221 protein-coding genes, 4 tRNA genes, 1 rRNA gene, 1 other RNA gene, 1 pseudogene and 1 riboswitch (1 of these 229 running past the window's edge) are annotated in these 224,105 nt (G+C 60.5%); of the genes and pseudogenes, 106 read left to right on the top strand and 122 right to left on the bottom strand.

Translation table 11 applies throughout. The annotated features are described in order from the left end of the window. Together rrf and HGP14_RS00010 are read left to right on the top strand one after the other, a co-directional pair. Positions 1 to 95: ribosomal RNA gene (rrf, locus tag HGP14_RS00005) — 5S ribosomal RNA — on the top strand; the annotation flags it as partial. 211 nt (positions 96 to 306) lie between these two features. Further along, positions 307 to 383, top strand: a tRNA-Met gene (locus tag HGP14_RS00010). 211 nt (positions 384 to 594) lie between these two features. Here the strand turns inward: HGP14_RS00010 and HGP14_RS00015 are convergent. Next, positions 595 to 1,884, bottom strand: coding sequence for an ABC transporter substrate-binding protein (locus tag HGP14_RS00015; RefSeq protein WP_168827807.1), 1,290 nt, complete (start codon positions 1,882 to 1,884; stop codon positions 595 to 597). A 140-nt stretch (positions 1,885 to 2,024) separates the two neighbouring features. On the opposite strand from HGP14_RS00015, the gene HGP14_RS00020 reads away from it, so the two are divergent. Genes HGP14_RS00020 through HGP14_RS00030 form a run of 3 tightly spaced genes read left to right on the top strand, consistent with a single transcriptional unit; the run spans position 2,025 to position 5,926 of the window. Further along, on the top strand, positions 2,025 to 3,053 hold the full coding sequence (locus HGP14_RS00020) for a LacI family DNA-binding transcriptional regulator (protein WP_168827808.1): 1,029 nt from the start codon (positions 2,025 to 2,027) through the stop codon (positions 3,051 to 3,053). A gap of 9 nt (positions 3,054 to 3,062) precedes the next feature. Continuing rightward, positions 3,063 to 4,919, top strand: a complete 1,857-nt coding sequence (locus HGP14_RS00025; RefSeq protein WP_168827809.1) for a DUF2264 domain-containing protein — start codon at positions 3,063 to 3,065, stop codon at positions 4,917 to 4,919. Then, positions 4,916 to 5,926: a hydroxyacid dehydrogenase gene (locus tag HGP14_RS00030; protein WP_168827810.1), complete on the top strand. Its 1,011-nt coding sequence runs from the start codon at positions 4,916 to 4,918 to the stop codon at positions 5,924 to 5,926. Before HGP14_RS00025 ends, HGP14_RS00030 begins: the two co-directional genes overlap by 4 nt. A 2-nt stretch (positions 5,927 to 5,928) precedes the next feature. Here HGP14_RS00030 and HGP14_RS00035 read toward each other — a convergent pair whose 3' ends face one another. The 5 genes from HGP14_RS00035 to HGP14_RS00055 form a co-directional block, all read right to left on the bottom strand. Further along, on the bottom strand, positions 5,929 to 7,203 hold the full coding sequence (locus HGP14_RS00035) for a Gfo/Idh/MocA family protein (RefSeq protein WP_168827811.1): 1,275 nt from the start codon (positions 7,201 to 7,203) through the stop codon (positions 5,929 to 5,931). 42 nt (positions 7,204 to 7,245) lie between these two features. Continuing rightward, positions 7,246 to 8,076 carry a sugar phosphate isomerase/epimerase gene (locus HGP14_RS00040; RefSeq protein WP_168827812.1) on the bottom strand — a complete coding sequence of 277 codons (831 nt, stop codon included), beginning with the start codon at positions 8,074 to 8,076 and terminating at the stop codon, positions 7,246 to 7,248. Positions 8,077 to 8,100: 24 nt separating this feature from the next. After that, complete coding sequence (locus HGP14_RS00045; RefSeq protein ID WP_168827813.1) at positions 8,101 to 9,264, bottom strand: dihydrodipicolinate synthase family protein; 1,164 nt, start codon at positions 9,262 to 9,264, stop codon at positions 8,101 to 8,103. Position 9,265: 1 nt separating this feature from the next. Next, positions 9,266 to 10,414: a Gfo/Idh/MocA family protein gene (locus HGP14_RS00050; protein ID WP_168827814.1), complete on the bottom strand. Its 1,149-nt coding sequence runs from the start codon at positions 10,412 to 10,414 to the stop codon at positions 9,266 to 9,268. A gap of 133 nt (positions 10,415 to 10,547) precedes the next feature. Continuing rightward, a complete protein-coding gene (locus HGP14_RS00055; protein WP_168827815.1) occupies positions 10,548 to 11,225 on the bottom strand; it encodes a TetR/AcrR family transcriptional regulator in 678 nt (225 codons plus the stop codon). A gap of 204 nt (positions 11,226 to 11,429) precedes the next feature. On the opposite strand from HGP14_RS00055, the gene HGP14_RS00060 reads away from it, so the two are divergent. The 7 genes from HGP14_RS00060 to HGP14_RS00090 all read left to right on the top strand — a co-directional run bounded on the left by HGP14_RS00060 (position 11,430) and on the right by HGP14_RS00090 (position 20,167). Continuing rightward, complete coding sequence (locus tag HGP14_RS00060) at positions 11,430 to 12,716, top strand: ABC transporter substrate-binding protein (RefSeq protein WP_168827816.1); 1,287 nt, start codon at positions 11,430 to 11,432, stop codon at positions 12,714 to 12,716. A gap of 5 nt (positions 12,717 to 12,721) precedes the next feature. Further along, entirely contained in the window at positions 12,722 to 13,684 is a 963-nt protein-coding gene (locus tag HGP14_RS00065) for a carbohydrate ABC transporter permease (protein ID WP_168827817.1), read from the top strand. After that, positions 13,677 to 14,564 (top strand): carbohydrate ABC transporter permease, encoded by an 888-nt coding sequence (locus HGP14_RS00070; protein ID WP_168827818.1) that lies wholly within the window; start codon positions 13,677 to 13,679, stop codon positions 14,562 to 14,564. Before HGP14_RS00065 ends, HGP14_RS00070 begins: the two co-directional genes overlap by 8 nt. 19 nt (positions 14,565 to 14,583) lie before the next feature. After that, positions 14,584 to 15,657: a Gfo/Idh/MocA family protein gene (locus HGP14_RS00075; protein WP_168827819.1), complete on the top strand. Its 1,074-nt coding sequence runs from the start codon at positions 14,584 to 14,586 to the stop codon at positions 15,655 to 15,657. Positions 15,658 to 15,681: 24 nt separating this feature from the next. Further along, complete coding sequence (locus HGP14_RS00080) at positions 15,682 to 16,758, top strand: ABC transporter ATP-binding protein (protein WP_168827820.1); 1,077 nt, start codon at positions 15,682 to 15,684, stop codon at positions 16,756 to 16,758. Between the two features lie 66 nt (positions 16,759 to 16,824). After that, positions 16,825 to 17,700 (top strand): phosphotransferase, encoded by an 876-nt coding sequence (locus tag HGP14_RS00085; RefSeq protein WP_168827821.1) that lies wholly within the window; start codon positions 16,825 to 16,827, stop codon positions 17,698 to 17,700. A gap of 1 nt (position 17,701) precedes the next feature. Continuing rightward, entirely contained in the window at positions 17,702 to 20,167 is a 2,466-nt protein-coding gene (locus HGP14_RS00090; protein WP_168827822.1) for an FAD-dependent oxidoreductase, read from the top strand. A gap of 209 nt (positions 20,168 to 20,376) precedes the next feature. On the opposite strand, the gene HGP14_RS00095 is transcribed toward HGP14_RS00090, so the two are convergent. After that, positions 20,377 to 21,831: a mannitol dehydrogenase family protein gene (locus tag HGP14_RS00095; RefSeq protein ID WP_168827823.1), complete on the bottom strand. Its 1,455-nt coding sequence runs from the start codon at positions 21,829 to 21,831 to the stop codon at positions 20,377 to 20,379. Beyond that, the gene (gene uxaC, locus HGP14_RS00100) at positions 21,828 to 23,243 is read right to left on the bottom strand and encodes a glucuronate isomerase (protein ID WP_168827824.1); all 1,416 of its coding nucleotides are present in this window, start codon (positions 23,241 to 23,243) and stop codon (positions 21,828 to 21,830) included. Before uxaC ends, HGP14_RS00095 begins: the two co-directional genes overlap by 4 nt. 169 nt (positions 23,244 to 23,412) lie before the next feature. Between uxaC and HGP14_RS00105 the strand changes: the two genes are divergently transcribed. Continuing rightward, the gene (locus tag HGP14_RS00105; protein WP_168827825.1) at positions 23,413 to 23,622 is read left to right on the top strand and encodes a SlyX family protein; all 210 of its coding nucleotides are present in this window, start codon (positions 23,413 to 23,415) and stop codon (positions 23,620 to 23,622) included. A 40-nt stretch (positions 23,623 to 23,662) separates the two neighbouring features. On the opposite strand, the gene HGP14_RS00110 is transcribed toward HGP14_RS00105, so the two are convergent. Both HGP14_RS00110 and HGP14_RS00115 read right to left on the bottom strand, forming a co-directional pair. After that, positions 23,663 to 25,144: an NAD-dependent succinate-semialdehyde dehydrogenase gene (locus HGP14_RS00110; protein WP_168827826.1), complete on the bottom strand. Its 1,482-nt coding sequence runs from the start codon at positions 25,142 to 25,144 to the stop codon at positions 23,663 to 23,665. A 21-nt stretch (positions 25,145 to 25,165) separates the two neighbouring features. After that, on the bottom strand, positions 25,166 to 26,446 hold the full coding sequence (locus HGP14_RS00115; RefSeq protein ID WP_168827827.1) for a 4-aminobutyrate--2-oxoglutarate transaminase: 1,281 nt from the start codon (positions 26,444 to 26,446) through the stop codon (positions 25,166 to 25,168). Positions 26,447 to 26,646: 200 nt separating this feature from the next. Between HGP14_RS00115 and HGP14_RS00120 the strand changes: the two genes are divergently transcribed. The 3 genes from HGP14_RS00120 (at position 26,647) to HGP14_RS00130 (ending at position 29,956) form a co-directional block, all read left to right on the top strand. Beyond that, positions 26,647 to 27,456 (top strand): MerR family transcriptional regulator, encoded by an 810-nt coding sequence (locus tag HGP14_RS00120; protein ID WP_168827828.1) that lies wholly within the window; start codon positions 26,647 to 26,649, stop codon positions 27,454 to 27,456. 84 nt (positions 27,457 to 27,540) lie between these two features. Continuing rightward, complete coding sequence (locus tag HGP14_RS00125; protein WP_168827829.1) at positions 27,541 to 28,167, top strand: ribonuclease D; 627 nt, start codon at positions 27,541 to 27,543, stop codon at positions 28,165 to 28,167. A 229-nt stretch (positions 28,168 to 28,396) separates the two neighbouring features. Then, positions 28,397 to 29,956, top strand: coding sequence for a hypothetical protein (locus HGP14_RS00130; protein WP_168827830.1), 1,560 nt, complete (start codon positions 28,397 to 28,399; stop codon positions 29,954 to 29,956). A gap of 75 nt (positions 29,957 to 30,031) precedes the next feature. Here HGP14_RS00130 and rpsA read toward each other — a convergent pair whose 3' ends face one another. From rpsA to aroA, 4 genes are all read right to left on the bottom strand, one after another. Further along, a complete protein-coding gene (rpsA, locus tag HGP14_RS00135) occupies positions 30,032 to 31,732 on the bottom strand; it encodes a 30S ribosomal protein S1 (protein ID WP_168827831.1) in 1,701 nt (566 codons plus the stop codon). Between the two features lie 169 nt (positions 31,733 to 31,901). Continuing rightward, entirely contained in the window at positions 31,902 to 32,546 is a 645-nt protein-coding gene (gene cmk, locus HGP14_RS00140; protein WP_168827832.1) for a (d)CMP kinase, read from the bottom strand. Beyond that, the gene (locus tag HGP14_RS00145) at positions 32,543 to 33,187 is read right to left on the bottom strand and encodes an FMN-binding negative transcriptional regulator (RefSeq protein ID WP_168827833.1); all 645 of its coding nucleotides are present in this window, start codon (positions 33,185 to 33,187) and stop codon (positions 32,543 to 32,545) included. Before HGP14_RS00145 ends, cmk begins: the two co-directional genes overlap by 4 nt. Before the next feature lie 4 nt (positions 33,188 to 33,191). Then, entirely contained in the window at positions 33,192 to 34,544 is a 1,353-nt protein-coding gene (gene aroA, locus HGP14_RS00150; protein ID WP_168827834.1) for a 3-phosphoshikimate 1-carboxyvinyltransferase, read from the bottom strand. Between the two features lie 275 nt (positions 34,545 to 34,819). On the opposite strand from aroA, the gene HGP14_RS00155 reads away from it, so the two are divergent. The 6 genes from HGP14_RS00155 to HGP14_RS00180 all read left to right on the top strand — a co-directional run bounded on the left by HGP14_RS00155 (position 34,820) and on the right by HGP14_RS00180 (position 38,355). Further along, the gene (locus HGP14_RS00155; RefSeq protein ID WP_168827835.1) at positions 34,820 to 35,203 is read left to right on the top strand and encodes a TIGR02300 family protein; all 384 of its coding nucleotides are present in this window, start codon (positions 34,820 to 34,822) and stop codon (positions 35,201 to 35,203) included. 147 nt (positions 35,204 to 35,350) lie between these two features. Further along, positions 35,351 to 35,426: transfer RNA gene (locus HGP14_RS00160), tRNA-Ala, on the top strand. Between the two features lie 176 nt (positions 35,427 to 35,602). Next, positions 35,603 to 35,842, top strand: a complete 240-nt coding sequence (locus tag HGP14_RS00165) for a GIY-YIG nuclease family protein (protein ID WP_168827836.1) — start codon at positions 35,603 to 35,605, stop codon at positions 35,840 to 35,842. Positions 35,843 to 35,937: 95 nt separating this feature from the next. After that, the gene (recF, locus tag HGP14_RS00170) at positions 35,938 to 37,062 is read left to right on the top strand and encodes a DNA replication/repair protein RecF (protein WP_168827837.1); all 1,125 of its coding nucleotides are present in this window, start codon (positions 35,938 to 35,940) and stop codon (positions 37,060 to 37,062) included. Continuing rightward, complete coding sequence (locus tag HGP14_RS00175; RefSeq protein WP_168827838.1) at positions 37,059 to 37,868, top strand: molybdopterin-synthase adenylyltransferase MoeB; 810 nt, start codon at positions 37,059 to 37,061, stop codon at positions 37,866 to 37,868. Before recF ends, HGP14_RS00175 begins: the two co-directional genes overlap by 4 nt. A gap of 10 nt (positions 37,869 to 37,878) precedes the next feature. After that, on the top strand, positions 37,879 to 38,355 hold the full coding sequence (locus HGP14_RS00180) for a GNAT family N-acetyltransferase (RefSeq protein WP_168827839.1): 477 nt from the start codon (positions 37,879 to 37,881) through the stop codon (positions 38,353 to 38,355). Here HGP14_RS00180 and HGP14_RS00185 read toward each other — a convergent pair. Then, the gene (locus tag HGP14_RS00185) at positions 38,341 to 39,342 is read right to left on the bottom strand and encodes a D-glycerate dehydrogenase (protein ID WP_168827840.1); all 1,002 of its coding nucleotides are present in this window, start codon (positions 39,340 to 39,342) and stop codon (positions 38,341 to 38,343) included. The genes HGP14_RS00180 and HGP14_RS00185 overlap by 15 nt on opposite strands. Before the next feature lie 184 nt (positions 39,343 to 39,526). On the opposite strand from HGP14_RS00185, the gene HGP14_RS00190 reads away from it, so the two are divergent. After that, complete coding sequence (locus HGP14_RS00190; protein WP_168827841.1) at positions 39,527 to 40,066, top strand: SH3 domain-containing protein; 540 nt, start codon at positions 39,527 to 39,529, stop codon at positions 40,064 to 40,066. Here HGP14_RS00190 and HGP14_RS00195 read toward each other — a convergent pair. Continuing rightward, entirely contained in the window at positions 40,059 to 41,051 is a 993-nt protein-coding gene (locus HGP14_RS00195) for an adenosine kinase (protein WP_168827842.1), read from the bottom strand. The genes HGP14_RS00190 and HGP14_RS00195 overlap by 8 nt on opposite strands. 422 nt (positions 41,052 to 41,473) lie before the next feature. Between HGP14_RS00195 and HGP14_RS00200 the strand changes: the two genes are divergently transcribed. Then, positions 41,474 to 42,421, top strand: a complete 948-nt coding sequence (locus HGP14_RS00200; protein ID WP_168828724.1) for an AEC family transporter — start codon at positions 41,474 to 41,476, stop codon at positions 42,419 to 42,421. A gap of 61 nt (positions 42,422 to 42,482) precedes the next feature. Here the strand turns inward: HGP14_RS00200 and HGP14_RS00205 are convergent, their stop codons facing one another. After that, on the bottom strand, positions 42,483 to 43,058 hold the full coding sequence (locus HGP14_RS00205; RefSeq protein WP_168827843.1) for a c-type cytochrome: 576 nt from the start codon (positions 43,056 to 43,058) through the stop codon (positions 42,483 to 42,485). A gap of 154 nt (positions 43,059 to 43,212) precedes the next feature. On the opposite strand from HGP14_RS00205, the gene HGP14_RS00210 reads away from it, so the two are divergent. Both HGP14_RS00210 and HGP14_RS00215 read left to right on the top strand, forming a co-directional pair. Beyond that, positions 43,213 to 43,968 (top strand): 3-deoxy-manno-octulosonate cytidylyltransferase, encoded by a 756-nt coding sequence (locus tag HGP14_RS00210; RefSeq protein ID WP_168827844.1) that lies wholly within the window; start codon positions 43,213 to 43,215, stop codon positions 43,966 to 43,968. Positions 43,969 to 43,978: 10 nt separating this feature from the next. Beyond that, entirely contained in the window at positions 43,979 to 44,839 is an 861-nt protein-coding gene (locus tag HGP14_RS00215) for a prephenate dehydratase (protein ID WP_168827845.1), read from the top strand. Between the two features lie 38 nt (positions 44,840 to 44,877). Here the strand turns inward: HGP14_RS00215 and HGP14_RS00220 are convergent, their stop codons facing one another. The 4 genes from HGP14_RS00220 to HGP14_RS00240 form a co-directional block, all read right to left on the bottom strand. Next, entirely contained in the window at positions 44,878 to 45,264 is a 387-nt protein-coding gene (locus HGP14_RS00220; RefSeq protein ID WP_168828725.1) for a VOC family protein, read from the bottom strand. Between the two features lie 405 nt (positions 45,265 to 45,669). After that, entirely contained in the window at positions 45,670 to 46,359 is a 690-nt protein-coding gene (locus tag HGP14_RS00230; RefSeq protein WP_168827846.1) for a YafY family protein, read from the bottom strand. A gap of 9 nt (positions 46,360 to 46,368) precedes the next feature. Next, positions 46,369 to 47,328 carry an NAD(+) diphosphatase gene (gene nudC, locus HGP14_RS00235; protein WP_168827847.1) on the bottom strand — a complete coding sequence of 320 codons (960 nt, stop codon included), beginning with the start codon at positions 47,326 to 47,328 and terminating at the stop codon, positions 46,369 to 46,371. Further along, a complete protein-coding gene (locus tag HGP14_RS00240; RefSeq protein ID WP_205926983.1) occupies positions 47,325 to 47,735 on the bottom strand; it encodes an HIT domain-containing protein in 411 nt (136 codons plus the stop codon). Before HGP14_RS00240 ends, nudC begins: the two co-directional genes overlap by 4 nt. 89 nt (positions 47,736 to 47,824) lie before the next feature. Here HGP14_RS00240 and ffs point away from each other — a divergent pair. The 4 genes from ffs (at position 47,825) to HGP14_RS00260 (ending at position 50,835) form a co-directional block, all read left to right on the top strand. Next, positions 47,825 to 47,921, top strand: an RNA gene (gene ffs, locus HGP14_RS00245) — signal recognition particle sRNA small type. A gap of 46 nt (positions 47,922 to 47,967) precedes the next feature. Next, positions 47,968 to 49,845, top strand: a complete 1,878-nt coding sequence (locus HGP14_RS00250) for a DNA polymerase III subunit gamma/tau (protein WP_168827849.1) — start codon at positions 47,968 to 47,970, stop codon at positions 49,843 to 49,845. 19 nt (positions 49,846 to 49,864) lie between these two features. After that, positions 49,865 to 50,188, top strand: coding sequence for a YbaB/EbfC family nucleoid-associated protein (locus tag HGP14_RS00255; protein ID WP_168827850.1), 324 nt, complete (start codon positions 49,865 to 49,867; stop codon positions 50,186 to 50,188). A gap of 35 nt (positions 50,189 to 50,223) precedes the next feature. After that, a complete protein-coding gene (locus HGP14_RS00260) occupies positions 50,224 to 50,835 on the top strand; it encodes a LysE family translocator (protein WP_168827851.1) in 612 nt (203 codons plus the stop codon). Positions 50,836 to 50,837: 2 nt separating this feature from the next. Here HGP14_RS00260 and HGP14_RS00265 read toward each other — a convergent pair whose 3' ends face one another. After that, on the bottom strand, positions 50,838 to 51,455 hold the full coding sequence (locus HGP14_RS00265; RefSeq protein ID WP_168827852.1) for an MOSC domain-containing protein: 618 nt from the start codon (positions 51,453 to 51,455) through the stop codon (positions 50,838 to 50,840). Positions 51,456 to 51,511: 56 nt separating this feature from the next. On the opposite strand from HGP14_RS00265, the gene recR reads away from it, so the two are divergent. Both recR and HGP14_RS00275 read left to right on the top strand, forming a co-directional pair. After that, positions 51,512 to 52,117 (top strand): recombination mediator RecR, encoded by a 606-nt coding sequence (gene recR, locus HGP14_RS00270; RefSeq protein ID WP_168827853.1) that lies wholly within the window; start codon positions 51,512 to 51,514, stop codon positions 52,115 to 52,117. Between the two features lie 12 nt (positions 52,118 to 52,129). After that, positions 52,130 to 53,380, top strand: a complete 1,251-nt coding sequence (locus HGP14_RS00275) for a lytic murein transglycosylase (RefSeq protein ID WP_205926984.1) — start codon at positions 52,130 to 52,132, stop codon at positions 53,378 to 53,380. 3 nt (positions 53,381 to 53,383) lie between these two features. Here the strand turns inward: HGP14_RS00275 and HGP14_RS00280 are convergent, their stop codons facing one another. Together HGP14_RS00280 and HGP14_RS00285 are read right to left on the bottom strand one after the other, a co-directional pair. Then, positions 53,384 to 53,839, bottom strand: coding sequence for a GNAT family N-acetyltransferase (locus HGP14_RS00280; RefSeq protein WP_168827854.1), 456 nt, complete (start codon positions 53,837 to 53,839; stop codon positions 53,384 to 53,386). 8 nt (positions 53,840 to 53,847) lie between these two features. Further along, complete coding sequence (locus HGP14_RS00285; protein WP_168827855.1) at positions 53,848 to 55,479, bottom strand: MFS transporter; 1,632 nt, start codon at positions 55,477 to 55,479, stop codon at positions 53,848 to 53,850. 236 nt (positions 55,480 to 55,715) lie between these two features. On the opposite strand from HGP14_RS00285, the gene rimP reads away from it, so the two are divergent. From rimP to HGP14_RS00330, 9 genes are all read left to right on the top strand, one after another. Further along, positions 55,716 to 56,321, top strand: coding sequence for a ribosome maturation factor RimP (gene rimP, locus HGP14_RS00290; protein ID WP_168827856.1), 606 nt, complete (start codon positions 55,716 to 55,718; stop codon positions 56,319 to 56,321). A gap of 59 nt (positions 56,322 to 56,380) precedes the next feature. Further along, positions 56,381 to 57,985, top strand: coding sequence for a transcription termination factor NusA (gene nusA, locus HGP14_RS00295; RefSeq protein WP_168827857.1), 1,605 nt, complete (start codon positions 56,381 to 56,383; stop codon positions 57,983 to 57,985). After that, positions 57,985 to 58,671 (top strand): RNA-binding protein, encoded by a 687-nt coding sequence (locus tag HGP14_RS00300; protein ID WP_168827858.1) that lies wholly within the window; start codon positions 57,985 to 57,987, stop codon positions 58,669 to 58,671. Before nusA ends, HGP14_RS00300 begins: the two co-directional genes overlap by 1 nt. Positions 58,672 to 58,769: 98 nt before the next feature. Beyond that, complete coding sequence (gene infB, locus HGP14_RS00305) at positions 58,770 to 61,466, top strand: translation initiation factor IF-2 (RefSeq protein WP_168827859.1); 2,697 nt, start codon at positions 58,770 to 58,772, stop codon at positions 61,464 to 61,466. 75 nt (positions 61,467 to 61,541) lie between these two features. After that, positions 61,542 to 61,949, top strand: a complete 408-nt coding sequence (gene rbfA, locus HGP14_RS00310) for a 30S ribosome-binding factor RbfA (protein ID WP_168827860.1) — start codon at positions 61,542 to 61,544, stop codon at positions 61,947 to 61,949. 12 nt (positions 61,950 to 61,961) lie between these two features. Further along, a complete protein-coding gene (truB, locus tag HGP14_RS00315) occupies positions 61,962 to 62,894 on the top strand; it encodes a tRNA pseudouridine(55) synthase TruB (protein ID WP_168827861.1) in 933 nt (310 codons plus the stop codon). A 170-nt stretch (positions 62,895 to 63,064) separates the two neighbouring features. Next, positions 63,065 to 63,334, top strand: coding sequence for a 30S ribosomal protein S15 (gene rpsO, locus HGP14_RS00320; RefSeq protein WP_168827862.1), 270 nt, complete (start codon positions 63,065 to 63,067; stop codon positions 63,332 to 63,334). Between the two features lie 332 nt (positions 63,335 to 63,666). Continuing rightward, positions 63,667 to 65,808 carry a polyribonucleotide nucleotidyltransferase gene (gene pnp, locus HGP14_RS00325; RefSeq protein WP_168827863.1) on the top strand — a complete coding sequence of 714 codons (2,142 nt, stop codon included), beginning with the start codon at positions 63,667 to 63,669 and terminating at the stop codon, positions 65,806 to 65,808. 74 nt (positions 65,809 to 65,882) lie between these two features. Continuing rightward, positions 65,883 to 66,899: a class I SAM-dependent methyltransferase gene (locus HGP14_RS00330; protein WP_168827864.1), complete on the top strand. Its 1,017-nt coding sequence runs from the start codon at positions 65,883 to 65,885 to the stop codon at positions 66,897 to 66,899. 4 nt (positions 66,900 to 66,903) lie between these two features. On the opposite strand, the gene HGP14_RS00335 is transcribed toward HGP14_RS00330, so the two are convergent. The 5 genes from HGP14_RS00335 to fabA form a co-directional block, all read right to left on the bottom strand. After that, positions 66,904 to 67,299 carry a type II toxin-antitoxin system HicB family antitoxin gene (locus HGP14_RS00335; RefSeq protein ID WP_168827865.1) on the bottom strand — a complete coding sequence of 132 codons (396 nt, stop codon included), beginning with the start codon at positions 67,297 to 67,299 and terminating at the stop codon, positions 66,904 to 66,906. 10 nt (positions 67,300 to 67,309) lie between these two features. Continuing rightward, entirely contained in the window at positions 67,310 to 67,492 is a 183-nt protein-coding gene (locus tag HGP14_RS00340) for a type II toxin-antitoxin system HicA family toxin (RefSeq protein ID WP_168827866.1), read from the bottom strand. A gap of 102 nt (positions 67,493 to 67,594) precedes the next feature. Further along, positions 67,595 to 68,401, bottom strand: coding sequence for an enoyl-ACP reductase FabI (fabI, locus tag HGP14_RS00345; protein ID WP_168827867.1), 807 nt, complete (start codon positions 68,399 to 68,401; stop codon positions 67,595 to 67,597). Positions 68,402 to 68,405: 4 nt separating this feature from the next. Further along, positions 68,406 to 69,629, bottom strand: coding sequence for a beta-ketoacyl-ACP synthase I (gene fabB, locus HGP14_RS00350; RefSeq protein WP_168827868.1), 1,224 nt, complete (start codon positions 69,627 to 69,629; stop codon positions 68,406 to 68,408). 59 nt (positions 69,630 to 69,688) lie between these two features. Beyond that, positions 69,689 to 70,204 carry a 3-hydroxyacyl-[acyl-carrier-protein] dehydratase FabA gene (fabA, locus tag HGP14_RS00355; protein WP_168827869.1) on the bottom strand — a complete coding sequence of 172 codons (516 nt, stop codon included), beginning with the start codon at positions 70,202 to 70,204 and terminating at the stop codon, positions 69,689 to 69,691. A gap of 302 nt (positions 70,205 to 70,506) precedes the next feature. On the opposite strand from fabA, the gene irrA reads away from it, so the two are divergent. Further along, positions 70,507 to 70,923, top strand: coding sequence for an iron response transcriptional regulator IrrA (gene irrA / locus HGP14_RS00360; RefSeq protein ID WP_168827870.1), 417 nt, complete (start codon positions 70,507 to 70,509; stop codon positions 70,921 to 70,923). A 4-nt stretch (positions 70,924 to 70,927) separates the two neighbouring features. Here irrA and HGP14_RS00365 read toward each other — a convergent pair whose 3' ends face one another. Next, entirely contained in the window at positions 70,928 to 71,563 is a 636-nt protein-coding gene (locus HGP14_RS00365) for a trimeric intracellular cation channel family protein (protein WP_168827871.1), read from the bottom strand. A 118-nt stretch (positions 71,564 to 71,681) separates the two neighbouring features. On the opposite strand from HGP14_RS00365, the gene HGP14_RS00370 reads away from it, so the two are divergent. After that, entirely contained in the window at positions 71,682 to 72,152 is a 471-nt protein-coding gene (locus HGP14_RS00370) for a hypothetical protein (RefSeq protein WP_168827872.1), read from the top strand. A gap of 4 nt (positions 72,153 to 72,156) precedes the next feature. On the opposite strand, the gene HGP14_RS00375 is transcribed toward HGP14_RS00370, so the two are convergent. Continuing rightward, on the bottom strand, positions 72,157 to 72,945 hold the full coding sequence (locus HGP14_RS00375; RefSeq protein WP_168827873.1) for a YdcF family protein: 789 nt from the start codon (positions 72,943 to 72,945) through the stop codon (positions 72,157 to 72,159). 265 nt (positions 72,946 to 73,210) lie between these two features. On the opposite strand from HGP14_RS00375, the gene HGP14_RS00380 reads away from it, so the two are divergent. Then, the gene (locus HGP14_RS00380; RefSeq protein ID WP_168827874.1) at positions 73,211 to 73,567 is read left to right on the top strand and encodes a helix-turn-helix domain-containing protein; all 357 of its coding nucleotides are present in this window, start codon (positions 73,211 to 73,213) and stop codon (positions 73,565 to 73,567) included. 44 nt (positions 73,568 to 73,611) lie between these two features. Here HGP14_RS00380 and HGP14_RS00385 read toward each other — a convergent pair whose 3' ends face one another. From HGP14_RS00385 to HGP14_RS00415, 7 genes are all read right to left on the bottom strand, one after another. Then, positions 73,612 to 73,818: a hypothetical protein gene (locus tag HGP14_RS00385; protein ID WP_168827875.1), complete on the bottom strand. Its 207-nt coding sequence runs from the start codon at positions 73,816 to 73,818 to the stop codon at positions 73,612 to 73,614. A gap of 329 nt (positions 73,819 to 74,147) precedes the next feature. Continuing rightward, a complete protein-coding gene (dnaJ, locus tag HGP14_RS00390; protein WP_168827876.1) occupies positions 74,148 to 75,290 on the bottom strand; it encodes a molecular chaperone DnaJ in 1,143 nt (380 codons plus the stop codon). Positions 75,291 to 75,368: 78 nt separating this feature from the next. After that, positions 75,369 to 77,285, bottom strand: coding sequence for a molecular chaperone DnaK (gene dnaK / locus HGP14_RS00395; RefSeq protein ID WP_168827877.1), 1,917 nt, complete (start codon positions 77,283 to 77,285; stop codon positions 75,369 to 75,371). 274 nt (positions 77,286 to 77,559) lie between these two features. Then, positions 77,560 to 79,890, bottom strand: coding sequence for a transglycosylase domain-containing protein (locus HGP14_RS00400; protein WP_168827878.1), 2,331 nt, complete (start codon positions 79,888 to 79,890; stop codon positions 77,560 to 77,562). Positions 79,891 to 80,490: 600 nt separating this feature from the next. Then, positions 80,491 to 81,297, bottom strand: a complete 807-nt coding sequence (locus tag HGP14_RS00405; RefSeq protein WP_168827879.1) for an SH3 domain-containing protein — start codon at positions 81,295 to 81,297, stop codon at positions 80,491 to 80,493. 443 nt (positions 81,298 to 81,740) lie between these two features. Then, positions 81,741 to 83,129: a M20/M25/M40 family metallo-hydrolase gene (locus HGP14_RS00410; RefSeq protein ID WP_168827880.1), complete on the bottom strand. Its 1,389-nt coding sequence runs from the start codon at positions 83,127 to 83,129 to the stop codon at positions 81,741 to 81,743. A 170-nt stretch (positions 83,130 to 83,299) separates the two neighbouring features. Continuing rightward, entirely contained in the window at positions 83,300 to 83,716 is a 417-nt protein-coding gene (locus HGP14_RS00415) for a MarR family winged helix-turn-helix transcriptional regulator (RefSeq protein ID WP_168828728.1), read from the bottom strand. Positions 83,717 to 84,123: 407 nt separating this feature from the next. On the opposite strand from HGP14_RS00415, the gene polA reads away from it, so the two are divergent. Together polA and HGP14_RS00425 are read left to right on the top strand one after the other, a co-directional pair. Next, on the top strand, positions 84,124 to 87,114 hold the full coding sequence (polA, locus tag HGP14_RS00420; protein WP_168827881.1) for a DNA polymerase I: 2,991 nt from the start codon (positions 84,124 to 84,126) through the stop codon (positions 87,112 to 87,114). A 167-nt stretch (positions 87,115 to 87,281) separates the two neighbouring features. Next, on the top strand, positions 87,282 to 89,606 hold the full coding sequence (locus HGP14_RS00425; protein WP_168827882.1) for a DNA translocase FtsK: 2,325 nt from the start codon (positions 87,282 to 87,284) through the stop codon (positions 89,604 to 89,606). A 150-nt stretch (positions 89,607 to 89,756) separates the two neighbouring features. Here HGP14_RS00425 and HGP14_RS00430 read toward each other — a convergent pair whose 3' ends face one another. The 15 genes from HGP14_RS00430 to phnG all read right to left on the bottom strand — a co-directional run bounded on the left by HGP14_RS00430 (position 89,757) and on the right by phnG (position 102,365). Next, on the bottom strand, positions 89,757 to 90,263 hold the full coding sequence (locus HGP14_RS00430; RefSeq protein ID WP_168827883.1) for a GrpB family protein: 507 nt from the start codon (positions 90,261 to 90,263) through the stop codon (positions 89,757 to 89,759). A 16-nt stretch (positions 90,264 to 90,279) separates the two neighbouring features. Next, the gene (gene phnN, locus HGP14_RS00435) at positions 90,280 to 90,879 is read right to left on the bottom strand and encodes a phosphonate metabolism protein/1,5-bisphosphokinase (PRPP-forming) PhnN (RefSeq protein WP_168827884.1); all 600 of its coding nucleotides are present in this window, start codon (positions 90,877 to 90,879) and stop codon (positions 90,280 to 90,282) included. Then, positions 90,876 to 92,015, bottom strand: a complete 1,140-nt coding sequence (locus tag HGP14_RS00440; protein ID WP_168827885.1) for an alpha-D-ribose 1-methylphosphonate 5-triphosphate diphosphatase — start codon at positions 92,013 to 92,015, stop codon at positions 90,876 to 90,878. The genes phnN and HGP14_RS00440 overlap by 4 nt, the downstream gene beginning before the upstream one ends. A gap of 11 nt (positions 92,016 to 92,026) precedes the next feature. Then, complete coding sequence (locus HGP14_RS00445) at positions 92,027 to 92,722, bottom strand: DUF1045 domain-containing protein (RefSeq protein ID WP_168827886.1); 696 nt, start codon at positions 92,720 to 92,722, stop codon at positions 92,027 to 92,029. A 131-nt stretch (positions 92,723 to 92,853) separates the two neighbouring features. After that, entirely contained in the window at positions 92,854 to 94,194 is a 1,341-nt protein-coding gene (phnE, locus tag HGP14_RS00450; RefSeq protein ID WP_168827887.1) for a phosphonate ABC transporter, permease protein PhnE, read from the bottom strand. A gap of 7 nt (positions 94,195 to 94,201) precedes the next feature. Further along, the gene (gene phnE, locus HGP14_RS00455; protein ID WP_168827888.1) at positions 94,202 to 95,173 is read right to left on the bottom strand and encodes a phosphonate ABC transporter, permease protein PhnE; all 972 of its coding nucleotides are present in this window, start codon (positions 95,171 to 95,173) and stop codon (positions 94,202 to 94,204) included. Positions 95,174 to 95,241: 68 nt separating this feature from the next. Beyond that, the gene (phnD, locus tag HGP14_RS00460) at positions 95,242 to 96,147 is read right to left on the bottom strand and encodes a phosphonate ABC transporter substrate-binding protein (RefSeq protein WP_168827889.1); all 906 of its coding nucleotides are present in this window, start codon (positions 96,145 to 96,147) and stop codon (positions 95,242 to 95,244) included. 90 nt (positions 96,148 to 96,237) lie between these two features. Beyond that, complete coding sequence (phnC, locus tag HGP14_RS00465; protein ID WP_205926986.1) at positions 96,238 to 97,083, bottom strand: phosphonate ABC transporter ATP-binding protein; 846 nt, start codon at positions 97,081 to 97,083, stop codon at positions 96,238 to 96,240. Between the two features lie 110 nt (positions 97,084 to 97,193). Then, positions 97,194 to 97,811, bottom strand: a complete 618-nt coding sequence (locus tag HGP14_RS00470; RefSeq protein ID WP_168827891.1) for a DapH/DapD/GlmU-related protein — start codon at positions 97,809 to 97,811, stop codon at positions 97,194 to 97,196. Then, the gene (gene phnL / locus HGP14_RS00475) at positions 97,808 to 98,518 is read right to left on the bottom strand and encodes a phosphonate C-P lyase system protein PhnL (protein ID WP_168827892.1); all 711 of its coding nucleotides are present in this window, start codon (positions 98,516 to 98,518) and stop codon (positions 97,808 to 97,810) included. Before phnL ends, HGP14_RS00470 begins: the two co-directional genes overlap by 4 nt. A gap of 12 nt (positions 98,519 to 98,530) precedes the next feature. Next, complete coding sequence (gene phnK / locus HGP14_RS00480; protein WP_168827893.1) at positions 98,531 to 99,307, bottom strand: phosphonate C-P lyase system protein PhnK; 777 nt, start codon at positions 99,305 to 99,307, stop codon at positions 98,531 to 98,533. Continuing rightward, the gene (locus HGP14_RS00485; RefSeq protein ID WP_168827894.1) at positions 99,304 to 100,182 is read right to left on the bottom strand and encodes an alpha-D-ribose 1-methylphosphonate 5-phosphate C-P-lyase PhnJ; all 879 of its coding nucleotides are present in this window, start codon (positions 100,180 to 100,182) and stop codon (positions 99,304 to 99,306) included. Before HGP14_RS00485 ends, phnK begins: the two co-directional genes overlap by 4 nt. Then, positions 100,179 to 101,285 carry a carbon-phosphorus lyase complex subunit PhnI gene (locus HGP14_RS00490; protein WP_168827895.1) on the bottom strand — a complete coding sequence of 369 codons (1,107 nt, stop codon included), beginning with the start codon at positions 101,283 to 101,285 and terminating at the stop codon, positions 100,179 to 100,181. The genes HGP14_RS00485 and HGP14_RS00490 overlap by 4 nt, the downstream gene beginning before the upstream one ends. A gap of 4 nt (positions 101,286 to 101,289) precedes the next feature. After that, positions 101,290 to 101,898, bottom strand: coding sequence for a phosphonate C-P lyase system protein PhnH (phnH, locus tag HGP14_RS00495; RefSeq protein ID WP_168827896.1), 609 nt, complete (start codon positions 101,896 to 101,898; stop codon positions 101,290 to 101,292). Next, on the bottom strand, positions 101,898 to 102,365 hold the full coding sequence (gene phnG / locus HGP14_RS00500; RefSeq protein WP_168827897.1) for a phosphonate C-P lyase system protein PhnG: 468 nt from the start codon (positions 102,363 to 102,365) through the stop codon (positions 101,898 to 101,900). Before phnG ends, phnH begins: the two co-directional genes overlap by 1 nt. Positions 102,366 to 102,463: 98 nt before the next feature. Here phnG and phnF point away from each other — a divergent pair, with 98 nt between their 5' ends. After that, positions 102,464 to 103,195, top strand: coding sequence for a phosphonate metabolism transcriptional regulator PhnF (phnF, locus tag HGP14_RS00505; RefSeq protein WP_168827898.1), 732 nt, complete (start codon positions 102,464 to 102,466; stop codon positions 103,193 to 103,195). Positions 103,196 to 103,240: 45 nt separating this feature from the next. On the opposite strand, the gene HGP14_RS00510 is transcribed toward phnF, so the two are convergent. The 8 genes from HGP14_RS00510 to HGP14_RS00545 all read right to left on the bottom strand — a co-directional run bounded on the left by HGP14_RS00510 (position 103,241) and on the right by HGP14_RS00545 (position 110,630). Continuing rightward, complete coding sequence (locus HGP14_RS00510) at positions 103,241 to 103,876, bottom strand: 2,3-bisphosphoglycerate-dependent phosphoglycerate mutase (RefSeq protein ID WP_168827899.1); 636 nt, start codon at positions 103,874 to 103,876, stop codon at positions 103,241 to 103,243. 21 nt (positions 103,877 to 103,897) lie between these two features. Then, complete coding sequence (gene dapB, locus HGP14_RS00515) at positions 103,898 to 104,722, bottom strand: 4-hydroxy-tetrahydrodipicolinate reductase (RefSeq protein WP_168827900.1); 825 nt, start codon at positions 104,720 to 104,722, stop codon at positions 103,898 to 103,900. Positions 104,723 to 104,740: 18 nt separating this feature from the next. After that, positions 104,741 to 106,525, bottom strand: a complete 1,785-nt coding sequence (locus tag HGP14_RS00520) for an ABC transporter ATP-binding protein (RefSeq protein WP_168827901.1) — start codon at positions 106,523 to 106,525, stop codon at positions 104,741 to 104,743. A 94-nt stretch (positions 106,526 to 106,619) separates the two neighbouring features. Further along, positions 106,620 to 107,645 carry a glucokinase gene (locus tag HGP14_RS00525; RefSeq protein ID WP_168827902.1) on the bottom strand — a complete coding sequence of 342 codons (1,026 nt, stop codon included), beginning with the start codon at positions 107,643 to 107,645 and terminating at the stop codon, positions 106,620 to 106,622. A 14-nt stretch (positions 107,646 to 107,659) separates the two neighbouring features. Continuing rightward, positions 107,660 to 108,040 (bottom strand): methylglyoxal synthase, encoded by a 381-nt coding sequence (locus HGP14_RS00530; protein WP_168827903.1) that lies wholly within the window; start codon positions 108,038 to 108,040, stop codon positions 107,660 to 107,662. A gap of 85 nt (positions 108,041 to 108,125) precedes the next feature. Further along, on the bottom strand, positions 108,126 to 109,187 hold the full coding sequence (gene mepA / locus HGP14_RS00535; RefSeq protein ID WP_168827904.1) for a penicillin-insensitive murein endopeptidase: 1,062 nt from the start codon (positions 109,185 to 109,187) through the stop codon (positions 108,126 to 108,128). 145 nt (positions 109,188 to 109,332) lie between these two features. Next, positions 109,333 to 109,914, bottom strand: coding sequence for a cytochrome b (locus tag HGP14_RS00540; protein ID WP_168827905.1), 582 nt, complete (start codon positions 109,912 to 109,914; stop codon positions 109,333 to 109,335). A gap of 143 nt (positions 109,915 to 110,057) precedes the next feature. Then, positions 110,058 to 110,630 (bottom strand): hydrolase, encoded by a 573-nt coding sequence (locus tag HGP14_RS00545; RefSeq protein WP_168827906.1) that lies wholly within the window; start codon positions 110,628 to 110,630, stop codon positions 110,058 to 110,060. A gap of 40 nt (positions 110,631 to 110,670) precedes the next feature. Between HGP14_RS00545 and HGP14_RS00550 the strand changes: the two genes are divergently transcribed. The 8 genes from HGP14_RS00550 to pncB all read left to right on the top strand — a co-directional run bounded on the left by HGP14_RS00550 (position 110,671) and on the right by pncB (position 120,164). Beyond that, positions 110,671 to 111,300: a TetR/AcrR family transcriptional regulator gene (locus tag HGP14_RS00550; protein WP_168827907.1), complete on the top strand. Its 630-nt coding sequence runs from the start codon at positions 110,671 to 110,673 to the stop codon at positions 111,298 to 111,300. Between the two features lie 113 nt (positions 111,301 to 111,413). Beyond that, positions 111,414 to 113,249, top strand: a complete 1,836-nt coding sequence (locus tag HGP14_RS00555) for an extracellular solute-binding protein (RefSeq protein ID WP_168827908.1) — start codon at positions 111,414 to 111,416, stop codon at positions 113,247 to 113,249. Between the two features lie 156 nt (positions 113,250 to 113,405). Further along, the gene (locus HGP14_RS00560; protein WP_168827909.1) at positions 113,406 to 114,491 is read left to right on the top strand and encodes a microcin C ABC transporter permease YejB; all 1,086 of its coding nucleotides are present in this window, start codon (positions 113,406 to 113,408) and stop codon (positions 114,489 to 114,491) included. Further along, positions 114,491 to 115,639 carry an ABC transporter permease gene (locus HGP14_RS00565; RefSeq protein ID WP_168827910.1) on the top strand — a complete coding sequence of 383 codons (1,149 nt, stop codon included), beginning with the start codon at positions 114,491 to 114,493 and terminating at the stop codon, positions 115,637 to 115,639. The genes HGP14_RS00560 and HGP14_RS00565 overlap by 1 nt, the downstream gene beginning before the upstream one ends. Then, a complete protein-coding gene (locus HGP14_RS00570) occupies positions 115,636 to 117,273 on the top strand; it encodes an ABC transporter ATP-binding protein (RefSeq protein WP_168827911.1) in 1,638 nt (545 codons plus the stop codon). Before HGP14_RS00565 ends, HGP14_RS00570 begins: the two co-directional genes overlap by 4 nt. 9 nt (positions 117,274 to 117,282) lie before the next feature. After that, entirely contained in the window at positions 117,283 to 118,242 is a 960-nt protein-coding gene (locus tag HGP14_RS00575) for a glyoxylate/hydroxypyruvate reductase A (protein WP_168827912.1), read from the top strand. A 91-nt stretch (positions 118,243 to 118,333) separates the two neighbouring features. Beyond that, on the top strand, positions 118,334 to 118,699 hold the full coding sequence (locus tag HGP14_RS00580; RefSeq protein WP_168827913.1) for a hypothetical protein: 366 nt from the start codon (positions 118,334 to 118,336) through the stop codon (positions 118,697 to 118,699). 160 nt (positions 118,700 to 118,859) lie between these two features. Next, the gene (gene pncB, locus HGP14_RS00585; protein WP_168827914.1) at positions 118,860 to 120,164 is read left to right on the top strand and encodes a nicotinate phosphoribosyltransferase; all 1,305 of its coding nucleotides are present in this window, start codon (positions 118,860 to 118,862) and stop codon (positions 120,162 to 120,164) included. 6 nt (positions 120,165 to 120,170) lie between these two features. On the opposite strand, the gene HGP14_RS00590 is transcribed toward pncB, so the two are convergent. Together HGP14_RS00590 and HGP14_RS00595 are read right to left on the bottom strand one after the other, a co-directional pair. Beyond that, the gene (locus HGP14_RS00590) at positions 120,171 to 121,136 is read right to left on the bottom strand and encodes a DUF72 domain-containing protein (RefSeq protein ID WP_168827915.1); all 966 of its coding nucleotides are present in this window, start codon (positions 121,134 to 121,136) and stop codon (positions 120,171 to 120,173) included. A 57-nt stretch (positions 121,137 to 121,193) separates the two neighbouring features. Beyond that, positions 121,194 to 121,385 (bottom strand): DUF2735 domain-containing protein, encoded by a 192-nt coding sequence (locus HGP14_RS00595; protein ID WP_168827916.1) that lies wholly within the window; start codon positions 121,383 to 121,385, stop codon positions 121,194 to 121,196. Between the two features lie 403 nt (positions 121,386 to 121,788). On the opposite strand from HGP14_RS00595, the gene HGP14_RS00600 reads away from it, so the two are divergent. The 3 genes from HGP14_RS00600 (at position 121,789) to HGP14_RS00610 (ending at position 125,077) form a co-directional block, all read left to right on the top strand. Next, positions 121,789 to 122,829 carry a glutamine synthetase beta-grasp domain-containing protein gene (locus HGP14_RS00600; RefSeq protein WP_168827917.1) on the top strand — a complete coding sequence of 347 codons (1,041 nt, stop codon included), beginning with the start codon at positions 121,789 to 121,791 and terminating at the stop codon, positions 122,827 to 122,829. A gap of 178 nt (positions 122,830 to 123,007) precedes the next feature. Beyond that, a complete protein-coding gene (xth, locus tag HGP14_RS00605; RefSeq protein ID WP_168827918.1) occupies positions 123,008 to 123,781 on the top strand; it encodes an exodeoxyribonuclease III in 774 nt (257 codons plus the stop codon). Positions 123,782 to 123,835: 54 nt separating this feature from the next. Then, positions 123,836 to 125,077, top strand: coding sequence for a DUF763 domain-containing protein (locus HGP14_RS00610; RefSeq protein WP_168827919.1), 1,242 nt, complete (start codon positions 123,836 to 123,838; stop codon positions 125,075 to 125,077). Between the two features lie 67 nt (positions 125,078 to 125,144). On the opposite strand, the gene HGP14_RS00615 is transcribed toward HGP14_RS00610, so the two are convergent. Together HGP14_RS00615 and HGP14_RS00620 are read right to left on the bottom strand one after the other, a co-directional pair. After that, positions 125,145 to 126,890, bottom strand: a complete 1,746-nt coding sequence (locus tag HGP14_RS00615) for an ABC transporter ATP-binding protein (RefSeq protein ID WP_168827920.1) — start codon at positions 126,888 to 126,890, stop codon at positions 125,145 to 125,147. 323 nt (positions 126,891 to 127,213) lie between these two features. Further along, positions 127,214 to 127,303, bottom strand: a tRNA-Ser gene (locus HGP14_RS00620). Between the two features lie 223 nt (positions 127,304 to 127,526). On the opposite strand from HGP14_RS00620, the gene HGP14_RS00625 reads away from it, so the two are divergent. From HGP14_RS00625 to deoA, 10 genes and pseudogenes are all read left to right on the top strand, one after another. Further along, on the top strand, positions 127,527 to 127,844 hold the full coding sequence (locus HGP14_RS00625; RefSeq protein ID WP_168827921.1) for a hypothetical protein: 318 nt from the start codon (positions 127,527 to 127,529) through the stop codon (positions 127,842 to 127,844). Between the two features lie 24 nt (positions 127,845 to 127,868). Next, a pseudogene (locus HGP14_RS00630) lies at positions 127,869 to 128,072 on the top strand (peptide-methionine (S)-S-oxide reductase); the annotation flags it as partial. Positions 128,073 to 128,295: 223 nt separating this feature from the next. After that, complete coding sequence (locus HGP14_RS00635) at positions 128,296 to 129,288, top strand: BMP family protein (protein WP_168827922.1); 993 nt, start codon at positions 128,296 to 128,298, stop codon at positions 129,286 to 129,288. Positions 129,289 to 129,357: 69 nt separating this feature from the next. Continuing rightward, positions 129,358 to 130,869, top strand: coding sequence for an ABC transporter ATP-binding protein (locus HGP14_RS00640; protein ID WP_168827923.1), 1,512 nt, complete (start codon positions 129,358 to 129,360; stop codon positions 130,867 to 130,869). Positions 130,870 to 130,876: 7 nt separating this feature from the next. Beyond that, positions 130,877 to 131,980, top strand: a complete 1,104-nt coding sequence (locus HGP14_RS00645; RefSeq protein WP_168827924.1) for an ABC transporter permease — start codon at positions 130,877 to 130,879, stop codon at positions 131,978 to 131,980. 10 nt (positions 131,981 to 131,990) lie between these two features. Next, positions 131,991 to 132,962 carry an ABC transporter permease gene (locus HGP14_RS00650; protein WP_168827925.1) on the top strand — a complete coding sequence of 324 codons (972 nt, stop codon included), beginning with the start codon at positions 131,991 to 131,993 and terminating at the stop codon, positions 132,960 to 132,962. 3 nt (positions 132,963 to 132,965) lie between these two features. Further along, positions 132,966 to 133,355, top strand: a complete 390-nt coding sequence (locus HGP14_RS00655; protein ID WP_007827313.1) for a cytidine deaminase — start codon at positions 132,966 to 132,968, stop codon at positions 133,353 to 133,355. Further along, entirely contained in the window at positions 133,352 to 134,155 is an 804-nt protein-coding gene (locus HGP14_RS00660) for a purine-nucleoside phosphorylase (protein ID WP_168827926.1), read from the top strand. The genes HGP14_RS00655 and HGP14_RS00660 overlap by 4 nt, the downstream gene beginning before the upstream one ends. Then, the gene (gene deoC, locus HGP14_RS00665) at positions 134,155 to 134,931 is read left to right on the top strand and encodes a deoxyribose-phosphate aldolase (protein WP_168827927.1); all 777 of its coding nucleotides are present in this window, start codon (positions 134,155 to 134,157) and stop codon (positions 134,929 to 134,931) included. Before HGP14_RS00660 ends, deoC begins: the two co-directional genes overlap by 1 nt. Before the next feature lie 2 nt (positions 134,932 to 134,933). Further along, positions 134,934 to 136,241, top strand: coding sequence for a thymidine phosphorylase (gene deoA, locus HGP14_RS00670; RefSeq protein ID WP_168827928.1), 1,308 nt, complete (start codon positions 134,934 to 134,936; stop codon positions 136,239 to 136,241). Here the strand turns inward: deoA and HGP14_RS00675 are convergent, their stop codons facing one another. From HGP14_RS00675 to HGP14_RS00705, 7 genes are all read right to left on the bottom strand, one after another. Beyond that, positions 136,242 to 136,778: a TIGR02281 family clan AA aspartic protease gene (locus HGP14_RS00675; RefSeq protein WP_168827929.1), complete on the bottom strand. Its 537-nt coding sequence runs from the start codon at positions 136,776 to 136,778 to the stop codon at positions 136,242 to 136,244. A gap of 160 nt (positions 136,779 to 136,938) precedes the next feature. Then, positions 136,939 to 137,568: a uracil phosphoribosyltransferase gene (upp, locus tag HGP14_RS00680; RefSeq protein WP_168827930.1), complete on the bottom strand. Its 630-nt coding sequence runs from the start codon at positions 137,566 to 137,568 to the stop codon at positions 136,939 to 136,941. Positions 137,569 to 137,676: 108 nt separating this feature from the next. Then, positions 137,677 to 138,645, bottom strand: coding sequence for an adenosine deaminase (locus HGP14_RS00685; RefSeq protein WP_168827931.1), 969 nt, complete (start codon positions 138,643 to 138,645; stop codon positions 137,677 to 137,679). Next, entirely contained in the window at positions 138,642 to 139,862 is a 1,221-nt protein-coding gene (locus HGP14_RS00690; protein WP_168827932.1) for a phosphopentomutase, read from the bottom strand. The genes HGP14_RS00685 and HGP14_RS00690 overlap by 4 nt, the downstream gene beginning before the upstream one ends. A gap of 98 nt (positions 139,863 to 139,960) precedes the next feature. Further along, a complete protein-coding gene (locus HGP14_RS00695) occupies positions 139,961 to 140,545 on the bottom strand; it encodes a TadE/TadG family type IV pilus assembly protein (protein ID WP_168827933.1) in 585 nt (194 codons plus the stop codon). Beyond that, the gene (locus HGP14_RS00700; protein ID WP_168828729.1) at positions 140,545 to 141,162 is read right to left on the bottom strand and encodes a TadE/TadG family type IV pilus assembly protein; all 618 of its coding nucleotides are present in this window, start codon (positions 141,160 to 141,162) and stop codon (positions 140,545 to 140,547) included. The genes HGP14_RS00695 and HGP14_RS00700 overlap by 1 nt, the downstream gene beginning before the upstream one ends. 113 nt (positions 141,163 to 141,275) lie before the next feature. Next, the gene (locus tag HGP14_RS00705) at positions 141,276 to 141,695 is read right to left on the bottom strand and encodes a pilus assembly protein N-terminal domain-containing protein (RefSeq protein ID WP_168827934.1); all 420 of its coding nucleotides are present in this window, start codon (positions 141,693 to 141,695) and stop codon (positions 141,276 to 141,278) included. Positions 141,696 to 142,096: 401 nt separating this feature from the next. Between HGP14_RS00705 and HGP14_RS00710 the strand changes: the two genes are divergently transcribed. The 10 genes from HGP14_RS00710 to HGP14_RS00755 all read left to right on the top strand — a co-directional run bounded on the left by HGP14_RS00710 (position 142,097) and on the right by HGP14_RS00755 (position 151,689). Then, complete coding sequence (locus tag HGP14_RS00710; protein ID WP_168827935.1) at positions 142,097 to 142,306, top strand: Flp family type IVb pilin; 210 nt, start codon at positions 142,097 to 142,099, stop codon at positions 142,304 to 142,306. Between the two features lie 105 nt (positions 142,307 to 142,411). After that, the gene (locus tag HGP14_RS00715; protein ID WP_168827936.1) at positions 142,412 to 142,924 is read left to right on the top strand and encodes a prepilin peptidase; all 513 of its coding nucleotides are present in this window, start codon (positions 142,412 to 142,414) and stop codon (positions 142,922 to 142,924) included. A 110-nt stretch (positions 142,925 to 143,034) separates the two neighbouring features. Further along, entirely contained in the window at positions 143,035 to 143,847 is an 813-nt protein-coding gene (cpaB, locus tag HGP14_RS00720; RefSeq protein WP_168827937.1) for a Flp pilus assembly protein CpaB, read from the top strand. 10 nt (positions 143,848 to 143,857) lie between these two features. After that, on the top strand, positions 143,858 to 145,363 hold the full coding sequence (locus HGP14_RS00725) for a type II and III secretion system protein family protein (RefSeq protein ID WP_168827938.1): 1,506 nt from the start codon (positions 143,858 to 143,860) through the stop codon (positions 145,361 to 145,363). An 80-nt stretch (positions 145,364 to 145,443) separates the two neighbouring features. Next, the gene (locus tag HGP14_RS00730) at positions 145,444 to 146,109 is read left to right on the top strand and encodes a CpaD family pilus assembly protein (protein ID WP_246704350.1); all 666 of its coding nucleotides are present in this window, start codon (positions 145,444 to 145,446) and stop codon (positions 146,107 to 146,109) included. A 14-nt stretch (positions 146,110 to 146,123) separates the two neighbouring features. Further along, positions 146,124 to 147,404, top strand: coding sequence for a CpaE family protein (locus tag HGP14_RS00735; RefSeq protein WP_168827940.1), 1,281 nt, complete (start codon positions 146,124 to 146,126; stop codon positions 147,402 to 147,404). Between the two features lie 32 nt (positions 147,405 to 147,436). Then, positions 147,437 to 148,912, top strand: coding sequence for a CpaF family protein (locus HGP14_RS00740; protein ID WP_168827941.1), 1,476 nt, complete (start codon positions 147,437 to 147,439; stop codon positions 148,910 to 148,912). Continuing rightward, the gene (locus HGP14_RS00745; protein ID WP_168827942.1) at positions 148,912 to 149,919 is read left to right on the top strand and encodes a type II secretion system F family protein; all 1,008 of its coding nucleotides are present in this window, start codon (positions 148,912 to 148,914) and stop codon (positions 149,917 to 149,919) included. The genes HGP14_RS00740 and HGP14_RS00745 overlap by 1 nt, the downstream gene beginning before the upstream one ends. 18 nt (positions 149,920 to 149,937) lie before the next feature. Continuing rightward, positions 149,938 to 150,924 carry a type II secretion system F family protein gene (locus tag HGP14_RS00750; RefSeq protein ID WP_168827943.1) on the top strand — a complete coding sequence of 329 codons (987 nt, stop codon included), beginning with the start codon at positions 149,938 to 149,940 and terminating at the stop codon, positions 150,922 to 150,924. A gap of 36 nt (positions 150,925 to 150,960) precedes the next feature. Then, a riboswitch (ZMP/ZTP riboswitch) is annotated at positions 150,961 to 151,039 on the top strand. A 17-nt stretch (positions 151,040 to 151,056) separates the two neighbouring features. Next, entirely contained in the window at positions 151,057 to 151,689 is a 633-nt protein-coding gene (locus HGP14_RS00755; protein ID WP_168827944.1) for a LysE family translocator, read from the top strand. An 8-nt stretch (positions 151,690 to 151,697) separates the two neighbouring features. Here HGP14_RS00755 and HGP14_RS00760 read toward each other — a convergent pair whose 3' ends face one another. Next, entirely contained in the window at positions 151,698 to 152,522 is an 825-nt protein-coding gene (locus tag HGP14_RS00760) for a tetratricopeptide repeat protein (RefSeq protein ID WP_168827945.1), read from the bottom strand. A gap of 142 nt (positions 152,523 to 152,664) precedes the next feature. Between HGP14_RS00760 and HGP14_RS00765 the strand changes: the two genes are divergently transcribed. The 3 genes from HGP14_RS00765 to HGP14_RS00775 all read left to right on the top strand — a co-directional run bounded on the left by HGP14_RS00765 (position 152,665) and on the right by HGP14_RS00775 (position 155,386). Beyond that, positions 152,665 to 154,053: a leucyl aminopeptidase family protein gene (locus HGP14_RS00765; protein WP_168827946.1), complete on the top strand. Its 1,389-nt coding sequence runs from the start codon at positions 152,665 to 152,667 to the stop codon at positions 154,051 to 154,053. 116 nt (positions 154,054 to 154,169) lie between these two features. Then, positions 154,170 to 154,520 carry a MarR family winged helix-turn-helix transcriptional regulator gene (locus tag HGP14_RS00770; RefSeq protein WP_168827947.1) on the top strand — a complete coding sequence of 117 codons (351 nt, stop codon included), beginning with the start codon at positions 154,170 to 154,172 and terminating at the stop codon, positions 154,518 to 154,520. Positions 154,521 to 154,531: 11 nt separating this feature from the next. Next, entirely contained in the window at positions 154,532 to 155,386 is an 855-nt protein-coding gene (locus HGP14_RS00775) for an NlpC/P60 family protein (RefSeq protein ID WP_168827948.1), read from the top strand. Position 155,387: 1 nt separating this feature from the next. On the opposite strand, the gene HGP14_RS00780 is transcribed toward HGP14_RS00775, so the two are convergent. The 10 genes from HGP14_RS00780 to HGP14_RS00825 all read right to left on the bottom strand — a co-directional run bounded on the left by HGP14_RS00780 (position 155,388) and on the right by HGP14_RS00825 (position 167,964). Further along, positions 155,388 to 156,242, bottom strand: coding sequence for an ABC transporter permease (locus HGP14_RS00780; protein WP_168827949.1), 855 nt, complete (start codon positions 156,240 to 156,242; stop codon positions 155,388 to 155,390). Between the two features lie 2 nt (positions 156,243 to 156,244). Beyond that, a complete protein-coding gene (locus tag HGP14_RS00785; protein ID WP_168828730.1) occupies positions 156,245 to 157,192 on the bottom strand; it encodes an ABC transporter permease in 948 nt (315 codons plus the stop codon). 38 nt (positions 157,193 to 157,230) lie between these two features. Continuing rightward, complete coding sequence (locus HGP14_RS00790; RefSeq protein ID WP_168827950.1) at positions 157,231 to 158,742, bottom strand: ABC transporter substrate-binding protein; 1,512 nt, start codon at positions 158,740 to 158,742, stop codon at positions 157,231 to 157,233. 88 nt (positions 158,743 to 158,830) lie between these two features. Next, positions 158,831 to 159,736: a LysR substrate-binding domain-containing protein gene (locus tag HGP14_RS00795; RefSeq protein ID WP_168827951.1), complete on the bottom strand. Its 906-nt coding sequence runs from the start codon at positions 159,734 to 159,736 to the stop codon at positions 158,831 to 158,833. Positions 159,737 to 159,779: 43 nt separating this feature from the next. Continuing rightward, positions 159,780 to 160,766, bottom strand: a complete 987-nt coding sequence (locus HGP14_RS00800) for a P1 family peptidase (protein WP_168827952.1) — start codon at positions 160,764 to 160,766, stop codon at positions 159,780 to 159,782. Positions 160,767 to 160,891: 125 nt separating this feature from the next. Beyond that, on the bottom strand, positions 160,892 to 161,086 hold the full coding sequence (locus HGP14_RS00805) for a hypothetical protein (protein WP_027510551.1): 195 nt from the start codon (positions 161,084 to 161,086) through the stop codon (positions 160,892 to 160,894). Positions 161,087 to 161,609: 523 nt separating this feature from the next. Then, positions 161,610 to 164,537: an aminotransferase gene (locus HGP14_RS00810; protein ID WP_168827953.1), complete on the bottom strand. Its 2,928-nt coding sequence runs from the start codon at positions 164,535 to 164,537 to the stop codon at positions 161,610 to 161,612. A 93-nt stretch (positions 164,538 to 164,630) separates the two neighbouring features. Further along, positions 164,631 to 165,515 carry a formyltetrahydrofolate deformylase gene (gene purU / locus HGP14_RS00815; protein ID WP_168827954.1) on the bottom strand — a complete coding sequence of 295 codons (885 nt, stop codon included), beginning with the start codon at positions 165,513 to 165,515 and terminating at the stop codon, positions 164,631 to 164,633. 137 nt (positions 165,516 to 165,652) lie between these two features. Then, positions 165,653 to 166,897, bottom strand: coding sequence for a hypothetical protein (locus HGP14_RS00820; RefSeq protein ID WP_168827955.1), 1,245 nt, complete (start codon positions 166,895 to 166,897; stop codon positions 165,653 to 165,655). Next, positions 166,897 to 167,964: a glycoside hydrolase family 5 protein gene (locus HGP14_RS00825; RefSeq protein ID WP_168828731.1), complete on the bottom strand. Its 1,068-nt coding sequence runs from the start codon at positions 167,962 to 167,964 to the stop codon at positions 166,897 to 166,899. The genes HGP14_RS00820 and HGP14_RS00825 overlap by 1 nt, the downstream gene beginning before the upstream one ends. A gap of 135 nt (positions 167,965 to 168,099) precedes the next feature. Between HGP14_RS00825 and HGP14_RS00830 the strand changes: the two genes are divergently transcribed. From HGP14_RS00830 to HGP14_RS00840, 3 genes are all read left to right on the top strand, one after another. Beyond that, positions 168,100 to 169,698 (top strand): GumC family protein, encoded by a 1,599-nt coding sequence (locus HGP14_RS00830; protein ID WP_168827956.1) that lies wholly within the window; start codon positions 168,100 to 168,102, stop codon positions 169,696 to 169,698. Positions 169,699 to 169,810: 112 nt separating this feature from the next. After that, positions 169,811 to 170,143, top strand: coding sequence for a hypothetical protein (locus HGP14_RS00835; RefSeq protein WP_168827957.1), 333 nt, complete (start codon positions 169,811 to 169,813; stop codon positions 170,141 to 170,143). A gap of 322 nt (positions 170,144 to 170,465) precedes the next feature. Next, on the top strand, positions 170,466 to 170,825 hold the full coding sequence (locus tag HGP14_RS00840; protein ID WP_168827958.1) for an SPW repeat protein: 360 nt from the start codon (positions 170,466 to 170,468) through the stop codon (positions 170,823 to 170,825). Between the two features lie 140 nt (positions 170,826 to 170,965). Here HGP14_RS00840 and HGP14_RS00845 read toward each other — a convergent pair. Further along, positions 170,966 to 171,050: transfer RNA gene (locus tag HGP14_RS00845), tRNA-Leu, on the bottom strand. Positions 171,051 to 171,255: 205 nt separating this feature from the next. On the opposite strand from HGP14_RS00845, the gene HGP14_RS00850 reads away from it, so the two are divergent. After that, a complete protein-coding gene (locus HGP14_RS00850) occupies positions 171,256 to 171,681 on the top strand; it encodes a BA14K family protein (protein WP_168827959.1) in 426 nt (141 codons plus the stop codon). Between the two features lie 3 nt (positions 171,682 to 171,684). Here the strand turns inward: HGP14_RS00850 and HGP14_RS00855 are convergent, their stop codons facing one another. Then, on the bottom strand, positions 171,685 to 171,978 hold the full coding sequence (locus tag HGP14_RS00855) for a SelT/SelW/SelH family protein (protein ID WP_168827960.1): 294 nt from the start codon (positions 171,976 to 171,978) through the stop codon (positions 171,685 to 171,687). 309 nt (positions 171,979 to 172,287) lie between these two features. On the opposite strand from HGP14_RS00855, the gene HGP14_RS00860 reads away from it, so the two are divergent. Both HGP14_RS00860 and HGP14_RS00865 read left to right on the top strand, forming a co-directional pair. Continuing rightward, positions 172,288 to 174,117 (top strand): methyl-accepting chemotaxis protein, encoded by a 1,830-nt coding sequence (locus HGP14_RS00860; RefSeq protein WP_168827961.1) that lies wholly within the window; start codon positions 172,288 to 172,290, stop codon positions 174,115 to 174,117. A gap of 155 nt (positions 174,118 to 174,272) precedes the next feature. Further along, positions 174,273 to 174,728, top strand: coding sequence for a GFA family protein (locus HGP14_RS00865; protein ID WP_168827962.1), 456 nt, complete (start codon positions 174,273 to 174,275; stop codon positions 174,726 to 174,728). A gap of 3 nt (positions 174,729 to 174,731) precedes the next feature. Here HGP14_RS00865 and HGP14_RS00870 read toward each other — a convergent pair whose 3' ends face one another. From HGP14_RS00870 to lepA, 3 genes are read right to left on the bottom strand one after another with little or no spacing between them, the layout of a single operon-like run. After that, positions 174,732 to 175,031, bottom strand: coding sequence for a CcdB family protein (locus HGP14_RS00870; protein ID WP_168827963.1), 300 nt, complete (start codon positions 175,029 to 175,031; stop codon positions 174,732 to 174,734). Next, positions 175,031 to 175,261, bottom strand: coding sequence for a type II toxin-antitoxin system CcdA family antitoxin (locus HGP14_RS00875; RefSeq protein WP_168827964.1), 231 nt, complete (start codon positions 175,259 to 175,261; stop codon positions 175,031 to 175,033). The genes HGP14_RS00870 and HGP14_RS00875 overlap by 1 nt, the downstream gene beginning before the upstream one ends. Before the next feature lie 56 nt (positions 175,262 to 175,317). Beyond that, on the bottom strand, positions 175,318 to 177,150 hold the full coding sequence (gene lepA, locus HGP14_RS00880; RefSeq protein WP_168827965.1) for a translation elongation factor 4: 1,833 nt from the start codon (positions 177,148 to 177,150) through the stop codon (positions 175,318 to 175,320). 138 nt (positions 177,151 to 177,288) lie between these two features. On the opposite strand from lepA, the gene HGP14_RS00885 reads away from it, so the two are divergent. From HGP14_RS00885 to HGP14_RS00905, 5 genes are all read left to right on the top strand, one after another. Then, complete coding sequence (locus HGP14_RS00885) at positions 177,289 to 177,858, top strand: XRE family transcriptional regulator (RefSeq protein WP_168828732.1); 570 nt, start codon at positions 177,289 to 177,291, stop codon at positions 177,856 to 177,858. A 20-nt stretch (positions 177,859 to 177,878) separates the two neighbouring features. Further along, positions 177,879 to 178,400, top strand: a complete 522-nt coding sequence (locus HGP14_RS00890; protein ID WP_205926988.1) for a GNAT family N-acetyltransferase — start codon at positions 177,879 to 177,881, stop codon at positions 178,398 to 178,400. 63 nt (positions 178,401 to 178,463) lie between these two features. Further along, on the top strand, positions 178,464 to 179,489 hold the full coding sequence (locus HGP14_RS00895; RefSeq protein WP_168827966.1) for a histone deacetylase family protein: 1,026 nt from the start codon (positions 178,464 to 178,466) through the stop codon (positions 179,487 to 179,489). Positions 179,490 to 179,504: 15 nt separating this feature from the next. After that, a complete protein-coding gene (recX, locus tag HGP14_RS00900) occupies positions 179,505 to 180,059 on the top strand; it encodes a recombination regulator RecX (RefSeq protein WP_168827967.1) in 555 nt (184 codons plus the stop codon). A 100-nt stretch (positions 180,060 to 180,159) separates the two neighbouring features. After that, entirely contained in the window at positions 180,160 to 181,071 is a 912-nt protein-coding gene (locus HGP14_RS00905) for a DMT family transporter (RefSeq protein WP_168827968.1), read from the top strand. A 1-nt stretch (position 181,072) separates the two neighbouring features. Here HGP14_RS00905 and HGP14_RS00910 read toward each other — a convergent pair whose 3' ends face one another. Continuing rightward, positions 181,073 to 181,540, bottom strand: coding sequence for a group III truncated hemoglobin (locus tag HGP14_RS00910; RefSeq protein WP_168827969.1), 468 nt, complete (start codon positions 181,538 to 181,540; stop codon positions 181,073 to 181,075). Positions 181,541 to 181,710: 170 nt separating this feature from the next. Between HGP14_RS00910 and mbfA the strand changes: the two genes are divergently transcribed. Then, positions 181,711 to 182,694 carry an iron exporter MbfA gene (gene mbfA, locus HGP14_RS00915; protein ID WP_168827970.1) on the top strand — a complete coding sequence of 328 codons (984 nt, stop codon included), beginning with the start codon at positions 181,711 to 181,713 and terminating at the stop codon, positions 182,692 to 182,694. A 120-nt stretch (positions 182,695 to 182,814) separates the two neighbouring features. Here mbfA and HGP14_RS00920 read toward each other — a convergent pair whose 3' ends face one another. Next, the gene (locus HGP14_RS00920) at positions 182,815 to 183,414 is read right to left on the bottom strand and encodes a transglutaminase-like cysteine peptidase (protein WP_168827971.1); all 600 of its coding nucleotides are present in this window, start codon (positions 183,412 to 183,414) and stop codon (positions 182,815 to 182,817) included. A gap of 178 nt (positions 183,415 to 183,592) precedes the next feature. Next, on the bottom strand, positions 183,593 to 184,393 hold the full coding sequence (locus tag HGP14_RS00925) for a carboxylesterase (protein ID WP_168827972.1): 801 nt from the start codon (positions 184,391 to 184,393) through the stop codon (positions 183,593 to 183,595). A 177-nt stretch (positions 184,394 to 184,570) separates the two neighbouring features. Here HGP14_RS00925 and infC point away from each other — a divergent pair, with 177 nt between their 5' ends. The 5 genes from infC (at position 184,571) to pheT (ending at position 189,727) form a co-directional block, all read left to right on the top strand. Beyond that, positions 184,571 to 185,107 (top strand): translation initiation factor IF-3, encoded by a 537-nt coding sequence (gene infC, locus HGP14_RS00930; RefSeq protein ID WP_168828734.1) that lies wholly within the window; start codon positions 184,571 to 184,573, stop codon positions 185,105 to 185,107. Positions 185,108 to 185,406: 299 nt separating this feature from the next. Continuing rightward, the gene (rpmI, locus tag HGP14_RS00935; protein WP_004108077.1) at positions 185,407 to 185,610 is read left to right on the top strand and encodes a 50S ribosomal protein L35; all 204 of its coding nucleotides are present in this window, start codon (positions 185,407 to 185,409) and stop codon (positions 185,608 to 185,610) included. A gap of 39 nt (positions 185,611 to 185,649) precedes the next feature. Continuing rightward, complete coding sequence (rplT, locus tag HGP14_RS00940; RefSeq protein ID WP_168827973.1) at positions 185,650 to 186,054, top strand: 50S ribosomal protein L20; 405 nt, start codon at positions 185,650 to 185,652, stop codon at positions 186,052 to 186,054. 151 nt (positions 186,055 to 186,205) lie between these two features. Then, positions 186,206 to 187,288, top strand: coding sequence for a phenylalanine--tRNA ligase subunit alpha (pheS, locus tag HGP14_RS00945; RefSeq protein WP_168827974.1), 1,083 nt, complete (start codon positions 186,206 to 186,208; stop codon positions 187,286 to 187,288). A gap of 15 nt (positions 187,289 to 187,303) precedes the next feature. After that, positions 187,304 to 189,727: a phenylalanine--tRNA ligase subunit beta gene (gene pheT / locus HGP14_RS00950; protein WP_168827975.1), complete on the top strand. Its 2,424-nt coding sequence runs from the start codon at positions 187,304 to 187,306 to the stop codon at positions 189,725 to 189,727. Between the two features lie 81 nt (positions 189,728 to 189,808). Here the strand turns inward: pheT and HGP14_RS00955 are convergent, their stop codons facing one another. After that, positions 189,809 to 190,309 carry a ferritin-like domain-containing protein gene (locus HGP14_RS00955; RefSeq protein WP_168827976.1) on the bottom strand — a complete coding sequence of 167 codons (501 nt, stop codon included), beginning with the start codon at positions 190,307 to 190,309 and terminating at the stop codon, positions 189,809 to 189,811. Positions 190,310 to 190,449: 140 nt separating this feature from the next. Between HGP14_RS00955 and HGP14_RS00960 the strand changes: the two genes are divergently transcribed. Beyond that, positions 190,450 to 191,067 (top strand): hypothetical protein, encoded by a 618-nt coding sequence (locus HGP14_RS00960; RefSeq protein ID WP_168827977.1) that lies wholly within the window; start codon positions 190,450 to 190,452, stop codon positions 191,065 to 191,067. Here the strand turns inward: HGP14_RS00960 and HGP14_RS00965 are convergent. Continuing rightward, positions 191,057 to 191,500 (bottom strand): GNAT family N-acetyltransferase, encoded by a 444-nt coding sequence (locus tag HGP14_RS00965; protein ID WP_168827978.1) that lies wholly within the window; start codon positions 191,498 to 191,500, stop codon positions 191,057 to 191,059. The genes HGP14_RS00960 and HGP14_RS00965 overlap by 11 nt on opposite strands. 11 nt (positions 191,501 to 191,511) lie before the next feature. Further along, positions 191,512 to 192,459, bottom strand: coding sequence for an aldo/keto reductase (locus tag HGP14_RS00970; RefSeq protein WP_168827979.1), 948 nt, complete (start codon positions 192,457 to 192,459; stop codon positions 191,512 to 191,514). Positions 192,460 to 192,640: 181 nt separating this feature from the next. Between HGP14_RS00970 and HGP14_RS00975 the strand changes: the two genes are divergently transcribed. Further along, a complete protein-coding gene (locus tag HGP14_RS00975) occupies positions 192,641 to 193,627 on the top strand; it encodes a Gfo/Idh/MocA family protein (RefSeq protein ID WP_168827980.1) in 987 nt (328 codons plus the stop codon). Here HGP14_RS00975 and HGP14_RS35375 read toward each other — a convergent pair whose 3' ends face one another. Genes HGP14_RS35375 through HGP14_RS00995 form a run of 4 tightly spaced genes read right to left on the bottom strand, consistent with a single transcriptional unit; the run spans position 193,628 to position 196,120 of the window. Further along, positions 193,628 to 194,062, bottom strand: a complete 435-nt coding sequence (locus tag HGP14_RS35375; protein ID WP_246704338.1) for a GtrA family protein — start codon at positions 194,060 to 194,062, stop codon at positions 193,628 to 193,630. After that, positions 194,016 to 194,378: a transporter gene (locus HGP14_RS00985; protein WP_168827981.1), complete on the bottom strand. Its 363-nt coding sequence runs from the start codon at positions 194,376 to 194,378 to the stop codon at positions 194,016 to 194,018. The genes HGP14_RS35375 and HGP14_RS00985 overlap by 47 nt, the downstream gene beginning before the upstream one ends. An 11-nt stretch (positions 194,379 to 194,389) precedes the next feature. Continuing rightward, a complete protein-coding gene (locus tag HGP14_RS00990) occupies positions 194,390 to 195,094 on the bottom strand; it encodes a bifunctional 2-polyprenyl-6-hydroxyphenol methylase/3-demethylubiquinol 3-O-methyltransferase UbiG (protein ID WP_168827982.1) in 705 nt (234 codons plus the stop codon). 30 nt (positions 195,095 to 195,124) lie between these two features. After that, the gene (locus tag HGP14_RS00995) at positions 195,125 to 196,120 is read right to left on the bottom strand and encodes a glycosyltransferase (RefSeq protein WP_168827983.1); all 996 of its coding nucleotides are present in this window, start codon (positions 196,118 to 196,120) and stop codon (positions 195,125 to 195,127) included. Positions 196,121 to 196,296: 176 nt separating this feature from the next. On the opposite strand from HGP14_RS00995, the gene HGP14_RS01000 reads away from it, so the two are divergent. Both HGP14_RS01000 and xseA read left to right on the top strand, forming a co-directional pair. Continuing rightward, on the top strand, positions 196,297 to 198,123 hold the full coding sequence (locus HGP14_RS01000; protein WP_168828735.1) for a hypothetical protein: 1,827 nt from the start codon (positions 196,297 to 196,299) through the stop codon (positions 198,121 to 198,123). 54 nt (positions 198,124 to 198,177) lie between these two features. Next, positions 198,178 to 199,764, top strand: a complete 1,587-nt coding sequence (gene xseA, locus HGP14_RS01005) for an exodeoxyribonuclease VII large subunit (RefSeq protein WP_168827984.1) — start codon at positions 198,178 to 198,180, stop codon at positions 199,762 to 199,764. A 40-nt stretch (positions 199,765 to 199,804) separates the two neighbouring features. Here the strand turns inward: xseA and HGP14_RS01010 are convergent, their stop codons facing one another. Further along, a complete protein-coding gene (locus HGP14_RS01010; protein WP_168827985.1) occupies positions 199,805 to 200,302 on the bottom strand; it encodes a MarR family winged helix-turn-helix transcriptional regulator in 498 nt (165 codons plus the stop codon). A gap of 81 nt (positions 200,303 to 200,383) precedes the next feature. Between HGP14_RS01010 and HGP14_RS01015 the strand changes: the two genes are divergently transcribed. Continuing rightward, a complete protein-coding gene (locus HGP14_RS01015) occupies positions 200,384 to 201,295 on the top strand; it encodes an EamA family transporter (protein WP_168827986.1) in 912 nt (303 codons plus the stop codon). Here the strand turns inward: HGP14_RS01015 and HGP14_RS01020 are convergent. The 5 genes from HGP14_RS01020 to HGP14_RS01040 form a co-directional block, all read right to left on the bottom strand. After that, positions 201,243 to 202,496: an aminopeptidase gene (locus HGP14_RS01020; RefSeq protein ID WP_168827987.1), complete on the bottom strand. Its 1,254-nt coding sequence runs from the start codon at positions 202,494 to 202,496 to the stop codon at positions 201,243 to 201,245. The two genes, HGP14_RS01015 and HGP14_RS01020, sit on opposite strands and share 53 nt — an antisense overlap. An 84-nt stretch (positions 202,497 to 202,580) precedes the next feature. Further along, the gene (ybaK, locus tag HGP14_RS01025; RefSeq protein ID WP_168827988.1) at positions 202,581 to 203,054 is read right to left on the bottom strand and encodes a Cys-tRNA(Pro) deacylase; all 474 of its coding nucleotides are present in this window, start codon (positions 203,052 to 203,054) and stop codon (positions 202,581 to 202,583) included. A gap of 2 nt (positions 203,055 to 203,056) precedes the next feature. Next, entirely contained in the window at positions 203,057 to 203,407 is a 351-nt protein-coding gene (locus HGP14_RS01030) for an ArsC family reductase (RefSeq protein WP_168827989.1), read from the bottom strand. A gap of 1 nt (position 203,408) precedes the next feature. Further along, positions 203,409 to 204,470, bottom strand: coding sequence for a succinylglutamate desuccinylase/aspartoacylase family protein (locus HGP14_RS01035; RefSeq protein WP_168827990.1), 1,062 nt, complete (start codon positions 204,468 to 204,470; stop codon positions 203,409 to 203,411). A 94-nt stretch (positions 204,471 to 204,564) separates the two neighbouring features. After that, positions 204,565 to 205,182: a 2'-5' RNA ligase family protein gene (locus HGP14_RS01040; RefSeq protein WP_168827991.1), complete on the bottom strand. Its 618-nt coding sequence runs from the start codon at positions 205,180 to 205,182 to the stop codon at positions 204,565 to 204,567. A 197-nt stretch (positions 205,183 to 205,379) separates the two neighbouring features. On the opposite strand from HGP14_RS01040, the gene HGP14_RS01045 reads away from it, so the two are divergent. Continuing rightward, positions 205,380 to 205,943: a methylated-DNA--[protein]-cysteine S-methyltransferase gene (locus tag HGP14_RS01045; RefSeq protein WP_168827992.1), complete on the top strand. Its 564-nt coding sequence runs from the start codon at positions 205,380 to 205,382 to the stop codon at positions 205,941 to 205,943. A 68-nt stretch (positions 205,944 to 206,011) separates the two neighbouring features. Here the strand turns inward: HGP14_RS01045 and HGP14_RS01050 are convergent, their stop codons facing one another. The 9 genes from HGP14_RS01050 to HGP14_RS01090 form a co-directional block, all read right to left on the bottom strand. Then, entirely contained in the window at positions 206,012 to 206,401 is a 390-nt protein-coding gene (locus tag HGP14_RS01050) for a type II toxin-antitoxin system VapC family toxin (protein ID WP_168827993.1), read from the bottom strand. Then, a complete protein-coding gene (locus tag HGP14_RS01055; protein ID WP_168827994.1) occupies positions 206,388 to 206,663 on the bottom strand; it encodes an AbrB/MazE/SpoVT family DNA-binding domain-containing protein in 276 nt (91 codons plus the stop codon). Before HGP14_RS01055 ends, HGP14_RS01050 begins: the two co-directional genes overlap by 14 nt. A gap of 91 nt (positions 206,664 to 206,754) precedes the next feature. Then, positions 206,755 to 208,317, bottom strand: a complete 1,563-nt coding sequence (guaA, locus tag HGP14_RS01060) for a glutamine-hydrolyzing GMP synthase (protein WP_168827995.1) — start codon at positions 208,315 to 208,317, stop codon at positions 206,755 to 206,757. A gap of 94 nt (positions 208,318 to 208,411) precedes the next feature. Continuing rightward, positions 208,412 to 209,050: a 5'-methylthioadenosine/S-adenosylhomocysteine nucleosidase gene (locus HGP14_RS01065; protein ID WP_168827996.1), complete on the bottom strand. Its 639-nt coding sequence runs from the start codon at positions 209,048 to 209,050 to the stop codon at positions 208,412 to 208,414. Then, entirely contained in the window at positions 209,047 to 209,496 is a 450-nt protein-coding gene (locus tag HGP14_RS01070) for a PaaI family thioesterase (protein WP_168827997.1), read from the bottom strand. The genes HGP14_RS01065 and HGP14_RS01070 overlap by 4 nt, the downstream gene beginning before the upstream one ends. A 68-nt stretch (positions 209,497 to 209,564) precedes the next feature. Continuing rightward, positions 209,565 to 210,656, bottom strand: coding sequence for a DUF1513 domain-containing protein (locus HGP14_RS01075; protein WP_168827998.1), 1,092 nt, complete (start codon positions 210,654 to 210,656; stop codon positions 209,565 to 209,567). A gap of 2 nt (positions 210,657 to 210,658) precedes the next feature. Further along, the gene (locus HGP14_RS01080) at positions 210,659 to 211,753 is read right to left on the bottom strand and encodes an imelysin family protein (RefSeq protein ID WP_168827999.1); all 1,095 of its coding nucleotides are present in this window, start codon (positions 211,751 to 211,753) and stop codon (positions 210,659 to 210,661) included. Further along, the gene (locus tag HGP14_RS01085) at positions 211,753 to 213,291 is read right to left on the bottom strand and encodes a di-heme oxidoredictase family protein (RefSeq protein WP_168828000.1); all 1,539 of its coding nucleotides are present in this window, start codon (positions 213,289 to 213,291) and stop codon (positions 211,753 to 211,755) included. The genes HGP14_RS01080 and HGP14_RS01085 overlap by 1 nt, the downstream gene beginning before the upstream one ends. A 43-nt stretch (positions 213,292 to 213,334) precedes the next feature. After that, complete coding sequence (locus HGP14_RS01090) at positions 213,335 to 214,606, bottom strand: imelysin family protein (protein ID WP_168828001.1); 1,272 nt, start codon at positions 214,604 to 214,606, stop codon at positions 213,335 to 213,337. Positions 214,607 to 214,812: 206 nt separating this feature from the next. On the opposite strand from HGP14_RS01090, the gene HGP14_RS01095 reads away from it, so the two are divergent. Beyond that, complete coding sequence (locus HGP14_RS01095; RefSeq protein ID WP_168828002.1) at positions 214,813 to 215,325, top strand: HPP family protein; 513 nt, start codon at positions 214,813 to 214,815, stop codon at positions 215,323 to 215,325. 9 nt (positions 215,326 to 215,334) lie between these two features. Here the strand turns inward: HGP14_RS01095 and HGP14_RS01100 are convergent, their stop codons facing one another. From HGP14_RS01100 to HGP14_RS01120, 5 genes are all read right to left on the bottom strand, one after another. Beyond that, positions 215,335 to 216,624, bottom strand: a complete 1,290-nt coding sequence (locus tag HGP14_RS01100) for an RsmB/NOP family class I SAM-dependent RNA methyltransferase (protein ID WP_168828003.1) — start codon at positions 216,622 to 216,624, stop codon at positions 215,335 to 215,337. 145 nt (positions 216,625 to 216,769) lie between these two features. Next, positions 216,770 to 217,141, bottom strand: coding sequence for a septal ring lytic transglycosylase RlpA family protein (locus HGP14_RS01105; RefSeq protein ID WP_168828004.1), 372 nt, complete (start codon positions 217,139 to 217,141; stop codon positions 216,770 to 216,772). A gap of 399 nt (positions 217,142 to 217,540) precedes the next feature. Then, entirely contained in the window at positions 217,541 to 218,413 is an 873-nt protein-coding gene (locus tag HGP14_RS01110; protein WP_168828005.1) for an SDR family oxidoreductase, read from the bottom strand. After that, the gene (gene queG / locus HGP14_RS01115) at positions 218,413 to 219,570 is read right to left on the bottom strand and encodes a tRNA epoxyqueuosine(34) reductase QueG (protein WP_168828006.1); all 1,158 of its coding nucleotides are present in this window, start codon (positions 219,568 to 219,570) and stop codon (positions 218,413 to 218,415) included. The genes HGP14_RS01110 and queG overlap by 1 nt, the downstream gene beginning before the upstream one ends. Before the next feature lie 12 nt (positions 219,571 to 219,582). Further along, positions 219,583 to 220,275: a glutathione S-transferase family protein gene (locus HGP14_RS01120; protein WP_168828007.1), complete on the bottom strand. Its 693-nt coding sequence runs from the start codon at positions 220,273 to 220,275 to the stop codon at positions 219,583 to 219,585. Between the two features lie 282 nt (positions 220,276 to 220,557). On the opposite strand from HGP14_RS01120, the gene HGP14_RS01125 reads away from it, so the two are divergent. Then, positions 220,558 to 221,355 (top strand): undecaprenyl-diphosphate phosphatase, encoded by a 798-nt coding sequence (locus HGP14_RS01125; protein ID WP_168828008.1) that lies wholly within the window; start codon positions 220,558 to 220,560, stop codon positions 221,353 to 221,355. 179 nt (positions 221,356 to 221,534) lie between these two features. Here the strand turns inward: HGP14_RS01125 and HGP14_RS01130 are convergent, their stop codons facing one another. From HGP14_RS01130 to pyrF, 4 genes are all read right to left on the bottom strand, one after another. Beyond that, positions 221,535 to 221,687, bottom strand: a complete 153-nt coding sequence (locus HGP14_RS01130) for a hypothetical protein (RefSeq protein WP_168828009.1) — start codon at positions 221,685 to 221,687, stop codon at positions 221,535 to 221,537. A gap of 282 nt (positions 221,688 to 221,969) precedes the next feature. Then, positions 221,970 to 222,950 (bottom strand): complex I NDUFA9 subunit family protein, encoded by a 981-nt coding sequence (locus HGP14_RS01135; protein ID WP_168828010.1) that lies wholly within the window; start codon positions 222,948 to 222,950, stop codon positions 221,970 to 221,972. A 110-nt stretch (positions 222,951 to 223,060) separates the two neighbouring features. Further along, positions 223,061 to 223,348, bottom strand: a complete 288-nt coding sequence (locus HGP14_RS01140) for a DUF1330 domain-containing protein (RefSeq protein ID WP_168828011.1) — start codon at positions 223,346 to 223,348, stop codon at positions 223,061 to 223,063. Between the two features lie 122 nt (positions 223,349 to 223,470). Then, a protein-coding gene (gene pyrF / locus HGP14_RS01145; RefSeq protein ID WP_168828012.1) for an orotidine-5'-phosphate decarboxylase crosses the window boundary here: on the bottom strand, positions 223,471 to 224,105 show its 3' portion. It continues 58 nt past the right edge of the window; only the last 635 of its 693 coding nucleotides appear in the window; its start codon lies beyond the right edge, outside the window; its stop codon occupies positions 223,471 to 223,473.

Here is a 224,105-nt window from a genome sequence, read left to right on the forward strand (position 1 = left end):
GGCTGCACCCGTTCCCTTTCCGAACACGGCCGTGAAACGCCCCAGCGCCCATGGTACTTCGTCTCAAGACGCGGGAGAGTAGGTCGCTGCCAGGTCTGCAAAACGCAACACAAAATCTTCTCATCACACTCTCGGCCCAAGCCGAAAACATCGGGCCGCGTAAGCGGCCTTTTGCTTTTAGCGGGCATGACGCAGAGCAAAATGAACATGAGACAACTTGCTGAAGCAAGTTGCTCAGGCAGTAAGCGTAAATCGCCAAAGGCGCTTTACGCAACCGCGACAAATCCCAAAGGGATTTGCGCTGGACGCGGGGTGGAGCAGCCCGGTAGCTCGTCAGGCTCATAACCTGAAGGCCGCAGGTTCAAATCCTGCCCCCGCAACCAACCACAACGATCATAGTCGCAAAAAGCCCGCCGGTTAGGCGGGCTTTTGCGTTCCAGGGCGCGGTCAACGGCGCGTCAGGCGTTTCGCCGGCCACTACGCTCCGAATGAAATCGAGCACCATCGGCAGGAAGCGGTCGACTTGACGCGTCCCGCCGATGGCGTGTCAGCTCCAGCTATTGCCAAGCGGAGCCTTCCTGGAGCGAATACGGTTCAGCTCCTGATCTTTGTCTTGCCTTCCTCAACAAGGCGGGCGGCAGCATCGGCCGGCGTCGTCCGTTCGAAAGCGAGTTCATCGGCGAGTGGCCGGAACAGGCGCTGGTCGAATTCCGTCGAGCCGAGGGGTGCGGGCGCCGGGTAGTCCCCGACCTGTTCCTTGAGCAGGTTGACATAATCGACAGTGGCCCGCTCGGTCGGATTGAGGTTCGGCAGGATCGCCTCGCGGACGGTGGGAGACATGGGCACGCCGCGTTCCACGCCGAGGATCTTGCCGGCGTCGACGTCGTTGACGAAGAAGTCGATGAATTTGGCGGCCGCTTCGCCGTTCTTCGTCGTCGCGCCGACGCTCCAGATGAGGGCAGGACGATAGTAGTGCCCGGAAGGTCCACCCTTCTTTTCCCGCGGCAGCAACGTAATTGCCAGCTTGTTCTTCGAGATCAGCTGATATCCGACGAGCTGGTTCGAGTAGGCCATGCCCATGGCGGATTTGCCAAGCGCCAGGCAGTTGGTGTCGATGGTGTTCTGGTCGAGGGTCTGCACGTCGGCCGCCACTGTGCCGCCCTTCTTGCGCAGGTCTTCCCAGAAGCTGTACCACTCCTTGGCATCCTCGACATCGAAGCCGAGGGTGCCGTTGGCATAAAGGCTCTTGCCGCGCTGGCGCAGCCAGGCATCGAAGACATAGGTATAGCGGGCGCCGTAGGGGCCGCCCGAATAGTTGTCCTTGCCGGCACCCTTTGTAAGCTCGACGGCGAGCTTGGCATATTCGTCCCAGGTGAGGTCAGGCGTCGGCAACGCAAGCCCCGCCTTCTCGAAGGCCGTCTGGTCGAAAAACAGCGCAAAAGAGTTGAGGCCCAGGCCGATGCCATAGATCTTGTCATCAACGGTCGTCAGCTTCAGCATGTCCTTGCCGAAGGCATCGACCTTGAGCGTCGCGGGTATGAACTCGTCAAGGGGCAGGCATGCGCCGCGTTTGGAATAGTCAGAGATCGTGCTCGGCTCGAGCTGGAACACATCGGCGATCGCGCGGCCGGCCATCTGTGTCGCAAGCTTCGTCCAGTAGCCATCTCCGCTGAGCGACTCGCCGACGATCGTCACGCCCGGCGTCTTTGACTGATAAAGCTTTGTGACATCGAGCGTACGCTTGGCGCGATCGTTCGAACCCCACCACATTGCGCGCAGCGCCACATCTTCGGCAAAGGCCGGGGCAGCGCCGCCGGCGCCGAAGGCGAGGCCAGCAGCTGCGCCGGCCGACCCCATCAGAAATGAACGTCGATTGATCTGCATGATGATCCTCCTTTGTCGCCTGCCCGTGCCGTCCTCCAACGATCCTCGGACATGTCATGCGATAGAGTACGCAAAAAAACGCGGTTTGCAATAAAATATCTTTTACTTGCAAATTTGCATAATTTGCATAGACTTGCCGCATGAACAGAATTCGACCCAGCCGGCCTCGCCAGGCCGATATTGCAGCCTCAGCCGGTGTCTCCATCTCGACGGTTTCGCGCGTGCTTGCCAACGAGCCGGGTATCAGCGAGAGCGTGCGTGAGCATATTCTGCGTGTGGCCGCCGAGCACGGTTACCAGGTGAAATCCGCTGCCGACCCAGTTCCGGGCGGCCTTGCTCTGATCGCCAGCGACGGCGTCACCGGCGGCCTCAGCGTTTTCTACGAGTCCATCGTCGAGGGTCTCAGGGCGGGTGCGGCCGAAAACGGAATGCCTTTCGAGGTTCGTCTCGTCCGGGAAGACCGGGCAGGCCCCGAGGTGGTTCACGATTATCTGACCTCGGCACGCGCTGAGGGACTTTTCCTGGTCGGCATCGACCCGAACGAAGCCCTGCGCGACTGGATCGACACCGAGATGGTTCCGGCCGTCCTCGTCAACGGCACGGATCCGATGCTTCGCCTCGACGGCGTTTCGCCGTCGAATTTTTTCGGCGCCTACCAGGCTGCCAAGCGGTTACTCAGGGCTGGCCACCGGCGCATCCTGCATCTCACCGGCTCGCACCGCAATACGATCCGGGAGCGTGTACGTGGTTTCGAGGCAGCGGTCGCTTCAGTTCAGGGCGCTGAAGGGCGGCTTGTGCCGATGACCTTTCATGGCAGCGCCAGCCGTGAGGCGCATGAACTGACGGCGGCGATCCTCGCGGAGGACGCCGGCTTTACGGCTGCCTTCTGCATGAATGACTTCATCGCCGTCGGCGTGCTGGAAGCGGCTACGGAAGCTGGCCTTCGCGTGCCGGAAGACTTCGCGATCGTTGGTTTCGACGATCTGCCCTGCGCTTTGATGACAAAGCCTCCGCTCTCCACCATGCGCGTCGATCGCGCGGCCCTGGGGCGCGAGGCGGTGGGCCTGATGATGTCCCGTTTCCGCGACCGGGCGGCACCTGCCCGTCACATATGCCATGCGGTGATCCCGGTTGCCGGGGGCACCGTGCCTGAAGCCGCAACCTCGTGAGTGATTCAGATGACCTATGATCCGGCCAGCGCCAATCCGCTTGCAGGCAATCCGCTTGAAACACGCGACGACATGAGCCGAGCGCTCCTCGATCTCTTCAATCCGCTGCTTCCTTTTTTCTCCAAGGGCAATGCCCGCGTGCGACTCGATGGCGCTGCTGCGCATTTCGATCGTGCCGCGGCCGATCTGGAAGGTTTCGCCCGCCCTTTGTGGGGGCTTGCTCCGCTGGGTGCGGGAAACGGCCGGTTCGAGCATTGGAGCCGCTTCGCCGAAGGCCTCGCCAATGGCACTGATCCGGAACACCCAGAATATTGGGGTACGGTCAATGGCCGTGACCAGCGCATGGTGGAACTTGCCGCACTCGGTTTTGCGCTCGCGCTCGTTCCGGAAAAAATCTGGGAGCCGCTCGATGCGCGTGCCCGGAACAATGTCGCCGCCTATCTCAAGCATGCGCGCCAGTTCGATTATGCCGATAACAATTGGAAATTCTTTCGCATCCTTGTCGACATCGCGCTTGAACGCTTGGGCGCGGACTTCGACCGTAGCCTTACCAGTCAGTATCTGGAGGAACTGGAAGGCTTCTACATCGGGGATGGCTGGTATCGCGACGGCAATGTACGCCGCGTCGATCACTACATTCCCTTCGCGATGCACTTTTACGGGCTGATCTATTCAAAGCTTGTCGAGGACGATTATGCAAAGCGCTATCGCGAACGTGCCGTGCTCTTCGCAAAGGACTTCAAGAACTGGTTTGCGGCCGATGGTGCAACAATTCCCTTCGGCCGGAGTTTGACATACCGCTTCGCCTGCGCGGGCTTCTGGTCGGCGCTCGCTTTCGCCGATCTGGAAGCTCTCCCTTGGGGCGAGGTCAAGCACCTCTGCCTTCAACACCTCCGTTGGTGGAGGGACAAGCCGATCGCGAACCGCGATGGCGTCCTGTCGATCGGTTTCGGCTATCCCAATCTGCTGATGTCGGAGAGCTATAATTCGGCCGGCTCACCCTATTGGGCTTTCAAGGCTTTCCTGCCGCTGGCGATCCCCGCCGACCACCCCTTCTGGACGGCGAAGGAGAAGGTGCCGGAACCAGGCCCCATCACCTCGCCGCAGCGCCACCCGGGCATGGTCATGATGCGGGCGGGCAGTGATGTCGTGGCGCTTTCCTCCGGCCAGGAAAATCTCCAGATGCGTTTTGGCACGGAAAAATACGCGAAATTCGCATATTCAGCGCACTACGGCTTCAGTGTCGAAGCCGACGAGCGCAATTTCGCCGGCGCGGCCTTCGATTCGGCTCTAGCCTTCAGCGACGACGGATTGCACTACCGTGTTCGCGAGACCAATACGGCAGCCAAAATTGCAGGCGATATGCTTTATGCGAAATGGTCGCCGTTCAAGGATGTCACGGTCGAGACCTGGCTTGTGCCCGCCGCACCCTGGCATATCCGCGTGCATAGGATTAACACGCCAAGGCCGCTGCAGATTGCCGAAGGCGGCTTTGCGATCGCCAAGCGGGATTTCGACCTCGATACGCTCTCGGCGGAGACAGGTGCCGCGCATGTCATCGGCGAGGCTGATTTTTCCGGCATCGCCGATCTCGGCTCGACCACAAAGCGGATGGGGCTCGCACAGAAAGCCCTGCCGAATACCAACCTGATCGTTGCCAAGACATTGGTTCCGCAGCTGCGCGGCGAAATCTCCGCCGGCGAAACCGTGCTGGTTACGGCGGTGCTCGCACTCAAGGATCCGCACGCTGTTTCAGGCATCTGGGCGGAACGGCCGGCCGCGCCGGAGATCGCAGCTCTGGAGGAGCACGTCAGAAAGCACGGCATCGCCGTCAGCGCCATCGAAGCTCCGGGGCAGATGCCATGAGCCGCCCCGGCATCGCATTCGCCATGCATCCGGCACGCACTGAACATGTCCTCGCGGATGACTCGCTTCAACGGTTGGAGCGCCTCGGCCGCGTGCTAGACCGCGATCCGCTGCAGAATTTTACAGACGAGCGCGCCCGCCGCGTGCTTTCCGAGACGGAAATCCTGATTACCGGCTGGGGCGCGCCGCAGGTGAGCAGTGACCTGCTTGCGGCGGCGAAGGGCCTGAAGATCGTCGCCCATGCGGCCGGAACCGTCAAAGGGATCATCGGCGAGGAGATTTTCAGGGCCGGGATCGCCGTCAGCCATGCGGCGGAAGCCAATGCCGTTCCCGTCGCGGAGTTCACCCTCGCCGCCATCCTCTTTGCCGGCAAACAGGTTTTCCGCTTTCGCGATCTCTATGTCGCGGACCGCAATCGCGACCGCACTTACCCCATGCAGCGCCTGCCGATCGGTAACTACCGGCGCACGGTCGGGATCATCGGCGCATCGCGCATCGGCCGCCGCGTCATCGAGTTGCTGAAGTCCTTCAACTACAGGCTTGTCCTTTCAGACCCGACGATCAGTGCGGCTGAGGCCATGGAGCTTGGAACCGAAAAGGTCGATCTCGACACTCTCATGAGGGTTTCGGACATCGTTTCGCTTCACGCGCCGTCCCTGCCGTCCACCCGGCATATGATCGACGCGAAGAAGCTTGCTTTGATGAAGGACGGTGCAACGCTCATCAATACAGCACGCGGCGCGATCATTGATGAGACCGCGCTCCTGGCAACGCTCTCGACGGGCCGAATCGACGCCATCATCGACGTAACGGATCCCGAAATCCCCGGACCCTCGTCCGCGTTTTACGATCTACCGAATGTCTTCCTCACGCCTCATATCGCCGGCGCGGTCGGTTTGGAGCGCGCGCGGCTCGGCGAGATGGCCGTCGATGAGATCGAACGTTTCCTGAAGCGCGAGCCGCTTCTTTACGGCATCACCCTAGCGGATCTCGCAAAGATCGCCTGAGCCTATTCGGCTTTCTGCGAGTTCGGCGAGCCGTCATTGGCAAGCTCAGGCATCATATCGGCAAGCTTGACGACCTTGCCGGTGCGCGAACTCTCCAATGCTGCAAGACCGCAAAGCACCGACATGGCACCCGCACGCGTTCCCGCGCGCTGTTGCAGGCGGTCTTCCATGCCCGGTTTGAAGATCATATTGCGCAGCCGGTCGTCGCCGCCGAAGTGGCCGCCGGAGGTATACGGCACACGAATTCGCTCGACCGCGTCCTTTCCTTTCGGGAAATTGCGGATGAGCAGGATCTCGTCCTCCTTGGGCACTTCCCACGGCTGTGACTCGTACTGACGGATTTCGATCCGCCCCTTGGTGCCGTTGAATGCCAGATGGTGCCCCTCAATCGGCTGGAAGGTGTTCAGCGAGTAGGAGACGTGGACGTTGTTGCGGTAGCGGATGCTGACGACCATCGTGTCCGGAATATCGATATCCTCGCGGAAAACGCAGCCGTCGCGGAAATAGCCATCGATCTTTGAAGGATCCTCGTAAAGCGGGTCGAGGAAGGGATCGGCACCGAGATCGAAATAGTAGTCGCATTCATGCGTGTGCGGACAGAGCTTGCAGCGCGGACCGCGGAAGGGACCCTTGCGGCCGTAATTCTGCAGGTCGGCAAACGATGTCACCGCTTCCGGATCGCTGTCGAGGTACCAGTTCAGCAGATCAAAATGGTGGGTGGCCTTGTGAACGAACAGGCTGCCGGACTTTTCAGTATAGGCGTGCCAGCGCCGGAAATAATCCGCGCCATGCTTGGTGTTCAGGTACCAGTGGAAGTCGACCGAGGTGACGCGGCCGATCTCTCCGGAATTGAGCAGTTCCTTGATTTTGGCTGCGGTCGGCGCGTAACGGTAGTTGAAGGATACGTCGACGCGCCTTCCGGTGCGTTTCTCGGCATCGATGATCCGGCGGATCTTGTCCACTGCGGTGGTCATCGGCTTTTCGGTGATGACATCGATTCCTGCCTCGAGCGCCCGCACGACGATCGCGTCATGGGTGTGGTCCGGCGTGCAGACGATGATAAGGTCAGGTTTCACCTCCTTCAGCATCGCGTCGATGTCGTCATAAATCGGCGCATTGCTGCCGATCATGGTGCGCGCCCGTTCTCCGCGCAGCGAGTTTTTCTCGACGATGGCGACGAGATCCACATGCTCGCGCCAGCCGGCGAGCAGTTCCTTCCCCCACATGGTGGTCCCGCGGTTGCCGGTTCCGATCAGTGCAAAGCGGCGTTTCTCCATCGAATGATCCTCCTTCATACGTGCTGAAACGAATATATCCAATTAAGCCTGGCAGCAGCTATGATACCGCTCGACGCAGATGGCGATGACCTCGTCTGCCGGGCGCTTCCACCAGTTGTCCGCCGAAAAGATTTCGACCTCTTGGGCGCCGAGGAAGCCTGCCTCCTCGATCATGCGCCGGATGCCTTTCAAATCGATCACGCCGTCGCCCATCATGCCGCGATCGGTCAGCATGTCCTTTGTCGGAACGAGCCAGTCGCAAATGTGGTGGGCGAAGATACGTTTCATGCGTCCAGCGCGGGCGATTTGCTCGGCAAGGTCCGGGTCCCACCAGACGTGATAGACGTCGATCGCAACGCCCACGTCTTCGCCGAGCTGCTCGCAGATATCGAGCGCCTGGCCGAGTGTGTTCACGCAGGCCCGATCTGCGGCATACATTGGATGCAGCGGCTCGATTGCCAGCGGCACGCCCGCCGCCTGTGCGTGCGGCAGGACGGCGGCAATGCCGTTGGACACCATCTGCCGTGCCGCGGCAATATCCTTGGAACTGCCCGGCAGCCCCCCGACGACGAGCACCAGGCAATCGGCGCCGAGTGCTGCGGCTTCGTCGATCGCACGCCTGTTGTCATCGAGGTTCTTTTCCCAGCCCACCCGATCGATGGCCGGAAAGAAGCCGCCGCGGCAAAGGCCGGTAAGCTTCAATCCGTTGGCTCGAACAATGCGGACGGCCTCTTCGAGCCCTACTTTCGCGACCTGATCGCGCCAGGGCGCAATGTGCGTGATGCCATGCTTCAAGCAGATATCCACTGCCTCCGCAAAGCCGCACTGTTCCCGGATTGTCGCAAGATTGATCGAAAGTCCCTCGACCTGCATTAGCTCCTCCCGCACGCTATGACGTCAGTGAACGCCGTGAACTTCGAGCACCCGCTTCATCCGGCTAATCGCCATATCGGGATCGGCAAGAACGCGTGCCTTGTCGGCCAGGCGGAAGAGTTCCGCCAGATGCGTCAGCGAGCGCGCGCTCTGCTGCCCGCCGATCATCGTGAAATGGTCCTGTAGGCCGTTGAGATAAGCGAGGAACACGACGCCGGTCTTGTAGAAGCGCGTCGGGGCCTTGAAGATGTGGCGCGAAAGCGGAACCGTGGGATCGAGCAGGTCGAAGAACTCCCGGTCGCTCTTGCGGCCGAGCGCTTCCATGGCCGCGGAAGCGGCAGGAGCGATCGCGTCGAAGATGCCGAGCAGCGCATCGGAATGACCCTGCTCATCACCGGCGATCAGTTCCGCGTAGTTGAAGTCGTCGCCGGTATACATGCGCACGCCCTTCGGCAGCTGGCGGCGCATCGTCACTTCCTTTTCCTTGGAAAGGAGCGACACCTTGATGCCGTCCACCTTCGCGGCATTGGCCTCGATCACCTGCAAGCAGGTAGACATCGCCTTGATGTGGTCGGGATTGCCCCAATAGCCTTCAAGGGCCGGGTCGAACATTTCGCCGAGCCAATGGATGACGACCGGCTCCTTGACCTGCCGCAGGATACGGTCGTACACGCGGACATAGTCGTCGGGCCCCTTGGCGGCGGCGGCAAGCGCACGGCTTGCCATCAGGATGATCCGCCCGCCCGCAGCCTCGACCGCTTCGATCTGCTCTTCGTATGCTTTGATGATCGCATCGATCGTGACATCCGGGCCGGGGGCCAGATGGTCCGTTCCCGCGCCGCAGGCGATCAGCGCATCCTTGCGGGTGCGGGCCTCGGCCAGCACACGGCGGATGAGATCGCGGGCTTCCGGCCAGCCGAGGCCCATGCCGCGCTGCGCGGTATCCATCGCTTCGGCAACGCCGAGGCCGAGATCCCAGAGGCGGTGCCGAAAGGCAAGCGTATGCTCCCAGTCGATCGCCGGCGTCAGCCATGGATCGTTGTCCGCCATCGGGTCCGCGACAACGTGGGCCGCGGCAAATACCACGCGCGGAAAGTCCTTGGCGTCGCGCTTCTTGAGCTCGATCGGCGTGCCGGTCAGCGCATAGGGCGCGATCTTGCCGTCGAGAGGAAGATTGAGCGTTTGCATATCAGAACTCCAATGCCGGGACGTCGAGCCAGCGGCGCTCGGCCCAGGATTTCAAGCCCAGCTCCGCAAGCTGCACGCCTTTGGCACCTGCTTCCAAGCCGTAAGGCCACGGTGCGTCCTCGGCGACATGGCGCAGGAACATTTCCCATTGCACCTTGAAGCCGTTGTCGAACACCTGCGTATCCGGCACCTCGTCCCAGGTCTTGTAGAAGTCGATCGTTTGCGGCTGGTCAGGATTCCATACCGGCTTCGGCGTGTTGACCCGGTGCTGAGTCCAGCAGCTCGTCAGGCCGGCGACGGCAGAACCATGGGTGCCGTCCACCTGGAACGTCACGAGATCGTCGCGGCGTACGCGCACCGCCCAGGACGAATTGATCTGAGCGATCACGCCGCCGTCAAGCTCGAAGGTTGCATAAGCCGCATCGTCCGTATCGCAGTCATAAGTCTTGCCCTGTTCGTCGACCCGGCGGGGGATATGTGTGGCGCCGAGGCAGGAGACGGCTTTGACCTCGCCGAAGAGATTGTCGAGCACATAGCGCCAGTGGCAGAGCATATCGAGGATGATACCGCCGCCATCGCCCTTGCGGTAATTCCAGGACGGGCGCTGCGCCGGAACCCCCCAATCGCCTTCGAACACCCAATAACCGAACTCGCCGCGCACCGAGAGGATCTTGCCGAAGAAGCCGGAATCGCGCAGCAGGGCCAATTTGCGAAGGCCGGGAAGGAAGAGCTTGTCCTGCACGACGCCGTGCTTGAGGCCGGAGGCGCGCGCTTTCCTCGCAAGCTTGATTGCGACCTCCAGATCGTCGGAGATCGGCTTTTCGCAATAGACATGCTTGCCGGCGTCGAGCGCCTTGGAAAGCAGCTCGGCGCGCATCAGCGTCGTGCCGGCGTCGAAGAATATCTGGTCGTCGGCATTGGCGAGCGCCGCGTCGAGATCGGTCGACCAGCGCTTGATGTTGTGCTTCTTCGCCAGCTCTTCCATCTTGTCGCGGTTGCGGCCGACAATGATCGGATCGACCTCCAGCCGTTCGCCGGATTTCAGGAATAGGCCGCCCTGGTCGCGGATCGCAAGGATCGATCGCACCAGATGCTGATTGTAGCCCATACGGCCCGTAACGCCGTGCAAAATGATCCCGAGACGCGCCATCTTGTTCCTCCCTGTCAGTTCATCGAGCGGCGGGAGCGGGCGTCGCCCGGCCCTCCCAAGCCGGTAACTAAACAGTTACTTGATGACAGATCGGGAGCGGGGCTGTCAATAGCCAAATCTCTTTTTGGCTTTTTCAGCGCTTGATGGAGGCGAGCGTCACGTGGACGATATGCTTTTCCCAGCTGTCGAGCTGGGCAGGATCGATCAGGTCGCGGCCAAAAATCGTCGAAAGCGTGTATTGGTTTGAAAGGTAGAAATAGCCGAGCGAGGCAATGGTCAGGTAGACGTGAAGGGGGTCGGCATTCTCGGCGAAGACGCCCTCCTTCTTGCCGCGGTCGAGAACGTCAGAAAGTTCGCCGATCAGATGGGAATGCAATTCCTTGAGGCGAACGGACTGGCGAAGCCAGCGGGCACGATGCAGGTTTTCGGTGCCGAGCAGGCTGAGGAATTCCGGATGCTCGAGAAAGTAGCGCCAAGTGAAGAGAGCGAGTTCGCCAATTCCTTCTTCCGGGCTGCGGTCACCGATATGCAGCGCACGTTCTGCCGTGCGAATGCTGACATAGGCCTCCTCCAGCACGTGCAGATAAAGCTGCTCCTTGTCGCCGAAATAGTGATAGAGCATGCGCTTGTTGGTCCCGGCTCGTTCAGCAATGGCATCGACGCGCGCCCCGCCCATGCCGTTTTCGGCAAATTCGCGCGTGGCCGCTTCCAGGATTGCGCTACGGGTGCGCTCCGGGTCGCGCTGCAGCACACGCTCGTTGGGAGCGCGCTTGATTTTTTTCTTTCCTCCACTCTCGCCGGTACTATCCATCGGCTTATCTCCCCAGACATTCTGTTGTGCTCATAAAGCTTCGGTGCAAGATTGTAAAAGCGGAAACCCGGGAGGAGAACCTCACCAAATTATCATCGCTTGACAGGCCCGATGCTTGTCCATAGCTTGTAACCAGTTAGTTATTTGTTGCAAGTGAAACCAGCAAGGAGCGTGTGGAGGCGCTCCCCTCGGGAGGAGGAACAGATGACCTTAAGCGTAAGTAGACGTAACTTCATGGCGGGCGGAGCGACGCTTCTCTCGCTTGCGGCACTGGGACCCAGTGCCTTTGCGCAGGATGCTCGCCTGCGTTTGATCTGGTGGGGATCCCAGCCGCGCGCTGACCGCACCAACAAGGTGTCGGATCTCTATAAAGCAAAGCATGCCGGCACATCGATTACCGGCGAATTCCTCGGCTGGAGCGACTACTGGCCACGTCTGGCGACGCAGGTCGCTGGCCGTAACGCTCCCGACGTGATCCAGATGGATTACCGTTATATCGTTGAATACGCCCGCCGCGGTGCACTGGCACCGCTCGATTCCTATATGCCCTCGAAACTCAATCTGGACGATTTCGATCCGGCCCAGATCGAGGGCGGCAAGGTCGACGGCAAGTTCTATGGCGTGAGCCTCGGCGCCAACTCCGCGGCCACGGTATTGAACACCACGGCTTTTGAGGAGGCCGGCGTCGATTTGCCGACGAAATCGACGACGTGGGAAGAGTTCGGCAAGATCGGTGCGGAAATTACCAAGGCCGGAAAGCGCAAAGGTTTCTTCGGCTTCGCCGATGGCAGCGGCAACGAGCCGCTCCTCGAAAACTATCTGCGCCAGCGCGGAAAAGCTCTCTATACCGCGGATTCGAAGATCGCCTTCGGCCCGGAGGAAGTGAGCGAATGGTTCGACATGTGGTCCAAGTTCCGCGAAGCCGGCGCCTGCGTCACGCCGGATATCCAGGCGCTCTACAAGGACACCATCGATACCAGCCCGGTCACGATCGGAAAGGCTGCCGCAGACTACGCGCACAGCAACCAGTTTGTCGGCTATCAGGCAACGAACAAGGACAAGCTGACGCTGAGCAACTACATGCTCATTACGAAGGAATCGAAGGGCGGGCATTACCGCAAGCCGTCGATGTTCTTCTCGGTCTCGGCACAATCGAAGGTGGTCGATCAGGCGGTCGACTACGTCAACTTCTTCGTGAAGGACCCGGATGCAGCATTGGTGCTCGACGTCGAGCGCGGCATTCCTGAATCCAAGGCGATGCGTGACATCGTTGCCACGAAGCTTGATGCGAGCGGTAAAATCCCGCTCGAATATGTTGGTGGTCTTGGCGATCTGGCCGGCCCGCTGCCGCCGCCGCCGCCCTCGGGTGCCGGCGAGGGGCAGGTCGTGCTACGGACGATCTCTGAGCAGGTGGCCTTTGGTCAGCTGACACCAGCCGACGCCGGTAAGCAGCTTGTCGACGAAATCACGCGCCTTCTCGCAAGGGGCTGATCCGTATGAGCAACGCGATGCGCACGACGCCCGCAGGGGCAGTCACGGTCGAACGGTATTCAGGCGCGGTTGCCGACAGTCGCTTCAAGCGGCTGTGGAACGCAAACGCTCCGGGATATCTCTTCCTGCTGCCTTGGCTTCTCGGCTTCTTCGGGCTGACGCTCGGACCTGCCCTGATTTCGCTCTACCTGTCCTTCACCGACTTCGACATGTTGAGGTCGCCAGGCTGGGTGGGCACTGCGAACTACGTGCGCATCGCCACCGCTGATCCGAAATTCGCTGCCGCGATGACGGTTACACTGACCTATGTCGTGCTTTCCGTCCCCTTCAAGCTCACTTTCGCGCTCATGGTCGCGCTGGCGCTGAACCGCGGTGTGCGCGGCTTGCCGATCTACCGCGCCATTTTCTATCTCCCGTCACTGCTTGGTGGCAGCGTCGCGATTGCCGTCCTTTGGCGTCAGCTTTTCGCCGGTGACGGGCTCGTCAACGCCGCCCTCGCGCAATTCGGCATTCAGGGGCCGAGCTGGATTTCGCACCCGAGCTATTCGATCTATACGCTGGTGGCGCTCAGCGTCTGGCAGTTCGGTTCGCCGATGATCATCTTCCTCGCCGGCCTGCGGCAGATCCCGCAGGATATGTATGAGGCTGCGAGCCTCGATGGCGCCTCGAAGTTCCGGCAATTCTACAAGATTACGCTGCCGCTTCTGACGCCCGTCATTTTCTTCAACGCCGTCGTTCAGACGATCGATGCCTTCAAGGCTTTCACGCCCGCCTTCATCATCTCCGGCGGCACCGGCGGCCCGATCAATTCGACGCTGTTCTACACGCTCTACCTCTATCAGGAAGCCTTCGGAAACTTCCGCATGGGCTATGCCTCGGCACTTGCGTGGATCCTGGTGATCATTATCGCGATCTTCACCGCCTTCTCGTTCCTGACTTCGCGTTACTGGGTGCACTACGATGACTGAGATGACCGCTACGATAACCGCGGCCAAGCCGCCATCCGACGTCAACAAGCGTAGTCTGCAGGGATCGATCGTCGTTCATGCATTGCTGATCGCCGCCTCGCTCCTCATGCTCTATCCGCTGCTGTGGATGGTGTCCGCTTCGGTGCGACCGGAAAACGAAATCTTTTCGTCGACGTCGATCATCCCCTCGTCCATCGATTTCGCCTCCTATGTTCGCGGCTGGGTCGGCCTCGATATCAGCTTCGGCAGGTTCTTCTGGAACTCGCTGGTGATTTCGGTCCTGACGGTCATCGGCAATGTCGTTGCCTGCTCGCTGGCAGCCTATGCCTTCGCGCGTCTGCGCTTTGCCGGCCGGAACTTCTGGTTCGCGATCATGCTCGGTACGTTGATGATCCCGTATCACGTGACGCTGATCCCGCAATACGTGCTCTTCCTCAACCTCGGCTGGGTCAACACCATCCTGCCGTTGGTCGTGCCGAAGTTTCTGGCAAGCGATGCCTTTTTCATCTTCCTCATGGTGCAGTTCTTCCGCGGTATCCCGCGCGAACTCGATGAGGCCGCGATGATGGACGGCTGCAGTGCCTGGCGTATCTATTGGAAGATCATGCTGCCGCTTTCGCTGCCGGTTCTGGCGACGGCCGCAATCTTCTCTTTCATCTGGACCTGGGACGACTTCTTCGGCCCGCTGATCTACCTGAACGACATGAACACCTACACCATCCAGCTGGGCCTTCGAACCTTCGTCGATTCGACCAGTGCATCGGATTGGGGCGGGCTGTTCGCCATGTCGACGCTTTCGCTCGTGCCCGTGTTCTTCTTCTTCCTCTTCTTCCAGCGCATGCTGATCGAAGGTATCGCCACGACCGGCATGAAGCGCTGATGCTGATAAGGAAAGTTGCATGAGTATCAAGACTGTCGCCATCATCGGCTGCGGTATCGGTCGCTCTCACATCGTCGAGGGCTACCTGCCGCACCCGGACAAGTTCAAAGTCGCGGCGATCTGCGACCTGAATGAGGAACGCCTGAAAGCCGTCGGCGATGAGTTCGGCATCGACCGCCGCACGACCTCCTTCGCTGAGCTTCTGGGCGACGACAGCATCGACATCATCGATATCTGTACGCCGCCCGGCATCCATCTTGAACAAGTGGTCGCAGCGCTCGGTGCCGGCAAGCACGTCGTCTGTGAAAAGCCGCTGACGGGATCGCTCGCAGGTGTCGACGAGATCATGAAGGCAGAAAAGGCTGCCAAGGGCACCCTCATGCCGATCTTCCAGTATCGTTACGGCGACGGCGTGGAGAAGGCGAAGCGCATCATCGAAGCAGGCATTGCCGGCAAGTTCTATATGGGTTCGGTCGAGACCTTCTGGCTGCGCAAGCCCGAGTATTATGCCGTTCCATGGCGCGGAAAATGGGCGACGGAGCTCGGCGGCGTGCTCGTCACGCATGCGCTCCACCTGCACGACATGCTCTTCCATCTCGCCGGTCCCGCCGCCCGGGTGTTCGGTCGCGTCGCGACCCGCGTCAATGATATCGAGGTGGAGGATTGCGCTTCCGTCAGCCTTCTGATGCAGAACGGCGCCTTCGTCTCGCTCTCGTGCACGCTAGGTTCGCAGCAGGAGATCAGCCGGCTGAGGCTGCATTTCGAGAACGTCACGTTTGAGAGCAACCACGAGCCCTATTCGCCCGGCAAAGACCCTTGGCAGATCATTGCCGCCAATGACGAAGTGCAGGCCAGGATCGATGCGGCGCTTGGCGACTGGCGGCCCGTCGCTCCTCGCTTCAACACCCAGATGGCGCGGTTTCATGACTATCTGAGCGGCAAGGGCCCGCTGCCGGTCACGAGTGCCGATGCGCGCCGGGCGCTGGAGCTGGTCACCGCGATCTATCAATCGTCCGATAGCGGGGCCGATGTCGCTCTGCCGATTGGTCCTGAAAGCCCGAAATACGCCGATTGGCGCGCGAGAACGCGATAAGGAACAGGGGAGGGTTTTTAGACGATGGCTACAAGTGTCGTTCTTCAGAAGGTCGAGAAGCGCTATGGAGCTGTGGACGTCATCCACGGCATCGATCTTGCAATTGACCCCGGCGAGTTCGCGGTGTTCGTTGGCCCTTCCGGCTGCGGCAAGTCCACGCTGCTGCGCATGATCGCTGGTCTCGAGGAGATCTCCGGCGGTGCGCTGCTGCTCGACAACGAGCGCATGAATGAAGTGGCGCCGGCCAAGCGTGGCATCGCCATGGTCTTCCAGTCCTATGCGCTTTATCCGCATATGTCGGTCTATAAGAACCTCGCCTTCGGTCTCGAGACCGCCGGCTACAAGAAGGCCGAAATAGAGCCGAAAGTGCGCCGCGCTGCCGAAATTCTGCAGATCCAGAAGCTTCTCGAACGGAAACCGAAGGCATTGTCCGGCGGCCAGCGCCAGCGCGTTGCGATCGGTCGCGCCATTGTGCGTGAACCCCGGATCTTCCTTTTCGACGAACCATTGTCGAACCTCGACGCGGAACTGCGCGTCCAGATGCGCGTCGAGATCTCGCGGCTCCACCGCAATCTCGGCAACACCATGATCTACGTCACCCACGACCAGGTCGAAGCGATGACCATGGCGGATAAGATCGTGGTTCTGAACTCGGGACGGATCGAACAGGTCGGGGCGCCGCTCGATCTCTACAACAATCCGGCAAATCGCTTCGTCGCAGGCTTCATCGGCAGCCCGAAGATGAACTTCCTGAAGGCGAAGATCGAGCAGGTGAATGATGGCGATACGACCGTCAATGTTTGCGGCAGCTCAATTCGTCTGCCGCGCCGCTTGAAGGGGGCGGCCGGTCAGGAGGTTACCTTCGGCATCCGGCCGGAACATCTATCCGTCACCGATGGTGGCATTGCGCTGGCGACCGTCAATGTCGATCTGGTCGAAAACCTCGGCGGTGCGACCATGCTCTATACGACGACACCTGATCACCAGCAGTTGACGGTGGCTCTGGATGGCCAGCAGAAGGTCGAACGCGGCGCCAATGTGACGGCGTCATTCGACCCCGCCCGTTGCCATGTCTTCGACGGCTCCGGCGCCACGATATGAGGCCTTCTTGACAGGCGATCCCGCTCTGGCCCATCATTTTGACGGTGCGGCCACGAGGGGGAAAGCGTGACGCCTGAGGATAGGATTCGTGCACTCGGCATATGGCAAGGGCCGATTGAAATCACGCCGATTGCCGGCGGCATTACCAACCGGAACTACCTGGTAACCGATCGGGCGGTACGGCGCGTCGTGCGGCTTGGCGCCGACATTCCGATTCATCACATCAGCCGTCAGAACGAACTCGCCGCCAGTCAGGCCGCGCACGCCGCCGGGCTTTCGCCTGCGGTCATCCACCATGCGCCCGGCGTGCTCGTTCTCGCTTTCATCGAAGCGCGGGCGCTGACGGCGAAAGATATCCAGGATGCGCGAATGCTCGCGCGTGTCGTGCCGCTGGTTCGTGCCTGCCATCATGACGTTGCGCGTCATTTCCGCGGGCCGGCGACGATCTTCTGGGTCTTCCATGTCATTCGCGATTACGTTACCAACCTGAAAGCCGCCAGAAGCATCCATGCGCCGATGCTGCGGGGTTTCGCAGAAAAGGCAGAGGTACTGGAACACGCCGCCGGCCCGTTCGACATCGCCTTCGGTCACAACGACCTTCTCGCCGCGAACTTCCTCGACGATGGCAAGCGTCTCTGGCTGATCGATTGGGATTACGCAGGCTTCAACACCCCGCTTTTCGACCTTGGTGGCCTGGCGTCGAACAACGAGCTTTCGGAAGACGCGGAGCGGGACATGCTGGAGGCCTATTTCGATCGGCCGCTGACGCCGGACCTTGAGCGTCGCTACAGCGCCATGAAATGCGCGTCGCTGCTCCGCGAGACACTATGGAGCATGATTTCGGAAATCCACTCCACCATCGATTTCGATTACGCCGCCTATACCGCCGAAAACCTCGCCCGCTTCGAGCGCGCTTACAAGGCATTTGAACAGGATCGATAGAATGACGAAGGAACTCCCCAAGACCGCGAAAGCCGTGGTGATCGGCGGCGGCATCATTGGCTGCTCCACGGCCTATCACCTTGGCAAGGTCGGCTGGACGGACACGGTGCTGCTTGAGCGCAAGAAGCTCACCTCCGGCACGACATTCCATGCCGCGGGCCTCGTCGGTCAGTTGCGCACCAGCGCCAACATAACCCAGCTGCTCGGCTACTCCGTCGATCTCTACAAGAAGCTGGAAGCCGAGACCGGTCTCGGCACCGGCTGGAAGATGAACGGCGGCCTGCGTCTTGCCTGCAACGCGGAGCGCTGGACGGAGGTGAAACGACAGGCGACGACCGCCCAATCCTTCGGTCTCGACATGCGGCTGCTCACCCCGCAGGAAGCCTTCGAACTCTGGCCGCTGATGACGATCGATGATCTGGTCGGCGCCGCCTATCTGCCGACCGACGGCCAGGCCAATCCTTCCGACATCACGCAGGCGCTCGCCAAGGGCGCCCGCATGTCCGGCGTATCGATCTTCGAGGACACCGAAGTCCTCGATCTCGAAATCGACAAAGGCAGGATCCGCGCGGTGATCACCGAGCATGGCCGCATCGAATGCGAGCGCGTCGTCGTCTGCGCCGGGCAGTGGACGCGGACCTTTGCTGCCCGTTTCGGCGTCAACGTGCCGCTTGTTTCCGTCGAGCATCAGTACATCATCACCGAGTCCTTCGGCGTGCCGTCTAATCTGCCGACGCTGCGCGACCCCGACCGCCTCACCTACTACAAGGAGGAAGTCGGCGGCCTTGTCATGGGCGGCTATGAGCCGAACCCGATCCCGTGGGCGGTGAACGGCATTCCTGATGGGTTCCACTACACGCTGCTCGACAGCAATTTCGATCATTTCGAACAGATCATGGAGCAGGCGCTGGAACGCGTTCCGGACCTGCAGAACGCCGGCGTCAAGCAGTTGCTGAACGGCCCTGAGAGCTTCACGCCGGACGGCAACTTCATCCTCGGGGAAGCGCCGGAACTGAAGAACTTCTTCGTCGGCGCCGGTTTCAACGCTTTCGGTATCGCCTCCGGCGGTGGCGCCGGAATGGCGCTTGCCGACTGGGTCGTCAAGGGCGAGCCTCCCTACGATCTCTGGCCGGTCGATATCCGCCGCTTCGGCCGCCCGCATTTCGACACCGACTGGGTGCGTACCCGCACGCTCGAGGCCTATGGCAAGCATTACACGATGGCGTGGCCCTTCGAGGAGCATTCGAGCGGCCGCCCGTGCCGCAAGTCGCCGCTCTACGAGCGGCTGAAGGCGCAGGGCGCCTGCTTTGGCGAGAAGCTCGGCTGGGAACGGCCGAACTGGTTCGCCGACCTCTTCGCCAACGAAGAACCGAAGGATATCTATACCTATGGCCGTCAGAACTGGTTCGATGCCGTCGGCCGCGAGCACAAGGCGGTGCGCGAGGCGGCTGTGATCTTCGATCAGACGTCGTTTGCGAAGTTCGTGCTGAAGGGCAAGGATGCGGAGGCGGCGCTTTCCTGGATTGCTTTCAACGACGTGGCAAGGCCCGCAGGAACTCTCACCTACACGCAGATGCTGAACGACAGGGGCGGCATCGAATGCGACCTGACGGTCGCCCGTATCGCCGAGAACGAATATTACATCGTCACAGGTACCGGCTTTGCGACCCACGACTTCGATTGGATTGCCCGCAATATTCCCGAGGGAATGCACGCCGAACTGGTCGATGTCACATCGGCCTATTCCGTACTTTCGCTGATGGGACCGAATTCCCGCGCCGTTCTGGAAAAGGTGACCTCGGCCGATGTGTCGAATGCGGCTTTCCCCTTCGGTCGCGTCCGAACGATCGGCATTGCCGGCTGCCCGGTGCGGGCACTGCGCATAACCTATGTCGGCGAACTCGGCTATGAGCTGCATGTTCCGGTCGAATATGCGACGACAGTCTACGATGCGCTAATGGCGGCGGGTGGCGGGCTCGGCCTCGTCAATGCCGGGTATCGCGCCATCGAAAGCTGCCGACTGGAGAAGGGCTATCGTGCCTGGGGTTCGGATATCGGCCCCGACCATACGCCGATCGAGGCGGGGCTCGCCTGGGCCGTCAAGACGAAAAAGAACGTTGCCTTTCGTGGCCGCGAGGCGATCGAGCGCCAGCTTTCCGGCGGCGTGAAGAAGATGCTCGCCTGTCTCGTGCCGGACGATCCGCAGATCGTCCTGCTCGGGCGCGAAACCATCTATCGCAATGGCAAACGTGTCGGCTGGCTCTCCAGCGGCGGCTTCGGCTATACCGTCGGCAAGCCGATCGGCTACGGCTATATCCGCAATCCCGATGGCGTGACGGAGGATTTCGTGCTGGCAGGAAGCTATGAGCTGGATGTCGCCAGGGAGCGGGTGCTGTGCAAGGTCACGCTAAGGCCGCTCTACGATCCGGAAATGGTACGGGTAAAGGCTGAAGCAGAGCAATCTTAGAGAGGAATGGCGGTGCCTGCGGCGCCTCCAGTACCGTCATTCCTGTGCTTGTCACAGGAATCCAGCCACCACGCGTCTGCGCGGTGAATGACTGAATACGAAAGAAGAGTCTCTCGCGCCCAAGGACTTGGGCGCACAGGATTCCTGTGACAAGCACAGGAATGAGGGAAGGCGGCTGTCGCCGCATGCTGCCACTGAAAGCCCAGGCTTCAAATCAGCGGCAGCTTGTTGTCCTGGATCAGGATTTCCAGCTTGTTGGCGACGTCTTCCGTCCAGGCCACATTCTTCGTGAGTGCCGCAGGGAAAAGTCCGGGCAAACCGAAAAGCGCCGCCGAAACGGCCGGGCCATTCCGCGGCACGTCGGCAAGGATAGCTGCAATCTCGGCCGATCGGGGATCACGCAAGTCATAGCGTTGGCCGTTCCGATCGACACCCAGCGCGTAGCGCATCCACGCGGCAACTGCGATTGCGTAGGTCTCCGCCTTGCTGCCATGGGCAAGCGCTTCCGTTGCCGGTTCGAGCAGGCGCTGTGGCAGCTTCTGCGTGCCGTCCATGGCGATCTGATAGGTGCGGTGGGCGATCGCCTTGTTTGCAAAGCGTGCTATGAGTTCATCTGCGTAGTGGTCCAGATCAATACCGGGAACAGGATCGAGCGTTGCCGCCGCCGAATTCATCTGCCGCCGCGCAAGCGCGGCCAGACCGGCGTCGTCCATGACGTCGCGAACGTATTCATAACCGCCTATGTATCCGAGGTAGGCGAGCAAGGAATGCGCTCCGTTCAGCATTCGGAGCTTCATCTTTTCATAGGCCGAAACCTCTTCCACCATCAGCACACCGGCCTTCTCCCAAGCGGGGCGGCCATTGGCGAAATGGTCCTCGATCACCCATTGGGTGAAGGGCTCGGTCTCGATCGCTGCCAGATCCACCCGCCCGGTCAGGCGTTCGGCATCGGCATAGGTGGCGTCGGTACTCGCCGGCGTGATGCGATCGACCATGGTCGACGGAAAAGGCACGTTCTCCTCTATCCAATCGTGCAGATCGGGATCGATGCGGCTTGCGAATTCGAGAACGAGACGCTTCAGGACCGCGCCGTTGCTCGGCAGATTGTCGCAGCTGAGCGGCGTAAAGGGCGCAATGCCTTTTTCCCGCCGCCGGGCCAGCCCCTCGACAAGGTAGCCGACGACGCCGCGCGGCGCATGCCGGTTTGCAAGATCGGCCGCGATGTCGGCATGGTTGAGATCGAGGCCGCCGCTGTGCGGATCAAAACCATAGGCCTTTTCCGTCACCGTCAGACTGACAATGCGGATCGCAGGGTCTTCGAGGCGTTGCAGCAGCCCCGCCGGATCACGCGTCGCGACATGCGCCTTCAGGATCGGGCCGACCACCTGCGCCGTCGTTCCCGACGTATCGCGGATCAGCATCGTATAGAGGCCGTTCTGCTCGTTCAGATGATCCGCGACATCGGCGGTGCGAAGGCTTGCGACCTCGATACCCCAATCGCCATGGCCTGCTGCGAGCGCCGCATCGGTAAAGGGTGCGAAATGCGCACGAAAGAATGCGCCAGGCCCGAGATGCAGAATGCCGGCCTTCAGCTGGCTTCGATCATAGGCCGGAAGCCTTGCCGTCGGCGCGAGACCAGTCAGGTTTTGCAGTCGCTCGGTCACAGCTTGTACGCCTTCTTCGCATTGTCATAGGAAAGGTCCCGGGCGACGATTTGGGCGTCCGCCTTTGAAATCCGGTGCTCGGCTGCAAGCTGCGCCAGGAAGCGGCAGACCTCGCGGCGCCAGACATCGTGGCGGGCGGGAATCGAGAGCAGCGCGCGCGTATCGTCGTTGAAGCCCGCGAGATTGACGAAGCCCGCGGTCTCGACCACCTGGTCGAGATAGCGGCGGATGCCGTTCGGGCTGTCATGGAACCACCAGGGTGGGCCGATCATCAGGCATTCCCAATGCCCAGCCATTGGTGCCAGTTCGCGGGCATAAGTGGTCTCGTCGAGGGTGAAAAGCAGGATTCTGAGACCGGGCGCGTGGCCATATTTCGAAAGCAGCGCGTTCAGCCCTCCGACCCAATCCGTGCGGGTGGGAATGTCCGCGCCCATGTTCGGGCCGCGTGTCTGGAAAAGCGTCCTGTCGGTGTTGCGGCGAGAGCCGGCGTGGATCTGCATCACCATGCCGTCTTCGGCCGAAAGCCCGGCCATCTCCGTCATCATCAGGCCGCGGAAGAGTTCTGCCTCGGTTGCTGTAAGCGGTCCCTTCAGAGCCTTGTCGAGCAGCGCCTGCTTGTCGGCAAGCGGAAGATCGGCTGTAAACGCCGTCGGCACGCCGTGGTCCGTCGCCGTCGCACCGAACTGGCGAAAGTAGGCGCGGCGCTTGCGGTGCGCGTCGATCATGCCGTCCCACCGTGTGACATCGGCGCCGGTGATTTCGCCGAACTTGATCAGGTTGTCGCGGAAGCCGACGGCGTCAGGATCGGTGACGCTATCGGGCCGGTAGGTCGTGCGTACCTTGCCGATCCAGCCGTCCTTCTGCATCTTCTGGTGATGAACGAGTGGGTCGAGCGCACCTTCCGTGGTCGCGATCGTTTCGATACCGAAACGGCTGTGCAGCGCACGCGGGCGGAATTCGGGTTTGGCCAGCTGCTCGTTGATGTAGTCGTAGAGCCTGTCGGCATTATCCGGCGTCAGCGGTTCCGTGCAGCCGAGCACGGCGGACATTGCATGATCGACCCACAGGCTCGACGGCGTACCCCGGAAAAGGTGATACTGCGCAGCGAAAGCGCGCCAGATCGCGCGGCCCTGCGCGACCGGCTTGCCATCGAGCCGCGGCACGCCGAGATCGTCGAGCTTGGAGCCCGTGCTGTGCAGCATGCGGAAGAGATAGTGATCTGGAATGACAAGCAGCGAAGCCGCGTCTTCGAATGGCTTATCGTCGGCGAACCAGGCCGGTTCAGTGTGTCCATGCGGGCTGACAATCGGAAGATTGCGGACCGTCTCGTAGAGGTCGCGCGCGATGGTTCGTGTTGCCGGATCGGCCGGAAAGAGCCGGTCCGGATGAAGAAAGCCGTTCCCTACATCCATCAGATATCCTCCCTGATAGAGTAGGGCCTACCTCACCAACGAGGGGACGACAAGCCCTATTAGTAACTAAACGGTTCACTTTCGGAATCGTTTTTCGCGAGCCTCGAAAGAATTGACCTGAAGGCCTGTTTCGGCTTTGAAAGGCCAGCTATTGCCGGGAGAGAAATCGATGGCCGAAGAGACAAGCCGCATCACCAAGCTCGAGGAGACGGTTGCGCATCAGGCAAAGACGATCGACGAGCTTTCGGATCAACTTGCGGAACAATGGAAGGTTGTCGAGCAGACGCGCGCGAAACTCGACCGCCTGACGGAGCGTTTTCTTTCACTGGAGGAGCAATCGCTGGAAGCGCCGACGATAACAAAGCCGCCGCATTATTGAGGCGGAAATGAAAAGGGCGCCCAGAGGCGCCCTTTCGCTTTCAGAGATTGCCGATGCAGAGATACTTCATTTCGAGGTAGTCGTCTGCGCCATGGCGCGAGCCCTCACGGCCAAGGCCGGATTGCTTGATGCCGCCGAACGGTGCCGTCTCGGTGGACATCAGCCCGGTATTGATGCCGACCATGCCGTATTCCAGCGCCTCGGCAACCTTCCAGACCTTCTTCAGATCGCCCGCGAAGAAATAAGCAGCAAGGCCGAATTCCGTGTCGTTCGCCTGCTGGATCACCTCTTCGACGGTGTCGAAGCGGAAAAGCGGCGCAACCGGACCGAAGGTTTCCTCCCTGGCGACCTTCATGCCCTTGGCGACACCGGTCAGAACTGTCGGCGTGAAGAAGGTGCCCGCACCTTCGATGCGCTTGCCGCCGGTCAGCACCTTGGCGCCCTTGGAAAGCGCGTCGCTGACGTGATCCTCGACCTTGGCAAGGCCTTGCTCGTCGATCAACGGGCCGATCGCAACGCCGGTCGTGAAGCCGTCGCCGACCGACATGGCTTCGACCTTCGCGGACAGCTTGGCCGCGAAGACGTCGTAGATGCCCGACTGGACATAGAGGCGGTTGGCGCAGACGCAGGTCTGACCCGCGTTGCGGTATTTCGAGGCGATCGCACCTTCGACAGCGGCATCGAGGTCGGCATCGTCGAAGACGATGAACGGCGCGTTGCCGCCAAGCTCGAGGCTCACCTTCTTGATCTGGTCGGCGCACTGGCGCATCAGGATGCGGCCGACTTCCGTCGAACCGGTGAAGCTGATCTTGCGGACCTTATCGTTGCCGCAGAGTTCCTTGCCGATCGCCGGGCCGTCTTCGCCGACGATGACATTGAAGACGCCGGCCGGAACGCCGGCCTGCTCGGCAAGAACCGCGAGCGCAATCGCCGAAAGCGGCGTCTGCTCGGCGGGCTTGGAGACGACGGTGCAGCCGACGGCGAGCGCAGGAGCGATCTTTCGGGTGATCATCGCGGCGGGGAAGTTCCAGGGCGTGATCGCACCGACGACGCCGACGGGCTGCTTGATGACAATCATGCGCTTGTCGTTCGACGGCGCCGGAATCGTTTCGCCATAGATGCGCTTGGCTTCCTCGGCATACCATTCGATGTAGGCAGCGGCGTAGAGGATTTCGCCGCGGGCTTCCGGAAATGGCTTGCCCATCTCGGCCGTCAGGATCGCGGCCAGCTCGTCGGCATTGGCAACCATAAGATCGAACCACTTGCGCAGGATTGCGCTGCGTTCCTTTGCCGGGCGTGCTGCCCAGGCGGGCTGGGCGGCGTAAGCGGCGTCGATCGCCGCTCTCGTTTCGGCTGCGCCCATATCCGGTAGCGAAGCGAGGACTTCGCCGGTCGCCGGGTTCAGAACATCGAAGGTTTTCGTGGCTCCGCCTTTCGTCCACTCGCCATTGATGTAGCCGGTGTCGCGCAGGAATGGCGAGGAAAACGGAACGTGCTTGGTCAGTGCAGTCGTGAATGCCATGTCATTTACTCCGAAGGGCGGTTACTTGCCCGCACTTGCTTCAAGAATGGAGGCTTCGAGGATATCGAGCGCTTCGCCGAAGATATCGTCCTGAATGGTGATCGGGGCAAGGAAGCGGATGACGTTTCCGTGCACGCCGCAGGTCAAAAGAATGAGACCTTTCTCCAGCGCGATCAGGCGAACCTTGTTGGCAAACTCGGCGCTCGGCAGCTTGGTGGTCTTGTCATTGAACTCGACAGCGTTCATGAAACCCGGACCGCGGATGTCGGTGATCTCGGGCGCCTTGTCGCGCAGCGATTCCAGCCGCTGCTTCAGTCGGCCGCCGAGCTGATTGGCGCGATTGCAGAGATCCTCGTCCTTGATCACATCGAGGACGGCATGGGCAGCGGCGATGCCGAGCGGGTTGCCGCCATAGGTGCCACCGAGGCCGCCCGGTCCCGGGGCATCCATGATTTCCGCCCGGCCGGTGACCGCAGCCAGCGGGAAACCGCCGGCGAGGCTCTTCGCCATGGTGATCAGGTCGGGTGCGACCTCATGATGATCCATCGCAAACATCTTGCCGGTGCGAGCAAAGCCCGTCTGCACCTCGTCAGCAATTAAGAGCATGCCGTGCCGGTCGCAAAGCTCGCGAAGCGCTTTCATGAAGGCCGTCGGAGCGGGGTAGAAGCCGCCTTCGCCCTGGACCGGCTCGATGATGATTGCGGCAACGCGCTGCGGATCGACGTCCGCTGCAAACAGCTTGTTCAGCGCCGCGAGCGATTGTTCGGCGGTAACGCCATGCAGTTCGACCGGGAAGGGCACATGGAAGACGTCGCCGGGCATTGCGCCGAAGCCGACCTTATAGGGCACAACCTTGCCTGTCAGTGCCATGCCCATGAATGTGCGGCCGTGGAAGCCGCCGCCAAAGGCGATGACGGCCGAGCGGCCGGTCGCAGCGCGCGCGATCTTCACGGCGTTTTCGACGGCCTCGGCTCCCGTCGTCACGAAGATCGTCTTCTTTGCGAAGTCGCCGGGCGCCAGCTGGTTGAGGCGTTCTGCGAGATGCACATAGCTTTCGTAGGGCACGACCTGATGGCAGGTGTGGGTGAAGCGATCCAGCTGCTCCTTGACCGCTGCGATCACGCGTGGATGGCGGTGACCCGTGTTGAGCACCGCGATGCCAGCGGCGAAATCGATATAGCGCCGCCCCTCCTTGTCCCAGATCTCGGCATTTTCCGCGCGGTCAGCGTAAATCTGCGTGGTCATGCCGACGCCGCGCGAAATCGCAGCGTTCTTCCGCTCTGTAAGGGTGATCGCGTTCATCGTTGCGCTCCTGCGCTCAAAGAGGTGAAATTACCTTGCATAAGTTCTGCAAGATATATACAAAATTCCTACATTTTTCCTGCAAGAAATCAAGCGGCGTTTACTGCTTCAAACATCAAGGTTTTTGATGGATGCTCGCATCGAAAGATTCTGATAGCGAGCATGTTTGAAACCATAGGCAATCAGGGGTTTGATGCTTGATGAACGACAACGGCCCGGTACGCTATAAGGTGGCCGAAGTGGCAAGGCTGGCAGGCGTTTCCGCCTCCACTGTCCGCCTCTGGGAAAGTCAGGGACTGCTCGTTCCGGAACGCTCCGGAACAGGCCACCGGCAATATAGCGCAGACGACGTCGCCCGGCTGAAACGGATATCGTGGTATCGCCTCGAACGCGGCCTCAATCCGGCTGCGATCCGTGAGGCGCTGGAAAATGAGGAGCCGTCGGCCGAAGGCGTGGAGAACGGCGCAGTTTCCGATCTCGGCCGCAGGCTGCGCAGGCTTCGCCATGCCGCGGGAAAGACGCTCGAACAGGTCGCCGGTGATACCGGCATCACGTCTTCCACGCTCTCGACCCTGGAGCGTACCTCTCAGGGCGTCAGTTTCAAGACCCTGCACGATCTGGCGGAATACTACGGCACAACGGTCTCGCGCCTTTCGGGCGAGGAGAGCGAACATGGTCCTGAGATTGTCCGTTCCGGCGAATGGCGCACCTGGCCGCAGACCACGCCGGGCGTGACGGTCCAGCTGCTGGCCGAAGGCCGAAGGATGATGGATTGCCACCGCTTTGTGCTGGCACCGGGTGCCGCCAGCGAAGGCGCCTACAGGCATGAAGGAGAGGAGTTCATGCATGTCCTTTCCGGCCGCCTCGAACTCGTTCTCGATTCCGACCAGTTCTTCGATCTCGGTCCCGGCGACTCGCTCTATTTCGAGAGCCGCCGCTATCACTCCTGGCGCAATCGCCACGATGGTGAAACAGTGCTTCTGTGGATCAACACTCCGCCGACATTCTGACGCCGGCAGGGCCGAAAACCGGTATCGCGCCGCCTGCCTTTGCGCTATAGCGCCACGAGAGACATTGAAACGATAGAGATACCCATGGCCGCCACCATCCGATACCACGAAGGCGATATTTCTGCGGAGGATGCCGCCCGCTACACCGGCGCAATCGCGATCGATACCGAGACGCTTGGCCTTGTGCCCCGCCGCGATCGGCTTTGCGTCGTGCAGCTTTCGACGGGCGACGGCACGGCCGATGTCATCCGTATCACCGCCGGCCAGAAGGAAGCGCCAAACCTCGTCGCCATGCTTGCCGATCCGGCCCGCCAGAAGATCTTCCACTACGGCCGTTTCGATATCGCCGTGCTCTTCCACACCTTCGGCGTGACGACGGCGCCGGTCTTCTGCACCAAGATCGCATCCCGCCTGTCACGCACCTATACGGACCGCCACGGTCTGAAGGACAATCTGAAGGAGATGCTCGACGTCGACGTCTCCAAAGCGCAGCAGTCCTCTGATTGGGCAGCGGCAACGCTTTCGCCGGCACAGCTCGAATATGCCGCCTCCGATGTGCTCTACCTGCACGCCCTGCGCGACAAGCTGACGGAGCGGCTGATCCGCGACGGCCGCATCGATCACGCAAACGCCTGCTTCGAATTCCTGCCGACCCGCGCGAAGCTCGACCTGCTCGGCTGGGAAGAAGCGGATATCTTCGCTCACAGCTGACGTCTTCAGAACCAAAGACTTTCCTGCAGCGGCCGGACGGGACACCCCTCCGGCCGTTAGCATTTCATTAATGGCCCTTCGATAGGATTTTCATCAATCTTTATGCATTCGGCGGCGCCATGATGCGTCATGCGGACCCGGAGGTCTGCAGACGAATGCGAGGGGCCGGATGAGCGCGGCCCTCTTGTGATCTGCTTCCATCGTCACTTTGCGAAAGAAGGAGCATGCCATGCTGACTCCGGTTCGTGCAGCGTCAAATGTAAGCTTTTCCTCCAACGGTCAGACAGCCGCGCTCGCGACAAGCGGTTTGGAGCGATCAGTCGTCGTACCGGTCCAGGCTGTCGAGGCCTCCGACCTGAATTCGGCAATTGCCGGCAAGCTCAATCTGCTGCTGATTGCCGCCAAGCAACAGATGTTCGAGGCCCTTCTCGAGGCGATTGAGGCTGCCTCGCGTGCCCTGCCATTGCCGCGCGAGAGTGACGAAACGGATCTGGTCTTTGCCTCGCGTCTCGCGGATGCGATCCAGAAGTTGCCGCCCGCAAAAATCAACGAGATCGAACGCCAGCTGGCTGCGCAGGGCCAGAACCTGCCGCTACGTCTCATTGCCGAGGCTTTGAAAAATCCGGCAGGACCGGAAGCTGGTCGCATCATCGCCTATCTGGAAACCCTCCCATACAAAGACCGCGATCTCGCCGCGCGTGCTGTCGTATACTCCTATCACCAGAACGATGCTTCGCCGCTTCCCGGCGAGCTGCGCCCGAAAATACGTCTGCAAGGGGAAAGCCCGCCTGCCGCTTCATCGAGGGGGCCGTCAGTGACGGCCGCGACCTCGTATCCGGCCGGGTTCAGTCCGGTGCGGCAGTCTGCCCAACTGGAGAAACAACCCGTCGAGAACATCGATGCCGTCTTCGATGAGCCCGATACTGCGGAGAGTACAGAGGTCAGACCACAGATCGAGGAAAAATCGCTGCCGGAAGAGCCGAAGGCAATTGTCGGAGAAAGGCTGGCGAGCGTCGGCGAAGAGCCTGTCATGGCGGAGAACTCAGTGGCGGACGAGTTGCCAATCGACGATCTCAAAGACCAGCGGGGGCCGGACGAGCCGAACACGACTGTTCGAGAAGCGCAGGCAGGACCGCTTGGGTCGAAGGAATTTGCGAAATCCGATTCCGTCATTCCGAAAGCGTGGAGCAGCATACTCGCATCCATGACGGAGAAGGTCTCGGAACTGGTCGTTGCTATCATCGGAGAGCACAACGCCAGCGTTCTCTCGGAAGATCTCGCGGCTGACCACGCACCTACCGCCCCTGTGCTCGAAGAGGCCGCTGCGAAGGAAATGCCCGCTTTGCCGGCTGAAGCCGCTCAAGCGAAAAATGCGCAGCAGGCGGAAGCGGTTGTACGCCCCGCCGGTGCCGACGCTGCCGCTCTGGCGCGCGAGCCGAAGGAGATTGCCGCGCAGCCTGCGCTTGCGCTAGCCGAGCTCACCGAAGCGGCCCAGAAGGCCGGTCTTGTGAAACCCGCCGAGGGCTTCGCCTACGCGCAGCACCCTTACCACTTCGCCAAGCATTCAAGCGAACGCAAGGACGGTGAAATGCACCGCCGCGATCATGAAGGAAGCGGTTCTCAGAACCAGCACGCGCCATCAGGCGAGCAGCAGCCGGATGCCGAAGCAGACGAAGCAGGCTCCGAGGGCATCTTGCCGAACCTGCCAGAGCCGGAGGTTGCGCCGGCAGCGGACACCATCGCCGATCCAATTTACGCGCTCTACCAGCGCATGGCCGGCTGGGAATAATCGAAAAGCATTCGATCAAATAAAGAACCCGCCGGATCGCTCCGGCGGGTTCTTTGTCTTAAAGACTTAGAGCGATTACTCGCCGCGGTTCTTCAGAGCCGCGCCAAGGATGTCGCCGAGCGAAGCGCCGCTGTCGGACGAACCGAACTGAGCGACGGCTTCCTTCTCTTCTGCGATTTCCAGCGCCTTGATGGACAGCATGATCTTGCGGTCCTTCTTGGAGAAGTTGGTGACGCGGGCGTCAACAACTTGGCCGACCGAGAAGCGTTCCGGACGCTGTTCGTCGCGATCGCGCGAGAGGTCTGCACGGCGGATGAACGAGGTGATGTCTTCGTGCTCGACGAGCTTCACTTCGATGCCACCGTCGTTGACTGCGATGACTTCGCAGGAAACGACTGCATTCTTGCGCAGGTCGCCGGAAGCCGCTGCTTCGCCGACTGCGTCCTTGCCGAGCTGCTTGATGCCGAGCGAGATACGCTCCTTTTCGACGTCAACATCGAGAACGACAGCCTTGACGACGTCACCCTTGTTGAACTCTTCGATGACCTGTTCGCCCGGACGGTTCCAGTCGAGGTCGGAGAGGTGCACCATGCCGTCAACGTCGCCGTCGAGACCGATGAACAGGCCGAATTCGGTCTTGTTCTTGACTTCGCCTTCGACTTCAGTGCCGGCCGGATGGTTGCGGGCGAATGCTGCCCACGGATTTTCCAGCGTCTGCTTGAGGCCGAGCGAAATACGGCGCTTGGACGGATCGACTTCGAGAACGACGACTTCGACTTCCTGGCTCGTGGACAGGATCTTGCCGGGATGTACGTTCTTCTTGGTCCAGGACATTTCCGAGATGTGGATCAGGCCTTCGATGCCCGGCTCCAGCTCGACGAACGCACCGTAGTCGGTGATGTTCGTGACGGTACCGGAAATCTTCTTGCCTTCCGGATACTTGGCCTGGATGCCATCCCACGGATCCGACTCGAGCTGCTTCATGCCGAGCGAGATGCGGTGGGTTTCCTGGTTGATGCGGATGATCTGAACCTTGACCTGCTGGCCGATGTTCAGGATCTCAGACGGATGGTTCACACGGCGCCATGCCATGTCGGTGACGTGCAGCAGGCCGTCGATGCCGCCGAGGTCAACGAACGCACCGTAATCGGTGATGTTCTTGACGACGCCGTCAACAACCTGGCCTTCTTCGAGGTTCTGAACGATTTCAGAACGCTGCTCGGCACGGGATTCTTCCAGAACCGTACGGCGCGAAACCACGATGTTGCCGCGGCGCTTGTCCATCTTGAGGATTTCGAAGGGCTGCGGGTTGTGCATCAGCGGGGATACGTCGCGGATCGGACGGATGTCGACCTGAGAACGCGGCAGGAAGGCGATCGCACCGTCGAGATCGACCGTGAAGCCGCCCTTGACCTGGTTGAAGATCACGCCTTCGACGCGCTCGCCAGCTTCGAACTTGGCTTCGAGCTTGATCCAGCTTTCTTCGCGGCGAGCCTTCTCGCGCGACAGAACAGCTTCGCCAAGCGCGTTTTCGATACGCTCGACATAAACTTCGACTTCGTCGCCGACCTTCAGCGAACCGTCCTTAGCACGTGCGCCGAATTCCTTGAGCGCGATGCGGCCTTCGACCTTCAGGCCGACGTCAACAACGGCGACATCCTTTTCGATGCCGGTGACGATGCCCTTGGTGACATAGCCTTCAGCCAGATCGTTCTTGGCAAAGGACTCTTCGAGAAGGGCCGCGAAATCCTCGCGAGAGGGAGTAGCTACTGACATAAAATCTCCTGCGTGGCCTTCGATAGCTTCAAGGCTCACGTATGCGCCGGTTGGTTCGTGTTGAACGGGCCTGAACCCAGTCCGCCTCCCTGTCAGGAAGCAATCCGGCGCTTGGACGGAATTTCAGGCTTTTCAGAAGCGCCCCGCAAAGGCGGGAAAGCACTCGAATTCAGTTGTTTCGGCTCAAGGCCGCATCGATGATCGATTTTGCGGCTTGAAACGCGGCCTCTATACTCATTTCCGACGTATCAAGCAAGTGCGCGTCTTCTGCTGGTTTCAAAGGGCTGTCGGCCCGTCCCATGTCGCGTTCGTCGCGCCGCTTCACATCCTCGAAAATCGCATCGAAATCAGCCGTTCCTCCTTTGCCGATGATCTCGTCATAGCGGCGCTTTGCACGCACCTCCGGAGAGGCCGTCACATAAAGCTTCACCGGCGCACCGGCGCAGACGACGGTGCCGATATCGCGCCCGTCGAGCACCGTGCCCGGCGCCCTTTCCGAAAATCGCCGCTGCGCCTCGACCAGCGCCCGGCGCACGGCCGGCATGACGGCAATCTTCGAGGCGGCTTCGCCAATCTCGTGGCTCGAAAGTATATCACGATTGAGCCCGCTGAGTTCAATCTTGTGGGCCATCTTTTCCGCGACCTGCTCGTCATCGAGCGCCAGCCCCGCATCGAGCAAGGCCTTTGCCGTCGCGCGATAGGTCAGCCCCGTATCCAGATGATGGAACCCGTATTCGTCGGCGATCCGGCGTGAAAGCGTGCCCTTGCCTGCTGCTGCCGGCCCGTCGATGGCGATCGTAAATGTCTTGCTCAATGATTACCTTCCAGCCCGCCGTAGCGCTTTACCAGGTCCACCATCTCGGCCTGGCCCTCCACCTCGTTCAAACCGGATGCCACGCCTTCGCGATCTGCGACTGGCCGGTTCTGGCTGACCTTCCATTTGCCCTCGATTGCTGTGATCTCGATCTCGACGCCAATAATGCCTTTCAGCTGCGCACGGACAAAATCCTCCGGCGCATCATGGACGGCCCATGGCTCTTCGCGATTGCCTTCCTGCTGGCCCGTGATGGCATTGATCTGCCGCAGCAGCCACTCGGCATCGTCGATAACCCGCGCTGGACCGCGCGCCTGCGCGATTGCGTAGTTCCACGTCGGCACGACTTTGCCGGTTTCCTGTTTGGTCCGGTACCAGGAAGGCGTCACGTAGGAGTTTGCGCCCTGGAAAACGGCAAGCAAGGGCGCACCATCCTGAATATCACGCCACTGGCCATTCGCTTTGGCAAGGTGCAGCCGGAGCGTACCCTTCTCGGATGCATTCGCATCAAGGTGGAAAGGCACCGGATTGGCCATCAACCCCGAACCTCCTGCCGTGATCAGCAAGCCGAGGGGATGAGCCCGGATCAACTCATGCTGGACGCCAAGATCGTCTTCGCGAAAATGCGGCGGCTGGTACATGACTTTACTCCTGCTCGATCTTCGCACCGAGACCTGTCATCAGGTCCATGAATTCCGGAAAACTGGTGGCGATCATCGTCGCGTCGTCAACGGTTACAGCATGCTCCGAAGCAAGCCCCATGACCAGGAAGCTCATGGCGATACGGTGATCGAGATGAGTCTTTACCCGGCCGCCGGATGCACTGCCGAGGGCCTTGCCACCGGGCTTGCCGCGCACGACAAGGAAGCCCCGGCCTTCGTCGCAGTCAGCTCCATTCAGTTTCAGTCCGTCGGCGACGGCCGAAAGACGGTCGGATTCCTTGACGCGCAGCTCTTCCAGCCCCTTCATCACGGTCGCACCTTCTGCAAAGCAGGCGGCAACGGCGAGGACCGGATATTCGTCGATCATGGACGGAGCACGCTCTTCCGGCACTGTAACGCCCTTGAGTTCGGAGGCGCGGACGCGCAGATCGGCGACGTCCTCGCCGCCTGCAAGGCGCGCATTCAGCACTTCGATATCGGCGCCCATTTCCCGCAAGGTCAGGATCAGGCCGGTGCGTGTCGGGTTCATCAGCACGTTGCGAATGGTAATGTCGGAGCCTGGGACAAGCAGTGCCGCCACCAGCGGGAAGGCCGTCGAGGACGGATCGCCCGGCACGTCGATGACCTGGCCCGTCAGTCTTCCGCGGCCTTCGAGCCGGATCGTTCGAACGCCGGCATTGTCGGTCTCGACGGAAAGCTCGGCGCCGAAGCCCTGCAGCATTTTCTCCGTGTGATCGCGCGTCATCACCGGTTCGATGACCGTCGTGATGCCTGGCGTATTGAGACCGGCGAGCAGCACGGCCGACTTCACCTGCGCGGATGCCATCGGAACGCGGTAAATTAATGGGCCTGGCGTTCCCGGCCCGTGCAGCGTCACCGGCAGCTTGTCGCCAGCGGTGGATTTCACCTGCACGCCCATTTCCCGCAGCGGATCGAGCACACGGCCCATCGGCCGCTTGGAAAGCGAAGCGTCGCCGATGAAGGTGCTTTCGAAATCATAGACGCCGACGAGGCCCATCGTCAGGCGGCAGCCGGTCCCGGCATTGCCGAAATCGAGCGGCGTCTCCGGGGCAAGGAGCGCCCCGTTGCCGGTGCCGCGGATGATCCATTCATCGCCATCCTTGCGGATCGTGGCGCCCATCGCGTGCATCGCCCTGCCGGTATTGATGACGTCTTCACCTTCCAGAAGGCCGGTGATGCGCGTCTCGCCGGACGCAAGGCCTCCGAGCATGAAGGCGCGGTGCGAAATCGACTTGTCGCCCGGAATGTGGACCGTGCCCGTCAGGGCGGCGGATTTTCTCGCGGTGGCAGGTTTCGGCGCAGATCCATGCGACACGGAAAAATCCCTTGCAGAAGCGGCACAAATTCCCGCAAAATGCCTGGCCCTGCATCAGTTCCCGGCTGGTTTTACGGCTTTGCCGGCTGGTTAGCACAAAGTCGAAAGCCGGTCATCCTCCGGGCTTTGAAAAAGGCGGGCGCTGCTGCCGTAAAGTTTGGCTTTGACATGGGGAGCATCAGCGATTATGGGGACCGGCTTATAAATTCCGATAGAAACGCCGGTTTGAACGGCATTTGCCGAATTTTGATTCGGCTATTCTCACGAGGCTTATAGTGGCGAAAGCGGAACTTGGAACCAAGCGTACCGATCCGGAAACCGGCAAGAAGTTCTACGACTTGAACCGGGACCCGATCGTTTCTCCTTATACCGGCAAGTCCTACCCGTTGTCCTTCTTCCAGGAAACCTCGGCGGCTGCGGCTGCAGAGGCGACCGAAGAAGACGACGTGCAGGAAGTCGATACCGAGAACACAGAAGTCGAACTCGTATCGCTCGAGGATGCCGATGAAGGTGCAGCCGGCGACGATATCCCGGATATGGGTGACGACGACGTCGAAATCGAAGGCGATGACGACGACACCTTCCTCGAAGCCGAGGAAGATGAAGACGACGACATGAGTGACATCATCGGCGTCACCGGCGACGAAGACGAAGTCTGATCGAACGAACGTCGGCCCGGATGATAAAAAATCTCCGGGCCGGTTTTTTAGGCTTGCTATCTGCGAAAACCGCAAGTAAGAAGCCGCCACTCCGCCGGGCAACGCCGCGGAGTATCCCAGGACCGGCAAATACCGGACCACCCTGATGGGGCTATAGCTCAGCTGGGAGAGCGCTTGCATGGCATGCAAGAGGTCAGCGGTTCGATCCCGCTTAGCTCCACCAGCCTACGCTCTTTGAGCTTCGGCTCGGCAAGCCAAGAGGCTTGACGACAGGGAGCGAAGAAGAAAGCGGAGGCTGCCGCGCCGAAGTTGCAAGGCGACGAAGGCGGGCCGACTTGAACACCCTCATTATTCCGATTGTGACGTTGAACCGCTGGCAAGCTCAGCTATGGTTGCAGGATGAAGTATGTTTACATCCTGATCAGCGTCAACTTTCCAGATCGTCATTATGTCGGCATGACCGGCGATCTGAAGGCGCGTATTACGAAGCACAACGCAGGTGAGGTCTCTTACACGTCGAAATACCGTCCCTGGACGCTCAAGACATACTTGGCATTCTCGGACGAGCAACAGGCAATCGATTTCGAGCGCTATCTGAAGTCTGCGTCGGGTAGGGCATTTGCGAAGAAACGTCTGTAGCCGAGGTTCACACGAATCGGCGATCTCTCCACACAGCCTTGCCATCCACCCCGCTTCGGCATAGCTCTGCCCCGAACCACGAATCCGGACCATCGATGCCCCACAAGGTTTCCCTTTCGCGCCTGAAGCTGACCGACTTCCGTAATTATGCGGCGGCGTCGCTGGCGCTCGACGGGCGGCATGTGGTGCTGACGGGGGATAATGGTGCCGGCAAGACCAATCTGATGGAGGCGGTCTCTTTCCTCTCGCCCGGACGGGGCCTGCGCCGCGTCACCTATTCCGATGTCACCCGCGTCGGCGCTCCGGCAGGATTTTCGATCTTTGCCGAACTCGAGGGCATGGAGGGCCACGTCGAAATCGGGACGGGCGCTGATACCAGCGACGAGAACACCGGCCGCAGGCTGCGCATCAACGGCACGCCGGCAAAGACGGCCGACGAGCTGACGGACCATCTGCGCGTGCTCTGGCTGACGCCTGCCATGGATGGCCTTTTCACCGGCGGTTCTTCTGATCGCCGCCGCTTTCTCGACCGCCTGGTTCTGTCGCTCGATCCGGCTCATGGCCGCCGCGCCAGCGATTTCGAGCGGGCGATGCGCAGCCGCAACAAGCTGCTGGACGAGGGCCGGTTCGATCCCTCCTGGCTGTCAGGCATCGAAGAGCAGATGGCGAGCCTCGGCATCGCCATGGCGCTGGCCCGCCAGGAAATGCTCGGCCTGCTTGCCCGCCTCATCGAGGAAACGCGCGAAACCTCGCCTTTCCCCTCCGCCTCGCTCGAGCTCTCCGGGTTCATGGACGGTCAACTCACGCGTCCTTCCGTCGATCTCGAAGACGAATATGCCGCGATGCTTGCCGAAAGCCGTTATCGCGACGTGGCTGCCGGTCGCACGCTCGATGGTCCGCACCGGGCCGATTTGCTCGTTCGCCACCGCGAGAAGCAGATGGAGGCGGAGCGCTGCTCGACCGGCGAGCAGAAGGCGCTGCTTGTCGGCCTGATCCTCGCCCATGCCAGGCTCGTTGCCAATCTCACGGGCCACGCGCCCGTTTTGCTTCTCGATGAAATCGCCGCGCATCTCGACGAGGGCCGGCGTGCCGCCCTCTTCGATCTCATCGATGCGCTTGGCGGCCAGGCCTTCATCACCGGAACCGATCGGTCGATGTTTGCCGTCCTCGGCGCGCGCGCGCAGTTTTTCACCGTGGCCGATGGCGGCGTCTTCGAATGACGGATGCGGCTTTCCCCACGCCTTCCGGCCATGCTAGCATCACCCGCATGGAACCTTTGAGCCCCGAAGAAATCGCGCGATATCAGCGTCATATCCTCCTGCCGGAGATCGGCGGGGCGGGCCAGCAAAAGCTGAAGGCCGCCCGTGTTCTGGTGATTGGAGCGGGCGGTCTCGGGGCGCCGGTGTTGCAGTATCTGGCAGCCGCGGGGGTCGGCACGCTCGGCATCGCCGACGACGATCGCGTATCGCTTTCCAATCTGCAGCGGCAGGTCATTCATGATTCCGGCACCATCGGCGAACTGAAGACGGAGAGCGCGGCCTTGGCCATCGCCCGGCTGAACCCGCATGTGAGGGTCATTCGCTTCGAGGAGCGCTTTTCGGCGGAGTGGGCCTCCCGCCATCTTTCCGGCTTTGATCTGTTGATCGATGGATCGGACAATTTCGAGACGCGCTACACCGCAGCCGATGCCGCGGAGAAGGCGGAAATTCCACTGGTGAGCGGCGCCGTGGGGCGTTTCGACGGTTCGCTCACGGTGCTGAAGCCCTACGAACGAAGCGAGGACGGGACGCACAATCCCACCTACCGCGACCTCTTTCCGGAAATGCCGCCGGAGGGCCTCATTCCCGCCTGCGCCGAAACCGGCATCATCGGCGCTCTCACGGGGGTGATCGGCACGCTGATGGCTATGGAGGCGATCAAGCTTGTGACCGGCACCGGCGAGCCGCTGGTCGGCCGCCTGCTGCTCTACGATGCGCTTGCCGCCCGTTTCGACACCGTCCGCTACAAGCGACGCCGCCCAAGATAGAACCAGACACATGAAGATCATCCGGATCGATGCAAGTTTCAGCCGCTGGGGCGAGCTGCTGCAGCTGATCCTCTCGTCTTTCGCCTATATGAACGACCGCATCGATCCGCCGTCTTCCGCCCTCGGTCTGACGCCGCAATCGCTTGCCGAAAAGGCTGCCAACGAAATCGGCTATCTGGCGCTGGAAGGGGAAGATCTGCTTGGCTGCATGTTCCTGAAACAGGAGCCGGAATGCCTCTACATCGGCAAACTCGCCGTTGCCCCGGAGGCTCAGGGCGGGGGTGTCGGAAGGCAGCTGCTTCAAATCGCCGAAGGTGTTGCGAAAGAGCGTGGACTGCCTGCCTTGCGGCTCGATACGCGCATCGAACTGACCGAAAACCACGTAGTGTTCGCTGGCTGGGGTTTTGCCAGGACGGCCGAGAAATCCCATCCAGGCTTCGACCGCATTACCTATATCGAAATGCGCAAGGCTCTAACGGCCGGGTAGCACGCGATTCGGTGGCCGATGGCCGTCGATGAAGGTCCGGATGTTTATGATCACCTTGTCGCCCATGTCGATCCGGCCTTCGATCGTCGCCGAACTCATATGCGGGAGCAGCACCACCTTGCCCTCGTTCGCAAGTTTGACGAGCTTCGGATTGACCGCAGGTTCGTTCTCGAAAACATCTAATCCGGCGCCGGCGATCCGTCCCTCCCTCAGGCACTTGATCAGGGCGGCTTCATCGACGACGTCGCCGCGCGCCGTGTTGACGATGTAGGCTGTCGGCTGCAGCAGCGCGAGGCGGCGTGCGGAAATCAGATGGAACGTGGCCGGCGTCGAAGGGCAATTGATGGAAACGATATCGACGCGCGCCAGCATCTGGTCGAGGCTTTCCCAATAGGTCGCCTCCAGCTCCTCCTCGGTTGCCGGATTCACGCGCTTGCGGTTGTGATAATGGATCGACAGGCCGAAAGCTTTGGCGCGGCGCGCCACTGCCGTGCCTATCCTGCCCATGCCGACAATGCCGATTCGCTTGCCGTGGATACGCCGGCCGAGCATCCAGGTGGGTGACCATCCGGCCCATTCGCCCGGCTTGTCGGTAAGAACCCGCGCACCTTCACCGAGACGCCGCGGCACCGCGAGGATGAGCGCCATGGTCATGTCGGCCGTATCTTCGGTCAGCACATTCGGCGTATTGGTAACCGTGATGCCTCTTCGGGCTGCGGCCTCGACATCGATATGGTCCGTACCGTTCGAAAAGCTCGCGATAAGCTTCATCTGTGGTCCGGCTTGCTCGATGAGGGCCGCATCGATGCGATCCGTCACGGTTGGCACCAGAACGTCGGCGGTCCTTACAGCCTCGATGAGCTGGGGAACGGAACGCGGCGAATCGTCGATGTTGAGCTCGGCATCGAAGAGCTCCCGCATCCGGGTCTCCACCGCATCGGGCAGTTTCCGGGTGATATAGACCTTCGGTTTTTTCTTCGATGTCATCGCGGCCGGCCACGTTTGTTCAGAGGTCTTTAACCAAGACGGGGATAATTTTTGGTCTCGGGCAATTTCTATCAGACCCGTACGCGAAGACAAATAAAAGTCGCGTATGGCGCTAGACGAATGTCGAAGTCCGGCGGTGAGCAGGCTGGACCTGCTCGCGAATTCGAGTGAACGGAACTCTCCAATGCGTGGAAACTCTCTGAAGGTCTGCCTCGTTTTTGCGGTCGGTCTGATGCTTGCGGCAGGTGCCGTCGAATCGGCCTGGGCCCAAGCGGCAAAGGGCCCGAGCGGCCTGCCGCTTCCGCGTTTCGTCACGCTGAAGTCGAAGCGCGTCAATCTTCGGATCGGCCCCGGCACGGATTACGCCGCCTCCTGGATGTATCTGAAGGCTGGGCTGCCGGTCGAAATCATCCAGGAATACGATAACTGGCGGCGCATCCGCGACGCGGACGGCACGGAAGGCTGGGTGAACCAGTCCCTGCTATCCGGGAAGCGTGCAGCGATTGCCGCTCCGTGGATGAAGGGCAAGGGTAAATCCGTTTATGTCAATGTGCGGCGCGAACCCCTGGCCTCGGCGACGATCGTCGCCAAGCTGGAGCCGGGCGTGACGATCAATATCGGCGAATGCAACGGCGACTGGTGCCATGCCGATACCGACGGCGTCGAAGGCTGGGTAGCGCAGTCGGAAATCTGGGGCGCCTATCCAGGCGAAGCCTTCAAATAAGTCGCGCTTCGCGGGCTGCTTCGGCAAGCGACTTCATGGGACGCGGCCCGATCTGCTGGATGACGATCCCGGCAGCAAGGCAGCCGAGCTTGCCGCAATCTTCCAGCGTCCGCCCCTGCGTGTAGCCGTAAAGGAAACCGGAGGCGAAGAGATCGCCAGCGCCCGTGGTATCGACCACTTCCTCGATCCGGATCGCATCGACGTACCAGCGCTCGTTGCCCTTCAGGATCACGGCGCCGTCTTCGCTCATCGTCACGGCTGCGATCTTGCAATCCTTGGCGATCTTGTTGAGCCCTTCCTCGAAATCCTCGGTTTCGTAGAGTGCCAGCAGTTCTTGCCGGTTGGCGAAAACGATGTCGACTGTGCCGGAGCGCATGAGGTCGAGGAATTCCGCACGGTAGCGATCGACGCAGAAGCTGTCGGAAAGTGTCATGGACACTTCGCGCCCATTCTCATGGGCGATGCGGGCGCATTCGCGAATCGCTTCCTTGGCCCGCGGCGGATCCCAGAGGTACCCTTCGAAATAGGTTACCTTGGCTTGAGCTACGACGTCGGGTTCGACGTCTTCCGGGCCAAGCTCGACGCAGGCGCCGAGATAGGTATTCATCGAGCGCTCGCCGTCATCGGTGACGAAAATCATGGAGCGCGCTGTCGGCGGGAATGTGCCCTTCGCCTTCGTCTGGTAATGTACTCCCTGTGCCCTGATGTCGTGCGCGAAAATCGCGCCGAGCTGGTCCTCGGCGACCTTGCCGAAATAGGCGGCCTTGCCGCCTAGGCTCGCAACGCCCGATGCGGTATTGCCGGCGCTGCCGCCGGACGCTTCAAGGGCAGGTCCCATGCGCGAATAGAGAAGTTCCGCGCGTTCGGCGTCGATGAGGTTCATCGCTGCCTTGGTGATACCGTTGTCAGTGAGGAACTGGTCGTCGCAGCGCGCGATGATATCCACGATGGCGTTGCCGACAGTCAGAACATCGAATTTGGTCATGAAAGGGATAGGTCCGGGTTGAATGATCGCCGGGGGTTGGTCTTACCCGAATTTCCGGTCATTGGAAGAAAAAACGAGGCTGGTCCCTCTATTTGTTCGCAAAAATGCCGCCAAGGAGTCATGCGGCTGTCACCTTGAGCTTTTAAATATTGTTCGCAAGCAGACCGGCATGAACAGTTTTCGCGTTGCAGCCGGATGAGAGGGGAATGATACCCTTCGACACTGCACCGGAGCGGGCTGACCACGGATGAACTGGCAGACCCGGAAACCGGGTGTCCGGCGAGGCCGGATGCGGAAAAGCGGGCGATGCCCGCTTTTTTCGTTCCATCGCCCCGTTTGTAGGCGCCTCTCTTTGCCGTTCCATTGTCAATGAAGAAGTTTTGCTGGTAGAGCAGGGTATCCCGCGCAAGGCCTTTCCCCGCATGATAGCCATCTTCTTCGACGTTCTCCCCATCTTCGTCATGATCCTTATCGGCTGGCTGGTCGTGCAAGCCGGATTGATGAAGGCGGATGTCGGGGACGCCTTGAGCGATTTTGTTTTCAAGATTGCCGTTCCGCTGCTTCTCTTTCGGACGATCGCCGAAGCAGATTTTCACGGCGCTTCGCCGTTTCGCCTCTGGATCGCGTATTTTTCCGGCGTTGCGATTACCTGGACCGCCGGCCACATCGCCGCGACTCGTTTTTTCGGCCGTGACGAGCGTATCGGTGTGCTTGCCGGCGTCTCTTCGGCTTTCGCCAATACGATTTTCGTTGGCCTGCCGCTCGTTCAGCGCACCGTCGGAGACGAGGGGCTCGTGCCGCTTTCCATTCTGATTGCCGTGCATCTGCCGGTCATGATGATCATCGGCACAATCATGATGGAGCGGGCGGAGCGGAAGATTTCGGGCAAAGCCGAGCGGAGCCTTGGAAGGCTGCTGGGTCAAATCGGACTCAACCTCATCCGAAATCCACTGGTGATCGGCCTTGCGGCGGGCTCAGCGATGCACGTTGCGGGTCTTCACATGCCGCCGCCCGTGAAATCCATCGTCGATCAGCTGGCAGGCGCCGCAGGACCCGTGGCTCTGGTATCGCTGGGGATGGCGCTTCAGAAATACGGCGTTTCCGGCAATCTCGGCATCGCCAGCATGACCTCCGCCTTCAAGCTGCTGCTGCTTCCATGCTGCGTCTGGACCGCAAGCCATCTGGTCGGACTGACCGGTCAGTGGACAGCTGCGCTGGTGCTGATTTCGTCCGTTCCTACCGGCGTCAATGCCTGGCTGATCGCCAATCGCTTCGGCGTTGGTCACAGCCTTGCGGCTTCAACGATTACGGTCACGACAGCGCTTGGCGCCATTTCAGTTTCCGTCTGGGCCTATCTGCTCGGCGCCTGATCGCAAAAGAAAAAGCCCGGCGTTGGCCGGGCCTCAACTTTCATCCGAAACCCGTCCAGGATCACTGCGTAACCGTGTCCGGGGCGTTCGGGTCGGGCAGCGCGACCGGCGAATCGGCCAGTGTATGCAGGTAGAGGATGACGTTGGCGCGATCCTGTTCCTTCGGCAGGCCGGCAAAGCCCATCGCAGTGCCCGGAACCTCTTTCTTCGGTGCCAGCAGGAAATGGTTCAAATGATCGAAGGTCCACTTTTCGCTGCTGCCCTTGGAGAAATCCTTCATAGCGGAAGAGTAGCCAAAGCCCTCATGCGAGGCGATCGGACGATCGACAACACCATAGAGGTTTGGTCCGACTTTGTTCGGACCGCCCTTGGTCGCGTCATGACAGGCCTGACACTTCTTGAATATCGTTTCACCGGCCTTGGCATCGGCGGTTGCAAGAAGCTTGGCGATCGGAACCATCGCTGCAGGCGCAGCTTCACCACCGCCGGCGGCGGGCGCCTCTTCGGCAACAATAGCAAAACCCTCTTTCTCCGGTGCTTCGGAGTGGAAGATTCCTTCGGACGCGATCGACACCGACATCAGTACGAAAATTGTACCGAGCAGCGCACCAACGGCCATATTCACATTAGACTTCATCTGCAATGCTCCCCCGCAATTGGCAGACCCTGAAAAGGCACCATCTTGAAATCGCGGGGAACCTATGTCTTTTGGCTGTTCCTTGCAACAGTCTAAATGGTCTTGTACGTGAGACTTTTTGTCATTTTCCGCTTGGAATAGAAAGGCCCGAACGGTGACCGGTTCAATTTTAGATGGTGTGCTGATTCTGATCCCCGCCCGCATGGCGTCCACGCGCCTTCCAGGCAAGCCGCTCGCCGATATTTGCGGACTGCCGATGATCGTTCAGGTGGCCTTGCGCGCCAAGGAAGCGGCGATCGGGCGAGTCGTCGTGGCGGTCGATGACGAGCAGGTCTTCGAGGCGGTTTCGAAAGCCGGCTTCGAGGTCATCATGACCAGCCGGGATCACCAATCCGGTTCCGATCGAATCTTCGAAGCCTTGAACAAGGTTGATCCGGAAGGCAGCGTGCGGATCGTCGTCAATGTTCAGGGTGACCTGCCGACGATCGATCCCGAAACAATCCGTGCTGCGTTGCGGCCGCTCGAAAACGAGGCCGTCGACATCGCGACGCTTACGGTCGAGATCACCGACGACGAAGAGAAGACCAATCCGAACGTCGTCAAGGTCGTCGGCTCGCCGCTCTCCGACAGCCGCATGCGGGGCCTCTATTTTACCCGCGTGACGGCGCCGTATGGCAACGGCCCCCTCTATCACCATATTGGACTTTACGCGTATCGCCGGGCAGCGCTCGAGCGCTTCGTTTCACTCGGCCCCTCGGTTCTCGAAAGGCGCGAATCGCTGGAACAGCTCCGCGCGCTTGAAGCCGGCATGCGCATCGACGTGGAGATCGTCGACACCGTGCCGCTTGGGGTCGATACACCGGCCGATCTCGAAAAGGCTCGCCGTATCCTTTCGGCAAAGAAGGCGTGAGGACATCGCTATGAACATCCAGACCAATCGAATTGCTTTTCAGGGCGAGTTCGGCGCGAATTCCGACATGGCCTCCCGTGACATGTTCCCGACCATGGAGCCGCTGCCCTGTCAGACCTTCGAGGATGCGTTCACGGCGGTCGACAATGGCGAGGCCGACATTGGGATGATCCCGATCGAGAACACGATCGCGGGCCGCGTCGCCGATATCCATCATCTTCTGCCCGAGTCCCGGCTTCACATCATCGGCGAATACTTCATGCCGATCCGTTTCCAGCTGATGGTGTTGCCCGGCGTTTCGAAGGACGAAATCCGTACCGTTCATAGCCACATCCATGCGCTCGGCCAGTGCCGCAGAATCGTGCGCGCGCACGGGTGGAAGCCGGTGATTGCAGGAGACACGGCAGGGGCTGCGAAGCTCGTCAAGGAAACCGGTGACCGGACGATGGCGGCCCTTGCACCGCGCCTTGCCGCCGAGCTTTATGGCCTCGATATCGTTGCCGAAAATGTAGAGGACGCGGAGAGCAACGTCACCCGTTTCGTCATCCTCTCTCGTGACGAAGAATGGGCAAGCCGTACTTCCGAGGAAGAAAAGATCGTCACCACGTTCGTTTTTAACGTCCGCAACATCCCGGCTGCGCTTTACAAGGCGCTTGGCGGGTTTGCCACCAATGGCATCAACATGACGAAGCTTGAAAGCTATCAGCTCGGCGGCAAGTTCGTTGCAACGCAGTTCTACGCCGATATCGAAGGTCATCCGAACGACGCCAATGTGCGCCGGGCTCTGGAGGAATTGCGGTTCTTCTCCGAGAACGTCCGCATTCTCGGGGTCTACCACGGTCACCCGATGCGCGGGCAATTGCACAAGTAAGAAAAAGGGGCGCCGCTGGCGCCCCTTTTTCTTTCCACTCACTTGTCCGGCTCGCAGACGCGCAGCCGATGGCCATCCGGATCGAGAGCGACAAAGGTTGGGCCGAAATCCATGTCGGTCAGCTCCTGGGCAATAGGCAGGCCGCGCTTTCGCCAATCCTCGTAGTAGTTGGCAACGGCATTCTCCCCCGGCACCATGAAGGCGACTTCGCCCCGATTGCCGATGGCAGAAGGCTGCGGTTCGACCGTGCTGCGCCGCCACAGGCCAAGCGTGAAGCCGCCATCGAGCGGAAACGCGACAAAATTCGGTGCCGCGACGCCGGGTTCGCGGCCGAGCAGGTTCTTGTAGAAGACGGCGCTTTCAGCCGGATCCTTGACGTAGAGAATAATAAGATTGGGCTGGACATATTGCTGTTCCTCTTTGATATGAAATCGTGCCCCACAGTACCGAAGCCTGCTGCCAATCTATGGCAGCAGGCTTCGGCGCCCGGGAGGTTGAACTCGCGGGATTGGCCGTTTAAGGGGCCAATTGAATTGAATCGTCCTCGTGGTGCGGGGGGCTCCAGTCCATGAACCCTAGATCGCGCTTCATGTAGTCGGACATCGCATCGAGATCGAGCCGAGGATAGCGGCTTCGCACCATGTTACGGGATGCGTTCAGCATCATTCGCAGCATCGGGGATTGCGGGTATCGCGCATGCGTGGGTGTGTTCTCGACAGGTCGATTCACGCATGCCGATCGGGTGAGGTTCAGACTCGTCATTATCGGTTCTCCTGCTTGGATTAGAACCGATAATAACGCCGTCTACTGACAGTTTATGGCAGTAGGCTTCAAGGTTCGGCGGGAACGTTTTGCTGTTCGCTCCACTCCTTGAGAAGAACGGCACGCCGGCGCGGATAACGCGTGTCGTCCGGGAGGATTTCGATGATTCGGTCGGTGCGGAAGTGGCGGTAATCCTGCCTGAGCTCGCACCAGGCGACCATGACCCGGACTTGCTCGAAAAAGCTGATCGCGAAGGGCCAGACGCGGCGGACGGTGACCGCACCGCTTTCATCCGTATAGGTCAATTTGAGAATACGCTCGGCCCGGATTGCCTTGCGGATGACGCCGAGATCGGCCTTGTCCTCGAAGCGCGGACGGAAATTGACGAGAAGGGTCGATGTTTCGATCTCGGCGCGCATCTCGCGCGGCAAGACGTCCGCAATCTTGGCCAGAGCATCGGTGCCTGCCGCAGCAAGGCGAGGATCTGCGGCGCGCGCGACCCACCGGGATCCGAGGACCAGCGCCTCGATCTCATCCTGCGAAAACATCATCGGCGGCAGCATGAAACCGGGCTTCAGGACATAGCCGACCCCTGCCTCGCCATCGATCAGCGCGCCCTGCGCCTGCAAGCTGGCAATATCGCGGTAGAGGGTGCGGATGCTGACGCCCGTTTCGGCCGCAAGGATGGCGCCGCTCACTGGACGGCGATAGCGCCGCAGTGTCTGAAGCAGTGCCAACAGGCGTTCCGAGCGCGCCATTGCATCAACCTATCGCTTCCATTCCACCCAGTCGCGCATCAGGCGGTGGGCAATGGCGCCCTTGGGTGGCGATGCCTGGCCATTGGCGCCGGGACGTTCCAGCATTTCGATCGTTTCCTCGCGCGTGAACCAGCGGCAGTCCTCGAGCTCCTGCTCATCGCGGTGGATGGTTCTGGATTTTGCCTCAGCAAAGCAGCCGATCATCAGCGAATGCGGCATGGGCCAGGGTTGCGACGCGTGATAGCGGACGCGGCCGATATGGATGCCGGACTCCTCCAGCGTTTCACGGCGGACCGCATTTTCGATTGTCTCGCCCGGCTCCACGAAGCCTGCGAGGCAGGAATACATGCCCGGCGCAAAGTGCGGGCTGCGGCCAAGCAGGCAAAGATCGCGCTCCTCGTCGATGACAAGCATGATCGCGACCGGATCGGTGCGCGGAAAGATCATGTGCTCGCAGGCCGTGCACACGCGCTTGTAGCCGCCGATACGCATTTCCATTGCCGAGCCGCACCGGCCGCAGTAGCGGTTGTCGCAGTTCCAGCGGATGAGGCTGGCGGCCTGCGCGAATTCGCCGAGCAGCACGTCATCGATGAGTTGGTCGCGGTAAAGCGTCCGGCCGTCTGCAGGCTTGTAATGGCTTTTGAGATCCTCGGCCGGAGTACCGACAGGAACAGCAAGCCGCGGCTCGCCCGTCTTGCGGTAGCCGAGCAGGATCGTTTCGTCCCAATGCGGCTGCAGCTCTTGCAGCTCGTAGCGGGCGAAGAGCGGGTCGAGCACCTGGCCGTCATGCTTCAGGACGAGCTTGTCCTTGGTGAAGGCGAAGATATGCGTGCCGTCTTTCGCCAGCGCCCTATCGACAGACTGCTCGTCGCGATGCTCGGAATCGCGGATCAGGTCGTTTGCGGCGAAAGCCGTCAAATTGCTGGGCTCCGGATGGGGCGCATCGGTATCGAAAAGTGAATGACTCATGATGAAAGGGTTTCCCGCAATGTCGTTATGAATTCATCCCGCTTGCTGTCGTCATAGGCTTCGGCTTTGCCGAAACCCCAGACCGGGCCCGGCCAGTTGGCGTCGCCTTCGAAGCGGGCGATGATATGAACATGAAGCTGACGGACGATATTGCCAAGCGCCCCGACGTTGATTTTTGTGGCACCGGTAACCTTCTTCAGTGCATTCGCCACCAGCTCGATCTCGAATGTCAGCAGCACCTGGTCGAGCGGCGTCAGTTCGAAGATTTCCGTGATGTCGGCGCGGCGGGGTACGAGGATCAGCCACGGCCAGCGGGCGTCCTTCGACAATCTCAGGTCGCACAGGCCTGTCGGCATGATACTTGTGCTGTCATTCTCGAGCCGCGGGTCGAGCACGAATTCAGTCAAAGGGCATTCCTCCATACTTTTCCTATGATTAGCAGTTTTTTTTTAGCTTGGCTTGCTTTTGATGGCGATATTGCCGATATGTGCATCCGGGAGGTTGGTGGTGGACGAGCCACTCGCCAACCGGGTCAGGTCCGGAAGGAAGCAGCCCTAACGAGCCAGGCACGGGTCATCGTGCCAGCCTCCCACCTTCTCTCTTCCACAATGCCCGGCGTTCCGGGCGACAAGCAGGGCGATGAGCGACACCGAGCGACAGTCACAAGATGCCGCCTCGACGGGCACCGGATACCGGGTGCTGGCACGCAAATACCGCCCAAAGGATTTCACGGACCTCATGGTCGGCCAGGAGCCGATGGTCCGCACGCTTACCAACGCTTTCGAGACCGGCCGTATCGCGCAGGCCTATATGCTCACCGGCGTTCGCGGTGTCGGCAAGACGACGACGGCCCGTATTCTCGCGCGGGCGCTGAACTACAAGACGCCCGCGATCGACAAGCCGACGATCGACCTTCGCGTGCCGGGCGACCATTGCCAGGCGATCATGGAAGGCCGCCATGTCGACGTGATCGAGATGGACGCTGCGTCGCACACCGGCATCGACGATATCCGCGAAATCATCGAGCAGGTGCGCTACCGTCCGGTTTCGGCGCGCTACAAAGTTTATATCATCGACGAAGTGCATATGCTTTCGACACAGGCCTTCAACGGCCTGCTAAAGACGCTCGAGGAGCCGCCGGAGCATGTGAAGTTCATCTTCGCGACCACAGAAATCCGTAAAGTTCCGATCACCGTCCTTTCCCGCTGCCAGCGTTTCGATCTTCGCCGCATCAGCGCGTCTGATCTCGTCGGACTGTTCACGACGATTTCGGCGAAGGAAGGTATCGACGCCGAGCCGGATGCGCTGGCAATGATCGCACGCGCCGCCGAAGGTTCGGCGCGCGACGGCCTTTCGCTGCTCGACCAGGCGATCGCCCATGGCGGCGGCGCGGTCCAGGCGGAGGCCGTGCGCGGCATGCTGGGCCTTGCCGACCGTGCGCGCATCGTCGATCTCTTTCAGCATGTCATCAAGGGCGACGTCGCAGCGGCGCTCGCCGAGTTCGAGGCGCAATATCAGGCAGGTGCAAATCCTGTCGTCGTCCTGACCGATCTTGCCGATTTCACGCACCTCGTCACCCGGCTCAAATATGTGCCGGACGCCGCAAACGATCCTTCGCTCAGTGAAGTCGAGCGCACCAAGGCTGCCGAGTTTGCGCAAGGGGTTGCGGTGACGACGCTGTCGCGTATCTGGCAGATGCTCTTGAAGGGGATTCCGGAAACGGAAAGCTCCTCGCGCACGGCCGGCGCCGCGGAAATGGTGTTGATCCGGCTGGCGCATGCCGCGCATCTGCCGGCGCCGGAAGATGCGGCCCGCAGGCTCGCCGAACTTTCCGACAGCAGCAGCGGCGGCTCGCGTCCTTCGCCGGCGCTGTCTGGAAACGGTGGCGGCGGAACCCACGTACCCTATCAGTCATCGGTCACCGCGCGCGCGCCGGAGAACACGCCGCGTCCGCAGCCATCCGGGCCGACGGCGACGCTACGCGCCGTTCCCAATCCCGATCCGCAGCCGCTGCAGGCAGGCCGGATCGAGATGAAACCGGCCGAAGCACCAAAGCCGCTCGTCCCGGTCAATTCGATCGCCGATATCGTCAATCTCGCCGCGGAGAAGCGCGACGTGAAATTGAAGGCGCTGGTGCGCAATTTCGTGCGGCCGGTGAAGATCGAGGCGGGCCGGCTTGATGTGAATCTCACTGAAGGTGCGCCGCCGACGCTGCTCAACGAACTTGCCGTCAAGCTGAAGGAATGGACCGGTATCCACTGGATCGTCAGCACCAGCCGCGAGGCCGGAGAGCCGACGTTAGTCGAGGCTGAAGCCAAGGCCAAGGAGCAGCAGGTTAGCGATGCCAGGCAAGATCCCGACGTCGCGGCGATCCTCGCCCAGTTCCCGGGCGCCAAGATCATCGACGTGCGGGTGAGGGCGCCGACGCCGGAGGAGGAAGCCGAGGAGGCCAAGCCGCCTGCGGTCGCCGAATCCGAAGAGGGCGACATCCTGCCGGGCGACGACATAGAATTCTAGTTTCGAGAAGGAGAAGACGATGCGCGACATCATGGGCATGATGGGCAAAGTCAAGGAAATGCAGGCCAAGATGGAGCAGATGCAGGCGGAGATCGCCGAGCTCCAGGCCGAAGGCAAGGCGGGCGGCGGTCTCGTGACCCTCGTGATGAGCGGTAAAGGGGAGCTGAAGAGCCTGAAGATCGACCCGTCGCTTTTCAAGGAGGACGACGTCGAGATCCTCGAAGATCTGATCGTTGCCGCTCATAAGGATGCCAAGGACAAGGCGGAAGCCGCAGCTGCCGAAAAGACCAAGGCGCTGACCGCCGGCCTGCCGATCCCGCCCGGCTTTAAGATGCCGTTCTAAGTTTTCAGATCAAGTTCACGGGGGAGAGAGCGGCGATGACGCTGACCAGTCTGCTTGTGTTTGCCGGCGCTCTCTTCATGGCTGCCGGTTCGCCCGGGCCGAGTATCGCGGCACTTGTCGCACGCGTGCTGTCGAAGGGCGCGCGCGATGTCCTGCCTTTTCTCGCCGCCATGTGGATCGGCGAGGCGATCTGGCTGACCTGCGCGGTCGCGGGCCTTGCCGCGATTGCCGAGACCTTCCATTGGGCGTTCGTCGCGATCAAGTGGCTAGGCGTCTGCTACCTGCTCTATCTCGCCTGGAAGATGTGGTTTGCCTCGCCGGATAAGAGCGAGGAGACGCTGCCGGAAGCGCAATCCGCTGCGAAGCTCTTTTTCGCGGGCATGACGGTGACGCTCGGCAATCCGAAGATCATGGTGTTCTACGTGGCTCTGCTGCCCTCGATCATCGACATTCATTCGGTGACGATCGTCGGCTGGGCTGAGCTCGTCACGACCATGTTTGTCGTGCTGATCCTGATCGATCTCACATGGGCACTCGCTGCTGCAAAAGCGCGTGGCTTCCTGAAAAGCCGCCGTGCGGTTCGGATCGCCAACCGGGCGAGTGCCGGAACCATGGCGGGTGCCGCCGTCGCAATCGCGTTGCGCTGACCCTAGCCTTGCGCCTCAAGCTGCGCCCTCAGTTTGAAGTGGACGGGTGCTGCGAGATAGCGGGCCTTGTCCTCAGATGAAAGGCGGCGGCCAAAGGTTGCGATCAGTTCCGGCATTGTTATCTTGGGTCCATCGAAAGGCACGTATTCGACAGTCGTTCCGGCCTCGGCCAGCCCATTCTTGATCACGCGGCAGTACATTCCGGGGCGAGCAGCCTCGGTATAGCGCCTCACGAATTGCGGATCGCCCATCTTGGCGGCGAATGTGGAGCAGGGGATCCGTGCGGAGGTGACCTCAAGCACGAGATCGCCCGCTATGAACCGATCACCGACGGAGACGTCACGGTTGTCGAGGCCATCGATGACAAGGTTTTCGCCAAACGTTCCGGGGTCGATCGGGCGCCGGAGTTCTTCTGCCCACCAGTCCAGCGTCAGCGCTCCTTCCAGATAGACGGCCTGATCGACGCCACCGTGATGCTTGCGGTTGCAGACGGCGTCGCCGACAAGCCCGTCGCCGTCGATGATCACGGCACCGTTGACGGCGTGTTTGTAGATGCCCGTCTTGTATTTCTTGCCGGGCAACCGTTGGGGACTGCCGGTGCAGACGGCACGTATTTTCATGAGCGACCGATCCTTCCGCGTTGCCGTTTTGGCAGCATATGGGCTAAGAACGGCACATGGCAAAGCGAGTCACAGGCCCCGAAATCGAAAAACTCATCCAACTTCTGGCGAAGGTGCCGGGTCTTGGGCCGCGCTCGGCACGGCGCGCGGCACTGCACCTGATCAAGAAGAAGGACCAGTTGCTCGGACCGCTGTCGAATGCGATGGGCGAGGCTTATGACAAGGTGAAAGTTTGCTCGCGCTGCGGCAATGTCGATACCCTCGATCCTTGCTCTGTGTGCACCGACGAGCGCCGCGACCACTCCGTTATCATCGTGGTCGAGGACGTTTCCGATCTCTGGGCGCTGGAGCGCGCCGGCGCGATGAATGCGGCCTATCACGTTCTCGGCGGCACGCTTTCACCGCTCGACGGCGTCGGGCCGGATGATCTCAACATTCGCGGGCTGATCGACCGCATCGGCGAGGGCGGCATTCGCGAACTCATCATCGCCGTCAACGCGACCGTCGAGGGGCAAACCACAGCCCACTATATAACGGATCAGCTGGCCGGGTTGGACGTGAAGATCACCCGGCTGGCGCATGGCGTTCCGGTCGGCGGGGAACTCGACTACCTCGACGAGGGAACGCTGGCGGCGGCGCTTCGAGCGCGAACGGTCATCTAGGGGGAAAAGAGATTGAAGACGATTGCGCGCCTTTCGATCCTGACCGCGGCGCTCGTGGCAGCGGTTCATTTGCCCGCCCTTGCCGCTCCCTCCAAGACGGCTGTCGAAGCGCAATTCGAAAATTGGGTGCAGACCGAACTGCGCCCGGAAGCCGAAAAGAATGGCATCTCGGCGAAGACGTTCCAGTCGGCCTTTGCAGGCATCGAGCTCAACTGGGACCTTCCTGATCTTGCGCCTCCCGGCTTTCCGCCGCCAAAGGCGCAAAAGCAGACGCAAGCCGAGTTTTCCTCACCCGCGCCCTATTTCAACGAAGAGCGGCTGAAAAGGCTTGCGGCGACCGGACGCGGCTTGGCCTCGCAATATGGCTCGACGCTGAAGCGCATCGAAAAAGCCTATGGTGTGCCCGGTTCGATCGTTCTGGCGATCTGGGGCCGCGAGACGGGCTTTGGCGCGGCGAAGATCCCGAATTCGGCGATCGAGGTGCTGGCGACCAAGGCCTTCATGTCGACGCGCAAGGATATGTTCCGCACCGAACTGATCGCCGCACTTCATATTCTCGATGGCGGCGATGTCGCCCCTGCCGACTTCAAGAGCTCCTGGGCGGGAGCGCTCGGCCAGCCGCAGTTCATGCCAAGCAGCTATCTCAAATATGCCGTCGATTTCGATGGGGACGGGCACCGCAATATCTGGACGTCCGTGCCGGACACTCTGGCATCAATAGCCAACTATCTTGTCAAAAAAGGTTGGCAGCGCAATCGCGATTGGGGCTTTGAGGTGACGATCCCCGCGCAGGTCTCCTGTGCGCAGGAAGGCCCGGATCTCGCAAAGCCTCTGTCGCATTGGGCTTCGCTCGGGATCGATCGCATTTCCGGCAAGGGCTTCCCGTCTGCCGAGATGAAAGCGGAAGGCATGATGCTGGTGCCGGCCGGCCGCGATGGGCCGGAATTCATCGTCACGCCGAACTTTTACATCATAAAGGAATACAACAACTCCGATCTCTATGCTCTCTATATCGGCAACCTCGCCGACCGGATCGCCGATGGCTCCGGGGCCTTTCAGGGAGCGTGGGGCGATGTCGGCAAGATGCTGCGCTCCGATGTTGCGGCCATGCAGAAGGCACTGGAGAAGAAGGGCTACGATGTCGGCGGCTCCGACGGCCTTCCCGGCTACAAGACGCGCCGCTCCATCGGCCAGTGGCAGGCAAAGAGCGGCATGACGCCCACCTGCTATCCCGAAGCCTCGATGATCGGAAAGCTCAAGTAGGGCCTACAGGTTGCGCTTCAGGCCCTCATGGCTCGCAACGAAGCCCAGCTTCTCGTAGAAGCGGATCGCATCGTCCCTGGTCTTGTCCGAGGTCAGCTGCACCAATCCGCAACCGCGTTCCTCACAGCGCGCGACCGCCCATTCGATGAAGCGCGTGCCGAGCCCGCTGCCGCGTTCCGATTGCGCGATGCGGACGCTTTCGATCTGCCCGCGCCACATGCCCGTGCGTGAAAGCCCTGGAATGAAGGTCAGCTGCAGGCAGCCAACCGGGTTGTCGTCGCCGTTTACGGCGACGCCTAGCAACTGGTTCGGATCGGCCTCGATAGCATCGAATGCCGCAAGATATCTGGCATCCGGCGGATCGGAGGCAATCTCCCGGTTTTGCCCGAGGTCATCATCGGCGAGCAGGCCGATGATTGCCGTGAGATCGGAACGGCGGGCGCGGCGAAAGGAATGCATGTCTTGCCTCAGTGGTGGAGATCGATGGGTGCCTTGTGAAAGACGTCGTCGGATGGCGGGATGGTCTGCCGTTCGATCATGCGGTGAACATGCGGCGCTTCGGTGCCGCGGTGAAGGGCGCGCAGGCGATCGAAGTTCTCCGCATCGGCCTGGGTGCGGCGCTGATTGTGGCGGATATACTCGACCCAGGTCGGCGTGTGGTAGGTCTCGGTCCAGATGCCGGGATTCTCGAGGTCGCGCATCAGCGCCCAGTTGCGTGCTCCGTCGCGGATGCGGATGCGCCGCCGCTCTCCCATCAGCTTCAGGAATTCCGGCAGGTCGTCATCGCCGATCTGATAATCGATCTGAACGACGATCGGCCCGCTGCGGGGCGTGATGTCGAGACCGAGTGCGGGCTCGATGAAGCGGTTGAGGGGATCGAGATTGAGCGAGGCAAAGGCCGGCATCGAGAAGCGAAGGCCGATGACGATGCCGATCAGCATGACGGCGGCGGAGCTGTAGAGCGCGTTCGAGACGCCGAAGCGATCGGCAAGCAGGCCCCAGAGCCAGCTGCCCCCGGCAATGCCGCCGAAAGTGACTGTCTGATAGAGCGAGAGCGCGCGTCCGACCACCCAGCGCGGCGTCGAAAGCTGGACGATCGTATTGAACAGGGAAAGCGCCAGCACCCAGCACGCGCCGGCAATGAGCAGACCGACCGAGGTGAGGATCGCAAAGGGGCTCGAGCCGGCGATCACCATGCTGATCGCAAAGCCGGTAAAGGAGTAGCGGATAATGCTTTCGCTGCTCAGCATCTCACGCAGCCGGGCGTTGAGGGCGCCGCCGCCGATTGCGCCAATGCCGAAGGAACCGAGCATAAGGCCATAGGTCAGCGGTCCGCCGGAGACAAGGTCGATCGCAACGATCGGCAGGAGGGCGAGCACCGAGCTTGCGCCGATGCCGAAGGTCATGCTGCGGAGCAGGACCTTCTCAAGGTTTGGCGACATCGAGACGTATCGAAGGCCGGCGGCGATCGCGCTTCCGAGATTTTCCCGCGGCAGCGAGGAAACAGGCAGCGCCGGCTTCCAGCGGAGCAGCGCGTAGATCATTGCCAGATAACTGATCGTATTGACCGCAAAGGCGCCCGCGGCCCCTGCGGTGGCGACGATGAGGCCGCCGATCGCGGGACCGACACTGCGGGTCAGGTTGAACCCCATGCTGTTCAGTGTCACCGCGTTTGGCAGGTCCTCCCGCGGAACCATGTCGCCGACGGAGGCCTGCCAGGAGGGATTGTTGAGTGCCGTGCCGCAACCAATCAGGAAGGTGAAGAGCAGGAGCAGCCAGGGCGTGATCCAGCCGAGCAGGGCGCAGGCGGTGAGTGCGGCCGAGACGATGAGCATCAGAAACTGGGCGGTGAGCATCACTTGCCGCCGGTCGAAATTGTCGGCAAGCGCACCGGAAATGAGCGAAATCAGCATTATGGGCAGCGCCGTCGATGTCTGGACCAGCGCCACCATGTCCTCCGAAGCGGCAAGCGTCGTCATCATCCAGGCGGCTCCGACCACCTGGATCAGCCCCCCGAAATTCGAGGCGATGCTTGCAACCCAGATCGTGCGATAGGTCTCGTGCCTCAGTGGTGCCAGCGTTGGTGAATTGGACAGCACGATTCCTCCGCCTTGTTTTGTTCTCCCTCGGCTCCAATATATAACGAAGCTTTATGCTGGCTAGGCGCGATTGCCTGCCCCCGGCGCATTTGAGCCGAGAGCTTGCAATTTCGAAAAAACAGGCCTATATGCAGCGCAAATTCTTGATCGTACGATGAAGAGTGGGCCGCAAGGACCCGCTCTTTTTTATTAGCGCGATCATGCAAAATGCTTGAAATTTGCAAGGAGCGCACCGCTTGTCGGATCAGACAAACGCAGAAAACGAACTTGAGCCGCGGCTGATTACCGAGACCGGGCTCGACCAGCGCCTTGCCGACATCATCGAACCGGTGCTCGTCGGCATGGGCTTCCGTCTGACCCGCGTGCGCATGCTCAACCAGAACGGCGCCACGCTGCAGATCATGGCTGAGCGCAACGACGGCACGATGACTGTTGAAGACTGCGAAGAGGTCTCGACGGCCATTTCTCCGGTCCTTGATGTGGAAGATCCGATCGATCAGGAGTATCATCTGGAGGTGTCTTCGCCGGGTATCGACCGTCCGCTGGTGCGGAAGTCGGATTTTACCCGTTGGCAAGGGCACCTTGTGAAGTGCGAAACGTCGATCATGATCGGCAACCGAAAGCGCTTCCGCGGAAAGATCATCGAAGTGGACGCGGATGGTTTCACGCTCGAGCGTGACCAGGTCGCCTATGGCGAAGAGCAGAAGGTCACCATTCCGTTCACTGCGCTCAGCGATGCGAAGCTCATTCTGACCGACGATCTGATCCGCGACGCGCTGCGCGCCGACAAGGCCGCGAAGGCGCAGGCCGCAAATCAGAACGATGCGGAAGACGAAGAATAACCGATCAACTACGGCTCCAGGGGCGGGAACCCGGTAAGCCAGGACGGAGAGATAAGACAATGGCAGTCAGTGCGAACCGGCTTGAACTTCTGCAGATCGCGGATGCAGTGGCGCGCGAAAAGGTCATCGACCGCGAAATCGTGCTTGCCGCAATGGCGGATGCGATCCAGAAAGCGGCACGCTCCCGTTACGGCACTGAATCGAACATCCGCGCCGATATCAATCCGAAGACCGGCGAAATCCGCCTGCAGCGCCTGCTCGAAGTCGTCGAGAAGGCCGAGGATTACTCGACGCAGATCCCGCTGGAACTCGCCCGCGACCGTAATCCCGACGCCGCCCTCGGCGACTTCATCGCCGATCCGCTGCCGCCGATGGATTTCGGCCGCATCGCGGCGCAGTCGGCCAAGCAGGTCATCGTCCAGAAGGTGCGCGAAGCGGAGCGTGATCGTCAGTTCGACGAATTCAAGGATCGTGTCGGCGAGATCGTCAACGGCACCGTCAAGCGTGTCGAATACGGCAATGTCATCGTCGATCTCGGCCGTGGCGAAGGCATCATCCGCCGCGACGAAATGATCCCGCGCGAAAACGTCCGTTATGGCGATCGCGTGCGCGCCTACGTCTATGACGTTCGTCGCGAGCAGCGCGGCCCGCAGATTTTCCTGTCGCGCACGCATCCGCAGTTCATGGTGAAGCTCTTCACCATGGAAGTGCCGGAAATTTACGACGGCATCATTCAGGTCCGCTCTGTTGCCCGCGACCCGGGCTCGCGCGCCAAGATCGCCGTCATCTCGAACGATAGTTCGATCGATCCGGTCGGCGCCTGCGTTGGTATGCGTGGTTCGCGCGTCCAGGCCGTTGTCGGCGAGCTCCAGGGCGAAAAGATCGACATCATTCCGTGGTCGCAGGATCCTGCAACCTTTGTCGTCAACGCCCTTCAGCCGGCCGAAGTTGCCAAGGTTGTTCTCGACGAGGATGCAGAGCGCATCGAAGTCGTGGTTCCGGACGAGCAGCTTTCGCTCGCGATCGGCCGCCGCGGCCAGAACGTCCGGCTTGCGTCGCAGCTGACCGGCTGGGACATCGACATCATGACGGAAGCGGAGGAGTCCGAGCGCCGTCAGAAGGAATTCAACGAGCGCACCAACCTCTTCATGGACTCGCTCGACGTTGACGAGATGGTCGGCCAGGTTCTGGCCTCGGAAGGCTTTGCTGCCGTTGAAGAGCTCGCTTATGTCGATCTCGATGAAATTTCATCGATCGACGGCTTTGACGAGGAGACGGCACAGGAAATCCAGCAGCGCGCCCGCGAATATCTCGAAAAGCTCGAAGCCGAGATGGACGAGAAGCGCAAGGCGCTCGGCGTCTCCGACGAATTGCGCCAGATCGACGGCATGACCGGTCAAATGCTGGTCGCCCTCGGCGAAGACGGCATCAAGACGATGGAAGATTTCGCGGGCTGCGCCGCTGACGATCTCGTCGGCTGGACCGAACGCAAGAACGGTGAGACCAAGAAATTCGAGGGCCTCTTCTCGAAGTTCGACGTTTCGCGCGTCGAAGCCGAGCAGATGATCGTTCAGGCGCGGCTTGCTGCCGGCTGGATCACCGAGGAAGATCTTGCGAAGGATGTCGAAGCCGTTGAGGCCGATGCAGCCGAGCAGGAAGCGTAATGACCGCGCAGCCGGACACTTCTCCTGAGGATGATGATCTTGCAGGTTATGACGTGAACGGCCGCATGTGCATCGTGACGCGCGAAAGCGGATCGCCGGACGAGCTGATCCGCTTCGTTGCAGCTCCCGATGGAACGGTAATCGCCGACCTGAAGCGTCAGCTTCCGGGACGCGGTTGCTGGGTCAAGCTCGATCGCGCGTTGGTCGACAAGGCCGTGGCGAAGAAATCCTTCGCCCGCGCCCTGAAAGCCGACGTGAAGGCGGCGGGTGATCTCGGTGAAACCGTTGACCATCTGCTCGCGCAGCAACTGATGCAGATGATGAACATGGCGCGCAAAGCGGGCCAGTTCGTCAGCGGCTCTTCGAAAGTGGATGCCGCGGTCCGCAGCGGGGCGGCGCTGGCCGTGTTCCATTCGACGGACGCTGCGGACGATGGTGTGAGAAAAATCGACCAGGCTCGCAAGGCCTGGCACCTTGGAATGGAAACCGAGGAGGAAATACCTTCCTTCCGTCTCTTCTCGGAGAGCGAAATGGAAGGCGTGATGGGCCAGAATGCTTTTATCCATGCCGCAGCGCTTGCAGGGCAGGCAGGTGAGGGTGTAGTGAAGCGCGCAAAGATGCTCGAAAGGTACCGCAGCGGCGGTCAGTCCCGGGCACCAGGCGGCGCTGGCCGGCAAAAACAATGATGCGGCGACCGGCACCGGCCGGCCCATCATTGATCGACAGTATTTGAACGACAGGGTCTGATGACGTCATCGCTCCCTGTCCGAAGGAACGGGAACGAATGACCGATAGCAATGACGACAAGACGCTTGGAGCAAAGAAGACGCTTACCCTGAAGCCATCGGGGATGAGCCAGGGCACCGTGCGCCAGGATATGGGTCGCGGTCGCACCAAGGCGGTCGTTGTCGAGACTCGCAAGCGGCGCCCGATGCGCCCTGAAGACGAGCGTCCGATCACGCCAGCTCAGGCCCCGGCACCTGCGCCCCGTGCGGCAGAATCCGCTCCGGCGGCAAAGCAGGCGCCTGCGCCGCGTATCCATCCACCGGGCGGCCAACCGCCGCGTCCGCAGCAGCAGTCTTCGCAGGCTACCCGCCAGCAGGACCGTCCGCGTCCGGTGGTTCTGAACCATCTGTCGCCCGAGGAAATGGATGCTCGCCGCCGCGCGCTCGCCATGGCACAGGTCCGCGATGCCGAGGATGCGGTTCGCCGCGCCGAGGAAGAAAAGCGCCGAGCAGCCGAGGAGGCCGTCCGCCGCGAAGCGGAAGCAGCTGAAGCAGCTGAAACGGCACGCCGCGCAGCCGAAGAAGCCGCCCGTGCCCCGGCGCCAGTCGAAAACGCTCCGGTTGCGGAAGCAGTCCAGGTCGAGGCGCCGCGCCCTGCTCCGGCAGTGCGCCGTCCGGATACTCCGGCACCTGCCGCCGCCCGCCCGGCGCCTGGTGCGCCCGCACCGGCAGGACGCGCCCGCCGTCCGGAAGCTGAAGACGAGGAGCGCGCAGCGCCTCGTGGGGCTCCCGCCCGCGGCAGGGTTGTTCGCCCGGAACCGGCAAAGCCGGTGACGACGCGTCCGAAGACCGAAGAGGAGCGCCGCCGCGGCAAGCTGACGATCACCACCGCAAACGTCGATGACGACGGCAATGCGCGCGGCCGTTCGCTGTCCGCCATGCGCCGCCGCCAGGAGAAGTTCCGCCGCAGCCAGATGCAGGAAACCCGCGAGAAGGTTGTCCGCGAAGTCATTCTGCCTGAGACCATCACCATTCAGGAACTGTCGCAGCGCATGTCCGAACGCGCCGTCGACGTCATCAAGTACCTGATGAAGGAAGGCCAGATGATGAAGCCGGGCGACGTCATCGACGCCGACCTCGCTGAACTCATTGCCGGCGAATTCGGCCATACCGTCAAGCGCGTCTCCGAATCCGACGTTGAGCTCGGCATCTTCAATGTTGCCGACCAGGAAGGCGATCGCGTTTCGCGTCCGCCGGTTGTTACGATCATGGGTCACGTCGACCACGGCAAAACCTCGCTGCTCGACGCCATCCGTCATGCCAACGTGGTTGCCGGCGAAGCCGGTGGTATCACGCAGCATATCGGCGCCTACCAGGTCGAACAGAACGGTCAGAAGATCACCTTCATCGACACCCCCGGCCACGCTGCGTTCACGGCCATGCGCGCCCGCGGTGCGCAGGCCACCGACATCGCAATCCTGGTCGTTGCAGCTGACGACAGCGTCATGCCGCAGACGATTGAATCGATCAACCACGCCAAGGCGGCCGGTGTTCCGATCATCGTGGCGATCAACAAGGTCGATAAGCCGACCGCCGATCCGCAGAAGGTGCGCACGCAGCTCCTGCAGCACGAAGTCTTCGTGGAATCGATGGGCGGTGAAGTTCTTGACGTCGAAGTTTCGGCCAAGACGGGCTTGAACCTCGACAAGCTGCTGGAAGCCATTCTGCTGCAGGCCGAAATTCTGGACCTCAAGGCCAATCCGAACCGCACGGCGGAAGGGACGGTCATCGAAGCCCAGCTCGACCGCGGCCGAGGTTCGGTTGCCACCGTTCTTGTCCAGAACGGCACGCTGAAGCCCGGCCAGATCATTGTTGCTGGCGATGTCTGGGGTCGTGTCCGCGCACTCGTCAACGACAAGGGCGAGCACGTCAAGGAAGCCCCGCCGGCTATGCCGGTCGAGGTGCTTGGCCTTTCCGGTACACCGCAGGCGGGTGACAGGTTCGCCGTCGTCGAAAACGAGGCTCGTGCGCGTGAAATCTCCGAGTACCGCCAGCGTCTGGCCCGCGATAAGGCTGCTGCCCGCCATTCGGGTCAGCGCGGTTCGCTGGAACAGATGATGAGCCAGCTTCAGGCGGCAGGCGTCAAGGAATTCCCGCTGGTCGTCAAGGGCGACGTGCAGGGTTCGATCGAAGCGATTGCCGGTGCGCTTGACAAGCTGGGAACCGACGAAGTTCGCGCCCGCATCGTGCATTCTGCGGCTGGTGGTATCACCGAGTCGGATATCTCTCTAGCTGAGGCTTCCGGTGCCGCAATCATCGGCTTCAACGTCCGTGCCAATGCACAGGCCCGTACCTTGGCCGAGCGGCAGGGTATCGAAATCCGCTACTACAACATCATCTACGACCTCGTGGATGACGTTAAGGCGGCAATGTCCGGCCTGCTTTCTCCGGAGCGCCGCGAAACCTTCCTCGGCAATGCCGAGATCCTCGAGGTGTTCAACATCACGAAGGTCGGCAAGGTTGCAGGTTGCCGCGTTACCGAAGGCAAGGTCGAGCGTGGCGTCGGCGTCCGCCTCATCCGCGACAACGTCGTCATCCACGAAGGCAAGCTCAAGACGCTCAAGCGCTTCAAGGACGAGGTATCGGAAGTGCATGCCGGCCAGGAATGCGGTATGGCTTTCGAGAATTACGAAGACATCCGCGCAGGCGACACGATCGAATGCTTCCGCGTCGAGCACATCACGCGGACGCTCTGATCGTGTGATTTTGGAAATTTGGACGGGCGCCGGATCAACTGAGGCCGGCGCCCGAACCTTTTGAGGCAAAGAAAAATGGCAACAAGACCAACAACCTCCGCACCTTCGCAGCGTATGCTGCGCGTCGGCGAGCAGGTTCGCGCCGCTATCACGCAGGTTCTGCAACGCGGCGAAGTGCGCGATGACGTGATCGAGAAGACCGTCATTTCCATCTCCGAAGTCCGCATGTCGCCCGATCTGAAGATCGCGACAGCCTATGTTACGCCGCTCGGTGTGACGGATCATGATGCGGTGATCGCTGCGCTGAACCGCAATGCGAAGTTCATCCGCGGCCGGCTCGGACCGCAGCTGCGACAGATGAAGTACATGCCGGAAGTGCGTTTCCGCGACGACACCAGCTTCGACAACTACAAAAAGATCGACGAACTGCTCCGCTCGCCCGAGGTTCAGCGCGACCTCGATGGCGATACTGAAGAGCAATAGCAGAAGAAACGAATGTCAAAACCACGCAAACCCAAGGGCCGCCCGGTTTCCGGCTGGCTGATCCTCGACAAGCCGGTGGATTTCGGCTCGACGGAAGCCGTCTCCAAGATCAAGTGGCTCTTCAAGGCCCAGAAATGCGGCCACGCCGGCACGCTCGATCCTCTTGCTTCGGGAATGCTGCCGGTAGCGCTCGGCGACGCGACCAAGACCGTTCCCTATGTCATGGACGGCCGCAAGATCTACGAATTCACGGTAACTTGGGGTGAGGAACGCGCAACGGACGATCTCGAGGGCGATGTGACCCAGAGCTCCGATAAGCGCCCGAGCGAACAGCAGATCCGCGATCTCCTGCCGAAATACACGGGGGTCGTCAGCCAGGTGCCGCCGCAGTTCTCGGCGATCAAGATCGCCGGTGAGCGCGCCTACGATTTGGCGCGCGATGGCGCGGCGGTGGAGATTCCATCCCGTGAAGTCGAGATTTTCCGGCTGACGCTGCTTGCCTGCCCGGATGAGAATACCGCGCATTTCGAAGTAGAATGCGGCAAGGGCACCTATGTGCGCGCGCTCGCTCGCGACTTGGGCCGCGATTTCGGCTGCTACGGGCATATCTCGGGCCTTCGCCGAACCTTCGTTGCGCCCTTTGCCGAGGAAACAATGGTACCGCTCGCCGATCTCGTCGCGCTTGAGGCGATCGAGGATGCAGACGAACGCCTTGCCGCACTGGACGCCCTGCTGATTGACACCAGTGAAGCACTCTCCTCGCTGCCGCACCTTGTCGTCAACGATGACCAGGCGCACCGGCTCAAGATGGGCAACCCGATCCTCGTGCGCGGCCGTGATGCACCGGTTGCCGAAAGCGAAGCTTATGCGACGGCGCGTGGCAAGCTGATCGCGATCGGCGAGATCGGCCAGGGGGAATTCCGCCCGAAGCGTGTCTTCGTCTGAGCTTCAGTTCCACCCGCAAGAGGCGTGCCCGGCATGCCTCTTCCCTTTGCTGTCTGAATGGTTTATAGGCAGCGCCAGCATCAGGCAGGCCTGATTGCATTCGCGGCCGAAGCTGGACGACATCCCGGCTTTTGGCGACTTCATTCTCCTCTCATGGAAAGGAACATCCGATGTCGATTACTGCTGAGCGCAAGACCGCCCTTATCAAGGAATACGCAACGTTCGAAGGCGACACCGGTTCTCCGGAAGTCCAGGTTGCGATCCTGACCGAGCGGATCAACAACCTCACGGAACACTTCAAGGGCCACAAGAAGGACAACCATTCCCGCCGTGGTCTGCTGACAATGGTTTCCAGCCGCCGTTCGCTTCTTGATTACCTCAAGAAGAAGGACGAAAGCCGTTACTCCAAGCTGATCTCCAGCCTGGGTATCCGCCGCTGACGGTTTTCCGGCGGGCGCTCTTCGGGCGCCCGCCGGATTCTTTTGAGGGTCGAGAACCCCTGAATTTCTACCGCCGCGCCCTATCTTCGCGTGGAGGAAACACGGCGGACCGGATGGGCCGGTTCTGCCAAACCAACCGTTGACCTGTCATGGGGCAGGATTGCCGGATGCTTTCGACCAAAGTCTTTCAGGAGGCTTTGGTCCGGTTTCTCAGTAAACCGAGGATGAAAAGCCTCCCGTTGTCTTGCCCATGATGTGTCACATTAATTGCGGTCGACTGTGCGCTGCGCTTCTGGCGATGGCACGCGCTCCCGCATTGAAGGACAAGACATATGTTCGATACCCATACCGTGGAAATCGAGTGGGCAGGCCGCCCGCTAAAGCTGGAAACCGGCAAGATCGCCCGTCAGGCTGACGGCGCCGTTCTGGCTACCTACGGCGAAACCGTCGTTCTGGCGACTGTTGTTTCCGCCAAGGCTCCGAAGGCCGGTCAGGATTTCTTCCCGCTGACCGTCAACTACCAGGAAAAGACCTACGCAGCCGGCAAGATTCCCGGCGGCTATTTCAAGCGCGAAGGCCGCCCGACCGAAAACGAAACCCTCGTTTCCCGCCTGATCGACCGCCCGATCCGTCCGCTCTTCCCGGAAGGCTACAAGAACGACACGCAGGTCGTCGTCACCGTCATTCAGCATGACCTGGAAAACAATCCGGACATCCTGTCGATGGTTGCCACTTCGGCCGCCCTGACTCTCTCCGGCGTTCCCTTCATGGGTCCTGTCGGCGGCGCGCGCGTCGGCTATATCAACGGCGAATACGTCCTGAACCCGCATCTCGACGAGCTGGACGAGTCGGTGCTTGACCTCGTCGTTGCCGGTACGCACGATGCCGTTCTGATGGTCGAATCCGAAGCCAAGGAACTGAACGAAGACATCATGCTCGGTGCTGTCATGTTCGGTCACCGGGGCTTCCAGCCGGTTCTCGACGCGATCATCAAGCTTGCCGAAGTGGCTGCCAAGGAGCCGCGCGACTTCCAGCCGGAAGACTATTCCGAACTCGAAGGCGAGATGCTGAAGCATTTCGAAACTGAACTTCGCGCCGCCTACAAGAACACGCAGAAGGCTGAGCGCTACGCTGCCGTCGATGCCGTCAAGGCGAAGGTCAAGGCCCACTTCCTGCCGGAAGAAGGCGAAGCCAAGTACACGGCCGAAGAAGTCGGCGCGATCTTCAAGCATCTGCAGGCGAAGATCGTTCGCTGGAACATTCTCGACACCAAGAGCCGCATCGACGGCCGCGACCTGTCGACCGTTCGCCCGATCGTTTCGGAAGTCGGCCTCCTGCCGCGCACCCACGGTTCGGCCCTCTTCACCCGCGGTGAAACGCAGGCGATCGTTGTTGCCACGCTCGGCACCGGCGAAGACGAGCAGTATGTCGACAGCCTGACGGGCATGTACAAGGAGCGCTTCCTGCTCCATTACAACTTCCCTCCCTACTCTGTAGGCGAAACCGGCCGCATGGGCTCCCCGGGCCGCCGCGAAATCGGTCACGGCAAGCTCGCATGGCGCGCTATCCGCCCGATGCTGCCGTCTGCCGAACAGTTCCCCTACACGCTGCGCGTCGTCTCCGAGATCACCGAGTCGAATGGCTCGTCCTCGATGGCAACCGTTTGCGGCACTTCGCTCGCTCTGATGGACGCCGGCGTTCCGTTGGCCAAGCCGGTTGCCGGTATCGCCATGGGCCTGATCCTGGAAGGCGATCGCTTCGCCGTTCTCTCCGACATTCTCGGTGACGAAGACCACCTCGGCGACATGGACTTCAAGGTCGCTGGTACTGCCGACGGCATCACCTCGCTGCAGATGGACATCAAGATCGCCGGTATCACCGAAGAGATCATGAAGGTTGCTCTCAGCCAGGCTCAGGGTGGCCGCACGCATATTCTCGGCGAAATGGCCAAGGCCATCACCGAGAGCCGTGGCCAACTCGGCGAGTTCGCACCGCGCATCGAAGTCATGAACATTCCGGTCGACAAGATCCGCGAAGTCATCGGCTCCGGCGGCAAGGTCATCCGCGAAATCGTCGAAAAGACCGGCGCCAAGATCAACATCGAAGACGACGGTACCGTCAAGATCGCTTCGTCCTCCGGTAAGGAAATCGAAGCGGCCCGTAAGTGGATTCACTCGATCGTCGCCGAACCGGAAGTCGGTCAGATCTATGAAGGCACGGTCGTCAAGACCGCCGACTTCGGCGCCTTCGTCAACTTCTTCGGCGCCCGCGATGGCCTCGTCCACATCTCGCAGCTTGCTTCCGAGCGCGTTGCCAAGACGCAGGATGTCGTCAAGGAAGGCCAGAAGGTCTGGGTCAAGCTCCTCGGCTTCGACGAGCGCGGCAAGGTCCGCCTGTCGATGAAGGTCGTCGACCAGGCGACCGGCCAGGAACTCCCGGCTTCCGAAAAGAAGAAGGAAGAAGCGGCCGAGTAAGCCGCACCCTTCCAATCGTTCATGGGCGCGGGAGTTTCCCGCGCCCTTTTTGTATTCGAAGACGAGAAAAGATCATGAGCCGCGAGACGCTGAAGACCCTGTTCCATCCCTTTGTGACCCGTACCATCGATGCGCCGGGCGAGGGCGAGCGTGTGCTGTTTCTGGGCGCCGAAGCAGGCTTTGCGCGGCCGGAAGGGTTTGCCGCCTCGCTGAGCGCCGTTCAGGGCTTCCGGCCGCTCTACAGGCAACTGCTGTCGCAGCGTATCGAAACATCGCCTGAGATCGAAGGCGACGACTATGATGCGGCTCTCGTGCTCTGCACCAAGCACAAGGGCGAGAACGAGGCCAACATCGCTGCAGCGCTTTCCCGCGTTAAGGTGGGTGGCCTGATCGTTGTCGCCGGCGGCAAGGAAGACGGTATCCAGCCACTGCGCAAGCGTATGGAGGGCTTCGGCCTCGATATTGAACACATGCCGAAATATCACGGCGTCGCCTTCTGGTTCGTTCGTCCCGAAGATGTCAACGAGGCCTTGGCGAAGCTCGCCAAGGCACCTGTCCGCGTCGACGGGCGCTTCATCGCCTCGTCAGGCATGTTCTCGCACGACCGCATTGACGACGGCTCGGAGCTGCTTGCATCGCGCCTGCCGACGGATTTCACGGGCGACGCAGCCGATTTCGGCGCCGGTTGGGGTTATCTGTCGGCCGAGCTTGCCGAGAAGTCGCCGAAGCTCGAGCGGATCGACCTTTATGAGGCCAATTACGCCTCCCTGGAGGCTGCGAAGGGCAATCTGGCAGAGAACTGCCCTGACGCGCCAGCGCGCTTCTTCTGGCACGATCTGGCGGCTGAACCGGTCAAGGACAAGTACGACCTGATCGTCATGAACCCGCCATTCCACGAAAGCCATGCGGCCGAGCCCTCGCTCGGTCAGGCGATGATCAAGACCGCCGCCTCATCCCTGCGCGGCGGTGGCCGCCTGATGCTCGTCGCCAATCGCGGCCTGCCCTATGAGGCTGTGCTTGCCGCAAACTTCAAGGAGAGCGGCGAGACCTGCCGCAACGCGCGCTTCAAGGTGCTGTGGGCGAAGAAGTAAGACGCTACGCGGCTTCTATTTCCTTGCGGGCTGCGCTCGCGAGGAAAGCCGAACGGGTCAAGCCCCGCTCTTTGGCGGCAGCGTCGATTGCGTCAAGCATGCCCTTTTCAAAGGTCACGTTCGCGCGCACGATCCGGGTCTCGTCCTCGATGAACGGGACGCGCGTCAGGAATGCACCGGCTGCAAGTTGCTCGCGAACATCTGCGCGGCTGCTCACGGCTTCAAAGGATGAGGGCGTTGGAAGCGCGTCGTCTTCAGCCCACAGCCTCAAGGCTTCGATCGCATTTGCGGTGAGGTCGTCCTCGACGTCTGCGGCGGAAAACACCGACGGCAGGTCAGGGAAGCTGATCCCAAACGCGCTGTTTTCGTCTTTGTGAACGAGAGCGATGAAATATTTCATCGGTTGCTCCTCATGCCCATCCGGCTTGCTTAGCTATTGCGAGCGCCGTACCCACCGGCAGATCTTTCTTCGGGTGCGGCACGATGATCGTTCGATCGCCCTTTCTGAATTTGTGGTGCGATCCCTTTATGGAAACGAGCTCAAAGCCCTCGCGTTTGAGGCGCGAAATGATCTTTTGGCTGTTTCGCGCCATGCGTGCTCCCCACCCAAGGCAATATATGCCGCAACCGCAGAAACAGCAAGGGCGTGCGCATTATGATGCGCACGCCCTTCACGGTTCGATTTAGTTTTGATCTTACTCGACATCCGCTGTGCGTAGCGTTTCGAGTGTCGGCATCGAGGTGATGTTGTAGCCAGCATCGACGAAGTGGATCTCGCCGGTAACACCTGTGGACAGATCCGACAGCAGGTAGAGCGCGGAATTGCCGACCTGATCGATGCTTACGGTCTTGCGGAGCGGCGCGTTGCGCTGGTTCCACGAGAGGATCGCGCGCGCATCCGAGATACCGGCGCCTGCGAGTGTCCGGATCGGGCCTGCGGAGATCGCGTTGACGCGGATGCCGCGCGGGCCGTAATCGGCGGCGAGATAACGGACGGACGCTTCGAGCGCTGCCTTTGCTACGCCCATGACGTTGTAGTTGGGGATGACGCGCGTCGACCCGTTATAGGTCAGCGTCAGCATCGAGCCGCCCTCGTTCATCAGCGGCGCGCAGCGCTTGGCGATTTCCGTGAACGAGAAGCAGGAGATCACCATCGTGCGGCTGAAATTTTCGCGGGTGGTGTCTGCGTAAAGACCCTTCAGCTCGTTCTTGTCGGAAAAGCCGATGGCATGGACGATGAAATCCAGCTTGCCCCAGCGCTCCTTGATCGCCTCGACGACGCCATCAACCGAGGCGATGTCGTCCACGTCGCAGGGTACGATGAAATCCGATCCGGTTTCAGCCGCCAGTGGCTTCACCCGCTTGCCAAGGGCTTCGCCTTGGTAGGTGAACGCGAGCTCTGCGCCTTGGGCCGCGAGCGCCTTTGATATGCCCCATGCGATAGAATGGTTGTTTGCGACGCCCATGATGAGCCCGCGCTTACCGTGCATTATTCCTGCCATGTTATTATCCGTTGTAGCGCTGGAAGACGAGCGTGGCGTTGGTACCGCCGAAGCCGAAGGAGTTGGAGAGAGCAATATCTACCTTGGCATTGTCGATGCGCTTGCGAACGATCGGCACGCCCTCGAATTCCGGATCGAGTTCCGTGATGTGGGCGCTTTCGCCGATGAAGCCTTCCTGCATCATGAGAAGCGAGTAGATCGATTCCTGAACGCCGGCAGCCCCGAGCGAGTGGCCGGTCAGCGACTTGGTCGACTGGATGTGAGGGATCCTGTCGCCGAAAACTTCCCGGATCGCGCCAATTTCCTTGCTGTCACCCACCGGCGTCGAGGTGCCGTGCGTGTTGATGTAGTCAACGTTGCCTCTGACGGTGGAAAGCGCCTGACGCATGCACCGCACCGCACCCTCTCCCGAGGGAGCAACCATGTCGTAGCCATCCGAGGTCGCACCGTAGCCGACGATCTCGGCGTAGATCTTGGCGCCGCGCGCCTTGGCATGTTCCAGTTCTTCGAGCACGAGAACGCCTGCACCGCCGGCGATCACAAAGCCGTCGCGGCTGACGTCATAGGCGCGCGAGGCACTTTCCGGCGTATCGTTGTACTTGGAGGACATCGCACCCATGGCGTCGAAGAGGTTGGACATGGTCCAGTCGAGGTCTTCGTGGCCACCGGCGAACATCACGTCCTGCTTGCCCCACTGGATCATTTCCGTGGCGTTGCCGATGCAGTGCGCGGACGTCGAGCAGGCCGAGGAGATCGAATAGTTGACGCCGTGGATCTTGAACCAGGTTGCAAGCGTTGCCGATGCCGTGGACGACATTGCCTTGGGAACGGCAAACGGGCCGATGCGCTTGGGGCTGTTGTTCTTAATGGTGATCTCGGCGGCTTCGATCAGGGTGCGGGTGGACGGCCCACCGGAGCCCATGATGATGCCAGTGCGTTCGTTGCCGCTCACCATGGACTCCTCGAGACCGGAATCGGCGATCGCCTGCTTCATGGCGACATGGTTCCAGGCACCGCCCTGCGACAGGAACCGCATGGCTCGGCGGTCGACGAGGTCGGTGGGGTCGAGGCTCGGGCGGCCCCAGACGTGGCATTTGAAGCCATGCTCTGCAAAATCGTTGGAGAAGGAAATGCCTGACTTGGCGTCGCGCAGCGAGGCGGTGACTTCCGCAGCATCATTGCCGATCGAGGACACTATACCCAGACCCGTGACAACTACCCGTCTCATCGTTTCAACCTTTTCATTGTTTTATTCGTGAAGGAGCCGGGCCGTTCCGCCCGGAGCGATCATGCGACTTTGTCTTGGAAAAGTCCGACGCGCAGATCGGTCGCCTTGTAGATTTCTTCGCCATCCGCCTTCATCCAGCCGTCGGCGATGCCGAGCACGAGGCGGCCGCGCATGACGCGCTTGAAGTCGATCCCATATTCGACCAGCTTGGTCTTTGGCGTCACCATGCCGGTAAACTTCACTTCGCCGGTCGAGATCGCCCGGCCCTTGCCGGGTTCGCCCAACCAGCCGAGGAAGAAGCCCGTCAGCTGCCACATGGCATCGAGGCCGAGGCAGCCAGGCATCACGGGATCGCCCATGAAGTGGCAGGGAAAGAACCACAGGTCCGGCGTGATGTCGAACTCGGCGCGTACGAAACCTTTGCCATGTGGTCCCCCCTCTTCGGAAATCTGCGTGATGCGATGGAACATCAGCATGGGCGGCAGCGGCAGCTGCGCATTGCCCGGGCCGAACATTTCGCCGCGGCCGCAAGTCAGGATTTCCTCATAGGTGAAGCTGGATTGTTTCGTTGTCATGAAAATTCTGTTCCCCCGCCACGAGCCGATGGATGTGAGTGTTTAGTCCAAGTTCAAAGGAAAATGAAGCATAAGCATGGCTGGGTTCACCTCCCTGTCCTCAACTAATCTGTTGCGTTATTTGGTGGTCGCATACAGGAAGGCTAGGGCTGCTGCCAGACCCAATTGCGTCAGAAGCCCGATTTTCCGGCGTTTCAGGGTCCATTGTCCCCATCGAAGCTATTGAAACGCTTCGGCGCAAAAGTTATATGGCTTAAAGAAACCTGATTGATTGACGCTAGAATAACCGGAGTTCCTCCCTGATGGCGGCTGAAGCGCCGATTGCTATCGAAGCCAGACTGCGCTGCGCGGGCCTGCGGCCGACCCGCCAGCGCGTTGCGCTCGGCGATCTTCTCTTTGCAAAGGGCGACCGGCATCTGACGGTCGAGGAGCTGCACGAAGAAGCAGTGGCTGCAGGCGTGCCGGTTTCCCTGGCGACGGTCTACAACACGCTGCACCAGTTTACCGAAGCGGGCATGATCCGCGTTCTCGCCGTCGAGAGCGCCAAGACCTATTTCGACACCAACGTCTCCGATCACCACCATTTCTTCGTCGAAGGCGAAAACGAAGTGCTGGATATTCCGGTCAGCAACCTGACGATCGACAATCTGCCGGAGCCGCCCGAGGGCATGGAAATCGCCCACGTCGACGTGGTGATTCGCCTGCGGTCGAAGCGCTGATTTTTCACATCACATCATCAGGGTGACGTCCGGGCTTGTGCCTGTAGACAGGGAACGTCCAGCCGAACCATAAGGCCCCGCCGCGCACCGCGAAGGCGGCGACAACGCCGATAGCCGAAGCTATGTAGAGCGACAGGCCGAGTTCGGTCGCTCCGGTAAAGACGCCCGCGCCGACAAGCGCCGCTGTAATATAGATCTCGGGCCTGAGAAGCACCGAAGGTTCGTTGGCCAGCAGATCGCGCAGGATGCCTCCGAACGTGGCCGTCAATGTGCCGGTCACCAGTGCGATCGTCAGCGAGCCGGTCGCGGCAAGACCCTTGGCCGCACCCATGACGCAATAGGCGGAAAGGCCTACCGCATCGAGCCAGATGAGGAGGCGATAGCGCGACTCCACCAGATGCGCCGTGAAGAAGACCACAATACCCATCGCACAGCAGATGACGATATAGTTGGGGTTCAGCACCCAGAAGACCGGCACGCGGCCGAGTACGATGTCGCGCACCGTTCCGCCGCCTGTGCCCGTCACCATTGCGAAGAAAAGAAAGCCGATCAGGTCGAGCTGCTTGCGCGAGGCAGCGAGTGCGCCCGTTGCCGCAAAGAGCGCGACGCCGGCATAATCGAGATAGACAAGCAGAGACATGGTCGGACCCCAAAGCCGGCAGACGATGACAAACTGAATCACGGCGGCAAGGGCGGCGCAAGGCGGATACTCCAGAATGCGCGGCTGTCAGCGTCAAACCGCCCAAAAGAGGAAAGCCGTGAAAACGCTTCTTATCGTTCTGAACCTCATCGCTCTGCTTGTCGTGCCCACGGCCGCTTTGGCGCAGCAATCGCTGATCTCGGATCCCGAAATCTACGAAAAAAAGCATTTCACCGAGCAGTGCACCAAGGCCGAGTTTTCGGACACGTTCGTGACGCGCCAGGACATCAACAATGATGGTCTTATCGATGCGGTGGTCAACGAGGGTGAATTGACCTGCGATGGAAAAAAGGGGCCGCAGTGCAACGACGACGGCTGCACCTATAACTTCTACCTGCAGGTGGCCGAGGGTGGCTACTTCATGATCGCGACGGCGCAAATCTATGGCTACGATTTCGTCAAGCGGTTCGGCAATATGGTGCTGGCCATGAAGATGCACCCGCGCTTCTGCGATCGCACCGAAGGCGAAGCCTGCATCGTAACAGCGCGCGTTCGGGGCACGAAGTTCGTCACCATCTCGAAGAAATAGCGTCTCAGCCGGGATAAAGCTCGGACGTCCGGCCAGCAAAGTAATAGCCGACGAGGCCGTACCATTCGCGCACGGCCGTTGCCATGTTCTGCGCATTCAGGCTCGGCTGCGTGAAATCGATGCCGAGGGTTACCTTGCCGTCTGTCCGGTAATCTGTCGGCCATGGCGCGATCTCGATGCCCTGCTTTCGGAAAATGCCGACCGAACGCGGCATGTGATAGCCGGATGTGATCAGCAGGCAGTTCGACAATCCCTGGCTTTCAAGCAGTTTCTTGGTATTCAGCGCGTTCTCGAAAGTCGTGCGGGATGTTGCCTCTTCGACAAGCCGTTCGCGTGGAATTCCAAAGGCAGGAAAGAAGCGCGCCGAAGCTGCCGCGTCGCCCTCATAGCCTCCGGACAGCGAGCCGTCGCCTCCCGAGATCAAGATTCGCGATTGCGGGTATTTCTGTGCCAGCCGCAGCGTCTCGAGAAAGCGGTCCGCGGCAGCATTGAACTCGATGCCGTGTTTGGCAGTGTTGACCTCGTTTTCGAACGCGCCGCCGAGAACGATCATGCACTGCAAATTATCCGGATCGCGATCCGGCTTTGGAAACCGTGTTTCAAGGCCCTGGAGAAGGAAATTGCCCGTGGTGGTGAAAAGGACGACGAAGAGCAGGAGTGCAGCCAGTGCCGAGAAAAATGCGCCGAACTTCCCGCGGCCGAGTACGATCGCAAGGAATGCAAATAGCGCAAGGAAGAAGGCCAGCGAGAGCGGCTGGCCGAAAACCCAGACCAACTTCGAAAATAGAAACAACGATTTCACCTCACGCGAAAGACAGCGGCATCCTATCCGATTCGAGGTTAACGGAAATAACAGGCGTGCGACGCCCGCCAGGCAGCCGCCGCTGGGAGAATTGAACGGTTAGACCGAGCTGCATATGCGCCGGTTGCAAAGGTGACGCTCAGCTCTCTTTGTGCGGCCTAGCCCCGAAAAAGTCGGTTAAATCTCGCAACTGGTGGATTGAGTTATTTTTATAACCAGCATAGTAGCGTCAACAACTTCTAGAAGGGAACGCCAGGTGCCAGATCCGGTAGATATTCTCGTCGGCCGCAACGTCAGAAAGCTTCGCGCCCGTCGCCGCGTCTCGCAACTCGAGCTGGGTGAAGCTCTCGGCCTGACCTTCCAGCAGATCCAGAAATACGAAAAGGGCACCAATCGCGTCTCAGCCAGCAAATTGCACCAGATCGCGGTTTTTCTGGGTGTCGAAATCTCCGCCCTTTTCGAGGGGGTGCACACGTCCGATTCTCCGGGAAGGATCGAGCTGAGCCCGGAGGCTTACGAATTGGCGGTCAACTATGACAGGCTTCACTCGCCGGCGGGCAAGGAGGCAGTCAAAACGATTCTGACGTTGATGGGCGCGGAAAAGGCTGTCTGACGCGTTGAGACGTCAAACGCCTGCTTCAAAGCAGTTTCGATTTTCTAGTGAAGCTCGCGCTCGTGCAGCGCGACGAGCAGTTCGTCCTGCGTGTGATGCCCGGCTTCGTAGAGATCGATCGCGACACTGGCGATCGATAGCCCCTGCTGGCTGCGCAGCTTGATGTTGCGCTCCGCACACCAAGTATAAAGTGCGCCGGCAAGGACGTCGATGTCGTCCGGCTGAAAGGACAAGGAGGCTGCTGCCGTCATGGTAGTGACCTTTGATTAGTTGTTCCCCAGTATTCCACGGCTAGGAAGGCTGCTATTTCGGCAAGTTGCAAGCAGCATCAGCAGCCTGCGTTAACGCTGGCCATATTGGTTGCTCGTCATGTTTCAAATTGAAACACAAGTCACCCTTCGGCGGGGGCGGCGCCGATAGCGTGCGATTTTGGACCATGCCTAGATTTCTCAACTAAAGCCCTGGCATCGATCACGCTTCGAGCTTTCGTATTCAAAGTCCGAGTTTCGATCTGTGCAACTCGGCAAACAAAAAGCCGGGAGAAAGTCTCCCGGCTTCGATTTAAATACTGTCGCTGACCTCAGCCTTCGAAGAATTCCTTCATCCGGGCAAAGAAGCCCGTTGATTCCGGATTGTTCTCCCGCGAAGAAAGCTGCTCGAATTCCTGCAACAGTTCGCGTTGGCGCTTGGAGAGCTTCTGCGGCGTCTCGATCTGGATCTGGATGTAGAGGTCACCCGTCTGGCTTGAGCGCAGCACGGGCATGCCCTTGCCCTTGAGACGGAACTGCTTGCCGGCCTGCGTCCCTTCCGGAACGGAGACCCGGGACTTGGTGCCGTCGAGCGTCGCGACATCGAAGGTTCCGCCAAGCGCTGCCGTCGTCATCGAGATCGGAACGGCACAATAGAGGTCCGCTCCATCGCGCTGATAGAATTCATGCGGCTTCACCGACAAGAAGATATAGAGATCGCCAGACGGCCCGCCTCGCGCCCCGGCTTCGCCCTCGCCCTGCAGGCGGATGCGCGTGCCGTCTTCGATACCGGCCGGGATATTGACGGAGAGCGAACGCTCTTCCGTCACGCGTCCTTGGCCATGGCACTTTGGGCACGGATCGGGGATGATCTGACCGCGGCCGTGGCAGGTCGGGCAGGTCCGCTCGATCGAGAAAAAGCCCTGTGCGGCGCGAACGCGGCCGGACCCCTGACAGGTGCCGCAGGTTTTCGGCTGAGTACCCGGCTTGGCGCCTGAACCGGAGCAGACATCGCAGGTGATCGACGTCGGAACCCGGATCTGCGCCGTCTTGCCGCTGAAAGCCTCTTCCAGTGAGATTTCCATGTTGTAGCGAAGATCGGCGCCGCGTTCGCGTCCGCCCGAAGAGCGCTGTCGTCCGCGACCGCCGCCCATCATTTCGCCAAAGATGTCCTCGAAGATGTCGGAGAAGCCGCCACCGCCGGCAAAGCCGGCACCGCCACCGAAGCCGCCGGCGCCGATGCCGCCGTGCTCGAAGGCTGCGTGGCCATAGCGATCATAGGCGGCCCGCTTCTGCGGATCCTTGAGGATTTCATAAGCCTCGTTGATTTCCTTGAACTTGTGTTCCGCGGCCTGGTCATCTGGGTTCTTGTCCGGATGAAATTTCATCGCCAGCTTGCGGAAAGCGCTTTTCAGCTCTTTTTCGTCTGCCGTCCTAGCGACACCGAGCGTTTCGTAAAAGTCCGCTTTTGCCAATTTACACCCCGGAAATGGATTTCCGGCTGCCCTGAGGCAGCCGGATCGCAGTATTTAGCATAACCACCCTGCCGCGGATTACGCGGACTTTTTGCGGTCGTCGTCCTTGACTTCTTCGTAGTCGGCATCGACGACATTGTCATCGCCACCGGCTGCGGAGGCATCAGCCGTGCCGGCTTCGGCCTGCTGGGCTTCGTAGATCGCCTGCCCGAGCTTCATGGAAACTTCCATAAGGGTCTGCGTCTTCGCCTTGATGTCCTCAGCATCCGGATCGGTTGCTTCGGCTGCAGACTTCAGAGCGGCAATCGCGTCGGAGATCGCGGTGCGGTCGGCCTCGGAGACCTTGTCACCATAATCCTTCAGCGACTTTTCCGTGGAGTGGACCAGGCTCTCTGCCTGGTTCTTGGCTTCCACGGTTTCGCGGCGCTTCTTGTCTTCGGCGGCATGCGATTCGGCATCCTTGACCATCTTTTCGATGTCGGCGTCGGAAAGGCCGCCAGATGCCTGGATGCGGATCTGCTGTTCCTTGCCGGTACCCTTGTCCTTGGCCGAAACCTGAACGATGCCGTTCGCGTCGATGTCGAAAGTGACTTCGATCTGCGGAACGCCGCGCGGCGCCGGCGGAAGACCGACGAGGTCGAACTGGCCGAGCAGCTTGTTGTCGGCAGCCATTTCGCGCTCGCCCTGCGAAACGCGGATGGTAACGGCCTGCTGGTTGTCGTCAGCGGTCGAGAAGGTCTGCGACTTTTTCGTCGGGATCGTCGTGTTGCGCTCGATCAGACGGGTGAAGACGCCGCCGAGGGTCTCGATGCCGAGAGACAGCGGGGTTACGTCGAGAAGCAGGACATCCTTGACGTCGCCCTGCAGAACGCCAGCCTGGATAGCAGCGCCGAGAGCAACGACTTCATCCGGGTTCACGCCCTTGTGTGGTTCTTTGCCGAACAGCTGCTTGACGACTTCCTGGACCTTCGGCATGCGGCTCATGCCGCCCACGAGAACGACTTCGTCAATATCGGCAGGCGTGACGCCGGCATCCTTGAGGGCTGCCTTGCAGGGAGCGATCGTGCGCTGGACGAGATCGTCGACAAGGCTTTCGAGCTTGGCGCGCGTCAGCTTCAGCGTCAGGTGCTTCGGACCGGAAGCGTCGGCCGTGATGAACGGCAGGTTGATTTCGGTCTGCTGCGAGGACGAGAGTTCGATCTTTGCTTTTTCAGCAGCTTCCTTGAGGCGCTGCAGAGCAAGCTTGTCGTTCTTCAGGTCGATGCCGTTGTCCTTCTTGAACTCGGCTGCGAGATATTCGACGAGACGCATGTCGAAGTCTTCACCACCGAGGAAGGTGTCGCCGTTGGTCGACTTCACTTCGAAGACGCCGTCGCCGATTTCGAGGATCGAGATATCGAAGGTACCGCCGCCAAGGTCGTAGACGGCGATCGTCTTGCCTTCCTTCTTGTCGAGGCCGTAGGCGAGTGCCGCTGCGGTCGGCTCGTTGATGATGCGGAGAACTTCGAGGCCTGCAATCCTGCCGGCATCCTTGGTCGCCTGACGCTGGGCGTCGTTGAAGTAGGCCGGAACGGTGATGACGGCCTTTTCGACCTTCTCACCGAGATAGGATTCGGCTGTTTCCTTCATCTTCTGAAGGATCATTGCGGAGACCTGCGCGGGCGAATAGCCCTTGCCGTTGGCTTCGACCCAGGCGTCGCCATTGTCGCCCTTGACGATATTGAAGGGGACGAGGCTCTTGTCTTTTTCAACGGTCGGATCTTCGTAGCGGCGGCCGATCAGGCGCTTGACAGCGAAGAGGGTGTTCGTCGGGTTGGTGACCGCCTGGCGTTTCGCCGGCTGGCCGACAAGGCGTTCGCCGTCGTCGGTAAATGCCACCATGGAAGGCGTCGTGCGCGCGCCTTCCGCATTTTCAATGACCTTCGCGTCCTTGCCGTCCATGACAGCGACGCAGGAATTTGTTGTTCCGAGGTCGATACCAATTACTTTTGCCATGTCATTTACTCCTTGAAGCAAGCTGTCGGAACCCGAAAAGGCATTTCCCTGACAGCCCCTTACGGGATGGGGGTCTCCGGAATTAACGCAATCGTGATTGCGGTGATGCGGGGTATATAAGGAGCGGTTTTCTGGACTGCAAGGCGGGAAATACCCGAGATCCAGCAAAGCGAATGTGTTGCATTCACTTTCTAGAGCGGATCGAGCCGTCCGGCTCCTTTAAGTATCTACGGTTTCGTTGACAGGCGCTTTGTGCCGGGCAGAAGGGCGCTGGCTATTGCCCCATGATGAGATCGAGCAGCGTGGTCCGACGCGGCTGAACGGAAGACGTCGATGACGGACCTCCGATCTCTCCCGGCGGCACAACATTTCCATAACCACCGTCGGCTCCGATGTCGCCGGGCGGAACCGGTCCTCCTTGCGTCGCGATGGCCTGCGGTTGCTGGCCAGATGGAGGAGGGAACCGCCTCTGCTCCTCGGCGCTATCCCCGCCGCCGAAAACGCCGGAAATGATTCCGCCGATCGTCGTTGGCTGCTCCTGCATCGGTTGGGGTTCTCCCTGGGCCATCGGCTGATTACCGAGGCCATTCGGGTCCGCGACGAATTGGCCGCTGCCGAATAGCGGCGCCGGAGAAAGGCCCTTATGCGCGGCAATCATGAATTCCTGCCATGCCTTCGCAGGCAAGCCGCCGCCGGTCACCTTCTTCATCGGCGTGCCGTCGTCATTGCCGAACCAGACGCCGGTCGTCAGATTGCTGGTGAAGCCGACAAAGAGCGCGTCCCGGGAGTTCTGCGTCGTGCCCGTCTTACCGGCCGCCTGCCAACCGGGAATCTTGGCGGCTTTGCCCGTTCCTGTTTCGATTGTGCCCATCATCATGGCATTCATGTTTGCGACGACGGCTTCTGACAGAACGCGCGGCGGGTTGTCATAGGTGTTCTCGTAGAGCACCTTGCCGTCGGCTGTCGTCACCCGCCGGATCACGTGGGGCGTTGCCTTGTAGCCGCCGTTCATGAAGGCGGCATAGGAGGCCGTCAGCTCCATCAGCGACACTTCCGATGTGCCCAGCGCGATCGAGGCATTCGGCTGCAGTTCGGTCTCGATGCCGAGACGGTGGGCAAGCTTGATGACTTGCTCCGGCCCATCGTACATCACCAGCTGGGCGGCGACGGTGTTCAGCGATTTCGCAAGTGCCGTTGCGAGCGTTACCTCGCCATTGTATTTCTTCTCGTAATTCTCGGGCGTCCAGTTGCCGATCCGGATCGGCGCGTCATTGAAGACGGAAAACGGTGTCAAACCCTTTTCAAGGGCTGCGGCATAAACGAAGGGTTTGAACGAGGAGCCAGGCTGACGCTTTGCCTTGACGGCGCGGTTGAACTGGCTTTCGGCATAGTCCCTGCCGCCGACGAGCGCCCGGATCGCCCCCGTGCCATCGATTGAGACGAGAGCCGCCTGCGAAGCGACGAGCTTTGCGCCCTCTTTGCGAAGAATATCGTTCAGCGACTGATCGGCCTTCTTCTCCAGCCCCTTGTCGATTGTCGTATCGACGATGAGGTCTTCCTTGACGTCGCCGATTAGGCCCGGCAGTTCGTCCATGACCATATCGGCCACATACTGGCCGGCGCCGGACCAGTAGCTTTTCGCCTTGGAAGGCGCCTGCGTCATCGCCGTCTTCACTTCGTCGTCGCTGATGTAGCCCTGGTCCCGCATGGCCAGCAGCACCACCTGCGCGCGGGCATTGGCAGCTTCCGGATCACGCGCCGGCGAAAGACGCGACGGCGCTTTGACGAGGCCGGCAAGCAAGGCCGCTTCGCCAAGGTTCACGTCCCGTGCCGACTTGTTGAAGTAACGGCGTGCCGCCGCCTCCACGCCATAGGCATTCGAGCCGAAATAGACGCGGTTCAGATACATCGCAAGGATCTGGTCCTTGGTGTATTTCTGCTCGAGCCAGAAGGAGAGCAGCACCTCCTGCACCTTGCGCTCCAGCGTGCGCTCCGGCGAGAGGAACAGGTTCTTGGCGAGCTGCTGCGTCAGGGTCGAGCCGCCTTGGATCGGCTGGCCGGTCAGATTGTTGATGAAGGCACGCGCCAGCCCCATAGGGTCGACGCCGAAATGCGAGTAGAAACGCCGGTCCTCGATCGCCACGATCGCCTGCGGAATGTAGGGCGACATCTGATCGAGCGAGAGCGCCTCGCCGCCGGTGGCGCCGCGATTGGCGATCACGCTGCCGTCGACCGAAGTGATCTTGACGTTCGGCGGCCTGTCCGGGATCGCCCAGGTGCTGGCGCTCGGCATGCGCGAGCCGTAATAGAATACGAGACCCGCAACGCCGATGCCGGCCCAGATACCGAGGACGATGCACCAGTAGATGACCCGGCGCAGAAAAGCGAAGAGCCCGCCGCCATCCCGCTCCGGAGGGGCGCGCCTGTCGCGGCGCCTGCGTTCGGGAGCGCGGTCGCGGGATGGTTTTTGGACTGGGCGTTTGGCGCCACGGCGGCCGTCGATGCGGTCTTCATCATCCAGCGCGAAATCGTCGTCGTCTTCATAGCGGTCGCGGCCGCCGAAGGACGGTTCGATCCTATCGCGTGATCTGCCTCTGCCTGCCATTGCGGACGGTCGCACCCCATATGTCGCAAACGCACTTCCTTGCGCGCAATCATCCGGTTGGAGTGTAAATACGGCGATTTAAGGGGTGGTTAAGACCAGGAACGAGGGACCTCAGCCGAGCTTCAGCCCAGGGATTTTCGCATAGCTGCCATTCGTTGCGATTGTCACAAAACTGACATATATCGCGCCATCTTGCGCCGAAATAAATAAGGAATAAGCGCAGTAGCTAGGCATCATCAATGAATACTTATCCTGAAAGAATCGACGAAAACAGGCTCCGCGAGATCTGGAGCGTCCATGAATTTGCCCGGCAGTCCCGATTGAGCAAGATGGAAGAAAGCCGACTGAAGATGCTGCATGGCCCGCTTGCGAGAGGCACGAACTCGTAACAAGCGGCACGAACAACTGCCCGTTGGCAATTGGGAACCTTTAGGTCTTTTGCTCGTTTCTTCGAGAGCGGGACAGCCCTCAAGTCCCGCAAAGATCGGCCGTTTCCCCTCAAGGCGTGCCGATCGAAATCAGGCCCGGTGGCTCTTTCGGAGCGCCGGGCTTTTTCCATTCGGGTGAAGTGGACGGCGGCATCGCTGCCGCTTAGGTCTGTTAGTCGCGGCAAGCCGGATCGCCCGGGCAAACGGGACGCCTTGGCCGGCCGCCATCGCCGCCGCGATTGCGGTTGCCGCCATTGTCCTGACGCTGGAACTCGCGGCGATCGCGATCGAATTCCTGGCGGCGGCCCCTGTCCGAACCCGTGTCGACATCGGGCCTGCGCTCAAAGCCACGGCCGAAATTCTGCGGGCGATCGCTATCCAGCCTTCGTTGGATATTGGGGCTACGCTCGGGAGGACGATTGAAATCCCGACGCTCGGGACTTCCGAAGTCGGGGGATATGCCAGGGCTTCGGTTAAAGCCGGGCCGGCGATCCAATTCCCGATTGAGATCCGGGCGCCGACCCGGTCCTGGTCTGGATTCGAAATCAGGTCCGCGGCTGGGGCCGCGATAGACGTTCGGACCGCGGCTCCAGCGGTCGCGATAGCGGTAGAAGTCGCGGTTACGGTAATGGCGATCCCAGTAGTTGCCAAAGCTGAAGACCACCACCGGAATACCGAGCGGGCGATAATATTCGGGTCCGAGGTAAACGCGGCGCTCCTGGTAAACGGCTTGGACATAGCGACCATGCACCCAACCGCGGCCACCGTAGAACTCCACGTCGCACCATGGTGCATCGGCAAGGCAGCCGTAAATTTCAACGGATTCGCCTGCGGGAATCACGGCGACGGCCGGGTAGCCGGTGCTCGGGCCGGCGCGCATATTAACGTTCGCGGTTGCGAAGCCTTCCGCCGCCTGGGCGATAGCCGGAGCAAGCAGCAGCATGCCTGCCGCGGCAATCTTCAAAAGGGTGGTTTTCACGTTTCAACTCCCAAGGTGGGTGGGCGCGCATGCCACACCGTTTTTGTTCTTGCTCCGGCTTTGTGCCGGTTCGTGACATAGGTGATGGCTTGCCGATTTCCTCGGCAATTATTCACCTTGTCTTCAACGGTTTATAACAAATCACTTATGAACGCAGCTTGAATAGAAGAAGCTGAAATGTCCGGGAGGCCTTGAAATCGACGGAACGGCTCCCGATATGAGGTTCAACAGATTGCAGCCGTCGGAAGCTGTGCGCGCTTCGAGCGAGCCTATTCCGATCATGAGCCTTCTCCCTCCGATCGCTCCGGCTGCAGAGTCCGCTTTCTCCTTGACCACGGATGTACTGGCATCGAAGCGAGCGGATGACGAAAGGCCGGTTTTAACCGGCCTTTTTGTTTGTCTGTATGGCGTGCCCGGTAAGTTACGAGGCACGCTTTTTTGTCTCAGGCAGCCAAGGCTTCGAGGATGCGCACCCAAGAGCGGATGCCCTTGTGGTAGGAGGCAAGCTCGTATTTCTCGTTCGGCGAATGGATTCGATCGTCGGAAAGACCGAAACCGACGAGCAGCGACTCCATGCCGAGCATCCGCTGGAAATCACCGACGATCGGGATAGAGCCGCCCATGCCGATGACGACGGCGGGTTTCGGCCATTCGTCAGAAAGCGCGTTCTTTGCCTTGGTGATCACCGGAGAATCGTAGGAGAGGTGAATCGCCGGTGAGCCGCCATGGGGATGGAACTCGACCGAGCAATCGGCCGGAACCTTCGAGCGCACATAGGTTCGGAACGTCTCGCGAATCTTGTCCGGATCCTGCTTGCCGACAAGGCGGAAGGAGACCTTGGCGGATGCCTTGGCGGCAATCACCGTCTTGAAGCCTTCCCCGGTATAGCCGCCGGTTATGCCGTTGACTTCGGCCGTCGGACGCGCCCAGGTGAGCTCCAGGACCGAGCGGCCCTTTTCGCCGGAGGGTACCGACAGACCGACCTGGCCGAGGAAGCTTTCTGCGGTCTGGCCGAGCTTCTCCCACGAGGCCTTGATGTTTGCCGGGGTTTCCTCGACGCCGTCGTAGAAATTCTCGAGTGTAATGCGGCCGGTTTCGTCATGAAGGCCGGCGAGGGCTGCCGTCAGCACATGGATAGGGTTCGCTGCCGCACCGCCGAAGAGGCCAGAATGCAGGTCGCGGTCGGCCGCCGTCACCACGACTTCTTCGCCGACAAGGCCGCGAAGTGCAGCGGCAATAGCCGGGGTATCGCGGTCCCACATGCTGGTGTCGCAGACAAGCGCATAGTCAGCCTTCAACTCGGCGGCATTCGCCTCGAGGAAGGGCTTGAGCGACGGAGAACCGGATTCTTCCTCCCCTTCGAAGAGGATCGTGATGCGGCAGGGGAGCGAGCCGTTGACCTCCTTATAGGCGCGGCAAGCTTCGACGAAGGTCATCAACTGACCCTTGTCGTCTGCGGTGCCGCGGCCGGTCAGGATTTTGCGGCCGTTTTCAACCTCCTTGACGGCGGGGTCGAAAGGATCGTTCTCCCAGAGTTCGATCGGATCGACCGGCTGAACGTCATAGTGCCCGTAGAACAGCACATGCGGCGCATCGGCGCCGGCGCCGGCATGGTGCGCAACCACCATCGGGTGACCGGGGGTGTCGCGGGTCGAGGCTTCGAAATCCAGCGTCTTCAAATAGGCGACCAACCATTCGGCTGCCTTGCGGCAATCGGCTTTGTAAGCCGGATCGGTCGAGATCGATTTGATGCGCAGCAACTCAAACAGGTTTTCGAGGCTCGAACCGAGATTCTGATCCGCTCGCGAGAGTACCGGGGTAATGTCCGTCATTGTCGACTCCTTTCGAAATTGGCCGGACGATAGACCAAAGGCTGGCGCGTTTCGAGGAGGAAAAAGCGGAATTTTGGAAAGCGCGAATCCCAGGCTTCCCCCGCACAGTGATAGCGATAATGCATCAAGAATGCCGGCGTGCGGCTGGCTTTTGATCGCTCAGATAGCGATCAGATTTTCTTGGCGTTTTCGAGAAGGCGGCGGATGTACTCCAGCATCAGCTCCCGCTCGAAGGTTCTGAAACCGTCGAAGAGCGCCAAGTCCGCTTCCCGCGCTATCTTTACCGCTTCATCCTCCATCGCTCGTGCATTGGGCGTCAGGAAGATCAATTGCGCCCGCTTGTCGGAAGGGTGCGGTTTGCGCTCGATGAGGCCATCGCGTGCCATTCGTGCAAGCGTATTGGCCATTGTCGCCTGTTCGATATCGACGCGTTCGAGCAATTGCTTCTGCGTCAGACCATCCTCGGCCCAGAGTTCGAGAAGAATCGGGAATTGGCCGGGAGAAAAGCCGAGCCCCGCCGCGCGCTGCTGCAGCGAGCGCGCAAACCCCTTGGCCAGCTGGCTGGCAAGGTAAGCTCCCGAGTCTATTCTTTTAAATCCCATGATTGTAGTTAGACGCAAAAACGGATCCGAAACAATGCAACAAATTGTATGCGATGAACCAAATTCGCCCTTTCGCAGCAAGTGAGCATTCGTTGAAGAACAAAAGCCGCCATGGCCTGGAGGTGGACCACGGCGGCTTTAAATGGGGACAAAGGCCCGGAGAGGGGGATAAGGCCTTTGTCCAAGTCTGATGCGGCGGGGGACAAGCCGGTGATCAGACCCTCGGCGTGATCAAACGCCGGTAGATCTGATTTGTGACCGGGAATGTGGTTTTTCAAGGGAAGTCGGCTGAACCGCTAATTACAAATTGGTAACAGTTCGGTGAGCCATGAAATCGCGTGCTGCCGAACTTTATATGGATTTCGCGGGGCCGCCACGCTATCCATGCAACCATGAAAAAAGGCGATCATCTTTTCCTCGTTGACGGCTCGGGTTTCATCTTCCGGGCGTTCCATGCCCTGCCGCCGCTGACGCGCAAATCCGACGGCCTGCCGGTCGGCGCCGTCTCCGGCTTCTGCAACATGCTGTGGAAGCTGTTGACCGATGCGCGCGATACGTCGGTCGGGGTCCCGCCGACGCATTTCGCGGTTATCTTCGATTATTCCGCAAGGACCTTCCGTAAGGATCTGTTCGATGCCTACAAGGCGAACCGTTCCGCACCGCCCGATGAGCTGATACCGCAGTTCGGGCTAATCCGCGAAGCAACGCGCGCCTTCAACCTGCCCTGCATCGAGACGGAGGGCTTCGAGGCTGACGACATCATCGCCACCTATGCCCGGCAGGCGGAAGCGGCCGGCGCTGACATCACGATCGTCTCTTCGGACAAGGATCTGATGCAGCTCGTGACGCCGAATGTCCACATGTACGACAGCATGAAGGACAAGCAGATCGGCATTCCGGACGTCATCGAGAAATGGGGCGTGCTGCCCGAAAAGATGATCGACCTGCAGGCGATGACCGGAGATTCGGTCGACAATGTCCCCGGCATTCCCGGCATCGGCCCGAAGACCGCAGCACAGCTTCTTCAAGAATACGGCGACCTAGACACGCTTCTGGACCGTGCGCACGAGATCAAGCAGGAAAAGCGCAGGCAAACGATTCTGGAAAATGCCGACAAGGCGAGGCTTTCGCGCGAACTGGTCAGGCTGCGCACCGATGTGCCGCTAGAGCTTGGCCTCGATGACCTTGTTCTTGAAGTGCAGAACGGCCCGAAGCTGATCGGCTTCCTGAAGGCCATGCAATTTAACTCGCTGACGCGCCGCGTGGCAGACGCTTGCGATTGCGATGCGAGCGCCATCGAGGTGGCCGACGTGAAGGTCGAGTGGGGTCCTGCCGCACGCGGGCCGGATCTGGATGCCGTTGAGCCGGAACCGGTTGCGGGCGGCATTCCTGACATCGAGGGTCCATCAGTGCCGGTTCCAGCCAGGGCGAAGCCGGCGGCGCGCGGCTTCAGCCCGGCCGACCTTGCAAATGCCCGCGCCGCAACCTTTGCGACCCTGCCGTTCGATCGCTCTGCCTATGTGACGATCCGCGACCTCGCGACGCTCGATCAATGGATTGCCGATGCCCGGGACACCGGCCTGGTGGCTTTCGAAACGCAGACGACGTCGCTTGATGCGATGCAGGCCGAGTTGGTCGGCGTCGCGATGGCGATTGCCGACAATGAGAAGGACCCGGCGGGCGCAAGGATCCGGGCGGCCTACGTGCCGCTCGGGCATAAGAGTGGTGTCAGCGATCTTCTCGGCGGTGGCCCCGCGATCGACCAGATCCCGATGCGGGATGCTTTGCCACGGCTGAAAGCGCTACTTGAGGACGAGTCCGTTCTCAAGGTCGCGCATGACCTGAAATACCATTACCTGCTGATGAAGCGTTACGGCGTCGAAACCAAGAGCTTCGACGACGCGATGCTGATGTCCTATGTGCTCGATGCCGGACCGGGAGGCCATGGCATGGACGCGCTTGCCGAGAAATTCCTCGGCCATAATCCGATCACCTACAAGGACGTGGCAGGCAGCGGCAAGGCGAACGTGATATTCGACCTCGTCGACATCGATCGCGCAACGCATTATGCCGCGGAAAACGCAGATGTGACGCTCCGGCTTTGGAGTGTGCTGAAACCGCGCCTTGCCGCAACCAGACTGACAGCCGTGTACGAGCGCCTGGAGCGGCCGCTGCTGCCGGTTCTGGCGCGTATGGAGGAGCGCGGCATCACCGTTGACCGGCAAATTCTTTCCCGCCTTTCGGGCGAACTGGCCCAAGGTGCTGCCCGGCTGGAAGACGAAATCTACACGCTGGCCGGCGAGAAGTTCACGATCGGCTCCCCGAAGCAGCTTGGCGATATTCTCTTCGGCAAATTGGGCCTTGCAGGCGGCAGCAAGACGAAGACCGGGCAATGGTCGACTTCGGCAAGCGTTCTGGAAGATCTGGCTGCCGCCGGTTTCGAGCTGCCGCGCAAGATCGTCGATTGGCGTCAGCTGACCAAGTTGAAATCCACCTATACCGATGCGCTGCCGGGATACGTGCATCCGCAGACGAAGCGCGTCCATACATCCTATTCGCTCGCCTCGACGACAACGGGGCGGCTTTCGTCCTCCGAACCGAACCTGCAGAACATTCCGGTGCGCACCGCCGAAGGCCGCAAGATCCGCACCGCTTTCATCTCCACCCCCGGCCACAAGCTGGTTTCGGCCGACTACAGCCAGATCGAGCTGCGCGTGCTTGCCCACGTCGCCGAGATCCCGCAGCTGACACAGGCATTCGCTGACAGTATCGATATTCATGCAATGACCGCCTCGGAAATGTTCGGCATTCCGGTCGCCGGCATGCCGTCCGAGGTGCGCCGCCGGGCCAAGGCAATCAACTTCGGCATCATCTATGGCATTTCCGCCTTCGGTCTTGCAAACCAGCTCTCGATCGAGCGGTCGGAGGCGGGCGATTACATCAAGAAATATTTCGAACGCTTCCCCGGCATCCGCGACTACATGGAGAGCCGGAAGCAGATGGCGCGCGACAAGGGCTATGTCGAAACCATCTTCGGCCGGCGAATCAACTATCCGGAGATTCGCTCGTCCAATCCTTCAGTGCGCGCCTTCAACGAGCGTGCCGCAATCAATGCGCCCATCCAGGGCTCGGCGGCCGATATCATCCGCCGGGCCATGATCAAAATGGAACCGGCGCTTGCCGAAGCGGGCCTCGCAGATCGGGTGCGTATGCTCTTGCAAGTGCACGACGAACTGATTTTCGAAGTCGAGGACAGCGACGTCGAGAAGGCGATGCCGACCGTCGTTTCCGTTATGGAAAATGCCGCCATGCCCGCCCTGGAAATGCGCGTGCCCTTGAAGGTCGACGCACGCGCCGCGACCAACTGGGACGAAGCGCACTAAGCGCTTCGTCCGTCTAGCCGCAAAGATTTTTCTTTGAGGCTAAAACATTGCAAACGCTCGCTATTGTGTTCCATCCGCGTGTCATTTTGATGCGGCTGGAAGGAACTTGTTAACCTTCATTTTCTAATCCCATCGGGTCAGAAATTAAGTGAGCAGGTAGCGGTCGCATGCGTTTTCCCAGAACGAACTTGACGGATGCCGGAGACTTTCCTTCTTCGGAGACGGACGGAGAGCATGCGGGCGAAGAAGCGTACGTTCCTCCGGCCGCTCCGATCTGGCAGAGCAATTTCACGCTTGCGCCGAACGTGCGCTTTACGCGCACGCCCGAAAACCTAATCAGCAAGCGCCGCATGGCCGAAGAGTCGATCAGCAAGCGTCGTACTCCGACCGAGCCGGTACAGCCGGATCGCGAGGAAGTCGTCGAGCAGCAGGCTATTCATGTCGAGCCCGCCGCGCCGATCATGGTCGACGTGCCGTTCGATATTTACCTGCCGGAAGCCGAGCCATCTGTTCCGGACGTCGGTCATGCCGCAAAGATTGCCGAAATTCGAACCGACCCGGAATTCCGTGCATCATCCGAGCTTTCAGCCATTTCCGACTTCGCCTTCTGGGAAGTCATGGCCTTCGAGGAAGCCGCTGCTTCAGCCCCGGTTGTCGTTCCGCCTGTTGCTGTGCGGAAGATCGAGATCTCGCCGGAAGCGATCGTATCGCGCTTCCGCGTGATGGAATGGCGCCCTGGAAGGCAATTGCGAGAGCCGATTATTGTACCGGCTGCGGCACCTGCCGCTCCTTCGCCGATAGAGTCGAGCCCGCCCGAAGCCGCGCCCGCAGCCAGCCCGGCTGCCACAGCCGAGGTTCGCGAAATCCAGCCGATCGCACCGATGCCGACGCGCGTGCACGCAGCCGCACCGCTTGCCCCTGCGCCGCGCGCAGTAACGCAGAAAGTCATCCCCGCAAATATAGACCCGTCCGGCTACGAATTTCCGTCACGGTCGCTGCTGCAGGAGCCGCCCGAGCGGTTCGGCGAGATCATGTCGCAGGAAACGCTGGAGCAGAATGCAGGGCTGCTTGAAAGCGTGCTGGAGGACTTCGGCGTCAAGGGCGAGATCATTCATGTCCGTCCGGGCCCGGTCGTCACGCTTTACGAATTCGAGCCTGCGCCCGGCGTGAAATCGTCGCGCGTCATCGGTCTTGCCGACGATATCGCCCGTTCGATGTCGGCGCTGTCGGCGCGCGTTGCCGTCGTTCCCGGCCGCAACGTCATCGGCATCGAACTGCCGAACGCGGTGCGCGAAACGGTTTATTTCCGCGAGATGATCGAAAGTCCCGATTTCGAGAAGAGCGGCTACAAGCTCGCCCTTGGTCTCGGCAAGACGATCGGCGGCGAGCCGGTGATCGCGGAGCTGGCGAAGATGCCGCACCTGTTGGTCGCCGGCACCACCGGCTCCGGCAAATCCGTCGCCATCAACACGATGATCCTGTCGCTGCTCTATCGGATGACACCGGAGCAGTGCCGCCTGATCATGGTCGATCCGAAGATGCTGGAGCTTTCCGTCTATGACGGCATCCCGCACCTGCTGACGCCTGTCGTCACCGATCCTAAGAAGGCCGTCATGGCCCTCAAATGGGCCGTGCGCGAGATGGAGGAGCGGTATCGCAAGATGTCACGTCTCGGCGTGCGCAATATCGACGGCTACAACGGCCGTGTAGCCCAGGCCCGCGAAAAGGGCGAGACAATCCACATCATGGTCCAGACCGGCTTCGACAGAAGCACGGGCGCGCCGATCGAAGAGCAGCAGGAAATGGACCTGACGCCGATGCCCTACATCGTCGTCATCGTCGACGAGATGGCCGACCTGATGATGGTCGCGGGCAAGGAGATCGAAGGCGCAATCCAACGGCTGGCCCAGATGGCGCGCGCCGCTGGCATTCATCTGATCATGGCGACGCAGCGTCCGTCGGTCGATGTCATCACCGGCACGATCAAGGCCAATTTTCCGACCCGCATCTCCTTCCAGGTGACATCGAAGATCGACAGCCGCACGATCCTTGGCGAACAGGGCGCCGAGCAGTTGCTCGGCCAGGGCGACATGCTGCACATGCAGGGGGGCGGCAGGGTTTCCCGTGTCCACGGGCCGTTCGTCTCCGACCACGAAGTCGAAAAGGTTGTCGCACATCTGAAGACCCAGGGCCGTCCGGAATATCTCGAGACCGTCACGGCCGACGAAGAGGAAGAGGATGAGGCCGAGGACGGCGCCGTCTTCGACAAGAGCGCAATGGGCTCCGAAGATGGCGACGAGCTCTACCAGCAGGCGGTCAAGGTCGTCCTGCGCGACAAGAAGTGCTCGACCTCCTACATTCAGCGCCGCCTCGGCATCGGCTACAACCGCGCCGCCTCGCTGGTCGAGCGCATGGAGAAGGAAGGCCTCGTCGGCCCCGCAAACCACGTCGGCAAGCGCGAGATCGTTTCGGGGCGGGGAGATGGCGAGTAGAGCGATAACGGATTCGTCGAGGACCTGGCCCCCTCATCCGACCCTTCGGGCCACCTTCTCCCCGCTGGGGAGAAGGGACTTGCGGCATACTCGACATCCCCCTCTCCCCAAGGGGAGAGGGCAGGGTGAGGGGGCCAAGCTCCGCGACGTCTAAAGTTTGAGCTCAGCCAGCCGCACAGTTTCCCGGACAAACTCGCCTTTTCCGCCCGTATAGAAATCCCAGTCGCCGTTGGCCTCGGTCGCCAACTGCCGTTTCAGTGCCGCATACTCCGCTGCCCTCCCGGGATGCGCTCGCAGGTAATCGCGAAACAAAATCCTCTCCCGATGCGCCACGTTGTCCGGCCCGCAAAGATAGAGCCGAAATCCATATCCCTCACGGTCCCGCGTGAAAGCCCAGCGGCCAGCGCCGTGCAGATCGCCGTGAAAGGCGAAATCCCCCATTTGCACTCGTTCGATTGCTGCGGGCAGAACGGCATCGGAAACCATCACGGCATCGAGATCGATCTTCGGCTTGGCGGCAAGACCGGGCACCGCGGTGCTGCCGATATGTTCGACACGGAGCAGGAGATCGCCGAGCCGATCAGAGACCTCCGCGCGCATCTCGGCAAAGAGCAGCGGCCAGGACGGATCGTAATCCACCACTTTAATGGCGCGCATGCTCCTCCCGATCTGATTAGTGCACTTCCTTCAGGAACTCGTTGATCACATCAAGGATCTTGCGCTCCGCCTCTTCAAGCGAGCCGCTGTTGTCCAGTTCCGTCACGTTGTAGTCGCCGCGTACGGTCAGCGGGCCGCGCGCCAGGCGAGCCATGATGTCCTCATGAGTCTCGCGGCCGCGAGTCTCGAGACGGGCAGCCAGAACGTCCGGCCGGGCCGTCACGTTGATGACCTTAAGCCGCGGGAAAACGGCCTTGAAGTGGTGAAGTGCAGAGCGGGAGCCATTGGCGATCACCAGATGGCCCTTGCCGAGCGCAACGGAAACCTCCGCGGGAATGCCGTATTTCAAGCCGTGCGCTTCCCACCATACGGCAAAGCTGCCGGATTGCTCCATCGAGGCGAACCCGGCATCGGAAACGGAGAGATGGTCCTCGCCGCCCGCGCCGCCGTCTCGGGTGATGACGCGGCGGACGAAGTGGACCTCGGCGCGGCCGGAAAAATGCTTGGCCGCCAGCGCCATCAGCGTGTCCTTGCCGGCGCCGCTCGGCCCGACGACGACAACCATGATGCCGTGTTCGGTGCCGGGTACTGCGTGGGGTTCATGCGAGGGGATCATGCGACCCGGCGTCCTTCACGCCACACCGAACGGGTAACCGGCACACCTTCATCGCGGAAAACGCGGACCAGATCGGCGCGCAGGCCGGTCTCGATACGGCCACGATCGTTGAGGCTCACGGTGCGCGCCGGCGTTGCCGTCACCATGGCGATCGCCTTCGGCAGCGAGATCGCCTCGACTTCGTCGGCGAGAATGAAGGGTGCGTACAGCAGGCTGAGCGGCACGTAGTCGGAGGAGAGCACGTCGAGCACACCGCGCTCGGCGAGATCGCGGGCGGCGATATTGCCGGAATGCGACTTGCCGCGAACGATGTTCGGGGCGCCCATCAGCACGCTCATGCCATGTTCGTGCGACGCCTTGGCGGCATCGAAACTCGTCGGGAACTCCGCAAGCCGCACGCCGTTTTCGATCGCCTCGTCGACATGGGCAAGCGTTGCGTCATCGTGGCTCGCAACGGTTATCCCGCGCTCCTTGCAGACGTTTGCAATCGCGGTGCGGTGCGGAGTCGAATTGCGTGCCGATTCGCCGAGGCGCTTCTCGATGAAGCGCGCGAACTGTTCGTCCGAAAGGCCGCGCTTCTTCTGGTAGTAGAAGATGTACTGGTCCATGGTCTGGAACTGGCGTTGGCCCGGCGCATGGTCCATCAGCGATACGAGGCGGACATAGGGATCGTTTTCGAAGTCGACGAAATGTTCCAGCACGTTATCGGCCGAAACCTCGCAGCGCAGGTGGATCAGGTGTTCAGCGCGAAGCCGGCCTTGCTGCTCGGCCTTCTGAATGGCGTCGGCCATGTCGCGCATTTCGCCATGCTCGAAACCGCCGTCTTCGTCCGCGCCCATGCGCAGGCAGTCGAAGACCGTGGTGATGCCTGATGTGACGATCTGGGCGTCGTGGGCCTGGATGGCAGCCGTCTTGTTCCAGCGCAGGCCCGGGCGGGGCGAATAATGGCCTTCCAGGTGGTCGGTATGAAGCTCGACAAGGCCGGGGATCAGGTAATCGCCTTCGAAATCCTCTCCGATTGCCGAAGTGCCTTCAGAAATATCGGCAATCTTGCCGTCGCGGATCAAAAGCGAGCCGTCGACGATCTCGTCCTCAAGGACGATGCGTGCGTTGGAAAGGACAGTCTCTCTGGTCATATCGTCGACTTTCAACGTTCGGCGCCGGCAAGCGGCAGCCAGGAATGAATTTCAAACGGCCCGCCCCGCTCTTCCTCGGTGAAGACCGTAAGGCTGGAAATGGAAAGCGGCCGGCCCGTGAAGGCGGCAAAACGTCTTTCCAGGATCGATCTCATCAGCGTCGAGCGCTCTTCCGGTACCTGCCCCGTCAGCGTCATGTGGAAACCGAAGTCCTCCATAACATAGGGATAACCCCACCGCATGAGGTTGGCGCGCTGGCTTTCCGTCAACTTTTCCGGATTCCTCCTGGCAATGTCGGCTTCGGAAAGGGATGCTCGAAACGGCTCGAACGATTTTACCACGCTTGCAGCGAAATCCTGAAGCGGCGTATGCAGATAACCCGGGACGAGCGCAAAGAACCGGCCGAGCTGACCGAGGACGAGTTCAGGAATTTCAAACGCCGGCGTGCGGGCGGCGAAATCTTCGACGACAGCCATGAAATCTTTTTCGGTCACCGACGAGGCAAGTGCAAAAGGGGCCTTGATCGTCGCATGAAAGCCGTAGCGGCGCGGGTCCGCCGTCAGCTCGAACTGTTCTGCGGCTGGCATCCCTTCTTCTTCAGAAGCCGGATAAGTTTGGCCGGTAAATGCATCGCGACCGAGCCAGATCGAAGCCGCACCGGTCAGGGGATCGTCCTTCGGCGGCGTGAAATAGAGTGCGTAACGCAAGGTCTTGTCCTGAAAATATGTTCAAGTCGGGAGCCGCAATGTCAGCGATTTGGCAGCGCCCCGCAAGCAGGTTCCCGGCTAAAAGATTTCCATGACAGAATGATGATGGCGCGGTGGCGGCAACATCTTTTTTAAGGCGTCTTCGTGCCCATCAGACGGTGGCGGAGTGCATTCGAAGCGCCATCGAACAGGAAGATGACGATCAGGATGAGGATGACCATGTAGGCGACGTTTTCCCAGTTGGCGTTGGTGCGCATCGCTTCCCAGAGCTTGAGACCGATGCCACCGGCGCCGACTGCGCCAATGATCGTCGCGCCACGCACATTCGATTCCCACTGGTAGAGCGTCTGGCTGACGATGACAGGGATGATCTGCGGGACAACGCCGTAGCGGTGCTCCAGCACAGTGGAGGCCCCGGTCGAGCGCACGCCTTCGCGCGGCTTGTTGTCGATGTTTTCGAGGCCTTCGGAGTAGAGCTTGCCGAGCGTGCCGGTCTCCGTGAGGAAGATCGCACCACTGCCGGCAAGTGGCCCGGGACCAAAGGCACGGGTCAGGAAGAGCGCCCAGATCAACATGTCGACCGAGCGCAGGAAGTCGAAGAAGCGCTTCAGAACCTGATTGAGCGCGCGGCTTGGCGTGATGTTGCGTGCTGCGAGGAAGGCAAGCGGGAAGGCTGCTACAGCACCAAGCAGGGTGCCCAGAAACGCCATGACGATGGTCTGGAAGAGCTTGGTCCAGACGTCGCCGTGCTGCCATGCACTGTTGTTCCAGATGTTGTCGAAGGCGAGTGACAGGTTGGACTGGTCGGGATCGATCCGCGGACCGGAAACGATGAGGCTGATCACCTCGCTCGCCGGCTTGTCGAAGAAGGGTGAGTGGGTGTCGAACACAAAGTTCGCCCAACCGAGGAAGCGTTTGCGAACCTTCACGCGGTCCGCCGAGATGCTGACATCACCGGCAAACCCCAGGTCTGCAAGCACGTTGTCATCATAGACCGTCATCCATGACGGGATCTCTCCTTCGACCTTCAGAGCACCACCGGTAAAGTCGACCGGAACGGTGATCCCGTGTGCCGCGATGATCGTCTGGGTCTTGGAGATCGTGACCGTACGATTGGTGCCGCTGACAGAAACGGTAAGGCTGCCGTCTGGATTGTTCACGACCCAATCGGGATGCGGATCGTCGCCAAGCGGCGAGAAGCGCGGGTATTTGATGGTGATCTTGTCGCCGGAAATGCGGAATTCCGGCTGAACATCGTAGCTCACCCACTGGCTGAGGTAGATCCCGACACGCTCCCAATGCGCTTCGGCGATCATCTTCGGCAGGTCAAAGAACCAGACCGCATAGATACTGTAGAGCAGTGCTCCGATGAAAAGCATCAAGCCGCCGAAACGTTGCCGGAAGGAGCGATGGAGATACTCCGGATACCGCGTTTCGATCTCGTGCATACGGTTTGCGTCGATCACCGTCATGGCAGCCTCAATGTTGCAGGAGGAAAGCATGCTCGCCGACGAGACGGCGGCGGAGCCAGGCGGAGAACTGGTCGACGGCGACGATGGTCACGAAGAGCAGCAGAACGAGAGCGACGGTCTTTGCGCCGAAACCGCGCGAGATCGAGAGTTTCAGCTCCTCGCCGATACCACCGCCGCCAACGGCGCCGATGATCGTCGAGGCGCGCACATTGATCTCGAGGCGCAGCAGCGCATAGGAGGCGAAGTTCGGCATGACCTGGGGCATGGCACCGAAGCGCACGCGCTCGAACCAGTTGGCGCCTACCGCCTTCATGCCTTCGTCCGGCTTCATGTCGATGTTCTCGACGACTTCGTAGAAGAGTTTTCCGAGCGCACCGATCGTGTGCAGGCTGACCGCAATGATGGCCGAGATCGAACCGATCGAAAGGATTGCCGCGAAAAGACCGGCGATGACGATTTCCGGAAAGGCGCGCAGGAATTCCATGACGCGCTTGGTCGCGATGCGCGGCAGCCAGGAGGGCGTCATGTTGCGTGCGGCGATGAAGCTAAGCGGCGTGGCGAAAATGAATCCGATCAGCGTGGAAACGAGAGCGACGTTGATCGTGGTGATCATCAGCTCGAAGTATTCGGGAATATAGAAGTCGCCCCAGACATAGACACGACCTTTGGCGAAGTTGAATTCCTCGCCACCCTTGTCGTTGGGGCTCGCAATATCGAAAAGCGCACGCCAGACATCGTCCCAGTCCTTCGGGATCAGCCAGTTCAGGAAGTCGAAGAGATGCGGTAGGCGCTCGAAGAAATGCCCGGCATTGCTCTCGTCGGCAAAGCGGACGGAGGCCACGAAGGCGACGAACAGAACGAGCAGGCCGAGACCCGTGTAGAGACGGCGGCGCGCCACCATCTTGCTCCAGGCGTCGCCGATGTCCTTGGCGCTTGGTTGAGCGCCTCGCATGTCGGAATGGGGATCGGCAAAGGTCATGGCATCTTCCGCTCGCTCGCAAGAAAAAGGGCGGCCACGACTGGCCGCCCCGCGTTCATACTGGTCGATCAGCCGCCGATGGCAGCCTTACGAACGTCGATAACAGCGTTATAGAAGTCCGGAGTAACCTTGGAATAACCCTTGAAGTCGCCGCCTTCGAGAGCGGAGAAGCACTTGGCATCCTTTTCCGGAAGCTTCAGGAAGAAGTCCGTGAGCTTGGTCTGCCATTCAGCGCCGAGAGCGTTGCGAACGACGAGTGGGCCGTTCGGGATCAGCGGCGAACGCCATACTTCAACCAGCTTGTTCGGGTCGACAGCGCCCTTGTCGACTTCCTTGCGGAACGTGCCGGAGGTGTAGCCGTCCATGAAGTCGCCGAGGCCCGAGGAGTCATCGACCGCAACGTCGACCTTGCCGTCATAAGCGGCGAGCAGATTGTTTTCGTGACCGCCGTTGAACTGCGTGGAGGCGAAGAACTTGTCGTTCGGCTCGCCCGTGGTCTTCGGGATCTGCGTCAGCGGAACGAGGTAACCCGAGGTGGAGTCCGGATCGGCGTAGCCAAGCTTCTTGCCCTTGGCGTCCTGGATGGTCTTGATGCCGGAGGACTTCAGGGCGAGACCGATCGAGTAGTAGCCGGTCGAACCGTCAGCCTGCTGGGTGGTCAGGATCGGGGTAACGGCGTTCGGGTCCTTAATGGCGACGGCCGCATAGCCGGAAGCGCCGAGTTCGGCGAAGTCGAGCGTGCCGCCGAGCAGGCCCTGGATGACGCCGTCATAGTCGGCGGCCGGGAACAGCGACACCTTCTCGAAGCCGAATTCCTGCTTCAGGTGATCGGCAAGGCAGGCATAGTTGCGCAGGCGATCGGTTTCGTTTTCCCCGCCGAGAATGCCGACGCGGAATTCCTTGAGGTCCGCAGCAGCGGCAGAGCCGGCAAGCGCCAGAAGCGCCGTGGCGGCAAAGAGTGCTTTCTTCAACATTGGTCTCTCCTGATTGACCGGTATTCCGGTCGTCTTGCTGTTACGAAGAAGTGTGCCCTTGACGCGGGCGCTCGATCGCGGCCGTCCCGTTCAGAGACCGGCCAGCGCCAGCGGTTGCAGGCCGGCGGATGCTTGAGCCGCGGCAGCCGCGGGAATATTGATCGATGTCGAGGTCATGGTTTCATCGATGCCGGCGCCGTCCTTGTCGGTGCCGTAGATTTCTTTGACGGCAGCCGCCGTCAGCTCCGAAGGCTTGCCGTCGAAAACGACGCGCCCGGCCGCCATGCCGACGATGCGCTCGCAGTAGTTGCGCGCCGTATCGAGCGTATGCAGGTTGGTGACGACGGTGATGCCTTCGCGCTCGTTGATGTCGCGCAGCGCATCCATGACGATCTTGGCGTTCAGCGGATCAAGGGAGGCGATCGGCTCGTCGGCGAGCACCATCTTTGGGTTCTGCATCAAGGCGCGTGCGATCGCTACGCGCTGCTGCTGGCCACCGGAGAGCGTCCCGGCCGTCTGCAGCGCGGTCTGCTCGATCCCAAGGCGTTCCAGGGCGGCAATCGCGTGAATGCGCTCCTCGCGGCTGAAGATATTCAAGAGGCTCAGCATCGTCGGGCGATGATTGAGGCGGCCGAGCATGACGTTGGTAAGAACGTCGAGGCGCGGAACCAGATTGAACTGCTGGAAGATCATCGCGCAGTCGCGCTGCCAGTGGCGCAAAGCCTGCCCGCGAAGAGCAGAAACCTCGACACCGGCGAAGTGAATGGAGCCGGATGTCGGCTGCTGCAGGCGGTTGATCATACGCAGGAGGGTAGATTTGCCGGCGCCCGAGCGTCCGATGACGCCGACCATCTGCCCCTGAGGAATTGCCAGTGTCACGGAGTCGACAGCAGTCTTGTTACCAAAGCGGCGGGTGACATCCTTCAGCTCGAACATCATGCTCTTCCTCGCGTTTAAACCAGTGCGCCAGTGCATTAGTCCGGCTTCATGAAGCTCCAATGTCACTTTTATGTAACTGCTGTCACAATTGGCTTGATCGGAAGGTTTCAGTTGCTGTGCCGGCTAAGGAAATCCTCGGCCGAAAGCGTCCGGAAGTCATCGAGCACGGTGCGCAGCTTCGAATGCTCCCAATCCCACCAGGCAAGCCTGTCCATCCGCTCGCCGATTTCCTTGGGAAAGCGCTCGCGAATGAGCTTTGCAGGGACGCCGCCGACGATCGAATAGGGTGCAACATCCTTGGAGACGACCGCACCTGCGCCGATCACTGCGCCGTTGCCGACAGTGACGCCAGGCAGGATCGTGACCCCATGGCCAATCCAGACGTCATGGCCGATAACCACCCGGTTTGAGCGCCGCCATGCGAAGAAATCGGTGTCCATGTCGGCGTCCGGCCAGTAGTCGGCAGCGCGATAGGTGAAATGGTGCAGCGTCGCCCGCCAGGTCGGATGATTGGTGGCATTGATGCGAACTGCAGCGGCAATGTTCACGAACTTGCCGATCGTCGCGCACCAGATCGAGCCATCCTGCATGATGTAGGAATAATCGCCGAATTCGACTTCGCTGATCCGGCAACGCTCGGAAATTTCCGTGAAACGGCCAAGCGTGGTATCGCGGACAGATGCCGTCTCATGAATATAGGGCTTTTCGCCAAGCTTCCGGCTCATGCTGCAATTGCCTTTCGCGGTGAGAACTGCTGGACGTCGAGAATGCGGTCGGCGACAGCCTCGCGCACTTCCTCGTCATGGAAGATGCCGAGCAGAGCAACGCCCGCTTCTTTTTTCTCTTTGATCATGCCGACGACGACGGCGCGGTTCTTCGCATCGAGCGAAGCGGTCGGCTCATCCAGAAGCAGGATCGAATGATCGGTAATGAAGCCGCGGGCGATATTGACCCGCTGCTGTTCGCCGCCCGAGAAGGTCGCAGGCGGCAGTTGCCAGAGCGCTTCGGGAAGATTCAGCTTTTCAAGCAGGGCTGCTGCCTTTTGCCGGGCGGAAGCCGCATTCTCTCCGCGAGCAAGCAGCGGTTCGGCAACGACATCGATTGCCGCAACGCGCGGCACGGTGCGCAGGAACTGGCTGACATATCCGAGCGTATGGCGGCGGACATCGATAACGGTGCGTGGATCGGCGGCCGCGAGATCAACGATACGGCCCTTATGATTGACGAGGATCTGGCCGGTATCGACGGCGTAGTTGCCGTAGATCATCTTGAGTAGCGAACTCTTGCCGATCCCCGAGGGACCGCCGAGAACGACGCATTCGCCGGAGGCGACGGAAAAGGCGACATCGGAAACGACAGGCAGTTTGATGCCGTCGCGCAGATGCATGGTGAAGCTCTTCGAGACTTCGGAAACGACGAGGGGCGTTGCCATGATTGTTGCCTTTCAGACCTGAAGGATCGAAGAAACGAGAAGCTGAGTGTAGGGCTCGCGCGGATCGTCAAGCACGCGATCGGTCAGACCCTGCTCGATCACATAACCGTCCTTCATCACCATCATCCGGTGGGACAGGAGACGCGCGACGGCGAGGTCATGCGTGACGATGATCGCCGAGAGACCGAGATCGTTGACGAGACCGCGAACGAGATCGAGCAGTCGCGCCTGAACCGAGACATCGAGGCCACCGGTCGGTTCGTCCATGAAGACGAGACGCGGGCCGGTGACGAGATTGCGGGCGATCTGAAGGCGCTGGCGCATGCCGCCGGAGAAGGCGCGGGGCTGGTCGTCGATGCGCCCGGCATCGATTTCGACGCGTTCCAGCCAATCGATCGCCGTCGAGCGGATCTTGCCGTAATGCCGGTCGCCGACCGCCATCAACCGTTCGCCGACATTGGCGCCGGCCGACACCGTCATGCGCAGGCCGTCGGCCGGATTCTGATGCACGAAACCCCAATCGGTACGCATCAGGAAGCGCCGCTCGGCCTCGCTCATGTGGTAGAGATCGCGATAGTCTCCATCACGCATGTGATATTCGACGCTGCCGGTCGTCGGCATCAGGCGGGTCGAGATGCAGTTGAGCAGCGTCGTCTTGCCGGAACCGGATTCGCCGACGATGGCGAGCACTTCGCCGGGCCAGAGCTCGAAGGAGACATTCCGGCAGCCGATACGGCTGCCATAGAACTTCGAAACGTCGTGGACCTTGAGGAGAGGGGTGTCAGTCATTCCGCAGCCTCCTTCGGCGCAAGCATCTCGCCGGCATGTCCATGCTCGCGGCGGTCTTCGCAATGGTCGGTATCGGAGCAGACGAACATGCGTCCGCCCTTGTCGTCGAGGATCACCTCGTCAAGGTAGACATCCTCCGCGCCGCAAAGCGCGCAGGGCTTGCCGAAGCGCTGGATGTCGAAGGGGTAGTCTTCGAAATCGAGGCTGACGACTTCGGTATAGGGCGGTACGGCATAGATGCGCTTCTCGCGACCGGCGCCGAAGAGCTGCAGTGCATCCGACATATGCATTTTCGGATTGTCGAACTTCGGCGTCGGCGAAGGATCCATGACGTAGCGGCCGGCAACCTTGACCGGATAGGCGTAGGTCTTGGAGATACGGCCGTTATGGGCGATATCCTCATAGAGCTTCACATGCATCAGGCCGTATTCTTCCAGCGCGTGCATCTTGCGCGTTTCGGTCTCGCGCGGCTCGAGGAAGCGGAGCGGCTCCGGGATCGGCACCTGATAGACCAGAACCTGGCCGGCACCGAGCTTTTCTTCCGGAATGCGGTGGCGCGTCTGGATGATCGTCGCATCCTTGGTATGCGTCGTTACCGCGACGTTCGCGACCTTCTGGAAGAAGGCGCGGATCGAGACCGCGTTCGTCGTGTCATCGGCACCCTGGTCGATCACCTTGAGAACGTCGTCCGGTCCGATGATCGAAGCCGTGACCTGCACGCCCCCGGTACCCCAGCCGTAGGGCATGGGCATTTCGCGCGAGGCGAAGGGCACTTGATATCCGGGAATCGCGATCGCCTTCAGGATGGCGCGGCGGATCATCCGCTTGGTCTGTTCGTCGAGATAGGCGAAGTTGTAGCTGGCGAGATCGGTCATTCGGCGGCTTCCTTGATGTCATCGCCACCATGGTGAGCGGCTTCGAATTCGCGGCGCATGCGGCGGACAAGGTCGAGCTCGGCCTGGAAGTCCACGTAGTGCGGTAGTTTCAGATGCTCGACGAAGCCGGTCGCCTGGACGTTGTCGGAGTGGGAAATGACGAATTCCTCGTCCTGTGCCGGGGCCGTGATGTCTTCGCCGAGCTCTTCGGCCCGAAGGGCACGGTCCACCAGCGACATCGACATTGCCTTCCGCTCGCTCTGACCGAAGACGAGACCATAGCCGCGCGTAAATTGCGGCGGTGCCTTGGCCGAACCCTTGAACTGGTTGACCATCTGGCATTCCGTTACCTGGATCACGCCGAGCGACACGGCAAAGCCAAGCTCCGGCACCTCGAATTCGACTTCGACTTCGCCGATGCGGATTTCACCGGTGAAGGGATGATTGCGGCCGTAGCCGCGCTGCGTGGAATAGCCGAGCGCCAGCAGGAAGCCCTCGTCGCCGCGCGCGAGCGCCTGAAGACGCAGGTCGCGGGTCATCGGGAATTCCATCGGCTCGCGGGTAAGATCGCCGATCTCGTGATCCTCCGGCAAATCGCCATCGCCCTCGATCAGGCCTTCCTGGCCAAGGATCTCCGAAACGCGGATGACACGGCCGGCTTCGGCGGGACGCTGCACAGGCTCTTCGACCGCCTCGTCGGCGAGCAGCGAAGGATCAAGCAACCGATGGGTATAGTCGAAGGTGGGGCCGAGAAGCTGCCCTCCCGGCAAATCCTTGTAGGTCGCCGAGACGCGCCGCTCGATCTTCATTGCGGCCGTGTCGAGCGGCTTCGAATAACCGAAGCGCGGCAGCGTCGTGCGGTAGGCGCGGAGCAGGAAGATCGCCTCGATCATGTCGCCTCGGGACTGGCGGACAGCGAGTGCGGCGAGGGTACGGTCGTAGAGAGAGGCTTCCGCCATGACCCGGTCAACGGCAAGTGCCAGTTGCGCGACGATCTGGTCGATCCCGATCGCCGGCAGCGAGCGGTCGCCGCGGCGGCGGTCGGCAAGCAGGCGATGGGCGTTTTCAATGGCGGCCTCGCCCCCTTTAACGGCAACATACATGGGGTCACATCTCCGTTGCGATAATCTTGGTGGTCCGCGGCAGGCACAGGAAACGGCTGCCGGCTGTCAGCACGAGGTCGATGCCGCGTGGGAAGAGCGCGCGGTTGTCGGCCCAGAGGCGCAGGAAGGTCTCGGGCAGTCCCGCCGGCGCAATTTCCGTCACGCTCTGAATGCCGGGACCCGTCAGCGCCAATCGGCGGCCGCCCTCGAGTCCCGCAAGTTCGATGACCAGCGTCGTCGAACGATCGGGGTATTCCTGGGTACCAAGGGCAAACAGCCCAAAAGACGAAAACGTCACGCCGCCTTCGATGAAGGCGAAGCGGGCGTCGGCCTTTTCCGGCACGACGGGTGCACCTGTATGAAAGCCGAGCCATTCGGGCATGGCGGATTTTGCGAGCCCAGAGGAAAGCCAGACCGGGGTATCGTGATCGCAGAGCGTCAGCGCAATTGCGCCAGCGGCAATGCCGAGCTGCGCAGGCGGCGCCACTTCAGGCGCAACGGTCTGTATCGTGCCGGGGCGCGCCATGCCGTCCATCAGGATCTTGAAGACGCTCTGAGCGTGGAAGACCGGTTCGGCAAAACCGCCGGTTAGCGCTTCTGTCTTGAGGCTCATCAGTTGTCTCCCCGCACCATGGTGAAGAAATCGACCCGCGTCGCCGCCGTCTCGTCGGCCTTGCGGCGATCGGCGTCCGCGACGCGGGCGGCGATGGGCTGAAGCAGCGTCTGCTCGACGAAGCGCTGTGTGGCCGGCTCCTGCCAGAGGGCGTCAAAGATGGCGGCAAGCCGTGCCTTCTCGCGATCCGTTCCGAGCGCCTGCGCATGACCGATGGCGCCGGAGCCGAGCCGGATCGTCGCGCGCGTTACCGTCATTTCGCCGAGATTGAACGGCGCTCCGCCGCCGCCGATCCGGCCGCGCACCATGACGAGGCCGGTTTCCGGCCCGCGCACCGTCTGCACTGCCGGTTTTTCCGCGAGTGCCGCAAAAGCCTCGACGAGCTCGTTTCGTTCAGCACGCGCGAGCAGGTCGGCGACGCGCTTGCGCCCGCCTATCGCCGCTTCATTCTTCTCCGCTAAGGTCATCGCCACATCCTTTAAATGTCTATTGATATAGACAACTATACAAGATATGGTTACGCTTAAATCGCCGACGTGACAAGCGTGTGACATCAAGGGGCAAAATGGCTGGGCAAGTACAAAGGCAAACTGGGGTGGCGCTCTGGCGCCAGATCGCGGATCGCATCCGCCAGGCGATTAGCGCCGGCGCTTACGACGAAACCGGCATGGTGCCGCCGGAAACGGTTCTGGCGCTCCAGTTCGGCGTCAACCGGCACACGGTGCGCAGTGCGCTGGCGGCCCTCGCACAGGAAGGCATCGTGCGCGCCGTGCAGGGGCGCGGCACGCTGATCGAGCGCAAGGAACGGCTGAACTTTCCGATCACACGACGCACGCGGTTCACCACCGGCATCGGCGAGCAGGCACGCGAAATGCGCGGATTGCTGCTTTCCCATTCCGAGGAGAAGGCCGACGCGGAGGTGGCGCGCTGGTTGAAGCTTCGCGAGGGCGAGCCCGTGATCCGCATGGAAACCGTCCGCAAGGCGGACGGTCGCCCGGTTTCATGCGCGACGGCGTGGTTTCCGGCTCGGCGATTTGCCGGCCTGCCGGATGCCTACAAGAGGACCGAGTCGATCACGAAGGCCTTCGCCGAGCTTGGGCTGGCCGACTATGTGCGCGCAACGACCGAGATCACGGCCTCCCATGCCGACGACGCCGACATTGCGGCGCTCGAGCTGACGCCCGGTGCGATCGTGCTGATCACCAAGGCGATGAATACCGACCTCGAAGGCATACCCGTTCAATATGCGATCAGCCGGTTTTCCGCCGACAGGGTGCAGTTCACCATTGAAAACTGAAAAGGCCGGGCACAAGCCCGGCCTTCAACACGAGTGCGTGAGCAATCAGTGCGCGTTCGACATGTCGCCGAGCACTTCCTTGGAAGCGACGGTCGAGTCGGCCTTCAGTTTGTAGACCATAGGTACGCCCGTCGCGAGGTTCAGCGAAAGAACCTCCTCACGGTTGAGGCGATCAAGCACCATGACCAGCGAGCGCAGCGAGTTGCCGTGCGCGGCAACAAGCACCTTCTCACCGCGGAGAACGCGCGGAAGAATTTCCGTGAGGTAGTAGGGCCAGACGCGGGCGCCGGTATCACGCAGGCTCTCTCCGCCCGGAGGCTGAATGTCGTAGGAGCGGCGCCAGATATGCACCTGCTCCTCGCCCCACTTGGCGCGCGCATCGTCCTTATTGAGGCCGGAGAGATCGCCGTAATCGCGTTCGTTCAGGGCCTGGTCGCGGATCGTCTCAAGGCCCGGCTGACCGACCTTGTCGAGGATGAGCTTCAGCGTGTGTTGGGCGCGCACCAGCACGGAGGTGAAGGCGATGTCGAACTTGATGCCGTAGTCGGCGAGCGCCTGGCCGCCCGTTTTGGCCTCTTCGATGCCGAGTTCGGTAAGGTCCGGATCCTTCCAGCCAGTGAAGAGATTCTTGAGATTCCAGTCGCTCTGGCCGTGGCGAACGAGGACGAGGGTTCCGCTCATCAAATATGTCTCCGTATAAGGTCAGTGTTGGGAGAGCCCGAGAACGTCGAGCATGGAATAAAAACCAGGTTTCTTGTCGCGCGCCCAGAGCGCCGCCCTGAGGGCGCCGCGTGCGAAAATGGAACGATCGGCAGCACTGTGCGACATCGAAACGATCTCGCCTTCACCGGCGAAGAGAACCGAATGCTCGCCGATGACCGAGCCGCCGCGAAGCGTCGCAAAGCCGATCGTGCCGGCTTCGCGTGGGCCGGTATGTCCATCGCGGACACGGACGGACTGTGTGGTGAGATCAATGTTGCGGCCCTTGGCCGCAGCCTCACCCAGAAGCAATGCGGTGCCCGACGGCGCGTCGACCTTGCGCTTGTGATGCATCTCGAGGATTTCTATGTCCCACCCGGCGGGCTCCAGTGCCTGCGCGGCCTGCTCCACCAAAACGCTGAGAAGGTTCACGCCAAGGCTCATATTGCCGGACTTGACGATGCGCGCATGGCGCGCCGCAGCCTCAATCTTGGCATCGTCGGCCTCCGAGCAGCCGGTCGTGCCGACGACATGGACGATGCGCGCCTGGGCGGCAAGGCCCGCAAACTCAACACTGGCGCCAGGTGAAGTGAAGTCGAGTACGCCTTCGGCATGCAGGAACGCCGCGAGCGGATCGTCGCCGATGATGACGCCATTTTGGCCGAGACCAGCAAGCTCTCCAGCATCCCGGCCGACGAAAGGCGAACCCTTCCGCTCGATCGCCGCATGCAGCGTGACGCCGTCAATCGAGTCGATCAGGCGGATCAGCGTCTGTCCCATGCGCCCTGCTGCGCCAACCACCACCAGTTTCATCGCAGCATCGCTCATGTCGGTTCACTATCCGTATCAAAGAGAATCCGAGGCGGCAGGCCTCTGAAGATTGTTGAGTCGAGCGTAAAGGCCGTCGCTGAGCTTCGCAAGCGTCTCGTGATTGCCTTCTTCGACGACACGGCCCTGCTGCATGACGACGATCTTGTCGGCGCGCACCACGGTCGACAGCCGGTGTGCGATGACGACAACAGTGCGGCCGGTCATCGCTTCATCGAGCGCCTTCTGCACCGCTGCCTCGGATTCCGTGTCGAGCGCCGACGTGGCCTCGTCGAGAAGCAGGATTGGCGCATTTCGTACCAACGCGCGGGCGATCGACAGGCGCTGACGTTGGCCGCCCGAAAGTGTCACACCGTTTTCGCCGACTGGCGTGTCGTAGCCATTGGGTTGCGCGAGGATAAACTCGTGGGCATAGGCGAGCCGCGCAGCTTCCTCCACCTCGGCATCGGAGGCCTCCGGGCGCCCGTAGCGGATGTTCTCGCGGATCGTGCCTTCAAAGAGGTATGGCTGCTGCGACACGTAGGCCAGCTGCTCGCGAAGCGACTGCTTGGTGACGTGGGCGATATCCTGACCGTCGACGAAGATCTGTCCGCTCTTCGGATCGAAGAAGCGCGGAATGAGACTGATGACAGTCGATTTGCCGGCGCCGGATGGGCCGACAAGCGCCGTCGTCTTGCCGCCTTCCGCAACAAAACTCACATTGCTGAGGATCGGATCGACACCATAGGCGAACGACACGTCGCGGAATTCGATGCGGGCATCCGTTACCGGCAGGGGCTTGGCGTCAGGCAGATCGCGCTGACGCGGCTCCATGTCGAGCAACTCGTAGACCATGCGGGCATTGACGGCGGCGCGCTCGAGCTGGATCTGCAGTCTTGCAAGGCGCCGGGCAGGGTCGTAGGCGAGCAGCAAAGCGGTCACGAACGAGAAGAACGCGCCCGGCGGCACGTTGTGATAGATCGAACGGTAAGCGGCGTAGGCGAGAACGCTTGCAACTGCAAAGCCCGCAAAGGTTTCCGTCATCGGCGCGTTGCGTTCCGAAAGGCGCGCGATCCGGTTTGTGCGGGCTTCCGCGGCCGCGACCAGCTTGTTGAGCTTGCGCTGCAGTTCGCTTTCCATGGTGAAGGCCTTGACGATGGCGATACCCTGGATGGTCTCTTGCATCGCGCCTAGGACATGGCTGCTCAGATAGATGGCTTCCTTGGTGGCTTGACGCAGGCGCTTGGACAGATATCGCAGTCCATAAAGAAGCGGCGGAGCCAGGATGAAGACGGCGAGGCTGAGCAACGGATCCTGAAAGACCATCACGCCGATCAACGAGATGAAGGTAAGCAAGTCACGCGCGGCCGATGTGATCACCATATTCATGACATCGCGGATGCCGCCGACATTCTGGCTTACTCGAGCGGCAATGTGCGCGGAGCGAGCTTCGTTGTAGAAGCCGACCGAAAGTGTCATCAGGTGAGCGTAAAGGCGCCGCTGATAGCGCGCGACGATATTGTTGCCGATCCGCGAAAGCGCCACGGCCTGGCCGTAGCTCGCAAAGCCGCGCAGAACGAATGCCAGGAAGATCGAAAGACAGATGATCCAGATCATATCGGCGCGGCGATTGGCGAAAGCCTCGTCGATGATCACCTTCATGATCCACGCGGTGAACGCCGTCGTCAGGGCGACAACGACGAGACAGCTGATCGCAAAAACATAGCCGCCGATATGATCGCGGCCATTTTCGGCGATAATGCGTTTCAGGACGCCCGTCACACTATCGCTACCGACAGCGCTTTTTTTGTTCGCGGATTCCAAAAATACTGCTTCCCGTCTCGGACGTGCGCGGCCGCAAAGCCTCGCACTTGGGGCGGCTCTATAAAGAGTTACCGCCCGTTTGGCTAGCAGGGCATTAGCTGCGCCAGCGGCGCCCCTCGGTCGAGAGCCCGAAACGGGCCGGCTCGCGGGCATAGAAGGACAGGCCTGCAAGAGCCGCCAGCGGATGGGTCACGACATAGGTCGGAATCGCCTTCAGCCAATGCGAATGCGGCGCTTTGTCCTCGAACGCAGCACGGAATTCCGGCTGTCGCAACGCCGGAAGGATCTTCTGCGAGATGCCGCCGGAAAGATAGACGCCGCCCTTAGTCATGAAGATCATCGCCAGGTCGCCGGCAAGTCTGCCAAGATATGTCGAAAAAAGCGAGATGGTCTCCACCGCCGTCGCATCGGATCCGGCAAGCGCATGAGAGGTGATGTCGGCAGGGTCGCTGTACTTGGGATCGATGCCGTCCGCCTTGCAGATTGCCCGGTAGAGATGAACGATCCCGCGCCCGGAAAGGATCTGCTCGGCCGAAACACGGCCCTCGATCGTTTCGACATAGGGAAAGATTTCCAGATCGCGCTTAGAGCGCGGTCCGAGATCGACATGGCCGCCTTCGCCCGGCACCGGGATCCACCCGCCCTGCACGTGTACAAGCCCACCGACGCCAAGGCCCGTTCCAGGACCGAGCACGACGCGGGAAGCGACAATCTCCTTCGATGCTGAGCCGATCAGTTCGCGCTCGCCATCGCCGAGCGAGGAAATCGCCAGCGCCTGAGCTTCGAAGTCGTTGATGACAAGCACATCCTCGATGCCGAGAACTTCGATCATCGTATGCGGACGGACGACCCAGTCGCAGTTGGTCAGCGGAATTTCATCGCCATTGATCGGTCCGGCAACGGCAAGGATTGCAGCGCGGGGCCGCATGTCCGTCTTAGCCAGAACGCCGTTGCGGATCGCTTCGTCGATCGTCGTGAAGTCGGCTGTTCTGACATTCGGGAAATTGATGGCCTCTGCCGACGCATCCGGGAGAATGGAGAAGCGTGCATTCGTTCCACCGATATCACCGATGAGGATCGGAAAGGGCAGGTGAGCATCACTGGTGTTGAGCATGGACATAGCCGGTTCCGTATTTAGGCGTGCAGCGTCGCGATGAGCTTTTCGGCGGTCGCGTGGTTCAGGGCCATTGGGATGTCGTAGACGATCGCAAGCCGCATCAATGCTTTCACATCGACATCATGCGGCATCGGCGTCAACGGATCGACAAGGAAAATAAGCGCGCTGACTTCACCGGTGGAAATCAGCGCGCCGATCTGCTGATCGCCGCCGAGCGGCCCGCTCTTCAGGCGCGTGACGTCGAGATCGGGAGCGGCGTCGAGAACGCGGCCGCCGGTTGTTCCGGTTGCCACTATCTTCCACTTGGAAAGCAGGTCTCTGTTGCGACGGGCAAAGTCCGCCATATCGTTCTTCTTCTGGTCATGCGCAATCAATGCGAGGCATTTGCCGCCGGCCATGAAAAAGGACCTCCATCCTAAGGATTCAATCGATTGGGCGGCTTCTATACCAAGCGTACGAGTTGATACACAAGTCTCTGCGCCATCATGGCATGGCCGGCTTCTCAGGCGGAACAGGGCCGGTAACAGGAAGGAGGTCCTCGCTCGCCGGCAAGGCCGCCGGAGCGGCCGTCAGAGCATTTGCGGCCGGGGCACCGTCATACGTTCCGGCGATGGTCGCTGCCGCAGCCGGTGCATCAAGAACCCCTGCGCACGCCTTCGGGAGATCGGAGACCATGACTTCGCGCGGTGGCTTGGGAGGCTTCGGAGAGGGTTTCGGCGGCGCCCACGGCTCCTTGGTGAACCACCAGGCGAGGGACTTGTCGCATCCGTCGCCGGCTGCGACTGGCGCCTGTGGTTTGCAGCCGGCAGCCCCCGGCGGGCATTTGATGCGGATGTGGAAGTGTGAATCGTGACCGTATTCGGGCCTCAGCTTGCCGAGATTGGTGCGGTCGCCCGTCCACGTATCGCACATCTTCTTCTTGATCGCCGGATTGACGAAGATGCGCTCGACCTGCGGATAGCTGGCGGCAAGCATCAGCAGTTCCGCCCGCTGTTCGGTCCATACCTTCGGATCGACGGTCAGGAACTTGTCCTTCTGCATCATGGTCGTGAAGGGCAGCGTTTCCCGCTCCTCATAGCTCATGCGGTGCGAAGGCATCGGCGTCAGCCAGACATCGGCATCGAGGCCGATCTGATGCGAGGCATGCCCGTTGAACATCGGCCCGCCGCGCGGCTGGGCGATGTCGCCGACCAGAATGCCGGGCCAGCCGATCTTGTCATTCGCATCCTGCGAAAATTTTTCGAGCAGTGAGATCATGGCGGGGTTGCCCCAGCGCCGGTTACGCGAAAGGCGCATCGCCTGCCAGGTGGGACCGTCGGACGGAAGCGCGGCGGCGCCGGTCATGCACCCCTTGGCGTAGAAGCCGATCGGCCGCGCCGATCCCTGTGTCGGCAGCGCCACCGCGCCGAAGAGCGCCTTGGCACTGCCCGGGCTCGGCTGCTTCTGCTGTGCGCCGACATCGCCGGCGGCAAAGCTTGCGCCGATTGCGCCGGCGAGCGTCAGCTTGCCGAAAGTCCTGAAAGCCTGAACCAAACCGAAAGCCATGCCGTTCCCTTGCCGCCTCTGCCGAAGTGATTTGCATCGAATCTATCGTGAAAAGCGATTTTGGTGAATCGATGTTTTGGCAGGCGGCAAGGATATCTAGCTACTCTCGAGCCACTTTGCGCTGCGCTCCGTGGTGCTGTCGACGCTAGTCTGCCTCGTTTAGGAGAAATGGCAGCATCCTGCTCAAGATGCTGTCTCGTAGAACGTAGTGGTGCAATAGTGCCGCTGCGGCGTGAACACCGACGAGAGCAATAATCGACCATGCCGTTACGCCGTGAAGATCAGCGAGGAGATGTCGCGTGTCTGCCGAAAAAGCAATTGGCGAAGGAATCGAGAACAGGCCGAAGAAGTTCATTGGAATGCCCACGGACCAGCCGAGGAGAATGCCGAGCGCTATCTGGACAGCTAGAAGGGCATAAAGCAAGTGGTGCACCAAGGTGGCCGCGACATGCTGAGCTCCCGATGTGGAAGGTGGCAACTTCCTGCCATAGACTGAACGCCAAAGAATGCGGCTTATGACAATGATAGTCAGAGCAATTCCGCTCGCCACATGCAAGGATATCAACTCGACGCGTATGTTCGTCCCTTTCTGAAATTGCTCCCAGACATGGGCGCTCGAGAACTGAAACAACACTAGAACGGCAGTTGACCAATGAAATAGTATCGTCAAACGGTCATAGGAGGAGCCGTCCAAAGAGTTCGGAACGGCTAATGCACTAACCTTCATGATTCATGATCTCCGTGGATGATGGCCGTTAAACACGTCACCCGCGGATTTTATTCACTCGGGTTGATATCGCGTGAGAGCGCCAGGGATTTCCTTCGCCATCATCTCGATGTGATCGCGCTTGATCCCCTCGTATCGCAGCGTCAGGCATTGGCGAAAATATCGGCGGTTTTGCGGACGCGGGAAATACGCGGAAGGATGCGTTCGCAGGCGAAGGAGTGCATTTCCTGAGAAAAGGTGGTCATAGCGTCCTCGACGGCGATGACGGCGTAGTTGTGGGCAAAGGCATCACGGATCGTTGCCTCGACACCGAAATTCGTTGCGATGCCCGTCAGGATCACGGTGTTGATGCCGCGGCGGCGAAGCTGCAGGTCCATCTCTGTGCCGTAGAAGGCACTCCAGTGATGCTTGACGATATGGACATCTACCGAGAGTGCGGCGATTTCAGCCGGAGCAGCGGTGGCAGCTGCGGGAAGGCCGCCTTCAGGCAGGACCATGGGTTCGTCCACCGGCTGGTTGACAGTATCGGCATAGTCCGGGGAGAATCCGACGGTAACGAGGACCACCGTTCCGCCTTCCGATTTCAGCTGGGTGGCGATTGCGGCGGTGTTTTCGATGACCTGCTGGGCAGAATGCGGCGCAAGCGGCCGGCCGACGATGAAGCCTTGCAGATCGATGGAAATGAGTGCGGTGGTCTTGGGATCGTAAAGAGGCATAAAAAATCTCCGGGGACAGAAACATGAGGGAACCCTCACAATGACAGATATGAGGGTATCCTCACAAAAATCAAGCCCCGAGCCGCAGAGCCGTGCCCCGAAGCGTCAGCGCGGCCATGAGCGCGTAGCCGTTCTTCTGGCGGCGGCGGCGAAGGTCTTTCTTGAAAAGGGCTACGACGCGGCGACCATGACGGAGATCGCAGCCGCCGCCAATTCCTCGATCGGTTCCCTCTACCAGTTCTTCCCGACCAAGCTGTTGCTCGCCGAAGCACTGCACATCGACCGCCTGCAGCAACTGAACAACGGGCTCGCCGAACTGGCGGAAGGGATCCGCGGGCAGACGGCAGCCGAGATCGGCGATGCAATCTTCACGCGACTCGGCCGCTTCATCGAGGAATATCCGGAATTTCTCGTTCTCGCCGCGCGACGCGACGTGCCCAAGGAGCGCAAGGCGAAATCGCGTGCGGAACTTCGTGCCAGCATCACGGCGCTGTTGAAGAACGCCGAGCCTTCGGTCGAGCGCGACATCGACCTGTTGGCTTCCCTTGTCCTGGAGCTCCTGCGTATCATCGTCGCAGCGGCTTATGATCCCGACGGTTCGGGTGATCCGCGGCTGGTGAGCGAACTGCGGCGCATGCTCCGCAAGCGGCTCGAGGAAGTGACGCCCTGAACGCGGCTATCAGGCCAAAATTTCGCACGCGGCATAAAAACGGATCTCTTTTCTATTTTTTGCCTGTATTTCCCGTATTCTCGACAGAGCTAAAAATGAACAGGGGTTGGTGAATGGCGGTTGCCTGGTGGAATAGACGTGCTCTCGTTGCTCTCGCAGTCTTGATCTCCTTGCCCCTGGGCGCCTCGGCTCAGGAAGAGAACTTCAGGATCGGGACGTCGACGATCGGCGAACTCAAATACAAGCCCGGCTTCAAGCATTTCGATTATGTCAATCCGGACGCACCGAAGGGCGGAGACCTGAGGCTTTCGACCGCCGGTACCTACGATACCTTCAACCCGATACTGACAAAGGGTGAAGTGGCCGTCGGCCTGACGCTGCCTTTCGAAACCCTGATGAAATCGGCCGACGACGAAGTGCTCGCCTCCTACGGACTTCTGGCTGAGGGTGTTTCCTATCCCGATGACGTTTCCAGCGCGACCTTTCGGCTGCGCGCCGAAGCGAAATGGGCGGACGGGAAGCCGGTCACTCCGGAAGACGTGATCTTCAGCTTCGACAAGACGAAGGAGCTCAATGCGCTTTCGGCCAACTACTACCGGCATGTCGTCAAAGCCGAAAAGACCGGCGAACGCGACGTCAAGTTCACCTTCGACGAGAAGAACAACAAGGAGCTCCCCAACATCCTCGGCCAGTTGATCGTGGTGCCGAAACACTGGTGGGAAGGCACAGGCCCCGACGGCAAGCCGCGCGACATATCGAAAACGACGCTCGAACCGGTGATGGGATCGGGTCCCTATAAGATCGCCGCCTTCTCCCCGGGCTCGACGATCCGCTACGAACTTCGTGACGACTACTGGGGCAAAGACCTCAATGTGAATGTCGGCCAGAATAACTTTCGCAACATTTTCTACACGTATTTTGGCGACCGCGACGTAGAGTTCGAGGCCTTCCGTGCGGGCAATATCGATTACTGGCAGGAAACGCAGGCAGCCCGATGGGCAACGGGATATGACTTTCCCGCGGTAAAGGATGGGCGCGTCAAGAAGGAGGATGTGCCCAATCCGCTGCGCTCGACCGGCATCCTTCAGGCGCTCGTTCCGAACATGCGCCGCGACGTCTTCAAAGACGCGCGGGTGCGCGAGGCTTTGAACTATGCCTTCGACTTCGAGGAACTCAACCGCACGGTCGCGTTCGGCAGCTATAAGCGGATCGACAGTTATTTCTGGAATACGGAGCTTGCCTCCTCTGGTCTGCCGCAGGGCCGGGAGCTCGAACTGCTTGAGGGCTTGAAGGACAAGGTTCCGCCGGAGATCTTCACTGCGCCTTACAGCAACCCTGTTGGTGGAGACCAGCAGAAGAGTCGCGGCAACCTGCGCAAGGCGATTTCCCTGCTGAAGGACGCGGGATGGGATATCAAGGGCAGCCGCATGGTGAACACCAAGACCGGCCAGCCGCTGAGCTTCGAAATCCTGTTGTCGAGCCCCATGCTGGAGCGCTGGGCCGTGCCCTATGCCAACAATTTAAAGAAGATAGGCATCGATGCCCGCGTCCGCACCGTCGATGCTTCGCAATACACCAACCGCGCCCGCAGCTTCGACTACGACATGATCTGGAATGTCTGGGCCGAGACGATGAACCCCGGCAACGAGCAAGCCGATTACTGGGGTTCAGGCTCGGTCGATCAGCAGGGCTCCCGCAACTATGCGGGCATTGCCAATCCGGCCGTCGATGCCCTCGTTCGCATGATCATTTTCGCGCCGAACCGCGACGAGCAGGTGGCTGCGATCAAGGCAATGGACCGCGTGCTGCTGGCCAACCACTATGTCATCCCTCTGTTCTACCGGGATACCTATTCGATCGCCTATTGGGATAAGGTCACGCATCCGGCAGAGTATCCGGAATATTCCCTTGGCTTTCCGGACGTCTGGTGGTCGAAGGACGCGAAATAGCGGGCTTGCATTGCCGGGACTGCTGGGCTCCAAATGGACCTCCCGAATCACCGCGCAAACCCAAAACCGGTGCAACCGGCCGAAGGCTAGCTGATTGAAAACTCCTTATGCGACGCGCACACTGATGAATTTCGATACCCGGGAGGCCGCGCGCTGATGGGAGCCTACATTCTTCGACGCCTGCTTCTGATGATACCGACGATTATCGGCATCATGGCGATATCGTTCACGGTCATCCAGTTTGCGCCGGGCGGCCCTGTCGAGCAAGTTATCGCGCAGTTGACCGGCCAGGCAGATGGTGCCGACCAGCGCCTTTCCGGTGGCGGGGATGCCGTACAGCAGTTCGATGACAGCGGCTCCAGGTACCGCGGCGCCCAGGGCCTCGATCCCGAATTGATCGCCAAGCTCGAGAAGCAGTTCGGCTTCGACAAGCCGCCGCTGACGCGGTTTCTGGAAATGATGTGGAACTACAGCCGTTTCGATTTCGGCGAGAGCTTCTTCCGCAATACCTCGGTGCTCGAGCTTATCAAGGAAAAGCTGCCGGTCTCGGCCTCGCTCGGCATCTGGATCATGATCTTCTCCTACGGCATCTCCATTCCGCTTGGCATCCGCAAGGCGGTGAAGGATGGTTCGACTTTCGACGTGTGGACCTCCGGCGCGATTATCATCGGCTACGCCGTGCCGAGCTTCCTGTTCGGTATCCTGCTGATCGTGCTTTTCGCCGGCGGCTCGTTCTATGATTGGTTCCCGCTGCGCGGTCTGGTTTCGGACAACTTCGACCAGCTGCCCTGGTGGCAGAAGCCGCTCGATTATTTCTGGCACTTGACGCTGCCGCTGATCTCGCTCTCGCTCGCCGCCTTTGCGACGACGACGCTGCTGACGAAGAATTCCTTCATCGAGGAGATCAAGAAGCAATATGTAACGACCGCCCGCGCCAAAGGCTTGAATGAGCGGAAGGTGCTTTACGGCCACGTTTTCCGTAACGCCATGCTGATCATCATCGCCAGTTTTCCCGGCGCCTTCATTTCCGCCTTCTTCACCGGCTCGCTGCTGATCGAGAACATCTTCTCGCTCGATGGCCTCGGCCGTCTCGGCTATCTCTCGGTCGTCAACCGCGACTATCCGATCGTCTTTGCCACACTCTACATCTTCTCGCTGCTTGGTCTTTTCGTCGGTTTGCTCTCGGACCTGATCTATACCTGGATCGACCCGCGCATCGATTTCGAGCGGAGGGATGTCTGATGGATACGGCCGCCAACCCGACGCCCGTTACCCCGGTCAAACCGCCGCGCAAGGGCCTGCTTTCCCCGACGAACATCCGCCGCTGGCGGAACTTCAAGGCAAACCGGCGCGGCTACTGGTCGTTCTGGCTGTTCATGGCGCTGTTCATCCTGACCCTATTTGCGGAGTTCATCGCCAACGACAAGCCGATTATCGCCTCCTACAAAGGCGAGATCCTCTTTCCGGTGCTGGTAGACTATCCGGAGGAAAAATTCGGCGGCTTCCTGGCTGAAACGGACTACCGCTCGGATGTGATCGCCGACGAGATCAATGCCAATGGCTGGATGATCTGGCCGCCGATCCACTATTCCTACCGCTCGGTGAATTCCAACATTCCGCATTCCGCGCCGACGCCGCCGTTCTGGCTGATGAGCGAGGAGGAGCGCTGTTCCGGCTATCCGCAAGGCATCGACGATCCCAATTGCAACTACGGCAACCTCAACTGGCTTGGAACCGACGATCAGGCTCGCGACGTGCTCGCGCGCATCATTTACGGTTTTCGCATCTCCGTGCTCTTCGGCCTGGCATTGACCATCTGCTCGGCAATTGTCGGCGTCACGGCCGGCGCCGTGCAGGGGTATTTCGGAGGCTGGACGGACCTGCTTCTGCAGCGCTTCATCGAGATCTGGTCATCGATGCCCGTGCTCTACATCCTCCTGATCATCGCCGCGATCCTGCCGCCGGGCTTTTTCGTATTGCTCGGCATCATGCTGCTCTTCTCCTGGGTAGGGTTTGTCGGCGTGGTGCGCGCGGAATTCCTGCGCGCCCGCAATTTCGAATATGTCCGCGCCGCCCGCGCGCTCGGTGTCAATAACCGCACGATCATGTGGCGCCACCTGTTGCCGAACGCGATGGTCGCGACGCTGACCTTCCTGCCTTTCATCCTGTCCGGATCCATCACGACGCTGACATCGCTCGACTTCCTCGGCTTCGGCATGCCCCCTGGCTCGCCGTCGCTCGGCGAGATGATTGCCCAGGGCAAGACCAATCTTCAGGCGCCGTGGCTGGGGCTGGCTGCTTTCTTCACCATGTCGATCATGCTTTCCCTGCTGATCTTCGTTGGCGAGGCCGTGCGCGACGCGTTTGACCCGAGAAAGACCTTCGCATGAGCCAGATGTCCGAACCTCTTCTCTCCGTCCGCGATCTCTCCGTCGCCTTCCATCAAGGCGGCGAAACATCGCTGGCCGTCGATCGAATCTCCTTCGACATCAAGAAGGGCGAGGTCGTTGCGCTGGTCGGCGAATCCGGGTCCGGCAAGTCCGTTTCCGCAAATTCCATCCTGCGGCTGCTGCCCTATCCCGCAGCAAGCCACCCGACGGGCGAGGTTCTTTTCAAGGGCAAGGATCTCCTCAAGGCATCCGACAAGGCGCTGCGAGAGGTACGCGGCAACGACATCACGATGATCTTCCAGGAGCCGATGACCTCGCTCAATCCGCTCCATACGATCGAAAAGCAGATCGCCGAAATCCTCGAGCTGCATCAGGGCGTCACAGGCCAGGCTGCCCGCAAGCGCGTGCTGGAACTGCTCAATCAGGTCGGCATTCGCGAACCCGAAAAGCGGCTGAAGGCCTATCCGCACGAACTTTCCGGCGGCCAGCGCCAGCGCGTCATGATTGCCATGGCGCTCGCCAACCGGCCGGAGCTGCTGATTGCCGACGAGCCGACGACGGCGCTCGACGTGACGGTCCAGGCGCAGATCCTCGAATTGTTGCGCCGGTTGAAGGGAGAGCACGGTATGTCGATGCTCTTCATTACCCATGACCTCGGCATCGTCCGCAAGTTCGCCGATCGCGTCTATGTCATGACCAAGGGCAAGATCGTTGAGACGGGCACCGTCGAAGCAGTGTTCAGCAACCCGAAGCATGACTATACGCGCCATTTGCTCGCCTCGGAGCCGCGTGGCGAGCCGCCTGTTGCTGATCCGTCCAAGCCGGTCGTGATGGAAGGCTCGGATATTCGCGTCTGGTTTCCCATTAAAGCCGGCCTGATGCGTAAGGTCGTTGATTACGTAAAGGCGGTCGACGGCATTGAACTTTCGCTGCGGGCCGGCCAGACGCTCGGCGTTGTCGGCGAATCCGGCTCGGGCAAGACGACGCTGGGCCTGGCGCTCACCCGGCTGATCTCCTCCAAAGGGCGCATCAGCTTCGTCGGCAAGGACATAGCCGACTATTCGTTCACCGCGATGCGGCCGCTGCGCAATCAGCTTCAGGTCGTCTTCCAAGATCCCTACGGCTCGCTCAGTCCTCGCATGTCCGTCGGCGATATCATTGCAGAAGGCCTGAAGGTGCATGAGCGGTCGCTGTCGTATGAAGAACGCGACCAGCGCGTCTGCTCAGCGCTGGAGGAAGTCGGCCTCGATCCGTTGACCCGCTGGCGATACCCTCACGAATTTTCCGGCGGCCAGCGGCAGCGTATCGCGATTGCCCGCGCCATGGTGCTGAAGCCGCGCTTCGTCATGCTTGACGAGCCGACATCGGCCCTCGACATGAGCGTCCAGGCACAGGTCGTCGATCTCCTGCGCGACCTACAGAAAAAGCACGATCTGGCATATCTCTTCATCAGCCATGACCTGAAGGTCGTCAAAGCGCTCGCCAACGAAGTCATCGTCATGCGCTTCGGCAAGGTGGTGGAGCAGGGGCCGTCGGCGCAAATTTTCCGCGCGCCGAAAGATGATTATACCAAGGCCCTGATGGCCGCCGCTTTCAACATCGAGGCAGTGCCGACGCCTGTCGTCCAGCAGTAAAAGAAGATCATGGCCGCAAGACCTCCCGTTCTCGTCGATCTGAAATTCAATCCCGACGGAATCGCCCGTATTCTGAAAACCGCATTCCCGGATCGCGGCAGTATCAATCTCGCCGATCCTTCGAATAAGGGCCGCGATCTGAGCGCGTCCGAATATGCGCTCCTCTGGAAACCCGACGCCGATCTCTTCGATCGCGCGCCGAACCTCAAGATCGTCTTCTCGGGCGGCGCCGGTGTCGACAGCATCCTGCCGCTTCCCGGGCTGCCGGATGCTCCGATCGTCCGTTTCGTCGACCGCAGCCTGACGGTTCGCATGAGCGAATGGGTGGTCATGCAGTGTTTGATGCATCTGCGCCAGCAACGCGAGCACGACCGGCACCAGCACGATCGTATCTGGGGCAAGGCGGCGCCGCCGGAAGCGGCGGAAATCACAGTCGGCGTCATGGGGCTGGGCGTGCTGGGGCAGGATGCCGTTCGCAAGCTGAAGGTCATGGGTTTCAATGTCATCGGCTGGTCGCGAAGCCGCAAGCAACTCGACGGCATCGAAACTTTCGATGCAAGCGAACTCGATGACTTCTTGTCAAAGACCGATTTCCTCGTCGGCCTGCTGCCGTTGACGCCTGAGACCACAGGTTTCTACAATGCCGAGCTGTTTGCCAAGCTCCGTCAGGGTGGCGCACTTGGAAAGCCGGTCCTCATCAATGCCGGCCGTGGCAAGAGCCAGGTGCAGCGCGATATCGTTGCCGCGATCGAAAGCGGTGTGCTTGGGGGCGCCTCGCTCGATGTGTTCGAGGTCGAGCCGCTTCCCGCGGACGATCCGCTCTGGGGCTTGGAGAACGTCTTTATCACCCCGCACGATGCCGCAATCTCTGAAGAGACCGCGCTGTTCCAGCATGTCGAGACACAGGTCGCCCGTTTTGAGCGTGGCGAGCCGCTGGAATTCGTCGTGGACCGGAATGCGGGGTACTGAACGAGCCGGAACCATGGGGCCATAAGTTCGTTGTCCTTACTGATTGCCGAAGCGGCCGATCCGTTTCGCGAGACATCGGAAGGAGGCAAGGATGGCTCATCAGATGGAAAAACGCTGGGAAGAATCCGATGGCAAGCTCCATGTGGAAGAGGAAATCACCCCAACGGCAGCAAAGCAGGGGCGCACCGGTTCCCGAATTCTGATGGTTCTGCTCGCTGCGTTGATTCTCGCTTTCCTGGTTTGGATTCCGGTCGAAATCTGGGGCGAGCGTGAAGCCGATCAGGTCGCGTCACAACAGCCCGGACAGGAAATGCAGTCTCAGCAGCCGGCGCCGCCAGCATCTCCGTCCGCGCAGAACGGCAGTTCCGCTCCAACTGAAACGCCGCATGCGCCAGCGGCTCCGAACGTCCAGCCTGCGACGCCCGCCACACCCGCGCCGTCTCAGCCTGCGCAATAAGGCTTTGATCTCAAGCCGATCATCGGAAGAGCCCGCCGCTTCGGCGGCGGGTCATTTACGCTGGACTTTACCCGCTGATTTTTCGATAAGGAAGCGCACGAGCCGGTCGTCGTGTGTGCCGGTCTGTTATGGCACCCGACCGGATCGGCAGTGGTGAAGCATGGCCAAGACCGATATCGCAAGACGCGTTTACAATCACGCGTGGAAGCTTGATCCCATCATCCGTAGCCTCATCGATACGGATTTCTACAAGCTTTTGATGCTGCAGATGATCTGGAAGCTCTATCCGGATGTCAACGCCACGTTCACCCTGATCAACCGCACAAAACGCGTCCGTCTTGCTGAAGAGATAGACGAGGGGGAATTGCGCGAGCAGCTGGATCACGCGCGCACCCTGCGCCTTTCCAAGAAGGAGATGATCTGGCTTGCCGGTAACAGCTTCTACGGCCGGGCCCAGATCTTCGAGCCGGAGTTCCTCGCCTGGCTCTCTCATTTCCAGCTGCCGGAGTACGAGCTGTCGAAAAAGGACGGCCAGTATGTCCTCGACTTCCACGGCTCCTGGAAGGAAACGACGATGTGGGAAATCCCGGCGCTGGCAATCATCAACGAGCTGCGCTCGCGCTCGGCGATGAGGGCGCTCGGTCCCTTTACGCTTGATGTGCTTTATGCACGCGCCAAAGCCAAGATGTGGTCGAAGGTGGAGCGGCTGCGCGAACTGCCCGGCTTGCGTATCTCCGACTTCGGTACGCGCCGCCGCCACAGCTTTCTTTGGCAGCGCTGGTGTGTCGAAGCGCTTAAGGAAGGGATCGGTCCCGCCTTCACCGGCACCAGCAACGTCTTGCTCGCAATGGACTCCGACCTCGAAGCGGTCGGCACGAATGCGCACGAGCTGCCGATGGTCACGGCGGCCCTTACGAAGACCGACGAGGAGCTCAGCCATGCGCCCTACAAGGTGCTGCGCGACTGGAACAAGCTCTATGGCGGCAACCTTTTGATCGTTCTGCCGGATTCCTTCGGCACTGCCGCCTTCCTTCGCGACGCGCCGGAATGGGTGGCGGACTGGACCGGCTTCCGTCCTGACAGCGCGCCGCCGGTCGAAGGCGGCGAGAAGATCATTGAGTGGTGGAAGAAGATGGGGCGTGATCCGCGCCAGAAGCTGCTGATCTTTTCGGACGGCCTCGATGTCGATGCGATCATCGACACCTACAAGCATTTCGAAGGCCGCGTGCGCATGAGCTTCGGCTGGGGCACCAATCTGACCAACGATTTTTCGGGCTGCGCGCCGACCGAAATTTCCGGCCTCAACCCGATCTCGATCGTTTGCAAGGTCAGCGAGGCGAACGGCCACCCGGCGGTCAAGCTCTCCGACAATCCCCAAAAGGCAACTGGCGACCCGGCGGAGGTCGAGCGCTACCTCAAATTCTTCGGCGCGGAAGACCGCACGGAGCAGGCGGTTCTTGTTTGACGGGGATCATGGCGCCGGCCAGTGCGGCCTAGCCTGCTCCTCGACCCGCCGACTTTTCCTCCGTGGCGCTGGTATAGTTGCATCCTCAAGCGACGTGGCGACCCCTAGTCGCTCGGCAAGCGAGCGCGCATCCTTCGGCGCACGCACCTTTACGTCGTTGTCGAAATAGACGTAGACGTCGCGACCCTTGGCCGAGGTTTTGCGGGGCGGCAATATGCGATTGGCATCCGCTGGCTCACGTCCGCCAGCCCATGCCGCGATCCGCTTGGCCCAGATATCGAGTGCTGCATCGTCGTAGCCGCTGACATAAAGCTGTTCTGACCCGTGAAGACGGCAGTAGACGAAGTCTGCAGTTACATCCATCAGGAGCGGCCACTGGACGGTGTCGGCGCAGACGAGCCCGACCTTGTGCTCGCGCAGCAATTCGACGAATTCCTTGGTGCAAAAACTGTCGTGGCGGATTTCCAAGGCGTGGCGAAGCGGCTGCTTCACATCACTCTCCAGCCAGTCGCGGCCGTTCAGCCGATCGTCATGCTGTTTCGCAAGTTTCGTCGCCTCGTCCGTGTCCTTTGGCAGCAATGCGAGGAATCGGGTGAAGAGCTCGGCATCGAATTTCATCTGCGGCGGAAACTGCCAGAGAATGGGCCCGAGCTTTGGCCCGAGCCGCAGAAGGCCGGATGCCATGAAGTTTGCAAGCGGCGTCTTGGTATCGCGAAGGCGCTTCAAATGCGTGATATAGCGTGAGCCTTTGACGGCGAAGACGAAGCCGTCCGGTGTTGCCTCCCGCCAGCTTGCAAAGGCATCTGGCTTCTGCAATCCGTAGAACGTGCCGTTGATTTCGATTGAGGGAAAATGCCGCGAGGCATAGTGCAACTCGCGCTTCTGCGTCAGGCCCTTCGGGTAAAATACCCCGCGCCACGGCGCGTAGGTCCAGCCGGATATGCCAATACGGACGATGCCTTTCCTTGTCATGGAAGACAAACTGACCGCGCGGACGCTTGTTCCCCGCCGTGCGTATCGTCAAGGCATTCAGGCTTGCGGTTTCGGCTTTTCTTCCGCTTCGCGGATAGCAGCTTCGTGATACCAGCAATCGAACGCAGCATCGCAGATATCCGGATCGATATCGAGCGGCTGGCGGATGCCAAGGCGTTCGCCCCGCCCGCGGAATTTTACAGGGAACTGATAGATCTTCGCGGATTCGCGGTGAAGATTTGCTGGCATCGAATCGCCTTCCATCATCTGCGCATGCCGGTTGTAGGGCAATGATGATAGCAATTGCTCATCATTTACGCAAACAGCCTAAAAATACGGCAATAGCTGTGAGATTCATAAGCACTTGATAAAGCGCGGAAATATCGGCCAGTGTTTGCATCTTTTTGGAGCGTTTGGCATTCGAACGGAAAACGTTCGGCGACCCGGCGGGTTCCACGCCATAATCCCTCGCTTTTCTTGAACGTTGGTGGTTGACGGGACGGCGATGGCGGGTGCGCGTTTTGTCGCAGTCGGGGCCCCCTCTTCGAACTGGCACGGCGCATGCTTGTTATGAGCCAACCGGTGGTGATCAAGCACACGCTTAGCGGTCGCTTTCGGGATTTGCTCACACCTACGTTTGAGAGACTGGCCAATGACAAAGTATAAGCTCGAGTACATCTGGCTCGATGGGTACACACCGGCGCCGAACCTGCGCGGCAAAACGCAGATCAAGGAATTTGACGCGTTTCCGACACTCGATCAGCTTCCGCTGTGGGGCTTCGATGGTTCCTCCACGATGCAGGCCGAGGGCCGCAGCTCTGACTGCGTGCTGAAGCCCGTCGCGGTTTATCCGGATCCGGCGCGCACGAACGGCGTTCTCGTGATGTGCGAAGTCATGATGCCCGATGGCGTCACGCCGCATCCGTCCAACAGCCGCGCGACCATCCTCGACGACGAGGATGCATGGTTCGGCTTCGAGCAGGAATACTTCTTCTACGAAAACGGCCGCCCGCTCGGCTTCCCGGAGCAGGGCTATCCGGCTCCGCAGGGTCCGTATTACTGCGGCGTCGGCTCTGCCAATGTTGGCCCGGTTGCTCGCGAAATCGTCGAAGAGCATCTCGACCTCTGCCTCGCTGCCGGCATCAATCATGAAGGCATCAACGCCGAAGTGGCCAAGGGCCAGTGGGAATTCCAGATTTTCGGCAAGGGCTCCAAGAAGGCCGCCGACCAGATCTGGATGGCGCGCTACCTGCTGCAGCGCCTCACTGAAAAGTACGGCATCGACATCGAGTATCACTGCAAGCCGCTCGGCGACACCGATTGGAACGGTTCGGGCATGCACTGCAACTTCTCGACCAAGTTCATGCGCGAAGTCGGCGGCAAGGCCTACTTCGAAGCTCTGATGGCTCAGTTCGACAAGAACCTGATGGCCCATATCGACGTTTACGGTCCGGACAACCACCTGCGTCTGACCGGCAAGCACGAGACGGCTCCGTGGAACAAGTTCTCCTACGGCGTTGCTGACCGCGGCGCCTCGATCCGCGTTCCGCATTCCTTCGTCAAGAACGACTACCGCGGCTATCTGGAAGACCGTCGCCCGAACTCCCAGGGCTGCCCCTACCAGATCGCGTCTCAGGTCCTGAAGACGATCTCGGAAGTTCCGACCGCCGGCTTCGCTGCGGCTGCAGCCTAAGCGTAAGCCCTCGGGCTTTCCTCCCCAAGGGCGCCGGCTGCCTCGCAGCCGGCGTTTTTGTTTTAACAAGCCTCTAGTTCGGCGCATCTTCCTGCTTCACCATGCGTTTCCATGCTGGAGGACGCCCGATGAGCCAGATACGAATTTATCAACGATCTGAGCCGCAGGTTTTCGCGGCATGAAGATCGCCACCTATAACGTCAACGGCATCAATGGCCGCCTTCCCGTGCTGCTCCGTTGGCTGAAGATCGCAAAGCCCGACATCGTCTGCCTGCAGGAACTCAAGGCGCCGGACGACAGGTTCCCGCGCAAGGAGCTGCAAGCCGCCGGCTATGGCGCGGCCTGGCATGGCCAGAGGAGCTGGAACGGCGTGGCGATATTGGCGCGCGGCGCGACACCGGTGCTGACGAGGCGGGGATTGCCCTATGACCCTGACGACAGCCACAGCCGCTATATCGAGGCTGCAGTGAACGGCATCCTGATCGGTTGCTTGTATCTGCCGAACGGCAACCCTGCGCCAGGGCCGAAATGGGAATACAAGCTCCGCTGGTTCGAGCGCTTGCATGAATATGCAGCCGAATTGCTCGCTCTCGATGTGCCCGTGGCGCTTGTCGGCGATTACAACGTCATGCCTACCGAGCTCGACGTCTACAAACCGGAGCGCTGGGTGGACGACGCGCTTTTCCGTCCCGAGGTGCGCGAGGCGTTTCACGCGCTCGTACAGCAAGGCTGGACGGATGCGATCCGCAAGCTGCATCCGGACGAGCAGATATTCACATTCTGGGATTACTTCAGGAACGCCTGGGGCCGGAATGCCGGTCTTCGGCTTGATCATTTTCTCCTCAGCCCGGCTCTTGCGGAACGATTGCAAATCGGCGAGGTCGACAAGCAGGTCCGCGGCTGGGAGCATGCGAGCGATCATGCCCCGGTCTGGATCGAGCTCACGGACTAGCACGAGCACGGAGGAAAAGATTCCTTCAATCATCGAAACCGGCTATGGTGAAGCATGGCACAACGAGCAGGCAGCGCTGACCTTCCTTTGCATGGCGGCAGAGTTCCGAGATGGCTCGGTGAGCGGATGACGAAGCTCGGCGCGGTAATCACGGAAGCGGTCGTCCATCATTACGGCCGCGACGAACTGCTGCGGCGTCTCGCCCACCCCTTCTGGTTCCAGTCCTTCGGCGCTGTCATGGGCATGGATTGGCATTCGTCGGGCATAACCACCAGTGTGCTGGGCGCTCTCAAGCGCGGGCTGACGCCGCTTTCGGGCGAGCTTGGTCTGCATGTCTGCGGCGGCCGTGGTTCGCATTCCCGCAAGACCCCGGATGAGCTCGTCGCAATCGGCAATCGCGTCGGTTTCGACGGTGGTTCGCTTGCGACGGCGAGCAGGCTTGTCGCCAAGGTCGACAGCGCCGCCGTTCAGGATGGCTTCGATCTCTATCTCCATGGCTTCATTGTCACCGACGACGGCAAATGGGTTGTCGTCCAGCAGGGCATGAACGGCGACAAGCGCCAGGCGCGGCGCTATCACTGGCTGTCGGAAGGTCTCGAAAGTTTCGTCGATTCACCGCATGCCGCAATCGAAGGCCGCAGCCAGGGCAATATCATCAATCTCGCCGACAGGCGCGCCGAGCGCTCGCGCAGCGGACAGCTCGAGCTTCTGGCAACACTCGGCCCGGATCGCATCGTGCAGCAGGCAGCCGCTCTGGCGCTCGACAGCTCCAAGCCTTCGCCGCAGCCGGACCAGCCGCTTCTGCCGCATCTCGTCATGCCGGCCCATCACGATGTTCGCGAAAAGGACGTCAATATGAGGCGCCTGCACGGCAATCTCGCCGCGGCTGCCGATCGCGGACCGGAAGATTTCGAGCAGCTTCTGCTCGTGCCCGGCGTCGGAGCCCGAACGGTGCAGGCGCTGGCGATGGTAGCCGAAGTGGTTCACGGCGCGCCCTGCCGCTTCTCCGATCCTGCGCGCTTCTCGCTCGCCCATGGCGGCAAGGACCGGCATCCTTTTCCTGTCCCGCTGAAGGTCTATGACGAGACGATCAAGGTGATGAAATCGGCGGTTCAAAAAGGCAGGCTCGGCCGCGAAGAGGAATTGCAGTCGCTGAAGCGCCTCGACGATCAGTCCCGCGAGCTGGAGCGATATGTCACCGGTCCCGATCTCAAGGAAATCGTCGCCGGCGAGTTCCGCAATTCACCCGACTGGGGCGGCAGAAGCGTCTTCGGCTGGGAAGGCAAGGATCGCTAGCCCTGCGAAAGCGCGTGGATAGGAGTACCGCAGGTCCGAATTTGGAATGTCCAAAATCCGGAAACGATCATCTGTTAGCATGACTAAGACGCGCAAGACGCGCATAGAGGCTGTCCTTTTGGGAAAGGCCGTCATGATTGCCTTCCTCCACAACCCGGCCATCCTGCATGACAACGATCTTGTCGGCGCCAACAACAGTCGACAGCCGATGGGCAATGACGACAACTGTACGGCCCACCATCGCCTCATCGAGCGCCTTCTGAACAGCGGCTTCCGATTCCGTATCGAGTGCTGACGTCGCTTCGTCGAGGAGGAGGATGGGCGCGTTGCGGACCAGGGCGCGCGCGATCGAAAGGCGTTGCCGCTGACCGCCCGAAAGCGTGACGCCATTTTCGCCGACAGGCGTATCGTAGCCCTGGGGTTGGGCGAGAATGAAGTCGTGGGCGTAGGCAAGTCCTGCGGCGCGCTCCACCTCCTCATCGCTCGCCTCGGGACGGCCGTAGCGGATGTTGTCGCGGATCGTGCCCTCGAAGAGATATGGCTGCTGGGAAACATAGGCCAGCTGCTCGCGCAGCGACTGCTTCGTCACGTGGGCAATATCCTGGCCATCGATCAAAATCTCTCCCGCCCTCGGGTCGTAGAACCGCGGAATGAGGGTGATGATCGTCGACTTTCCGGCTCCGGAAGGACCAACAAGCGCCGTCGTCTTGCCGCCCTCGGCAACGAAGCTGACCTCTTTGAGGACCTCATCGTGACCATAGCCGAAGGATACATTGCGGAACTCGATCCGGGTGTCGGTGACGACCAGCGGCTTCGCATCGGGCAGATCGCGCTGGTGCAGTTCCGTATCGAGGAGTTCATAGATCATTTCAGCGTTGGTAACAGCGGTGGCTAGCTGAACCGGCACCCTCGCCAGCCGTCGAGCCGGGTCATAGGCGAGCAGAAGCGCTGTGAGGAACGAAAGAAAGCCGCCTGGCGGGACATTGTAGTAGACCGACCGATAGGCGGCGTAGGCGATAACACCCGAGACAGCAAAGCCTGCGACGGTCTCGATCAGCGGTCCGGATCGTTCGGAAACGCGAGTGATCTTGTTCGCGCGCCGCTCCGACACGCTGAGCAACCCGTCGAACTTTTGTTGAAGCGGCTTCTCCAGGGTGAACGCCTTGACGACGGCAATGCCCTGCACTGTTTCCTGCATGGCGCTAAATACATAGCTGCCGGCATGAATGTTTTCGCTTGTCACGGCGCGAAGGCGCTTGGACAGTTTGCGCAGTCCATAGCTGAGCGGAGGCGCCGCAAGAAAGACAAAAAAGCTGAGCCAGGGTTCCTGCATGAACATGACGCTCACGAGCGATACGAATGTGAGCAGGTCCCTCACTGTCGACGTGATGGTGAGGTTCATAACATCCCGTACGCCGCTTATATTCTGGTTCAATCGAGCAACAATCCGCGCAGATCGCGTCTGATTGAAGAAGCCAAGCGATAGCTTGAGAAGATGGGAGTAGGCTCGAACCTGATATCGTGCTGCTATGTTGTTTCCAATTTTTGAGAGAATTACGGCTTGGCCATAGCTGGCGAATCCCCGCAGTACGAAGGCGATGAAGATTGCCAGACAAACGCCCCAAACGAGATCAGCGCGACGCTCGACAAATGCCGCGTTGATGACAGACTTCATGATCCAAGCGATAAACGCCGTCGAAAGCGAGATGATGGCAAGGCATGCGATCGCAAGCGCATATTGAAATGCATACTCGCGGGCGTTTTCCGACAAAACGCGCTTGATGATGTTACGTGCCTTGCTGCTGCTTGCCATACTCTGTCCACCGTTGAAAGGTTCGCTTAACCGCGGCAGCCGTCCCTTGCAAGTCAAACCCGCTTCCAACTCGCGGGTATAAGGTCTCTGTCGTTATGCGGCGATGACCTGAACCAAGTGCAATGGTGCGATTACGTGTCTCGTTGGGCTGGCATTTAGCCAAGCGCCCCGCCAGCTGAATGTACCGTTGCGATGATATTGAGGCTGCGCGGGCAGCCGGGCAAGTTGCGAAAGGGCAGGCGTATCGAGACGACGCTGGATACGCGACACTCGATTGGCAACCGCGATGTTAAGTCCCTGTAAAAGGTAATAAATCCAAAAAATGGCGGACAGAGAGGGATTCGAACCCTCGGTACGCTTTCACGTACACACGCGTTCCAGGCGTGCGCCTTCAACCACTCGGCCACCTGTCCATTTGCGTTTCGCACCCGGAGAGGAGCAAATCGTCGGAACGGCGCGATATATACCGATGAATTCTCGGGGATCAACCTAAATCTAACAGTTTTTTGACCTCTTCCGACAAAACTCCGGCAAAGCTGTCCATTGCGCTTATGCATCGCGATAATTATCTATTGGCTCGGTTAGGGAATGGCGCGGCTGACCGGAAAATCCGGCGGTGAGGCGTCGGAGGGATCGATGCGTTTCTTGTTGCGTTTGACCAGCCTTGTTGCGCTCGCTGCGGCCGTCATTGCGGGAACGATCGATTCAATCCAGTCCGTTGCGGCATCCGCTGTTGTCATGACCCCCATGGGCGATGCCTGGCAGGATTTGAGCCCTTCGTCGCTGTCGGCCCTGCAGGCGTCCGTTTCCTACTATGTGCACCCGCGCTTCTATGCTTTCGTGTTCGGGTGGCTGATGCTCCAGCCGGCCTTTGCCATCTTTCTGGTGATCGCTCTCTTGCTGTGGATGATTGGCTACAAGAAGCCGCCGGTGGCGGGCCGCTTTACCGCATAACAAGACGGGCGGCTCTGACGTGTTCGGCTGGCGACCGCAGAGCGAGTTCGCGCTATCTTCCAGTCAGCGCTTAAAGCCGCCGGGCGCACCTCGAAGATCACCACGGAGATCGCTCCGGCCGGCGAGTTCTACTATGCCGAGGACTACCACCAGCAGCATTTGGCCAAGAATCCGGACGGCTATTGCGGGCTCCGCGGAACCGGCGTCAGTTGCCCGATTGCTCGGTAAAGTCGCACTTTTAGCGGCGGTTTTGCACGAAAATCAGCCCTCTTGGGCTGATTTTCAGCATCGACGGGGAATTTTTACCAGCCGAAAAATTTCTCGTGAATTTTTTCGTAGCACATGCAAGGATGCGCGCAGCCAGGTCTCGGGGGAGGCCGGTGGTTCCGCAGACATGCCTGCAACAGGCTTGCGGGAGGACCCAAACAAATAGCAACAATAGGGCTGCATTATGAAAAAAACCCTTCTTTCGCTCCTGTCTGTGGCTGCGATGTCCACGACGGCGCTTGCCGCCGACATCAAGCCGGCACTCGTTTACGGCACCGGCGGAAAGTTCGATAAGTCCTTCAATGAAGCTGCCTATAACGGTGCCGAGAAGTTCAAGGCGGAAACCGGCATTGCCTATCGCGACTTCGAGCCGACCGGCGACACGCAGGGCGAGCAGGCCATCCGCAACTTCGCAAGCCGCGGCTTCAATCCGGTTGTAGCTGTGTCCTTCGCGTGGACCTCGGCGATCGAAAAGGTCGCTGCCGAATTCCCGGATACCAAGTTCGTCATCGTTGATGCCGTCGTTGACAAGCCGAATGTCCGCTCGGTCGTTTACAAGGAAGAAGAAGGTTCCTTCCTCGTCGGCGTTCTCGCCGGCATGGCCTCGAAGTCCGGCAAGGTCGGCTTCGTCGGCGGCATGGACATTCCCCTCATCCGAAAGTTCGAATGCGGTTACGAGCAGGGCGCGCGCTCCGTCAAGGCTGACGTCGAAGTTTTCCAGAACATGACCGGCACGACCGGTGCAGCCTGGAACGACCCCGTTCGCGGCGGTGAGCTGACCAAGAACCAGATCGATCAGGGCGCCGATGTCGTTTACGCGGCAGCAGGTGCAACCGGTCTCGGCGTGCTCCAAACGGCGGCCGACAACAAGAAGCTCTCGATCGGCGTCGATTCCAACCAGAACTATCTGCATCCGGGCTCCGTGCTGACCTCGATGGTCAAGCGTGTCGATCTGGCTGTCTACAACGCTTACAGCGACGCCAAGAGCGACAAGTTCAGCGGCGGCATGCAGGCTCTCGGCGTCAAGGAAGACGGCGTCGCTGCTGCGATCGACGAGCACAACAAGCCGCTGATCACGGCGGAAATGCAGGCTGCCGTCGACAAGGCGAAGGCTGATATCATCGCAGGGACCATCAAGGTCCACGATTATACGACGGACAATTCTTGCCCGAAGTGATCCGCCACTGAGATGGGGCGTATGGCGGCCGGTTTTTCCGTCATACGCCCTTTTCGTATGGAGCCTGCAGTGACAGACACGCCCGCTATCGAACTTGTGGGCATCGACAAGAAGTTCGGTGCCGTTCACGCAAACAAGGACATCAATCTCACCGTAGCCAAGGGCACGATCCACGGCATCATCGGGGAAAACGGCGCCGGTAAATCGACGTTGATGTCGATTATTTATGGTTTTTACCACGCTGACGCTGGCGAAATCCGTGTCAACGGCACGCCGGTGACTATCCGTGACAGCCAGGCCGCGATCGCAGCCGGTATCGGGATGGTTCACCAGCATTTCATGCTGGTCGATAATTTTACAGTACTGGAAAACATCATGCTCGGCGCCGAAGGCGGCGCGCTGCTGGCAAAGGGCGTTGCCTCGGCGCGCGCTGAGTTGAAGCGGCTGGAGACGGAGTATGGCCTGGAAGTGAACCCTGATGCGCTCATAGAGCAGCTCCCGGTCGGCTTGCAGCAGCGCGTCGAAATCTTGAAAGCCATGTATCGTGGCGCCGAGATCCTGATCCTGGATGAGCCGACCGGCGTCTTGACGCCGGCTGAGGCTGACCATTTGTTTCGTATCCTCAAAGTGCTGCGCGACCAGGGCAAGACGATCATTCTGATCACGCACAAGCTGCGCGAGATTATGGCCATTACCGACACCGTCTCGGTCATGCGCCGGGGCGAAATGGTAGCAACCCGCAAGACCGCGGAAACCACGGTTGAAGAGCTCGCCGAATTGATGGTGGGCCGCCGCGTGCTGCTGCGCGTTCAAAAGGGCCAGGCGACGCCAGGCGGCGTCGTGCTTTCCGTGCGCAACCTCACCGTCAAGGATAATCGCGGCGTTACCATGGTCGATAACGTCTCCTTCGATGTGCGTGGCGGTGAGATCGTCGGTATTGCCGGAGTGGCCGGCAACGGTCAGTCCGAGCTTCTGGAAGCGATCGCCGGCATCCGCAAACCGCATTCCGGCGAGATTTTCGTCGATGGCCAGCCGATCGACAAGGCCGATGCGGCGCGGTTGCGCGAACTCGGCCTCGCCCATATCCCAGAGGACCGCCACCATATGGGCCTCGTGCTGAAGTTCGAGGAATACGAGAATTCCGTCCTCGGCTATCACCGCAAGCCCGCCTACAGCAAAGGCCCGCTGCTCGATCTCGAGGCGATCCGCAGGGACGCGATGGAGAAGATCGAGAAATACGACATCCGCCCGCCGAACCCCCGTCTGAAGACAGCCAATTTTTCCGGCGGGAACCAGCAGAAGATTGTCGTTGCCCGCGAAATCGAGCGCGACCCGACGGCACTCATCATCGGCCAGCCGACGCGTGGCGTCGATATCGGCGCCATCGAATTCATTCACCGCCGTATCATCGAGATGCGCGATGCGGGCAAGGCGATCCTGCTCGTTTCCGTCGAGCTCGATGAAATCCGCGCCCTTTCAGACCGTATCCTTGTCATGTTTGCCGGCCATGTTGTCGGCGAGAAGACGCCCGATGCCGGTGAACAGACCCTCGGCCTGATGATGGCCGGCATTGCCGCGTGAGGCCTTAATGAGCACAGCTTCCGTTCCTCTTCCAAATTGGATCGCCTACGGCCTTATCCCGCTTCTGAACCTGATCGTTGCCTTTTTGATTTCGGGCTTCGTCGTCTGGCTGATCGGCGAAAGTCCGCTTGCCGCCTTGTCGCTCTTGATCGAAGGCGCGCTCGGCAGCGGCGAAGGCATTGGCTTTACGCTGTATTATGCCACGAGCTTCATCTTCACCGGCCTGTCGGTCGCGGTCGCCATTCACGCCGGCCTTTTCAACATCGGCTCGGAAGGCCAGGCTTATCTCGGTGGCCTCGGTTGCGCGTTGGTGGCGCTCGCGCTCGACCACTATGTCCCATGGTATGTGACAATGCCGGTGGCGGTTGTCGGTGCCGGCCTATTTGGTGCCGCCTGGGCGTTCATTCCGGCCGTTCTCCAAGCGAAACGCGGTAGCCACATTGTCATTACCACCATCATGTTCAACTATATCGGCGCGGCGCTGATGGTTTACCTCCTGGTGCATGTGCTCATCGTGCCAGGTAAGATGGCGCCGGAAACACGCACCTTCCTCGAAGGCGGCCAACTGCCGAAGCTCGGATGGCTGATGAATCTCTTCGGCGCAAAGCTGGGTGCAGCGCCGTTCAACGTCTCCTTCCTCATTGCCCTTGTCGCGGCCTATTTCGTGTGGCTGCTTATTTGGCGCACCAAGCTTGGGTTCGAGATGCGCACGCTCGGCGTCAGCCCGACCGCGGCCTCCTACGCAGGCATCCCCTATGCCCGCACGGTGATGATCGCCATGCTGCTCTCCGGCGCGCTGGCGGGCATGATGGCGCTTAATCCAGTCATGGGGTCTTCGGCCCGCCTGCAGGTCGAGTTCGTCGGCGGCGCCGGCTTTGTCGGCATCGCCGTCTCGCTCATGGGCCGAAATCATCCGGTCGGCATTATCTTCTCGGCGATCCTGTTCGGCATCCTCTATCAGGGCGGCGACTGGATCTCCTTCGAGATGCCGAACATCACCCGCGAAATGATCCTGGTGATCCAGGGTCTCGTCATTCTCTTCGCAGGCGCCCTCGAATATATGTTCAGGCCGGCGATGGTTCGTATCTATCAGCAGTTCAAGACGGTGTGAGGGGACGGCGATGGATTACTACGATATTTTCATCAGCGTTCTCTCCTCGACGATTCGCCTGTCGATCCCGCTGATCTTCACCGCGCTTGCTGGGCTCTTCTCGGAACGGTCCGGCATTTTCGACATCGGCCTCGAGGGCAAGATGCTGGGCGCCGCCTTCGCCGCTGCCTGCGTCGCATACATCACGGACTCGGCTTGGCTTGGCCTCCTTGCGGGCATCCTCTGCTCGGTTGCACTGAGCTTGGTGCATGGTTTTGCGTCGATCACCAATCGCGGCAACCAGATCATCTCCGGCGTGGCTATCAACTTCTTCATCGCCGGCATTACGATTGTCCTGGGGCAGGCGTGGTTCGGCCAGGGCGGGCGGACGCCGCAGCTTTCTCCGGAGAGCCGCTTCGCGCCGATCACGCTTCCGGGCGCGGATGCGATGCGGGAGGTCCCGATCATCGGTCCGCTCTATTCGAACGTAATCTCGGGCAACAACATTCTGACCTACCTCGCATTTCTGGCAGTCCCGCTCTCCTGGTGGATCCTCTACCGCACGCGCTTCGGCTTGCGGCTTCGCGCCGTCGGCGAAAACCCAGGCGCCGTCGATACGGCCGGCATCTCCGTCAGTTGGCTGCGCTATCGTTCCGTGATGTGCGCCGGCATCCTCTGCGGCTTCGCGGGCACCTATCTCGCGATTGCGCAATCGGCGGCCTTCATCAAGGATATGTCGGCGGGCAAAGGCTATATCGCGCTTGCCGCGCTGGTTTTTGCAAAGTGGAAGCCGGTGCCGGTCATGTTCGCCTGCCTGCTTTTCGGCTTCCTCGATGCATTGGCGAACTTCATGCAGGGCAAGGAGGTGCCGCTGATCGGGGAAGTGCCTGTGCAGATCTTCCAGGCCTTGCCCTATATTCTCACATGCGTCCTGCTTGCGGGCTTCATAGGCGTCGCAACGCCGCCGAAGGCCGGCGGGGTCCCCTATACCAAGGAGCGCTGACATATGTCACACGACCTTTTCGAAGCCGCCCGCGGCGCCATGGCCTTTGCCCATGCGCCCTATTCGAAGTTCCCGGTCGGCGCCGCGATCCGCGCCGAGGACGGCAAGGTCTACACCGGTGCCAATATCGAAAATCTCTCTTTCCCCCAGGGTTGGTGCGCCGAGCCGACGGCCATCGGCGCCATGATCATGGGCGGGGCGAAGAAGATTGTCGAAATGGCCGTGATTGCCGAGAAGTTGCCGCTCTGTCCGCCCTGCGGCGGCTGCCGGCAGAAGATCTCCGAATTCGCGTCCAAGGACACGAAGATCTATCTCTGCGATGAAGCCGGCGTAAAGAAAACGATGACGATGGAAGAGCTTCTTCCCTTCAGCTTCGAGACGGAACTCGGATGAACGCCGCCGTCGATCTGCTCGTCGGCAAGCTCGGCGGGCTCGTTCCGCGTCACGGCATCATTCTCGGCTCAGGCCTCGGCTCCCTTGTGGGCGAACTGAAGAATGCCGTGCGGACGCCCTACGGCGACCTGCCTGGCTTTCCTGTCAGCGCGGTCTCCGGACATGCAGGCGAAGTCGTATCTGGCCTTCTCGACGGCGTGCCCGTCATCATGCTGTCGGGCCGCGTGCATTTCTACGAAAGAGGCGATGCGAATGCGATGCGGCTGCCGATCGAGGTGCTCAAGGGCCTCGGTGTGCAATCGCTTTTTCTGACGAACTCGGCAGGCTCGCTGCGCGAGGAAATGCCGCCGGGCTCAGTAATGCAGGTCACCGACCACATCAATTATTCCGGCATGAATCCACTAATCGGCGAGGAAAGTGACGGTCGCTTCGTCGGCATGACGAATGCCTATGACGCCGAGCTTGCCGCGTCGATGCGCAAGGCGGCCGAGAAGCTGGGTATCAAGCTCTTCCACGGCGTCTATATGTGGTTTTCCGGTCCGAGCTTCGAAACGCCGGCGGAAATCCGCATGGCGCGGATCCTCGGTGCGGACGCCGTCGGTATGTCGACCGTGCCGGAGGTCATCATCGCACGAATGCTGGGTTTGAGGGTTGCGGCAGCTTCCGTAATCACCAATTATGGGGCAGGCATGACCGGTTCGGAACTTAGCCACGAAGAAACCAAGGACATGGCGCCCGTTGGTGGCGCGAGTCTCGCCGCAATTTTGAAGGAAATGATTGCGGGTGAAGGGAAGCATTGATGAGCACTTACTCCCAGAAGGAGATGGCGGCGGTCGCGCTGTCGCTTCTTGACCTTACCAATCTGAAGGATGATTGCACCGAAGCGCAGATCGATGCGCTCTGCGCCCGTGCACAAACGCCCTACGGCAATAGTGCCGCGATCTGCATCTGGCCGCGCTTCGTCGCGCACGCACGCACGGTTCTCGGCAAAGGTCATCCGGTTCGCATTGCAACGGTTGTCAATTTTCCGTCCGGCGACATGGAAGTGGCCGACGTTGCCGCCGAGACGCGCGAGGCGATCGCAGACGGCGCCGATGACATCGACGTCGTCATTCCCTACCGCAAGTTCCTGGACGGCAATGAAAAGGCAGTAACCGACATGGTAACTGCGGTTCGCGCGGAATGCACCGGGGGTGTGCTGCTGAAGGTCATCCTGGAGACGGGTGAGATCAAGGATCCGAGCCTCATCCGCCGCGCATCCGAACTTGCAATCGACGCAGGTGCGGATTTTATCAAAACGTCCACCGGCAAGGTTGCCGTCAATGCGACGCTGGAGGCTGCTGACATCATGATCCGCGCGATCCGCCAGAGCGGCCGCAAGGTGGGCTTCAAGCCTGCGGGCGGCATCGGCTCTGTCGCGGACGCCGCCCTTTATCTCAGCCTTGCGCAGACGATCATGACGCCGGATTGGCCGATGCCGTCGACCTTCCGTTTCGGTGCATCGGGTCTGCTGGATGATATCCTCGCGGTCCTTGGCGGCGCCCAATCGGCTCCCGCCAAGGCTTCGAGCTACTGAGCATGATCCCGCAGGAGATCATCCGGAAGAAGCGGAATGGCGGTGTCCTTTCTGCCGACGAAATCCAGTCCTTCATCGAGGCCCTTGCCGCCGGCCGGCTGTCCGAGGGCCAGATCGGCGCCTTCGCCATGGCCGTCTGGTTCAAGGGCATGTCGCGCGAGGAAACCGTTGCGCTGACGCTCGCCATGGCGCGCTCGGGCGCTATGCTCACATGGTCGGGAATCGATCGCCCGATTGCAGACAAGCATTCGACCGGCGGCGTCGGCGACAACGTCTCGCTGATGCTGGCGCCGATTGCCGCTGCCTGTGGCCTTGCGGTGCCGATGATCTCCGGCCGCGGCCTCGGCCATACCGGCGGCACGCTCGACAAGCTGGATTCCATTCCGGGTTATGGAATTACGCCGGATGCGGCGCTTTTCCGCAAGGTCGTCGAGGAAGCCGGCTGTGCAATCATCGGCCAGACAGGCTCGCTGGCACCTGCTGACGGCAAGCTCTACGCCGTGCGCGATGTAACCGCCACCGTCGATTCCATTCCGTTGATCACGGCGTCCATTCTATCCAAGAAGCTCGCTGCGGGTCTTGAGACCCTGGTGCTCGACGTGAAAACCGGCAACGGCGCCTTCATGGCCGACCACGAGCAGGCAAAGCTCCTGGCACAGTCCCTGGTGGAAGTGGCAAACGGAGCAGGGGTCAGGACCTCCGCCTTGATCACCGACATGAACCAGCCGCTGGCGGACGCGGCGGGCAATGCCGTGGAAATATGGAACTGCCTCGGCTTCCTGACGGGGAGCAAGGCCGGAACGCGGCTCGAAGCCGTCGTTTTGGGCTTCGCAGCCGAGATGCTGGCGAGCTCCGGTATTTGTCCGTCCCTGGAAGATGGCGAAGTGAAAGCCCGCGCGGCACTGACGTCGGGCAAGGCGGCGGAGGTCTTTGGCCGCATGGTGCACATGCTCGGTGGCCCGGCGGATTTTGTCGAGAAGCCCGCAAACTATCTGGCGAAAGCGCCGATCGAAAAGCCGGTCGTGGCGAAAGAGAGCGGCTGGCTTTCAGCCTGCAATGCTCGCGAACTCGGCATTGCCGTTATCGATCTTGGCGGCGGGCGACGCCACCCGGCGGACAAGATTGACCATCGGGTGGGCTTCTCCGCTCTGCTGCCGCTCGGCAGCCGCGTCGAGAAGGGTGATACGATTGCCATCGTTCATGCCGCAAGCGAAGCGGCTGCGGAAAAGGCGGCCGCCTCACTCGGCGCAAACTACCGCGTCTCCGGCAACGAGCCGTATCTGCCCCCGGTGATTTCAGGCCGTATCTGACTATTGCTTCAGACTGAGCGCCCCGTCCGCGACCGAATAGGATTGCAGTTTCTTCAGGAAGCTCATGCCGACCAGCGTCATCGAAAGCGCCTCGTCCTTCAGCACGAAAGCCTCCACGCTCCGCACATGGATGCCGCCGATCTCGACGCGATCGAGCGTGACATGTGCGGCCTTGGTCTGGCCGTTTGCCGTATTGACGGCATAGCGGAAATCGAGCTGTCCGGCGCCGTAGCCGAGATGGCGGGCGAGGCTTTCGTTCAGGGCGACATAGGTCGCGCCGGTATCGATCAAGCCCTGCACCGGCTTGCCGTTGATCTTGAAGTCGCCCCTGTAGTGCCCCTGGGCATCGGCCTGAAGCAGCATCCTTCCGCTGCCGGAAGCCGGCACGGGCGAGCGAGCTTCGCCGGTCTGGACCGAAGTATGGGTGGCGGAAGCACTATCCGCGGCCGGCTGCTCGCCGATTCCGTGAAGAAGGGACGGCACCTGCGTGGCGAGTGCGACGGCTATGCTCGCGAAAATGACTGTACGCATGAGCATGAAACGGAGATCCTTACTCGCGTAAACCACGCATCATGCGGTCCACGATCAAAGCTGCTACGCCCTCAATCGCTGACAAGTTGCTAATGGCCATAGTAAAAAGGCCCGGATCTCTGTCCGGGCTATGCAAGTCGTCGGATTTAGTAAAGAAAAGCTGAAGCTATTTCGTGCCGTACATGCGGTCGCCTGCATCCCCGAGACCCGGCATGATATAGCCTTTCTCGTTGAGATGGCTGTCGATCGCGGCGGTGAAGACCTGAACATCGGGATGTGCCGCGCGGAAATTCTTGATGCCTTCCGGGGCGGCCAGCAGGCAGAGGAAGCGGATATTGTGCGCGCCGCGCTCCTTCAGCTTGTCGATTGCCGCAATCGAGGAATTGCCGGTCGCCAGCATCGGGTCGACGACGATGATCAGTCGCTCTGCAACATCTTCCGGTGCCTTGAAGTAGTATTCCACCGGCTGCAGCGTTTCATGATCTCGGTAGACGCCGATATGGGAAACGCGAGCTGAAGGGACGAGATCGAGCATGCCTTCGAGCAGCCCGTTGCCGGCGCGCAGGATCGAGGCGAAGACGAGCTTCTTGCCTTCCAGGATCGGCGATTCCATGGTCTGAAGCGGCGTCTCGATGGTTTCCATCGTCAGCTCGAGATCACGCGTCACCTCGTAGCAGAGCAGGGTCGAGATTTCCCGGAGCAGCCGGCGGAAGCTGCCCGTCGATGTCTCCTTGCGCCGCATGATCGTGAGTTTGTGCTGCACAAGCGGGTGGTTGATGACGGTGACGCCTTCCATGGCCGAGCCTCTCTTTAATTGTTCTTATAAGACGGTTCTTTCATGGAAATCGCCTCAACCGCAAGAGTGGAGGCGATTTTCACGTCACGATCCCCAGTCTCGGGCGGCTCAAAGCCGGGCGAGCAGCGCCACACGGGTTGCTTCGTCGACGAAGGCCGCTTCGATGGCAGTCCGCGTCAGCGCGTTGATTTCGCTGTCGTTGAAGCCGAAGGCATCGGAGGCGAGCTCATATTCCCGCTTCAGAGACGTATGGAAAAACGGCGGATCGTCGGAACTGATCGTCACCCGAACGCCGGTTTCCTTGAGCTTGCGGAGCGGATGCGCAGCGAAATCGGGGAACACGTTCAGGGCAATGTTGGAGCCCGGGCAGACCTCGAGTACAGTCCCGAGGTCGGCAAGCCGCTTCACGAGATCGGCATCTTCGATGGCGCGAACGCCGTGGCCGATTCGCGACGGACGCACGACGTCCAGTGCGTCGGAAACGCTGAAGGCGCCGCAGACCTCGCCGGCGTGGATCGTCAGACCGAGCCCGGCGTCGCGAGCGATATCAAAGGCACGGGCGTAGTCGGCCACACGGCCCATGCGCTCCTCGCCAGCCAGATTGAACCCGGTGATCAGCGGGTTGCCGGCTTTGGCGGCGTACTCCGCAGCGCCGATCACGCTCTCAGGTCCGAAATGCCGTTCACCTGTTACGATCAGCCGCGCTTCGATGCCGCTCTTCGCCTTCGCCCGGCGAATACCTTCGCAGACCCCGGCGATATAGGCGTCCGCGCCAAGCCCGATGCGCTTTCCATGGTCCGGCGAAACGATGAGCTCGCTGTAAATCGTGCCGATCTCGGCAAGCTCCTGCAGATAGGTTTCGGTCAACAGCGCGTAGTCCTCGTCGGTCTTATAGACCTCGGAGACTTTGTCGTAGCATTCGAGAAAGCTTGCAAAATCATGCCAGACATAGGCACCGCCGCGGAGATAGGCGCTGATGTCGATATTGTACTTGCGGGCCTGCGCTTCCGTCAGCGCCGGGGGTGCGGCACCCTCGAGATGACAGTGCAGCTCGGCCTTCTTCAGATGCAATGTCATAGAAAGCTTCTCCCATGCGGTCCTGCGGCGATGCCGAGATGCCGGGCGACGGTCTCGCCGATATCAGCATAGGTGCTGCGAATGCCGATATTGCGTGACTTCAATCCCGGGCCATAAGCGATGATCGGCACGCGTTCGCGCGTATGATCCGTGCCGCGCCAGGTCGGGTCGCAGCCATGATCGGCCGTGAGGATGACAAGATCGCCGGGTGTGAGCTTGCGGTGGACGTCCGGCAGCCGCGCATCGAAGGCTTCCAGCGCCGCGGCATAACCCGGAACGTCACGGCGATGGCCATAGACCATGTCAAAGTCGACAAAGTTTGTGAAAACGAGGTCGCCGTCTTGTGCCTCTTCCATCGCGGCAAGTGAAGCGTCCATCAATGCGTCGTTGCCGTTGGCCTTGATTACCCTTGAGACGCCTTGATGCGCGAAAATATCACCGATCTTGCCGACGGCGTGAACCTTGCGGCCCTCCTTGACGAGCCGGTCAAGCAGCGTTGGCTCTGGAGGCGGCACCGAAAAATCCCGGCGATTGCCGGTGCGCTCAAAGGTCGAGGAGCTTTCGCCGACGAAGGGGCGGGCAATGACCCGGCCGATATTGTAATGGTCGAGGAGCGCGCGGGCGATGCGGCAGAAACTCAGCAGGCGGTCCAGGCCGAAATGCGTCTCATGTGCTGCAACCTGGAAGACGGAGTCTGCCGATGTATAGCAGATCGGCTTGCCGGTGCGGATGTGCTCCTCGCCGAAACGGGCGATGATTTCCGTGCCCGAGGCATGGCAGTTGCCGAGAATTCCTGGAACCTCCGCCGCGCTGCAGAGCGCCTCGATAAACTGTGGGGGAAAGGCGTCTCCCTCTGTGGGGAAATATCCCCAATCGAATGTCACCGGCGTTCCGGCGATTTCCCAATGCCCCGACGGCGTGTCCTTGCCGCGGGAGACTTCATTGGCGCAGCCGTGGATGCCGTAAACCTTCTCCGGAATCGGCATGCCGTCTGGAAAGCGCCCGGTCGCGGTCTTCGCGATCTGCATCAGCCCGAGCGCCGACATGTTGGGAAGAGAAAGCGGGCCGGAGCGCAAGCCTGCCCTATCAGCGGCCCCGGCTGCACAAAACTCCGCAATATGGCCAAGCGTATCTGAGCCGTCGTCGCCATAGGCAACGGCATCCGGGCCCCCGCCGACGCCGAAGGAATCAAGGACAAAAAGAAATGCACGCGCCATCTTCAATCATCACGCTAAGCGGCTGGAGAGCCGCAGTCTCGGCGAGGCATACAGCGCGATCGCATTCTTGGCAAATTTCGGGGAAGGGAATGCCGCGGTCAGCAATCGCCGCAGGTGACGTCCTTGCCTTGCCGCTGCCGGTAATAATAGGTTCGGCGGATGGTGATCTGCTGCATATTGCTGGGAAGGAAGCTCGGTCCAAACGCGAGCAGCTTGTAGGGAATGCTGAGGTCGGCCCGCACGAGAAAGCTATCTGCTTTTTGCAGCTCGGCGGGGATTCCGCTAACAGGGGAATTTGCGGCATAGGGCGCGGTCGCCGCGTCGTTTGCCCAGGACCAAAGAACCTTGGCGTTGGCACCGGTGTCGATATCGATGCCGGTCAATTCGATCTGAATGTCGGTTGTATCGAAAGGAACGAAGATCCCGTCGGCAACCGAGGCTATGTCCGTCAACGAGCTTTTGGTGACATTCTCCTGCTGCGTGACAAGATCCGCAATCGAGCCGGCAGCGCGGCTGGCGCGTTTGCTGACACTCAGCCCAAGCGTGGTCTCGAAGGCACCGATATAGAGCATAACCAGGACGGGAAAGAGGATGGCGAATTCGATTGCGCCAACGCCGCTGCGGTCATGCCCGAGGTGGACGAGCTTCGCTTTCAGCCGCATCAGGATTCCGGTCGCGGCCATCAGTATTTCTCGTTCTCGAAGGCTGCGGTCGCGACGATAAGGTAGTCATTCAGCCTTGCGCCGGTCGTCGTCTTGTATGGGGTAATATACGGCCTGATAAGGTCGGTGATGATCTGCCAGTGGTAATAGGCGCGCACCATATTGATCGAGCCGGAGCCGCCCGGTGAATACTGCAGCGCCGATGTATCGAGGCCAGTCGCATTCATCGGAATCGTATCCGGAATATCGGAAAACTTGCTGAACGTGCGGACATCGAGCCAGAGCTTGTTCGGCGTCGTGATTTCGGCTTCGGAACACTGAATGAGGATAGAGACCTCGCCGCAAAACTCCCGCCGGAAGGCCGTCTGATCCATGTAGGTCGGCTGTCCGGCGACATTGGTAATTTGTCCGGTCCGCATCTTGCGGCTCATGGTATCGACGGCATTGGATACAAGTTGCTCTGCAGCGAACGCCACAAAAGTTTCCAGGATTGCGAAGATCACCATGAAATAAGGAATTGCGAGCAGCGCGAATTCGATCGCTGTCGACCCGTCGCGCGAGCGCGCAAATGACTTCCATCGGCTCTGCTTGGCCGGCTGCGTGCAGGCGCCGTCTGCCTGGTGATCATTTGCCGCCATCGCGCCATCCGGAAGAAGGTTCATGTGGCGATCGTAGAGCGGGTTCGTTGATTTTCCGTTTCAGGCTGGGGCGACAATTTAACGGATGATGACAGGCCCAGCTCGTGCGCGGATCAGCCGCCGGCGGCAGCATCTGCGGTATTATTCTGCTGGGTGTGCTGTTCGCAGTTCGGCGTACAGGAAAGGACGGAGCGATCGGTCTGGCGGTAGACGCGCACCGTGTTGCCTTCGTCAATCGAGACAAGAACCGTCTCGTCGAGTATCGCGTTGCCGTCGGCGTCAAGCAGGACGATATTGGTTGTCCCGAAACTGCGGCCGGTAAGCACGATCGTCTTTGCATCGGCAACCGTCGCGTCGGCAACCTTGGCGTTGCCGATGATCACTTTGCTGGCTGGCCGGTCGAGCTTCAGTACACGCGCGTGATCCATGTAGACGCGCAGCACGTCTTCCTCGGCGCGCAATGGAACCTGAAGCCCGCAAAGCCCGAGCATCGCGGTTGAAAAAAATGCAATAGTCTTGCCGCCCGATGGCATATCGCTCTCTTGATTAGAATCCGGCAGAATTTTGAAACAGGATGGAAAAAAATGGTGAATGAAGCTTTAAGAATTATTCAAAGTGATCGATAGCATTACGCTTTTATCCAAAATGGATCGGATGAGGACGTCCTCTCGGTCGCGATGTTTTCAAGTGGCACAATTGGTGCAGCGTTTTAGCGCTTCTTGGAAGCGCGGCGATTTATAAGCTCTCTCGCATCCGGTAAAATTGAATATAACCGAGTAACGCCGTGCTTACCATTCGTTTTTTTACTTTAGCATTTACGAATTGCTAACCCTTTTCCTTAAGCCGATTGAAACGGCGCCCCGTTAGGTTGTGGCAATCCGATCAACGGTAACAGTTGGCGGACGTGCTGAACCTCAACTGGAGTGGAGTAACCATGACCAAGCTTTTTAGCCGTTTTCTGAAGGACGAATCCGGCGCGACTGCAATTGAATACGGCCTGATCGCAGCGCTCATTTCTGTGGCGCTCATCGCGGGTGCATCGAGCCTCGGCGGTAGCCTGAACAACACGTTCCAGAACCTTTCGACGAAGATGAGTAGCGCTACAACCAACACAGGGGTCACGCCTGCGCCGACGACGCCGTAATAAGGTTGCCTTCATTTTTGGTGGAAGAGGCGCATAGATGCGCCTCTTCCGTTACCGGCTTACCTTTCACGGTAAGCTTTTCTGCTTTTTGGGATCCGGACTGGAATGATCGCAGCCTCCGTCTTCGTGGTTTTTCCACTTTGCCTCGCCGTTGCTGCGCTGTCGGATCTTTTCACGATGACGATACCGAATCGCGTTTCGCTGATTCTGATCGCCGCGTTTGTCGTGATCGCCCCTTTTTCCGGCATGCCGCTTCCAGCCATCGGCATGAACCTCCTTGCAGGGCTGATCGTCTTTCTGGCCTGCTTCGCGCTTTTCGCGCTCAACGTGATGGGCGGAGGCGATGCTAAGCTTTTGAGTGCAGCAGCCGTATGGTTCGGCTTCAATCAGTCGCTTCTGCTGTTCGTCGCCGCCGTCGGCGTATTAGGCGGCTTGCTTGCTTTTTTCATTCTTCTCCTGCGCACCCAGACGAACACAATACTCGCCATCGGTCTGCCGCTGCCCAACTCGCTACTGCTTGCCACGAAGATTCCCTACGGCATCGCAATCGCGATCGGTGGTTTCATTGCGTTTCCCTCTTCGCCAATGCTGGTTCATGCGCTGGAAACGCTGAAATAACGACGGTTTAAACCTCCGTTAACTTAAACTGTAAGTGTTCCGTTAACTATAATTACACCAATTCCGGAGCATTCTTCGGGGTGAGCATGCTGCTTCCCGAGGACTGATGAATGAGACCCGCCCGTTTGATGATACTTTCAGTGGCTGTCGTTGCCGCTGGCCTCGCCGGTTTTCTGGCGATGAAGCTTGCTGGGCGGGGTGGCGTCGTCACGCAGGTGAAGTCGGTCGTCGAAAAAGAACCCACGGCCAATGTGCTCGTCTCGAGTGCCAATCTGCCCGTAGGCGCCCGCATTGACGACAAGGCAGTGCATTGGATGCCCTGGCCACGGGACGGCGTTGTTCAGGGCTTTATCACCGAAGCCGACAAGCCCGACGCGATCAAGGACATGAAGGGTGCGGTGGTACGCCTGCCGATCTTCGAAGGCGAGCCGATTCGGCCGGAAAAACTCGCCGATTCCAACAGCCGCATCCTTTCGGCCCTTTTGCCAGCCGGCAAACGCGCTGTCGCCACCGAAATCTCGGTCGCGACCGGCGCCGGCGGCTTCATCCTTCCGAACGATCGAGTCGATGTCATCATGGTCCGCAAAGCGCAGGGAAGCGACAAGTTCCTGACCGAGACCGTGCTGAGCAATGTCCGCGTTCTCGCCATCGATCAGCAGATTCAGGAAAAGGACGATGGTTCCAAGGCTGTCGTGGGTACCACGGCAACCCTCGAACTGACGCCCGATCAAACCAAGGTCCTGGCCGTCGCGCAGCAGATGGCAGACAAGCTGTCGCTGGCTCTGCGTTCCGTGGCCGATGCACAGGAGCAGGACACGAGCGCCGCCGATTATCTCCTGAGCGGAGACAATGGGAGCGCTCTGGTGCAGGTCATCAAGTCTGGTTCGATCGTGACAGACACCAGTGCGCCAAAGGCCGAGTGAGGGGAAATCTATGGTAAATACAATGCGGCGCGCTAAACCTCTCCTCTCGGCGGCCATCACGCTGACGATGGTTATTTCGGGGATGACACCACCCGCCTTCGCGCCACTCCTCGGCGCGGGAATTGCGCATGCGGAATCGGAAGGCGTCATTCGTATCTCTCAGACCGGCCCCGGGGCCCACCGCCGCCTCAAGCTCGGCCTCAACAAGGCGCTCGTCGCCGATCTGCCAGAGGACGCGCATGACATTCTTGTCTCCGATCCGTCGATGGCCGACGCGGTGACGCGCACATCGCGCCGCATCTATCTCTTCGGCAAGAAGGTCGGCCAAACGAACATCTTCATCTTCGGAAGCGACGGCCAGGAGGTCGTGAGCCTCGATATCGAAATCGAGCGCGATGTCTCCGGCCTCGAAGCGAACCTCAGGCGCTTCATTGTCGATTCCAACATCAATGTCGAAATCGTATCCGACAACATCGTGTTGACCGGCACGGTTCGCACCCCGCAGGATGCCAAGCAGGCCGCAGACCTGGCTCAGGCGTTTCTGACGGGCGGTGAAGCAACCACGCGAACGGAGACGGCCGCCAGCTCCGCGCAGCAGGGCGATGTCGCGATCTTTGCCGAAGCCCGCCAGCAATCCCAGGTCGTCAATCTGCTGCAGATTCAGGGCGAGGACCAGGTCACGCTGAAGGTGACGATTGCCGAAGTCCGCCGCGAAATCCTCAAGCAGCTCGGCTTCGACAATCTCGTATCGAATTCCTCGGGCATGACCGTAGCGCAGCTCGGCTCGCCTATAGCGAATGGCTCCACTGCGACCCTCGGCGGAGGACTTTCCGCGCTGTTCAAAACCGCAATCGGCAAGTACGACATATCGACCTATCTCAGCGCTCTTGAGCAGGCGAAGGTCGTCAAGACCCTGGCCGAACCCACTTTGACCGCCATTTCCGGCCAGGCCGCCACCTTCAATTCCGGCGGCCAGGTTCTCTATTCGACCACCGACAATGACGGCAACGTCACCATCGTTCCCTACAACTACGGTATCAATCTGGCCTTCAAACCGGTGGTGCTATCCTCCGGCCGCATCAGCCTTGAAATCAAGACCAATGTGTCGGAGCCTGCGCCGTCCGTCTCGGGATCGCAGCCGACCTACCAGCGCCGCTCGGCCGAGACCTCCGTGGAGCTTCCGTCCGGCGGCTCGATCGCGCTCGCCGGCCTGATCAGGGACAACGTTTCGCAGACATCGAACGGCACACCGGGCGTCAACAAGATTCCGATTCTCGGTACGTTGTTCCGCCAGCGGACGGTGGAGCGCGACGAGACCGAACTCGTCATCATCGCGACCCCCTATCTCGTTCGCCCTGTTGCTCGCAACGAACTCAACCGGCCGGATGACAATTTCAGTCCCGAGAACGACGCTCAGGCCTTCTTCATGAACCGGGTGAACAAGATCTACGGACGGCCCGAGGCACCGATCGTCGATGCGCAATTCCACGGTTCCATCGGATTTATCTACAAGTGAACGGGGCGGGGTCGAAAACAATGCAACGATATGATGAACAGCCCATGGCTCAACGCAAAAAGGCCGCGCTACGATGGGTCATGCTTGGTGCTGCCGCATTTGCGGGGGCAATGCTCTCCGGTTGCGCGGCGCCACGCGATAATCTGACAACGGGAGGCATTCCCGACGACTACCGTCAACGCCATCCGATCGTGGTGGCAGAGGCCGAACAGACGGTTGATATTCCGGTCGCATCGACCGATCGGCGCCTGACGATCGCCCAGCGCGACGTGATCCGCGGTTTTGCGGCCAATTACCTGTCCCGGGCGTCCGGCCCGGTTTATGTCATGACACCGCAAGGCTCGGCAAATTCAGCGGCCGCGAGCCAGTTGCGAAACCAGGTACGGGCTGAGCTCTCCCACAGAGGGGTACCGAGTTCGAAGATCGTCAACGCGAGCTATGCAGCAACTGTTCCCGGCGATGCAGCGCCTATCCGGCTCAGTTTCGTTGGTATGACTGCCATCACCTCGAAGTGCGGCGAATGGCCAAAGGATATCGGCGGCGGCTTCGATTTCGACAATCAGAATTATTACAACTTCGGCTGCGCCACCCAAAACAACCTAGCCGCACAGATCGCCAATCCTGAAGACCTCATCGCGCCGCGGGGCATGACGCCAATCGATGCCGCCCGCCGCAACAATGCGATCGAAGAGTACCGAACCACCTCAACTACCATCGAGGACGTCGGCGGAAGTTCCTCGTTCTGACGGAAGACGAACCTATGAGCCCCATCGAATACGAGATCAAGAACGCCGCGGAGCTGCAGCACGTCGAAGACGCCGTGCGCATGGGCGAACTTGAGAACATGCGGCCGCTGCCGCGTATTTCCGTGCACGCGTTTTGCGAGAGCGAGGCACTTCAGCGGGCCATGGAGCGCTGTGGCAACGACCGGCGCATGTCGAAGGTCAGCCTGCGGATTACCAGTGGCGGCGTTGCGGCCGCCGCGAATATGTTTTCTAGCGCCCCGACGCCCAATCTGCTCATTCTTGAGACGAAGGCGAATGCGGCAAGCCTCCTTTCGGAACTCGCGCCGCTTGCCGCCGTTTGCGATCCGAGCACCAAGGTCATTGTCATCGGCTATTACAATGACATCGCACTCTATCGCGAGCTGATCCGCAACGGCATTTCCGAATACATGGTTCAGCCGGTGGCGATGCCTGACATCATGATGGCGATGGCTGCGATCTTCGTCGATCCAGATGCCGAACCGCTCGGCCGCAGCATTGCCTTCATCGGTTCCAAGGGAGGCGCCGGTGCCTCGACGATCGCCCATAACTGCGCCTTCGGCATATCCAATCTCTTCTCGACCGAGACGATCCTTGCCGATCTCGATCTGCCGTACGGCACCGCAAACATCGATTTCGACCAGGACCCGACGCAGGGGATTGCTGAGGCCGTCTTTGCTCCTGACCGGCTGGACGAGGTCTTTCTCGACCGTCTGCTGACGAAATGTTCGGAACACCTGTCGCTGCTCGCCGCGCCGTCACTTCTTGATCGCGCCTATGACTTTGATGGCCAGGCGTTTCAACCGGTTCTCGACGTTCTGCAGCGCAGCGCGCCGGTTGCGGTGCTCGATGTTCCGCATGCCTGGTCGGAATGGACGCGTTCGGTTCTGGCGTCGGCGGACGAGGTGGTCATCTGCGCCGTTCCCGATCTTGCAAACCTACGTAACGCAAAGAACATGCTCGATGCGCTCCGCAAGCTGCGCCCGAACGACAAGTCGCCGCATCTCGTCCTCAACCAGGTCGGCATGCCGAAGCGTCCGGAAATTGCGCCGTCCGATTTCTGCGAACCGCTCGAGATCGAGCCGATCGCGATCATTCCCTTCGATATCGGCCTCTTCGGCAATGCCGCCAATAGTGGCCGCATGATCTCGGAAATCGACCCGAAGTCGCCGACGGCTGAGACCTTCTCGCAGCTGGCACACATCGTTACCGGCCGGGTGACCATGAAGAAGCCGAAGCGCGGTGGTCTGATGGGGCTGCTGAAGCGCGCCAAGTAAGAGACGAAAACGAGTAGATTGGATTTTGTGGCATGTTCGGAAAACGTGGAAACGAAGGCTTCGGAAAGGGTGGCGCCACAAGCGCGCCGCCATTGCCGGCCGCCCCGGCGGCTCCCGCTTCTGTACCCGCCGTGCTGGTCGAGCCGGCAAAGGAGCCGGGCCGCTACCAGGTGACGCCACCGCCGATGCAGACACCGCAGCGCAGGCGCCTAACCCGCACTGACGAATATTATGACACTAAGGCGCAGGTCTTCTCGGCGCTTATCGACACGATCGACCTGTCGCAGCTCGCCAAGCTCGATGCCGAAAGCGCACGCGAGGAAATTCGCGATATCGTCAACGATATCATCACGATCAAGAACTTCGCGATGCCGATTTCCGAGCAGGAGGAGCTGCTCGAAGACATTTGCAACGACGTTCTCGGCTACGGCCCGCTGGAGCCGCTGCTCGCGCGTGACGACATCGCCGACATCATGGTCAACGGCGCCGGCCAGACCTTCATCGAAGTCGGCGGCAAGACGATCGAATCGGAAATCCGCTTCCGCGATAACGGCCAGCTCCTTTCCATCTGCCAGCGCATCGTCAGCCAAGTCGGCCGCCGTGTCGATGAATCGAGCCCGATATGCGACGCCCGCCTTCCCGACGGCTCGCGTGTCAACGTCATCGCCCCGCCGCTCGCAATCGACGGTCCGGCGCTTACCATCCGTAAATTCAAGAAGGACAAGCTGACGCTCGATCAGCTCGTCCGCTTCGGCGCGATCACCCCGGAAGGCGCGACGTTGCTGCAGATCATCGGCCGTGTTCGTTGCAACGTGGTTATCTCCGGCGGCACCGGCTCGGGCAAGACGACGCTCCTGAACTGCCTGACGAACTACATCGACAGGGACGAGCGCGTCATCACCTGCGAGGATACCGCGGAACTGCAGCTGCAGCAGCCGCATGTCGTGCGCCTGGAAACGCGGCCGCCGAATATCGAAGGCGAAGGCGAGATCACCATGCGTGATCTCGTCAAGAACTGCCTTCGCATGCGTCCCGAACGCATCATCGTCGGCGAAGTGCGCGGACCGGAGGTCTTCGACCTGCTGCAGGCGATGAACACCGGTCACGATGGCTCGATGGGAACCATTCACTCCAACTCGCCGCGCGAGTGCTTGAGCCGTATCGAATCGATGATTGCCATGGGCGGCTACAGTCTCCCGGCAAAAACGGTTCGCGAGATCATCGCCGGTTCGATCGACGTCATCATCCAAGCCGCACGCCTCCGCGACGGATCGCGGCGCATCACGGCCATCACCGAGGTGATCGGCATGGAAGGCGACGTCATCATCACGCAGGATCTGATGCGCTACGAGATCGAAGGCGAAGACGCAGCCGGCCGTCTGATCGGCCGTCACATGTCGACGGGCATCGGCAAGCCGCATTTCTGGGATCGCGCACGCTATTACAACGAGGAGAAGCGCCTCGCGTCTGCCCTGGACGCGATGGAAGCAAATTCGAAGGAAATCTGATGTTCGGTTTCGATCCGATCGTGCTCGCCATCATCACGCTTGCGGCAGTCGCTGCGGGCGCGGTTTGCTATGGTCTGCTCTTCAGCCGGATGGAGACTGAGAAGAAGGCTGCCAATCGCCTCAGCCGCGTGACTTCGGCAGAAACGGACCGGGTGAAGGTCAAGGCTGCGCACGACCGCGTCCAGGAAATGTCGAAACGCCGCAAATCGGTGCAGGACAACCTCAAGGATCTCGAGAAGCGCCAGCAGGAAAATACAAAGCGGAAGCTTTCCCTGAAGTCCCGGCTGATTCAGGCGGGCTTTACGATCTCGGTTGCCAAATTCTACGTGTTCAGCGCGGCGTTTGGCCTGTTTCTGATGCTCATCGCCTTGCTCGCCGGGGCGCCCATGCTGGTCGTTCTTGCAGTTCCGGTCGTCGCCGGTCTCGGCCTGCCGCGCTGGGTCCTGGGCTTCCTGATCAAGCGCCGCCAGAACAAGTTTCTCGATGAATTTCCAAACGCGCTGGACGTCATCGTGCGTTCGATCAAATCCGGCTTGCCGCTGAACGACGCTATCAGGTTGATTGCAAACGAGGGTCGCGACCCGGTGAAGACCGAATTTCGCCGCGTCGTCGAATCGCAGCAGGTCGGCCTCAGCGTTCCTGACGCCTGCGCGCGCATGACCAATTACATGCCGCTGCAGGAAGTGAGCTTCTTCGCGATCGTTATCGCCATCCAGTCGCAGGCCGGCGGCAACCTTTCCGAAGCGATCGGGAACCTCTCGAAGGTTCTCCGTGACCGCAAAAAGATGAAGGCAAAGGTCAAAGCGCTCTCGATGGAAGCCAAGGCTTCGGCCGTGATTATCGGCGCCCTTCCTTTCATCGTGGCGACCCTCGTCTATCTGACGTCGCCGCAATACATGATCATCCTGTTCACCGATCCGCGCGGACACCTGATCATGGGTGCTTCCGCCGTCTGGATGTCCATCGGCATCTTCGTCATGCGCAACATGGTCAATTTCGACATCTAACCGGAGGGGACGCGCACCATGTCATCGGATCTTGCAGCGAAATTGACCGACCCGGCCATGCTGCTTGCGGTCCTGATCGCTATTGCGGTCTTTGCGACGTTCTACACCATCGCGATTCCTTTCTTCGAGCGCGGCGACCTGAACAAGCGAATGCGGGCCGTTTCGACGGAGCGCGATCAGATCCGGGCGCGCGAGCGCGCCCGCATGAACTCCGAGGCGGTTGCAAACAAGGCTTCGCTGCGCACGCAGAACAATCGTTCCGTTCGCCAGATCGTCGAGCGCTTCAATCTTCGCACAGCGCTGGTCGATGAAAACACGATGAACAAGCTGCGTGCGGCCGGCTATCGCTCGGAAAACGCGCTGAACACCTTCCTCGTGGCCCGCTTCCTCCTGCCGTTCGTCTTCCTGGCCGTTGCTGCCTTCTGGATTTTTGGTCTCGGACATCTTGCTGAAAAGCCGCTTCCCATCCGCCTGCTTGCGATGATCGGAACGGGTTATCTCGGGTTCTATGCGCCGAATATCTTCATCTCCAACCGCATGTCGAAACGGCAGCATTCGATCAAGCGCGCCTGGCCGGATGCGCTCGACCTGATGCTGATCTGCGTCGAGTCCGGCATTTCGATTGAAGCGGCGATGCGTCGCGTGTCGGAAGAACTCGGCGAGCAGTCACCGCCGCTTGCCGAGGAAATGGTACTGACGACAGCCGAGCTTTCCTTCCTGCCCGACCGCCGGCAGGCGCTCGAAAACCTCGGCACGCGCACGCAGATCGATCTCGTGCGTTCGGTCACCCAGGCGCTCATCCAGGCCGATCGTTACGGCACTCCGATCTCGCAGGCGTTGCGCGTTCTCGCACAGGAAGGCCGTGACGAGCGCATGAACGAAGCAGAAAAGAAGGCGGCCGCCCTGCCGCCCAAGCTGACCGTTCCGATGATCCTGTTTTTCCTCCCCGTTCTGGTTGCCGTCATCCTTGGTCCGGCGGGCATACAGGTTGCAGATCGCTTCTGATGCCTGCTTGCGGGCGAAGCGAAAAGCAGCTAGCCATAGCTTCCGCGTGACTGGCGAATGAGATGGAAAACCATCGGGAAGCGCGGTTGAGCCGCCGCTCGCCTGGGCACCTTCAGTCAACAAGGAACTCCCATGTCTTCAGCCGCTATTCTTGCCAGTATCTTTGCAGCCATGTTGGTCGGCGCAATGAGCCCCGGTCCAAGCTTCGTCGTCGTATCCCGGATCGCCATCTCCCGTTCGCGCCTGGATGGGCTCGCGGCCGCTGCGGGCATGGGTGTCGGCGGCATTGTCTTCAGCGTGCTTGCGCTGGCCGGATTGACCGCCTTGCTGACGCAGTTCGCCTGGCTCTATCTGGTGCTGAAACTCGCAGGCGGCGCCTATCTCGTCTATATCGCCTGCCGCATCTGGCGAGGCGCAAAGGAGCCTTTGGAGGTATCGGGTACTGTTGAGGGCCGTTCGTCGATTCGGCGGAGCTTCTCGACGGCGCTTTTGACGCAGCTCAGCAACCCGAAGACCATCATCGTCTACGCCAGCATCTTTGCGGCGTTTCTCCCCAAGAGCATTCCGTTCGGAGTCATCGTGGGCCTGCCGATCGGTATCTTCGCGATCGAGTTCGGATGGTACGCGATCGTGGCCGTGGCGTTTTCAGCCCGCCGCCCGCGGCAGGTCTATCTCTCGGCCAAGCGCTGGATCGATCGCTCTGCCGGTCTCGTCATGGGCGGGCTCGGCCTGCGCCTGATCCTCTCCGGCGCGGCTCTTAGGTAGCTCCGGGATCAGTTCGTGCTGCTCGCGGGCTGGCCATCCTTGGCCGCAAGCTTCTGCCATGAATTCTGCTGCGAAAGCATCGAACGCAGATAGGCGACATTCGCATCTGCCTGTTGCGGCGAAAGCTCGCGTCGGGCTATCTGCTCGGCTTCGGCGAACCGTCCCTGCAGGCCGACGGCAAGAGCGAGGTTCTGCCGGACCCGGCTATCGGCACCAGGCTGGCTCGCTGCCTGCTTGAGATAGGTTTCGGCGGTCCTGAGATCGCTGGTCAGAAGATAGGACATGCCGAGGTTCGAAAGCACTGACGGCTCGTTCGGCAGGATGTCCAGGGCATCGCGATACCGCGCCCGGGCATCGGCGGGCTTGCCCAGCTGGTCGAGGATCGCGCCCTGGGCGGAAATCAGCTTCCAGTCGGGCCGATCCGGGGTTTGCGCACGGCCGATCGTATCGAGCGCCTGTTGAAGCTGACCGGTGGCTGCCTGGGCCTTGCCGTAAGCGGCAAGAACATTGCGGTCATTGGGATTGGAAATCGCCACCTGCTGCATGACGGCAAGTGCCTGTGCATCGCGTCCTTGCATGCGCAGCAGATTGGCGTAGCTAACGCCGTTCACCGGATCGCGGAGATTTCGTTCGTAAGCCTGGCCGAGTCGCTCGGTCGCCGTGCGAAGCTCGTTCGCATCCATGGATTCGATCGGCTTTGACAACTGCGGCACCGAACCCGTCGTCATCTTGTCCTTGGTGGTCGTGCAACCCGCGAGAGCGGCGGCCACGAGCGCCACCGTGGCGCACTGCAGAATACGGTTCTTGAACGGGGTGGCCGCGGCGAGGTGCATTGCGCTTTCCTGAATTCAGAAACTGGCGCCTGACCTCTAAGCGGAACAGGGAAAGGTTTGACGCAATCTTCGCTCCAGCAATAGTCTGTTAACCCTAACATACCGTTAAGAAGCGATTCCTGGACACCGCCGAAGGAAAAACATGGCCCCCTATCAGTTTATTGAGAGACCGACGCCGTTCAACACGAAGGGCGGCTCGACACTGCCGATTTTCGCTGTCACCCCGGCTCATATCGAGACCGGAACAATCGATCCCATCGCGCTCGATTGGGCGAGGAAGGCGGGCTACAAGGCCGAAAGCGGGTCGCTGCTGCTCATTCCAACTGCGGACGGCCTTCTCGGTGGCGCGCTTTTCGGCCTCGGGACAAATCCGTCGGAGCAGCCCTATATCACCGGCAAGCTGGCCCGCTCGCTGCCTGCCGGCGACTGGCACATAGAAACGGCACCGCTGACGGCAAACCGCCTGTCGCTCGGTTTCGGCCTCGGCAGCTATCGCTTCGATCGATACCGCTCCGAAAAGACGACAGCCGCCACGCTGATGATCCCGCGCGATGCGGACGGCGCGGACATCAAGCGTCAACTTGCCGGCGTCTTCCTCGCCCGCGATCTCATCAACACGCCGACCAACGACATGGGACCCGAGCAGCTGGAAGCCGCCTTCCTCGCCCTCGCCGAGCACTACAAGGCGGAGATGTCGGTCATCATCGGCGACGATCTCCTGAAAGAAAACTTCCCGCTGGTCCACACTGTCGGCCGCGCCAGCGCCGACGCGCCGCGTCTTCTGGAGCTGCGTTGGGGCAAAAAGGGCCATCGCAAGGTCACGCTCGTCGGCAAGGGCGTCTGCTTCGATACCGGCGGCCTCGACATCAAGCCGGCCTCTTCCATGCTGCTGATGAAGAAAGATATGGGCGGCGCAGCAAACGTCATGGGCCTTGCGCTGATGATCATGGATGCGAAGTTGAAGGTCGATCTCCGTGTCATCATCCCGGTCGTTGAAAATTCGATCTCGGCAGATGCGTTCCGGCCGGGAGACATCTACAAGAGCCGCAAGGGCCTCACCGTACAGATCGACAACACCGATGCGGAGGGCCGCTTGATCCTCGCCGACGCGCTGACCTATGCCGATGAAGAATCGCCGGATCTCTTGATCGACATGGCGACGTTGACGGGTGCGGCCCGCGTGGCGCTCGGCCCGGATCTCCCGCCCTTCTTCACGGATGACGAGGATCTCGCCCGCGATCTCTCGGAGGCAAGCCTCGAGACCGATGACCCGTTGTGGCGGCTCCCGCTTTACATGGGCTACGACAAGGATATCCGCGCCAAAATGGCCGACATCACCAATGCTCCGGCAGGCGGCATGGCAGGGGCGATCACTGCGGCCTTGTTCCTGAAGCGCTTCGTCAGCAAGGCGAAGAGCTGGGCGCATTTCGATATCTACGGCTGGGCGCCGGCCGAGCGCGCCCACTCGCCGGGCGGCGGCGAGGCGCAGGCGATCCGTGCGCTTTACCATCACATCCGGACCGCGCTCTAAGGGCCGATCGTTAAAATTTTATTCACCTTGCGAGGCGGCAGATTCTGCCGCCTCTTGCATGCAGGCATCTGCTCCCGGAAAATACACCACCAGCGTAACGGTTTTCCGGAGGGGATTTGCCGATCGAACTGACCGCTTCGCAGGCGCTGGGGCTTTGGCACGGCGTTACGCTCAATCAGGTGCGCCACGACGAACGCGATTTGACGTTGCGCCAGATGGCAATCCTGCTGCATATCTATCTGGTGCCGCCGCCTCATACCGTGCGGGGGCTTGCCGCAACGCTGAACGTTACGAAGCCGGTTATCACTCGCGCCCTCGATACGATGGACGAAATGGGGTTGGTCGACCGGGCGCGCGACGAAAGCGACCGGCGGAACGTGATCATCAAGCGCACGGTCGGCGGCGCCCTCTATCTGGAGAAGCTCGGCGATCTCGTGCGTGACCAGGGACGCCGCCTGCCGGTGTAAACGGAGTGAATATGACAATGCTCGACCGCCGCCTGCATGCCTATCGGCCGGATCTCGCCGAAGCGAGCCTTGAAGGTAAGGTCGAGGCCCTGCGCTTTGTTTCCGGCACGCCGGCGCGGATCGCCGTTCCCGTCGCACCGCTTCGCCCGCAGCCCGATCTTTCAAAAGGCATCGATACGGAGCTGCTCTTCGGTGAGGATATGGTGGTCTTCGATCGCGCTGACGGCTGGTGCTGGGTGAAGGCCGGTTCCGACGGCTATGTCGGCTATCTTCCGGAGGCAACGCTGTCCGAGGGACAAGCGGAGTCGACACATGTCGTCACCGTGCAGCGCACTTTCCTCTATCCCGAGCCGGAATTGCGCAAGCCCCATCAATCCGTGCTCTCCATGGGCAGCCGCGTGCGCGTCACCGGCGAAGCGGAAGCCCGAGGCAATCACTACGTCGTGCTGGACGATGGCACGGCGATCTTCGCCAAGCACGTTCAGCCGATCGGCGCGGGCGGGGACGACGACTATGTCGAGATCGCATCGCGTTTCATGAACACACCCTATTTGTGGGGCGGCCGGTCCGGCCTCGGCATCGATTGTTCCGGCCTCGTGCAGCTTGCCTTGCTGATGACCGGCAGAAGCGCGCCGCGCGACACCGACATGCAGGCGGCGGGTTTAGGCGAGGTGATCGACCGTTCCGAACTGCGCCGCGGCGATCTCGTCTTCTGGAAGGGGCATGTGGCGATCATGGAGGATCCGGAAACGATCCTCCATGCCAACGGCCACACCATGACCGTCGCCCGCGAGAATTTCGAGGCCGCCGTCAAACGCATCGGCTGGCTCTACGACCAGCCGACGGGCTACCGTCGCCCCATCTGATTCAGATCCGCCGCGGATCGAAGAAGTCGCGCAACCCATCGCCCAGCATGTTGAAGCCGAGAACGGCAAGCGCAATGGCAAGGCCGGGCAGGATCGCAAGCCACGGCGCCAGTTCGAGATAGGTTTGAGCGTCGGCAAGCATGCGGCCCCAGGTTGGCGCCGGCGGGGCGAGCCCCAGGCCGAGGAAACTCAATCCTGCCTCGGTGAGGATCGCCAGGCCGAGCTGGATCGTTGCCTGGACAATCACGTGGTTCATGATGTTTGGCGCAACATGGCGTACCGAAATCGTGAAGCGGCTGTTGCCGAGCGCGCGGGCCGCCAGCACGTAATCGCGACTCCAGGCCTGCAGGGCCGAGGCAAGCGTCACCCGTGCGAAGACCGGGATCATGAAGACGGCAATTGCGATGATCGCCGTAAACCTGCCAGGCCCGAGAAATGCGCCGAGGATCATCGCCGAGAGGATCGGCGGCAAGGCAAAGACGACATCGCAGACCCGCATCAGCAGTGTCTCGAAGACGCCGCGGATCGCCGCTGCCGAAATTCCGGCAATCGACCCCACAGTTCCGCCGATGGCAACCGCGGCAATGGCGATCGACAGCGAATTCCAGCATCCGGCCATCAGCATCGAAAGAACATCGCGGCCGAATTGATCGGTGCCGAGCACGCCAAAGGCGAAGGGCGGCTGCAATTTGTGAATGATCTGCATCTTTGCAGGCGGCAGCGGCGTCCAGACGAGCGACAGCACAGCGATTGCCACGAGTAATCCCACGATGGCTGCGCCAGAGACGAGCTTCATTTGCCGGCTAATGGAAAATGAACGCGGCCTGCTCGAAGCATCGGATGCGATCTGCGCCATCGTCATGCGTCCTCTCGCAGCCGCGGGTCGATCGCGAGATAGGACATATCGACGAGGAAATTCATGAGGATGACAAGCGCGGCAAAGAACAGCACGACGTCCTGCATGACCATGATGTCGCGCTGCGACAGGGCTTGGAACGCCAGTCGCCCGAGGCCCGGCAGGTTGAAGACGTTCTCGACCAGCACCGCGCCTGCCACGAGGAATGTAAACTGCAATCCCAGGATCGTCAGGATCGGCACCAGCGCATTGGGCACCGCATGCCGCCACAAGACGGCGCGCGCCGAAAGCCCCTTCGCGCGCGCCGTCCGCGTGAAATCCTCATTCAAGGTTTCCAGGACCGCTGAGCGGGTGACGCGCGTCAGCACGCCAGCCTGCGGCAGCGCCAAGGCCACGGCTGGCATCATCAGTGCGTGCAACGCAGGCCAAAGGCCGGCACTCCAGCCGGGAAACCCGCCGGCCGGCATGAGGCGAAGCGTGATGGCAAACAGGATGATGAGCAGCAGCGCCACCCAGAAGGACGGCACGGCAATGCTTACTTGCGAAAAAAGCGTCGCGACGATGTCGGCAATGCCGTTTCGCCGTGCTGCCGCCAGAGTGCCGAGCGGCACGGCGATGACGATGGAAAGAAGGATCGCGAGCACTGCCAGCGGCAGTGTCACCGCGAGCCGCTCGAGGATCAGCCCGGCAACTGGAACGCCATAGGTGTAGGACTGCCCGAGATCGCCGGCAAACACCCCGGCTACCCATTGCCCGTAGCGAAACAGCAGCGGCTGATCGAGCCCGAGCGTATGGCGAAGGGCTGCCAGCGTCTCCGGCGTTGCCGAGGTACCGAGCATAATCGAGGCGGGATCGCCGGGCAGAAGATCCATGATCGCGAAGATCAGGAAGGAGACGGCTGCAAGCGTCAGGATAAGCCCGGCGAGGCGGCGGCCAAGAATCGCGATCATCTCACCCATTCACGCCTTCTGCATATCCCGCCTCAGCCTCACTCCTCCCAGGAAACATTCGTCAGAACGTTCGACGGGATCGGCTCGTTTTCCCACAGGCCCTTCAGCTTTTTGTCCCACACGCCGAGCTTCGGCATGACGAAAAGATAGAGTGCCGGCACGTCCTCGGCGAGGACTTTTTGCGCCTCGCCGTAGATCCCGTTCTGCACGGCCGGATCGGTTGTCTCCTGCACCTTCCTCATGAGCACGTCGAAAGTCGGGTTCTTGTAGTTGAAATAGTAGGGATCGCGCGAATAGATATCGATATCCATCGGCTCGGCATGCGCGACGATCGTCATCTCGTAGGCGCGATCCTTCATGACATTCTGGACCCATTTTGCCGGAAATTCCGTGGGCTCGATGTTCATGGTGACGCCGATTTCGGCAAACATTGCCTGCATCACCTGGGCGCTGCGTGGCGCATAGGCCATCTGGGGTGATTTGATCGTGAAGGTGAAGCCGTTCGGATAGCCGGCTTCCGCAAGCAGCGCCTTGGCTTTTTCGGGATTGTAAGGGAACACGCCGGTCATGTCCTCATAGCCCGGATCGTTCGGCGTATAGTGGCTGCCGATTGCCGTGCCGAGACCGGACCAGGCGCCATCGATGACCGTCTGACGGTCGATCGCCATCATCAGGGCCTGGCGCACCCGCTTGTCATCGAAAGGCTTCCTGGCATTGTTCATGCCCGCAACGACCTTGAGTTCGGTGTTGCCGATCTTCGTCACCAGCCGCGGATCGCCCTCGAACGAGCTCATCAGCTCGGGTGCTGCGAATTCCGGGAAGGCGTCCACGTCGCCGGCCTTCAGCGCGGCCGCCTGTGCCTGCGGGTCGGCGATGAAGCGGAACGTCACCGTCTCGAGCTTCACGGACGTCTGGCTGTCCCAATAGGCTTCGTTCCTTGCAAGCTCGACCTTGTCGCCTTTTGCCCAGTTGACGAATTTGAACGGGCCGGTGCCGACCGGCTTCGTCTTGTCGTCCGCGGCCGACTTCGGGCTGACCATGACCGAGGCTGGCCAGCCGAGCCAGTAAATCAGGCTGCCCGCCGGCTGGGAGAGATGCAGCACCAGCGTCTCGGGATCCGGCGTATCAATCGAGGCGATCGAGGTGAAGAAGCGCTTCTGCGGATTGACGGAGTCCTTGCCGCGGGCGCGGTCGAGCGTGAATTTGGCTGCTGCCGCATCGAAGGCCTCGCCGTCGTGGAATCTGGCGCCCGTCTGAAGCTTGAACGTATAGGTCAGGCCGTCCGGCGAAATGTCCCAACTCTTGGCAAGCTGCGGCTGAACCTTGCCGCTCTCATCGATCGAAACCAGCCCTTCAAAGACATTCTGCCAGGTCACCTGGCCGATCGCCACGGGTGCCGCGATCGTTGGATCGAGCCCCGTCGGCTCCACGCTCATGCCGAGATTGAGCGAGGTCTTTGCTGCATGTGCAGGCACGGCCACGGCTGTCAGTGTGGCACAGGCGATAGCGAGAAAGGAAATGCGGCGGGCGGAATCGAGGATGCGGCTCATGGTTTTCCGTCAGTCGTTATGAACACGATTTGTGTTCGCTGTGTATCGAAAATCGATACACACTAAAACGGCTCCAAACGCAAGGGGGTTAGCGGCGCCTGAGGCTTGTGCGCATGAACTCCTCGATGAAACCGCTGAGCTTTGCCGCGGCAAAGGAGAGCTGCCGGTCGGGGGCGATCGAAAGCTCGGCATGGGTACGGATTGAACTTTCGCCGGCAAGCGGAATGGCGGCGAGCCAAGCGGCCTCGATCTCGCGGCGAACGGAAAGCCGCGGCAGCAGCGTTGCCGCCATGTCGTTCAGCACCAGTTCCTTCAGCATCTCCAGCGCGCTGACCGTAAAGGCAGGCTCGATCGTCAGCCCCTGGCGCTCGGCCGCGGCATCAAAGTTCTGCCGGAAGCCGAAGGATTTTTCCGGCAGTGCCAGCGTGTGACGGGCGAGTTCGCGGAGCGTCACTTCCTTGCGTCCGGCGAGCGGATGCCGCGTTGAGACAATGACGTCATAAGCGATCTCTGATCGCGCGATGACCTTTGCATCCGGCATCTGCGGTGCAAAGAGGGTGAGCGCCATGTCCGCCCGTGCGGAATTGACCGCCTCGACAGCCTGGCGGGCGCTGGTGATCATCACGTCGAAATGGATGTTGGGATAGCTGCGGCTGAACTCCGAGAGTGCGGGCGCAAGCAAGCTGGTGACGATCGCACCGTTGGCGTAGATGGTCACCCGCCCGCACTCGAGTCCCTTCAGATCCTCGATCAGCTGCTGCACATGTTCGAGTTCCCGGAGCGTCCGTCCCGCCCGCGCCGCAAGTAGTTCGCCTGCCGCCGTCAGCGTCACGCCTCGGGCGCTACGCTCGACCAGCGTGGTGCCGAAATGCTCTTCGAGATTCTCGATCTGCCGGCTGACAGCAGTTGGCGCAACGCCCAGGTTCTCTGCTGCCTGGCGCATGGAATTGGTCCTGACCAGCTCGTCGAAATACATCAGGGCCCGGATCTGCATTTTCTCTCTCCGCCGCTTGAACTCGCGCACTTTATCTAGGCGATCAGCGCCGGTCCGGATAGCGGTCCCGCCACGCGCTTTGAGCTCCCTCGTGCGGAAGCGCGGTCGCTTCATAGACGCCGCGCGCGATGGCACGCGCCATGACTATCCCGGCGAGATGGCAAAGCTCCATCAGCGTGCGCGTGTCTGCCAGCGGCCGTGCGCCGGTCGAAGCAGCAAACACAGTATCGCCGTCGAGCGGCAGATGCGCGGGAAGCAGCGCTCTGGCAAGACCGTCATGCGCACCGATCGAGAGACGATGCGCCTCTGCCTTCGTCAGCACCGCATCGGTGACGACCGCACCGATCGTGGTCGCGGGGGCGATCATGCCCTTCAGCCGCAGGCGATGGTCGATCTCGGCCGGCATTCCGAGGCCGCCGAATTCGTCATCGCGCTCGAAGGGTGCCGCCCAGAAGTGCGGACCGTCGCCGATCGTTGCCGAGCCGAGCGCGTTGACCGCGACGATTGCCGCAATCCGATGCCCCGCGCTGCTGATTGCGCTTGCTGAGCCGAGGCCGCCCTTGAACGTTGCCGTGGTCGCTCCGGTTCCCGCGCCCACGGTCCCGAGCGGAAATCTGCCCTTCGCCGCGGCCTCGAATGCCGCATGGCCCATGTCCCGATAGGGCGAATGCAGGCCCCAATCCTTGCCGCCGCCATTCAACAGATCGAACAGAATCGCTTGCGGTACGATCGGCACACGCACTGCACCGACCTGAAAACCGCGCCCTGCTTCCCTCAAGCCGGCTTGGACGCCGCCTGCTGCATCCAGGCCAAAGGCCGAGCCGCCGGAAAGAACGAAGGCGTCGACCTTCTCGACCGTCATCGCGGGATCGAGCAACGCAGTGTCCCGCCCACCGGGTGCCCCGCCGAGAACGCTCGCCGAAGCCGTCGCCGGTTCGTCGAAGACGATTACGGTGACGCCGGAACCGAGCTGCAGATCCGTGGCGTGGCCGATCGAAACGCCATCGATATCGGTAATGAGATTGAGCAAACGCGTCGTCCCTCGTGGATGCCGAATAGGATCGCAAGCGGGATGAAAAAACAAGACCGGCCCCGCTTGGCGGGACCGGTCATAAATCCTCGAAAGTGACGCAGCGCGGAAATCTCCGCCTGTCGTCAGGCATGGATTGGTTTCGGATGGCGCCGGGTCATCAGATCGTGGATCGCGAGCTTCACCTCGTCCGGCGAGCTGAAACGCTGCTCGTCGAGGTCGTGCACGTGAAATTTCACGGCGATGAACTTCAGCCGGTCTTCATCCGGGATGACGATCCCGACGGGAACGCCTGCATATTCGATAACTTGCTTTTTCATGCGTAGAACTCCTGCCGCGCGGATTGCGAGGCGATGACGAATTGACTTGTCTGGTACCGTTGAAAGGGAGGACGAAGGTCACATTCGACAGTTCGGGCGGGAGAGGGCGCCCGGACGGTCATTGCCAAGCGCAATTCGCCCAAGGAGGGTGGCGAGAATATCGATATCAATCATGTCTCGTTCCTTGTGTTGGCGTTGCACTTTTGAGGGGTCTCGAACCATTCGGGACCCAGCGACGACTGCCTTTATAATCTACTTTATTGGTAGAGAATAGAGGAGAGCCTGTCAGAAACATATTCCGAAACGTGTCAAAATGTCGACGATCCGAAAAAAATAATTCCATCATCATCATATTTGCCGGAAGAACCTTACCAAGTCTTTGTGCAAATTGCATGACGGCGGGGGGCCGTTTCCGACCACCGGGAGAGACATAGGAACCGGTTTTGATTCCGGCAATGGGGCTTTTGATTAAAAAACCGAAAGCCCGAAAATGGCCCAAATTGATTAATGCTGGAGCAGGCACTCACCAGCCCTCGGAAAGCACCTTATCCAGCATGTCCGCGAAGAAATCGGCGCTTTCGATGGTCAGGCAAAGCGACGGCTTGATCTTCAACACATTCAGGTGATCGCCGGTCGGCTGCATGATGACCCCGAGCTCCAGAAGACGCTCGCAGATCGCGGCGGTCTCCTGCGTCGCGGGTTCCAGCGTCGTTCTGTCGCGCACGAATTCGAGCCCGAGATAAAGGCCCATGCCGTGAACGGCACCTGCGAGCGGATGCTTGTCGATCAGCGCCGCAAGCCGGCCCTTCAGGTGGTCGCCCACTTCGCGGGCATTATCCAGCAGCTTTTCGTCCGCCACGATATCAAGCACCGTCATGCCGGCCACGCAACTGACCGGACTGCCGCCGGATGAGGAGAAGAAATAGCCTTCCTTCTCAAGCGAGTCGGCGATCGCTTGCGTGGTGATGACGGCGCCGAGCGGGTAGCCATTGCCCATGCCTTTGGCGATAGTGATGATATCCGGCACCACGCTTTGCTGTCCGAAGCCCCAGAAGTGGTGGCCGAGCCTGCCATAGCCAACCTGCACCTCATCGGCTATGCAGACCCCACCACGCGCGCGAACCTGCGCATAGATTTCCGCCAGATAGCCGTCTGGTAAGGAGATGCCACCGGCGTTCCCATAGACCGATTCGGCAATGAAGCCTGCGAGCCCCTCGCCGCGGTCTTCGATCTTTTGGAGGACGGGCGCCACGGCCTCGATATAGGCGCCGGCGGAGTCCGGTCCGCGGAACTCGCCGCGATAGATATTCGGTGAAACGACCGGATGCACCCAGTCGGGCCGCGTGGTCAGCGCTTGAGGGTTGTCCGCAATGGAGGTGGAGACGGCGTCGCTCGCCACCGACCAGCCGTGATAGGCCTCCAGCAGGCAGAGCATGTTACGCGCACCGGTATGCGCCCAGGCAAGCCGGATCGCCAGATCGTTCGCCTCCGAGCCGCTATTGACGAGGAAGACACGGTCCAGTCCCTCGGGCGCCAGCGCAGCCAATCGCTCGGAAAACTCGCTGATTGCCGCGTAGTGGAAGCGCGAATTGGTATTCAGTTTCAACCATTGTTCGCCGATCGCTTCCGAAAAGCGCGGATGCCCGTGGCCGAGAATGGTGACATTGTTGACCATGTCGAGATAGGCGCGGGCCTCGGCATCGAACATGTGCTCCTTCCAGCCGCGCTCCATCTGCGGGGGTTTTTCGTAATAATTCTTCTGAGGCTTTGCGAGATGCGCTTGGCGCCTGGCGAGGAGTTCGTCCGTCTCGGGCTTGGGCGCATTCGCGCCTGGCCCGAGCAGGCGCGCAGGCGAGGGGCAAAGCACGGACCAAGCGGCTGCCTGCGATGGCGAGGCAAAGAGCGGCGGTTCGAGGCCGGGCACCGTGCACAGCTGGACGCGCAAACCACCAAGCGAAGACGGCTCGCCCGAGACCGTTCCCATGATCTGTCCCTGCGTCACCTCCACGCCGTCCTCGACCGACAGGTCGACGCCATCGAGATGCAGACTGATGCCTTCGCCGATCAGGACGAGATGATGGTTCTTAGAGTCGATACGTCCTGCAAAGGGGGCAGCCACAGTGCTTCCGGCGGGCAGGCAGATATCGTTATGCAGCGCGAAGGTCGACGGCTGTTTGGCGCTCCGCAGATTGGCGCGTGAGAGCCGGTATTCGCCATAGCGGGTCGCCGCTGTGCCGGCTTCATTGGCCGAGCGCGCCAGAAGCCGCCAATCCATTTCCGCGTTTAGCCAGTTTCCAGCCGCAAAATGCGGGCTTTGCACCCCCAGGTCGACATCGGCGATGTTCGCAGGATCGATCTCCGGCATCAACGCATGCCAGCCGGACATATCGACGGAGGTCGTTCCGACACCCGCGGCCCCGAGAATGGCCGCCTCCATCAGTTCGAAGGGAACGGACATGGCCGTGTCGAAGATCCGCCGTTCAAGCTCGAGATTATTGCGGACGTAGTCGTTTTCGGGATCTATCGAAATCTGCTGCTCACTGCTCGCAACCAGAATGACGGCGCGGGCCACAATCAGCGGCCAGAGCGCCTTCAACTCCTCGTCCGAGAGGGGATAGATCTCATGATAGGCCTTCACGGCGGGCAGGATGTAAAAGGGATCGCCGTCGGCCTGGTGCAGCAGCGAGGCGCAGGTGACGGCAAGATCGCCGACGAGCCAGCCACGAATGATGTCGCCGAAGTCGATGACGCCGGTGGGTATCGGATGCCTGTTCGCATCACTCTCGCAAACAACATTGTCGCCGGTTACGTCATGATGCACGGGCTGGACACGCAGCGACGGCGCGAGTGGCTGGATGCGCCGCACGGCAAGCACCATGGTCTTTGCAATCCGGTCGCGTGCAGCGCTATCGGTGATTGCCGAGAGAAGCTGTACCGCGACGGGGCCAGCCCGGCGCAGATCCCATTGCAAATTGCGGTCGAGACCCGAATGGTCGAAGTCGGCGAGTGCCTGTGCCAGCCGGGCACTGAGCGCGCCAAGGGCCGCGACGGTGGCTTTCGGCAGGTGCTTGCGGTTCGTCAGCCCTTCGCCTTCAAGATATTCGAGCAGGCGCACTTTGTAGGTCTGGTCGCGAAGCGTGACGGCGATGATCTCCTGGCCATCCGTGGAACTCATGACCCTGGGGACGCGCGGTGCTCCTTCCTTGCTGGTCAGATACCGGATTGCCGCATTCTGTGCCTCGAGCTCAAGCGTGTCGTAGGCCATGTGGCAGATCTTCAGGACGTAGCTGCCGATGCCCGTATCGATCCGGAAATTGCGATCCTGCTGGCTGCCGAGTTCGGAGACTAAGCCTTGGAGGCCGTAGCGGGATTGCAGAATGTTTTCCGCTTCCGCCGCCGTCACGTCCGGGCGCGGCAGGTCCATACGATCGGCACGCACATCATCGGTCATGGAATCCCCCGCATGCTTCGATCTTCCACATTAAGCAGATAATCGCATGCCTGTCATGGGCAAGCGCGACGGTGCTGCCCATTCGGATGAGCTTCACCCCATACGTTCGGAGGCGTAGCTGCCGGGGCTGGCCGGGAAGACGATCGTCCGATTGCCGTTCAGGAAGACGCGGCGATGGATATGCGCATGGATCGCGCGGGCAAGCACCTGGCTTTCGACGTCGCGGCCGATCGAGACGTAATCATCGGCGCTCTGCGCATGGGTGATGCGCGCCGTGTCCTGCTCGATGATCGGACCCTCGTCGAGGTCGGCAGTCACGTAGTGGGCGGTGGCGCCGATCAGTTTCACGCCGCGCTCATAGGCCTGCTTATAGGGATTTGCGCCCTTGAAGCTCGGCAGGAAGGAGTGATGAATATTGATGATCCGGCCGGACATCTTGCGGCACAGGGCATCGGAGAGAACCTGCATGTAGCGGGCCAGCACGATGAGTTCCGTGCCGGTTTGCTCGACGAGGTCGAGCAGTTGCGTCTCCGCCTGCGGCTTGTTCTCCTTGGTTACCCTGATGTGATGGAAAGGGATGTCGTGGTTCACCACGACCTTCTGATAGTCGAAGTGGTTTGAGACGACACCAACGATCTCGATCGGAAGTGCTCCGATCTTCCAGCGGTAAAGGAGGTCGTTCAAACAATGGCCGAAGCGGGAGACCATCAGCAGCACTTTCATGCGGCTGGCTCCATCGTGGATTTCCGCATCCATGCCGAACGTCTCGGCGATAGGCTGGAAGCCTTCCTTCAGCGCGGGAAGCAAGACGCCTTCTTCGGAAATGAAGCTGACGCGGGTAAAGAACTTGCCGGTGTCGAGGTCGTCGAATTGCGAGCTGTCAACAATGTTGCAGCCCTGACCGGCAAGATAACTCGCAATCGCAGCCACGATCCCGCGCGTCGATTTGCACGATACCGTCAATACGTAGTTCGTCATGTTCCTCGTCCCTCTCGCGGCAATGGCCGCAGGCCTCCTTAGATCAAAGCGGTCACGCCGCATAGGACGGAGCTTACGGAAACTGGCGCAAAATTTCGTCCCGCCTGCGCCGTCGCATATCCCCGCCGCGCAGCGTTTCAGGCAGAGACCGTTGCCGCAGTCTGAGTGGCGGCACGTTTTCCACGGGCGCCCTCGTCGACTTTCAGGAAGCCGACAAGCAGCCAGACGAGCCCCGCCGTCTTCATCGAGAAAATTGCGGTGGAGCCGATCATGAGGTTCAGGAACATGAAGAGCGACAGAGAATGGGCAAGGCGCTTCTGGTTCGGCGTCTCTCCTGCCGGAAAGAAGGAGACGAAGAGCCAGAAGAGAATGAGGCCGAAGATGGTCGCGCCATAGGTTATGTAAACATAGCCACTGTCGACGAATGTCGTGGCCTTCTCGAGTTCAAGGCCCAGCGTCGCCGGAATGTCCATGGCGATAATGTTTCTGACAGTGCCGCTGATGCGGCCGACGAAATCGTCGTCATGGGCATCGGGACGGAATGAATGAATGATGAAGCCCATGACGACGATCCCAGGCATCATCAGGAAATCGCAGATCTTCGGAATCCACGGGTAGATAAAATAGCCGCCAAGGCAGACCACGCTGAAGATAAGCATGGTCCGCGTATCGTTGGTGACGAGGATCAAAACGACGGTAAAGATAAAAAGCAGCCGGTCGAGCAGTTTCAGGCGATTGGAGAAGCTGACGAGATAGATGACGATCACGCCGCAGAAGTTGGCCAGCGACACTTGTTCCAGAAAGATCGACGACGACCGGTGATCGATGATGCCGAAGGAGAAGCGGGACGGGAAGCCGAGCGCACCACGGAAAAGCCCGAGATCGCTATAGGTGGCGCGCGGCACGCCGCGGGTGTTTTCGAAATACTCTGCCGGATGAAACAGTGCCACGTAAGCCTGCACGGAGACGATCTCGCAGACCAGGACCGCCAGCACGACAGCGCAGCAGATCGTGAAGACCAGCTTCAGCGTTCGTTCGTTCGTCCATCGGCCCATGATGACGAAGGCGAAGATGATCAGCACGTTGCGAAGGTGGTCGATGTAGCCAGCCCGGTTGACCGCCATCACGTACACAGTGAGGAAAATCGTCGCCAGCAGGTAGGCGAGCGGAGCGAGGTCTTCTTGGAAAAGTCCCCGCTTCAACAGGTAGCCGAAGCTGTAGATCAGCAGCAGAATCTCACAAAGGACGACATGTGACGGTGCAAGCGGCGTGATGTTGTGGTTGATGAAGGCAAGGATGCAATTATAGGTGACCGACAGCACACCGACGGCCAGGATGCCATAGTCGATCGGTTCCTTGGCCGATGTGCCGCGCTGTGCCATTAGCGTTGCCTGCCGATTGTCCGGCACGCGGCCGCTGGAGGAGAAGGCGCTTTTGCGGCAGCTTCCAGCGCTTCAATCTGCTTTCGCTGCCGGCCCTCATGCGGCTGCACATTGAGCGCTTCGCTTTCCGGCCACCAATCGCCTGCAACCCAATAGGTCCAGCCAAGCCAGACATCGCCGTTTTCCCGCATCGCATCGAGCACGGTCTTCAATCCGGCGACGCATTCCGGCGCTTGCGAGACGCCGAATTCGCCAAGCAACACCTTTGCGCCGTTCTTGCGCGCCCAGTCCGACATGCGGACAATGGCGTCTCTGGCGTTGTCGTTGCCGGAACATTCATCATGCGTACCTGATGAATCGCCGTCGAAGTATTGGTGAACCTCATAGGCATAGTTCTTGCGCGGATCCTTGACACCGAGCATTACAGTGCCGTTCGGCCCGCCCGGGCCATCGGATTCCCAGGAGTGCGCTCCCGTCCATTTGGTGCCCGGCACCAGGATGAGATTGCCGGCGCCGACCGCCCGAATGCTCCTGATCGCTGCGTTGGCAGCGCTCAGCCATTTGTCGCTGGCGATATCGTGTGGCTCGTTCATAAGCCCGAGAATGACATCGTCCTGATTGGCGAATTCGACGGCAAGCCGCGCCCAGAAATCTGCAAATGCAAGCGTCGTCACCGGCGGCGTGCCGATCTGGGTTTGCCTGTATTCGGCATAGTTATGCGGGTCGAGGATGACGGTCATCTTATGTTTGCGCATAAGCGCCACCGTATCCTTGATGCGCTGGAGTTCTTCGTCGTTCAGCGCCTGCCCGAGTTCGGGCTGGAGCCGCTCCCATAGGAATGGCAAGCGAACGATATTCATACCCTTGCTGGCGAAGTAGGTGACGGTTTCTTCGGATGGATAAGCGTAGTCTTTGAAGATCTCGCCATCCGGCTTGCCGAACTCGGCGCCGGAAAGGTTGATGCCGCGAAAGCAGGGGGTCGCCGCCTCGGCAAAGCCGGCGTGCAATGGCAGCATTGCCGCGGCGAGCGTCAGCATCTGGCGCCAAGGGGAAAAGGCGGCTTTCATCGTTCTCGCTTTCGGGCGTATCTGACGTGTTCGGGCGAATATCAGTCGGCGCATCTTAACGCTCCGTTAGCTAAGGATTTCTAAAGTCGGGCATACCTCCGCCAAGGTCTGCATCGGCGGGTTACGAGTGTGTCTATGAGTCAATTCGACAGGAACAGGGTCAGTCGGCTGCCCAGCTGGCGAAGCTACGAGCCTGCGCCAGCGGCGCCGGGAAGCTCCGGCGCGCGCACGCCCGTCCTCAGGCCCGGCGACTTTGCAAAGCCTGTACCGGAGCCGGAAGCGGTGCCGGCTGCCGAGACACGCATCCGAGAACTGACACCGCCTCCATCGTCTCCACCGCCGCAGCCGGAACGCCCTGTCGCGGCCCCGGTATTCGACCCGTCATCGCCGCTCCTCGACGTCCGCTCGATCATCTTTGCGATCTGGAACAGGCGGCTGATCGTTCTCGGGCTCGCCGCGCTGGGCGCTCTCGCCGGCGGATCAGTCTTGCCGCTGCTGCCGCAGAAATTCACGGCGACCACCAGCCTCTATTTCGATCCGCGCCAGATCGGCCTTGCGGATCCCACGACACAAGCATCGACGATCTCGCCCGAGATGATTTCATCGTTGATCGACAGTCAGGTGCAGATCCTGATGTCCGGCAATGTGCTGCGCCGGGTCGCCGACACCATGAAACTCGCGCAGGATCCGGCATTCAACGGCGGTCGGAGCGACGACGCAGCCGTCGTCGCCGCCCTGCAAAAGGCACTCACGATTACCCGCCAGAGCAGCACCTATGTCGTGTCGCTGACGGCCGTGACAAACGACCCGGAGAAATCCGCCAAGCTTGCCAACCAGGTCGTTTCCTCATTCATCCAGGAGGAAAGCAGCGCCTCGACGGGGCTGTACGAAAATACCACTGCGACGCTCGATGGACGTCTGAACGATCTGCGCCAGAAGGTGCAGGAGGCCGAACAGGCCGTCGAAACGTTCCGCGCCGATAACGATATGGCCGCGACAGAAGGCAATCTGATCTCCGACCAGCGCCTCGCCTCATTGAATACGCTTTTGCTGACAGCGCAGGAGAAGTCGATCCAGGCCAAGGCGCGCGCGGATGCGGCCGCGAACATGAGCTTCGAGGATGTTGTCGCCAACAGCCAGACGGATGGTAGCACGGTGAGTTCTTCGCTCGCCAGCCTTCGCCAGCAGTATGCTACCCAGGCCGCGATCGTCGGTAGCCTCGAGAGCCAGATGGGTGCGCGCCATCCCCGATTGCAGGCAGCCCGCTCCTCGCTGCAGAGCATCTCCGACGAGATAAAGGGTGAGTTGCAGCGCATGGTGACTTCGGCGCGTGCCGACTACGACCAGGCGAAGAAAGCCGAAGATGCGATCGCCAAGGAGCTGAATATACAAAAGGCGCTGCAGGCAACCACATCCGACAAACAGGTCGAACTCAACGAGCTGCAGCGCAAGGCAACGGCTGCGCGCGAGATCTACGAGACCGTTCTGAAGCGCTCCAGCCAGACCACGGAGGAACAGAACCTTCCTCAGAACAACATCCGCATCATTTCGGAAGCAGAACCGCCGGCAAAACCGGATGGTCCGGGCAAGAAGGTTCTGCTGGTGGCGGGCGTGATCGGCGGGCTCTTTGCGGGCTTTGCGGCAGGCGCAGCCTTTGCAATCCTCGCAAGCCTCTTTGCTCATCCGGTTATCCGGGGGTACTTTCGCAGAGTGCCCCAGCCGAAAGAAGCTTGAACAATCACTTTGCCGTGGCTCGCCCCGTCAGCTGCTTGATGGCTGCCGAGCCATTTCCTAAATCTGAAGACGAATGCCACTGGTGCCGTCCGGCGAGCGAAAGGCGACCAATATGCGATCCCTGCAGATTCTATTCGCGGCGCTTTCCATCGCCGGCAGTCTGGTCGCTTGGCCTTCCCTTGCAACCGATTGGAAAAGTGCAGGCAAGGCCGACGTTCAGGCGCTCTATCCTTATCCCGATCTCCCCGGCGTCAAGGCTCAGCCCGATAAGAAAGATGAGGAGCAATATGTCTGCCACACGGAAACGCGCGGCATCCGCCGTAACGGAGATTGGATTTTCCGGTCCGGCGGCATGCCCACGACTGTTTATGTGTGCGATCGCAACGGCTATGTGAGCCAGGGTACGCGCGTGCCCGCGAGAGGCCATTTTCAGCCGGTGCGGTGACTTTCATGCCAAATCTTTGATTTGAACACATTCGACTATCGTGAGAAAATTCTAACATTATGTAGGACAAGCCTCGTGACGCCGGGGACCTTGCCACGCGAGGCGCCGCAGTCTCTCGGGCTGGACCGGAGAAACCTCCCGCCGTGGCTGGATGGCTCCGAAGAAGCCCACGCCGGTGGAGGTTAGACTGATATGTCCGGCCAACCAGGCTAAGATACTGTTCGGCAAGGCTCTTGAACGATTTCTTTTAAGAAATTACTTATATTCATCTGCGTGCGGTGCACGCGAGATGATGGTTTGGTTAGTCACCTGGGAGGTTGTCATGCCAAACACTCTGATGGAAGGAAAAAGAAAGCAGGATTGGGCTAATCTGGTCCTGGCGGTATGCTTGTTCATCTCACCATGGGTCATCGGCTTTGCAGCTGATACCGTACCCACTTGGAACGCCTGGATCGTCGCTATCGCTCTCGGTGCGTTGACGATCGCCGCGCTGTCGGTTTTTGCCGAATGGGAGGAATGGGCAAACCTGGTGCTCGGCCTCTGGTTGATTGTGTCTCCCTGGCTGCTCGGTTTTGCGGCCAATGCGAACGCGATGTGGACCAGCGTGGTTATGGGCGTGCTCATCGGCGCCGTATCGCTGTGGGCAGTCTGGGACGTCAACCACCCCCAAGCTCACGCCTAAGCCGGTCCGAGGCAATTGCTGAGCAAGTGGCTAAGCGGCAGCACAAGCCTGCCGCTGCAAGTTTCGTTGCTTCCACATCGGGCGAAAAAAATATCGGCGATAACAGCTAATTCAACGATCTCAATAGGATCGTAAGGGAATGGTGCCCAGAAGAGGACTCGAACCTCCACGCCTCGCGGCACAGGTACCTGAAACCTGCGCGTCTACCAATTCCGCCATCTGGGCGACGGAGAGCCATGTAAGGGGGTGGCTCTTTGCTGTCAACTGACATTTTGAAGTTTTCCTGACAGTCTGTGAAAAACAGCAGATATCCCGCGCTGGGGCCGGTCCCGCCCAGCAGGATCACACAGAACTGAACAAGTTTGTGCCAGTCGTGTATGCTCCGCCGCGCGCGCAGTCCTACATCGGAAGGATCAGAAAGGAATCAGCGATGTCCACCCGTCGAACGATTGTCTTCGGCCTTGCCATTGGTCTCCTGCCGCTTGCGGCCAGCGCCGCACCGCCGCTCGCACCGCTTCAGGTGCGCAATCCTGCGATCATCAATGTGCAATCGACCTATTGCGACTACCGCGGCTGCTTCGGCTTCGGCCCCCAGCAGTGGCACCGCCCTGCCTATATTCAGCCGAACTATCGCCCGCCGGAGGCAAGAGGGCCGACTTATTATCAGCCACGCGCCCAGGCCCAGCCACGGCTTACCTACGGTGATCCACCGCCGGTCCAGCGGATCCGCCCCACGGCAGATCGCAGCAAGCACGTCGAATGGTGCCGGAATCAGTACCGGACGTACAATCCGAAGACCGATCGCTTCGTGACCTACCAGGGCTGGTACAAGACCTGCAATTCGCCCTTTGACTAGGCGTCAGCTTTCCGGCGAGGCCCGGTCGGTATGGCCGAGGTCGCGGCCGGGTTCGATGATATCGCGCACGCGCTGCTTGAGCTCCTTCGGGCCGGGGAACCCGCCGTCGCGCTTGCGCTCCCAGATGAGCTCGCCATTGACGCGGATTTCGAAATTGCCGCCGGTGCCCGGGATGAGCGCTACTTCGCCGAGACTGTCCGAAAAGGTCTGCAACAGCTCCTGCGCCATCCAGCCGGCGCGCAGCAGCCAGTTGCATTGGGTGCAGTAGAGGATCGTCACACGGGCTTTCTCAGACATCGGAAATTTCCTTTCGTTCGACTGATTTAAGACCTCGCCGCATCTCGCGCAATCGCGATCGGCGGCACTACTCACCCGAACGGAATCCGAATCGCTGATACCCCAATCCTCGTCATCGGGCATGCGGAGGCGAATGCCGAATGGCTGATGCGCGGCCCATGGGTCAGTCGTCTGGTAGCCAGCTAAAATCAAGCTGGATCGCGCCCTTCATGCTTAACAGGTTTTTTACCGGCAATATTCATTCTCCCCTGCAACAATGGGTTGAGCCGCGATTGCGCTTAAATACTGTTTCAGTAAGGGATTTTTTCAATGATACGGATAAGTGATCTAAAGATTGCCCAGAAGCTGACTCTCGGCTTTGCCGTTCTTGTGATCGGTGCCGCATGCATGGGCGCTGCCGTTTATAAGAATGTTCGTATCGTCGAGGATGTCGGGCAGCAAAGCGAATTGCATGGACGCATCGTGAGTGCCACGACGGACATTCGCCTGTCGCTGGCGCGCCTTCAAAGCGCTGTACGCGGCCTCCTCATCACCAAGGATGACCATTACGTCGACAGCATTCAGAAACACTACAACGGCCTTCTTGAAAACATCGAGACTGTGAAGAAGACGGCGGCAGATGATCCTGCGATCACGAAAAAGATGGACGACATGGTCGGCCAGGTGAACGAATGGCGCCAGAACGTTCTCGATCCCGTCATTGCCAAGGCAACCAAGGATGCGACCCACGATGACGCCGTTAAGTTCGCCATGTCGGACGAAGCCGATACCTATATGGATCCGGCGCAGGCAGTCGTTGATGATCTGCGCGAGCACGAGAAAAAGCTGACCGAAGAAGCCGTCGCCGAAGTTGCCGCTGCGAATACCGCGACGAAGATCACCCTCGCACTCGGCATCGGCTTCCTCATCCTTGCCTCGCTCGTGCTCGCCTTGCTGCTGACGCGAATGATCGGCAAACCGGTCACGGCGATGACCGACCTGATGTTGAAGCTTGCAGGCGGCGATACCTCCATCGAGCTTGCCAATGCCGACCGGCGTGACGAGATCGGCGGGATGGCCCGCGCGGTGCAGGTCTTCAAGGACGCAGCCCATGAAAACAAGCGTCTGGAAACCGAAGCTGCGGGGGCTCGCCAGGCTCAGGAATCGCAGCGCGAACGCCAGATCGCGATCGACGGTGCCAAGGCGGAAGACCTGCGCAGCTTCGTCCATGCCGTGGAGCAGGGCTTCGATGCGCTTTCCCAGGGCGATCTGACCATCCGCATGAACGATGCCGTCGCTGCGGAATTCGAGCCAATCCGCAACAAGTTCAACCAGACGGTCACGTCGATGGAGGAAATCATCGGTTCCGTCGTTGCCTCGATCGGCGCCATTCGGTCAGGCCTGACCCAGATTTCGGCCGCCTCCAACGATCTGGCGCACCGGACCGAGCAGCAGGCCGCAAGCCTCGAGGAAACGGTGGCGGCACTTTCGGACGCCACGCGCGGCGTGGACGATACCGCAAATGGTGCGGGACGCGCCCAGGGTGCCGCGACCACCGCACAGGAAAATGCGGAAAAGGGCGGCGAAATCGTTGCACGCGCAGTCAAGGCGATGACCGCGATCGAGCAGTCGTCCAATCAGATCGGCATGATCATCGGTGTTATCGACGAGATCGCCTTCCAGACGAACCTCCTGGCGCTGAATGCCGGCGTCGAAGCGGCACGCGCCGGCGAAGCCGGTAGAGGCTTTGCCGTCGTCGCGCAGGAAGTTCGCGGCCTTGCCCAGCGTTCTGCCGAAGCCGCCAAGGAGATCAAGGACCTGATCTCGACATCAAGCCGTCAGGTGGATGAAGGCGTGAAGCTGGTCACTGCTTCCGGCACCTCGCTGCAGGAAATTGTCTCGCAAGTTGCTGAAATGAGCGGCGTCGTTGGCGAAATCGCCCGCTCGGCGCGCGATCAAGCAATGAGCCTGCGCGAAGTTTCCGCCGCAGCCGACCAGATGGACAAGGTCACGCAGCAGAATGCCGCCATGGTTCAGGAAACCACGACCGCTGCCCAATCGCTCGCCCGCGAAACCGACGATCTTGCCCACAAGGTCGAACGCTTCCGCACCGCTTCGACGACAAACCCCTATGCTGTACCGCTACGTCACGTCGCATAAGGGCGAAGCAGAATAAATCAGTGCTCCGAGAAACTCCGTTCCCGCTTCGCAGCAGGGATGGAGTTTTCATTTGCGGCGACTGGTGAAACCATCCACCTTGCTTTGACAGAGTCCCTTGCTCCGCTAGATTCCGTTGCGAAAGGGAGCATCGAAAAATGAGCAAAGATAACCTGCCTTGGGAGGGCGGCTGCCGTTGCGGCCGGGTCAGGCTGAAGATCCGCGCAAGGCCGCTGCTGACCATGGCGTGCCATTGCACCGGCTGCCAGAGAATGTCGTCCAGCGCCTATTCGCTGAGCGCTGCCATCCCTGCGGAAAGCTTCGACGTGACGCGAGGCAAAGCGGTCATCGGCGGGCTGCACGGCCTAACGAAGCACTATTTCTGCCCGCATTGCATGAGCTGGATGTTTACGCGGCCCGAGGGCATGGATTGGTTCGTCAACCTGCGCCCGACCATGCTGGATGATGCGGGCTGGTTCACCCCCTTCATCGAGACCTGGACGAGGGAGAAGCTGCCGTTTGCGGAAACAGGCGCCGTGTACAGCTATGAAACGCTGCCGGAAATGGCTGCCTATGAGGGACTGGTGAAGGAGTACATGGCGCAACAGGCGTAAGGGCTAGAAGCCCAGGAACAGGAAATCCAGCGCTGTGCTGATCTGATCGGCCTCGCTTCCCAAGCTGAGAACCGCGTCCCCTATTTCGGCGACCGGAATCGCGGCCATCCTTTGTGTGGCGAGGACATAAGGCTCGTCATCAATGGAGAACCGCGGATTCAAGCGCGAAATGGACCAGGACATCTCGCGAACAGGGTAAAGGGGAGCCATCACACGAGAGGGCAGGCTTTCCAGCGTCGTACTCTGGAGATCGACGGCCAACTGGTCATCGGATCGCAACCGGTAGACCATAAACCGCGTCATCAGAATTGCCTGTATTTTGCGAACGGCAATCCGTGTTTCTCGACATACTCATTTTCGAGGCGTATCGCCTCGGCGTTCTCTTCCCGCCACAGGCGTTCACGCTCGGCTTTAATTGCACGGGCAATGCCTTCCTCGGCGGCGCGGGAAATATTGATGTTGAGTTCCCGAGCGGAGGAAACCAGTTCCGCATTAAGAGAAAGATTCGCGGCCTTCCGCGCAGACTGTGACATGACAATGCTCCAGACTATGCGCAAATTATATGCGCATAGTCTGGAGAAGCAATGGGTCACTCATCCCCCATCTTGAGTGCGGCGATGAAGGCTTCCTGCGGAATCTCCACCTTGCCGAACTGCCGCATGCGCTTCTTGCCTTCCTTCTGCTTGTCCAGAAGTTTGCGCTTGCGGGTGGCGTCGCCGCCGTAGCACTTGGCTGTCACGTCCTTGCGCAGGGCAGAGATGGTCTCGCGGGCAATGACGTTGCCGCCGATCGCTGCCTGGATCGGGATCTTGAACATGTGCTTCGGGATCAGCTCCTTCAGCCGCTCGCACATGTCGCGGCCGCGCTTTTCGGCAGACGCGCGGTGGACGAGCATGGAGAGCGCATCGACGGGCTCGCCGTTGACGAGGATCGACAGCTTGACGAGGTTGCCTTCGCGATAGCCTTCGAGGTGATAGTCGAAGGAGGCATAGCCCTTGGAGATCGACTTCAGCCGGTCGTAGAAATCGAAGACCACTTCGTTGAGCGGCAGCTCGTAGGTCACCATGGCGCGCGTGCCGACATAGGTGAGTTCCGTCTGGATGCCGCGGCGGTCCTGACAGAGCTTGAGGATGCCGCCGAGATAGTCGTCCGGCGTCATGATCGTCGCCTTGATCCAGGGTTCGCGGATCTCGGCGATCTTGACGACATCCGGCATGTCGGCCGGATTATGCAGCTCGCGCTCGCTGCCATCCGTCATCGTCAGCTGGTAGACAACCGAGGGCGCGGTGGCGATCAGGTCGAGGTCGAATTCGCGCTCCAGGCGCTCCTGGATGATTTCGAGATGCAGAAGGCCGAGGAAGCCGCAGCGGAAGCCGAAGCCGAGAGCCGCTGACGATTCCATTTCGAAGGAGAAGGACGCATCGTTGAGGCGAAGCTTCCCCATTGCGGCGCGCAGATCTTCGAAATCGGCAGCATCGACCGGGAAGAGGCCGCAGAAGACCACCGGCTGTGCCGGCTTGAAGCCCGGCAGGGCCTGCGCCGTCGGGCGCTTGTCTTCGGTGATCGTATCGCCGACACGGGTATCGGCGACTTCCTTGATCGAAGCGGTGATGAAGCCAATTTCGCCTGGGCCGAGTGAATCGACATTGACCATCTTCGGTGTCAGCACGCCGACGCGCTCCACCTGATACTTGGCATCCGTGCCCATCATGCGGATCGTCTGGCCCTTGGTCAGCACGCCGTCGATAACGCGCACGAGAACCATGACGCCGAGATAGGTGTCATACCAGCTGTCGACGAGCAACGCCTTCAGCGGCGCCTTTTCGCCGCCCGGGCTCTTCGGCGCCGGCAGCTTGTGGACGATCGCCTCGAGGACATCGGGAATGCCGAGGCCGGTCTTGGCTGAGATCAACACCGCTTCGGAAGCATCGATGCCGATCACCTCCTCGATCTGTTCCTTGATGCGGTCGGGCTCGGCCGCCGGCAGGTCGATCTTGTTGAGAACGGTGACGAGCTCGTGGTTGTTGTCGATCGCCTGATAGACGTTGGCGAGCGTCTGGGCTTCGACACCCTGCGACGCATCGACGACGAGCAGCGAGCCCTCGCAGGCCGACAGCGAACGCGAGACCTCGTAGGCGAAGTCGACGTGGCCGGGCGTGTCGATGAGGTTCAGGATGTAGGTCTCGCCGTTCTGCGCCTTGTAGTGCAGGCGAACGGTCTGCGCCTTGATGGTGATGCCGCGCTCGCGCTCGATTTCCATATTGTCCAGCACCTGCTCGGACATTTCGCGGTCGGCAAGACCGCCGGTCGATTGGATCAGGCGGTCGGCAAGCGTCGATTTGCCGTGGTCGATGTGGGCCACGATCGAGAAATTGCGGATATGCGAAAGCGGAGTTGTCGGATTGGTGCTCATGCGCGCCATATAGCAGCGCCTTCCCCTGCCGCAAAGCGGAAAAGCAGGGTTTCGTTTACGATAGATGGCGGCTCCGCAGCCGGAAACCTTGGGCTTGATTCCACCAACGGACTATGCATCTCTATTATAGTAGAAACATGGTGGATGATGGAACAGGAACTCGAAGCGGCGATCGGAATCCGCATCCGCAAGCTCAGGATCGAGAAGGGCCTAACGCTGGACGACCTTGCCAGCGCCTCGGGCGTGAGCCGGGCGATGATATCGCGCATCGAACGGGCGGAAGCGAGCCCGACGGCCTCGCTGCTCGCAAGGGTCTGTGCGGCGCTCGGGCTGTCGCTTTCCGCCTTCTTCGCCGAGGAGGAGCAGGAAGCTTCCCCGCTCGCCAGACGCCATGAGCAGCAGGTCTGGCGCGATCCGGAAACCGGTTATGTTCGCCGCTCCGTCTCGCCGCCCGGAACGTCCTCCGCGGTCGATATCGTCGAGGTCGAGTTTCCGGCTGGCGGCCGCGTCAGCTTTCCGCCGCATGCGGCAAGCCACGGCATGACGCAGCATATCTGGGTGTTCGAGGGTGAGATGGAGATGACCATCGGCGAAACGAACCACCATCTCTTTCCCGGAGATTGCCTGTTCATGCCAGTCGGCGAGGGGCATGTCTTCCACAATCCCACCAGCAAGCCCGCCCGCTATTGCGTCGTGCTGAACCGCAGCACCCGCTGAATTCATTTCAGGAGCAGATCATGACCGTCATTCGTTTTCTCGATGCACAGCAGGCTCGCGCGGCAATCCCCGACTTATGCGAGATACTCGCCGATTGCGTGGAAGGCGGCGCGTCCGTCGGCTTCATGCAGCCTTACACGGCGGCGGACGCGGAGCCTTACTGGCGAAGCGTCGCCGAAGCCGTGGAGGCAGGCGTCAATCTGCTGGCGGTGGCGGAAGTCGACGGAAGGATCGTCGGAACGGTACAGGTCGGCTTTGCCTCCATGCCGAACCAACCGCATCGTGGCGATTTGAAGAAACTGCTCGTGCATCGCTCGGCGCGCGGTAAAGGCCTGGCGCGGCTGTTGATGGAGGCAATCGAACGTGAAGCCGCACGACACGGCAAGCACCTCCTTGTGCTCGACACGGCAACCGGCAGCGACGCGGAGGCGATCTATCCGCGCCTCGGATGGGAGAAGGCCGGTGTCATCCCGGATTACGCGATGTGGCCGGAGGGCGGCTATTGCGCCACCACGCTGTTCTACAAGCGCACCGCTGCTTGAGCCATTGACAAGGACTGCACCCGCCACGCCTTATCCGGACAAAACAAATCAGGGAGCACGGCGATGCGCGTTATCTATTCCGAAGACCACAAGCTGCGCGATGCGAAGACCGAGCTGTATAACGGACAGCTGGTGACGCCGTTCGAAGGCCCGTTCCGCGCCGAGTGGATATTGGAAGCGGTGAAGCAGGCCGGCTTTTCGGATGTGGTGGCGCCGGAGCGGCATGGTCTGGAAACGGCTCTCAAAGTACATGATGCCGGCTATCTCGATTTCCTGTCCAAGGCCTGGGACATGTGGAAAGCGACGGGTGCCGAGGGTGAGGCAATTCCCACATCCTTCCCTGTTCGCCGTTCGACCTTGCGCAGGCCGAACGATATCGATGCACTGCTTGGCTACTATGCGAATGCGGCGGAGACGGCGATTACGGATGGCACCTATCAGGCGGCGATTGCCTCGATGCAGTGCGCGGTCACCGGCGCTGACTGGCTGAACGCCGGCAACCGCTTCGCCTTCTCGCTTTGCCGCCCGCCCGGCCACCACGCAGGCATCGATCTTTTCGGCGGCTATTGCTTCATCAACAACGCCGCCGTCGCGGCGCAGCGCCTGCTGGACCTGGGGGCGAAGAAGGTCGCGGTCCTCGATGTCGACTTCCATCACGGCAACGGCACGCAGGACATCACCTATCGCCGCGGTGATATCTTCTTCGCTTCGCTGCACGGCGAGCCCGCCGATGCCTTTCCCTATTTCTGGGGCTATGCCGATGAAACGGGCGAGGGCGAAGGGGAAGGCTGCAACGCCAACTATCCGCTGCCGCGCGGCACGCTCTGGAGCGAGTGGGCGGCCGCGCTGCAGGATTCGCTGTCCCGCACCAAGGCATTTGGAGCCGAAGCGATCGTCGTTTCGCTCGGCGTCGACACGTTCGAGCGCGATCCGATCTCGTTCTTCAAGCTGAATTCCGACGACTTCACCCGCATGGGTACAGTGATTGCCAAGGCGGGTCTCCCGGTTCTGACCTGCATGGAAGGGGGCTACGGCGTGCCGGAAATCGGGCTCAATGTCGCCAACGTGCTGAAGGGGCTGGAGGCTTAAAGGCTGGCTCTCACAGTGGAAGACGAAATCCAGCAATCGGACGCTCCGACGCCGCGCATGCTCTCCTGGGCACGCAACTCGACGATTTATCGTCTCGAACGCCGCATGATGACCGAAAAGCAGCTTTTCGATGCGATTACGCGAAAGGCCAAGCAGAAGTTCGAAGACATCAGCCAGGCGCAGTTGAAGGCGCTTGCCGATTCGGCTGTCAAATTCGCTTACGATCAGCAGGCTCTTGACGACGTGGCTTATGCGGCGGTGAGCACCCGCTCGGCCGTGCGTGGCGGCAAGTCGAAACGGATCATCGCGCAGAAGCTCTCCCTGAAGGGGGTGGCGACCGATATCGTCGAGACCGCACTCGAGCATGCCGATGATTTGTTCGCCGCCGTCATCTTCGCCCGCAAGCGCGCTTTTGGGCCGTACCGGCGCGGCGAGCTCGATGAGACGCGAAAGGCCAAGGAGCTCTCAGCCTTCGCCCGGAACGGCTTCAGCTTCGAAATCGGCAAGAAGGTCTTTGCCATGAGCCTCGACGAAGCGGATGAGGTGCTCGAAGCCAGGCGAGCGCTTTAGCGTCTTCCGTCATCAAGGCTGCTTATGCCCGGATCACAAGTTTGCATTTGCCGCCTTGGTGTCGCGGCCATATCAATGGCGCAAATTTCGGAACGGGCAAATGGACCAGAAGACGTGCGAACCAGCGGCGAACGCAAGTGCTGCGGCGCTGACTGCAGCGGCACCCGCATTGTCCGGCGGTGTTGCCGGCGGCGCGCTGATGTGCCTGCTGTCGATGTCGTCCGTTCAGTTCGGCGCGGCATTCTCCTCTGGCGCGATCGCGGCTTACGGAGCTGCCGGTGCGTCCTGGTTGCGGCTTGCTTTCGCCGCCGTCATTCTTGCGATCGTCGTCCGTCCGCCGCTGCTTCGCTACAGCCGCGAGCAGTGGATCGGCGCATTGGTCCTCGGCACGACGACGGCGCTGATGACCATATCCTTTTTCGCCGCGATCGAGCGGATTCCTTTGGGACTTGCTGTCGCGATCGATTTCCTCGGCCCGCTTTCGGTCGCGACATTCGGTTACGGCCTGACCCGCCGCCTTGTGTGGCCGGCGATCGCCGCGGCGGGCGTTCTCTTCCTTGCCTATGATGGAGAGGAATGGGTAGGCAATCTGCCGGGTGTGCTCTTCGCCTTTGGTGCCGGCACAGGCTGGGCCTGCTATATCCTGTTGACGAAGAAAGTCGGAGCGGCGTTCAAGGGGTTGGAAGGCCTGTCGATTTCGCTGGTCGTCGCAGCGGTTGTGGCAACACCTTTCGGCTTTGCCGGTGCCGTCCCGAATCTTGATGGCTACGGTCTTATCGAGATGGCGGGCCTGGCGATCCTGGTTCCGCTCCTGCCATACACGTTGGAAATGATCGCGCTCAGGCGGATGACGACGGCCTCCTTTGGCATCCTCATGAGCCTGGAACCGGCCATCGGCGCGCTCGCGGGCTTCCTCATCCTGGCGCAGGCCATGACGCTGTTGCAGATGCTCGGCACCGCTCTCGTGGTTGCAGCAAGCGCAGGTGCGACCTTCTCGGCGGAAAAAGCTTGAATTAAACGGGCTTGCGCGCCGGATCGTCGAGTGCCGGGTTGTAGAACAGGGATAGTGTCAGGCTTTTGGCGATGCGTTCCGCCGTTGCCATGAACCACGCCTTTGCCTCGCCGTTGGGGGCAATATCGTCGAGGGTTGCGGCGAATAGCTCCAGCCATTGCGGGAAGAGCCCTGGTGTGATGTTGGCGACACCGAGATGCGCCTGGACCGGCTTGCCGCCGTAGGCGCCGCTGCGGAAGGCGACCGACGACCAGAAACTCTTCATCTTCGCCATATGCTCCGGCCAGCGGCCGGCGAGCCTCGCATCGAAAACCGGACCGAGTTCGGGATGCGCAAGGACACGGCCGTAAAAGGTCTCAACCAGCCTGTCGATGAAGGCGTGATCGATCTCCATGGCTTTCATTTCCGCTTCCGCGCGCTCGCGGATTGCGGCGACATGCGCCGCCCGTCCCTGTAGTTCATGATTCATATCTAACCCCGGCTTCGCCGCCTCTTACGGCGAACCCCATATAGGCATCCGCTGCTTCTAGCCAAAGGGGCAATTCGTCTCGCGGCAATCTGTTACATCAGCTGCCAGCGTCCTTGACGCTTTGCAGCGCACTCTTTAGATTTAGAATTATTCTAAAATGGAGTTTCGTCATGCTGCCCCGGTTTTTCAGATCATCCAAACGTTCATTCAAGTCATTGTCGGAGCAGGAAATCCTGGCGCTTGCAATCGCATCCGAAGAGGACGACGCCCGCATCTATCTCGCTTACGCCGACCAGTTGAAGGCGGCCTATCCCGCTTCGGCTAAAGTTTTCGAGGACATGGCGGAGGTCGAGGACACGCATCGAAAGTCGCTGATCGAGCTCCATCGGCAGCGCTTCGGCGAGCGCATTCCGCTCATTCGCCGCGAGCATGTCAACGGCTTCTATGAGCGCAAACCGGATTGGCTGCGCGCCAACCTGTCGCTGGAAGCCATGCGGCAGGAAACGGAAGCGATGGAGGAGCAGGCCTATCGCTTCTATGTCGAGGCGGCAAAGCAGACCTCGGACGCCTCGACGCGCCAGCTGCTCGGCGATCTGGCGCTTGCTGAACAAGGCCATGAAGACATTGCCAAAATGCTGGGCGATAAACATACGCCGGAGGACGTCAAGCATGCGGAAGACGAAACGGCGCGGCGGCAATTCGTGCTCACTTATGTGCAGCCCGGTCTTGCGGGGCTGATGGATGGTTCCGTCTCGACGCTGGCTCCGATCTTCGCGGCCGCCTTTGCGACGCAGGACACGTGGCAGACCTTCCTGGTTGGCCTCTCAGCCTCGGTAGGCGCGGGTATCTCCATGGGCTTTACGGAAGCTGCACATGACGACGGCAAGATTTCAGGCCGTGGCTCGCCGATCAAGCGCGGTCTCGCATGCGGCGTCATGACCGCGCTTGGGGGGCTCGGTCATGCGCTCCCCTATCTCATTCCACAATTCTGGACCGCGACGATCACGGCAGCCGTCATCGTCTTTTTCGAACTATGGGCGATCGCTTTCATCCAGAACAGATATATGGAAACGCCATTCCTGCGCGCTGCCTTCCAGGTGGTGGTAGGCGGCGGTTTGGTGCTCGCTGCCGGCATCCTGATCGGCAATGGGTGAGCGCAGTCCTATCCGCCTCCCTCACTCCTGTGACAAGCACAGGAAGAGGACCCAGGAGCAACGCCTCAAACAAAAAGGCCGGCATCGAGCCGGCCTTTTTCATTCGAATGACGAGATTTCCTATCTCAGAGCGCCGACCAGAACGTCGCGGCCGTTTTCGATGGTTACCCAGCGGCCGGCATTGTAGCTCGACTGCCGCTTGATGAAGGAATAGGGCGTATCGAACCAGGGCTTCACAGTGGAAGCGAGATTGTCGAGGAGGAAGTCGCCTTCGCCCGTGCGCAGCGTCAGCACGGCGTGACCTTCGCCATCCGGCTTGCGCACCACGGTCATCAGAAGGTTCGCCGGCTCAAAGCCGCGCTGAATCAGGATGCGGCGCTTCAAGAGCGCGAAGTCTTCACAGTCGCCCGCCGTTGTCGGATAGGCCCAGACTTCGTCCTTGCCGTAGATTTCCTTGTCGGTCATCGGGGTGATGGTGTTGTTGACGGTAGAATTGACGGAGCGGACGAGAGCCCACTTGGCATCAGTCATTTCCATCGGCGCCGCATTGCGGTCGGCGCCGCATTCAGCACGGTGAACATGGCAGAAATCATAATGGCCGATGGGCTGCGAGGTGGCGCCGCCGGTGACCATCGAGAGATTTTTGGTTGGGGCCGGTAAGGCGGCCGAAGACATCGCAAAGGTGGCCATCATGGCCACCAGGTAACCCTTGATCCGCACGCCCTATTCCTTGCATCGCCCTTTAATTCTTAACAAAGAGTTAACGGACGGGGGCTTGAGGTGTCAATCCTTAGGATCGTGCGACTCATTGACATGGTTAAAATGGCACACAAACCTGAGTTTGCGGCCTATATTCAACTTCGAAGCGCTTGTTGAAGCGGCTGATGGCGATTTTGGGTTAACGAATAAGGCCTTTGACCGCAGACAGCATCCGCTCAATATCCTGCGGCCGGGAAAGCCGATGGTCGCCGTCGCGAATGAATGTCAGCACAACATCATCGGCAGGCAGGTGTTCGGTCAGCTTAAGGGCGTGGGAGTAGGGGACGTCCGCGTCTTTCATTCCCTGCAGAATATGAACGGGGCAGCCTGTTTCGATGATCCCGGTCAGAACCCGGTTCTCACGGCCGTCCTCGAGCAGCCCACGGGTATAGATGTTCGGTTCCGGGCTGTACTCGGACTTTTCTTCGAAATAGCCTCGCTCGGCGAGCGACGCGCGGTCCTTCTTTTTGAGGTGCGGCTCGATGAGTTCAGAAGTGAAATCAGGCGCCGGTGCAATCAGGACCATGCCGTCAAGCTTCGGCGCGTTCTGCAATTTTGCGAGTTCCTGCGCCAACCGCAGGGCGATCCAGCCGCCCATCGAGGAGCCGACGAGAATGATGCTCTCCGGCTTTGCATGCAGGATGACGCCGAGCGCCTCTTCCAGCCAGCGTGAGATCGTTCCGTCGATGAATTTGCCCCCGGAAAGTCCGTGGCCCGAATAGTCGAGACGAATGCAGGCGAGTCCAAGTTCGCCGGCCAGCCGATCGAGCTCGACCGCCTTCGTGCCACTCATGTCTGACCGGTAGCCGGAGAGCCAGACGAAGGTCGTGCTCGGATTGTTCGACGTCGCCTCCCGAATGATGAAAGCAATCTTCCGCTCAGCATCGCCTTCGCCCACGGCCAGGAACTGCGGCTCGGTTGTGGAACTTGCTTCGGACATTGCGGAAACTCCTGTTGTTTTGCGCCTATAAAACAGATTCTTGACAGGCTGACAGCAGGTGATTTTTCCGCTAAAGCGTGTTAATGACTCCGTTGCAGCAATAACAAGACCTTGTTTGTGCCCCCGACGGGAGTGCTAAACTGCAGCAATCCGAAACAACTCGAGGAGAGTACGACCATTCGCAGACCTTTTAAAACCGACGCGCCCGTGAAGGAAGGGCCGCGTTCGAACCGGGAAATCCGTATTCCTAAGGTTCAGTTGATTGATGCTGAAGGACAGAATTTGGGCGTGGTGCCCACCGATCAGGCCCTGAGAATGGCTGAAGAAGCCGGCCTGGACCTCGTGGAAATTTCTCCCAACGCCGAACCGCCTGTGTGCAAGATCCTCGATCTGGGCAAGCTGAAATACGCTAACCAGAAAAAGGCCGCCGAGGCGCGCAAGAAGCAGAAGATCGTCGAAGTCAAAGAAATCAAGATGCGTCCGAACATCGACACCCATGATTATGAGGTGAAGATGAAGGCGATGGGCCGCTTCTTCGAGGACGGCGATAAGGTGAAGGTGACGCTGAAGTTCCGCGGCCGCGAAATGGCCCACCAGGAACTCGGCATGAAGCTGCTTCAGCAGGTCAAGGCCGATACGACCGAATTTGCCAAGGTCGAGGCTGAACCGAAGCTTGAAGGCCGCCAGATGATGATGGTGCTCGCGCCGAAGTGAGCGCGGTCCTCATCGATGCATCAAAGCCGTCCGCAAGGGCGGCTTTCGTGTTTCAGTGAGGGCGAAGATTCCTTTCCCGCCCCGTTGCACTTTCACAGCACTGCGGGTATAAGCGCGCGTCCGAACTGACCGGCAGGGCATGCCGTGGCAGTTTCGAATGCTTGCGGACCGGTTTCGTCACCGGAGCTGCGGATCAACAACAAACGCTCCCGCACCTTGTTGCGACGGCCGGATGACCGGACATCGCAGGAGGGCTTTTTTGAAGAAGCGCGCAGGGAGGACAGAAACGGAGTAGCAAAATGCCCAAGATGAAGACGAAGTCCTCTGCCAAGAAGCGGTTCAAGATCACCGCGACCGGCAAGGTCAAGGCTGCCGCTGCTGGCAAGCGCCATGGCATGATCAAGCGTACCAACAAGTTCATTCGCGACGCACGTGGCACGATGGTTCTCGCAGAACCCGATGGCCGCAAGGTCGTCAAGAACTACCTGCCGAACGGTCTCTAAGACTATTCCGCGAACGCTTTAGATTAAGGAGATCATGAAATGGCACGTGTAAAAAGAGGCGTCACCGCCCACGCCAAGCACAAGAAGGTTTTGAAGGCCGCTAAGGGCTTCTACGGCCGCCGCAAGAACACCATCCGCGCCGCGAAGGCCGCTGTCGATCGTTCCAAGCAGTACGCTTACCGCGACCGCAAGATCAACAAGCGCAACTTCCGCGCTCTCTGGATCCAGCGCATCAACGCTGCCGTCCGCGAATTCGGCCTGACCTACGGCCGCTTCATCGACGGCCTGAACAAGGCTGGCATCGAAGTCGACCGCAAGGTTCTCTCCGACATGGCGATCCATGAGCCGGAAGCATTCGGCGCGCTGGTCGCAGCCTCCAAGAAGGCTCTCGAATACCTCAAGGAAGCCGGTACGAAGAACGAGTTTGAAGGCGCGGTCAAGTAACCAGCGCTTCCCAGGCTTTATGCTTCAATGATTTTGGGAAACCCGCGCTGGTTTGGGCTGGCGCGGGTTTTTCTTTCTCTGTACTCCTTTGCCCGGCCGGCGTCCGCCAGCCTCCAATTGCCCGCCTGATCCTGGACGGAAAGAATTGACGATGTCAGATATCGACCAGCTCAAATCATCGCTGCTTGCGGAAATTGCTGCCGCCAATGACGAAGCAGCGCTCGAAGCCGTGCGCGTCGCCGCCCTCGGCAAAAAGGGCTCCGTTTCCGAGCTCCTAAAGACGCTTGGCGCGATGACCCCCGAAGAGCGCCAGACCAAAGGCGTTGCGATCAACAGCCTCAAGAACGAGGTGACGGATGCAATCGCCGCGCGTAAGGCGACGCTCAAGGAAGCGGCCGTCAATGCCCGTCTGAAGGCCGAGACGGTCGACATCAGCCTGCCGGTCCGGTCCTCGCCGGCGGAGCGCGGGCGCATTCACCCGATCAGCCAGATCGTGGACGAGATTACCGCGATCTTCGGCGATATGGGCTTCTCCATTGCCGAAGGCCCGGACATCGAAACCGACTACTACAATTTCACGGCGCTGAACTTCCCTGAAGGCCACCCCGCCCGCGAGATGCACGACACCTTCTTCTTCAATCCGGATGAGAACGGTGAGCGCAGGGTGCTGCGCACGCACACCTCGCCGGTGCAGGTGCGCACCATGGAGGCGCAGAAGCCGCCAATCCGCATCATCATCCCCGGCAAGACCTACCGCCAGGATTCGGATGCGACGCATTCGCCGATGTTCCACCAGGTCGAGGGCCTGGTCATCGACAAGAAGGCGAATGTCGCCAACATGCGCTGGGTCCTCGAGGAGTTCTGCAAGTCGTTCTTCGAGGTCGACAGCGTGACGATGCGCTTCCGCCCGTCGTTCTTCCCGTTCACCGAGCCGTCCTTCGAGGTCGACATCCAGTGCGACCGCTCCGGCCCGATCGTCAAGTTCGGTGAGGGCACCGATTGGATGGAAATCCTCGGCTGCGGCATGGTCCACGCCAACGTGCTCCGCTACGGCGGTCTCGATCCCGATGAATATCAGGGCTTTGCCTGGGGCATGGGGCTCGATCGCATCGCCATGCTGAAATACGGCATGCCCGACCTCCGCGACTTCTTCAATGCCGATATCCGCTGGATGACCCATTACGGCTTCCGCCCGCTCGACATGCCGACGCTGTTCGGCGGTCTGAGCGCTTAAGGGAGGATTGAGATCATGAAATTCACGCTTTCCTGGCTGAAGGATCATCTGGAAACGGATGCCACACTCGACGAAATCTGTGCGCGCCTTACCGCAATCGGGCTCGAGGTCGAGGACGTCGACGACAAGGCGGCCTTCAAGCCTTTCGTCATTGCAAGGGTCGTGTCGGCGGAAAAGCATCCGCAGGCCGATCGCCTGAAGGTTCTTTCGGTCGATACCGGTAAGGGCACGCCGATCCAGGTCGTCTGCGGTGCGCCGAATGCGCGGGCGGGGCTCGTCGGCGCGTTTGCCGCGTCCGGGACCTACGTTCCCGGCATCGATGTTACACTCTCGGTTGGCAACATCCGCGGCGTCGAAAGCCATGGAATGATGTGCTCAGAGAAGGAGCTGATGATCTCCGATAACCACGATGGGATCATCGACCTGCCGGAAGATGCGCCGGTCGGCACGAGCTACGCCGCATACGCCCATCTCGACGACCCGGTCATCGAGATCAACCTGACGCCGAACCGTCCGGATTGCACGAGCATTTACGGCATCGCGCGCGACCTGGCCGCTTCTGGCCTCGGCACGCTGAAGGCGCGGGCAGCCCCCTCTTTCGCCGTCGACGGCGAAACGCCTGTCAGGGTCAAGCTCGATCTCGATGACGAAAAGCTTTGCCCGGGCTTTGCGCTCCGCCTCGTGCGCGGCGTCAGGAACGGTCCGAGCCCGCGCTGGATGCAGCAGCGTCTGCTGGCGATCGGCCTGCGCCCGATCAACGCGCTGGTCGATATCACCAACTACATGACCTTCGATCAGGGCCGGCCGATGCACGTCTTCGACGCCGCCAAGGTCAGCGGCAATCTCACGGTTCGCCGCGCGAAGGAAGGCGAGACGGTGCTGGCGCTCGACCAGCGCGAATACAAGCTTGGACCCCACAATGTCGTCATCGCCGATGCGGATGGCATCGAGTCCATCGGCGGCATCATGGGCGGCGAGCATTCGGGCTGCGACGAGAACACAACGGACGTGCTGATCGAGTCCGCTCTCTGGGATCCGATGAACATCGCCAAATCCGGCCGCGGCCTCGGTATCATCACCGATGCCCGCTACCGCTTCGAGCGCGGCGTCGATCCGGAATACATGGTTCCCGGCCTCGAGCGCACGACGGAACTGGTGCTCGAACTCTGCGGCGGTACGGCCGCCAAGGCCGATGTCGTCGGTTATAAGGGTTATGAGCCCAAGATCGTCGACTTCCCCTTCTCCGAGGTCAAGCGCCTGACAGGTCTTGAGGTTTCCACTGAAGAGAGCACCGAGATCCTGACGCGTCTCGGCTTCAAGGTGTCCGGTTCGGGCGAGCGCGTTTCCGTCGCCGTTCCTTCCTGGCGCCCGGATGTGGATGGCAAGGCAGACCTCGTTGAGGAAATCATGCGTATCCACGGCGTCGACAACATCAAGCCTGCGCCGCTGGAAAGTCATGCGGCCGTCAACGGCAAGATCCTGACGACGCTGCAGATCCGCACCCGCACCGCCAAGCGTGCGCTCGCGTCGCGCGGCATGCTGGAGGCAGTCACCTGGTCCTTCATTTCCGAAGAGCAGGCGAAGCTCTTCGGCGGCGGCTCGCCGGCGCTGAAGCTTGCGAACCCGATTGCGGCTGAAATGTCCGACATGCGCCCGTCGCTGCTGCCGGGTCTGCTGACGGCCGCTCAGCGCAATGCCGACAAGGGCTATGGCGACGTCGCGATTTTCGAAGTCTCCGGCACTTACGAAAACGACCGGCTCGAAGGCCAGCGCCGCGTCGCCGGCGGTGTCCGCCGTGGGACGGCCTCGCTGTCAGGCGCAGGCCGCATGTGGTCGAACAATGGCAAGGGCGGCGGCAAGCCCGTCGATGTCTTCGACGCCAAGGCGGATGCGCTGGCCGTCATCGAAGCCTGCGGCCTGCCGATGAGCAATATCCAGATCGAGCAAGGTGGACCGGAATGGTACCACCCCGGACGCTCCGGCACGATCAAGATGGGACCCAAGGTCATCCTCGGCTATTTCGGCGAGTTCCACCCTTCGACGCTCGAAGCGCTCGATGTGTCTGGCGCTCTCTGCGGCTTCGAAGTTTATATCGACGCGATGTCCGAGCCGAAGAAGAAGGCGACGCGGACCAAGCCGGCGCTGGAGCTTTCGCCCTTCCAGGCGGTCAAGCGCGACTTCGCGTTTGTCGTCGACAAGTCGGTGGAAGCCGGTTCCATCATCAAGGCCGCTTCCGGCGCCGACCGCAAGCTGGTGACGGCAGTCAACGTCTTCGACATATTCGAGGGTGCTTCGCTTGGCGAAGGCAAGAAGTCCGTTGCGATCGAAGTGCAGATCCAGCCGGTCGAGCGGACGCTGACGGACGAGGATTTCGAGGCCCTGACTGAGAAGATCGTGGCGAATGTGACGAAATTCACTGGCGGCGTGCTGAGAAGCTGATTGGTCCTATAAAAAGAAAAGCCGGCGATCGCCGGCTTTTTGCAATTGTCGCTCCGAAAAAAGAGCGCGCTTCCAGTTCCGTCAGGCAGCGCGATTGGCCTTCTGGTTCGCGGCGGTGACGGCGAGTTTCGTGAGTGTCTTGTCGGTTGCCGTCTCTTCCTGCAGCGTCTGGTCGAGCAGGGCGACGGCGTCGTTGTAGCCGAGGGTCTGTGCCCAGGTCTTCAGCGTGCCGTAGCGGGCGATTTCGTAGTGCTCGACGGCCTGTGCGGCAGAGATGAGCCCCGCATCGACGGCGGCCGTCCCCTTGAAGTCTTCCATGATCTCTTCGCCTTCGGCGATGATGCCCTGGATCGCTTCGCAGGTCTTGCCCTGGGCGCGCTTGCCAGCTATCTCGAACACCTGCTGCAGGCGCTCGACGTGCCCCTCGGTTTGTTCTTTGTGCTTTTCAAAGCCTGCCTTCAACTCGGCGGATTGGGCGGCTCGTGCCATCTTCGGCAAGGCGCGCAGGATCTGCCGCTCGGCAAAGTAGATATCCTTCAGGGTATCGTGAAAGAGATCTTCGAGTGTTTTTTCCTTGGCCATTTCTTCGATCCTTGCTGTGTGGGGTTTGAGGAACCCTAAAAGAAGCGATCGGCTTCGAAATTGTTCCGTAAAGTGCGCAATTTCCGGGTGGCTCCGGCCGAGCGGCGAGGTAGGCTCGTCCCGGCGATGAGGAGAGTCGGATGAAGAAGCCGGGATCGATGAAATCTCTCGAGGACATGGGGCGAGTGCGGCTCTCAAAGAATTTTTTCTTCCGCGATTTTCTGCATTCGGAGATCGCTGATTTCTATCGCATCCCGAACATTCCGGACGAGCCGGAGCTTGCGGTCGAGGCAGGAAAGCGGTTGTGCGAGGAGCTGCTGGAGCCGTTGCAGGCAACCTTCGGCCGGCTGCATATCCGCTCCGGCTACCGCGCCGCCGCCGTCAATGCGTTCGGAAACAAAAACAAGCTCAATTGCTCGACCAATGCCTCGACCGCCGCGGACCATATCTGGGATCTGCACGACTTCGACGGCTGTATAGGTGCGACAGCCTGTGTGGTCGTGCCGTGGCTAGTTGATAACTACAGCAATGAGGAGGACTGGCAGAAACTTGCATGGTGGATCCACGACCACCTGCCTTATGCCGCGCTCTGCTTCTTTCCGAAGCTATGGGCCTTCAACATTCAGTGGCATGAGCGGCCGAAGCGTGTGATCCAAAGCTACGTCCGGCCGCGAGGCATCCTGACCAAGCCCGGCATGGCGAACTGGGAAGGCGACCATTCAGAATTCTACGAGGGCTTTCCGCCGCTCAGAAATTGATGCGGTAGCGGATGTGGCCGTCGTTCTCGACGTAGCTGTCGTAGAGCGCGCGCGCTGTCTTGTTCTCTTCGCTCGTATGCCAGTAAAGCCGCGACCAGCCGTTCTTCTTGGAAAGCGAAACGAGGTCATCCATCAAAGCCCGGCCCACCCCTCTGCCGCGGGCAGCGGGATCGACGAAGAGATCTTCGAGATAGCAGTCCTTGCCGTGAATCCATGTGCCTTCATGCGTCAGCGACAATGTGAAGCCCATCACCTTGCCGTCGACTTCCGCAACGCGCATGAAGATTGCCGACGCCGGATCGAAAATCCGGCGCCATGTCGAATCGGTGATGGTCTCGTCGACCGTGACTTCGTAGAACGCGAGGTAGTCCTTCCAGAGTTCGCGCCAGCGCGCTTCATCGTCTGGCGTCGCATCGCGGATCGTTACGGTCATAGCGTCACTCCTCAGGTTCCCGCCTTGTCGAGTGCCCTCATCGCGTCCTCTGAAAGCTTGAGTGTTGCCGCCTTCACAAGGCTATCAAGCTGCGAAAGGCTCGTAGCACTGGCGATCGGCGCCGTCACGCCTTTCTTGTTGAGCAGCCAGGCGATCGAGATTTCGGCAGGTTTGGCGCCGGTCTCGGCGGAGATCTGATCGAGGGCGGCCAGGATGCGCACGCCCTTGTCATCGAGATATTGGGCGACGCGGTTTTCGCGCGCCTTGCCTTCCGTGTCGGCCTTGCTGCGATATTTACCGGAGAGGAACCCGGCTGCGAGGCTGAAATAGGTGATGACGCCGATGTCCTCCTTGACGCAGAGATCGGCAAGCGGCCCCTCGAAGCTCGAGCGCTCATAGAGATTGTATTCAGGCTGCAGCACGTCGTAGCGCGGAACACCGGCCTTCTCTGCGGCATCAAGAGAGGCCTGAAGCTGGCTGGCATCGAGGTTTGAGCAGCCAATCGCGCGAATCTTGCCCTGTTGCTTCAGCTTCGCAAAGGCGCCAAGCGTCTCTTCATAAGGCGTATTCTCGTCGGGCCAATGAGACAGATAGAGGTCGATATAATCCGTCTGCAGGCGGCGGAGCGAATCCTCGGCGGCCCTGAGGATATATTGCTCCTTGAGCGTCCTGCCTTGCCCCATGTCGGAGCCGACCTTGGTGACGATGATCGCCTTGTCACGCGAGACCTTTTTCTCTTTCAGCCATTTGCCAATGATCTCCTCTGAATCGCCGCCCTTGTTTCCGGGCACCCAGGAGGAATAGACGTCGGCCGTATCGATGGTGTTGAGACCCGCGTCGAAAAAGGCATCGAGAATATCGAAGGAGGTCTTCTCGTCGGCCGTCCATCCGAAGACATTGCCGCCGAAGACGATCGGGGAGATTGAAAGACCTGTTTTTCCAAGCCGGCGCATTTCCATGGCGCGCTCCTAAATTACTGATTTAACTGAAAGTGCAGACGCAGCAGAACGCCGCCGGGAGTAAACTAGCGCAGTTTCGAAGCGCGCGAAACCAAACTTCCGTGAATTGCGCCAGCGCCATTGCGTGAACTCAACCCGCTGAATAAGGTTGCCCTCATTCAAGCTCAGGGAGGCTCAAGCCATGCTACGTTTCGGTATCATCTCGACCGCAAAGATCGGCCGCGAACTTGTCGTTCCCGCCATTCAGGATGCGGAAAACTGTGTTGTCACCGCCATTGCCAGCCGCGACCTTAAAAAGGCTCGGGAGATGGCCGATCGTTTTTCCGTACCGCACGCCTTCGGCTCTTACGAAGAGATGCTCGCTTCCGACACGATCGATGCCGTCTATATTCCGCTGCCGACGTCGCAGCATGTCGAATGGACGATCAAGGCGGCCGACGCCGGCAAGCACGTGCTTTGCGAAAAACCGATTGCGCTCAAGGCCGATGAAATCGACAGCCTGATCGCCGCCCGCGATCGCAACAAGGTCCTGATCACTGAGGCCTATATGGTCACCTACACGCCGGTCTGGCAGAAGGTTCGTGCTCTGCTGGCCGACGGCGCCATCGGCCGCCTGCGCCATGTCCAGGGCGCATTCACCTATTTCAACCGCGATGCCGGCAACATGCGCAACATTCCCGAGCTCGGCGGCGGCGGACTGCCCGATATCGGCGTGTACCCGACGATCAGCACGCGCTTCGTCACCGGCAAGGAGCCGCTGCGCATCCAGGCCGTGACCGAACGCGATCCAGATTTCGGCACCGATATCTATTCGAGCGTGAAGGCCGATTTCGGCGATTTCGAGCAGAGCTTCTATATTTCCACCCAGATGGCGGCTCGTCAGGTCATGGTCTTCCACGGCACGGATGGCTTCATCGAGGTCAAGTCGCCCTTCAATGCGGACCGCTATGGCGCCGAGGAAATCGAACTCACCAACCGCAACCATTCCGAATCGCAGATTTTCCGTTTCCCCGATAGCCGCCAGTACAAGTGCGAGGCCGAAGCTTTCGCCCGCGCTGCAAAAGGCGAAAAGGAGGAGGTTGTAACGCTCGAAAGCTCGAAGCTGAACCAGAAGGTAATCGACGCGATCTACCGCGCGAGCGAGAAGGACGGCTGGGAACCCGTCTGATTATTCGCTGCGAAAGACGAAGCGCGAATAGCCGAAAAAGCTAAAGACCATCGATGCGGCGGTGGCAAGCACCATCGCCGCCAGCGGCTGCAGGGCGGGCACCGCGAGCAACAGGGCCGCGTAGAGGCCGTAGTTCAACACAGCCGCAATCAGCAGGATGGCGAGGATGCCGGGGCGTCCGATCGACAGCCGGTTTCCAAGCGTGAGATCGATGCCTTGCAGCATCGCAAGCATAATGCCAAGGCTCGCAAGAAGGCTCACTATCCGCGTCAGGAGCGGGCCGAACGCAGCATTCAGCAACAAATGGAAGAACAGCGCATCTGCCGCCAGTCCGAGCAGCAACAATGCGGCAAAGCGCAGAAGCAACTCACTTCGGTTGGCAGAGATATCAGCCATTGATCGCCAGCATGCCGGCAACAATGAAAGCCGCGCCAATGACGTAACGCACAGTGAGGGCTTCCCCGAGAAAAACTTGCGCCAGCAGAGGCACGAAGCAGAATGTCAATCCCATGAAGGAATAGGCGATCGTCAGCGGGACGGCTTTCAGAACATAAATCCAGATAACTGTCCCAAGCCCATAAAGGAGCAGTGCTGCGAGCAGCACGGGATTGAGAAGCAGCGCGAGGATATTGCGGGCACTGAGCTCACCTGCAGTGGCGCTCGTCAGTTTGAACAGCACTTGACCCGAAGCGATCAGAAGCGGTGTGCCGACGAGCCCAATCCAGGTACCCGCTGAAAACGTGGAAAGCATCGAACCGTCCTTCAATCCGCTGTGTCCCTCTCTTCCAAATAGAAGATGTCACGGCCGATATCCTCGCAGACGTAAACTGGCGGCACGGGCTGAACCGCCCTCAGGAACGAATGCGTATAGGGGAAGAAGTTGAAGTGTGGATTGAACGTATATCGGTACTCGCGTTCCCGCGGCACGACGATGATAAGGCGGCGTCTTGCGATCCGTCGTAGTTCTGCGACTGCCTGCCGGTAGTCGAGAATATGTTCGATGACATGCGTGCAGATAACCGTGTCGAACTCCGCGTCGGCGAAGGGGAGGGTTTCGACCTTGGCCGCAACATACTCGATGCCGGAAAGGCGTGACGCGTCGTCTATTACGAAATCGACACCCGTGAGGCGGCGGAGCTTCGAATGCGCCGATTGAATGCGGCTAAGCAGTGCGCCCGTGCCGCAGCCGATGTCGCAGACGCTCCCTCCCACGATAGATCCGAGAATGCGGCTGATGCACGCCGCCGAATTGTCGGTACCTTCGTGAACGCGAGGGTGGTTGCGGTAAAGCTCAGCATATTCCTCTGCCGAAAGGAACGGTGCACGCTCGCGAAACCTCGCCAAATGCTTGATGTGGTCGCCCCAGACGCGCTGTGCAGCCCAGCGGAAAGCTCCTGAATCGCGGGCAAACGGCGGTAGAATGTCTTCCAGCACGAAACGAATGCGGTTTGTGGTTTCTCTGTTCATGGAAACGGCGTCACCTTTGAGCGGAATCAACTATGCGGTACGGGCGGCCCTGCCGCTTTGGGCGGCTCCAATGGGCTTTTCTGGCTTTGTACTCTGGCTCGGCGCGGTGATGTCGAGGTAATGGATCCGCAGCTGCTCGGCACGCGAGCGGGCGACTGAATCAAGGATCAGGCCTGCCGTGAAAACCATGAACGAGATCATCATCAGCGCCATCGAAAGAACCCATGTCGGCATGCGGTTGACAAGGCCCGTTTCGAAATACTCCGCCAGCACCGGCGCCATGAAGCCAAGGCTCGACAACATGGAGAACGCGCTGATGAGGCCGAAGAACGCAAAGGGCCGCGTTTCCTTCATCAGCATGGCGAACATCCAGAGGATTTTGCCGCCGTCCTTGAAGGTCGAGAGTTTCGAGTGCGAGCCTTCGGGACGCCGGCCGTAATCGAGTTCCAGTTCAGCGACCGGAAGTTTGAGCCGTGATGCATGCACGGACATTTCGGTCTCGATTTCGAAACCACCGGAAACGGCCGGGAAGCTTTTGACAAAACGACGCGAGAAAGCCCGGTAGCCTGAGAAGATATCGGTGAAATCCGGCCCGAAGATCGTGCGGTAGAGAATGTTGAAGATGCGGTTGCCGAAAGCATGCCCGTTGCGTCCTGCATCCGAGTGAACGCCGCGTCGCGTTCCGATCACCATGTCGGCGCGTTCTGTCACCAGTGTGCGGATCAGTTCTTCGCCGTCCTCCGGCGCATAGGTACCGTCGCCATCGGCCATCAGATAGACGTCCGCGTCGATATCGGCGAACATGCGGCGCACGACATGACCCTTCCCCTGCCGCCGTTCGCGCACGACGGAAGCACCGGCCAGCATGGCGTGGAGCGCGGTTCCATCAGTCGAATTGTTGTCGTAGACGTGGATCTGCGCATGGGGCAGTGCTGCCTTAAAACCGCGAACGACCGCGCCGATCGTCGCCGCTTCATTGTAGCAAGGCAGCAGTACGGCAATGTTCAGGGCCTGCGATCGCGTCATTGTCGTGCTCGCCACTATTGGTTGGCACATAGTCTAAAACACACGGCGTTAATAAGACCCTACGGTCCAAAAAGAAGTCGGCTGCCGGACCGCACGCTTTACACTTTCTTGATCTGCAAGGGCTAAGTTTCGCCCGGCTTAGGGCGGGATGAGCTCGAATGGCGAACGTCGCAGGAATGACCGGCAATTCAACTTCCAGAACTCCGCCGTCCGTCGGGTGGCTTGCAGCTGCGCGCAAGCTGCTCACGCGCCTGTGGCCGTCAGTGTTCATCTACAGTGCCGTGCTGATCGCAAGCATTTTGCCGGTGAAGCTGATCGGCGCGAAGGACTATGTTGGACCGGACAATGACGACGGCATGCGGCTCGTCGAAGTGCGGGATTTTCTTTCCGGCCAAGGCTGGTTTGATTTGATGCAATACCGCCTGGGTGTCGACGGGACGCCGATGCACTGGTCGCGGCTCATTGATCTACCGATCGCCGCACTCATCAAATTCTTCGGATTGTTTTTCGCTGGCGAGCAGGCGGAAGCTGTCGCGCTTGCGATCTGGCCCGTGTCGCTCATCATCCCGCTCATGCTTGCAATGGCAATTGCGGGCCGCCGGATTGGCGGTGCGCCTGCCATGCACATTTCGCTGGGGATGACAGCGTTGGGGGTCTGGACCACCAGCCGCTTCATGCCAGGCGCGATCGACCATCACAACGCGCAGATCGGGCTCGTTGCGATGATGACGGCGATGCTTCTCGATGAGAGGCATAGCATCCGGAGCTATGTCATCGCCGGCCTGACTGCGGCACTGGCGATCGCCATCGGGGTCGAGACAACGCCTTTCGTCGCTGCGGTCTGCATCGTCGTCGCTCTTCATTGGGCCGTAGAAGGACAAGCCTTCCGCAATGCGGCCAGCGCTTTCGGACTGACGCTTGCGCTGGCCATCAGCGTCCTGTTCTTTTCAACAGTAGCGCCGCATCTGTACTCGACCGTGACTTGCGACAATTTTTCGCTTGGATTCTATAGTCTCGCCGCAATCGGGGGCGGCCTCCTTGCGGTTGCCGCAACTTTGGCAAGCCGGTCATCACGAACGAGCCGTTTCGTTGCACTCGGCGGCATCGGCATCGCGGTCGCGGCGTCCGCCGTCGTGATTGCACCCCAGTGCCTGCATAATCCGCTGGATGATCTTGACCCGATGCTTGTCAAGCTCTGGCTGAACAATATCTCCGAGGCGCGCTCTGTTGTTGCCATGATCCGCGCCGAGCCGTTTGGCGTCGGCGCCCTTTATGCGGTCGGTCTCCTGGGCATTGCTGTTTGCGCGTTCAGGATTCTCTACCGCGACAGGGTGCGAGTCCACGCCATACTGCTTTTCCTGCTCGTCGTCTGCTGGGGCATCGGTCTCATGCAGGTGCGGGGGGTCCCTTTTGCAAACCTGATCGCGATTCTGCCGCTCGCGCTGCTCGTCATCGATATCCGCCGCATTTCGAACAACGATCGCGAAAATGTCGTGATCGCGTTTTGCTACATCATGCTGGTACTCGCAAGCGTGCCGGCTGTCTGGGCCGTCGGCGGAGCCCTCATCGAAATGCAGAGGCAAACGCAGGAGGCGAAAGAGGACGAAAACAAGCCCTCATGCAGATCGAGAGAGGCTCTTGCGCCGCTCAATGCAATGCCTGTCGGCATGGTGGCGGCCTCATCTGAACTCGGCGTGCCGATTCTTCGCTTCACCGGCCAGCATGTCCTGACCGCCCCTTACCATCGCAATCCGCAAGGCATGCTGACGGAGATGCATATCGGCCTCTCTGAACCGAAGGATGCGGAGGCCTTTTTGAGAGGGGCAGGCGTCAGTGTATTGGCTTTTTGCCCGGACGATTATCCGACGATGCAGTTTGCGAAACTGAAGCCGGACGGCCTCTATTCGCAATTGGCGAAGGGGAATGTGCCATCGTACCTTCAGCCGCTTCCCAAGGCCGAGGCTTCCGGTGTGCAGTTCTTCCTTTTTAAACCGGAAAATTGATCGGCAATCCGATGCTGTGCTGATCTTTCCCTTCGCTTTCGCTAGAAAGAAGGGATGAGCAACGTCTTTGATACCGATTCGCCCACGAACCTGACCGAATATTCGGTCTCCGAACTTTCGGGATCGATCAAGCGCACCGTCGAAACTGCTTTCGATCAGGTGCGGGTGCGGGGCGAAATCTCCGGTTACCGTGGGCCGCATTCATCCGGTCACGCCTATTTTTCGCTGAAGGACGACCGCGCGCGCATCGATGCCGTCGTCTGGAAGGGCACGTTCTCACGGCTGAGGTTCCGTCCGGAAGAGGGCATGGAAGTGATTGCCACCGGCAAGGTCACGACCTTTCCGGGCTCATCGAAGTATCAGATCGTCATCGAAACGCTGGAGCCCGCGGGTGCCGGCGCACTGATGGCATTGCTCGAGGAGCGCAAGCGCAAGCTCGGCGCCGAAGGTCTCTTCGACGCAACGCGCAAGAAGCGTTTGCCATTCATGCCGCAGGTCATCGGCGTCGTGACCTCGCCCACCGGCGCCGTCATTCGCGATATCCTGCATCGCATCTCCGATCGCTTCCCGGTCCATGTCATCGTCTGGCCGGTCAAGGTGCAGGGCGACGGTTCCGGCGCGGAAGTGGCGAACGCGATCCGCGGCTTCAATAGCTTCCAGCCGGGCGGCGAGATGCCGAGGCCGGATGTGCTGATCGTTGCCCGCGGCGGGGGAAGCCTCGAAGATCTGTGGTCCTTCAACGACGAAATCGTCGTACGCGCGGCAGCAGAAAGCGATATTCCGCTCATCTCCGCCGTCGGGCATGAAACGGACTGGACGCTGATCGATTATGCCGCGGATGTACGGGCGCCAACGCCGACCGGGGCTGCTGAAATGGCCGTTCCCGTCAGGGCTGAACTCGAAGCACAGGTTTCGGCGCTTTCAGCCCGTCTTCAAGTCTGCACAAGCCGGCAGATGGACCACCGGCGTCAGTCCGTTCGCGCGCTGATGCGGGCATTTCCATCGCTTGACCAGCTGCTTGCGCTGCCGCGCCGTCGCTTTGACGAGGCGGCCGCCGGCCTTGGCCGCGGGCTGGAACTGAACACCATCAACAAGCGCCGCAGCTTCGAGCGGATCGGGTCGCATTTGAGGCCGGAGGTTCTTTCCAGCCGCATCGTTGAGCGCCGCCAGGTGCTTGCAGAGCGGATGACGCGAGCCGAGCGCATGGTCGAGAGGCTGATCGATCGTTCGAAATCCCGCGTTGCCCGCGCCGATGCCGTCTTTGTTTCGCTGCCGGGGCGCCTGCGGACTCAGACGGCGCGGGTGCGCGACCACCTCGCAAATCTTTCCCGTCACGCTGACACCGCCGTCCGCCATCAGCTGGTACGGGCGAAGGGCGAGCTTGCGGCACACGATCGCGTGCTGCAGTCGCTGTCCTATAAGAATGTCCTGAAACGCGGCTATGCCGTCATCCGGGACGATGACAACCGGCCGGTCTCCCAGGCCGCAGCGCTTTCGCCCGGGGCCGCCATTGCGATCGAGTTCGCCGACGGGAGCGTCGGTGCCGTCACGACCGAAGGCGGCGCGCCACCGCCAGCGCGGAAGCATTCTCCGAAATCGGAAGAGCCGTCCGCTCCGCCGAAACAGGGCAGCCTTTTCTAGCGTCAGGACCCTGTTCGCAAGGGGGCCGCACGCCACCTAACTATTCGAATTTCGCCAGAAATTTGCGGAGCAGGGCGTCGAGCGCCGCCTTTTCTTCATCGCTCAGGTTTTCCGTGAGCCGCTGCTGATTGGCGACATGCGCGCCAACCGCGGCCTCGACCGCTGCAAAACCCTTATCCGTCAACGCGATCAGCACGCTTCGCCGGTCGTCCGGATTGAGAATGCGTTCGGCGAAACCCGCTTTCTCGAGCTGATCGATACGGTTGGTCATCGTTCCGGAGCTCACCATCGTCATCGCCAGCAGATCGCCCGGCGAAAGGCGATAAGGCTCGCCGGAACGCCGAAGCGTCGCCAGCACGTCGAAGGCGGACGATGAGAGTCCATGCTGCAGCAGGACTTGCTCGACCTCGCGGCCAAGATGCGTCGTCAGCCGATTCAGCCGTCCCAGTATGCCCATGGCCTCGACATCCAGGTCCGGCCGCTCGTGCCGCCATTGCGACAGGATTTTATCGACACGGTCCGTTGCTTTTTCATTCATGGGAAAGCGATAGCACGACATCTCTTGACGTCAAGATAAATGAGGCTATTCTATATTTATCTTGACGTAGAGATTCTTGAGATGAAGAAAAGCAGCTTGTATGCGGCCGATGTCGTGGCGACCGCCCTTGCACCGGCAATCTGGGGAAGCACGTATTTCGTGACGACCGAATTCCTGCCTGCAGGTTATCCGCTGACTGTCGCAATGCTCCGCGCTTTGCCTGCCGGTCTTTTGCTGCTTGCCATCGTCCGCCGCCTGCCATCCGGCATCTGGTGGGGCAGGGTCATCATTCTCGGCGCTCTGAACTTCTCGTTTTTCTGGGCGATGCTTTTCGTTTCGGCCTACCGCTTGCCCGGCGGCGTCGCAGCGACGGTCGGTGCGGTCCAGCCATTGATCGTCATTGCGCTCTCTCGCCTTCTTCTTGGACGACCGGTACGGCTGCTGGCGGTCGGTGCGGGGCTGGTGGGTATGGCCGGCGTGGCCCTCCTGGTGCTGACACCCAAGGCTTCGCTTGATCCGGTCGGTGTTGCCGCAGGCCTTGCAGGCGCCGTCTCCATGGCGTTCGGAACGGCGCTGACACGCCGTTGGGCGCCGCCAGTCTCGAACCTCACCTTCACGTCATGGCAATTGACGGCAGGTGGTCTTCTGCTGGTGCCGGTCGCCTTGCTTTTCGAACCGGCGCTTCCGATGCCAACCACGGCAAATGTGCTCGGCATGGCCTATCTGGGATTGATCGGCGCAGCCGTCACCTATGCCTTGTGGTTTCGAGGATTATCGCGGATCGAGCCGTCGGCAGCCGCGTCGCTCGGGTTCTTGAGCCCGATTGTGGCGACGCTTCTCGGCTGGCTGGCGCTTGGCCAGGGCTTGACGCCCGCGCAGGCTCTGGGCTTTGCGCTTGTGCTCGCGAGCGTCTGGATCAGTCAAAGGGCGATGGTGCCTGTCACGCCCATTCTCCCTGACGCATCACCGGAGCCCGCGAGCCGTCCTGCCTGATGCCATCGATATCGACCTTGTCGGAGCCGATCATCCAGTCGATATGGATGAGGCTGGAGTTGCCCCCCTGCGCCTTGATCTGGTCCTGGCTGAGGCTTGCGCCGTCGAGGAAGCACTTCGAGTAGCACTGGCCGAGCGCAATATGGCACGAGGCGTTTTCGTCGAAAAGCGTATTGTAGAACAGAATTCCGCTTGCGGAGATCGGCGACGAATGCGGCACGAGCGCCACTTCGCCAAGACGCCGCGCGCCTTCATCCGTATCCAGCACGTTGTTCAAGACTTCCGCGCCGCGCGAAGCCTTGGCCTCGACGATACGGCCACCTTCGAAGCGGACCTGGATATTGTCTATCAGCGTGCCCTGGTGCGACAGCGGCTTGGTGCTTGACACATAGCCCTCGACGCGCAGCGCATGCGGCGTCGTGAAGACTTCTTCCGTCGGAATGTTCGGGTTGCAGGCGACGCCGTTCTTCGCGACCGAAGAGCCGCCATGCCACTCATGGCCATCGGCAAGGCCAACGGTCAGGTCCGTGCCGGGTCCCCTGAAATGCAGGGCGGCGAAGCGCTGGTCATTCAGCCAGGATGAGCGCTTGGCAAGGTCGGCATTGTGCTCGTTCCAGGCCGCGATCGGATTACCGAGATCGACGCGAGACGCGGCGAAAATCGCCTTCGCGAGCTTGGCAACCGCGATGGATTCCGGATCATCAGGAAACACCACCTTTGCCCAGGATGGGTTCGGGTAGGAAACGATGTTCCAGTTGATGTCGAAGTTCGAAATCTTTTCGAGCGCGGGTTTGTACGCGGCGGAATTGGCCCGGTTGGCGCGGCCGACCTTGTTCGGATCCTGCTCGGAAAGCAGCATTGGGTTGTCGCCGGCAATTGCCAAGCGGGCAGAACCGTTCTGATAGGCTTTCGCCATGCCCTCGTACAGCCAACCGGAGGCGCGGTCGAACCCTTCGTCACTGCCATAGCGATAGCGGGCAAGCATCGTCTCTTCGTCGGAATAGAAGGCCGTCACGAGACCGGCGCCGGCCATATAGGCTTGCTCGGTGATCAGCCGAACCAGAGGCATGGCGACAACCGGCGCAGTTATCACCAAGTCCTGACCTTGCTGAAGATTGAGGCCCACCTTGACCGCGACTTCCGCGAGCTTCTTCAGCTTGACGGGATCGACGGAATTCTGGCTGTGGGGCATGAAGGTCATGGTCGGCTATCTCCTGCAATCAACTCTCAAGATGTCAGACTTAGACCGCTTTGCGGCGGAAATGAAGCTGGACGCTTGATTTGCCTAAGCGATCAGCGGCGCTGCCTTGGCATTCAAGGCTTTCAGGGCATCGCGCGGCGCAAGGCGCACCTGCAATCCCCGCTGGCCGCCGTTCATGTAGACCAAGGGCTCCGCGAGTGCTGCCTCCTCGATTGCCGCTGGAACCAGCTTTTTCTGTCCGAAAGGACTGATGCCGCCGACATGGTATCCCGTCAGCCTCTCGGCATCGGCAGGCTTTATCATGTTTGCAGACTTGCCGCCGAAGGCACCCGCAAGCTTCTTCATGCTGACCTCATGATCGGAGGGGACCACGACGCAGACGGGCCTGCCATCCACTTCCGCCATCAACGTTTTCAGCACCCGATGCGGTTCTTCGCCGAGCGCTTCGGCAGCCTGCAAGCCGACGCGTTCTGCATTCGGATCATAATCGTAGCTATGCACGGTGAAGCTGACGCCCGCTTTTGTGAGAAACTGGGTAGCGCGCGTCGTCTTCGACATTCTTATACCCCGAATTCTGCCGCATAGTTTTCTGGCTTGAAGCCGATCAGCAGCTTGCCGTCCGTTTCCAGAACCGGCCGCTTGATCATCGAGGGCTGCTCGAGCATCAGCCCGATTGCTTTTTCCTTTGTGAGGTTTTCGCGGTCGGCCTCCGGCAGTTTGCGGAAGGTCGTTCCGGCGCGGTTGAGAACCGTTTCCCATCCGGCTTTTTCGACCCATTGCTCCAATCGGGAGCGATCGATACCCACGGCCTTGTAATCGTGAAAATCATAGGCGAGGCCATGGTCTTCCAGCCAGCCGCGCGCCTTCTTCATCGTGTCGCAGTTCTTGATCCCATAAATGGTGGCAGTCATCTTAATCCTCGAGCGTTCCGGCCTTGCGCAACCCCTTACTGGGCTGGTCGCAGGCAATCTTCATCAGGTCCGCACGCCGGCGCACCAGACGATCGGAAACACGTGTGACGATGAGGCCGGCTTGCGGCGCTCGAATTTCGATGCCGCCATCCGCCAGGCCAGGCCGCGTGACGATCGTTGCCAGCAGGTCGCCCTCTGCAACTCTTTCGCCGATATTGCGGTGAAACAGAAGCGCGCCGGATTCCGGCGAGCGGATCATCTCGATATTATCCAGCGGCACTGCTGGGCCGGAGAACGCACCTAGAGAAACTCCGGCGTCTCTGACGATCCCACGGGCAGCGAGGAACCGCCAAAGACCCTCTGCATCCCTCCTAGCCATTTCCGGGTAGACATCGCGTCTGCCGCGAAGCTCCACCGTGACGGAGAGCTTGCCGGGAAGGCGCGCCCGCTTCTCCCCCGGTACTTCATATTTCCAGGCAAAGCCGATTGCCTCCTCGAAGGCCGAGCTTTCGCCATCGGAAAGCAGTACCGCGTCCATCGCCAGAGCGGAGACAAGGTCGCTCGCCTCGGGCCAGAACGCCTCGTCGATATAGGCATACTGCAGGGATTCGTCGTCGCAGTGCAGGTCGAGCACGAGGTCGGCGCCGAGCGCCATATGCATCAGCTGCCGTTTCAGCCGATCGGTCGAGGGATGGCCGTCCAGGTCCTCGATCAGCTCATCCCGGTCCCCGAGCGAAATCAGCGGGAAATCGCGGTTGAAATTGGTCCGCGAGCCAAGGTCGAAGCGGCCCTGCAATTCGCCGAAGTGCGATTGCGCCGCGCCGATCGGATTGGCCTGGGGAACAATCGTGATGTCGCCCGCGATACGTCCAGCCCTTTCCGCTTCGCGCAGCTTCTCGCATAGGAAATGCAGAAGTGCTGTGCCCGGCAATTCATTCGCATGAAGAGCCGCCTGGATATAGGTCTTCGGGCTTTTCGGCTCACTGCCCTTGAATCGCAGCACCGGCACGCGCCACTCGATGCCCGGCGTATCGCCGGGGATGATGATCTCGGAAATATCCACGCTGTTTCACTCCGCAAAAATCTGCTCAACCGAGCTTTATGCGAGTCCGCTGCACCGGCGCAAGATTTTTGGCTCGACTATGCGGCTGTGCCGGCTAGCCGAGCAACGGCCATTCGTCGATCTCTTCGTGTCTGCCTTCGCCGGTGAGGCTGTTGATGAGCACGAATGATTTCGCGGTCCAGACGATCGGCTCCGGCAGAATCGTCTCCGGCACCCGGCGGTAGTCGTAAAGTAAGGTCATATGCGGTTCGAGCTTGGGTCGCACATGCACATCCACGCCGCGATTAAGCAGCGATAGCGCCAACTGGGCATGCAGGGAAAGCACTTCCTGGTGTCCTTCGTCGGCGCGGAGCACAAGCGCGGACTTGCCCTGCCGGAAACTCACGGCACGGCGGAACGCCACCTTGAAGGGACGCATCCGAACGGACGCGGCGGCAGCCAGCCCGTCGAACAGCATGCTGCGCGGAATCTCTTCCCATTGACCGAGGTGGCACAGCGAGACATGGAGCAACCGCTTGGCTCTGGGCTCCTCGCGCAGCCCGAAACGCCGCCGCAAGTCTCCGGCCGTGCGGCGCGCCTGTTCGGCGGCGCGCTCATCCGGGCGCAGCGCGAAATAGACATTGAACGGCTTTCTGGGCGGCGGGCTGCGATCGGGCCGTCCTCCCCCTGATGGCGGCTTGAAACCGAATTCGTTCTGACTTTGGAGTTCCATTGGCAACCGGCATCTGCCGTCTCTCTTGAAGGCACGAAACCTACCAAGGGCGGCATAGATTGACAAGAACAAAAAGCGAACAAGTAATCCGAAAACTGTTATAAATGGCGCTGCCGATAAGGGCGAGCGCAAGAATCGGGTTGAACCTTGGATGCCGCCATACGATCTTCAGGGTAGGCAATTATGGAGGTTGCGTCATGACCGAGGCAACGCATCACTACTGCATTTTCGAGACGGCCGGTGGCTATTGCGGCATTGCATGGAGCGCGGCCGGCATCACCCGGTTTCAGCTTCCGACGAAGGCGGCAAATTCCACCGAGCATCTGTTGTTGAAGCGCCTGCCTTCGGCCGCAAGCGCTCATCCGCCGGCGTCGGTGGCGGAGACGATCGAGGCCGTGAAACGCTACTTCGCCGGTGAGACCGTCGATTTTTCAGACGTGACGGTGGATTTGTCCAACCAGGATGAATTCTTCCGGGAAATCTATGAGGCCGCCCGCTGTGTCGGCTGGGGCAAGACCACGACCTATGGAACGCTCGCCAAGGAGCTGGGCCGCGGACCGGAAGCGGCGCGCGATGTCGGTCAGGCCATGGCCAAGAATCCGGTGGCGCTGATCATTCCCTGTCACCGTGTGCTCGCCGCAGGCGGCAAGATCGGCGGCTTTTCGGCGCCGGGCGGCTCGAATTCGAAGGCGAAGATGCTCGAGCTCGAAGGGGTGCGCCTGGCCCCGCCGGAACCAGCGCAGCAATCCTTGGGATTTTAGGTGGGAGGACCATCACTCCCACGAACAAAGCGTAGGAGCGCCAATGAACGCGTCTCAACCGATTATCTTCAGGCTTCCCGGACAGTCGCATAGCCGGCGGCTTGGGCCGCCTTTATGAATTTGCGGTCGAAGGTAATGAACTCTTCGCAATGGACCGCTTTGGTAAGGTGTAGGGCATCGGCAAAATCCATGCCTCGTTCGGTGCGACCGAACGCGGCCACGACGATGCTGGCTTCCTCGATCGTCACCGTGGGCAGGCCGCAAAAGGCGCGGAGCGCACGAATGACATCCGATCGAGCGTAGTTGTAGGTGCTGCGCAGTACCCATTCGACTTCCAGTATCACCGTTACGGTGATGAAGACGGCTTGTCCGTCTACGATTTCACGAGCACGGGAAGATTGCGCCGGATGATCGCCGGTGAGGTACCGGACGATGAGATTGGTATCAATCGCGATCATGGCGACGGCGGGCTTCGGCCAACACGCCGGCTTCCATTTCTTCCAAGGTTTTCGGCTCACCACTGAAAGGAAGCATGCCAAACACTTCCTCCGGCTGGGTGGAAGAGAAGGCCGGTGCCTGCCTTAACAGCACGCCCTCGGGAGTTTCCTCGACAATCAGACGAGTACCTGCCTCCCACTCCCGCCGCTGGCGCACAGCTTTGGGAAGAATGACCTGTCCCTTGGTAGAGACGGTGGTGATGAGCTTTTCAGACTGGGCCATCGATCTTTATCCACGCGGTAAGACGATGGTAAGATACTCATGATCGCCATGCTATTCAAGGTGGCGATCATTAGCTCCTGAAGCTACACTCTCACTCCCACTCGATCGTGCCCGGTGGTTTCGACGTCACGTCGTAGACCACGCGGTTGATGCCGCGGACTTCGTTGATGATGCGGGTCGCGGCGCGGCCGAGGAATTCCATGTCGTAGTGATAAAAATCCGCCGTCATGCCGTCGACCGAGGTGACGGCCCGCAGCGCGCAGACGAATTCGTAAGTGCGCCCGTCGCCCATGACGCCGACGGTCTGTACCGGCAGCAGCACGGCGAAGGCCTGCCAGATCGCGTCGTAGAGCCCGGCCTTGCGGATTTCGTCGAGATAGATGGCGTCGGCTTCGCGCAGGATGTCGAGCTTTTCGCGGCTGATGCCACCCGGGCAGCGGATCGCGAGGCCCGGGCCGGGGAACGGGTGGCGGCCGATGAACGAGTCCGGCAGGCCGAGCTCCTTGCCAAGCACGCGCACCTCATCCTTGAAAAGTTCTCGCAGCGGCTCGACGAGCTGCATCTTCATGCGCTCCGGCAGGCCGCCGACATTGTGGTGCGACTTGATGGTGACCGATGGACCGCCGGTGAAGGAAACGGATTCAATCACGTCCGGATAGAGCGTGCCTTGGCCGAGGAAGTCGGCGCCGCCGAGCTTCTTGGCCTCTTCCTCGAAGGTCTCGATAAAGAGGCGGCCGATAATCTTGCGTTTGGTTTCCGGATCGCTGACGCCTTCGAGTTCGCCGATGAACTTGTCAGACGCATCGACGTGCAGGAGATGCAGGTTGTAGTGCTCGCGGAACATGGCGACCACGTTGGCCGCCTCGTCCTTCCGCATCAGGCCGTGGTCAACGAGGATGCAGGTCAGCTGGTCACCCACGGCCTCGTGGATCAGCAACGCGGCAACCGAGCTGTCGACGCCGCCCGATAGGGCGCAGATGACGCGCTTGTCGCCGACCTGCTTCCGGATCTCGTCCACCGCCTTCTGGCGATAGGCGGACATCGACCAGTCGCCCTTGATGCCGGCGATGTTGTGAATGAAGTTGCCGATCAGCTTGGCGCCATCAGGCGTGTGCACGACCTCAGGGTGGAACTGCACGCCGTAATACTTGCGCTTCTCGTCGGCGATGAAAGCGTAAGGAGCGTTCGGCGACGTCGCAACGACTTCGAAGCCGGCCGGCAGCGCGGTGACGCGGTCGCCATGGCTCATCCAGACCTGATGGCGGGAACCCTTCGACCAGAGGCCTTCGAACAGCTTGCTGTCCTCATCGACCTCAAGGAAGGCGCGGCCGAATTCGCGATGATGGCCGCTCTCGACCTTGCCGCCGAGCTGCATGCACATCGTCTGCTGGCCGTAGCAGATTCCGAAAACCGGCAGGCCGCTGTCGAAGATGATATCAGGCGCGCGCGGCGAACCTTCGTCCACCGTCGAAGCCGGGCTGCCGGACAGGATCACGGCTTTCGGCTGGAGGCGCTTGAAGCCCTCTTCGGCGGACTGGAAGGGAACGATCTCGCAATAGACGCCCGCTTCGCGCACGCGGCGTGCGATCAGCTGGGTTACCTGGCTGCCGAAATCGACGATGAGAACACTGTCGGGATGTGCTGTCTGGGTCATGGCGAGCCTTTAATGAAAAGCACCCGTTCTTGCAATGCACGAAATCCGCCGAGCCGGGATTTTATTGTCCTGATTGTCCCTGTTTTAAAGGGTTTCAGAACCAGAAGACGCCGTCCTCCAGAGCCGTGAACAGGCCGTCGACGGCATAGGAGAGCTTGCGGTCGATAACATGCAGATATTCGGTCCATCCGGAGATATGCTGCAATTCCTCGACGCCGTCGGAAATTCCCCGAAGCCCGATCAGCGGTAGCTTGTAGCCTTGGCAAGCGCGCAGAATCGCGAAGGTCTCCATATCGACCATATCGGCGGCAATATTCTTGTAAGCGGGGCCTGAGACAACATTGGCGCCTGTCGAAAGGCTAGCCTCGGGAATGCCGGGAATGCGCAGCGGCAGATCGAGGACCGCCGGAAGGTCGAGGAACGGCGTACGGCCCTTCTCGAAGCCGAGCGGCGACGCATCCATATCGCGGTAGGAAACCGAGGAAACCTGGTAAATTTCCGTCTGCTCCAGCGTCGCGGAACCTGCCGAGCCGAGCGAGACGACAAGCTGCGGCAGGTCGTCGGCAGCATCGAGCCGGCTAAGCGTCTTCGTCATCGCGACAGCGGCCTCGACGGGACCGACACCTGTCATCAGCGGTTCGAAGCGGGAGCGCAGGAAGGGACCGTATTCCGCTTCCGCCGCCATGACGAAGAGGATGGACTTGCCGGCGACCGACTTCAATTCGAATTTCATCCTGTAATTCCCTCTCTGCCGCGGACGACCATCATCGTCCCGGTCATGGATGCGATCAGTTTTGCCGGGCCATCGCCGATTGCGTAACCGCGACCGTCGGCCACGATGATGTTGGAGCCGGGCTTCGTTATCTCGCCGCGAAACAGAAAGCGCTCGCCGCGCCCAGGTGACATCAGATTGACCTTGAACTCGATCGTCAGGATCGACGCATCGGGGTCGATGACACTATAGGCCGCAAAGCCGCACGCACTGTCCAGCGCCGCTGAAATGATGCCGGCGTGGAGTATACCATGCTGCTGTGTGAGCTTCACGTCGAAGGGTAGCTCGATTTCCACCACGCCGTGCTCGACGCGCGTCAGCTCTGCACCGATCGTTTCCATCGCCCGCTGGCGGGCAAAGTTTTGACGGATGCGCTCGCGAAAATCGCCGCTGTCCCTAATGCTCATGCACTTGCCTCCTTGCGATGGCGAAAGTGGCACGCCGTGCCGGATTCGACAAGGATGCGGCGGCTCGCTCACGCGCGTTCCGGCGCAATCATGGCGATGTGTTGATCCCAGGCAACGTCGCTATGTGTCGCAAGGAAGTTCCCGTCGTAGGCGGAAACCGCAAATCCATGCTGCGCTGGCGCGATCCCCGCAGCGTCGGAGATGATTTCCTCGGCCACTACGCTACCGGAACGGGCGTCGATCGTCACGAAAGCTCCTTTCGGCGATGTGATGCCGACAAGGCCATCCTTTCGGTTGACCGCGATCGCGCCGACGTAGTTGCCAAGCCGGCGGGTCGTTTCTTCCGGCAAGTCGACGAAAGTCAGTTCCTCGCCTTTGGCGAAGCGGCCGACAAGCGGCGGCAGGTCGTTGCGATGACCTTCATATTGGCACGCGAACCAGACACGGCCGTCGGCATCGATATCGACATGGCGGGTCGAAAGCGCCGACAATTGTTTAGGCAGCACGTGCTTTTCGATCAGCGTGCCGCTCGCAGCATCGACCAGTGTCAGCGAGGGCTGCATATTGCCGAGATTGAGCTTTGCGCGGCCGAAATCGGGATGGGTCTCGATACCGCCATTGGCGACGATGAGCCAGCGCCCGTCATCGGAGACTGTCATATCGTGGGGGCCAATGCCGTAAGTTTCGAACTCGCCGATCCGGCTGAACCGGTTCGTCGCATCGTAGACACCAATCATGCCGCGGTTGCCGTCGAAATCGTTTTCGCTGGCATAGAGCAACCGGCCGTCCGGCGAAAAGGTGCCGTGTCCGTAGAAGTGACGGCCTTCGACCGAGGTAATGACGATCGGCTCGGCGTTGTTCCGGGGATCGAGGATCATGGCAAAGGTGCCGGGGCGGCGGGCGAATGCAACCGTCTTGCCGGTGACAGGGCTGAATGCCATGCCGTGGGCGCGCGCAGGCAGCTCAACCTGGTCGATGATCTCGCCGCGCTCGGTCACGGTGGCGACCGCAAAAGAGCCCTTCGCTGTGCGGATGCCTGAGGCATAGACCGCATCAGCACGCTCAAGCGCGAGAAGCCCGCGCGGCTGCAATGCAGCGAGAAAACCGAACCCAGCCGCCTTGACGAAAGCGCGCCGGTCGATCTGGCCGCTCCGCCACATCCTCAGTCTCCGTCGGAGAACGAGAAGCCGGCCGAAAGGCCGATCGCTCCGCCATACTGGTCGCTGATAGCCGTGATCAGCTCGCGGCTATCAGCGAGAAGCGCATCGAGCTTGGCCTTCTCGGGCTCGCTGGTTGCAACTTCGATGTCAGGATTGAGCTTCGGCACCGTGTCGAGCAACGTCTTGAAATCCGCCTCGATGGCATCGGCAACGGGCTTGTTGTCCGCCGGCAGAAGCTCGGCCATTCCGGCCTTCTGCCAGAGCGTGCGCAGACCCTCGAGGTTTGCCGCCATGGACTTCCAGGTGTTTTTCGAGCGCCAGTAAATGGCCATGCGCGGACGCGGCGCCGTGTCCTTGCCCTTGTAGAACTGCTCGAGCCGCTGATCGCGGACGGTCTCCGCGCCGTGAACGAGAATGCCGAGCAGCGCCGTCACCGCCTCTTTGTTGTCCATGAAGTCTTCACTTTGCGGGCCGGGATGCTTCCAGCTTGCCTGCACGCCATCCGGCTTCTCCCAGGCCGCGACGACTTCGCCTGCCTCACGCTGGATATTGCCTGCGACAGCCGCGCCATATTGGCAACGGAAGCCGTTCTTTTGCCCGACAAGCTCGTCGGAGCCATTTCCGTAAAGCACATATTCAAGCGCCGTCAGGCCCTGCACGGCAACGCTCTTTCCGGCGATCGCGTCAACCGTAGCATCCTTTGGATCGGCCTTGGCAATCAGCGCCTGCACCTGCTTGAGGCCGAGGCCCTTGCGGTCTGGAAAGAAAAGAACGTGCTCGAAAAGATTGTCCTGCATCACGGGGCCGGTTTGCACGATCTCTATGATCGACCAATAGCGAACCGTATCGTCGAAAGCGGATTTGGCTTTATCCAGGGTCTGCTGCGTCCCGCTATCGCAGAGGTCCTTCATCGCCGTCGTCAGGCGTGCCGCGGATTGCTGCATGTTGCGGTAGCCGGGACGGATCACCTCGTCGACGGCGCGCGCCATGACGCTTTGGACTGCTTCGTCGGCAAGTCCTGCGGGCGGCGCCGCGGTCTGTGCCGTCGCCGATGTCGCGAGAAAAAGCGAGAGCAGGAGAGGTTGCCAAAGGCGCATTACAGGGACTCCAGGAATCTGATCAGGGCCTCTCTATCGTCTTTCGGTAGAGAGGAGAATGCATCGCGGGCGTTTTCGGCTTCTCCGCCATGCCAGAGGATCGCCTCGGTGAGATTCCTGGCGCGGCCGTCGTGAAGAAAAAAGCTGTGTCCGCTGACAGTCTGGGTCAGTCCTATACCCCATAGCGGCGGCGTGCGCCATTCACGTCCGCTTGCAACGCCGACTTGCTGGCCATCGGCAAGGCCCTCGCCCATGTCGTGCAGCAGGAAATCCGAATAGGGCCAGATGAGCTGGAAAGACTGGGCTTTTTCGACCGTGTCCCGGCGTGTGACGAACTTGGGCACGTGGCAGGAAATACAGCCGGAGCGGTAGAAAAGCTCCTTGCCTCTGAGCGTCACCGGGGAGCTTGCCTTTCGCCGGGCAGGCACCGCAAGGTTGGCGGAGTAGAAAGTGACGAGGTCGAGGATCGGCCCGGGAGCCTCCTCGTTGCCAAGCCGTTGCTGCACACCGGAGGGCATTTCCTGGCACTTCGTCTCCGCCTTCGTGCAATCGCCGTGAGCGTCCGGCCGGTCGGGAGTGGAAATGCCGATGTCGCCCGAGAAAGCGTCGGCGTTCTGGTCGCGCACCGTTGCATTCTGTGCCTTCCAGCCAAAGCGGCCAAGGGCGATATTGCCGGTGCGATGATCCCGAACGATGGCCGCCCTTCCGGAGATACCGTTGCTATCTTTATCATCGGGATCGGCATGCACCAGGATGTCGGCAGCCGGAATCGCTTCGATGAGGCCGAGGCCGATCATCGGCGGCGCGACGCGCGGTGATATCGTCGTTGCCGGATCGAGCGGACCATAGGCAAGGTCCTTGACTTCGTAGCTCGGCGCCCGCAGCGAGATCGTCTCGCCGCCGGCAAGAGTCACGGCTTTTTCCGTATAGCGCATGGCCATCTTGCCTTCGGCGGCAAGGCCGGGAACGGCAAGGTCCTGCAGCTGGTGCCCATAGACAGGGTCGGGAAAGTTCACCGTCTCGGCATTGGCGACGGCTCTCTCTTCCTCGGCCGTCGTCGGTGCCCGCGCAAGGCGCAGGAACATCGAGGTCGCGCTGACGCCGCCTTCGGGAGGCTTGCCGCGTCCGTCATTGACATGGCAGCTCATGCAGGAGCGGGCGTTGAAGAGCGGACCGAGGCCATCGGAGGCCTGTGTCGAAGAAGGGGCGGAAACCCACAGTTTCTTGAAGAGCGCGTTGCCGAGCTTGAAGTCCTGTTCCTCTTCGAAGGGGATATTGGCCGAGATATGCGAAAAGCTGTCCTGTGTGACAGGATCGATCGAGGTCGCAGCTCCCGCCTGCATCGCCTCATAGGGCTCGGCTTTGGAAAAATCGTTCGTCGGGCGCGTTACGGTTTCAACGCGTCTCAGATCGGTATCTGAAAGATCGGCGCGCCTTGCCGGTAGATCGAAGCCGGCGGCAAGGGCCACCGGCAGACCGGCAAGCGTCGCGAGAAGCGCCACGCTGAAATAGAGACGGCGAGCCGGGTCATGCGGCATTTCGGTGTCCGGGCCGCCCTGCGTCAGGACGGCCCGCCTTTGCTTATTGGAAGACGGCGTTAGGATTGTCCAGGCTGTCGGAACCTTCAAGCTGCACCGTACCGAGGTTGAGCGCAGCAATCACGCGCTGGATAGACTTCGTCTGGTCAATCAGGCCATCGATGGCCGCCTGGACGGCGGCGTTGCCTTCCTTGTTGCCCTCGGCGATCATCTGATCGTATTTCTCGACGGTCTCGCCACGCTTTGCCATTGCATGCATGGCATCGAGCGTCGTGTTGAGCTTGCCGGTCATCTCGGTGTCGAGCTCCTTGTCCTTGGCGGCAACGAGGTCGTGCAGCGACGGGCCGGTCAGCTTCGTGCCGTCGACGCGGGTATATTCGCCGGTGTAGGCGGCAGCGACGCCGATCGCGTCGTTGAGATGCGAATTGTAGGTGTTGTCCGAGAAGCAATCGTGTTCTTCTTCCGGATCATGCAGCAACAGGCCAAGCTTCATGCGCTCGCCAGCCAGCTCGCCGTAGGAAAGCGAACCCATGCCGGTCAGGATGGCGGTGAGGCCGGCCGTCGGGTTTTCCTCGACATGCTTGGTAGCAGCGCCATCGGGAGCCCAGTTGTCGGTCATTTCCTGAAGGTCGGAAACGAGCAGCGTGGAAGCGGACTTCAGGTAGTCGGCGCGGCGATCGCAATTGCCGTGGGTGCAATTCTTGAGGTCGTAGTCGGTTGCCGGGCGTTCGCCGGCCCCCGCTCCCGTGCCATGCAGGTCCTGACCCCAGAGCAGGAATTCGATGGCGTGATAGCCGGTGGCAACGTTCGCGTCGACGCCGCCTGCCTCCCGCAGCGTGCCCGAAAGGAATCCCGGGGTCAGCTTGGAGGCATCGACGTCCTTGCCGTCGATTTTGATCGTTTTGTTGCCGATGACGTTCGCGACATAGAGCGAGTTCTCGTCGCTCTCGGTGCCGTAGGAGGCGTCGACATAGTCGATCAGGCCTTCGTCGAGCGGCCAGGCGTTCACCTTGCCCTCCCAATCATCAACGATCGGATTGCCGAAACGATAGACTTCCGTCTGCTGGTAGGGAACGCGCGCCTTGATCCAGGCATCCTTGACGGCCTGCAGCGTCGTGTCGTTGGGTGCCTTCAGAAAAGCGTCGATGGCCGCGTCGAGCGCCTTGGCGGTCGTGAGCGAGTCCTCGTACTTGGCATGGGCGACTTCGGCGTAGTGTTTGACGACAGCTGCGGCGTCGGTGCCAAAAGCCTGGGTGGCGGATAGGGGCACTGCCGCCAGCGCCAGTGCGGCGCAAAAATGCTTGTTGAGCTTCATGGTCCTCTCCTGTGACGGAACTCCGTCTGAATTGCCAAAGCCTCTTCGCGCAAAACTAAACTTGTGTCAAATACTCTAGTTTAGAACGGTTTTAAGTATGGAATTTTTGAAAAAGCCTTTGCTTCGAAAGAACTTTGCTTGGAAAGAGGCAATGAGCTGGTCTATTAACGGGCAATTGCTTAATTCTTGATCTGGATCTCGCCTGCATGCGCCGCCATCTCCGGCATTATCTCCATCGTCATGAACCCAAGGGCCACGCCCACCATCACCTGAAATCCGGTGTCGGAGCTGTCATCGGCATGCTCTCGGTGGGTGCGCTTACAGTCGCAACCGGTATTCCGCTCCTGATCGCGCCGTTCGGCGCCAGTGCCGTTCTGCTTTTCGGCCACCCGAAAAGCGCGTTCGCGCAGCCTGCCAATGTCATCGGCGGCTATCTGCTGGCAGCGCTGGTCGGCGGCCTGGCAGTATTCTTGTTCCCCGGCCTGTGGTGGGCAGCGGCTATCGCTGTCGGGCTGTCGATCGCGGGTATGCTGCTTCTGCGGGTTACCCATCCGCCCGCCGGCGCTGTGCCCCTGGTGGCCTTCGGCTCGCATCTGGGCGGACCGACACTTTTCCTGATCGTATTTTTCGGCGGTATTCTGCTGGTCACGATCGCTGTGGTCCACCACTTCATACCGCCACGGCATCAATATCCGCTGCGTGCGCCCGAGGCGCCCTAAGCCCCGATCCTAGGCTTTCCGCTGCATCCGGCAGAAAAAGAAACCATCGGTGTCGGTCGAGGCCGGCGTCAGGGTGATGGTCTCGTTGTCGGGTGAGCGCGGACGCGGTGCATCCTTGCCGAAGAGGTTGTCCCAAGCGGGCAACGCACTGACAATCGAGAACTCCGGGTTCTCCGTGGTGAAACGGCGCACCTGCTCCTCATTCTCCTGCGGCAGCACCGAGCAGGTCACGTAAACGAGCTCTCCGCCCGGACGTACGAAGGCGCTCGCCTGTTTCAGCGCGTCCTGCTGCTGATGGGTGCGCTCGTCGAGGTTCCGTGCCGTCAACCGCCACTTGGTATCCGGACGGCGGCGCCAGGTTCCGGTTCCCGTACAGGGTGCATCGACGAGCACCTTGTCGCAGCGCGCGCGCAGGCTCGAAAGCGCCTTTGCGTCGTCATGCACCTGGACGTTGCGTGTGCCGGCGCGCTTCAGGCGCTCGATGATGGGAGCAAGGCGTTTGCGATCGGCGTCATAGGCGTGCACCTGACCCTTATTGTGCATCGCCGCCGCCATGGCGAGCGTCTTGCCGCCGCCACCAGCGCAGTAATCGAGCACCTGTTCGCCATCCCTGGGCAACACGAGGTCCGCAACGATCTGCGAGCCCTCGTCCTGAACTTCGAACCAGCCTTTCTGGAACGAAAGCTCTGCTGTGACGTTCGGCAATCTCGAGGCGCCTTCGCCGGCGGGAATCCGGATACCGTAGCGAGCGATCCGCGCCTCATGCGCGCCGGCTCTTTCAAGCGCCTTGACCGCCTTTTCGCGGCTGGCCTTCAAGATATTGGCGCGCAGATCGAGTGTCGGACGCGCCGCAAGAGCCTGCGCTTCGGCAAGCCAGCTATCGCCAAAGGCAGTTTCGAAGGAGGCTTGAACCCACTCGGGAATATCACCTTGGACATGGGAAGGTGCCGAAGAAAGAGAGCGATTAACGAAGGCGGCGAGAGAGGCATCGGGCAGGGCAGGCGGTGCGAACTTGTCGTCTGCGAGTTCTGCGGCGAGCGTTTCCGGCGTAAAACCCCACTGGCGGAACATGACGGCGTAGGCGGCTGCCAGCGCGCTGTCATCATCCATCAGGAAAGCATGCGAAAGGCGCATGCGCAACGCGTCGTAGACGATGTTGCCGATTGCGGCGCGATCGCCGGAACCGGCGAAACGATGCGCAAGGCCCCAGTCCTTCAGCGCATCGGCGACAGGTCTCTTGCGTTGATCGATCTCCGCAAGAACCGAAATCGCCCCTTCGAGGCGGCCACCCAAACGCATTCACAAGTCTCCCGTTGCCTTCGGCTTGTGAACGATCCGCGGGAAGCGTGACAGACGCTGCAGACAGCTCACAAGTCTCAACCGCGTGGTAGCCGCGATTGACGGGAAGAGCAAGCGCTGGCCCGGTTTGGCCAGCTATAACGCTTTAGCCAGCGCTGGCGACGACTTCGTAGCACACCTTGGCGGTGCCCGAGCTTACCATGCCGATGTTCTGTGCGGCGGCACGGGAAAGGTCGAGGACACGGCCTCGAATGAATGGACCGCGATCATTGACGCGAACGATGACGCTGCGGCCATTGTTGCGGTTGGTAACTCTAAGCTTGGTGCCGAAGCGGAGCGAACGGTGTGCGGCAGTTAAAGTGGCAGGATTCATACGTTCGCCAGACGCTGTTTTGGAATGCAGTGCGTACCACGAAGCACCACCACAGCCGGCTGCAGCAAATCCCTCAGCAGGAAGCATGAAAGAAGAAGCGGCAATAGCTACGGTGGTGATAATAGAACGGCTGATATTCTTCAAAACGGATAACCCCTCAACTGTTGAACTTGCGCCCTTTCAGGCGGTGGGGGCTTAAATCCGGGCAAAAGTGGCGAAAAAGGGCCTCGCCTAATCACGGACTGTTACAGTCTGTAACATTTGGTATTTATTTGAAAACAACCCAAAAATGGTCCGGCTATGCAAAAAGTAGAAAAAAGATAAGAAAATCAGTTAGAATTGGAACGAATTTTCTTCCTAATCCCCGGCATGGCGGGATGTTGTCGCAGTAACAAAAATAAATTTTCGAGTTTGCCGCATTTGCTGCCTCATTTCAGCAAATTCAGAGGCCGTTAACCATAAATGGAAGCGAAATTTTGATTGCTAAAATTCGAAAGTAGGAAATTTCTACTCTTTTGGAGTGGCCGGAATAACTCACTCAGGTTAACCCCGCCACGTGCCGCCTTGCCACAGCTGCGCGAGCGACATGGGATAGTTCGGGAAGGCAAAAGCAAAACCTGCGGCCTTCAACTTTGCGTTCGAAACGCGCTTGTTCTCGCCATAGAAGGAGCGTGCCATCGGCGTCAGTTCGGCGGTTTCGAAGGGCTGCTCCGGCGGCGGTTCGACGCCCATTAGGCGCGCCGCCTCGACGATGACATCCTGCGGCGGGCCAGGGAGGTCATCCGTGATATTGTAAATGCCGCCGAGGGAGCGGTCTGCGAGATAGCGCGCCGATGCGCCGATATCCTCGACGCGAATGCGATTGAAAACCTGATCCTTCTTGATCAGGCGTCGAGCAGTGCCTCGATCCAAATTGACGAAAGCATTGCGGCCCGGACCGTAAATGCCCGAGAGGCGCAATACGGCGGCGGGTATGCCGAGGTCTTTGCCCAAATTCAGCCACGCATCCTCGGCCTCAAGTCGTTCCTTCGATCGTCCGGAAACCGGGAGGCAGACCGTCTCCTCGGTCACCCACCCGCCTTTGTGGTCGCCGTAGACGCCGACGGTCGAAAGATAGCCGATCCACTGCAGCCCTGGCATCATTTCGTCGACCCAACAACTGGCAAGATTGATCAGCGGGTCTCCGGCTTCTCTCGGCGCGATCGATTGTACGAGATGCGTCACGCCCTGCATGGCATGAAGCAAGTCCTTGCCGATCGTTTCACCGTCGAAGACGAAGGCTTCGATGCCCTGGCTGCGGAGCGTCTCAGCCTTGTCGGCCGATCTTGTCGTGCCGGAAATGCGGACATCTGCTCCTGCAAAGGCCTTGGCGATTGCTGTGCCGGAATAACCGCAGCCGAAGATCATCACATGCATTATACCACCCCCACCAATTGCCACTCTGCAAGCACGGTGGCATCTGTCTCATCCGGCCTTCGGGCCGCAAAGGCTGCGAATTCATCCGGCGCCATCAATCGCGAAAGCGCCCATATTGCCATGCCGCGGACAGCAGGCGAAGCGTCGCCCGCCAGCCGCCGGCATTGATCGACAAAATCGCGGTCGCCGGAATTGCCGGCCGCGATCAAAACGTTGCGTATGAAGCGGTCCCGGCCGATGCGCTTGATCGGCGAGCCGCTGAAGAAGCTTCGGAACGCTGCGTCGTCCAGCGTCAGCAGAAAGCCGATCGACGGCTCTTTCAAGTCGTCGCGCGCCTGCAACTTCATTTCGGACGCCGAAGCGGCGAACTTGTTCCATGGACAGACCGCAAGACAGTCGTCGCAGCCATAGATCCGGTTGCCGATCAGCGGCCGGAATTCCGGGTCGATCGGGCCTTTGTGCTCGATGGTGAGGTAGGAGATGCAGCGTCGGGCATCAATCTGATATGGCGCAGGGAAGGCTGCGGTCGGACAGACGTCGAGACAGGCACGGCAAGAGCCACAGTGGTCGTGCTCCGGCTCATCTATATTGAGATCGGCTGTCGTGAACATCGAGCCGAGGAAGAGCCAGGAGCCGTGACTGCGGCTGACCAGGTTGGTGTGTTTGCCCTGCCAGCCGAGGCCGGCGGCAGCCGCGAGCGGTTTCTCCATCACCGGCGCGGTATCGACAAAGACTTTCACGTCAGCTCCCGCCCGCGCCGCAAAGCGCGTCGCGATTTCCTTGAGCCGTCCTTTGATGACATCGTGGTAGTCGCGATTGCGCGCATAGACAGAGATTGCAGCCTTGTCCGGCTTTTCCAGAACATCGCGCGGATCCTCGTCGGGGCCGTAGTTGAGGCCGAAGACGACGATGGACTTTGCATCGCTCCATAGCGTCAGGGGATCAGCGCGGCGCTCCTGCGTGTCCGCCATCCATTCCATTGTACCGTGACGGCCGGCATCGATGAATTCGCGAAGCCGCCCTTTCGCTTCCGGAATCGAATCCGGCCGGGTGATGCGACAGAGATCGAAGCCGAACGCTGCCGCCTCCGCGCGAACGAAGGCGGTCAGATTGTCGCGGCGCTTGCGCTCTTTGTCGTCTGCTATCCGTTCGGGCATCGGAAGCCCTCGTCAGAAATCCAGGTCTGCGTAGTGGGAGACCGGTGTCAGTCCGCGCACCCGCTCCGCCAGAAGCGGGCGGAAGGACGGCCGTGACTTCATCCGCTGGTACCAATCCTTGGCGATCGGCGATTCCGTCCAGTCGATCTCGCCGAGATAATCGAGGATCGATATCGAAGCGGCCGCGGCGAGATCGGCATAGCTCATGCGATCGCCGGCCAGCCACTGCCGCGAACCCGCGAGCCAGGTCAGGTATTTCATGTGCTGGCGTATGTTCGCCCGGGCCGTACGCAGGATCTTCGAATCCGGTGCGCCGCCGCCCTGGTCTGCGCTCATCTGCAGCTTATAGACCCGCTCCCGCGCCAGGGGCCGGGTTACGTCCGTCTCCATCTTCTGCATGAACCACTCGGCGAGGCGGCGGATCTCCGCTCGCTGGAAAGGGTCCTCCGCAAGAAGCCGCCGGTCGCGTTTCAGCACGCCATGCGTTTCGTCGAGATATTCGGAGATTACCGTGGCGCCGCATAGCGCCCGCATGCTGTCGTCCACGTAAACGGGCAAGGTACCCGCCGGATTGAGCGCCAAAAAGTCGCGCCGCTTGTCCCAGGTCTGCTCTTCCACGAGTTCGACCTGGTAACCGTATTCTGCAAGTACCAGCCGGATGAACCGGGAGGCTGTGGAGATGGGGTGATGATAGAGTACTGGCATTTATCCGTTCAGCTGCCTTTTTGGCGTTTTGGCGATTGTCTCCCTTATTAAACTCCTAACAATCAGAGTTTAAAAAAGATATAGGAACGCATGATCGGTTCAACCGCGTATCAAGGTTCGGAGACCAAGCTTACCCCTTCCCCGCCGGCAAACATGGATTTTTATGCCCTTCCGATGGATACCGGCCTTTTTTCGCCACGCCACTGACTAAAGAAGACGGGAACCGTCTCGAGCGACGTAACCGCATTCGCGTCCGACCGATCTTTAAACCGGAGACTATATATGGACTACATGAGCTCTATAATTCTAGGCGTCATAGAGGGGATCACTGAGTTTCTACCGATCTCGAGCACTGGCCATCTCATCATTGCGGAGCAATGGCTCGGCCACCGGTCGGACATGTTCAATATCGTTATCCAGGCAGGTGCTATCCTCGCCGTCACTATCATTTACTGGCGTCGTCTCGCGAGCCTCGTGGTCGGCTGGCGGGATCCAGGGAACCGCTCCTACGCTGCCAAGCTGATTGTCGCATTCCTCATTACCGCTATCCTCGGACTGATCGTCAAGAAGCTCGGCTTCGAACTGCCTGAGACTGCGACGCCAATCGCCTGGGCACTCATTATCGGTGGTGTCTGGATGATATTTGCCGAATGGGCCGCCGCGCGTCGGCCGCCTTACAAGGAGATTACCTGGCTCGTTGCCATTTTGGTCGGCATTGCCCAGGTGGTTGCCGGCGTCTTCCCGGGAACGTCACGCTCAGGCGCCACGATTTTCGTTGCCATGCTGGCGGGCACGGGCAACCGCGCCGCGGCTACCGAATTCGCTTTTCTCGTCGGTATCCCGACCATGTATGCCGCGAGTGCCTACGAATTGCTGAAGACGCTGAAGGATGGCGGAGCGGCAAACGAGGATTGGACGGGCCTTGGGATCGCCTTCGTCGTTTCCACTGTCGTCGCTTTCGTCGCCGTGAAGTGGCTGCTGTCGTATATCCGGAGCAACCGATTTACGATGTTTGCGATCTACCGCATCATTCTCGGAGTCATTCTGCTCGGTATGGCCGCGACCGGGGCGATTGCCTGAGACGTCCGTCGCTTTCCGTATTCGCGCAGCCCGGGCGCGAATACGGTCATCACATCAGCTTCACACACAACCGGAAACGGCGAACATGCATCTTGAAGCCGGAGGCTTCAGGCAGTTCTGATCGAACTGCTCACTTCTGCTCGCAAGAACAACGCCGGCGCTAACGCGCCGGTCTTCCGTCAGCGGTTGATGGAGGCCGTCGAGCAAGGATCAACGCCGTAGGCCGGCGCGCAACCGCCTTTCACTGCGGCGACCGAACCGGGCGCAATGAAGGAGCCTGCAAGGATAACCAGTGCCGCACACGCAAAAAGAAGCGCGATTGACTTGCCCATTTGATAAAGCCTCTCAAATCAAAATAGCGCGCCGCCAAAGGCGCTGAGTCCGTCTCAGGACGCGCGGGGTGTGTAGTCAGTGGAATAGGAAATAGCAATAAATGTTCCAGCTAAATGCGCCGTTAATTTCACTAAATTTTTGATGCGTCTTTTATGCAACGTCAACCATGACGAGATAGAGGAAAACACGCGAAACGTGCGTCAGGCTTTCCTCCCGGCACAAATGAAAAACGTCGCCCGTGGCCAAGCACAAGCGACGTTCGAACGCTGGAGGAGGGGTGTTTAAGCCGCTTTCCCCGAGCCGGTGTACTGGCCATGCGGGCGATATTGCACGAGGTAGGACGGCAGCACGGAAACCAGCAGCGTCGGTGTGACGTCGAGGGCTTTCAGCGTGCGGCCTTCCGTTTCGGCCGCTTGCGAAACGACATTGTCGCGCTTCAGCAGACGAACCTGGTCGACCGTAATGGGTGGGGTGATAAGAGGAATGAGCGACGCAACGTTGCCCATGAGCGATGCGATGCTGAACGGGATGGAGACCAGCGCGTTCTTGCGCATGGTGACCTTCAGCATAGTCTCCATGCACTGGCGGAAGGTGAGAACTTCCGGACCGCCCAGTTCATAGATCGTCCCGGGGGTAGCCTTGCCACCGACAGCGCGAGTTACGGCTTCCGCGACATCCCCGACATAAACCGGCTGAAACCTCGTGTTGCCGCCTCCGATGAGCGGAAGAACCGGCGAAAGGCGAGCCATGTCGGCGAACTTGTTGAAGAAGCCGTCTTCCGGACCGAAAACGATCGACGGGCGGAAAATCACCGCGTCTCTCACGGTCGAAAGGATTGCCGCCTCCGCGCGACCCTTGGTGCGGGCATAGCTTGAATCGGAATTCGCATCGGCGCCGATCGCCGAGATATGGATGAGCTTCGCGCCACTCGCACGGGCAGCTTCGGCCACGGCGCGTGCGCCAAATTCCTGCACGGCGTCGAAGGTGTTGCGGCCGGCTTCGAAAAGGACGCCGACGCAGTTGATGACGAAATCGGCGCCCTCGACGGCGCGATCGACCGAGTTGCGGTAACGCAGGTTCGCCTGAACAAAAGAGATCTGGCCGACATTTCCGAGCGGCTGCAGAAAACCTGCAAGGTCGGGGCGGCGTACAGCGACGCGGATGCGATAGCCGCGTTTTGCCAGCGCGCCTACCACATGCCTGCCAATGAAGCCGGAACCTCCGAATACGGTCACGAGCGGCGGCAGGTTGGCAAGGGTCATGGCAGGCTCCTCGAAAGGCTTGGATGGGATGCGTTTATCGGCAAGCTTTTAGCCGAATCCGGGCGCGGCGGAAAGGTCCACATGCGCCCGAAGTCAAGATACGCAGGGGATCAAATTCCTTCGACGACAATCATTTCCGCGTCGGCGACTTCCTGGCGGATCTTGGCGGCGATCTGATATTCCGGCGAGTTGTAGCAATCGACTGCATGCTGCATGGAAGGGAATTCGATGACGACGTTTCGTGCGCGCGACTTGCCTTCAAGTTCAGTTATTGCGCCGCCGCGGGCGAGGAAGTTGGCACCGTACTTTTCAAAGGCCGGCTTTGCTGCCGCGACATAGTCCTTGTAGCGCTCGGGGTCGCGAACATCGACGCGCGCGATCCAGTATCCCTTGGCCATGGTTTTCCTCCGGTTGACGGTTGTATTTGTCTTCGTTCAAATTGCAGGAGGCGTCAATACACCGCATCTTGCGTGTAATCCGTCAAATGAATGAGTCCTATCAGAGCTGGCCGCAACACACGTCAGAGCGCGGCGTCCATCTCAGCAAGAATTGCGCGCGCCGCCTCCCGCGGATCAGACGCTTTGACGATCGGCCGGGCGACGACCAGGTGGCTCGAGCCGGCCTTCAGCGCATCGGCGGGCGTCATGACGCGCTTCTGGTCGCCCTTCTCGCTGCCGGCCGGGCGGATGCCGGGCGTGACGATCGCCATATCGGGGCCGACGATCTTGCGAACGGCAGCCGATTCTTCTGCCGAGCACACCACGCCGCCCATGCCGGCTAGATGAGCCTGTTCAGCGCGGCGGAGGACCAAGGTGTGCGGGTCGTATTCATAGCCCGCAGCGATAAGATCCTGCTCATCCATGGAGGTCAGGACCGTGACGCCGAGCAGGCAGAGATCGGAACCCTTTGCCGCCTCGACGGCAGCCTTCATCGCCTTCGGATAGGCATGCAGCGTCAGCATCGACATGCCCATCTTCACGATGTTCTCCACGCCGGAAGCGACCGTGTTGTCGATATCGAGCAGCTTCATGTCGAGGAAGACCTTCTTGCCGCTCTGCGCGAGTTCGCGCGCGAATTCCAGGCCGCCGGCAAAGACCAGCTGATAGCCGATCTTGTAGAAGAGAATGTCGTCGCCGAGCGTTGAAACGATCTTTT

The organism is Rhizobium sp. P32RR-XVIII, from assembly GCF_012641395.1.
GTDB lineage: Bacteria > Pseudomonadota > Alphaproteobacteria > Rhizobiales > Rhizobiaceae > Rhizobium.

Excerpts from the sequence above, each read along its gene's own strand:
- HGP14_RS00015 (WP_168827807.1), bottom strand. The coding sequence starts at position 1,884 with ATGCAGATCAATCGACGTTCATTTCTGATGGGGTCGGCCGGCGCAGCT.
- HGP14_RS00020 (WP_168827808.1), top strand. The coding sequence starts at position 2,025 with ATGAACAGAATTCGACCCAGCCGGCCTCGCCAGGCCGATATTGCAGCC.
- HGP14_RS00025 (WP_168827809.1), top strand. The coding sequence starts at position 3,063 with ATGACCTATGATCCGGCCAGCGCCAATCCGCTTGCAGGCAATCCGCTT.
- HGP14_RS00030 (WP_168827810.1), top strand. The coding sequence starts at position 4,916 with ATGAGCCGCCCCGGCATCGCATTCGCCATGCATCCGGCACGCACTGAA.
- HGP14_RS00035 (WP_168827811.1), bottom strand. The coding sequence starts at position 7,203 with ATGGAGAAACGCCGCTTTGCACTGATCGGAACCGGCAACCGCGGGACC.
- HGP14_RS00040 (WP_168827812.1), bottom strand. The coding sequence starts at position 8,076 with ATGCAGGTCGAGGGACTTTCGATCAATCTTGCGACAATCCGGGAACAG.
- HGP14_RS00045 (WP_168827813.1), bottom strand. The coding sequence starts at position 9,264 with ATGCAAACGCTCAATCTTCCTCTCGACGGCAAGATCGCGCCCTATGCG.
- HGP14_RS00050 (WP_168827814.1), bottom strand. The coding sequence starts at position 10,414 with ATGGCGCGTCTCGGGATCATTTTGCACGGCGTTACGGGCCGTATGGGC.
- HGP14_RS00055 (WP_168827815.1), bottom strand. The coding sequence starts at position 11,225 with ATGGATAGTACCGGCGAGAGTGGAGGAAAGAAAAAAATCAAGCGCGCT.
- HGP14_RS00060 (WP_168827816.1), top strand. The coding sequence starts at position 11,430 with ATGACCTTAAGCGTAAGTAGACGTAACTTCATGGCGGGCGGAGCGACG.
- HGP14_RS00065 (WP_168827817.1), top strand. The coding sequence starts at position 12,722 with ATGAGCAACGCGATGCGCACGACGCCCGCAGGGGCAGTCACGGTCGAA.
- HGP14_RS00070 (WP_168827818.1), top strand. The coding sequence starts at position 13,677 with ATGACTGAGATGACCGCTACGATAACCGCGGCCAAGCCGCCATCCGAC.
- HGP14_RS00075 (WP_168827819.1), top strand. The coding sequence starts at position 14,584 with ATGAGTATCAAGACTGTCGCCATCATCGGCTGCGGTATCGGTCGCTCT.
- HGP14_RS00080 (WP_168827820.1), top strand. The coding sequence starts at position 15,682 with ATGGCTACAAGTGTCGTTCTTCAGAAGGTCGAGAAGCGCTATGGAGCT.
- HGP14_RS00090 (WP_168827822.1), top strand. The coding sequence starts at position 17,702 with ATGACGAAGGAACTCCCCAAGACCGCGAAAGCCGTGGTGATCGGCGGC.
- uxaC (WP_168827824.1), bottom strand. The coding sequence starts at position 23,243 with ATGGATGTAGGGAACGGCTTTCTTCATCCGGACCGGCTCTTTCCGGCC.
- HGP14_RS00105 (WP_168827825.1), top strand. The coding sequence starts at position 23,413 with ATGGCCGAAGAGACAAGCCGCATCACCAAGCTCGAGGAGACGGTTGCG.
- HGP14_RS00110 (WP_168827826.1), bottom strand. The coding sequence starts at position 25,144 with ATGGCATTCACGACTGCACTGACCAAGCACGTTCCGTTTTCCTCGCCA.
- HGP14_RS00115 (WP_168827827.1), bottom strand. The coding sequence starts at position 26,446 with ATGAACGCGATCACCCTTACAGAGCGGAAGAACGCTGCGATTTCGCGC.
- HGP14_RS00120 (WP_168827828.1), top strand. The coding sequence starts at position 26,647 with ATGAACGACAACGGCCCGGTACGCTATAAGGTGGCCGAAGTGGCAAGG.
- HGP14_RS00125 (WP_168827829.1), top strand. The coding sequence starts at position 27,541 with ATGGCCGCCACCATCCGATACCACGAAGGCGATATTTCTGCGGAGGAT.
- HGP14_RS00130 (WP_168827830.1), top strand. The coding sequence starts at position 28,397 with ATGCTGACTCCGGTTCGTGCAGCGTCAAATGTAAGCTTTTCCTCCAAC.
- rpsA (WP_168827831.1), bottom strand. The coding sequence starts at position 31,732 with ATGTCAGTAGCTACTCCCTCTCGCGAGGATTTCGCGGCCCTTCTCGAA.
- HGP14_RS00145 (WP_168827833.1), bottom strand. The coding sequence starts at position 33,187 with ATGTACCAGCCGCCGCATTTTCGCGAAGACGATCTTGGCGTCCAGCAT.
- HGP14_RS00165 (WP_168827836.1), top strand. The coding sequence starts at position 35,603 with ATGAAGTATGTTTACATCCTGATCAGCGTCAACTTTCCAGATCGTCAT.
- recF (WP_168827837.1), top strand. The coding sequence starts at position 35,938 with ATGCCCCACAAGGTTTCCCTTTCGCGCCTGAAGCTGACCGACTTCCGT.
- HGP14_RS00175 (WP_168827838.1), top strand. The coding sequence starts at position 37,059 with ATGACGGATGCGGCTTTCCCCACGCCTTCCGGCCATGCTAGCATCACC.
- HGP14_RS00180 (WP_168827839.1), top strand. The coding sequence starts at position 37,879 with ATGAAGATCATCCGGATCGATGCAAGTTTCAGCCGCTGGGGCGAGCTG.
- HGP14_RS00185 (WP_168827840.1), bottom strand. The coding sequence starts at position 39,342 with ATGACATCGAAGAAAAAACCGAAGGTCTATATCACCCGGAAACTGCCC.
- HGP14_RS00190 (WP_168827841.1), top strand. The coding sequence starts at position 39,527 with ATGCGTGGAAACTCTCTGAAGGTCTGCCTCGTTTTTGCGGTCGGTCTG.
- HGP14_RS00195 (WP_168827842.1), bottom strand. The coding sequence starts at position 41,051 with ATGACCAAATTCGATGTTCTGACTGTCGGCAACGCCATCGTGGATATC.
- HGP14_RS00200 (WP_168828724.1), top strand. The coding sequence starts at position 41,474 with ATGATAGCCATCTTCTTCGACGTTCTCCCCATCTTCGTCATGATCCTT.
- HGP14_RS00205 (WP_168827843.1), bottom strand. The coding sequence starts at position 43,058 with ATGAAGTCTAATGTGAATATGGCCGTTGGTGCGCTGCTCGGTACAATT.
- HGP14_RS00215 (WP_168827845.1), top strand. The coding sequence starts at position 43,979 with ATGAACATCCAGACCAATCGAATTGCTTTTCAGGGCGAGTTCGGCGCG.
- HGP14_RS00230 (WP_168827846.1), bottom strand. The coding sequence starts at position 46,359 with ATGGCGCGCTCGGAACGCCTGTTGGCACTGCTTCAGACACTGCGGCGC.
- nudC (WP_168827847.1), bottom strand. The coding sequence starts at position 47,328 with ATGAGTCATTCACTTTTCGATACCGATGCGCCCCATCCGGAGCCCAGC.
- HGP14_RS00250 (WP_168827849.1), top strand. The coding sequence starts at position 47,968 with ATGAGCGACACCGAGCGACAGTCACAAGATGCCGCCTCGACGGGCACC.
- HGP14_RS00255 (WP_168827850.1), top strand. The coding sequence starts at position 49,865 with ATGCGCGACATCATGGGCATGATGGGCAAAGTCAAGGAAATGCAGGCC.
- HGP14_RS00260 (WP_168827851.1), top strand. The coding sequence starts at position 50,224 with ATGACGCTGACCAGTCTGCTTGTGTTTGCCGGCGCTCTCTTCATGGCT.
- HGP14_RS00265 (WP_168827852.1), bottom strand. The coding sequence starts at position 51,455 with ATGAAAATACGTGCCGTCTGCACCGGCAGTCCCCAACGGTTGCCCGGC.
- recR (WP_168827853.1), top strand. The coding sequence starts at position 51,512 with ATGGCAAAGCGAGTCACAGGCCCCGAAATCGAAAAACTCATCCAACTT.
- HGP14_RS00280 (WP_168827854.1), bottom strand. The coding sequence starts at position 53,839 with ATGCATTCCTTTCGCCGCGCCCGCCGTTCCGATCTCACGGCAATCATC.
- nusA (WP_168827857.1), top strand. The coding sequence starts at position 56,381 with ATGGCAGTCAGTGCGAACCGGCTTGAACTTCTGCAGATCGCGGATGCA.
- HGP14_RS00300 (WP_168827858.1), top strand. The coding sequence starts at position 57,985 with ATGACCGCGCAGCCGGACACTTCTCCTGAGGATGATGATCTTGCAGGT.
- infB (WP_168827859.1), top strand. The coding sequence starts at position 58,770 with ATGACCGATAGCAATGACGACAAGACGCTTGGAGCAAAGAAGACGCTT.
- rbfA (WP_168827860.1), top strand. The coding sequence starts at position 61,542 with ATGGCAACAAGACCAACAACCTCCGCACCTTCGCAGCGTATGCTGCGC.
- truB (WP_168827861.1), top strand. The coding sequence starts at position 61,962 with ATGTCAAAACCACGCAAACCCAAGGGCCGCCCGGTTTCCGGCTGGCTG.
- rpsO (WP_168827862.1), top strand. The coding sequence starts at position 63,065 with ATGTCGATTACTGCTGAGCGCAAGACCGCCCTTATCAAGGAATACGCA.
- pnp (WP_168827863.1), top strand. The coding sequence starts at position 63,667 with ATGTTCGATACCCATACCGTGGAAATCGAGTGGGCAGGCCGCCCGCTA.
- HGP14_RS00330 (WP_168827864.1), top strand. The coding sequence starts at position 65,883 with ATGAGCCGCGAGACGCTGAAGACCCTGTTCCATCCCTTTGTGACCCGT.
- HGP14_RS00335 (WP_168827865.1), bottom strand. The coding sequence starts at position 67,299 with ATGAAATATTTCATCGCTCTCGTTCACAAAGACGAAAACAGCGCGTTT.
- HGP14_RS00340 (WP_168827866.1), bottom strand. The coding sequence starts at position 67,492 with ATGGCGCGAAACAGCCAAAAGATCATTTCGCGCCTCAAACGCGAGGGC.
- fabI (WP_168827867.1), bottom strand. The coding sequence starts at position 68,401 with ATGGCAGGAATAATGCACGGTAAGCGCGGGCTCATCATGGGCGTCGCA.
- fabB (WP_168827868.1), bottom strand. The coding sequence starts at position 69,629 with ATGAGACGGGTAGTTGTCACGGGTCTGGGTATAGTGTCCTCGATCGGC.
- fabA (WP_168827869.1), bottom strand. The coding sequence starts at position 70,204 with ATGACAACGAAACAATCCAGCTTCACCTATGAGGAAATCCTGACTTGC.
- irrA (WP_168827870.1), top strand. The coding sequence starts at position 70,507 with ATGGCGGCTGAAGCGCCGATTGCTATCGAAGCCAGACTGCGCTGCGCG.
- HGP14_RS00365 (WP_168827871.1), bottom strand. The coding sequence starts at position 71,563 with ATGTCTCTGCTTGTCTATCTCGATTATGCCGGCGTCGCGCTCTTTGCG.
- HGP14_RS00385 (WP_168827875.1), bottom strand. The coding sequence starts at position 73,818 with ATGACGGCAGCAGCCTCCTTGTCCTTTCAGCCGGACGACATCGACGTC.
- dnaK (WP_168827877.1), bottom strand. The coding sequence starts at position 77,285 with ATGGCAAAAGTAATTGGTATCGACCTCGGAACAACAAATTCCTGCGTC.
- HGP14_RS00400 (WP_168827878.1), bottom strand. The coding sequence starts at position 79,890 with ATGGCAGGCAGAGGCAGATCACGCGATAGGATCGAACCGTCCTTCGGC.
- HGP14_RS00410 (WP_168827880.1), bottom strand. The coding sequence starts at position 83,129 with ATGACGGACATTACCCCGGTACTCTCGCGAGCGGATCAGAATCTCGGT.
- polA (WP_168827881.1), top strand. The coding sequence starts at position 84,124 with ATGAAAAAAGGCGATCATCTTTTCCTCGTTGACGGCTCGGGTTTCATC.
- HGP14_RS00425 (WP_168827882.1), top strand. The coding sequence starts at position 87,282 with ATGCGTTTTCCCAGAACGAACTTGACGGATGCCGGAGACTTTCCTTCT.
- HGP14_RS00430 (WP_168827883.1), bottom strand. The coding sequence starts at position 90,263 with ATGCGCGCCATTAAAGTGGTGGATTACGATCCGTCCTGGCCGCTGCTC.
- phnN (WP_168827884.1), bottom strand. The coding sequence starts at position 90,879 with ATGATCCCCTCGCATGAACCCCACGCAGTACCCGGCACCGAACACGGC.
- HGP14_RS00440 (WP_168827885.1), bottom strand. The coding sequence starts at position 92,015 with ATGACCAGAGAGACTGTCCTTTCCAACGCACGCATCGTCCTTGAGGAC.
- phnE (WP_168827887.1), bottom strand. The coding sequence starts at position 94,194 with ATGACGGTGATCGACGCAAACCGTATGCACGAGATCGAAACGCGGTAT.
- phnE (WP_168827888.1), bottom strand. The coding sequence starts at position 95,173 with ATGACCTTTGCCGATCCCCATTCCGACATGCGAGGCGCTCAACCAAGC.
- phnD (WP_168827889.1), bottom strand. The coding sequence starts at position 96,147 with ATGTTGAAGAAAGCACTCTTTGCCGCCACGGCGCTTCTGGCGCTTGCC.
- phnC (WP_205926986.1), bottom strand. The coding sequence starts at position 97,083 with ATGTTCGAGCTGAAGGATGTCACCCGCCGCTTTGGTAACAAGACTGCT.
- HGP14_RS00470 (WP_168827891.1), bottom strand. The coding sequence starts at position 97,811 with ATGAGCCGGAAGCTTGGCGAAAAGCCCTATATTCATGAGACGGCATCT.
- phnL (WP_168827892.1), bottom strand. The coding sequence starts at position 98,518 with ATGGCAACGCCCCTCGTCGTTTCCGAAGTCTCGAAGAGCTTCACCATG.
- phnK (WP_168827893.1), bottom strand. The coding sequence starts at position 99,307 with ATGACTGACACCCCTCTCCTCAAGGTCCACGACGTTTCGAAGTTCTAT.
- HGP14_RS00485 (WP_168827894.1), bottom strand. The coding sequence starts at position 100,182 with ATGACCGATCTCGCCAGCTACAACTTCGCCTATCTCGACGAACAGACC.
- HGP14_RS00490 (WP_168827895.1), bottom strand. The coding sequence starts at position 101,285 with ATGTATGTTGCCGTTAAAGGGGGCGAGGCCGCCATTGAAAACGCCCAT.
- phnH (WP_168827896.1), bottom strand. The coding sequence starts at position 101,898 with ATGAGCCTCAAGACAGAAGCGCTAACCGGCGGTTTTGCCGAACCGGTC.
- phnG (WP_168827897.1), bottom strand. The coding sequence starts at position 102,365 with ATGACCTTAGCGGAGAAGAATGAAGCGGCGATAGGCGGGCGCAAGCGC.
- phnF (WP_168827898.1), top strand. The coding sequence starts at position 102,464 with ATGGCTGGGCAAGTACAAAGGCAAACTGGGGTGGCGCTCTGGCGCCAG.
- HGP14_RS00510 (WP_168827899.1), bottom strand. The coding sequence starts at position 103,876 with ATGAGCGGAACCCTCGTCCTCGTTCGCCACGGCCAGAGCGACTGGAAT.
- dapB (WP_168827900.1), bottom strand. The coding sequence starts at position 104,722 with ATGAGCGATGCTGCGATGAAACTGGTGGTGGTTGGCGCAGCAGGGCGC.
- HGP14_RS00525 (WP_168827902.1), bottom strand. The coding sequence starts at position 107,645 with ATGTCCATGCTCAACACCAGTGATGCTCACCTGCCCTTTCCGATCCTC.
- HGP14_RS00530 (WP_168827903.1), bottom strand. The coding sequence starts at position 108,040 with ATGGCCGGCGGCAAATGCCTCGCATTGATTGCGCATGACCAGAAGAAG.
- mepA (WP_168827904.1), bottom strand. The coding sequence starts at position 109,187 with ATGGCTTTCGGTTTGGTTCAGGCTTTCAGGACTTTCGGCAAGCTGACG.
- HGP14_RS00540 (WP_168827905.1), bottom strand. The coding sequence starts at position 109,914 with ATGAAGGTTAGTGCATTAGCCGTTCCGAACTCTTTGGACGGCTCCTCC.
- HGP14_RS00545 (WP_168827906.1), bottom strand. The coding sequence starts at position 110,630 with ATGCCTCTTTACGATCCCAAGACCACCGCACTCATTTCCATCGATCTG.
- HGP14_RS00550 (WP_168827907.1), top strand. The coding sequence starts at position 110,671 with ATGACAGATATGAGGGTATCCTCACAAAAATCAAGCCCCGAGCCGCAG.
- HGP14_RS00555 (WP_168827908.1), top strand. The coding sequence starts at position 111,414 with ATGGCGGTTGCCTGGTGGAATAGACGTGCTCTCGTTGCTCTCGCAGTC.
- HGP14_RS00560 (WP_168827909.1), top strand. The coding sequence starts at position 113,406 with ATGGGAGCCTACATTCTTCGACGCCTGCTTCTGATGATACCGACGATT.
- HGP14_RS00565 (WP_168827910.1), top strand. The coding sequence starts at position 114,491 with ATGGATACGGCCGCCAACCCGACGCCCGTTACCCCGGTCAAACCGCCG.
- HGP14_RS00570 (WP_168827911.1), top strand. The coding sequence starts at position 115,636 with ATGAGCCAGATGTCCGAACCTCTTCTCTCCGTCCGCGATCTCTCCGTC.
- HGP14_RS00575 (WP_168827912.1), top strand. The coding sequence starts at position 117,283 with ATGGCCGCAAGACCTCCCGTTCTCGTCGATCTGAAATTCAATCCCGAC.
- HGP14_RS00580 (WP_168827913.1), top strand. The coding sequence starts at position 118,334 with ATGGCTCATCAGATGGAAAAACGCTGGGAAGAATCCGATGGCAAGCTC.
- pncB (WP_168827914.1), top strand. The coding sequence starts at position 118,860 with ATGGCCAAGACCGATATCGCAAGACGCGTTTACAATCACGCGTGGAAG.
- HGP14_RS00590 (WP_168827915.1), bottom strand. The coding sequence starts at position 121,136 with ATGACAAGGAAAGGCATCGTCCGTATTGGCATATCCGGCTGGACCTAC.
- HGP14_RS00595 (WP_168827916.1), bottom strand. The coding sequence starts at position 121,385 with ATGCCAGCAAATCTTCACCGCGAATCCGCGAAGATCTATCAGTTCCCT.
- HGP14_RS00600 (WP_168827917.1), top strand. The coding sequence starts at position 121,789 with ATGACAAAGTATAAGCTCGAGTACATCTGGCTCGATGGGTACACACCG.
- xth (WP_168827918.1), top strand. The coding sequence starts at position 123,008 with ATGAAGATCGCCACCTATAACGTCAACGGCATCAATGGCCGCCTTCCC.
- HGP14_RS00610 (WP_168827919.1), top strand. The coding sequence starts at position 123,836 with ATGGCACAACGAGCAGGCAGCGCTGACCTTCCTTTGCATGGCGGCAGA.
- HGP14_RS00615 (WP_168827920.1), bottom strand. The coding sequence starts at position 126,890 with ATGGCAAGCAGCAGCAAGGCACGTAACATCATCAAGCGCGTTTTGTCG.
- HGP14_RS00625 (WP_168827921.1), top strand. The coding sequence starts at position 127,527 with ATGCGTTTCTTGTTGCGTTTGACCAGCCTTGTTGCGCTCGCTGCGGCC.
- HGP14_RS00635 (WP_168827922.1), top strand. The coding sequence starts at position 128,296 with ATGAAAAAAACCCTTCTTTCGCTCCTGTCTGTGGCTGCGATGTCCACG.
- HGP14_RS00645 (WP_168827924.1), top strand. The coding sequence starts at position 130,877 with ATGAGCACAGCTTCCGTTCCTCTTCCAAATTGGATCGCCTACGGCCTT.
- HGP14_RS00650 (WP_168827925.1), top strand. The coding sequence starts at position 131,991 with ATGGATTACTACGATATTTTCATCAGCGTTCTCTCCTCGACGATTCGC.
- HGP14_RS00655 (WP_007827313.1), top strand. The coding sequence starts at position 132,966 with ATGTCACACGACCTTTTCGAAGCCGCCCGCGGCGCCATGGCCTTTGCC.
- HGP14_RS00660 (WP_168827926.1), top strand. The coding sequence starts at position 133,352 with ATGAACGCCGCCGTCGATCTGCTCGTCGGCAAGCTCGGCGGGCTCGTT.
- deoC (WP_168827927.1), top strand. The coding sequence starts at position 134,155 with ATGAGCACTTACTCCCAGAAGGAGATGGCGGCGGTCGCGCTGTCGCTT.
- deoA (WP_168827928.1), top strand. The coding sequence starts at position 134,934 with ATGATCCCGCAGGAGATCATCCGGAAGAAGCGGAATGGCGGTGTCCTT.
- HGP14_RS00675 (WP_168827929.1), bottom strand. The coding sequence starts at position 136,778 with ATGCTCATGCGTACAGTCATTTTCGCGAGCATAGCCGTCGCACTCGCC.
- upp (WP_168827930.1), bottom strand. The coding sequence starts at position 137,568 with ATGGAAGGCGTCACCGTCATCAACCACCCGCTTGTGCAGCACAAACTC.
- HGP14_RS00685 (WP_168827931.1), bottom strand. The coding sequence starts at position 138,645 with ATGACATTGCATCTGAAGAAGGCCGAGCTGCACTGTCATCTCGAGGGT.
- HGP14_RS00690 (WP_168827932.1), bottom strand. The coding sequence starts at position 139,862 with ATGGCGCGTGCATTTCTTTTTGTCCTTGATTCCTTCGGCGTCGGCGGG.
- HGP14_RS00695 (WP_168827933.1), bottom strand. The coding sequence starts at position 140,545 with ATGGCCGCGACCGGAATCCTGATGCGGCTGAAAGCGAAGCTCGTCCAC.
- HGP14_RS00700 (WP_168828729.1), bottom strand. The coding sequence starts at position 141,162 with ATGGCGGCAAATGATCACCAGGCAGACGGCGCCTGCACGCAGCCGGCC.
- HGP14_RS00705 (WP_168827934.1), bottom strand. The coding sequence starts at position 141,695 with ATGCCATCGGGCGGCAAGACTATTGCATTTTTTTCAACCGCGATGCTC.
- HGP14_RS00710 (WP_168827935.1), top strand. The coding sequence starts at position 142,097 with ATGACCAAGCTTTTTAGCCGTTTTCTGAAGGACGAATCCGGCGCGACT.
- HGP14_RS00715 (WP_168827936.1), top strand. The coding sequence starts at position 142,412 with ATGATCGCAGCCTCCGTCTTCGTGGTTTTTCCACTTTGCCTCGCCGTT.
- cpaB (WP_168827937.1), top strand. The coding sequence starts at position 143,035 with ATGAGACCCGCCCGTTTGATGATACTTTCAGTGGCTGTCGTTGCCGCT.
- HGP14_RS00725 (WP_168827938.1), top strand. The coding sequence starts at position 143,858 with ATGGTAAATACAATGCGGCGCGCTAAACCTCTCCTCTCGGCGGCCATC.
- HGP14_RS00730 (WP_246704350.1), top strand. The coding sequence starts at position 145,444 with ATGCTTGGTGCTGCCGCATTTGCGGGGGCAATGCTCTCCGGTTGCGCG.
- HGP14_RS00735 (WP_168827940.1), top strand. The coding sequence starts at position 146,124 with ATGAGCCCCATCGAATACGAGATCAAGAACGCCGCGGAGCTGCAGCAC.
- HGP14_RS00740 (WP_168827941.1), top strand. The coding sequence starts at position 147,437 with ATGTTCGGAAAACGTGGAAACGAAGGCTTCGGAAAGGGTGGCGCCACA.
- HGP14_RS00745 (WP_168827942.1), top strand. The coding sequence starts at position 148,912 with ATGTTCGGTTTCGATCCGATCGTGCTCGCCATCATCACGCTTGCGGCA.
- HGP14_RS00750 (WP_168827943.1), top strand. The coding sequence starts at position 149,938 with ATGTCATCGGATCTTGCAGCGAAATTGACCGACCCGGCCATGCTGCTT.
- HGP14_RS00755 (WP_168827944.1), top strand. The coding sequence starts at position 151,057 with ATGTCTTCAGCCGCTATTCTTGCCAGTATCTTTGCAGCCATGTTGGTC.
- HGP14_RS00760 (WP_168827945.1), bottom strand. The coding sequence starts at position 152,522 with ATGCACCTCGCCGCGGCCACCCCGTTCAAGAACCGTATTCTGCAGTGC.
- HGP14_RS00765 (WP_168827946.1), top strand. The coding sequence starts at position 152,665 with ATGGCCCCCTATCAGTTTATTGAGAGACCGACGCCGTTCAACACGAAG.
- HGP14_RS00775 (WP_168827948.1), top strand. The coding sequence starts at position 154,532 with ATGACAATGCTCGACCGCCGCCTGCATGCCTATCGGCCGGATCTCGCC.
- HGP14_RS00780 (WP_168827949.1), bottom strand. The coding sequence starts at position 156,242 with ATGGCGCAGATCGCATCCGATGCTTCGAGCAGGCCGCGTTCATTTTCC.
- HGP14_RS00785 (WP_168828730.1), bottom strand. The coding sequence starts at position 157,192 with ATGATCGCGATTCTTGGCCGCCGCCTCGCCGGGCTTATCCTGACGCTT.
- HGP14_RS00790 (WP_168827950.1), bottom strand. The coding sequence starts at position 158,742 with ATGAGCCGCATCCTCGATTCCGCCCGCCGCATTTCCTTTCTCGCTATC.
- HGP14_RS00795 (WP_168827951.1), bottom strand. The coding sequence starts at position 159,736 with ATGCAGATCCGGGCCCTGATGTATTTCGACGAGCTGGTCAGGACCAAT.
- HGP14_RS00805 (WP_027510551.1), bottom strand. The coding sequence starts at position 161,086 with ATGAAAAAGCAAGTTATCGAATATGCAGGCGTTCCCGTCGGGATCGTC.
- HGP14_RS00810 (WP_168827953.1), bottom strand. The coding sequence starts at position 164,537 with ATGACCGATGATGTGCGTGCCGATCGTATGGACCTGCCGCGCCCGGAC.
- purU (WP_168827954.1), bottom strand. The coding sequence starts at position 165,515 with ATGACGAACTACGTATTGACGGTATCGTGCAAATCGACGCGCGGGATC.
- HGP14_RS00820 (WP_168827955.1), bottom strand. The coding sequence starts at position 166,897 with ATGGCACAGCGCGGCACATCGGCCAAGGAACCGATCGACTATGGCATC.
- HGP14_RS00825 (WP_168828731.1), bottom strand. The coding sequence starts at position 167,964 with ATGAAAGCCGCCTTTTCCCCTTGGCGCCAGATGCTGACGCTCGCCGCG.
- HGP14_RS00830 (WP_168827956.1), top strand. The coding sequence starts at position 168,100 with ATGAGTCAATTCGACAGGAACAGGGTCAGTCGGCTGCCCAGCTGGCGA.
- HGP14_RS00835 (WP_168827957.1), top strand. The coding sequence starts at position 169,811 with ATGCGATCCCTGCAGATTCTATTCGCGGCGCTTTCCATCGCCGGCAGT.
- HGP14_RS00840 (WP_168827958.1), top strand. The coding sequence starts at position 170,466 with ATGCCAAACACTCTGATGGAAGGAAAAAGAAAGCAGGATTGGGCTAAT.
- HGP14_RS00850 (WP_168827959.1), top strand. The coding sequence starts at position 171,256 with ATGTCCACCCGTCGAACGATTGTCTTCGGCCTTGCCATTGGTCTCCTG.
- HGP14_RS00855 (WP_168827960.1), bottom strand. The coding sequence starts at position 171,978 with ATGTCTGAGAAAGCCCGTGTGACGATCCTCTACTGCACCCAATGCAAC.
- HGP14_RS00860 (WP_168827961.1), top strand. The coding sequence starts at position 172,288 with ATGATACGGATAAGTGATCTAAAGATTGCCCAGAAGCTGACTCTCGGC.
- HGP14_RS00865 (WP_168827962.1), top strand. The coding sequence starts at position 174,273 with ATGAGCAAAGATAACCTGCCTTGGGAGGGCGGCTGCCGTTGCGGCCGG.
- HGP14_RS00870 (WP_168827963.1), bottom strand. The coding sequence starts at position 175,031 with ATGACGCGGTTTATGGTCTACCGGTTGCGATCCGATGACCAGTTGGCC.
- HGP14_RS00875 (WP_168827964.1), bottom strand. The coding sequence starts at position 175,261 with ATGTCACAGTCTGCGCGGAAGGCCGCGAATCTTTCTCTTAATGCGGAA.
- lepA (WP_168827965.1), bottom strand. The coding sequence starts at position 177,150 with ATGGCGCGCATGAGCACCAATCCGACAACTCCGCTTTCGCATATCCGC.
- HGP14_RS00885 (WP_168828732.1), top strand. The coding sequence starts at position 177,289 with ATGGAACAGGAACTCGAAGCGGCGATCGGAATCCGCATCCGCAAGCTC.
- HGP14_RS00890 (WP_205926988.1), top strand. The coding sequence starts at position 177,879 with ATGACCGTCATTCGTTTTCTCGATGCACAGCAGGCTCGCGCGGCAATC.
- HGP14_RS00895 (WP_168827966.1), top strand. The coding sequence starts at position 178,464 with ATGCGCGTTATCTATTCCGAAGACCACAAGCTGCGCGATGCGAAGACC.
- HGP14_RS00905 (WP_168827968.1), top strand. The coding sequence starts at position 180,160 with ATGGACCAGAAGACGTGCGAACCAGCGGCGAACGCAAGTGCTGCGGCG.
- HGP14_RS00910 (WP_168827969.1), bottom strand. The coding sequence starts at position 181,540 with ATGAATCATGAACTACAGGGACGGGCGGCGCATGTCGCCGCAATCCGC.
- mbfA (WP_168827970.1), top strand. The coding sequence starts at position 181,711 with ATGCTGCCCCGGTTTTTCAGATCATCCAAACGTTCATTCAAGTCATTG.
- HGP14_RS00925 (WP_168827972.1), bottom strand. The coding sequence starts at position 184,393 with ATGTCCGAAGCAAGTTCCACAACCGAGCCGCAGTTCCTGGCCGTGGGC.
- rpmI (WP_004108077.1), top strand. The coding sequence starts at position 185,407 with ATGCCCAAGATGAAGACGAAGTCCTCTGCCAAGAAGCGGTTCAAGATC.
- rplT (WP_168827973.1), top strand. The coding sequence starts at position 185,650 with ATGGCACGTGTAAAAAGAGGCGTCACCGCCCACGCCAAGCACAAGAAG.
- pheS (WP_168827974.1), top strand. The coding sequence starts at position 186,206 with ATGTCAGATATCGACCAGCTCAAATCATCGCTGCTTGCGGAAATTGCT.
- pheT (WP_168827975.1), top strand. The coding sequence starts at position 187,304 with ATGAAATTCACGCTTTCCTGGCTGAAGGATCATCTGGAAACGGATGCC.
- HGP14_RS00955 (WP_168827976.1), bottom strand. The coding sequence starts at position 190,309 with ATGGCCAAGGAAAAAACACTCGAAGATCTCTTTCACGATACCCTGAAG.
- HGP14_RS00960 (WP_168827977.1), top strand. The coding sequence starts at position 190,450 with ATGAAGAAGCCGGGATCGATGAAATCTCTCGAGGACATGGGGCGAGTG.
- HGP14_RS00965 (WP_168827978.1), bottom strand. The coding sequence starts at position 191,500 with ATGACCGTAACGATCCGCGATGCGACGCCAGACGATGAAGCGCGCTGG.
- HGP14_RS00970 (WP_168827979.1), bottom strand. The coding sequence starts at position 192,459 with ATGGAAATGCGCCGGCTTGGAAAAACAGGTCTTTCAATCTCCCCGATC.
- HGP14_RS00975 (WP_168827980.1), top strand. The coding sequence starts at position 192,641 with ATGCTACGTTTCGGTATCATCTCGACCGCAAAGATCGGCCGCGAACTT.
- HGP14_RS00985 (WP_168827981.1), bottom strand. The coding sequence starts at position 194,378 with ATGCTTTCCACGTTTTCAGCGGGTACCTGGATTGGGCTCGTCGGCACA.
- HGP14_RS00990 (WP_168827982.1), bottom strand. The coding sequence starts at position 195,094 with ATGAACAGAGAAACCACAAACCGCATTCGTTTCGTGCTGGAAGACATT.
- HGP14_RS00995 (WP_168827983.1), bottom strand. The coding sequence starts at position 196,120 with ATGACGCGATCGCAGGCCCTGAACATTGCCGTACTGCTGCCTTGCTAC.
- HGP14_RS01000 (WP_168828735.1), top strand. The coding sequence starts at position 196,297 with ATGACCGGCAATTCAACTTCCAGAACTCCGCCGTCCGTCGGGTGGCTT.
- xseA (WP_168827984.1), top strand. The coding sequence starts at position 198,178 with ATGAGCAACGTCTTTGATACCGATTCGCCCACGAACCTGACCGAATAT.
- HGP14_RS01010 (WP_168827985.1), bottom strand. The coding sequence starts at position 200,302 with ATGAATGAAAAAGCAACGGACCGTGTCGATAAAATCCTGTCGCAATGG.
- HGP14_RS01015 (WP_168827986.1), top strand. The coding sequence starts at position 200,384 with ATGAAGAAAAGCAGCTTGTATGCGGCCGATGTCGTGGCGACCGCCCTT.
- HGP14_RS01020 (WP_168827987.1), bottom strand. The coding sequence starts at position 202,496 with ATGACCTTCATGCCCCACAGCCAGAATTCCGTCGATCCCGTCAAGCTG.
- ybaK (WP_168827988.1), bottom strand. The coding sequence starts at position 203,054 with ATGTCGAAGACGACGCGCGCTACCCAGTTTCTCACAAAAGCGGGCGTC.
- HGP14_RS01030 (WP_168827989.1), bottom strand. The coding sequence starts at position 203,407 with ATGACTGCCACCATTTATGGGATCAAGAACTGCGACACGATGAAGAAG.
- HGP14_RS01040 (WP_168827991.1), bottom strand. The coding sequence starts at position 205,182 with ATGGAACTCCAAAGTCAGAACGAATTCGGTTTCAAGCCGCCATCAGGG.
- HGP14_RS01045 (WP_168827992.1), top strand. The coding sequence starts at position 205,380 with ATGACCGAGGCAACGCATCACTACTGCATTTTCGAGACGGCCGGTGGC.
- HGP14_RS01050 (WP_168827993.1), bottom strand. The coding sequence starts at position 206,401 with ATGATCGCGATTGATACCAATCTCATCGTCCGGTACCTCACCGGCGAT.
- HGP14_RS01055 (WP_168827994.1), bottom strand. The coding sequence starts at position 206,663 with ATGGCCCAGTCTGAAAAGCTCATCACCACCGTCTCTACCAAGGGACAG.
- guaA (WP_168827995.1), bottom strand. The coding sequence starts at position 208,317 with ATGACCCAGACAGCACATCCCGACAGTGTTCTCATCGTCGATTTCGGC.
- HGP14_RS01065 (WP_168827996.1), bottom strand. The coding sequence starts at position 209,050 with ATGAAATTCGAATTGAAGTCGGTCGCCGGCAAGTCCATCCTCTTCGTC.
- HGP14_RS01070 (WP_168827997.1), bottom strand. The coding sequence starts at position 209,496 with ATGAGCATTAGGGACAGCGGCGATTTTCGCGAGCGCATCCGTCAAAAC.
- HGP14_RS01075 (WP_168827998.1), bottom strand. The coding sequence starts at position 210,656 with ATGTGGCGGAGCGGCCAGATCGACCGGCGCGCTTTCGTCAAGGCGGCT.
- HGP14_RS01080 (WP_168827999.1), bottom strand. The coding sequence starts at position 211,753 with ATGCGCCTTTGGCAACCTCTCCTGCTCTCGCTTTTTCTCGCGACATCG.
- HGP14_RS01085 (WP_168828000.1), bottom strand. The coding sequence starts at position 213,291 with ATGCCGCATGACCCGGCTCGCCGTCTCTATTTCAGCGTGGCGCTTCTC.
- HGP14_RS01090 (WP_168828001.1), bottom strand. The coding sequence starts at position 214,606 with ATGAAGCTCAACAAGCATTTTTGCGCCGCACTGGCGCTGGCGGCAGTG.
- HGP14_RS01095 (WP_168828002.1), top strand. The coding sequence starts at position 214,813 with ATGCGCCGCCATCTCCGGCATTATCTCCATCGTCATGAACCCAAGGGC.
- HGP14_RS01100 (WP_168828003.1), bottom strand. The coding sequence starts at position 216,624 with ATGCGTTTGGGTGGCCGCCTCGAAGGGGCGATTTCGGTTCTTGCGGAG.
- HGP14_RS01110 (WP_168828005.1), bottom strand. The coding sequence starts at position 218,413 with ATGCATGTGATGATCTTCGGCTGCGGTTATTCCGGCACAGCAATCGCC.
- queG (WP_168828006.1), bottom strand. The coding sequence starts at position 219,570 with ATGCCCGAACGGATAGCAGACGACAAAGAGCGCAAGCGCCGCGACAAT.
- HGP14_RS01120 (WP_168828007.1), bottom strand. The coding sequence starts at position 220,275 with ATGCCAGTACTCTATCATCACCCCATCTCCACAGCCTCCCGGTTCATC.
- HGP14_RS01125 (WP_168828008.1), top strand. The coding sequence starts at position 220,558 with ATGGACTACATGAGCTCTATAATTCTAGGCGTCATAGAGGGGATCACT.
- HGP14_RS01130 (WP_168828009.1), bottom strand. The coding sequence starts at position 221,687 with ATGGGCAAGTCAATCGCGCTTCTTTTTGCGTGTGCGGCACTGGTTATC.
- HGP14_RS01135 (WP_168828010.1), bottom strand. The coding sequence starts at position 222,950 with ATGACCCTTGCCAACCTGCCGCCGCTCGTGACCGTATTCGGAGGTTCC.
- HGP14_RS01140 (WP_168828011.1), bottom strand. The coding sequence starts at position 223,348 with ATGGCCAAGGGATACTGGATCGCGCGCGTCGATGTTCGCGACCCCGAG.